Origin of the sequence: Nitrospina gracilis Nb-211, assembly GCF_021845525.1 — a bacterium.
Lineage (GTDB): Bacteria > Nitrospinota > Nitrospinia > Nitrospinales > Nitrospinaceae > Nitrospina > Nitrospina gracilis_A.
The window spans coordinates 402,371-633,056 of the sequence record NZ_JAKJKD010000001.1 but is presented as its reverse complement, the minus strand read 5'-3'; the positions used below and the strand labels follow the sequence as shown (position 1 = coordinate 633,056).

Here is a 230,686-nt window from a genome sequence, read left to right as displayed (position 1 = left end):
CCTACACCGATTACCTGGTGCCGTTTTTCAACCGGCAGTCCAACGCCGTGCTGGAACTCAAAACCAAATCCGACTGCGTGGACAACCTGCTGAAGCAATCCGATCCCACCAACGTCATCGTGTCGTGGTCGCTGAACCCGGAAGAGATCGTCGAACAGGAAGAGATCGGCACGCCGTCACTGACCCAGCGCCTGGATGCGGCGCGCCGGTGCGGGGCGCACGGGTTTCGGGTGGGGATTCATCTCGACCCGGTGATTCTGTTCGACGGCTGGGAAGCGGCCTACCGGCGGTTGATCGGGCAGATGTTCGATACTTTGCCGGCGCATCAGCTGGAATGGATCAGCCTCGGCAGTTTCCGTTACCGTCCGAACCTGAAACGCGTCATGCAGGAACGGCACCCGCGCACGCGCCTGCTCACGCAGGAGCACGTCGCGGGCGCGGATGGAAAATTCCGCTACCTGCGACCTCTACGCAACCACGCCTACGACACCCTGCGCACCCTCATCAAACAACGCGCGCCGGAGGTGGATGTCTATCTGTGCATGGAGACAAAAGAAGTATGGGAAGGCGTCACCGGCCATCTGCCGCGCGCGGACGAATCGCTCGACCGCTTTTTCGATTTTTGATTCAGGTAGAGGGGGATTGGGCGTGACCGCGCCGGATCACAGCCGCATGGGCATGACGATGGACAGGTAATCCTTGTCGTCGTTGATGGTCAGCAGGCAGGAGTGGTTTTCGTCTTTCAGGTTCATCACCACCTCCGGCTCCTCCACCACCGCCAGCACATCGAGAATGTAGCGTGCGTTGAGGCCGATGGACACCGGCTCGCCGTCGTAATTGATCTCCAGCTCCTCGGTGGCGTTGCCGATCTCCGTTCCTTCGGACACCAGCGTCATCTGTCCCGGCGTGATGTCGAACCGCACCATCTTCGATTTTTCGTCTGCAAGCAGGGCCACGCGTTTCAGCGCGTGCGCCAGCGACTCGGTATTGACCGTCACCTTGAGATTGTTGTCGCCGGGGATCACCTGCCGATAATTGGGAAACTTGCCGTCGATCTTGCGCGACACGATGACCTGCTGTTCCTGGATGAACGCGAGCTGGTTGTCCTTCACGGAAAACGAACAGGTGGCCTCGTCGCTTTCCATCAGCTTCAACAACTCGGTCAGCAGTTTTTTGGGCAGAAGGTAGCCGGACTTGTCCACCTTGTCGGCGTTGGCTTTGAGCAGGGGCCGCTTGATGAACGTCATGCGGTGGCCGTCGGTGCCGACCAGGTTGACGTGATTGTCCTCCTTCTCCAGCAACAGACCATTCAGCGCCTGCCGGGTTTCGTCCGGCGAGATGGCGAAATAGGTTTTGCGGATCATCTCCCGCAGTTGCGGACCGCTGAATTCCATGAGCGGCTCTTCGCTGTATTCCGGAAGCTTCGGGTAATCGGCCGCGGCCAGACCGGGCAGGCGGAACTTCGACTTGCCGCAGGTGATCGTCACCCAGTCGTTGTCCTCCTTTTTCAGCGTCACCTCCAGGTCCGGGAGCTCTTTCAGTATGTCGAACAGCTTGCGGGCGTTGACGGTGACCGACCCCTGCGCGACCACGTTCGCCGGGCAGAACCGTTTCATGCCGATTTCGAGGTCGGTCGCCTGCAAGTAAACGCCTTTTTTTTCAGTGGAGATCAGCGTATGGGACAGGATCGGCATGGCGCCTTTGCTTTCCACGATGCCCTGAACCTTGTGCACCCCGTTGAGAAAGGCGTCGCGTCCAATTTTGATTTCCATCCGGCCTCCGGGAGTGAGTGGTGCGTCGAAAAAAGGAGAGAACCTCAAGAGTTTGTTAATTAGCATACTTCCATGAAAGCTGTCAAAAATTTCATTGGTCGCCCGGACCGCCCCTCTTGAAACCGGAAAAACACAAGGCCGGAACCGGCCGCCGCAACCGGCGGCGGAAAACCGGTAATTTGTTTGTAAAGTGCTGACTTGACGGCTTTTTTAAAAGCGTGATAACTTGATAGCAACCTCATATAAGGAGTTTGCAATGATCGTAGTGCTCAAGCCGGACACCTCCCCGGAGGAAGTCCAGGCCGTGAAGGATAAAATCAGGGAAAACGGCTTCACTCCCCATGAAATCCAGGGCGTGGAACGCAAGGTCATCGGTGCTGTCGGCGACGAACATTTCAAGGATCACTTGATGGAAGTGCTCGATTCCATGTCCGGCGTCGAGGACGTGATCCCCATCCTCAAACCGTACAAGCTGGCCGGACGCGAAATCAAAAACGCCAATTCGGTGGTCGAGTGCAACGGCTTCGCCATCGGCGGCGACCGCCTGGCGCTGATCGCCGGTCCCTGCTCGGTGGAAAGCCACGACCAGATGATGGCCACCGCCAGCTCGGTCAAACACGCCGGGGCCAACATGTTGCGCGGCGGGGCTTTCAAACCGCGCACGTCTCCGTACAGCTTTCAGGGACTGGAAGAGGAAGGACTCAAACTCCTGAAGGAAGCGAAGGAAGCTACGGGCCTGCCCATCGTCACCGAAGTCATGAACCCCGGCGATGTGGAACTGGTGGCGCGCTATGCCGACGTGCTGCAAGTGGGCGCGCGCAACGTGCAGAACTTCTCGCTGTTAAAGGAACTCGGCAAGGTGAAAAAACCCGTGCTGTTGAAGCGCGGCATGATGACCACCATCAAGGAGTTCCTCATGTCCGCGGAATACATCCTGTCCGAAGGCAACAAGGACGTCATCCTGTGCGAGCGCGGCATCCGCACCTTCGAAACCGCCACCCGCAACACGCTGGACATCGCCTGCGTGCCGGTGCTCAAACGTGAAACCCATCTGCCGATCGTCATCGATCCCAGCCATGCCACCGGTCATTGGGATCTGGTGGAGCCGATGGCCCGCGCCGCCGTGGCCGCCGGAGCGGACGGATTGATGATAGAGGTGCATCCGGATCCGGTGAATGCCTTCTCCGACGGGCCGCAGTCGCTCAAGCCGTCGAAGTTCGTGCGGCTGGTGGAAAACATCCGCCCCTTTGTCCAACTCATGGGACGGACCCTGTAACCTCGACATAACATTCTGATTTCTTTAAGGTTTTCAAGGCTCTCCGCTTGAAACACACAGACGTTTGGTTTATTCTGCTGGATGATACAATCCATTTGATTTGAACCTTGTGCGATCCTGCCGCGTGCCTTCAAGCCCGGCAGGCGGGTGGCGAGCCCAGATGCTTGAACTGTATCAGACCAACCGAAAGCAAGCGCGGGAATACAGGGAGAGTCTCGTCTCCCAACTGGACCAACTCACCGACCCGCGAGACCTGCCTTCCATCCAGGACAACAACCCCCAGCCGTTTTACCTGGAATTCAAAAAGAAGCTCACGCAGTTCGTGCAAAAGGAAACCGAGCTTCTGCAGAAAGAGCTCCAGCAATCCGAGAACAGCCACCTCCTGCTCCTCAAACGCACGGCGCTGGTCGACGCGGTGGTGCAGGTGGCGTTTGCCCGCGCGGTATGGATGTGCAACCGCGAACGCGCGGAACCGTGGGGCAACAACGATTTCCCGGTGGCGGTGATCGCGCGCGGCGGTTACGGCCGCGAGGAGATGTATTTCCACTCCGATGTGGACATGCAGATCGTGGTCCGCACCGGCGCCACGGAAGAACAAAAGGAACGTGGCTACCAGCTCATCACTTTCTTCGATTACCTGCTGGTGTACCAGGACATCTTTCCCACCGCCGCCAGCACGGGCCATTCGGAAATCGATACCGAAAATCTGGACTTGAAGGAAAGCGAACTCGCCGCGTTTCACTCCCTGCTGGAACACCGCATGGTGGCCGGGAATCCATTGGTATACCGGGAGTTCACCAGCTCCATCAAGACGGCGAGCCTCATCCATAAGGATAAGATCATCGAGCACTGCTTCCAGTACAAGAACTACTTTGAAGTGCCGAACACGGTGTTCCGTCAGGAGCCGAACCTGAAGGAGGAACTGCGCCGCCTGTACTGGGCGCTCAGCCTGGTGCGCATCCGCGAAGGCTACCAGAATATCAACCAGTTCGAATTGCTGGTGGAATTGTACAACGCGGGCAAGCTGAGCACGGCGGCATTCAAGAACATGAAAAAGGCACTCAACTTCGTCTCGCGCATGCGGCTGTTTTTACACTGCCACCAGAAAGGCGCGCACCGCGATGTGCTGAGTTACGAGGTCCGGGAAATCATCGCGGAGTCGATGGGCTACGCCGGCAAAGTGCGCGAGTTTTTCCAGGAATACTTTTTCAACGCGGTCCTGCCGATGAAACGGTTCAGCCGCAACCTGTTCTGGGACGGCGTGACACCTTCCACGGAAAAAATGCGGCGGCTGTCGCCGGATTTCGCCCTCAACTCGGAGTCGCAGATCGTGCTCCAGGAAGGCAAGGAGGATGTGACGTGGGACTCGCCCCTGCCGATCCTCGAATTGTTCGTGTGGGTGTCGCGCAAGAATTACTTTCTCTCGTACCCCGTCGTGCGCGCCATCGAACGCCACGCCGACCAGATGATGCCGATGTTCCAGAGCGGCGCGGACCAGGCGCGGATTCAGCAATTGTTCCACGCCATTCTGCGCGGCAAACATTTCGCCCGCGCGCTCCGCTACCTGCACGAGTTCCGCTTGCTGGAGAACTTTTTCATTCCCGAATTCAAAAACCTGAGCGGCCTCCTGCAGGACATTTACGTGCACCTGTTCCCGACGGACATTCACGTGCTGGCGGCCTTGGACGCGCTCAACCGGCTGGACATCGATCCGGAAGCCGACCCTTTCCTCACCGAGCTGTACCATTCGCTCAAGGACAAGGCGGGCATGCGCCTGTCGGTACTCCTGCACGACATCGGCAAGGGGCTCAAAACGGAGGGTGAAAACGAGGAACTGGTGGGATCGCGCGCGGTGCCGCACATCCTGGAAAAACTGGGCTTCGGCAAGAACCAGAAGATGATCCGCGACATCGCGTTTCTCGTTGAGAAACACCTCATGATGCGCGACCTCATGTTGCTCGACCCGGACGACGACACGACGTACGAAATGATCTGGGACCTGGTGGAGAAGAACGTCGAGCGGCTCAAGATGCTCATCCTCCTCACCTACGCCGACCGCGCGGGCACCAAGATGAAGATGACGCAGACGCAGATCGACCAGCTCAAGTACTTCTACCAGTTCACGCTTCAGTTCAAGAAACGCGAGAGCGTGTCGATCCCGGTGAAGCAGGAGTTTCTGAAAATGATCCGCCTGCCGCGCGACCTGCAATCGCAGTTGCAGATCTACGACCAGTTCAAGAAATCGCGGGAGGGCTTCGCCACCGAATTGTTCTACAAGCCGGAGCACCCGGCGGAACTCGTCGTGTGCACGCGGGACCAGCGGGGCCTGTTGTACAAAATCGCGGCGGTGCTGGCGTTCAATCACCTGAGCATCATCGAGGCCAACGTGCACACGCTGGACAACAACGTGTTCGACATTTTCAAGGTGGTCAGCGCCACCGGCGAGCCGATTGATTTCTCCAATTTCTTCTTCATCCAGAAGCAGGTGATCGAAGACCTGAGACGCGTGTTCGTCGGCAACCTCGACATCGCTTCGCTGTACCGGGGACGCCCCTTGACCTCCAGCCATGAGGCCAGCAAGTACAAGGACATCAAGCTGAAGGTCTCCATCATCGGCCGTACGGTGAAGGTGGAGACGCACGACATCCTGGGGACCATGATGATGGAGACCAAGGTGTTCTCCGACCTGAACATGAAAATCGACCGGGCGGTGATCCACACCACGCTGGAAAACGCGTCCAACGTGTTTTACGTGCGGCCGGAGGATGTGCGCAAGATCATGCAGGAAGAGGACAAGTTCAAAACCCAACTCAAAAACGCCCTTCGGCCGTTGATCGAGATCAAACCGATTTTTCCCAACGAACCGGCGGAAGTGGCCTGACTGATAGCGAGATGCCCATGAAACGCGGTTGCCTGATTTTTCCGATGACACTCCTGATGCTGTGGCTGACAGCCACGGTTCCCGGTGCGAAGGCCGCACCACCCGGCCCGGAACTGAAAGAGGCCTTGGCCCTCGACCGAGATGGGTTTGTCGCGGAATCGATCGCCGCGTGGCAGAAATTTATCGAAACCGCTCCGCCCCAAAACCTGCACATCTATGCCGGGGTGAAGATGTCCATCGCCTACGCAAAAACCGGGCGCTTTCTGGAAGCCATGAAGGCGGCAGAGGCACTGGCTGAAAAGTACCCGGATCACTACGATGTGCAGTTCAACCTCGCCAACATGATGAGTGCCGTGCAACGCTTCGATAAAGCCGTGGCCGCGTTTCAGAAGGTGGTCCAGATGCGCCCGCAGGAGGGACTGGGACATGTGGGCCTGGGGCTGGCCCTGTTCGGCGACAGCAAGACCGATGAAGCGGTGAAGGTATTGCGCGAGGCCCGCGCCCTGTTCAAGGAGCAAAAAAACATCTCCTGGTATCAGAACGTGCGCATCATGATCGGCCAGATGAAAAGTTTCGCCCCCTACCCGCCGGATTTTTCCAACCTGTGGCTCACCAACAACATCCGTACCATCCGCGATACCTACGAGACCGGCGTGTTCCGCCAGTACGAAGACGGGCTGAACCTGTAAAATCGCTCCATCCCACCGCCAGAATTACCATAAGTCATAAAAATTCAAATATTTATTTAGCATTCAGCACGAATCCCCCGCCTCCCGGGTCTCATCTAAATAAAAGAACCCTGTTTTTCAGGAGGTCTGCCATGAAGCCCAGAATGCTGATGTGTGCGCCGGATCATTTCGGCGTTCGGTACGTGATCAATCCGTGGATGGAAGACCAGATCGACCACATCAATACCGACCGCGCCCGCGCGCAGTGGGAGGCGTTTTATCAGGCGTTGAGCGAACAGGCGGAGGTGCACCTCATCGAGCCCAGGCGCGAGTCGCCGGACATGGTGTTCACCGCCAACGCCGGGCTTCTGGTGGACGGCATTTTCGTGCTGAGCCGGTTCCGCCACAAAGAGCGCCAGGGCGAGGAACCGTTTTTCCTGAAATGGTTCCAGCAGTACGAAAGCGAGATCGTGAAACTCGCGGACGGCATCGCCTTCGAAGGCGAGGGAGATGCCTTGCCACAGCCGGGGCAGGACTGGATCTGGGCAGGCTGGGGATTCCGCACGGACCTCGCTTCGCAACGCTTCATCGAACAGAAGGTCGGGAGGCCAATGGTGTCGCTCCACCTCGTTGACCCCCGCTTTTACCACCTCGACACCTGCTTCTGCCCTCTGCCGAACGACCGGGCGATGTACTTTCCCGAAGCATTCGACGCCGACAGCCTGCGGCAGATTGAGGCGCGCATCGCTCCGGAAAACCGGATCGCCGTCTCGCCGGAGGACGCCGAGCATTTTGCCTGCAACGCCGCCCGTGTCCACAATACGCTGTTCATGAACCACGCCACCCCCGCCCTGCGGCGGAGGTTGAATTCGCTGGGCTTTTCGGTGGTGATCTGCCCGGTGGACGAGTTTATGAAGGCCGGCGGCGCCAACAAGTGCCTGACATTGGTGCTGGATGCAGGCGACCCCGCCGGAGCCCTTCCCAAAAACGCGGAACAGGCCGCCTCCCCCCGCTGAAAACGGTCTCAATCGGGGGTATTCCTGCGGACCGGGATCGTGTAAAATAAGCGCTTTTCGACGCATCCCAAGAAAGCCCATATGGACATCTCGTTGCCGCAAAAAGATTTTCTGGTGCTCACCGATTTCACCCATGAGCAGTTGACCGCGCTCCTCGATCTCGCGGACGACATGAAGCGCCAGCCGGAAAACTACCGCACCGCGCTCGCCGGGAAATCGCTGGGCATGATTTTCAACAAGCAATCGACACGCACCCGCATCTCGTTCGAGGTGGGCATGTTCCAGCTGGGCGGGCAGGCGCTCTTTTTCAGCCCCGGCGACATGCAACTGTCGCGCGGCGAGAGCATCAGCGACACGGCAAAAGTGCTGTCGCGGTATCTCGACGCGGTGATGATCCGCACCTTCGCTTACGAAGAAATCGTGGAGTTGGCCCAGCACGCCACCATACCCATCATCAACGGCCTCACCGATTTCAACCACCCCTGCCAGGCGCTGGCCGACATGATGACCATCCGCGAACACTTCGGCAAGCTTGCGGGGTTGAAACTCACTTACATCGGCGACGGCAACAACATGGCGGTGTCTCTGCTGTTCGCATGCATTCGCATGGGCATGCACATCTCCATCGCCAGTCCGCCCAATTACACGATCACGCCCAAAGCCATGGAATGGATTCTCGATGACGCGGAACGGGCCAACCTCGAAATCTGCCTGACGGACAACATTGAGGAGGCGGCCAAAGGCGCGGACGTGGTGTACACAGATGTGTGGGCCAGCATGGGGCAGGAAGAGGAACGCAAAAAACGCCTGCACGACTTGGCCGACTACACGGTGGATGACATGGTGATGTCATTCGCCAATCCGAACGCCGTGTTCATGCACTGCCTGCCCGCGCACCGGGGGGAGGAGGTCGGTGCCTCGGTGATCGACGGTGCCGCCTCGATCGTGTTCGACCAGGCGGAAAACCGCCTGCACCTGCAGAAAGCCATTCTGTACGGACTGATTAAATGACTGCCGCCCCGCCCGTTTGCGGCCCCGGCGCGGTGGTTTTAAAATGGACCAATTTGGGTTAGAATCGGTTTCTCAACCCCATTTGAAGACAAGCAGACCGGAACACCAGCATGCCATGCGGGGAGGCCGGACCTCACGAAAGTTGATTTATGAGTCTTGTGGATTCCAGCAATCTGGTTTGGATGGACCTGGAAATGACCGGGTTGGATCCGGACAAGGAAGAAATTATTGAAATCGCCACCATCGTCACCGACAGCCAGCTCAACATCATGGCGGAAGGCCCCTGCCTGGTGATTCACCAGGACGACGAAATTCTTGAGCGGATGGACGAGTGGAACCAGAAAACTCATTCCGCCTCCGGCCTCATTCAGAAAGTGAAAGAATCGACGCTGACGCTGCAGGATGCGGAACGGCAAACGATCGATTTCATCAAGCAGTACGTGCCTTACAAAACCTCGCCGCTCTGCGGGAACTCCATTCAACAGGACCGGCGATTCCTCGATCGTTACATGAAAGACTTGACGGACTATCTGCACTACCGCAACATCGACGTGACTTCCATCAAGGAGGTGATCCGCCGATGGTACCCGAACGGCACGCGCCTGCCGAAAAAGAGCGACGCACACATGGCGCTCACCGACGTGCGGGAGTCCATCGAGGAACTCATTTTTTACCGTAACAATTATTTCATCGACTTGTCGAGCTACCTGTCCGAGGAAGGAAACCTGTAACCACCATGAAACTGAACAAAGCCGCCATGGCCACCATTTTATTTTTGGGAATTTTTGGAGGTCTGACCTTCATGATGATCTGGTCGGGAAGCAAATACCAGTGCGAGGTGTGCATCTCATACAACGGCTACGACATCTGCCAGCAGGTGGAAGGCATGGACTACGAGACCACCGTGCAGACCGGCATCAGCACCGCCTGCGCCGGGGCCGCCAACGGCCGGACGGAGTCGATGGAATGCGGCATGACGCCCCCCACCAAGGTCACCTGCAAGGAACTGTGAAGACCGGGGGCCGCAAGCGACCCCCGACCGGTCAACCACAGATCATGTGGTACACCTCTTCGTATTTTTCTTTCACCTGCCCCAGGTTGAAACGGAACCGGTCTTTGTCCATCTTCTCATTGGTGTCCCAGTGCCACAGCCGGCACCCGTCCGGGCTGATCTCATCGCCCAGCAAAATCTCTCCCTTGTGGCGGCCAAACTCGAGTTTGAAATCCACAAGGCGGATCTTGCGTTCTTTGAAGTAGTCCCACAGCAGCTGGTTGATCTTGAGTCCCTGCTCGCGGAGCACTTCGATCTCCTCATCCGTCGCCAACCCGAATTCGCGGATGTGGTATTCGTTGATCATGGGATCGCCCAGCTCGTCGTTCTTGTAATAGAACTCGAGGATGGGATTCTTCAGCGTTTCGCCTTCCGGCCGGCCCATGCGCTTGGCCAGACTGCCCGCCACCACATTGCGCAGGACCACCTCGACCAGGATGATGTCCAGCTTCTTCACCAGCATCTCGCGGTCATTCAACTCCTCCACCAGGTGGGTTTTGATGCCCTTGCTTTCGAGGAATTTGAAGATGGCGGTGGACACGTGGTTGTTGATAATGCCCTTGTCCACGATCTCGCCCTTCTTGATACCGTTGAACGCGGACGCATCGTCCTTGAAATACTGGATCACCATATCCGGGTCGTCGGTGGTGTGAATGCTTTTGGCTTTGCCTTCGTATATCTTTTCCAATCGTTTCATGTTCTCATCCTATTCATTGAACACTCTCTCAAAAATGCGGTCCACATTCCGCAAATGTTTTTTCAAATCGAACGCCTGATCGATCTCCTCGGCGCTCAACTTTTCCTTGATGTCCTTATCCTGCTTCAGCAGGGAGACGAAGTCGCCGCCCTGTTCCCACACCTGCATGGCATTGCGCTGCACCATGCGATACGCCTCGTCCCGCGTCACACCCTTGCGCGTGAGCGCGAGCAAAACGTGTTCGGAAAAAACCAGCCCCTTCGTCAGCTCCAGATTGCGCATCATGTTGTCCGGGTACACCACCAACTGCTCGATCAGCCGGATCATTTTGTTCAGCATGTAGTGAACGAGGATGGTGCTGTCCGGCCCGATGATACGCTCCACCGACGAATGGCTGATATCGCGCTCGTGCCACAGCGGCATGTTCTCCATCGCCGCCATGGCATTGGCGCGCACCACGCGCGCCAGTCCGCAAATCTGTTCGGAGACAACAGGGTTGCGCTTGTGCGGCATCGCCGACGACCCCTTTTGTCCCTTTGAAAAATATTCTTCCGCTTCCAGCACTTCGGTTTTCTGCAGGTGGCGGATTTCTGTGGCGATCTTCTCCAGCGTGGTGGCGACGATCGCCAGCGTCGTGAAAAACTGCGCGTGCCGGTCGCGCTGGATGACCTGGCTGGAGATGCGCGCCGGTTTCAGTTCCAGTTGGTCGCAGACGTATTCCTCCACATCCACGTCGATGCCCGCGAACACGCCGACCGCACCGGAAATCTGCCCGACAGCGATCTGGTCGCGCGCCTGCTCCATGCGCTTGCGGTTGCGATTGACCTCTTCGTACCAGTTGGCGAGCTTCAGGCCGAACGACGTCGGCTCCGCGTGAATGCCGTGCGTGCGCCCGATGACCGGAGTGTGTTTGTGCTCCAGCGCACGTTGTTTCAACACCTCGGAAAAGCGTTCGAGTTCGCGCAGAATCAGGTTCGACGCGTCCTTCAACTGCACCGCCAGCGCCGTGTCCAGAACATCGGACGATGTCATGCCCACGTGCATGAAACGTGCGTCCGGTCCCACGTGCTCCGCCACGGATGTCAAAAAGGCGATGACGTCGTGCTTCACTTCCTTTTCGATTTCGTCAATGCGTTGGACATCGAAGCCGGCTTTCTGCTTGATCGTGTCCACCGCCTCCTGCGGAATTTGTTTGAGATCAGCAAGCGCCTCGCAGGCATGGATTTCAATGGCGAGCCAGATGCGAAAACGGTTTTCCGGCTTCCAAATGAAAGCCATTTCGGGCAGTGTGTAACGTTCGATCAAAACGGAATCCTTCTACGATATATTAATATTTTTTAATCAAAAGGCAGTTGAAGCCGCCCGATGCGGACCTTACAATGAATGAATCGGTTTGACTTTGAAAGTGCAATGGGCGTGAGGTGCTTTTCCCGAAAGGAAAAACACGCGCCATCTTAAACGGATTCCGCCGCCAAATCAATTATACAATGGGCCCCTCCAAAACCATTGAAATCTGCTTCGTTTGCCTCGGCAACATCTGCCGCTCGCCACTCGCCGAAGGGGTTTTTCAGCACCTCGTCAACTCACAGAATTTACAGGAAAAAATCATCATCGACTCGGCGGGCACCGGCAGTTGGCACGTAGGCTCGCCTCCGGACCGGAGGATGGAAGCCACCGCCCGCAAAAAAGGTGTCCGCCTGACCTCCATCGCCCAGCAGTTCCAGCCGGGCGATTTCCGCCGTTACGACCTGGTGATCGCCATGGACCGCTCCAACCTGCAAAGCCTGGAATACATGTGTGCACCGGATGTGGCCCAGCAGAAGCTCAAACTGTTCCGCTCCTTCGACCCGCACGCCAACGGCGACCTGGACGTGCCGGACCCTTACTACGGCGGCCAGGCCGGATTTGAAAACGTGTTTGAGATCGTGAACAGGACCTGTCCGCAGATCCTGGAATACATAAGAACCCGATTCTGAAATCGGTCTTTATGAAAAACGAACTGCACGGCGTGCTGAAAACGATTTACGGGCAACCGGTCGATATCAGTCACACGCAATCCATCGGCGGCGGATGCATCAATGAAACCCTTCTGCTGACCCTGTCCAACGGCGAGCGCGTGTTCGTCAAGCACAACGACCAGCCACCGCCTGATTTTTTTGCACGGGAAGCGGATGCGCTCCGCCTCATGGGCCGTGCCAGAAACGGCCCGCGCGTGCCGCAGGTTCTCGGCCTGCCGAAAGAGGTCAACCCCCGCTACCTGCTTCTCGAATACATCGAACCGGGCACGCCCAACCACGATTTCCACGAACGCTTCGCCCGTGGGCTGGCAGGACTGCACCACATGTCGCACGGGTTTTTCGGTTTCGACCGCGACAATTACATCGGCTCCACGGTGCAGATCAACAAACCGGAAACCGATCCGCTCGTTTTCTTTCGCGAGCATCGCCTGCGCTTTCAGCAGGGGCTGGCGCGGAAGCGCGGCCTGCTCCCCGCCAACGTGGATCAGCGCTTCGACCTGTTACTCAACAAGCTCCACCTGCTCATGGATCTCGAGGGTGAAAAGCCCGCCCTCCTGCACGGCGATTTGTGGTCAGGCAATTACTTCGCCGACCGCTATGGCTCCCCCTGCATTTTCGATCCGGCCAGCTACTTCGGCCTGCGCGAGGCGGATCTCGCCATGACGGAGTTGTTCGGCCGTCTGCCGCAACGGTTTTACGACGCCTATCAGGAAGTGTTTCCCCTGAATCCGGGCTACGAAAACCGGAAACAGATATTTAACCTGTACCATCTGCTCAATCACCTCAACCTTTTTGGAAGTTCTTATCTGTCTTCGGTGAAAGCCGTGGTGAACCGGTTCGTCTGACCGGCCGCCTGCGCCTCCACAGGAGATCGGCTTCATATAAGGAGAGACGGTATGACGACCCCATCCCGGTCCATCAAAAATGTTTTTTGGTGCGCACTTGCCCTGCTGGCCCTGCTGGTTCCATCCACACCTTCCTTTTCCGATTCCTCGCAGGACGTATTCGAGCAACTCAAGACGGAGGCGGAGTTGCTGTACGAACACGGCTCGTATTCCCGCGCGCACAAGGTGTACCTGGACGCGGCCAGCCTGGTTTTGAACGAAGACGACACGCGCTGGGTGCAGTTCCGGCTGGCGGACACGTTGTGGCGAGCGCAGTCGGCTTCCAGCAACCCGGACACCACCACCGTGGACAAGGCGCGGTTTCAACTGGAAAAAATGGTGCGCGACGTCAAGCATCCAGAGTTCCGCGACCGCATCTGGGCGGAGGTGCAGGAATCGCTCGGCGATTTCTGGTGGTCGCGCACGCAGGCGCGCAGCTGGGGCAACGGCTGGCGGTATTACCAGAACGCCCTCGAATGGTGGGCGGGGGCGCGCGATGTGGAACAGGCGCGTGAACGTTACCTCAACATGATCTGGAAAATCGCGCAACCGTCGTGGGTCACGCCGCATTACCACTACGGTTACTATGGCATGAACGTGCCCATTCAGGTTCTCGACAACGCGCGCAAGATCGCCAGGAAAGATGCGGACCGCCACCAAGCGCAGTATCTCTACGCCATGGCGCTCCGCAATCGCGGCAACGTCTGGCAACAGCAGAAAATTCCGGAAGCGTTCGAGGAGGCGCTGCAAGCGGGGCGCGCCTCGGAATGGCACGATGATGCGCTCTACCATTACGCGCAGTGGCTGGCGGGTTCCGGCGAGGTCATCATCCTCGCCAACGGACAGACGGTGCGCCAGCAGAACTATAAAAAAGCACTCGGCTACTACAAGCAACTGCTCCGCGAGTTCGATAAGGGCGAGACACGCTATTACGACGACGCCAAACGTCAGGTCGAGTCCATCACCCGCCCGGTACTGACCCTCGGCGTGCCCAGCATCTTCCTCCCCGGCACCACGCCGGAGTTCACGGTCAACTGGCGGAACGTGTCGGAAATCGAGCTGGATCTGTACGCCATCGACCTCACCCGCGACGTGGATTTGACCGAGGAGAGCAATCCGTCCCAGTGGATGGACGGCGTCAACCTGCTCCTCAAGACCGCGAAGCAATCATGGAGCGAAGACACCGAGGATCAGGGCGACCACATGCCCGGCGGACGCACCATCGAATTGAAAGAGAAACTGCCTGCGGGCGCGTACCTGCTTCGCGCCACCGGCGGAGGGCAGGAAGCACGGGAGCTGATCCTCGTCACCGACGCGGCGCTGGTGACGCAGAACGCAGGCCAGCAGGCTCTGGGTTATTTCTGCGACAGCATGAGCGGTGCGCCCATCGCCGGGGCCAAGGTGCGCTTTTTCGAACATTACTACGACGGCCAGAAATGGCACTGGCGGGATGTGGAAGGAAAAACCAATGAAGACGGGCTGGCGGTATTCGAACTGAAAGAAAGCCACTACAATTCGCAGTTCTTCATGGCGGCTGGCTTGAAGGACCGGCAGGCGCTGGTCATGGGCTACAGCCCGCACTATCGGGGAGACCAGCAACCGTGGAAGATTTACGTGCACACCGACCGCCCGGCGTACCGCCCGGGGGAAACCGTGCGATGGAAGCTGACCGCGCGCACTTATGACGGCGAGATCTATCACACGCCCTACAAAGAAAAACTCAAATATACGGTTTACGATCCGCGCGGAACAAAGATGAAAGAGGACACCGCGACGCTGAACGAATTCGGAAGCGCGTGGGGCGAGTTGGAACTGCCCGCCACCCTGCCGCTCGGCGAATACCGGATCGAGTTCCGCACTGCCGGCAAAAACAGCCGGCACATCGGGCAAGCGGCGATGTTCCGTCTCGAAGAATACAAACTGCCGGAGTTCAAAGTCGCAGTCAAAAGCCCGGAGGAGGACGGCAAACCCAAGGTGTTTTCGCTGGGAGATGAGGTGACGGTGGACATCACGGCCGAGTATTATTTCGGCGGACCCGTCGCCAACGCCAACGTGGAAGTCGTGGTGTACCAGAAACCGTATTACCACTTCTGGCAGGAAGAACGCACCTATCCCTGGTATTACGGCGACATGATCCAGAAACCGCACCGCTACTGGGGAAACGGCCAGCAGGTGAAGCGCGAGGTACTGAAGACCGACCAGGAAGGCAAGGCGAAACTCACCTTCGAAACCCAGCCCGGCGGACAGGACCTTGAGTATCAGATCGAAGCGCGGGTGACCGATGCCTCCCGCCGCGAAGTGGTGGCGAAGGACACGGTGAAGGTGACGCGTCATCCGTATTTCGTGCAGTTGAAAGGCGAACACAACCTGTACCAGCCGCAGGACAAGGTGAGCGTCTACGTGAAGTCGGTGGACGCCAACCAGCGTCCGCACCCCGCCACGGGCACGGTGACGGTGACGCGTGATTACTGGTTCGAAATCTGGATCGCCCCGGACGGGCACGATGTCCAGGGTGCGGAATTGAAATCGGTGCGCCAGAAAATAGCCATCTTCCCGCCCCCGCCGGTGCCGGGCCAACCCGGCTGGCGCTTGAAATTCCGCGGCTACCAGCATGACGAAATCCTGAAACGCTCCGTCACCACCGACGCGGAAGGGGAAGCTGTGTTTGCCTTCACTCCGGAGCGGGAAGGTTATTACCGCTTCTCGTGGTCGTCGCAGAAAAACCCACAGAGCCTGCCCATCACCGCCGAAACCACGGTGTGGGTGGCTAACAACCACACCACCGACCTTGGCTACCGTCACGGCGGGCTGGAAATCATCGCCGATAAAGATACGTTTCACGCAGGCGAGACCGCACCTGTCATGCTGGTGTCCAACACGAATGACCGCTATGTGCTGTTCAGCCTGTCCGCCGACGATCTGTACAGCTACCAGCTCGTGCACCTGACAGGCAACGTAAAGCTGGTGCAACTCGAAATCCAGGAAAAGCACGTGCCCAACCTGTTTTTGAACGGACTCATGGTGAGCGACAACCAGATTCACCGCGATATAAAACAGGTCGTCGTTCCGCCGGTGAAGCAGTTCCTGAACGTGGAGGTGAAGACGGATCGTGACCAGTACCGGCCGCGTGAGGAAGGTACGCTCTCCGTCACGGCGCTTGATCACAAGGGGCAGCCGGTGGCGACGGAGGTGGCGCTGTCGCTGGTCGATGAGTCGGTGTTCTATATTCAGGACGACCTCGCACCCGATCCGCGCCAATTTTTCTTTGGCAGCAAGCGGTCCAACCAGCTCAGCATGGCGAGCACGTTTCAGATGAAAACTTACCGCGACCGCAAGCGTGAAGGCCAACTGCGGCAGAACGAGCTGGAGCGGCGCGCGTATAAATCGGGTCGTTTCGAGGATCATGGATTTCAGAACCAGTACGGCGCGGCTTCCAAAATGAAGGCGCCGTACGCCCCCGAGCCCAGCGAAATCGTGGAGGAGTCCGCGTCCATGATGGCCATGGACATGGCGCAGATGAAATCGGAGGCAACGGTCGGCAGTAAGGAAAGAGTCGAAATGGATGAAGGCGGCGGGGTGGAGCAAGGTGCCGTGACCGTGCGTTCGGATTTTCGCACCACGGTGTTCTGGCAACCCAACGTGCTTACCGGCAAAGATGGCAAGGCAACGGTGAAGGTGACTTTCCCTGATTCCTTGACCGAATGGCGCGCCACGGCACGCGTTGTGGACCGAAGCAACCGCTTCGGTATTGCCACCCACCACACCCACACGCAGAATCCGCTCATCGTCCGCCTGCAGGCACCACGTTTTTTTGTGGTGGGTGACGAGGTCACGCTGTCCGCCGTGATCAACAACAACACCGATGAGGCAATGGACGTGGCGCCGGGCATCGACGCGGCAGGCGGCGTGCGGTTGGTCAAGCGCCTCACCCACACCGCCACCGGTCGAACCCCTCTGAACCTCGTGTCCGTTCCCGCGCGCGGGGAAGTGCGCGTGGACTGGCTGGCGGTGGTGGAAAAACCGGGTGACGTGAAAATCCAGGTGCTGGCGCGCACGCCGCAGTTGAGCGATGCCATGGAAAAGCGTTTCGTGGTGCATGAACACGGCATCGAAAAATTCCTCGCCAAATCCGGCAAGGTGCGCGGCAAGGCGGTGTCGGTCCTGCTCGACATTCCGGCGGAGCGCAAGCTCGACTCCACGCAACTGACTGTGCAGGTGAGCCCGAGCATCGCCGTCACCCTGCTCGATTCCCTGCCTTACCTGATCGACTTTCCCTACGGATGCACCGAACAGACATTGAGCCGCTTCCTGCCGACGGTGATTGTCGGCAAGACCCTGCGCGACCTGGGTGTGGATGAAGCCGATGTGATGGACCGCGTTTTCGGCGGCATCGATCCCAAGCACACAAGTAAGACGCACCCCAAGGGCAAACACAATCTGAAAAAGCTGGAAGCCATGGTGCGAGCGGGCCTGGACCGGCTGTATGACTTTCAACATTCCGACGGCGGCTGGGGCTGGTGGAAGAAAGGCGACAGCGATCCATTCATGTCGGCGTACGTGCTGTGGGGATTGGGTCTGGCCCGCGAGGCGGGAGTGGACGTGCGGGCGGATGTCATGGACCGGGCCTACCGCTACCTCAACCGCGCACTGGTGGAAGCCGAGACACAATTCGACATGCAAGCCTTCCTGCTTCATGCGGCGACACACCACGGCCATAAGCAGAATGACCGAACGAACAAATTTCAGGTGAAGGCGTACGCTAATTTATGGAGGAACAAAGACCGGTTGAACGCCTACGGGCGCGCCCTGCTGGCACTCTCCGCCCACTACCTGGACCGGAAGGAGGACGCGCGCACGCTGGTGGAAAATCTCGAGAATGGAGTGCAGATCGACAACCGGCCGGACCAGACCATTCTGCATCACGGCATGAGAGGGGACAACGCCGGCGTGATGACGACGGCGCACTGGGGCGAGGACGGCATCTATTACCGCTGGTCCGACGGAGGGGTGGAGGCCACGGCGTTCGCCCTGCGCGCGCTCCTCACCATCGATCCAGGTCATAAACTGATCGAGCCCGCCATGAACTGGCTGGTGAAGAACCGGCGCGGCGCGCACTGGAGTAATACGCGCAATACCGCCATCGCCGTGCTCGCGCTCAACGACTATCTCAAAACCTCCGGCGAGCTGGAGGGCGGCCAGGAGTACGAAGTGATCGTGAACGGCACATCCATCGCCAAAACGAAAGTGGATGATGCGTTGCAGGCTCCCGGCCGGTATGCGGTCGATGCCGCGCACATCCGCAACGGCGCCAATGAAATCCGTATTGAGCGGAGCGGCGAGGGTCCGCTGTACTTCGCAGCGCAGGCGGAGTTTTTCAGCCTGGAAGAACCGGTCACCCCGGCGGGCAATGAGATCTTCGTCAAGCGGCAGTACTACAAACTGGTGGGGCGGCCGAGCCTGCTGAAAGGCTACGTCTATGACAAACAACCGCTCAACGACGGCGACCTCGTCACCAGCGGCGACCGCATCGAGACCGTCCTCACCATTGAGGCGAAAAACCATTACGAGTATCTGGTGTTCGAGGACCTCAAGCCCGCGGGCTTTGAGGCGGTGGAAGTGCGAAGCGGCGGCGACCTGCACGCCCGCGAGTTGAAATGGTCGGCCATCCTGAAAAAATTCGGCCATGAGTCCGAACCCGTAGCCGGGAAGGAGGGCCAGTTGAAGGACGTGGCTCTGCCGCCGTATCTTTCCTCCAGTGACTACACCGGGCGCTCGCGCTGGGTGTACCAGGAATTGCGTGACAGGAAGGTGGCCATGTTTGTGGACAAACTGCCGCAGGGCGTGTGGGAGATCCGCTACACCTTGCGGGCGGAAGTGCCGGGAACATTCCACGCGCTGCCGGTGCTGGGCCACGCCATGTATATCCCGGAAATCCGCGCCAACGGGGCGGAGGCGCGCATCCGGGTGGTGGACCGGACGGAGTGATGGGGTTTGGCACAAAAAAAACCACCCCGGGTCAGGGGTACCCGGGGTGGTCTGGAAAACTGCCAAACAGGACGGAAACCGCCCTTTCAAAATGTTAGATTGCAGGCGGGCCGCAATCGATTCAAAAAATTTACCCTCTTAGAATCCGCCCGCGATCTTTTTGATGAAGGTCTGGATCTCTTTCTTCAGGGGACCGTCCAGATTTTTCTCTTCCCGCGTCAGCGTGGTGAGAATATTGGTTCCGAACGCCGCTTCCATTCCCGCGGCCATGCTGACGAGGATACGCGTCCCGTATTTCTCCATGAGGGCGTGCTCCTCCGCCGCGCGGAACGCCATTTCCGGTCCCACCAGGATGGCCCAGGTTTTGATGACCGCCACGTCGCGGGCTTCGCGGATTTGCAGGTTTTCCAGACCTTCCATGTAGGTGCCGGGGTCGATCTGGCCGGACTCGAAACTGTCGATCAGCTGCTGCATGGACATGTCCTCAGAGTCGAGCCGGGTGAGGATATGTTCGAACAGGCGGCCTTCCATGTCCTTCAGTTTTTTCAGATTCCAGATGTAATAGAATTCGCCGGGATGAGGCTCTTCCCCGCGGATTTCGCGTCTGATTTTTTTCAGGCATTCGAGGCACCGCTTGCCCGCGTCGTAGCTGAACGGCTGGCCGCAGGGGCAGTTGGAAAGGTAGGTTTGCACGGCGAGCGCCAGCGCTTCTCCCTCGATTTTTAAAACCTCCTTGAGGGCCACGCGCACGAAATCATTTCGTGCGATCTGAATCCCTGTCACGCATGAAGAGCAATGCACCTTGTAGGCGGCTTCGTCTTCCGCAGGTTCAAAGACCGGCTCATACCTGACCTGGCACAAGGTGCACGTGACTTGCTTGGAAACGTTTTCATCCATGGGAACACCTGGGTAACGCCCGGCGAGGGCGGTTGAATACGGTTTGCGGGAGCGCCCGCATCATTCCGGATCGTGTGCGGGGTTCCTGTTTTGAAAAAAAATAACCCATGGCCGGGTACGACCATGGGTTATTTGAACCTGTAAGGAAATTACCCGGCGTAAGCCTGGCCCAATCCAGCGGCTTGCCCTTCTTTGGCATCAAGAAGGATGGCCCCCGTCTTGGAATCCACGGGGTGCATGCTGATGGCATTGTGCGTACTGCACACCACCCGGCAAAGGTCACACCCTTTACAACGATGGGTAAAAACCTCAGCTTTCATTTTTTCCGTGTTGAGTTTGATGCAGTCCGCTTCGGGGCAGTACATGATACAAAGCCTGCACCCTTTTTCCGCGATACATTTATCGTCATGAACATAAGCTACGTTATACACGCTGAATGGCTCCTTCCGGTATCTTGAAAATTATAAATCCAAAAAGCCTTAGGAAGCCGCTGCGGCTGCAACAGCATCGAATTCACCGGGACCGTAAAAGGCAGGCGAGTAACCGGACGTCTTCACCCACTCTGAAGCAATCTCGTAAGACTTTTTAATCGTGTCGTTGTTTTTCTGGAGCAACTGCTCCTTTTTAGCGTACTTCTTTTTAATGGCCTCGTCCAGCGTGGCGGTACCACCGGAGGCGACGTACCGTTTGCCGAAGCGATCCTGCAACGCGGCTTCCAGCGCGGGCAGGTCCACCACCTTCGTGATGCCGGCACAGGCGCCGATCATCGCCATGTTGGTGGAAAGCTCGGTGCCGCCGATTTCCAGTGCCATGTGCGTGGCATCGTGGTTCAAGACTGCAACGTTGAGGTCTTCCAGACGTTTGTGGTCTTCATCGGTCAGCAGGTCCACATTGGTGTTGATGATGATCAGGCCATTCTCCTTGATTCCGGAATAAAACGGAGCCGTGTAGCTCTTCTGCATGGTGATAACCTGGGGATGGAACACCATGATGACTTCCGGAAAAACCAGTTCGCCACGATCGTAGATTTTCATCGGACCGATGCGGACGTAGCTTTCGGCCGGAGCCATCCGCTTTTCCGCGCCGAAGAACGGGTTGGAGATGGAGTATTTACCCATCTTGTTGGCGGCCATGGCCAGCAGGTGAGCGGCGGTAACCGCGCCCTGTCCACCCAAGCCGGAGATCCGGATATTCATCCGTTTCATTACTTGTTCTTCACTCATGACGTCTCCTTATTAGTCTCCTTTTCCACCGGATTACTTCGCGGCGGCTTGGGCCTTGGCGGCTTTCTTTTCTTCTTTTTCCTTGGCGTCCAGTTCCTTCAGATAGGCCTTGACCTCATCCGTCATGAACTCCTTCATCACAAAACGACCGCCAATGGACTCCGCATCCTTCATCTCGTCCAGACCCTCCATGCTCTGCTTGCCGATCTCCAGGATACACGGCGTATAAAGCTGAACGTAGGTCGGACCGAATTCACGGGAAACGTGAATGGCATTGCGGATCGCTTTCTCTACCCGGTTCGGCTTGGAAACCGTCAGGCAGGCGACGTAATGACAACCGGCTTCGAATGCGATTTCCGGCAGGCGGACTTTTTCAAATCCCTTGCCGACCGGAGCCATCTTGGCAACGAAACCTTTCTGCATGAGACCGCTTTCCTGTCCGCCGGTATTGGCGTACAGTTCGTTGTCAAAGCAGATGGTGGTGAATTTTTCCTGACGGAACCAGGACTGCATGGTCATGTCGAGACCAATGTCAACGGTCGCGCCGTCACCCGCCAGAACGATAACGTCCTTGATCCGGTCCGGGTAACGAACCTTGAGAGCGCGTTGCAGGCCGGAGGCCACGGCGTTCTGGTTGCCGAACAGGGAGTGGATGTTGTGCACCGCGATATGCGGGAACACCAGGCTGGTGCAACCGGTGGAACCGACGAACACCGAATCTTCCGGGTTCGGGATGCTGGACAGAATGAACCGGAAAGCGATGGATTCCGGGCAACCCGCGCACAGGGAATGCTCTTCGATCAGTTCCTTGCTGGTCCCGATGTCCTTCCAGCCGCGGTGGCTATTGCCGTATGTGGCGTTCTGCACCATGTCGTGATACTCCTGCGGCATGATGTCAGCCAAGTCTTCACTCAACTGGATTCGTTCTTTACTCATAAATGATTCACCTCATATATATGTAAAAAATGTATTTAAAAATTTTAAAAAGTTCCCTTGAACACGCTACCGGCTAGCTACCCCGGGAGGACAAGGAATTGGTTTTGAGACCGAGATGCTTCATGATCTCTTCAACGATGACCTCGGAAGGCATCGTCATGCCGCCTGCAACGTGCGGACCGGCATAAACCCGTTCGTTGTTCGGGACCGTGGCTTTGATCTCACGCGCCAGCCAACCGACCACGTTGAATTCCGGCACGATGATGTGCTTGGCATTCGCCGTGGCTTCGCGGATCTCTTCGTGCGGGAACGGCCGCAGGGTTTTGATCTTGACCAGGCCCACCTTGATGCCGTGCTCTTCTTCGAGCAGGCGGATGGCCTCGCGGCCCTGCGAAACCGCCGTGCCGGAGGAGACGATCAGGATTTCGCGATCGAGGTTTTCGGTTTCGATCAGCGAACCGCCCATCAGCGCCTTGGTGTGCTTGCGGGACCGTTCCACGGCGGCGTGGATTTCCAACTGCCAGGAAGCGTGGGTCATGTAACTGATGTAATTCGATTTCATAACAAACGGATCGCGCATCATGCGCACCGGCGGCACTTCCATGTCCATGCAGGTGACCGGGGAGCGGTACGGATCGTATTTCGGCAGACACATGTCTTCGGACTGCAACATGACGGTGTCTTTGGTGTGGGTGACGAAGAAGCCGTCACAGCACAGCGCCAGAGGCACATGCACGTCCGGCTGTTCGGCGACCAGGAAGCCGCCCAGAATCCAGTCATACAGGTCCTGCGCCGTCTCGGCGTGCCAGACCAGCATGCCGGTTTCCAGCAGGTAATAGATTTCCAGCGTGTCGGGCTGAATGCTGAGCGGCGAGTTGATGCCGCGGCAGGTCACGCAGACCTGGATGGGCAGACGCGAACCCGCCCACATGGGGAAGTTCTCCATCGCCCGCATGGTGCCCGGACCGGCGGTGGTGGTGAATACCCGCGCCCCGCCAAAGGCGGCGCCGGCGCATTGGCCCATAACCGCGAACTCACTCTCCCCGCGGAAATAATCTCCGAGATAGCCCTCGGCGTACAATTCGCCGATCAGCGCGGCCGCCTCACTCTGAGGGGTGATCGGGTAAGCCACGGAAATATCCAGACTGGACCGTTTGATGGCTTCACGGATAACCTCAGAACCGGTCAGAAAAGACGGGGTGCGCTCCGCCGTAAAGAACATTTCGTTGGGATCGGTGAGAACCTGGCCCTTCTTATTCTTATGACCAAGCTCTACTGTTTCCGACAAAAGAATTCTTTTGCCTTGGCTTTCAACCTTTTTATTCATAAAATCACTCCCTCATTTTTTGAAAAAGAGCGCTTTTTTTTAAAGCGGATTTGCAAAATAATATATTTATAAGGAGCCGTTTTCGATGCGGCCCTTAATACTCGTCCTAAACTGCGTGAAGGGCTCGGCCTGACTTTTCACGCCTTCTTTCTTCAACCTCTCAATGGTATCCGTGAGGTTGTTAATCGTGTCCACGCCGATATCCCGCAACGACAGACACGCATCTTCGTGACCCGCCTGGGCGCAGTAAGCGATGGTGTAACAATCCGTACCCCCGCGAATGATCTTGAGAGCCAGATTCGCCTGATGGCAATGCACGCCAACGAAAATGCAGACATCGATCCGGTTGTGCCAGATCGTCAGGTTCGGATGGTTCGGATTGATCTCGATCTCCGGGTCAATCTTGGGATACTTGGGGCGGTAGTCCGCCATCGGGATCAATCGCATCGGAGCCGCATCAGCCAGCCTGCGAAGCGCCTTGGCTTTTTTCGCGGCCTTCTCATTCCATTTCCACAACACCAGGGGGCCAGGAAAAATCGTCGGCACTTTAGCACCCAATATTTTTCGAGCCGCGTACTCGACGGCTTCGTCTTCATCAACAATTCGGCCCTCAATGTGCGCCTGCCCCGGGTCCGGCAAAACAATGCCTCTGCTTGCCGCGGCGGGAGGCAAAAACGCCTCAGGACCAGGCAACACCTGATACTGTTCCATCCGTGTAATCCTTTTATTTTAAAGGGTTATATAAACTCTATTCTTTCAGGAGTTTCAACTATAAACTACATCGAAAGAGGTTGTCAAACCTTTTCCCTTTTAAATACTTCGGGTTGATTGTATCCCGAATCCGCCTTCTGCCAATAAAAATCTGGAAAAAAACTGGCCCGCAAACAGCAATTTTCCACCTCCCAACAGAGCCAAATGGCGTACTTTTCCGGTTCTGCCAGCGGCCCAACACCCGAAAAGCGGAAAATAAGTGCAAAATCAGAGTTTTATAGCATAAGGAGCGGGGTATCTGGAGGGCTGGAGTGCGATCCATCTGCAAGGATATTTCTTTACAAACCCACTACAAACATCATTCCTGCATCCCACCCTGCATCATTATGGTGGATCAGCGGGAAGGCATGGATCTATTTTTTGCCTTTTCCCCAAGAAGGGTTGGATTCACGGGAGTTCCGCTTTCAGCGCCTGCAACTGCTCCAGGTGCCTCTTCTCTTCCACTACCAGATGCAGGAACACCGTGCGCACGTCGATTTTGGTTACCTGCCGGATCAACCGTTCTAGAATCTCGATCGAGTTCTTCTCGGACTGGATGCCGACCTCCAGCGCCTGGGCATCGGTCCACGCAGGCGCCTGTTCTCTACTGCTTTCGGGAAACACCTTGCCCAGTATCTGCTCGCGAATGAATTGCTGGACTTCGGGCTTTTCCGGTGAACGGCGGGATACGGCAGGTTGCAGGAAGCGCGATTTCTCCTGCAGGACACGGGCGTGATCCTTCTCCTGACCGGCCAGATGTTCCAGCACCTGGCGCACCCTCGGGTCGGTCGCCTGCCGCGCCGTCCGTTCATAATAAGTGATGCCTTCGCGTTCCATGGCCAGGCAGATCTGCACGGCGTCGGAACACTGAAGCGTGGTTTTCAGGTCATCTCCCAGGTCGGTCGTCATGACGCTCTCCCCATGTCATCAAAACACCCTACCTTTTGAGAGCCCTTGCCGGGCAAAAAGTTTTCAATTATTTTCCGCGCTCATCAAAATATGCTATCATTCTCCCGTTTTTGTTTTTAAAATCAATACATTATAGACAGGCGACGGTAAGGGCAGATATGCAGAAATTTTTGATTTATACAGACGGCGCCTGCAAGGGCAATCCCGGTCCCGGCGGCTTCGGCGGGCTCATCTTCCATAATGGGAAAAAGCAGGAATTCAAAGGTGCCAATCCCAGCACCACTAACAACATCATGGAAATGACCGCCGCCATCGAGGCCCTCAAAAAACTCAAGGAACCGAGCGAGGTCGAGCTCTATACGGACTCGGAATACCTGGTCAAGGGCATGACGGAATGGATGTCCAACTGGGTGCGGCGCAACTGGACCACCAGCACCAAAAAGCCGGTGAAAAACAAGGAACTGTGGCAGGAGTTGCGGCGTCTCGACGCCACCCACAAGATCACCTGGAAATGGGTGCGCGGCCACGCGGGCCATCCGGAAAACGAACGTGCCGATCAGTTGGCCAATGAAGCCATCGCCGAGATGGCGCGAAGATGACCGTTTTCAAACATCTGCTTTGAGGAGGGTGGATGCAAAGAGGGGCGATTCCAGAACGGGAGAATACCAGCCGCGGACTGCCGGTGCCGCCGGGCGCGTTTGCGATGTTCTTCTTTTTGTTTTTCAGTTCGTGCGCCACACCCTCTCCTTATATGGAAAGCGATTCCGCGTCGCTGGGCTACCAGACTTCGCCCCACTCCCAGCCGCCGGTGTCTTCTTCCGTTCTGCCGCCCACCAAACCGGATCAGACAACGTACTCGCTCCACCAAATCGAGGAGTCGCAGAAACAATCCGTGGATGCCCTGCCCTATGCAGTTCACTACGAAGCGGACACGCTGGATGAAGCGGAACCGCTGGTGAACACCGAGCCGCTGGTGGACAGCGCGCCCGGCCCGGAAAAAATCCGCGTGTTCACCGACAAAACCTTCGCGCCGCCGCCGAACGTGAAGACCTCAGATTCCGACCAATGGGATGAGAACGACACGGCGGACGCACCGCGCTTTCACGACGACATGAGCCGCGGCACGTTACTGCAGGCCATCGACCGGCAGTTGAACGCCTTCCGCCACGCCAACCTCGATGAACGCCTGCGGCTGGGATCGCGCACGGTGACGAAACGCGACCTCAAAGAAACGCTCACCGCGTTCCGCCGCCTGCTGGTCAGCGGGCTGTCGCCGGAAGAGTTCAGCCGCGCGGTGGAAGAACAATTCGAGATCATCGAAGCGGGCAAGGGAAATCGCGGCCAGAAGCGCATGCAGTTCACCGGGTACTACACGCCGATCCTCGACGCCAGCCGCCACCCGGCGCACGGATACTCCTACCCGCTTTACCGCAAACCCACACACGTGCCCACCCGGCGCGTCACCTGGAGCGAACCGGAAAACAACCGCGACTACGGCTACCATCTGAGCAGTCTCACCCGCAACCTTCTGCTCACGCGCAAGGAAATCGACGGCAACTTCGTCCTGCAGGACCGCAACCTGGAGGTCGCGTGGTTGAAGGACGAACTCGACCGCTACTTCCTGCACATCCAGGGATCGGGTTACCTCCGGTTCACCGATGGCTCGGTGCAGGCGGTGCGCTTCAACGGCTCCAACGAGCTTCCATACAAGAGCGTCGGCCGGCAGATGATCCGGGACGGCGTCATCACCGAAGGCGAAGGAAGCATGCAGGGCATCAAGGCTTACTTCCGGCGCAACCCGCACCACATTCCGCGCTACCTGTTCCAGAACAGCCGTTACATTTTCTTTGAACTGGCGGACCAGGGCCCGACGGGATCGGCGGGGGTCGAGCTGGTGCCGGGGCGCGCGCTGGCCACGGACAAGAGCCTGTATCCCGGCGGCGGGCTGGCATTCATCTCCGCCACCAAACCGGTGCTCGATGAAAACCACCGCATCGTCGGCTGGCAGGCGTTCTCCCGCTTCGTGCTGGATCAGGATACGGGAAGCGCCATCAAAGGGCCCGGCCGCGCCGACCTGTACTTCGGTGTGGGAGAGGCCGCAGGCGTGGCCGCCGGACACTACAACCAGCACGGCAAAATCGTGTACCTGCTTCGCAAAAAATAATCGGGAAATAAAAACGGATTCTGCGGCGAAACGCCGTCAGTTGGTGGGCAGGGTCTCGTTGTACACCTTCACGTCGGGGTCCTTGCAAAACACCTCACCGAACTGGCCGCCGAAGCCTTCATCGTCGGTGCCGACGCTCAGCAGACAATCGGGGGAAATGGGATCGCCCAGCGCCTCGATCTTGATGCCGCCGATCTTCACCTGAAAGACGGGATCGGGATTCCAGTCCACGGGCAGGATGTGGCCCGGCGACGCATACCCCGCCATGTACACCACCGAGGCGAACGGACCGAAATCGCCGTCCCCTCCCTCATACGAAGAGGCGATCCACATGCGGCCCAGTTTGTCGATGTACAGGTCGGAGATGTGACGCACGTTTTTTTCGCCCAGCGTCTCCCACACCGGAGCGCGGATGCCGTACTCCAGCACCTTGAAGCGGTCGCCGCGCAGGAAGCGGTGCTTTTTCAGATCGAGCGTGTTCCAGAACAGGCGGCTCCGGAGCTTGCCCTCACCCCGGTCGCCCAGCACCACCTCGACATTGTTGCGCGCCCCCTGAATGCAGGCCATGCCCTCGAAATTGTAAGGCGACTCGTCGTGCCTCGGCTTCGGCAGGGCCACGGAACCCAGCAGTTTCGCTTTCCACGTCTTGCCGTGCTGTTTCAGGCGGATGTGAAAAATACGCCCGTATCGGCCCTGGTAATAGGAACTCTCCAGCAAAAGAAACTCGTTCCGGACCAGCGGCAGCCGGCACACCGCTTCCAGATCGTTCGACAGGCCGCCGAGTTTCTCCCAGTCCCGATCACGCAGGCGGAGTTCCCGGTACGTGGAGACGCGCAGGATGGGATCGATGGACAGCACCCCGAGGCGCGGGCGGAAATGTTCTTCGTTGGTGTCCTTGGAATCGTGAATGAGGAAGAAGTCACCGTTCTCCAGCCGCGCCATGCCGGAGATGTCGATCTGCTCAACATCCAGCCACTTCTTGAAAAACTTGTTGGCGCCGCCCAGCTCCAGCCCGACCTTGATGGCCGTCGGTTCCGGCTCTTCCGGCTCGGTGTTATAAGGAATCTGAAACAGCTTGCCGCCGCAGGCGCTCAACAAAAGCGTGGCGGAAAGCACGAACCCAAGGCGCAATGTGTATCGGAGATCCATACCTCCAATGTAAGGAGTGATGCAATATTTGTCTAGCGCGGTGTGGGCTCAATCGCCGCAACGCAACACAACAAGGCGTTTGTCAACGAAGTCCAATGGCTCCGCCGGCACGCCTTTTCGTTCTTTACCGGGACCTTCCACACGGGAAATTACAGGAAACTTCCAATCCCAAAAGCCGCTAAAATGGTGGACGATGCAACGCGTCTGCGGGCAGGCGATGCCCGCCCGGCGTTGTCCTCAAAAAAGCGTTCTCAAATCTCCACGTACTTTTCTAACAGGAAGAAGCCTCATGCCTCACCGCGACACTGCAACGACTTTCACCACCCTCATGCTGACGGCCTTCATTGCCTTCGGTGCCTTTTCCGCCTGCACCAGCCAGCGGGTGCAATCCGGCTGGCACCACAAAGGCGAGGCGGCGTATCAAAAATCCAATTTCAAGGAAGCGTTCGAGTGGTACCGCAAGGCGGCGGAGGCGGGTCATATCGAGGCGCAGACGCAGTTGGGCGTCATGTACGCCGCCGGGCAGGGTGTGCGGCAGGACTACAATGCGGCGTTGCAATGGACGCGGAAGGCCGCCGAGCAGGGACACGTCCGCGCGCAGACCAATCTCGGCATCCTGTACATGACGGGCTTCGGCATCCCGCGGGATTTTGAGGAGTCGGTGAAGTGGTTGACGAGGGGCGCCGAGCAGGGCGACCCCAAGGCGCAGGCTCAGCTGGGCCTGATGCGCGAGACCGGCATCGGGATAAAGCGCGATCCCGTACGCGCGCTGTACTGGTATCGTAAAGCCGCCACCAGCACGGAAGAACCCTACGCCACCCTCGCCAAAAACGGTTTGGAACGGTTGGAAGGCAGGGATGCCTTGAGCGATTGAACGATTGCGCCGGGCCACGGCCCGGGACGAGGAAACTTAAAAAAACTCTCTCACAACTTTAGAAAACGAAGAGAGTGAAAATTCCCACTACGATCTTCCTTAATCCAACCCAAACTTCCAGATTTCCCCGCCCTCAATCCTCGCTGTACAGCGCGACGAGGCGCTTGTCGACGAAGTCGAAGCGTTCGGTGCGGACCCATTTCTGTTCCTTGTCGGGACTGCCGCTGACGGCGGAGAAGTCCAGGTTCGCCGGGTTGCGCTTGATCATGCACGCATAAGTGATGGTCTCCGGCGTCTCCTCGATGTCCAGGTAATCCACGGTGCGCATGAACTGACTGCCGGTGGTCACGACGTCGTCCACGATCAGCCAGTGCGTGTCGGCGGGGTACTTGGGCACGCCCAACTGCTCCAGCTCGATCCTCCGGTGCGGCATGATGTAGAACCTGAGGTTCATCATCTTCGCCAGGGTGTAACCGATGCGGATGCCCTCGGTCTCGATGCCCACCACCACTTCGAACTTGCCGTGCTCCTTCTGCCACGCTTCCAGCTTGCGGGCGAGCATGGCGCAGTAGGCTTCGTTCATGGTGTCGGAGAGGGAGGCGTAGTCGTAGTTGTAATGGGATTTGATACCGGGGCCGAACTCGAATTGGCCCTCCTTCTTGATTCGCGAGAACACGGTCATCACCTCGAGCTAAATTTCATCCGGTTAGTGGATCGTGACGGCGGACAGACCCGGCGGCGGGGTCACTCCTCTTCGGGCCAGCCGTACTTGCCGACCAGCGGCACGAACAGACAGTGGCTGAGTACGGTCTTCTGCACCGCGCCGTTTTTCACGGTCACGCGGACCAACTCCTGCCGTTCCGAGTCGCCGATGGGCAGCACCATGCGGCCGCCGTCTTTCAATTGTTCGACCAGCGTTTTGGGCACGTCCGGCGCCGCCGCTGTTACCAGAATAGCATCATACGGACCCTGATCACGCCATCCATACGTGCCGTCGAAGATCTTGTAGTTGATATTAGTATAGCCCAAACGGTCCAGCAATTCCTTGGCGCGGCGGCCGAGCGACTTGATGCGCTCGACGGTGAACACCTGCGCCGCCAGTTCCGCCAGCAGGGCCGTCTGGTAACCGGAGCCGGTGCCGATTTCCAGCACGCGCTCCTCGCCCTTGAGCGCCAGGGCTTCGGTCATGGCGGCGACGATGTACGGTTGCGAGATGGTCTGGTTGTCGCCGATGGGAAGCGGATGATCGCCGTAGGCCTTGTGCTGGAACGAAGGTTCGACAAACAGGTGGCGAGGCAGGCGGCTCATCGCTTCCAGCACCGCAAGATCGCGGATGCCGCGGTCGATCAACTGTTCTTCGACCATTTTCTGGCGCTGGCCGGAATACTCGTGGGACGATGGGGTGGTCAGGTTCATTCAATTGGAAGTTGCGCGCAGGGGATGTGCCCTGAGCATAAGGATGATACGGTGCCGGGCTCGGCAAAAAGTCAGCACGCAAAACGCCGTGAACGGGTGGCCTGCGCGATCAATGAATGGGAATGGACCGGTCCCTCCCGAACCGCTCGAACGCAAGCTGAAACGGGGGTTTGACCCCGGGTGCGGGAGACTGTATGGTGTCCATCCTGCGGGGATCCTGGTAAAAAATCAGGTCCCACTGGTCCTGGTACCGGTCGTATTTTAAAAGGTAGATGTTGTCGTCGTCGGCTTTCACTTTAAAATAGTCGCAGTCGTCCCCCAGCCAGGCGTCGATGACTTCGCGCACCTGGAACGATCGCCGGTAATCGCGGTCGGCGAGGGTGAACGCCACAGGACGTTCGTTGACCTTATAGCCGGAGTAGCATTCTACCTTGATCATGCCGATTATGGTATGACTTGCACTGTCAAATGTAAACCACTTTTTTGGCCCTCAAACCCTCTAAAAACCGCATATTAACGGGAGAAACGGACCATGCCCCCGGCCGAAACCGGCTCGCTTGAAAAGCACCTGAAAGCCCTTGTGGGCGAACGAAACCCCTATTCCTCACCGGAGGCTCTGGAGGCGGCGGGGGCGTATGTGGAATCGCATTTTTCCGCCTGCGGGCTGGAGGTGTGGCGCGACCCGGTGCCCTTCGAGGGCAGGGACTACTTCAACGTCTTCGGCCGCCTGCAGGGCGCGCACCCGGAAAAGGGCCTGCTGATCGTCGGCGCGCATTTCGACACGGTGGAAGGCACGCCGGGCGCGGACGACAACGCCAGCGCCGTGGCGGCGCTGTTGGAAATCGTCTCCTGCCTGAAAGACGCCACGCCGCCCCTGTCCATCCTGTTCGCGGGATTCACGCTGGAGGAGTATGCCTTCGTCGGTAGCGAGTGCCTGTGCAAACGGCTCATGCATGAGGATGTGCCGGTGGCCGGGATGGTCTCGCTCGAAATGCTGGGGTTCGTGAATCGCACTCCGCATTCGCAGAACTATCCGCATTACGTGGATCCGGCGAAGTACCCGGACCGGGGCGACTTCATCGCCGTCGTCGGCAACGAGGTGTCGCAGGCGATGACCGTGTCGCTGGCGGGATCGATGAAGCAGGCGGTGCCGGGGCTGGGGGTGGAATTCCTCGTGGTGCCGGGAAACGGCGCGGCCTTCCCCGAAGTGCAGTTGAGCGATCATTCCCCCTTCTGGCAGGGCGGTTACAAGGCGGTGATGGTGACCGACACCGCGTTCTTCCGCAACCCGCATTACCACCTGCCGACGGACACGCTGGCGACGCTCGATCTCGCTTTTCTGCGCGATGTCACGGAGGGCGTGGCGGGCTACCTGATGTCACCCCAATTATAAAAACGGGAGCCCGCCTGGACTCCCGTCTCATTCCATAAAACCATTCCGGAAAGGGGTGTGGCCCCTCATTTCTTGCCGGAAGATTCGCCGTCGGTCAGATTGTCGAACGTTTCCTCCAGCCGCTCGGCGTTTTTCTTGAACACCTTCTGCGCGTTCTTGGAGGATTCCTCAATGCTCTTTTCGATGTTCTTGATCGATTTCTTCAGCCCGTTTTCCTTGTTCTTTTCGATCAGGTTGTCTTTGGTTTTGTGAAACTGCTTTTTAGCGCGCTCGACGTTCTCCTCCCAGTTGAGCGAATCGAGCACCTTTTCCTTCGCCTGCTCCAGCTTGCCCGGCTCTTCCTTTTTGTCTTCACCGCCACCGGCGTGGAGCGGGGCCGCAACCCAAAACAGGGCCACAAACACCAGAATGAATTTCATATGAACGCGTGTCATGGGAGGGAACCGGGTGATGGGCCGGGATGGGGAAACAGGCAGACGGGACGACGCGCCCGTTGCGGTTATTCAGGAGCCGCTTTGCCTTCCACCTTTTTCTCGTCGTCTGTGCCGACCAGTTTTTTGAATGCTTCTTTCAGCGGATTGTTGGACTTGTGGCCTTCTGCCTTTTCTTCTTCTTTCACTTCGGCGGTGGTTTCATCCTTGGGAGCGTCACCGGTTTTGGGTTTCGTTTCCACCTTGGCCTGCTGCGGCTGGTCTTCCTCTTCTTTCTTTTGATCGTCGCCCTTCACCGTCTCGACAATTTTATCGATGGTGTTGGAAATGAATTTCTGAGCGCTGGCCTTGGTCTTGTCTTCGGAGGATTCCACCTTGGCTTCCGCCTCGGCTTTCTTTTGTTCGGCGGCCTCTTTCAACGTGGCGGTTTCTTCCTTGGCCGCGTCGGTTTTCTCCTTGTCCTCGATCAGCGTTTTGAGAGCCTTTTTGATGATGCCTTCCTTGGGTTTTTCCTCATCCGCATCCGCGGGTTCGCCTTCCGGTTTGGTTTCCGCCTGCTTGGTCTCCGGAGTTTTATCGGTTTCCGCCTTGTCCGTTTCCTTGGAGGCATCCTCCTTGCCGACAAGCTTCTTGAAGGTTTCCTTCAGGATGTTGGTGGATTCTTTTTTCTCGGGTTCACCCGTCTCCGGCTCGGTTTTGGTTTCCGCTTTTTTGTTGTGATGAGGCGTTTTTCCCGGCGCGTTTTCTTCCCCGTCTTCCTTGTGCTCGTCCGTACCCACCAGTTTTTTGAACGCTTCTTTCAGGACGTTGGTGTTGGCAGGGGTTTTCTCCGTTTCACCAGACTGCACTTCCGGCTCGGTGACCTTGCCGCTGGACGCACTCTCGGCAAATGCGGGACCGCTGTGCAGGAAGGCCGCCACCAGAGCGGCCACCGTCAATGTTTTGAACCAGGTTTTCAAGAATGCCACGTCCCCCCCTCCCAAAAACAGGTAAAACCCTTGTTATGCAACACTCTCTTTAATTGTAAACGCAATTCATTTCATTGTAGAAGTAAAATCACACATTTTTACCATCCGGCATCGGGGGGCTCCGGCGGCAACCCGATAAATCTTGAAATCAAAATCCTTTTTGGTCACAATGGGGCCATCAAAAATGAGTGAGATGCCATGTTAGCGTTCGCGAAAGACATCACCAAAACGGACCCGGGTCACCCGGAAGAAGCCAACAACTCCAAGTTGAAGGAGTACATGGACTACCAGCGCTCGCTCAATCACGAGCGGCTGATTTTCCACGCTCTGGACCAGGCCAAATCCGGCCTGCAACAGATCATTCAGGAAGGATGGGGAGAGACCTCCAAATCCGAAGAATATCTTAAGAAAAACTTTCCCGTCTCTCACCGTTATGCCGACCAGGAAACGCTCATGATCATGCTGCGCAAACTGGTGAACGCGCACAACAGCACCAACAACTGGTACCAGATGAACCCGTTTTATTGCGGGGTGGTGTATGACGCGCTGGAACGTTTCCTCGTGAAGTACAACCGGTTGGCCGTGGAAGAACCGGAAAAGGCGGAACAGTACGGCATCGCCGAAGGCGGCCGGAAAGTCGATTTCGACGACTGGGTCCGCCTGTATTTTCTCGATCTCGACTTCATGATCGGGCAGAAGATGAATTACGTCCACTTCGCCAACCGCCGCCGCAACCGGGCGATTGAAGCCTTCATCGAAAAACAGGTGGCCTCCGGAAAGACCAGACTGGACGCGGCCAAAGAAGCCGGCGACGAGTTCAACATGGACGAAGCCTCGATCCGCATTCTTCTCGGTTACGAGATCAATCATCAGGACCTGGAGTTGTTTTATACCTCCGCTGAAAACCCCATTTACGAATACCTCTACGATCCCAATGCGGAAGAAGGGTTCATGGACGGGGAAACCCTCATCGACTATTCCTATTTCCTCGGGCACCAGCTCATGGGTTTGAGTGAGTCCGAGGCGGAAAAAGTTCTCGAAGACATTGAAAAACTTTCAAAACACTGATCGCTGGGCTACACTGAAGCCAGTTCGGTAATCGTTCAATACCGGGGTCGTGCGCGGCGCCCGTTACCCAAGTGAATTATGTCGAATCACAACATGTCATGGGATGACCTTCACGACCAGGGCCCGCCGCAGGAACGCCAGCGGCAACGCTCCTCGGGCGGCGGCGAGGGTGGTCCCGGCGGTCCGGGACCGCAAATGCAGATGCCCCAGTTCAAAATGCCGCCGTTCAAGCCCGGCACCGTGCTGGCGGCCATTCTCGTTTTGCTGGCTTTGTGGATTCTGCCCAGCGTTTTCTATTTCGTGGAACAGGATGAGGAAGGCGTGGTCACCCGCTTCGGCCGGTACGACCGCACCACCCTGCCCGGCCCGCACTTCAAATTTCCGTCGCCCATTGAGCACGTATACACCCCGAAAGTACGGCAGGTGCGCCGCACCGAGATCGGTTTCCGCCTCAATAATGCGGGGCAGGTGCGCGACTTTCCGCCTGAATCGCTGATGGTGACCGGCGACCAGAACATCATCGACATCGACCTGGTCGTTCAATACAACATTTCGGACTCCAAGAACTTCCTGTTCGTGGTGCGCGATCAGGGGCAGGTGGTGCGCGACGCGGCGGAGACCGTCATCCGCGGCATCATCGGCAACAAGATGATCGACGAGGCGCTGACCGTCGGCAAGGCGGAGATCCAGATTCTGGTCAAGGAGCAGATGCAGGCCTTGCTCGATGGATATCAAGCGGGCATCCACATCATCAACGTGCAGTTGCAGGACGTCAGTCCGCCGAAGCAGGTGGAAAGCGCATTCAAGGACGTCGTCAGCGCCCGTGAGGACAAGGAACGCATGATCAACGAAGCGCAGGGATACCGCAACGCGGTCATCCCGGAAGCGCGCGGCCAGGCGGCGCAGATCGTCCGCAACGCCGAGGCCTACCGCGAACAGGTCGTCAAGAAATCCCGCGGTGACGCCTCCCGGTTCCTGTCCCAGTTTGAAGAATACAAAAAAGCGCCGGAAATCACCCGGCGGCGCATTTACCTGGAAACCATGGAAGAAATCTTCCCCAACATGAACAAGTTCGTCATTGGTGGGAAACCCGGCAGTGTTCTGCCGATCCTTCCGCTCGGCAAAAACTTTCAGGAAACCATGAACATGAACGGCCGGAAATGATTCCCGAGCCGTTCACCGAAACCGGAATCGATCGATTATGAAACAGGTCAGTGTCATTGGGCTCGTTGTCCTGCTCATCGTGCTCTACAACTCCATGTTCACCGTCAAGATGACGGAGAACGCCGTGGTGCTTCAGCTCCAGGAATACAAAAAGACCATCACCGAGCCCGGGCTGTATTTCAAAATTCCCGTCATCCAGTCAGTGAAGTATTTTTCCAAGCAACTGCTGGTCAACGACGATGAAGCCTACGAAGTCATCACCAAGGACAAGAAAACCCTGTTGATCGACAACTATTCCATGTGGCGCATCATTGATCCGCTGAAGTTCCTGCAATCGGTGCGCACGGAACAGGGCGGCGCTTCGCGGCTGGACGACCTCATCAAGTCCGAACTGCGGGTCGAACTGGGTACGCACGATCTGGTGGACGCCATCGTCAACACCCGCGAGCAGATCATGAAGAAGGTCACGCATGAAGTGGACAAGAAAGCCGCGGACTACGGCATCCAGGTGACCGACGTGCGCATCAAACGCGCCGACCTGCCGCCGGAAATCGCCAACTCCATCTTCAACCGCATGCGCACCGAGCGCGAGCGCATCGCCAAGGAATACCGGTCGGAAGGCAAGGAGGAAGCCACCAAGATCCGCGCCGAAACCGACAAGGAAAAAACCATCCTGATGGCGGAAGCTTATGAGAAGGAACAGAAAATCCGGGGTGAAGGCGAAAAGGAATCGATCCGCATTTACGCCGAGGCGTACAGCAAGGACCCGGATTTTTACGCGTTCATGCGCTCCATGGAAGCTTACAAAAATTCCCTGAAAACGGACACCACGGTATTGATGGACGAGAAGTCCGATTTTCTGGAATACCTCAACAAGATCCGTTAGTCGGACGGGCGGTATTTTGGCCCGGCCCGCTTGAACGACCACCGTCCATGAAAATTCTGATCGTTGGCGCCGGCATCGTTGGTTTCAACCTCGCCCAGGAGTTGTCCCACGAGGGACACGACATCTCCATCATCGACGAAAACGCCGAGCGCATCAAAACCATCTCCGAGAAGCTCGACGTCCTCGCCGTCCACGGCAACGGCTGTATCCCCAGCACCCTGTTGAAAGCGCAGATCCGCGGCGCGGACATGGTGATCTCCGTCACCGACAAGGATGAGATCAACCTCATGGTGTGCTTCCTCGGGCAGAAGTTTGGCATCCCCAAACGCTTCGCCCGCCTGCGCAACGTGGAGCTCACCGGCGCGAGCAAGGTATTCAGCCCGCAGGAGCTGTTCGTCGATTACGCCATCAACCCCGGCGAGATCGTGGTCGATTCCCTGCTCAAGATCATCAAAACGCCGAGCTCCATCAACGTCGCCGAATTCGCCGGCGGCCACATTCTGCTCCGCGGATTCGAAGTGTCGGAAGAAGCGCCCCTCGTCGGCAAAACCATCAAGGAAATCCGCAGTGTGTCGGAGATGAACTCGTTCATGGTCGTGGCGCTGGTGCGCGACGGCCACCTGCGCGTGCCCAAGTTCGAAGACACCATCCAGCCGAAAGACAAGGCGTACATCGTGATCGACAACGAGTTCCTGCCGCTGGCGCTCCCCATGTTCAACAAGAAGGTGGATGAAATCCACAAGGTCATCATGTTCGGCGCCAACCCCATCTCCATCAATCTGGCACAGGAGCTGCACAAGTTCATTCAGGACGTGTCGATCATCGAACCCAACCACGACCAGGCCACCACCGCCGCCGAGTCACTGGAAAACACCGTCATCCTGCACGGCAACGGCACCGACCCGGACCTGTTCAACGACATCAACATGAAAGACGCGGACCTGTTCCTGGCGCTGTCGGACAACGACGAGATGAACATCCTTTCCGCCCTCCTGGCAAAAAAGCACGGAGCGAAGCGTGCCGCCGTCCTCACCAGCGACCCCGATTATCTGCCGATTCTCGATTCCATCGGCATGGACATCAGCATCAACCCGCGCCTCATCACCGTCTCCGCCATTCTCAAGCACCTGCGCAAGGGCGAGGTGCTGAACGTGCACAAGCTGGCGGAAGGTGAAGCGGAAGTGCTGGAGATCGTGGTGCATCCCAAATCCAGCGCCGTCGGCAAACGCATCAACCAGCTCCGCATGCCGACGGAGGCCATCATCGGCGCCATCGTCCGCAAGGGAGAAATGATCGTCCCTGCGGGTGCGACGGAGCTCGAAGCGGAAGATACAGTGATCCTCACCACCCTGCCGCACTGTCTGGAAAAGGTGGGAAAAATCTTCAGTCAGAAAACAGGTTTGTTTTCCTGATGAATCTTCAGGCCATCTTCAATGTCGTCGGTGTCCTCCTCATCCTGCTGGGCGCCATCCTGATCGTTCCCCTGCTGGTTTCTCTCTATTATATGGAGCCGGGAATGGGCGGCGGCATGCCGCCACATACCGCGTTTCTGATCGCCTCGGTCCTGTCCTTCGTCGGCGGCTACATATTGTGGAGGCACTTGCCTTCCGGCATCGAAAAACTGCGCGAGCGCGAGGGCTTCGCCATTGTCGGCGTCTCGTGGGTGTCGCTCACTCTCGTGTCGTGCCTGCCCTTTTACCTGACGGGCGTGTGCCCGCGGTTCGTGGATGCGTTTTTCGAGACCATGAGCGGCTTCACCACCACTGGAGCGTCGATACTGACCAACATCGACGCCCTGCCACACGGCATCCTGTTCTGGCGAAACCTGATGCAGTGGATGGGCGGCATGGGTATCATCATGCTGTCGCTCGCCATCTTCCCGGCCCTTGGCATCGGCAGTTTCCAACTGTTCAAGGCGGAAATTCCAGGCGGCGCCACGGTGGAACGCATGCAACCGCGCCTGGCCGAAACCGCGAAACTGCTGTGGACCACCTACCTCGTGCTGACGGTTGTGGAAATCGCGCTTCTGGTCGGCGGCGGCATGGGCTGGTTCGATGCCGTGTGCCACACGTTTTCGACCGTGGCGACCGGGGGGTTCTCGCCGCACCAGGCCAGTGTCGGCCATTTTGACAACCTGTATTTTGAAACCGTCATCGTCACCTTCATGTTTCTGGGAGGCGTCAACTTCGCCCTGCACTACCACATGGTGCACCGCAACTGGGACGTGGTGGCCACCAACCCGGAACTCCGCTTCTACACCACCGTCGTTCTATTGAGCGTGGCCGCGGCCACCGTAGGGCTGTGGGCGCAGACGCCCGAAAACGGGGTGGGCCATGCCCTGCGCCGCGCCGCCTTCAACGTAGTCTCCATCAACACCACCACCGGCTACGCCACCGACGACTTCACCCAGTGGCCGGATTATTTGCAGGTGCTGTTGGTGGGACTCATGATGATGGGCGCCTGCTCCGGGTCCACCAGCGGCTCGTTCAAGGCCATACGCGTCCTCATTATTCTCAAAGTGATTTACCGGGAACTGCAAAAACTCGTGCATCCGCGCGCCGTCATCAGCATCAAGGTCGGGCAGAGGGCGCTGGACAGCGACCAGGTCACCAACGTGCTGTCCCTGGGGGGGCTGTTTTTCGGATTGTCCGGGCTGAGCTATCTTCTACTGTCGATCATGGGGGTGGACACCGCCTCCGGCCTGACCGGCACCATTGCCTGCCTGTTCAATATCGGCCCCGGACTGGGCACCGTCGGCCCGGCGGGCGATTATGCCTCCATTCCCGACGCCGGAAAGTGGATTTTGAGCCTGATGATGCTCATGGGCCGCCTGGAAATTTATGGCATCCTGCTTCTTTTCATGCCCATGACCTGGAAAAAATGATTTCGAGAAAGGCACCGCGATGAACCTCAAAGCCATCCTCAACGTTCAGGGCCACCTGTTGTTGATGCTGGCTGTTGTTTTGGTTTTCCCCGCAGGACTTGCCTTGTATTACCAGGAGAGCCCCCTTGCCGGAGACCTGTCGTCCACAGCGGGCTTCCTTATCACCGCCATGCTTTCGGGAGCCGGCGGGTACCTTCTCAAAAAATACCTGCCGATCGGCTTCGAATCGTTCCGGGGACGGGAGGGATTCGTCATCGTCGCCCTGTCCTGGATCCTGATCCCGCTGTTCGGGGCGCTCCCGTTTTATCTCACCGGCGTGTGCGACAGCTTCACCGACGCTTTTTTTGAAAGCATGAGCGGCTTCACCACCACCGGCGCCACCATTTTCTCCGACCTGTCGAACCTGTCCCACTCTCTGTTGTTCTGGCGCAACCTGACGCAGTGGCTGGGCGGCATGGGCATCATCATGTTGATCCTGGCCGTGTTTCCAGAGTTGGGCATCGGCAGCTTTCACCTGTTCAAAGCCGAGGTGCCCGGCGGCACCACCGTCGAGCGCATCCAGCCCCGGCTGGCGGAGACGGCCAAGATTTTGTGGAAAACCTACGTCATCCTCACCGTGGCCGAGACCCTTTTCCTTTATATGGGCGGCATGAGCCTGTTCGACGCGGTGTGCCACAGTTTTTCCACCGTCTCCACCGGTGGATTTTCACCCTACAACGAAAACCTGGCACATTTTGAAAGCTGGTACCTGCACGGCGTTGTCGTTCTGTTCATGTTCCTGTCGGGAATGAACTTCACCCTGCATTACCACCTGTTCCACGGCGAAGTCCGAAGCGTGCTGAAAAACCCCGAACTGCGCGTTTACACTTCCACCCTGGCGTTCTGTGTCGGGCTGTCCACCCTGTGGTTGTGGGACCACACCACCGGCGTGCCTCTGCTGGTCCTGCTGGAGCAGTCCCTGTTCACCGTGCTCTCCATCAACACCACCACCGGGTTCACCACCGTGGATTACAATCTGTGGCCGGTGCCCCTGAAGTTTCTGCTGGTGGTGCTGATGATGGTGGGCGGTTGCTCGGGATCGACCAGCGGCGGCATCAAATCCATCCGCCTCATCATCCTGTTCAAAATCATACATAGGGAACTGGCGCGTCTGATCCACCCCAGGGCCGTGATCCACGTGCACGTCGGCGGCAAGCCCGTTGGCGCCGACCACCTGCTGAATGCGGTGGCCTTGACCACGCTGTTCGCAACGTTCGCTTCCCTCAGCTTCCTCCTCATGATGTTCCTGGGCGTCGAGCCGGAGACCGCCGGTTCCGCCACCTTCGCCACACTTTCGGTCTCCGGTCCGGGCCTGGCGGAAGTGGGGCCCAGCGGCAATTACGCCCACATTCCGCTGGCGGGCAAATGGGTGCTCATTGCCAATATGCTGTTGGGACGCCTTGAAATGTTTTCGGTTATACTGCTGTTCCTGCCTATGACATGGCGTAAATAGGCATAAAATTGAATTGATTTTGGCAGGTTAATCCCTTAGTATTCTCCTGTCCAAATCCTGGGGGCATCCTCTTTCATTCCTTGATTCCATAAGAGTTTATGAGGCGAGGTCGATCTGTGCCCCCAACCGGAGAACCGGGGCGTGCCGCCCCGGACCCATTACCCAACACAACCTTTCGAAGGATTTCTGTGGGATGAATACCAACACCAATCCTCTTAAAATCACCGAGGTCGTCCTGCGGGATGCGCATCAGTCTCTGCTCGCCACCCGCATGAAAACCGCGGACATGCTCCCCATCGCGGAAAAGCTTGATTCAGTGGGCTTTTTCTCACTGGAGATGTGGGGCGGAGCCACGTTCGACAGTTGTATCCGGTTCCTCAATGAAGACCCGTGGGAACGCGTCCGCGCGCTCAAGAAAAAAATGCCGAAGACCCCGTTCCAGATGCTACTGCGGGGCCAGAACTGTGTCGGTTACCGGCATTACGCCGACGACATCGTCGAGCGGTTCGTGCAGAAATCGGCAGACGTTGGCATCGACATTTTTCGGATTTTTGACGCCCTGAACGACCTCAGGAATATCGAGGTGGCCGTCAAGACTGCGAAAAAGGCCGGTGGCACGGTCGAAGGCTGCATCAGTTATACGGTGAGCCCGGTCCACAACATTCCTCTTTACAAAGACATGGCCAAGCGGATTGTGGACATGGGGTGCGACATCCTGTGCATCAAGGACATGGCGGGTCTGCTGACGCCGCAGGTGATGGGCCCGCTCATCTCCGAGCTGAAAAGGGAAATCCCGCTTCCCATCCACCTGCACACCCACGCCACCACGGGCCTGGCCGGCATGAACATGCAGGCCGCCATCAATGCCGGCGTGGACATGGTGGACACGGCCATCTCCAGCCTGTCCATGGGCACCTCGCACTACGCGACGGAGTGCATCGTCGCCGCCACCCAGGGCACGCCGCGCGACAGCGGGCTGGACCTGGAGGTGCTCGAAGAAATCTCCGACTACTTCAAGGAAGTACGCAAACACTACACCCAGTTCGAAAGCAATTTCGTCGGCGTGGACATCAAGATCCTGCAAAGCCAGATCCCCGGCGGCATGATCTCCAACATGGAAAACCAGCTCCGCGAGCAGAACGCGCTCGACAAGCTGGACGAAGTGTTGAAAGAAGTGCCGCGTGTGCGCAAGGATCTGGGTTACCCCCCGCTGGTCACGCCGACCAGCCAGATCGTCGGCTCGCAGGCCACGTTGAACGTGCTGACCGGCGAACGCTACAAAATCATCACCAAGGAAACGCGCGAATGCGTGCTCGGCAAGTACGGCAAACTGCCGGGCGAGCTGGCCACCGAACTCATCCAGAAAGTCGCACAGGAAGAAAAGCTCATCGACTGTCGGCCGGCGGACCTGCTGGACCCGGAATGGGAGAAAATCTCGGCAGAGGTCGGCGACAAGGCGAAATCGGACGAAGACCGGCTGACCTACGCGATGTTTCCGAAGGTGGCATTGAAGTTCTTTGAGACGCGTGGCAAACCGCTTCCCGAAGCGGCGCCCGCCGCCTCCGCCAACGGCAAGAAAGGCGCGCCTGCGGCCGCACCCTCTGCGGCTTCCGCACCGGCGCCCGCCGCTTCTGCGGTCCCTGCCGGACCGGCGGTGTACGAAGTGAAGGTCAACGGCAAGCCGTACACGGTGGAAGTTGGACCGGCCCAGGCCGGCGGTGCCCCGGCACCCCAGTCCGCGGCGCCCGCTCCCGCCCCGGCGGCGGCTCCGGCGCCCGCTCCGGCTCCGGCGGCATCCTCCAACGGAACCAAGGCCATCACGTCCCCGCTTCCCGGATCGGTGTTCGCCATGAAATGCAAGGTGGGCGACCAGGTCAGTGAAGGCGACACGGTGATGGTCCTCGAATCCATGAAAATGGAAACCGAGGTCCACTCTCCGTATTCCGGAACCATCAACAGCATCCTAGTTCAGGAAGGGGCTAACGTACAAACCGGCGACGAACTCATTCTGATATCTTAAATGGACTTCACATTTCAAGACGCTATAAATCGGATTCTCCATTCCACCGGGTTCGCGGTGATCGAAGGAGGCCAGATCATTATGATTCTGATCTCTCTGGTCCTGCTGTACCTGGCGATCTGGAAAAAATTTGAACCGCTCCTGCTGTTGCCCATCGGCTTCGGTTGCCTGCTGGCCAACCTGCCGCTCAGCAACATGGCCAACACCAATGAAGGCGGTTTGCTCAACATTTTTTACTTCGGGGTCAAGCACGAGGTCCTGCCGCCGCTGATCTTTCTCGGCGTCGGCGCGCTGACGGACTTCGGTCCCCTGCTGGCGTACCCGGCGACCCTGCTCCTGGGCGCGGCGGCGCAGGTGGGCGTGTACACCACGCTGATCGGTGCGGTCGCTCTCGGATTCAACCTGCAGGAAGCCAGCGCCATCGGCATCATCGGCGGCGCGGACGGCCCCACGTCCATCTTCCTTGCGGCCAAACTGGCCCCGCACTTATTGGGGCCCATTGCGGTGGCCGCGTATTCCTATATGTCGCTCGTGCCACTCATTCAGCCGCCCATCATGCGCGCGCTGACCACGGAAAAAGAGCGCAAGGTGAAGATGGAACAGTTGAAACCGATTTCGCCCACGGTGAAGATTCTGTTTCCCATCATATCCACCATCGTCTGCATCCTGCTGCTTCCCGGCGTCGCGCCGCTTCTGGGCATGTTCATGCTGGGCAACCTGTTCCGCGAGTCCGGCGTCACCGCGCGCCTGCATGAAACGGCGCAGACCCATCTGATCAACATCGTCACCATCCTGCTGGCGCTGGCGGTGGGGTCGTCCATGACGGCGGAATCGTTCCTCACGCTGGACACCATCAAGATCATCGTGCTGGGCCTTCTGGCGTTCGCGTTCGCCACGGCCGGCGGGGTGCTGTTCGGGAAACTCATGTACATCCTGTCCGGAGGGCGGGTGAATCCGCTGATCGGCTCGGCAGGCGTGTCCGCCGTGCCCATGGCGGCACGCGTTTCGCAAAAGGTGGGCCAGGAAGCGGACAAATCCAACTTCCTGCTCATGCATGCGATGGGACCCAACGTTGCCGGGGTCATCGGCAGTGCCGTGGCGGCGGGTGTGTTTCTATCGTTGTTCGGCGACATCGGACCCGCCACCGAAGGCGCGTCCCACGCGGCGGTGCAGACCATCGAGCTGTTCGCCGCCAACACGGGAGCGGGAAACTGACATGAGCCCGATCATTCTTACTTCCATCAAGGTTTCGTTTCTGGCGCTGGGCGTCATCTTTCTGGTACTGGGGATTCTGATCGCCGCCATCAAGGTGATGACCTCGCTCATCCCCTACCAGGCGCCCGCCCCGGCTCCGGCCAAACCCAAACCCGCCGGCGCTCCCGCGGCCGCCTCGGAGGAAGACGAACACATCGCTGCCATCCAGGCGGCGATGACGCACCACTTGGGGGGTCAGCAGAACCTGCAGATCACGCGGATCTCTTCCAGATAACCGCGTTCCCTTTTCCCGTTACTCAGGTGGCGGAGCCTTTGTGTTCCCGCACCGCCTGCAGGTTCGCCCGGGCCGAAACATGGCCCGGTGCAAGCCGTAGAGCCTCCCGCAATTCCTGTTCGGCCTTGTCCAGGAATCCCGCCGCCATCAGCACCTCCGCAAACGCATTGTGCATGTCCGCGTTGTCCGGGCTCAAAAACACGGCAATGGAAAATTCCACAATGGCCGGATCATACCGTTCCCGCTTCTTATACAGATTGCCCAGGTTGGCGTGCGCCTCGGCCAGGTCGAAGTTCGTTTCGATGGCTTTTGTGTAAAACACCTCGGCCTCTTCGGGGTGTTTTCTCTTTTCGAACAGCAGGCCGAGATTGTTGTAGGGTTCCGCGAACCCGGAGTTCGTGACCGCCGCCTTGCGGAACCATTTCTCCGCTTTTTCGTGTTCACCTTTTTGCATGAACAACAGGCCCAGGTTGTTCTCGATCATCGCGTCGGGTTCGATAGCCAGGGCTTCGTGGAACTTTTTTTCCGCCTGGTCCCATTCGCCGCGGTTCTGATGCGCCAGCGCAAGCAGGTTGTATGGCGACGTATAATTCTTTTTGATGCGGATGGCCTTCCGGAACATGTTCATCGCACCGTCCTGGTCGCCATGTTGGTTGTAATAGATGCCGAGGTTGGTGTGGGCGCGCGCCAGTTTATTGGGAAAATGCGCGATCACCCATTCCCAGAACACGCCGGTGTCCTTCCACACCGAAATCTGTTTGATGGTCCACACGCTGGTCACACCAATGCACACCACGGCAAAGTAACCAAGGACCACGCTCGCCAGCACCTCGCGCCGCCGTTCCACGGCATACCGCCACAGCCGGATGACACCGAGGGCCAGCAACACATAAAACCCGAGCGTGGGGATGTAGGTGAAGCGGTCGGCGGCGGCCTGTCCGCCGACTTGAATGATGCCGATCACCGGTGACAGCGTGACCAGGTAAATCAGCCACACCGTCATCCAGTACCTCCGGCCTTCTTTCCACTTCACGAAACAGAACCAGCAGATGACAAAAAACGTTGCCACCTCCAGCCACAGCCTCGCGTCCCAGTCGGGGAAGGGGTACAACGGCACCAGTGGTTTCGGCCACAAGGTTTTTTCAATATAGAACACGGTGGTTCTCAGCGCGTTGACGATGCGGACGGTGAAACTCAGATCGTCGATCTCCACCACCGCGCCCTGAATTTTCTGCGCAATGTAGGTGATGACCGCCGTGCCGAAGCTCATCACGAAACATGAGATCTTCTCCACAAAACAAGCCCACGCATCGGCGCGGCTCTTGATGCGGTTGAGGGGATACAGATCCAGAATCAAAAGAACGACAGGAAACGTGACGGCCATGGGTTTGGACATGAGCGCCAGCAGGAACAGAACCAGCACCCAGCGATACCAGCGGTGGCGTTCGCTTCTATCCTTCGCCTCGGCAAAACGCAGATAAGCGAGCAGAGCGCTGAACATGAACAGCCCGCACAGCAGGTCCTTTCTCTCCGCCGCCCACACCACCGACTCCACGCGGAGCGGATGCACGGCAAACATCAACGCCGCCCAGGCGCAAACCAGAAGCACTCCACTGCGCCCTTTCAATTCCGGGTACGCGCGGTTGGCAAAGTGGAAGATCAATAGAAACACCAGGAACGCGTTGATGCCGTGCAGGACGATGCTCACAAAGTGGTGTCCCGCCGGCTCCAGTCCGAACAGACGGTAATCGATGGCGTGCGACAGCCACGTCACCGGCTGCCAGTAAAAAGGCTTGAGGCTGATCAGCATGTGCAGGATGTTCTCCGGCGCGAGCGAACGGATCATGGGGTTGTCCAGGATATATCCGTTGTCGTCCCAATGCACAAACCCGTTGTCGAGTGCGGCCCAGAAAACGATCAGCACGAAAAAAAATAAAGCGAGAAACACCAGGGGCACGGTCTGCGTGGAAGAGCCTGAGGGTTTGAGTCGAATCATGATCCTGTGTTGAGTTGAGATTGCAGTCAGTTTTGTTCCGTCCGTTCCGCGTCGCCGGACAGGATGTACTGCGGGGTTTTCAAGATCGCGCCAAACATGCCCACCACTTTTTTACCCAGCGAGGTGAAAGGAACCGCTTTGACTTCCGGGTTTTCGAACGGACCGCGTACCTGGAAGTAGTTTTTGAACACGCTCTCTTCCTCCCCGCCGGTGATGATTTTACCCACCAGCGGAATGTTTTTGAAGAAGGAATCCACCGCGCGCCAGGGAGCGACCCCCACCACAGTATCCATGTTGTGCGCGTTCAAATCAAATGTTCCAACCAGCGTCATCAGTTCCTTTGGGTTTTCAAAAATGAAATTTTCGGTGACAGCCACCCCGTCCTTCAGGAAAAAGTCGCCCTTGACCACCTTGTAATCCGCGAACGGCCGCTGTCGGCGCTCAACCGCCTTGTCCGGGTTCAGCGAGTAACCGAACAGCTGGGTCGTGCCGTTCAGCAGGCGCCCGGTGTGGATGCGCCCGTTGCGGATGCGAAGCACCAGGGTGCCGTCCAGCGTGCGGGTGAGTTCTTTCAAACTCGTACCGCGCGCGGACACGCGGGCTTCCAGCCGCTCCAGCGTCCCGGTCAGGCAGTTTTCGAACAGGTCGCCGAACACACCGAAAAACCCTTCCACCCGTTCGCCGGTGGAAACGATGTGGGCAGAGACCTCGGGAGGTTCCTGTTCCCGGATTTTCAATGTGGCGCGGACATCGAACCGGTCCCGTCCCTTACGGCCCCACTTCAGGTTGTCAGTGGACACCACGCCCTCCGCAAACCGGAACGTTCCGTTGAAATCATGAAAGCGCGCATGCGGGACAGTGAAACTGGCCAGACTGAGGTCCACGGACCCCGATCCGTTACGGAACCAGGGCGGCGCCGTCCATCCCCCCACGCCGACGGCCGTTCCCTCCGGAGAGGATCCCGGCGGCGTTTCTTTTTTAAACTGGGTGATGTCCAATGCGTTGCCGCTGATCTTCAGATCCCATTCCGGCCGTTCGGTGACAACGAGTTTGCCCTCGAGGGAGAGAGGCATTTTACCAAGCGTCACGCGGGCCCTGGTGACCTTCATCACACGGTTGGCGAAAAACATCTCACCGTCCACCCACACCGGCATCGATACCGCTTCCGGAGCAAACCGCACGTTGTCCAGTTGAACACGGCCCTCGTAATCCCCGGCTTCCGGCGAGTCGAGCAACCCCTTTCCCGAAATGTCAAAGTCCATCATGCCCGCCCGCGCCCCGCGCAGGGGTTTGATGTAAGGCGAAAGCGACGCCATTTGAAAGCGGTGGGCTCCCAGCTTGAACTGAAACCGGGCGGGGTCTTCCAGCAGAAGGTGGGCGGTGCCGGAAACCCGGTTGCCGTTCAATGCCACCGCCAGCGTTTTGAAATCGATGCCTTCCTTTTCCGTAAACACCATCACCGTCTCGATGGTGTTGGCAACCGCTCCCGGTTTGGCCAGCAGGTCGCGGTACGAATACGAAGCGCCGGTGAGGTCGATGGAGTTCTTCAGCGTGACGGACCGCTTGCTCCAGTGAAGAACCGATTCCACCTGCGCCACCCCTTCATAGGACAAGGTCTCCAGAAAGGGAACGCCAGTGAAGTCCTGCTGTTGAAAATCCGAGGCTGTCGCCTTGAGCACCAGTTCGGCCTTGGGCTGGCCGGGATGAAAGAACGTGCCCTGCAGGCGGATGCCGGAATCGCCGTAACGCGCATCGCTGGTTTCAAACGAAATTTTCTCGCCGTCGAAAGTGAGCGAACCGGTCACCTTCTGCAAAGGACGAAACCGTCCGCGATACGACACCGACACGTCTTCAAACCGCACGCCCCCGCTCATCTTCGTTTTTTTCTTCGGGTCTGCAAACCGCTCCTCCCGGTACTTGATACGCAACGTGCCGTCGGACACTTCCATTTTTTTGAGGATGCGGCCGAAACTGCCGGGGACCGCCGTGACGGGAACGAACTGCTTCGACTGCAGCGCCCCCAAATCCACCTGGGCGGTCAGTTCCGTCTTCGCGCGGCCACCCGCAATATGCGCGGTGCCGGTCACATCACGAAACCGATGATTGTGGCACTCCGCCGAAAACCCCGCGAACCGCAACGTCCATCCCGCTTCCCGGTCTTCTCCAGCCGGTGCGTTTTCAAATGCCACCGTTCCCGTGATCTTCTGAAACGGCGACGTCAGGCTTCCCGCCTGAAACGTGGCGTCACGCACCCGCATTTCTCCTTGCACCCGCCACTGGGCAGGCAACAGCGTGGGACCGGACAACGTCAACCGCGTTTCGCTTTCTCCGCTTGCCTGCTTGATGGACTGAAGCGCATTCCGGATCTCCCCTTCCCCCACCTGTCCGCGTGCCATCGAAACCAGTTCGTCAATCTTCGCCTGCACCTCCAGCTTTGTCTCCATGCGTGGCGTGGTGGTGAAATCGCTCAATACACTCTTGATGTTTTGAAGCGTCACCTGCCGCCAACGCGCCTGCGCCCACTTCGCCGTCACCCGGCCTTCCCGGTATTCCACTGACCCCGTCACCCGCTGGAGGTTCGCCAACGCATCTCCCGCCGCGACGTTGTTCAGGTTCACCTTCGCCGAAAGATTGTGCGGCAGGGTTCCGGCAAGCATGCTTTGAAGTTCATTCCAGGTGCCGCGAAACGCCGCCGATTCCACCTCGATCTCACCCGACTTCCAGTACTGGAGGGCGGAAGAACGGATATCCGGAGGCATCATGTGGAAGGGAAATGCGTCCTCCCATTGACCGGGGGATACAGCGGAGGTGCGCACCTGGAACGCCACGCCGGGGTCCGGTGCGGGAAACGGAGTGAGCGCGCCCTGAATCTGGAACCGGTAATCGCCCGCGGCATAATCGGCACGGCGCACCTCCAGCGCTCCCGGCGTCCACACCACGGCATAATCAAACCCACCGCTCGGAGGCAGGTTTGCCGCTGTCAGCGAGGGGGTTCCGTCACTCGCGTCGTACTGGTGTTCGAGAGTGCCGGATGTTTCGAGGATCGTCCCCCACGTGCCGGAAAAAGTGGACTGTGTGCGCAGAACCGCTGGACGCATTTCGAATTTCAGGATCTGTTCCCAGTACGGCCGCAGGCGTTCGCTTCGCAGGCGTTCGATTTCCACCCGGCCCACGTAGTGCACCGAGTGCATGTCATCGAGCCCGCCCGCGAAATCGATTTCACCTTTAAGTTCGAGATCCGGTTCATTCAACTTGCGCGGGGCCCAGGCCGCCTGCAATTTCAAAACCAGCTTCGCCGCCAGAAGCGGCCGCGACAAAGCCAGATTCACATAATGAAGAGTGATCGCCGTCGGTGATCCATCCCGATCCACAACCGCGTGGTCGATCCAGCGCAGGGTGCTGTCTTCCATCTCAATACTGCGGATGGTTTCTGCCCACAACAAGGGCCTCGCGCCACTCGTTCCCGTGGAAGCGTTCGAGGAAACCGTTTTCAAAAACGGCAGGCGCCCTTCCCGGTCGCGCACCAGTTGGATGTCCGCGCCTTCGACTTCAATGCTGTGAATGGACACCTGCTGTTTGGAGAGAAAAGGCAGAATGCGGAAACCAATCCACACCGACCCGGCGGAGAACTCAATTTGCGGCTGGCTTCCAGCTTGCAGCGCGTCGGTGTGAAGAAGACTCAGCCGGTTGAGGCGCAATCCCAGTCCGTCCTCTTCAAAATCGACTTCCACCGATTCCAGCGTCACCGGCCGTCCGGCCAGACGCTCGAGTTCGGCAATGACCATGCCCTTCACCGTCTCCTCGTCGCTGAGCCGCAGGTAAAGCAATCCCCCCACCCCGAGGCACAACAACAGCACGGCAATCAGGATACGAAGAAAGAGTTTCTTTTTGGAAAAGGGCATGGTAAGAATACGTGGATGACCGCTTGTTCTTAAACGACTATCCAGTCAGGTGGGAACCGGTCCCTGAACCTCAGTGTAACGCATTCGGAGACGGAGCGCTTCCAAGATTGCAACCTGCTTGTTTGGCGGGGTTTGGGAGACGCCGATCCGCCTGCCATCCGCTCTCATGTCCGATCAAACCAGCCAAGAATGCGTGTACGGCGTGCACCCGGTGCGCCAGGCGTTGGAAACGGGCGCGCGTCACTGCTACAAAATCGTTTTCGAAAAAGACAAAAATCCGGCGCGCCTGCAGGACCTCCAGTCCCTCGCCAGGAGCCGCAAGATCCGCATCGAAACCCTGCCGCGCGACGCTTTCCGCAAACGCTTCGGCGAGCAGGGTCAACAGGGCGTGGTGGGGTTCTTCGCCCCGGTGCCAACACTCGGACTGCACGAATTGATGGAACGCGCCTTCAAGGCGACGGAGCGTCCGGTGGTGGTTCTGCTCGACGGCATCCAGGATCCGCAGAACCTGGGAGCGCTGATCCGCTCCGCCTATGTGCTCGGCATGCAGGGGGTGGTTCTGCCACGTCACCGCGCGGTGCCGTTGAACGAAACCGTGGCGCGGTGCTCCTCCGGCGCCATCGAGCATTTGCCGGTGAGCGTGGTCACCAACCTGAACAACGCCATCGCAGCGCTCAAGGAAGCGGGTTTCTGGATCGTGGGGGTGGACATGGCGGGCAACCCCGCCTGCGACCGGTTCGAGTTCAACATGCCGGTGGCGCTGGTGATCGGCGGCGAGGGCAAGGGCCTGCGCCTGTCCACGCGCAAGGCCTGCGATTTCGTCGTCTCCATTCCCATGGACGGCGAGTTGGGATCGTTGAACGCATCCGTGGCGGGGGCCATCCTGTTCTATGAAATCCTGCGGCAACGCCGCACCGCATCGCATTCCAAACAGAAAAAGGGCTGATACCCGAAAGTACCAGCCCTTTTTTAAAATCTATCGAAAACCCAATCGGAAGATCAGGAGTATCCTCTTCGCTGTGCGGACTTGCGTTTCTTCTTCGCTTCCTTCTGCTTTCGCTTTTTCTTGACCGAAGGCTTTTCATAAAACCGGCGCCGCTTCAATTCTTTCAGCAAGCCCTCCTTGGTCATCTGCCGCTTCAAGGCTTTCAACGCTTTATCGACCTGATTTTGATGAACGACGACTTCCAGCAAAAAAATCGACCTCCCAGAATTAATGGAATTTATACGTTGGGGTATTTATTTTTAAAAATGCAATTATCAAAAAACGGAAACGGGAAGTCAAGCGCTATCAATTGATATCTTCCGTTTTCAAGGCCTTTTGGACTTGTTTTTGAGGCGCCGGGTCTGGTACTTCTGGAAGCAGGGAAACATCCACGGCAGGAGAGGCTCATGCTCATTATTTCGCGTTCACTTGCAATCGCTTTGTTTCTAATAGTTTCCGGTCTTCCCAGCGGGGTCCTGGCAACGGATTTTGCCGTTCCCAACAACGGCTCGCCCTACCGCAACCTGGGGGAGCTGGAAACCGGCCAGATCCTGCACCTGCCCACCGGAGTGGTGGTCACCCCGGAGCAGATGATGAACACCCTCTCTGGATCGCGCGTCATCTACGTGGGCGAGACCCATGACAACCTGGAGGCGCACCGCGTGCAGTTGGAAGTCATCCGCGACCTGCACCGGCGTTACCCCGGCAAGGTCACCGTGGGGATGGAGATGTTCCGCCGCTCGGCGCAGGGCCAGCTCGACCTGTGGCATGACGGCCAGCTCACCCCGCGCCAGTTCCGCAAACTGTTCCGCGACAACTGGGGCATGGGCATCCAGCTCTACCAGCCGATCTTCGATTTTCTGGAAGCAAACCGCATTCCGCTGATCGGTTTGAAATCCACCGAGACCATGGAACAGCGCCTGCGCGAAGGCGGTCCCAACCAACCCGGCCTGCCGGAGATCGATGAAAACGATCCCTACCACCGCGCTTATTCCATGGCCCTGTTCGGCGGCCACGATTCCCATTCAACCGAGGGCTTCCATCCCTACCAGATGCTGTTGCTGTGGGAGGAAAGCATGGCGGAAACCATCGCCGAGTTTCTCACCGACGACCGTTTTCCCGGCCACAAACTGGTGGTGCTGGCGGGCGGCTTTCATGTGCAGTATGGTTATGGCATTCCCAAGCGCGCCTTTCGCCGTGTGCCGCACGCCTATTCCATTGTGTTGCCGACGGTGACCGAGATTCCGGATGACCTCAAGAACCGCGAGATGAAATTCGAGTCGGTGGGCATCCCGCTTTACAGTTCGGACTTTGCGTGGAAGCTGGACTACGTGGTGCCGCCGCCCATGCGCATCCGCCTTGGCGTGTACCTGGAAGACCGCGACGACGGTCTGCACGTGATCCGCGTCATGCCCAACTCCAATGCCGAACGCATGGGCATCCGCAAAGACGATCTCATCCAGAAACTGAACGGCACGCGCGTGGTCGATACGGAGGAATTGTCATCGCGCCTGCAGAAACATGATTTCGGTGAGACCGTGCGCGTGCATCTTCTGCGCGACCAGCAGGAGGTCGAGGTGGAGGGAGTTCTGCACCAACCGCCGGAATCCCCGCACGATTGATCAGACCGCCGGAGACTCCATGGAAATACCCAGCCGCTCCAGGTTGGTGTCGCCGGTCAGCTCCAGAAAAATATCTTCCAGCTCCAGATGCTCCTGGTCCTTCTTCGCCATGCGGCGGAGTTCCTCCATCGAGCCCAGCGCGATGACCTCACCTTTCTGAATGATGCCGATGCGGTCGCACATGGCCTGCGCGATGCCGAGCGAATGCGTGGACATGAACACCGCCGCGCCGCGTTGGCACAGGTCGGTGAACAACTGCTTCACCTGCCGCGCCCCCTTGGGATCGAGCCCGACCAGCGGCTCGTCCACGATGAGCACTTTGGGTTCGTGCAACAGCGCGGCGGAGATGATGAGCTTCTGCTTCATGCCGTGCGAATAGCCCTCGATGAGCGCGTTCTCCGCATCCATGAGATCGAAAAACGCAAGGAACTCGTCGGTGCGTTCCTCGGCCAGCTTCATGTCGATGCCGTACAACTTCGCGATGAACATCAGGTACTCGCGGCCGGTGAGCTTTTCATAAATGAAGGGGCGGTCGGGAATGTAGCCGAAGATGGACTTGGCGCTGAGGGGTTCTTTGGCCACGTCGTGGCCGCCGATGAGCACCGTGCCGCTGGTGGGTTTCAGCAGGCCGACCAGCATTTTGATGGTGGTGGTTTTGCCTGCGCCGTTGGGACCGAGAAAGCCGAAAAACTCCCCGGCCGGCACCTTCAGGTTGACGCCTTTGACGGCGTGAACGTCGCGGTAGCTTTTAACGAGGTCGATGAGTTCGATCACGGCAGGGAATCAGCGTATGTCAAATGAATGGAAGCCTTGAGCGGGAATCCAGTCCACGTCCACGTGCTTGACGTTCGCCATGGCGGGACCCCTGCGGCACCAGTCGATCAGGCGGTCCAGGTGATCGCGGTCGCCTTCGGCGTGAATCTCGACGGAACCGTCATCAAGGTTGCGCACCCAGCCGGCGACTCCCAGTTCCTTCGCCACCTTTTCCGTGTTGGCGCGGAAGAACACGCCCTGCACGCGTCCCTCGACTTTCAAATGAACGGCGTCGCTCATGGCTGGCTCAGCTTCCGCGGTTGCCCTGATCATAAAGATGCTGGATTTCCCGGTAGATGCCGAATTTGGAACCGTCGCCGATCTTCTCGCCGAACTTGCCCAGGTCGCGCATGATGCGCTGAAACTCGGACAAACCACCGGTGAAATTTTCGATCAACGGACTGAAATACGCCTGCTCATCCGGATCCAACCGGCCGTTGATTTCCCGCAATCGTTCTTTAAGAGGTTCGAAGTTCTTTTCCATGGCCCTTATGGTAGCGTTCCGAATTTGCCATTGCAACGGTTTTCAATTCCCTTCCGGCCGGGCCATCCGCCCTTCCCGCCTCCGTGAAAAACCCTTCTGACGCCGCTTGACGCCTCGATATGTTTTATGATATATAACGTGGCAAGCGCAATGGGGACGTCCTTCACTCACTCTCAAACGGGATAACTTTCATGTGGAAACGGATGGTTGTGCTGGGGCTGATCGGTTTGTTGTGCTTCCCGGCCGTGGCCGGTGCGGACACGGCGACGGTCGCGGTCGCATCAAATTTTCTCGGCCCTCTCAAACACATTGCCGGCCAATTTGAAGCCAGGACGGGACACACGGCGCGCATTGTTTCCGGTAGCACCGGCAAGCTGTATGCGCAGATCCTCAACGGCGCGCCGTTTCACGTGTTTCTGGCGGCGGACTCCAAACGCCCGCGCCTGCTGGAAGATCAAAAGCTGGCGGTCAACGGGTCGCGCTTCACCTACGCGCGCGGGCGGCTCGCCTTGTGGAGCGCGGACCCGGCATGGATCCGTGGCGACGGCGTGCCCGTTTTGAAAGACGGGGCGTTCCGCCACCTGGCCCTCGCCAACCCCAAGACCGCGCCGTACGGTCAGGCGGCGCAATCCACTTTGCAGAAACTGGGTTTGTGGGAAACGTTGCAGGGGCGCATCGTGCGCGGCGAGAACGTGGGGCAGGCGTTTCAGTTTGCGGCGAGCGGCAACGCGGAGGTGGGATTCGTCGCCCTGTCGCAGGTGCTGGCCCTGCCTCCCGCCCGGCAGGGAAGCCACTGGGAAGTACCGGGGTCTTATCACGACCCCATCGAGCAGGACGCGGTCCTTTTGCAAAAAGGCAATGGCAACGCCGCGGCGAAGGCCCTGCTTGAGTTTTTGAAAACGCCGGAGGTACGGGAACAAATCCGTTCTTCCGGCTACGAAACCGATTGAGGAACATTTCATGGAGAACGCGATCGACTGGCAGCCGATGTTTTTGACGCTGAAGCTGGCGGGCACGACGGTGCTGGTGCTGTTGCTGGTGGGCACGCCCCTGGCGTGGTGGTTGTCGCAGACGCGGTCGCGCGGCAAGGTGTGGGTTGAGGCGGTGGTGGCCCTGCCCCTGGTTCTGCCGCCGACGGTACTGGGTTTTTACCTGTTGATCGCGCTCGGCGCGAACGGCTTCATCGGCGGCCCCATCCAGGCATGGACGGGCGCGTCTTTGGCCTTCACCTTTCCCGGTCTCGTCGTCGCCTCCACCCTCTACTCCCTGCCATTCGTGGTGCAACCCCTGCAGGGCGCGTTCGAGTCGATCGGCCGCTCCTACCTTGAAGCAGCCTGGGCGCTTCGCGCTTCGAAGTGGGACGCATTTTTCACCGTCGCCTCGCCTCTGGCGCTCCGCGGCTACATCACCGCCATCGTGCTGGGCTTCGCGCACACACTGGGGGAGTTCGGCGTGGTGTTGATGGTGGGCGGCAACATTCCCGGCAAAACGAAAGTCGTTTCCATCGCCATTTACGATCACGTGGAAGTGCTCGAATACGCGCAGGCGCACTGGTTGTCCGGCGGCCTGCTGGTGTTTTCGTTCCTGGTTCTGCTGATCGTGTACACCTTCAACCGCCGCCTTCCACTCAACGTCGCATGACCCGGCTCACCGCGCGCTTTCAGGTTTCTCATCCCGGCTTCGATCTGGATACGAAGCTCGATGTCCCGGCACACGGGGTGACCGTCGTCTTCGGTCGTTCGGGAAGCGGCAAGACCACGCTCCTCCGTTGCATGGCGGGACTGACCCGGTCGCCCTCCGGTTTTTTCCAGGTCGGCGATGATGTGTGGCAGGACGAATCGCAGGGCCTGTTCCGTCCGGTACACCAGCGCGCCATTGGGCTGGTGTTTCAGGACGCACGCCTGTTCCCGCACCTGAACGTGGAATCCAATCTGAAATACGGTTACCAGCGCATCGCGGAGAGCGAACGGAAGATCGGTTTCGATCACATCGTTTCCTTACTGGAACTCACTCCCCTGCTGGACCGCCGGCCAGCCCACCTGTCCGGCGGCGAGCAGCAACGCGTCGCCATCGGCCGCGCGTTGCTCACCAGTCCACGCCTCCTGCTGATGGACGAGCCGCTGGCCAACCTGGACACCGCGCGCAAGATGGATATCCTGCCCTACCTGCTGAAACTGCGCGCGGAGCTGGGACTGCCCATCGTGTACGTCAGTCATTCGCTGGAAGAAATATTGCAGTTGGTGGACACGCTGGTGTTGTTGAAAGCGGGGCGGGTGATCGCCTGCGGTGCGGCCGAAACGGTGCTCTCCGAACTGCCGCCGGGAGAGCGCATCGATCCGGGCCTGGCGGGAACACTGCTGGACACGACGGTGGTGGACCACGACGATGCGTATGCGCTGACGCGGGTGCAGTATGGAAATCAATACCTCTACCTGCCGCGGCAGAACGTGGCGGCGGGGCGGCCTCTGCGACTGCACATCCTGGCGCGCGACATCAGCATCGTGGTGAGCCCGACGGACGTCCAGACCAGCGTGCTCAACATTCTGGAGGCGACGGTGATGGAAATCCTGGAAGGCGGTGGTTCGGCGCACGCGGTGGACATCCGCCTCGACGCCGGTCAGCCGCTGCTCGCCACCATCACAAAGAAGTCGCTGTCCCGGCTTGGCCTCAAACCGAGACAGAAAGTGTACGCACACATCAAGGCGGTGCAGATGGTGCACGAAATTCCGGGGTTTTGATTGCAGAGGGAACGGCGAAAACGAGCGGGTGGGCGGGGGATCAGATCATGCCCATTTTGTTTTCGATGTCTGGATCGAGCTTGATGGCTTTCTGGTAGTGGCGTTGCGCCACGTCTTCGTTGCCGACCAGCTCGTTGAGCGTGCACAGGAAAAAGTGCGCCTCCGCGTATTTCGGATTGGCGCGCACGGCCTTGTTGAAGGCGTCCAGCGCTTCCTGGTAATGGTCCAGCCGGTACTGCGTGTTGCCCAACTGGAAGCACGCCTGCGCGTCTCGCGGGTTCAGGCGCACCGCCTGCGTGAGCGGCTCCACCGCTTCCTGGTAGCGTTTGCGATCGGAATACAGCTTGCCCAGTTGGACGTGCAGTTTCGGGTCGCGGGGTTTCTGCTTGATCATCTGTTTGAGGCGCTCGATCTCCCGGTCGTCCTGGCCTGCGGTGGCGGGGCGTCCCTGGGCCGCCGGCGTGGCGCCGGGACGGGGCGGAGCCGCCTGCTTTTGCGGCGGAGGCGTCATCGAAGCGGCGGGCGTTGAGGACACAGCCGCCGCGGCGCTGATCTGCGACTGAATCGACCGCACTTCCGCTTCCGCCCGGGCGCGGGCTTCGGACTCCATCTGAATCCCCGCCCGCAGATGCTGCAGGTCGTCCTGATACTTGCGCAACTGGCCTTCCAGGTTTTCGGTCTGCTTCTTGTGCAACTCTTCGCTCTTTTTGGCCTGCTCGAGTTCCTTTTTCAGCGCTTCCAGTTCCTTGGTGTCCGTGGCCTTCTGCTCCACTTCCTTGATCTTCGCCTTGGCGGCGTTGAGCTGTTTTTCCAACTCCGCCTTTTCCTGCCGCAGTTGATCCTTGCCTTCCCGCAACTGCGCCAGTTCCTGTTCCAGCGATTCGGATTTGCCGGAGCCCGCGGAGGCCTGCTTCAACGCCTGGTCCACCTTGGCATACGCTTCCTTCAACTGCTGTTCGAGGGAGGTTTTTTCGGCGGTGAGCGCTTGTTCCGATTCCTGGAGCGCGGCGACTGTCTGCTTCAACGTATCGGTTTCGCCGCTGGACTGGTTTGCCTGCTCCAGGCTGGCCTGCAATTCTTTCACCTGGCTGGCGAGATATTCCTTTTCCGTCTTGAGAAGCTCTTCGGCCTTTTTGTTCAGCTCAATTTCTTTTTTCAGCGACTCCGCTTCCTCCGATCCCTGAGTGGACTGGCGCTGGGTGTTCTCCAGTTGGGATTCGAGGTCGTTGATCTGCGTTTGCAGATTGATCGACTCGTTCTGCAGGGCGAGCTTTTCTTCCTGAAGGGTTTGCTCGCTGTCGCGGAGCGCCTGCTCGGATTCGCGAAGCGATTCCAGTTCCGCCTGCGCCGCCGTGAGTTCCTGTTTCAATGAATCGGATTCGCCGGTATCGGCAGGACGCTGGAGCGCTTCCTCCAGTTTCGCCTGAGTTTGCTGAAGCTTGGTCTCGAGGTTGGCCCTTTCCATCTTCGCCAGTTCCTCGGACTTTTTGAGGAGATCCAGTTCGCGCTGGAGGGTCTCCGCACTGGGTGCGGAAGAGACGGCTTTCTGCGCCTCTTCGAGGCGGGCCTGCAAGTCTTTGACCTGCGTTTCCAGACCTTCGCGTTTTTGCACTTCCAACTGGTACTGCGATTCCGGAATCCCCCCCGAACCCGCCGCCGGGGCCTGTTGCAGAGCGGCCTCGGCTTTCTGGCGCAGGGCCTGCTCATCTAGAACCTTCTGTTTCAGATCCAGCACTTCCTGGGTTTTACTGAGCAACTGCTGTTCGGCCCGGGTGCGCTTTTCGATTTCCTGGTTGAGTTCCGCACCACTGGAGATTCCAGCGGCGGCACCTTCGGACACCTTTTTCTCCAGGTCGGCGACTTGCTTGTTGGCTTCTTCGAGGGATTTTTCGAGCTGGAGGCGTTTCTCTTTTTCCGCTTTGAGGGCGGGAGTCAGATCCTCCGTCGCCCCTCCTTTTTTCAACTCCAAAATCTGCTTTTTCGCCGCGTCCAGTTGGGCACTTTTTTCCTTCAACTGGCTTTGGAGGTTGTTCAGTACTTCCTGTAGCGTTTGAGCAACGCCTTTACTGGCCATTCACAGTTCCTTTCCTGTATCTGAACCCAAGGAAGGCCGGGAAATCCGGTCCGGAGACACCCTTGCTTGAAGACAGTCCGTGCAGGCAACGATTCCCTGCCAGGTAGAACCAAGTCATGGGAAGGGTTCCAACCAAGAGCTTCGCAGGGAGTCGATTCTTTTAGATTTTATTAAAAATTAGAGGTCTGTCAACAATCAAACCCATAAAAAAAAAGAGTTTACACTTATATCCCGGCATCTCCCCGGTTTTCTCCCGCACTTGCCAGGAAATTAATCTGCGATCAAGGAACCGGAAACTCCCGGCCATTCAAATTTTGTATTTATTTTGAACATCTTTTTTTTAAGTTCACGTGTCGATTTTATGGCAAACCGGGAACAAGGTGATCATATTGATTGGTGTCAGACAATGTTGATTTTAAATGCAAAATGATTAAACCGATGGGGCCGGAAACGGCCCACTCAGCCCCCGCAAACCACTTGGAGGTCCGAAACCTGGAAGACATCAACTCCGGGCACGTTTCACCCATACAGGGTGTCACAAATCTTGGAATGCCCGCCCCGCTTTCGCCAACTTCCTTTGAAAGGGGTCCTGTATGAGCACTCAATATGTGGACAATTTCGCCGACGACATCGGTCCCATTAAAATCCTGCACCTCTACGAACCCAAATCCCAGCTCCGCGCCATTGTGGTGGTGGATAACCTGGCGATGGGTCCGGCGGCCATCGGGGGTTGCCGCATGGCTCCCGATGTCTCCACGCGCGAGGTGTTCCGCCTGGCGCGGGCCATGACCCTGAAGAACGCGGTCAACGGTCTGGCGTACGGCGGCGGCAAATCCGCCATTGTCGGAGACCCGCGGAGCGAACTGAAGGAAACCTGGGTGCGCGAATTCGCCCGTGCCATCCGCGACCTGAAAGAATACATCCCCGGTCCGGACCTGGGCACCGATGAACAGTGCATGGCCTGGGTGCATGAAGAAACGGGACGCGCGGTGGGCCTGCCATATTCCAAGGGCGGTCTGCCGTTGGATGAACTGGGAGCGACGGGGTTCGGCGTGGCGGTGGCGGCGGATGCGGCCAGCGAGTGGATGCAGTTGCCGCTGGAAAACGCACGCGTGGTCATTCAGGGCTTCGGCAACGTAGGCAAAGCGGCGGCAAAATTCCTTTTGGAACGCGGTGCGAAAGTCATTGCCGTCAACGATTCGGAAGCGGGACTGCACAATCCGGATGGACTGGACATCGCGGAGTTGATCCGCTGGGTGCAGGCCCGGAACTTGGGTGGCGCCACCCACCTGGGCCAGCCGGTGGAGCGTGACCGCGTGCTGGAGATCGAAAGCGATATCTTCGTCCCGGCGGCGCGGCCGGATGTGTTCACCGAAGCCAATCAACACCTGCTGAAAACCCGGCTGGTGCTGGAGGGCGCGAACATTCCCATTACCCACGAGGCGGCGCGGGTTCTGCACGATCGCGGTATCCTGCTCATACCGGACATCATCGCCAACAGCGGCGGCGTCATCTGTGCGGCGGCGGAGTTTGAGGGCAAAACGAAAGACCAGGCCTTCGACGCCATCGGCAAAAGCGTTTACCGCAACACCACGGCGTTGCTGAAACGCGTGCGCGAGCGCAAACAATATCCGCACGACGCGGCGATCAAGATGGCGCGGGAAGTGTTGTCGAAAAAGATGGGGCTGTTCGCCAACACGTGAGGGATGAACCCTCAGCGGTATTCGGGGTTCAGGCGCGTGGCCTCCTGCTTGTGATGCCGGGAGGCCTCCGTCTCGCCCTGAATGCCCAGCACCACGCTCAACACGCGGTGTGCTTCCGCGTAACCGGGCTTGATCTCGATGGCTTTTTTGAAGGACTCGCCTGCCTCGTCGTACTCACCCACCACCATCTGCGCCAGGCCCAGGTTGTACTGCGCCTCCGCCCAGTCGGGGTCGAGGTACGCCGCTTCGCGGAAGGCGTCGATCATCTCCTCGTAGCGGTTGAGGGCATCGAACGCCTGCGCCAGGCCGAAGTGTGCTTTCGGGTTTTCCGGATCCAGTTGGACCATCTGCCGAAACACCGCCAAGGCCTCTTCACCGTTCAACTCCGCAATCCATGCCTGGCCCAGCTTGAGCAGAACTTCACAATCACCGGGGTTCGCCTCGGCCTGTTTCTTGAGGGCTTCGATTTCGGGATTGACGGGAGTTTCTTCGTTTGTGGGAGTGTCTTCGTTCATGATTTCCGGTTCGCGGTATGGAGGGACATTGTAACAAATCGGGAGGGGCCTTGAACACCCGCCGGGGCGATTCCCCCCGGTGCCCTTCCGCCCGCCTCAGGAATACTGGCGCGTGGGGGAAAAACGGTTCATGCGGATGCCGCCCATGCGAAGCCCCGTGAGCACGTCGATCGACGGCACGAAGAACCGCGCTCCAGACACCGGACGCAGGCGGTCCGTCCAGTGCACGCCGTCGTCGCCGGGTGGAATCTCCAGCGATTTTTCGAGTACGGTGTCCACCGCATCGGGATCGCTGTGAAACAGCATGGACAACGTTCCGGCATCCTCCTCCATACGGTATGGAAGGGAGTGGATGAGCAAGTGCTCCTGCCGTCCGAATTGCTGTGCCATTTTCTGGAAAGGCGCGGCCACCTGTATGGTTTCATCCGGCGCATGGCGAAAATTCTGCACCAGCACAAAACTGCCGCGAAAGAAATCCGCCTCGTGCTTGTCGATGAACACCAACTCCGGCACTCCATCGGGCATTGTGGATTCCTGCTCGGCAAAGGTGATGGCGGGCGACTGACCCCACACCCGGTCGATGGGCTGAACCAGCCCCTGCAGGTTCTCGTCAATGTAACCCACCATATCGCGCAGGCATTCCACTTTGTTGGCGTGCAGGTAAAACAGGATGTCCCCCTCGGTTGCGGGGAACTCGCGCCCCCTGGCCTCCAGCGTTTCAAAGGGGCGCAGGCGGCGTGGCTTCTTGCCGTGCCAGGCAAGCAACCAGAACATCGGGCCGAAACCCACCACGCAGGCGATCTTCTCACCCGGATATTTCTTCAGCACGTCCGACACGAAACCCGGCACCATCACCGAAAACTGGCCGACGCTCATGGCGTTCATCGGCAAGTCCACCACTTCGTATATCAACACGCACGAGTGGCAAGCGGGGGTCGATACGATTCCTGTCTGCGATCGGGACATGGTCCCTCCGGTTGCAAAGTAAAAGCGATTACTCTAACACCAAACCGGCGGGAGAAACGACAAAAATGGTGGGAGGGAGGAAATGAGGGAGGAAAGAAAAAAGAAACCCGGGCCGGAAATCATTCCAGCCCGGGTTCCTTTCAGGTAAACCACGCCGGTAAGACCGGCACCCCTTTCCCTGGCCGGGACACCCGGCCTTCCCTGACAAGGTATGGATGGGAAAGAACCATGAAATCTGCGGAGCCTGTCCTTGGCAATCCGTGCGAAGCCTGCCTCTTCGCCGTGCTTGTTCAGCTTCCCGAATTGACGGAGTCCGGATAGTTCAGATCGAGGCGTTGTTTCACCCAGGCAGGAACCTGGGCCTTCGGCGCCGTCACCAGCCCGATGTTCTCCTCGTTCTTGTAGAACGTTTCCCAATACATCTTCTCGAGCCGTTCCGAAGAAATGACCTCTTTCAAACTTCCATCCGGTTTTATGATTTTCACTTCGTAAATCATGCCTGCCTCCTTCACCCCCTGAACTCCGGGCTCATTGTTACTTGAACCAGACCCAACCGCGGGTCCTGCCCCCCAAACAAGTAAAAACTTTGCTGACTACAATTCGTATAAGCAACAGTCGTGCCATTTTCCCGAATTACAAATAATTACAATTTAATCAATGATTTAAGAGAAAAGCGCCTCTCCCCTCATGGTCCGTTTTCCTGATTTCCGAATACAAAAATGTGTCACTAGTGACAAAATTGGGCTTCAAAATTCGTAAGCTACTAATTTTAAATGCATTATAATCACTTCAAGTTTTGAAACGAAATGCGTTCTTCTCGCAAATTTTGTCCAGTTCCCGTAAAACCACCCGTTCTGGCCCGTCATTTTTTGGACATCGGAATAAAAAACATTGTAATTCCATGCGTTAAATGCAAATTGGTTTTTCAGACAATGCCTGACCCACTTCCCTGTTTTTTCTTATCGGCAAAATATGGGCTGGCGCCACTCCCAAATGGGGTTCATTTTGACTTTTAAGTTACCAGCAGATTATGAATTGAGGTTTTACACCCAATTGAGAAAAAGGGATGTTTGAAATGGAAGAGGAATATTTTTTTGAATGCCCCTGGTGTGGCGAGGAAATTTCCATGCTGGTGGACCTGACCGTCCCCTCCCAGACCTATATCGAGGACTGTGAAGTCTGTTGCCGTCCCATCCAGATCCAATACGAAAGCAGTGGCATGGGAGTGGAAGGATTCTTCGCGGCGCGGTCATGAGACCCGATGGCGCCCCAGGGTGCGGCGCGATCAGGTGAGTTCCATCAGGGCGGCAAAATCGTGACGGTATTCGCGAATACGTTGCCGGACGTGCTCACGTTGGAAAGTTGACATCATGCCATCCACGCGCACGATCAAATCCTTCCAGTAACGGTGGCGGGCCTCCAGCCCGGTTTGGAAACCCGCGACCTAGTGGGTTTCCGGATGATGGAGCCACTGTTCAAGACGGGTCTGAAGAACCGCGGCCGACCCTCCCCGCCGCACCAGTTGCAGGAAATCCTGCTGAAACCGGAGGCGGTTTTTTAGCCGCAGTTGCACCCAGCCGCGGTCGGACTGCAACCAATCCGGAATGCGCGCCGCCTGATCCGCCGTCAAACCGCCATACCAGTCGTCGAGCACCTCCAGCACCCACTCGCGGTGATCACGTTGCAATGCGTCCGCAGTCAACGCCGCCCGCCTCACCAGCCACCCGTCGTTCTCTTCGAACCGGTTTGCCAGAAAGCCGACCTGGTCGTCATTCAGCGTCGTGAGGAAGCGTGAAAAATCCGGCAGGCCGTGAGCGATCAGCCGGTCCCAGAACGCGCCCTGCTGTTGCCAGACCCAGTCCGCGTCCTCCCCGCTCAACCCGTCGGCATAACGCCGGTCGAGTTCGTCCAGCGCCGCCACCAAACGCGGCAGTTCATGCCTGCGGTGCCACGCCTGCAGAGCGGCCACGCGCCGGTCGAGAAACCGTTCCTGCTCGCGGGTGAGGTCGAAGTAATGGTCGATACGGTGGACGAGAAACCAGTCGGAGAAGTTGTAGGCGATGCGGGTACGACTGCACCCGGCGGCGATCATCAGGCAAAGCACAAGGAGAGCCAGCCGCCATGCCCTGCCGCCACGCTCGGGGTGTGGAACATCGGGACGCCGGGTCATCGAAACGCCTCCTGTCAGATTCCTCCCGCCGCCCGGCCTGCGTCGGGCACAAAGGGCCCATCCTTCAACGCAGGGAAAAGGACGACGGAGCGGAGCCGGTTTCCATCTGCGGGCCGCCGATCACCCGCCCGCCGTAATCGGAAAACACTTTCCTGCCATTCTTCATGCGCTTCAGGTGGTGATGCGAGCGGTGTTCCGTTTTCGTTGCCGAACCCTCTTTTTTCAACGCAAAATCATCCACATCCAGATTGCTCCAAACACTCTGGTCGCGGACCCGGGTTTTGAAGCCGATGCCCTGCGTCTGGTCCAGAATGCGCTGGGCGAAATCGCTCCGTCCCGGAAATGCGGTGACATTGGTGGTGGTCCCCAGAGGAAACCGCAAAACGCCGAACCCCGGAGAAAACACGAACGGCTGGAACGATCCGACAAAGGGAAACGGTCCCGCAAACCCGCGCCGGCCGAACGGCCGTAGGGAAAATGGCGAACGCCCGCGATGCCGGTGCCCGAACCCCGGGCCGCGAAAACCTTTTTTGCCGGACCCTTGTGTGCCTTGGGGTTTTAATTTGAAATCGGGATGGCGCGGACGAAATTCCTGCGCATCGCGGAACAGGTCTTTTTGAATTTTCCGTGAATTTTCATCCAGCCGCTCGCGCAGGGCGTTGGGGCCAAACAGAAACTTCTGACGAAGCGGCGATACGCCCAGCCGGCGATGACCACGAAACGACAAGGTGCGCCCGTCGCGAAACCCCTGTTGTGTGCGGATACGGCGCTGAAAGCTGGATTGAAATTTCGAACCGACGCGGCCTTTGAGGCCCGAACTCCGGCTGAACGAGGAATGAAAGCCCACCCCTCCGCCGCCCGCGGAGGCCGGCTCCGGCACGGCGCCGGTTACGGCAAACACGCCTATCAATAAAATATAAGAGAAGGACAAGGGTTTCATGATCCCGCCTCCAAGAGGAAACGCCACCCGGTGGTGTCCGGTCCGGCACGGCCATTCATACAAAAAGTATATCAATCCGGCGGAAACCGCCACAACCCGAAACCGGGACGCCCAAACAGGGTGCCCGGGGAACCTGGGAAAGGCTTCGGGATGGCCCCGGACGGGGCTTCCGCACTTCATGCAACACCCCAAAAACCATCTGTTTTTAGCAATATAGAGCCCCTCCACCAATTGCATTGTTGCAACATATATTTGCAACACTCACTGCAACCCGGTACTATCTGGAATAGCATCCTGATCCATCCACTTTCTGCAATCTCGAATTCCCATGAACTCACGACCGGCTGACAACATCGAATCCATCATCAATCTCCTCAAAGAGGCGGTTTTTGTTTACGACGAGAACCTGGATATCCGTTATTTCAACGACGCGGCGGAACGCATCACCGGCTACCGCCGCGACGAGGTGCTGGGCCGCAAGTGCATCACCATCCTCGATCAGAGCGTGTGCCTGAACAACTGCGAGCTGTGCCTGACGGTCAAAAACGGGAACAACCGGGAGGTGAATTTCACCTCCTCCTTCCTGCGCAAGGACGGGGCGAAGCGGATGGGCGAGTTTCAGGCGGGCATTCTGCAACAGGACAAGGCAGGAACGCGGGTGGTGGTGGCTTTGAACGACGTCACCGAAATCTCGCAGTTGCGCGAGGAACTCAAGGAAGTCCACTCCTTCGGCAACATGATCGGTAAAAGCCACGTGATGAAGGAGTTGTTCGAGACCATTCAAAACGTCGCGTTTTACGATTCGACCGTGTTCATTCAGGGAGAGAGCGGCACCGGCAAGGAGCTGGTGGCGCGCGCCCTGCACTACGAGAGCCCGCGCGCAGGCAAGAACCTGATCAAGGTCAACTGCACCGCCTTCGCCGACACCCTGCTGGAAAGCGAGCTGTTCGGCCACGCCAAGGGCGCCTTCACCGGGGCGCTCCGCGACCGCATCGGCCGTTTCGAAGAAGCGCACGGCGGGACGATTTTTCTGGACGAGATCGGCGACCTCACCCCCACCATCCAGGTCAAACTGTTACGCGTTCTGCAGGAGAAGGAAGTGGAGCGCGTGGGCGAGAACGTGACGCGGCCGGTGGACATCCGCATCATCGCCGCCACCAACAAGGACATCCTGCAAGAAGTGAAGGCAGGCCGGTTCCGCGAGGATTTGTACTACCGGCTGAACGTCATCCCCCTGCACCTGCCGCCGCTCCGCGAGCGCAACGAGGACATCCCGTATCTTGTCGAACATTTCATAAAACGCTGGAACGCCCAGCACGTGAAAGCCATCGACGGCATCGCCGACGACGCGCTGGGTTCTCTGCTCGACCACTCCTGGCCGGGCAACATCCGTGAACTGGAAAACGTGGTCGAACATGCCTGCGTGAAGTGCTCCGGTCCCCGCATCCAACGCGCGGACCTGCCGGCATTTCTGCAACTGCCTTCCGCCAAGGCTCCTGCCGGACGAAGCACCTCCGTCCGCCGCCGCAAGTGGCTGACCCGCGAGATGGTGACCGAGGCGCTGCAGCGCGCGGGCGGCAACCAGTCTCACGCCGCGCGCGAACTGGGCGTGCATCGCATCACCCTGTGGCGCAAAATGAAAGAGTTCAACATCCCGGCGTGAAGCCCCCGCTCCTCATTCAAGCCGCCCCTGGCAAGGGAGCGGGCAGGCCCGTCCCTCTACGCATGGGTCTTATTTTCCGAATTTGAAAACGCCGGGGTCCTCCTCCCCGGTCACAACCAGATGACCGATGGCGCCCCGGGCGACGCGGAAGATGCTGTGATCGACCAGCACATAGGTCCCCGGCACATCCACTGTAAACTCAACGATGGTGGAACCGGCGGACGGCACCATGGTGGTTTGGATACCGGTCCGGACCCCGCCGAAACCGCCTTCCACATACACCCGGTCAAAAATTTCACCGATGATGTGAAATGACGACACATTATTTGGCCCGATGTTGCCGAAGTATATACGCACCGTTTCTCCCACCTTGGCATGCAGGGCGTTGTCGCCCAGCAGAGCACCGTCCTGGCCATTGAACACCACATGGGTGGGGTGTTCTTCAAGCCCCTTCATGAGGTCAAACGCGGCCAGGCCGTTGTCATCCGGTTCCCCTGTGAAAAACTCACTCTGCATCACGTAAAACTCACGGTCCACCGTGGGCAGGCCCTCCTCCGGCTCCACCAGCATCAGCCCGTACATGCCATTGGCGATGTGATCGACGATCGAACCGGCGGCACAATGATAGATATAAAGGCCCGGCGTCAGCGCCTTGAAGGTGAACACCTTGGATTCACCCGGCGACACGTTGCTGGCGACCGCGCCTCCTCCCGGCCCATTGACCGCATGAATGTCGATGTTGTGCTGTTGGGTGTTGGACGCGGCATTGGACAGATGAAACTGCACCGTATCCCCGACACGCACTCTCACGATCGGACCCGGCACCGCGCCGTCGAAACTCCAGAACTCATAGTTCACGCCATCCGCCAGTTTTCCCACGTACTCTTTGGCTTCAAAATGAATGTCGATGGTTTTCGGTGAGGTGCGGTGAATGGAGGTGGGGACATTCGGGGCGAACATTTTATGCGATGTGTCCGCGTACACAGTGGGGACGGCAGAAAGCAACAATGCCAGCAACAAAACTGAAATTCGAACAGGAACTATTTGTGGACGCATGCCAAAACCCTCCTGTTTGGAATTTATAAAACGGCTCCATGCATATTACATGGGTGACCCTGTATTGAATAGTCCCCCGGAGGGGGTATTCCAAAAGGCCGGCCGGAGGAAAATCAAGTTGCCCTCCAGCGCCGCTGAGCTTCCAAACAACCAGCTCCTTCCCCGCTTGCGCGGGGAAGGAACGAGGGTTGGGGGAGTGGGGCGAGCTTCAAGCCGGGTGGGGGTTATTTCCCGGCTCGAAAGACGGAAGGATCTGCTTCCCCTTCCACCTCCAGGTGACCGATCGCCCCTTTCGCCACCCGGAAAATGCTGTGATCCACCAGGGCATACGTGCCCGGCTCATCCACTTTGAACTCGACAATGGTCGCCCCCGCGGAAGGAATCATCGTGGTCTGCACGTTGGTGTTCACCAGTCCACCGATTGCGCCTTCCATGTACACCTTGTCGAAGATTTCACCAATAATGTGGAACGAAGACACCCGGTTGGGACCGATGTTGCCGTAGTAGATGCGCACGGTTTCACCAACCTTGGCCTTGAGCGCGTTCTCAAACATCACGCCGCCTTCCTTGCCGTTGAACACAACGTAGGTCGGGTTCTCATCCAGACCGCGCTGGATGTCGAATTCCACCAGTCCTTCTTTCTTCTGGGTGGTGAAGAATTCGCTCCGCATGACGTAGTATTCGCGGTCCACCGGCGGCAGGCCGCCTTCCGGCTCGACCAGGATCAGGCCGTACATGCCGTTGGCAATGTGGTCAACGATCTGCCCCGCCGCGCAATGGTAAATGAACAGGCCGGGAGCCAACGCCTTGTACGAGAAGACACGGGTCTCGCCCGGAGCGACGGTGATCACTGCCGCACCGCCACCCGGACCGTTCACCGCGTGCATGTCGATGTTGTGATCCTGCGAGTTGGTCTTCGGATTGGTCAGGTGAAACTGCACCGTATCACCCACGCGCACACGCACCATGGGACCCGGAACGGTGCCGTTGTAGCTCCAGAATTTATATTTGATGCCTTTTCCCAATCCCTCTGCCAGGTCGCCGACGAATTCCTTCGCCTCAAAATGCACTTCCACGGTTTTCGCATCAGACCGCTTGGTGGGCGACGGCACGTGCGGCGCCGTGGCCATGACGGAGTCGCCATGCGACCACGCCGGTGCGGCACAGGACAGGAAAAACAAAAACAGAACCAGCTGAATGGGTTTCAAACGAAAGCGGGTAGGTAATTCAACCATTAACTCTAACTCCTACTGAGGTGAATAAATTGCATGAAACATCCTGCCCCCATTCCATTACAAGGCTCGTGCCAAACCGTCGGATGCGCTCCAAATCACTTTTTTTGAGCTATTTTGCACTGTGGGCTGGACCCGGACTGTTGCGCTACCGCATAATTGCAACGTTGCGCTTGCTTGCAACCTGCTTCGCAACTCATCTTTTTTCTGAATAAACCCTTTTTGCAACCGACTAGCTTCCGTTGTTGAGGAATGGAAACTTATTGACAGTCCGCGAGTTATCGCCAATAATAGCTAAATCTCAATAATTGAATAACTTATACCTTGTCCCATTGGCGAAACCCTCTGTTTTGGCAAGCCTTGTGGGAGGTTATTAAAGAAAACCGCATGGACCGCTACTGGGAACGCTTCAAGACCCCTTTCCTCTGCTTTGCCGGGTTCTCCGGCGTGGGCAAAACCACCCTGCTCGTGGAATTGATCAAGCGGTTCCGCCGCGACCACATCCGCGCCGGGTATTACAAGCACGACGCGCACCGCTTCCAGATGGACAAGGAAGGCAAGGACACCTGGCGCGCGCAACAGGCGGGGGCGGGCATCCTCACCATCAACGACCCCGAACACTTCGCCATCATCGCCGAGAACCCGTTCAAGAAACGCTCCATCACGCACGCCCTCGAGCAGTGCGACTGCATCCTCATCGAGGGTTACAAGAAATCACCGTTCAACAAGATCGTGTTCCTCGACGCCGAAGGCCGTCTGCCGATCTCCCGCGACGACACCGGCATCAAAGCCGTGGTGCACCAGGGCGTGATCGACGACACGGGGCTGACCGATCTCGGCATCCCGCTGTTTCACCGCGACGAGGTGGACCGCATTTACGAATTCGTGCGCGGTCATTTTCTTCGGTGCACGAGTCCGATCTATGGCGGCGTGTTCATCGGCGGGCAGAGCAAACGCATGGGCAAGGCCAAGTTCTCGCTCGCCTACAACGGAAAGACGGAGGCCGAACGGATGGTGGACTTGTTGTCGCGGTTCTGCGATAAAGTGGTGTTGTCGGCGCGGCCGGACCAGGACCTGGGCGATCTCGAAGCCCTCACCAACTGCGAACGGCTGAACGACGAGCACAACGGACTGGGTCCGGTGGGCGGTCTCGCCACTTTGATGGCCAACCATCCGGACAAGGCGTGGCTGGTGGTCGCCTGTGACATGCCGTTCCTGAAGGAACGCAACGTCCGGCACATCATCGAACAGCGCGACCCGCTCCGCTACGGCACCTGTTATATGAAGAAAGGACGCCTCGGCGTGGAGCCCATGTGCGGCATTTACGAACCCAAGTTCATCGTGCCGCTGTTCGAGGCCATGTCGCGGCGCGAGCTGTCGTTGTCGCGCATCATCAATGAACTGCCGTTTCACTGCATCAGCGTGCCGGAAGACAAACGCTCCGATTTCATGAACGTCAACACGCCCGAGGAATACGAAGTGGCCCGGGTGAAGCGGGAACAGGAGGAAGACTGAAATGGGCATGATCACCGTCGACGAGGCGCTCGCCAGCATCCTCGCCAAAATCGAACCCAAGGGACTGGAAAAGGTCTCCATCACCGAAGCGCTGGGACGCGTGCTGGCGGAAGACATCACCGCGCGCCGCAACAACCCGCCGCTCGACAACTCGGCAATGGACGGCTACGCGGTGATCGCGGGCGACATTCAGTCGGCAACGCCGGAGAGCCCGGTCAAGCTGGAACTCGTGGACGAGGTCGCCGCAGGCTCCATCGGCAAGATCACACTGAAATCGAACCAGGCCATCCGCATCATGACCGGCGCCCCCATCCCGCCCGGCGCCGACACGGTATTGATGCAGGAAGACACCGACAAGAACGGCAGTTTCGTGTACGCCAAGGACAAGGCGACGGTGGGCGAGAACATCCGCCTTGCGGGCGAAGATGTGAAGACCGGTGACGTGGTGGTGCCGAAAGGCGGCGTCATCACCCCGGCGCACGTGGGCATGATGGCGGTGTGCGGCAGAAGCAGCGTCACCGTCGGCCAGCGCCCCACGGTAGCCATCCTCTCCACCGGCGACGAGATCGTCGATCTTGACCAGGTGCCGGAAGGCGCGCAGATATACAACAGCAACGGCTACATGCTGATGGCGCAGGTGGCCTCGGCCGGCGGCCTGCCGCGCTACATGGGCATCGCCAAAGACGACGAGAAGGACCTCCTTGAAAAATTCGAGTGGGCGCTGGAAAGCGACATCGTGCTCTCTTCCGGCGGCGTGTCGGTGGGCGATTACGACCTGGTGAAAGCGAGCCTGAAAAAAATGGGCAACGAGATGGTGTTCTGGAAAGTCGCCATGAAACCGGGCAAGCCCCTCGCCTTCGGCAAGATCGGCGAGACGCCGGTGTTCGGCCTGCCGGGCAACCCGGTGTCCTCGTTCGTGTCGTTCGAGCAGTTCGTGCGCCCGGCGATCAAGAAGATGATGGGGGCGTGCGACCTGAGCCCGCGGACGGTGCAGGCGACGCTCACTGAAACCATAAAGAAAAAAACCGACCGCGTGCATTTCATGAGTGCCGTGGTCTCCTGGGACGGCGGCGACTGCACCGTGACCCCCGCGGAACAGCAGGGGTCCGGCGTGCTCAAGTCCACCGTCGCCGCCAACGGCCTGCTCGTGTTCCCGCTGGAGAAAAGCGAACTCCGGAAGGACGAGCGGGTCACCGTCCAACTCCTGAATACCTGAGGCCGATGCCGAACATTTTCCCCCACCCCCGCACTCCAAGGATTTTTTTCACCGTTTTCATTCTAATGTCCGTTTGGGCGTTCCCTCTCTGGGCCGCCAGCGGATTCGACCGCATGGCGGAGCAGATCGAGGCGCAGTTCCCCGACATCCAGGGCATCGTCCTGTCGGTGGAAAACGGCGAGGTGCTGATTGACCTCAAAAAGGGACAACCGGTCCACACCGGCGACCGGTTGAAAGTCATGCGCTACGGCGAGCAGATCGTGCACCCGGTGACGGGCGAGGTCATCGGCAGAAAAGAAACCGACATCGGCGTCATCGAGGTGACCGAGGTGCGCACCAACTATTCCGTTGCGCGCACGCTGAAAACCAACGAACCGATTCAGAACGGCGACGGCGTGGAAAGCCGCTTCCGCAAAATGATCATCCTGTCCGCGCCGGTTCTGCAGGAGGAAGGCCTGTCGCTCGACACGCAGGCGGTGGGGCTGGCCCTCGAACGCGCGCTCAAAAAACGGCCGCGCATGGAGGTGCCCGCGTTCGGTTTGCAGGCATGGATGCTGGATCAGAACCTGCAACCCGCCGACCTCATGAAGACGCAGGTGCTGAAAAAGCTGGATAAGGAAATCGACATCGACCTGCTTCTCCTGTCCCGGGTGGAGACGGTCCAGGACCAGACGGTGCTTCGTTACCGCCTGGTCGCGGTAGAGGACGGTGCCGTCCTGCAGGAAGCGCGCGTGGTGTTCGATGAGGTCACCGCACTGGCCACGCCGGAGACGGGCGCACAATCACAGGCCGCCAAGGACCTGGGCGCGGTGCAGTTCGTCAGCAAGCAGGACTTCGACTTCGTGCTGGTGGATATGGATGTGGGCGACCTCGACGGCGACGGCGATCCCGAGTTCGTATTCATCGACCGCAACCAGGTGATGATTTACCACTACGTCAAAGGACACTATGACAAGATCGGCACCATCCGCGTGCCGGCAGAGTTCAACCGGTTCCTCACCGTGGACGTGGCGGACATCAACGGCAACGGCCGCGCGGAAATCTTCGTCACCAACCAGGTCGGCAAAAAGTTGGAGAGCTTCATCCTCGAACAGGCTGAAGGGCAGACGCGGTTCCAGAAAATCGCCACCGGCCTCAACCGGTATTTCAGGGTAATTCGTTCCTACGAGGGGGTCCCCCGGCTCCTCACCCAACGGCCCGGAGTGGAAGAACCGTTTGGGTCAGAAATCCACCATATGATATATAAGGATAAAACCTACAAAGAAGGTGCAAAGCTGGGCGTCGAGCGGTTTTTGAATCAGGAAACGACCCTCTACGGACTGGCTCTGGAGGACACGAATTTCGACAAATCCATTGAAATAATTGTCCTTGACAAGAATTACAATTTAAGGGTATATTCGACCGACGGAAAACTGCTAGTAAAATCAGAGGATTACTACGGGCACGACCCGCGGCAGATCGAAGTTGGGCTGAAAGATCAGCCTTATGTTGATTTTACAGACCCTTACGTCCCCAGACCCGTCCGCTACAAAGGCAGGCTGGTGCCGGTCCAAAAAAGGAACCAACGGTTCCTGCTGGTCCCTAAAAACCATCGGTTTGGAGGCGACTGGCTATCAGAATTGGTCGTAATCAACAGCAGTAGTCTGGCTTTCATTGCCGTCAACAGGGAGGGGATGGAAACGGCATTTGAAACCAATAAACAGAAGGGATACCTGGCCGCATTCCAGGTGGTGGGTACGAAGGATTCCCGCAGACATCAAGTCCACGTAGCCACCGTGGCCGACAAGGGCGGCCTCTTCCGGGATGAAAAGATGACCACGTTGTTCGTCTATGACTGGAAGTGATCCCGAACACCAACCTTCATAAAAGAGGAGGACCCACTCTCCGCAAGACGCGAGAAAAGTTCGCTCAAGATCAAGGAGCTTCCCATATAAGCGTTGATACCGTGAGTTAAGCAAGTTCCATTTCCTTACTTGGAGGAGGTAAGCATGAAAAGGAAACTTTTAGCCGCAGGTGCGGTGACGGTGGCCGTTTTGTTGGCCGGCGTCATGGTCGCCCAGGCGGCCAGTGTCAAGTTCGGCGGTCAAATGCGACCCCGATACGAGATTTTTGAGCAAAACGATTTCGACAAGAAAACCGATCCCACCCATTTTTTCCTGACCCGCATTCGACTGAACGCCGACGTCAACATCGATGACAAAATCGGCGCGTTCATTCAGTTCCAGGCCCGCGGTGTTTACGGCGCTGGCACCGGCGGTCTCATCCCCGGTCCCGCTCCCGGACCCCGCAACGCCGCTGTTCCTGCCGACGGACTTGTTGATGTCGGTCTCCACCAGGCTTATTTCACCGTACAGGATTTTTTTGGCATGCCCGCTGACCTGAAAATCGGTCGGCAGGAAGTGGTTCTGGACGGACACCGCCTGTTCGGCAACACCGGATGGACCACGGGTGCACAGTCTTCGGACGCCATCCGGTTGGACCACCACCACGGCGACAACATGTTTTCGTACATCTTCATCAAGGCCATTGAAGCGAATGGTTCCGTACCGTTCGCGGTGGGTGGCAACAGTGCCGGTGCACCCGTCAACCTGGGTCCTGCCGGTCCCGGTGGTCTGCTCGGTCAGGGTACTTGTGGCCGTGGCACCGGATTCGGCGGTGGCGATCTGAGTGACAACTGCGACCGGGAAGACCATGTGTTCTGGGGCAACATCAAGACGCTGGTTCCGAATGCAGTGATCTCTCCGTACCTGGTCATCACGGTGGACAACTCCTGGAACGGTTCCGGCACGTCCGCTGGCAATCCGGCCAACGAGATGATCACCGTGGGTGGTCGCATCGCCGGTAGCGCTGGCGGTTTCGACTACCGCTTTGAAGGTTACTTCCAGGGTGGCCGCGCGGAAGGCATCGCGACGACCATGCCGGTGACGGGAAAGGCGGTTTCCGCCGCAAACCTGACCGCCTACACCAAGGGCGCCGGCTCGGGTGTTGACCGCCGCGCGTACATGATCGGCGCGCGCGTCGGCAAGACCTTCAAGAACGTCATGTGGACCCCGAACGTCACCTTGTGGTACGACCGGCTCTCCGGTACGGACTCCGAGGATATTCAGGACGGAATCTGGGGTACCTTTGACACCCTGTACGACACCGGTCACAAGTTCTACGGGTACATGGACACGTACCTGAACGCCACCGGTGGCGACACGTCCTACCTGGGTCTCGAGGACATCGCCATTAAAACCGCGATGAACCCGGCGTCCAACTGGACGGTGAAAGCGGACTTTCATTACTTCAAAACCCCGGCCGAGAACATTGATCTGGGCCGCGAGCTGGACATCACCCTGGTTCACAAATACAGTTCGAACCTGACGATGACTGCCGGGTATTCCAACTACTGGGCAGATCAGGGTTTTTACCTGGTCAACCCGCGTGTGGTACGTAACTCACCCACTGTGCGTGACGGTTCCGCCAACTGGGGTTACGTTCAGTTGGACCTGAAGTTCTGATCGTTCTTCAACCCTGTATCCCCATCCCCCGGGCGGTTTCGCCCGGGGGATTTTTTTTGCCCGCCCCGGCTCCCGTTTTACACGAATGTCCAAACGGCCTATAATGGAGCCAATGCTCTTTCAAGCCACACCTGGCGGCAACCGAATCACTCGCGTGCAGGAAAAGGTCGCAAACGGTTGCCTCCGCGCAACTTCGAAACAGGGACCGGCTTCATTTGCGATGGCCCCAAAGACGCCCCGTCCGTTCCACCTGCGGCATTCACGCAACAACGGTCACGGCACCGGGCCCGGGGGGTTGCGGTCTATTTTCGCCGGACGTTTGTTTCGCACAATGTTCATTCATCAACCTGTAAGGAATTGACATGCTCTTCAAAACCCCTGCCCGACTTCTGCTCACTTCACTGCTGGCGGCCGTTCTGTTTTGGCCGACTGTGTCCATCGCACAGGTGGCGGACACACACGCGCCCGAGGACGCGCGCATGGAAATCAACGGACGCCTCGTGCCGCCGATCGTCGCCACTGTCAACGGCAGGGAAATCCCCGGCACCATGCTGGCCAGCCAGGTGCAGATGTATAAGATGTTCCACCAGCAACAGGGCCACCGCGTGACCCCGGAGCAGGAGGCGCAGTACTCCAAAGAAGCGCTCGACAACCTCATCGGGCAGGAACTGCTGTTCCAGAAAGCGAAACAGTGGGGCATCACCGTCGACGACAAAGCCGTACGCAGCGAGATTGAAAAAATCCGCGGCCAGTTTCCATCCGAAGAACTGTTCGACCGCGCGCTCCGCCTGCAGGGATTGAACGAGGGCCTCCTGCGCGCCAGCATCGAGAGGCAGTTGGTGGAAGAACAGGTCACGCGCACCAAACTGGCGCCCAAGGCCAACGTGACGGATGAAGCGGTGAAAACGTATTACCAGGAAAACCGCGATCAGTTTCTGCAACCGCCGCGCTGGGAGTTCTCACACATCTTCACCGCCGCGCTGAGGCAGGAGGAGCCGGAAGATCCAAAACTCAAGAAACGCTTTCACAAACTGCAGGACATGGTGGAGGCCGACGCGCGGAAGAAAATAGAAAAAGCGCTCAAGGAAATTCAGTCCGGCAAGTCGTTTGAGGACATCGCCAAAGAATATTCCGAACACGAGGAAACCCGCCAAAACGGCGGCAAATGGGGTACTATGGCCCGGGACGAAATGCCGGAAGAGATTTACGAAGCCATCTCCAAAATGAAGCCGGGGCAGACCTCCGGCATCGTGCGCAGTCAGTACGGATTCCATATCCTGCGCCTTGACGCAACGCACCCGGAGGAGGCGGTTCCGCTTGACCAGGTGAAGACGGATTTGTTGAACCACCTGCTCAAAGAAGAAGTGAAGAAAGAAAAGGACAAACTGGTGCAAGAGTTGCGCGACAAGGCGGACGTCGAAGTGTTCTTTTAGGTGACAGAGTCAGCCACCCGCTCCCTTCTGAAAACAGCCATAGAGTGACGCACTAAAAAGCACGCGTCCACGCCCTCCCCTTTGCAAAGGGAGGGTAAGGGATAAACTCACTAACTGTATGACCATCTCAATCCAAAAATGAAAACACTGGTAACAGGCACAACGGGGTTTCTGGGTTCGGCGATTGCGCGGGAGTTGATCCTGTCCGGCCGCACGGTGCGCGTGCTGGTGCGGCAGGGATCGGACCTGCGCAACCTTTCCGGACTCGACGTCGAAGTCGTGCACGGCGACCTGCGCGATCCGGACTCGCTTACGCGTGCGCTCGACAAGTGCGGCACCCTCTACCATGCCGCCGCCTATTACAGTTTGTGGAACCGCGACCGCAAGATGGTGTACGACATCAATGTCCAGGGCACGAAGAACATCCTGAACGCGGCGAAGCAGGCGGGCCTCGAGCGGGTGGTTTACACCAGCACCGTCGGGTGCATCGGCCTCACCGGCAACGGCACGCCGGGCAACGAAACCACACCGTTCAATCAGGCCACGCTGTGCAACGATTACAAGCGCTCGAAGTGGGAGGCGGAACAGGTGGCGCTGGAGTTTGCGAACAACGGGCTGCCGGTGGTCATCGTCAACCCCAGTGCACCGGTGGGCCCGCGTGACATCAAACCCACGCCGACCGGCAAGGTGATCCAGGATTTCCTGAACGGCAACATGCCCGCATACCTCGACACCGGGCTGAACCTGATCGACGTGCGCGACTGCGCGCGCGGCCACCTGCTGGCGGAAGAACGCGGCAAGGCGGGCGAACGCTACATCCTGGGCAACCGCAACATGTCGCTCAAGGAAATCCTCGACACGCTGTCGAAGATCACCGGCATTCCCGCGCCGAAAGTGCAGATGCCTTACTGGGTGGCGTACGCGGCGGGCTGGGTGTGCGATGCGGTGTCGAACGTCATCACGCATAAGCCACCGGCGGTGCCGCTGGGCGGCGTCAAGATGGCGAAGTATCACATGTACTTCGATGCGTCCAAGGCAGTCCGGGAACTGGGACTGCCGCAGAACCCGGTGGAGCAGGCGCTGAGCGACGCCGTTCACTGGATGCGCGAACACGGGCTTGCCCGCTGAGATTGCACCCACACGACCTGTTATGGAATTTCTCAATCTGCTGATCGGGACGGTCCTGCTCCGCCCCTACGTGTTTGTCTTCCTGGCGATTTACCTGACGCTCGCGGTCTGGCACTTCGGCGCCAAGCGCGCGGCGTTGTTCACCGTCGTCGCCTACGGCATCGCCTTCCTCAGCGAATACTCCTCGACGCGCAACGGCTTCCCTTACGGCTACTACAGCTACATCGACACCACCCGCGGCCAGGAGTTGTGGATCGCCAACGTGCCGTTCATGGATTCGCTGTCGTATTCATTTCTGTCGTACGTTGCCTACACCATGGCGCTGTTTTTGTATGCACCACTCAAGCGCAACGGCTGGGATATCTGTTTCGGCGACACGTCGAAGGTGCGCCACTCGTTGAAGGTGGTGTTTTCCGGCGCGGTGCTGTTCATGCTGATGGACGTGGTGATCGATCCCGTCGCCTTCCGCGGCGACCGCTGGTTTCTGGGCAAGATCTACACGTACCAGGAGGAGGGCGAGTACTTCAACATCCCGCTCACCAACTTCGGCGGCTGGGTGATCACCGGAGCGGCGATCCTGTTCTGCTTCACGCGCATCAACCGCTGGCTGGAAGGGCGGCCGGGCTTCCGTGACGTTGGCCGGCGCGAAGTGCCATACCAGGCGCTGTTGGGACCGGCGCTCTACCTCGGCGTCCTGCTGTTCAATCTGGCGGTGACGTTTTACATTGGCGAGATGGTGCTGGGGTTGTGCGGCACGCTGCTGACGCTGGCGATTTTTGGAGTGATGGTGATGCGGCTCCGGCGCCCCGACCTGCTTCCGGTCAAGACCTCACCGGTAATTGGTGAATGACATGGCGATGTCAAAATCCTCTGCCTTGAGCTGAGCGATCACTTCCTGCAGGTCGTCCCGGCTCTTGCCGGTCACGCGCACCTGGTCGTCCATCACCTGCCCCTGCACTTTCACCTTGAGCCCCTTGATGAACTTGACGATCTCCTTGCCCTTGTCCTGCGGGATGCCCTGTTGCAGGGTCACGTACTGGCGCACGGTGTCGCCCGCCGCCGCCTCCACCTTGCCGTAATCGAGCGCCTTGATCGGCACCTTGCGTTTGATCAGCTTGCTCTGCAAAATATCGATGACGGATTTCAGCTTGATCTCGTCGTCGGAGACGAGCACCAGCCGGTTTTCTTTTTCCTCCAGCTCGACGTTGCTTTTGCTGTTTTTGAAATCGAACCGCTGGCGGATTTCCATCATCGCCTGGTTGACGGCGTTGCGGACTTCGCTCAGGTCCACTTCGGACACAATATCAAACGAACAGGATTTGGCCATGGTGTGTGCTCCGTAATCTTGAATCGGGTTGACGGGTTTCGGGCTGCGGGCAAGGAGTGCGGCGAAGACGGGATCAATGAATCTTGGTGTTCATGTAAAAACCGTAAACGAACATCGCGATGGTGACGAGCACGATGGAATCGTCCACCAAAATCTGTTTCCAGGACGGGGAGTCGTCATGCAACAACCAGGGAACGATGACGAACAGCACGGACAGGAACCCCAGCGCCAGCATGCCGATGATCGAATACAACAGGATCTTCGTATTCGCGTCGCTCATGCCCGTGCCTTCCTTTTCAGATTCCTTGCGCGAATCATTCATGATAAGGTAAATCCTCTTTTTTCATTGCGGTTGACCGGGATGCGCCCGGTTGCTGGAGTTCGTGGATGTCCAAGAACCATTATAGCGTAGGAGACCCCAAAGCCGAGGAGTTGATTGCCCAACTGCAAGAATTCTGCACCGACCCTTCCCTGCGCGACCTGTTCCGCGAAATGCTGACGACGCTGGTCAAAGTCGGGTTGGAACATCAGGACCGGGGCGATTACAAACTCATGAATACCACATTAAAGGAACTGCGTCACGCCTTTCGCGTGTTCGACCATTACCGCAATTCCCGCAAGGCGGTGATCTTCGGCTCCTCCCGCACCGCATACACCGATCCCAACTACATGATGGCGCGGGAGTTCGCCGAACAGCTGGCGGACCGGGGGATGATGATCATCACCGGCGCGGGCGGCGGCATCATGGAAGCGGCCAACGCCGGGGCCGGACCCGATCGCAGTTTCGGCATCAACATCGATCTGCCCTTCGAACAGCGCGCCAACCGGCACATCCACGGCGACCCCAAGCTGATGGAGTTCAAGTACTTCTTCACGCGCAAGCTGTTTTTTATCAAGGAATCCGACGCCACCGTGCTGTTCCCCGGCGGATTCGGCACCCTCGATGAAGGCTTCGAAAACCTCACCCTGTTCCAGACCGGAAAAACGGAGCCGCGGCCCATCGTGCTGGCCGACGCGGAAGACGACACCTACTGGCAACGCTGGGAGGCCTACGTGCAGAACGAACTGCTCGACAACGGCTATATCTCCGAGGCGGACCTGAGCCTGTTCAAAAGCGTCAAAACCGTCGAGGAGGGCGTCGATTACATCCTCGACTACTACAGCGTGTACCACTCGTTCCGCTATGTTCACGACCTCACCGTCCTGCGCTTCATCAAACCCATCCCCGATTCGCTGGTCAAGGACCTGAACAGCGAGTACAAGGACATCCTCCTGCGCGGCGAAATCCAGAAATCCGAGGCCCTGCCGGAGGAGGTGAGCACCAACGAGGCACCCAACCTGCCGCGGCTGACTCTCCACTTCAACAAACACTTCTTCGGCCGCCTCAACGAAATGATCCTGCACATCAACCAAGAACTGAAAGACTGAACAGGCTCATATCCCCACCGTGGCGCCCCTCCCTCACCCCATGCATCACCCCTCTAATCCATACACCTGCGAATCATACTGTATAAAATTACATAAATATTTTAAAAAATTTATCTTTTATTGACCAACTTCTGTGCATGAGCACACACTTTCGCAATCAGCCCAGCCCCTCCTAAACCGGCCTTAATCAACGTATTTGCATTTTTAGAGTTCCTAGCCCTTGGGTTGGCAAGGTATTTGCTTTACCTTCTGCAACCTGACTATTTGGTATGGAGACTTGAACCATGAAAACCCGTCAATACTTAAAAGAAGGCCAGATCCTCTTCCGCGAAGGCAGTCAGAGTGACTTCATCTTCGTGGTCGAGAAAGGCGAGTTTGAAGTATCCCGACAGAATCGCGACGGCCGCGTGGAAGTGATCGACGTTCTGCGGCCCGACGATATTTTCGGCGAGCTGGGCGTCATCGAAAGCCGCCCGCGCACCGCCACGGTCCGCGCCCTGAAAGACGGCGTGGTGGCCATCGTGTCCAAGGAAGAGATGTTGCGCACCGTGCGGCAGAATCCGCAGGCGTTGATGCTGATCCTGAAGACGATGGCTCAGCGCGTGCGCCAGGCTTCGCAGCAGGGCCGGAAGAAAGTCCTGCGCGCCCGTTCGAAATACGACTTGGCTTCTCAGGCAGTGTAATCTCCCTTTCCAAGTTTCCCTAACCTGGAGATGAGAAGCCACTTGGGGCCGTTGACCCGGTTCACCCTGTCCCCGCTGGGTCTTCGGCCCCTTCCTTTTTCGCCCGTTTACAGCCTCCGCCCCCTGCGGTAGAATGCGTGCAGTGCGCTTCTTGCTTTCAACCCTTCTCTCCCGGTTGAACCTTGAGAATTCTGAGAACCCTGCAAACCTTCCTCCCGGAGGAAGACGACGCCTCCCGTCAGGCTTGGGAGTTGTCACGTCATCTGGAAAAGCAGGGCGTGCCCTCACCGATCCTCACCACCTATTTGCACACCGATCCGCATCTGCCGGAAAAGGAAATCATCGACGGTGTCGCCATCCGCCGCCTTCCGGTGCAGGCGGATATGATGGGTTACGGCTTCAGCCTGGGCGCCATCAGTTACCTGCGCCGCTTCGACCTTCTGCACGCTCACGGCTTCCGCGACTTCCTCACCGACACCGCTTTTTTTTTGCGCTCTTAAAGAAAAAGAAATGCGTCATCAGCACCCACGGCACGCTCCTGCCGGGGGCGGGCCGCAAGGACGGCTTTCCGCCGCGCCTGCATGACCTGTTGACGTTGAAGACGGCGATCCGCCGCGCCGATGCGGTGGTGGTGGGATCGAAGGCGGAATTTGATGAAGCCAGGCAGATCGGGGTGGACGCGGCGCGACTGCACATCATCCCGCCGGGGATCGATGTGATCCATCCACCGCCGCCCGCACCGGCTTCGCGCCACGCGCTCCGCCTGCTGTACGTTGGCGCGTTCCACACCAACCGCAGGCTGGAACTCATCCTGCGCGCGGCAAGGAACCTCACCGTGCCATTCGCCATCGACCTCGCGGAGTGGGGCGGACCCACTGCCGAGGCCGACGCGTATGTCGAGTCGGTCAAAAAACTGAGCAAGGTGCTGGGCGTGGAGGATCGCTTGCACATCCACCGCGCCAACGAGAGGAAGGATTTGGATAGACTCTACCGCACCGCCGACGTGTTCGTGTATCCGGTCGGGCACGAACCGCTGGGCCTGCCCCTGCTGGAGGCGGCGGCGTACGGCCTGCCCATCGTCTCCACCCCCGCCGGACTCACGCAGGACCTGGTGGTTGCGGGGGAGACCGGATTCGTCGTGCCCGCGGACCCGGACACCATCGGCGACCGCATCATGAAACTGTCGAACGCCGAGACGCGGCAGGCGTTCCGCGACCGCATCCGCGCGCAGGTGCGCGACCACTTCGGCTGGAACCACATCACCCAGCGCACACTCCACCTGTATCAATCCCTGCTACGCTGATAAAAAAGAAAAGGAAGGATGACCGGAACGGTCACTGCCCCAGAAACGCGTCCTGCGCTTCCTGGCGGAGTTGCTCGACGGCGTCGGTGTGACGCGGCGAGTAATGGAAGGTGCGCAACTGCTTCACGCCCCCCGCCCGTGCCAGAAGACCCGCCTGCCTGGACGTCAGGTGACAGCGTTCGCGCGCGCGTTGTTCTTCCTCCGCGATGAACGGCGACTCGCAGTAAAACACGTCGGCGTCTTTGATGAGTTCGACGATGCGCCCGGCGTTTTCGGCGTTGTACACGGTATCGACGACGTAGGCGATCTTCTGCCCTTCGGTCACCGTCACCAGCTCGCGCTGGAGTTCGCCCAGCGTGCGCGCCTCCGGCGTGGCGTGGCCGCGGGGGCCGATGGGCACCTCGATCGGCGTGTCGGCCGGCCGGCCGTCGAGGATGGCTTCTTTAAGCTGGTTCAGCCACTTGCCGGGGGTGAAGCCCATCTCGTCCAGCCGGTCCTTGTTGATGTTGAGGTGCTTTGATTCTTTCAGCGCGAAACCGAGGCACGGCACGCGGTGTTCCAAAATCGACGCCTGCACGGTGAACCCGGGCTCCTGCCAGATGATGCGGTTCTCGTACGGACGCGTCGTCTCATTACTGCGCCGGAAGCGGTCGATGGCGCGGAAGGTCGCGGTCTTCAAATGATCCGGGTGCACCTCGGTGACTTCGATGTCGATCGACTCCTCGTAGCGGTCCACCAGGTTCCAGGTGAAGCCCGCCAGTTTGCCTTCGACGTTGGCGATGAAGTGCTCCGGCCCGAACAGGCGGAGCGTGTGACCGCGGCCGAAAACGATGCGGAGCAGGCGGTCGAAACCGATGAAGTGGTCGATGTGCGTGTGGCTGACGAACACGTGGCTCACCTTCAGCAGATCGACATTGGCAATGCGGTGAATTTCGCCCAGGTCGAACAACAGCGCGCGCTTCTCATAGAGGAAGCGCACGAACAGGCCCGGATCGCCCAACGGATCATTCACCAGCGATGGATGTAAAATCGGTTTCATAAATTCAAAACAGCTCTAATCGTTTCCTCCCCTCCTTTCCAAGGAGGGGATTGAGGGGAGGTAATGAAGCATTCTTCCTTTTGGGGAAAACTCCCAAAGGCAACCCCACCCAGCCCTCCCCTTACCAAGGGGAGGGTTTATTGAAGCGGTTCTTGTCCCAGCCCGTCACTCCGTGAGTGCTCCTTGGCAAAAGGGAGAGGGAAATTAAAAAACTACGCCGAAACCTTTTCGTTCATGAGGAAGGCTTCGATGAAGCGGTTGAGGTCGCCGTCGAGCACCGACTCCACGTCGCCCATCTCCACCTGCGTACGCAGGTCCTTGACCAGTTGATACGGGTGCAGGACGTAGGAGCGGATCTGGCTTCCCCACTCGATCCTCTTCTTGCCTTTCTCCAGGTTGCGTTTTTCCTCTTCCTGTCTTTCGAGTTCGATCTCGTACAGTCTGGACTTCAGCACCTTCATCGCCGACGCCTTGTTCTTGTGTTGCGAGCGTTCGTTCTGGCACTGCACCACGATGCCCGTCGGCATGTGCGTGATGCGCACCGCGGAGTCCGTGGTGTTGACGCCCTGCCCGCCCGGACCCGACGCGCGGTACACGTCGATCTTGAGATCATCGTCTTTCACTTCCACGTCGATGTCTTCCGCCACCTCCGGGAACACGAACACCGAGGCGAACGACGTGTGCCGCCGCTTGTTGGCGTCGTACGGCGAGATGCGCACCAGCCGGTGCACGCCGATCTCGGCCTTGAGATACCCATATGCGTAATCGCCGACAAAGTTCACTGTAGCGCTTTTGATGCCCGCTTCCTCGCCGTACTGCATGTCGAGCACTTCGGTCTTGTAGCCGTTGCGGTCGCCCCAGCGCAGGTACATGCGCAGGAGCATCTGCGCCCAGTCCTGCGACTCGGTGCCGCCGGCGCCGGAGTTGATGTTGAGGATGGCGTTGTTGCCGTCGTTCTCGCCGGAGAGCATGGCCTTGAGTTCGGCTTCGGTGAGCGCCTGCTCGAGATCGTTCACCAGTGTCCCGCCCTCGGCTTCCATGGACGCATCGTTTTCCTCTTCCATGAGGTCGAGCATGGCGTCGAGGTCTTCGCTTTGCTTGACGAGGTCCTGGTACACCTTGACGGTGCGCTGGAGGGATGCCCGACGTTGCAGGATTTTCTGCGCCGCTTCGTTGTCGTTCCAGAAATTGGGCGCGGCGGTTTTGGCGTCGAGGCCTTCGATTTCTTTCAGCTTGTCATCGACGTCAAAGAAACCCCCTGATCCGTTCGATCCGTTTCACCTGTTCGCGATGCTGTTTTTTCAACTCGTCGATCATAACGACGCCACCTCCACATTAAGGATGATTGATGAATTTTTGTATTGTCGCCGAGAACCGGCGCGGACGCAACGTCTTCGGTCGGGTCAATGTGCGTTGACCAGCGTGTAGGGAACCTTGCCGACGGGATCGAGCCGGTTGTTGTTGTCGATACTGCGTTTGAGGTCGCTTCCCTGGATGGCGTCCACGAACACCCGTGCCGCAGGCGTGGCGAGATCGGGTTCCACCCACCGCTCCGCCAGCGCCAGAAGATCCAGCTCCATGCCGTGGGGTTTGGGGTAGGCCGCCGCGCGTTGTCGCAGGTCGGCGGCGGTCAGCCGGGCTTTTTCGCGCGTGCCCACCGCCACCGTGGCGCGGCCTTCTGTGTCCTCGAAAAAATACAGGTGCTCGAACACGGCGGTCAAGGTTTTCCAGTCCGAGGGCTTGTGCACGTTGCTCGGTCCATACAGATTCGTCGCCACCACCCCGTCCGGCGACAGCACACCGCGCAGGTTTTCATAAAACTCCACCGTCTTCAGGTGAAACGGGATCGAGCCGCTTTTGAACGCGTCGAGGATCACCAGATCGTAATGCAGTCGTCCCTGCGCGCGTTCCAGGTAGCAGCGTCCGTCCTCGGTATGCACGGTCACGCCTTTCTGGTCGAGCGGATAAAAGAAGCGCTTGCACAGGCGCGTGACCTTGGCGTCGATCTCCACCACGTCGATCCCCATCCCCGGAAACCAGCGTGCCAGCGCCGCGGGCAGAACCCCGCCACCCAGCCCGATGATGAGCACGCGCCGGGGCGGCGGGCGGAACAGCAGAGCCGCCAGGGTCAACCGCGAATACACCAGCACCAGTTCCCGCGGCCGGGCGGGATCGATCCGGCTCTGCAGAAAAAAATCGCCGTTGCCCCGGAACCACATCTCCCGGTGCGACCCGCTCTGGATGATGAAGATGTCGTTGTAACGACTGCGGGCGTGCGCCAGCACCTTCAAATCATTGCCTGCATCCTGATTTTTCGTCGGTTGGGAACCCATGTTCAAGGCTGGATGGAGAGGAGTTTCGGACCCGGTTTTTCACCCGGATTCGCCCATTTGGATCAATTTTTACAAAAATTTTTCTTTGATCCGCCTCTATGATACCATGAGGAGAATTTAAAAATTCCCTATTTTCCCTATGAAATCCGTCCGTTCCAGCACTTCCGAACGGTGAATTTTCTTAAAATCAACCTTTACTCACTTACAGCAAGGGAGTGAACCATAATGGCGCAGAAAGTATTGAAACATAAGGTCGGATTGGAGCATCACGGAATCCGCAACGTGAAGCACAGCTTCTGGAACCTGAGCACGCCGGAGCTGTACGAACACATCATCCGGAACCAGGAGGGGCACCTGTCCCACCTCGGTCCCGTGGTGGTGACCACCGGCGAGCACACCGGCCGTTCGCCCAACGACCGGTTCATCGTGCAGGAGCCGTCCAGCCAGGAAAACGTGTGGTGGGGCAAGGTCAACGAGCCATTCCAGATGGACAAATTCGACTCCCTTTACGAGCGCGTTCTCGCCTACCTGCAGGGCAAAAACGTATACGTACAGGACTGCATGGCCGGGTCAGACCCGAACTACCAGCTCCACATCCGCGTCATCACCGAGTACGCGTGGCAGAGCCTGTTCGCCCGCAACATGTTCATCCAGATCAAGGACCGCGTGAAGCTGGAGAACCACAGCCCGGCGTTCACCATCATTGCCGTGCCCAACTTCAAGGCCGTACCGAAGATCGACGGCACCAATTCCGAGACGTTCATCATCATCGACTTCAGCAAACAGTTGATCCTGATCGGCGGCACGCATTACGCAGGCGAGATCAAGAAGTCCATCTTCTCCGTGCTCAACTACCTTCTGCCGCACCGGCACAAGGTGTTGTCGATGCACTGCTCCGCCAACATGGGCGAAGAGGGCGACACGGCGGTTTTCTTCGGCCTGTCGGGCACCGGCAAGACCACGTTGTCCACCGACCCGCACCGCAAGCTGATCGGCGACGACGAGCACGGCTGGAGCGAAGAAGGCGTGTTCAACTTCGAGGGCGGCTGTTACGCCAAAGCCATCCGCCTGAACCCGGAAGCGGAGCCGGACATCTACGCCTGCACACGGCGCTTCGGCACCATTCTCGAAAACGTGGTGATGGACCCCGCCACCCGGCGGCTCGATCTCGACGACGCCAGCCTGACGGAAAACACCCGCGCGGCGTATCCGTTGACGCACATCGCGCACACGGTGGAAGACCGGCGCGGCGGCCATCCGAAAAACGTCATCATGCTGACCTGCGACGCCTACGGCATCATGCCGCCGGTCGCCAAGCTGACGCCGGAGCAGGCCATGTACCATTTCATTTCCGGCTACACGGCGAAGGTCGCAGGCACCGAGCGCGGCATGAGCCGCGAGCCCACCGCCGTGTTCAGCACCTGTTTTGGCGCGCCGTTCATGGTCCTGCACCCGTCGGTGTACGCCAACCTGCTCGGCCAGCGCATCGCCGACCACCACGTTCACTGCTGGCTGGTGAACACCGGCTGGACCGGCGGACCCTACGGCGTCGGCGAACGCCTGTCCATCGCCCACACGCGCGCGATGATCAACGCCATCCTCGACGGCAAACTGAGCAGTGTGGAAACGCGGCCGGACCCGATCTTCGGCATCCACGTTCCCACGTCCTGCCCGGATGTGCCGGCGGAGGTGCTGAATCCGCGCAACACGTGGAAAAACCCGAAGGCCTATGATGAAAAGGCGAACGAACTCGCCGCGCAGTTCATCGAAAACTTCAAGGAGTACGAAGACGCGGTGAGCCGTGAAATTCTGGAAGGCGGACCCCGCCTGCCGAACGGGAAGAAAGCGTCGATCAAGAAGATCAAGTAATGCACAAAGCGGCGGCCCGGGCCCCCGGGCCGCGTTTGCTTTGTTCCCACTCCTCAATAATAAAAACCGCCTCACCATCCGGGAAGGATCGAGCGACTTGGAAACACGTCCCCTCATTGCTGTCACGCTGGGCGATCCCGCCGGGATCGGTCCCGAAATCATCGCCAAGGCCCTGCCGGGCCGTGCGCTCGATTTCTGCCGTCCGCTGGTGATCGGCGACGCGGCGTGCGTCGCGCGTCACCTGCAACAATACAACCCGGCGGTCACCGTCCATAAAGTGAGCAGGCTGAAAGACGCACGCTTCGAGGCGAATCAACTCGATGTTCTCGACTGCGCACACGTGCCCGCCGATCTGCCGATGGCGCAACCGTCGGCGGCAAGCGGCCGGGCGGCGGTGGAGGCCATCCGCAAAGCGGTCGATCTCGCACTCGCTAACGAGGTGCACGCCATCACCACCGCGCCGATCAACAAGGAAGCCATTCATCTGGCCGGGCACCTCTACCCCGGCCACACCGAAATGCTCGCCGATTTCACCGGCACCGAGCACGTTGGGCTGATGCTCGCGGGCGGCAACCTGCGCGTGGTGCTCGCCACCACGCACGTGCCGCTGGAGCGGGTGAAAGCGCTCATCACGAAAGAACGGGTCGAGACCATCCTGCGCGTCACGCACCAGTGGTTGCGGCAGGTGGGCATCGACCATCCGCGCATCGCGGTGACCGGACTCAACCCGCACTGCGGCGACGGCGGCGTGTTCGGCGACGAAGAATCCAGGGCCATCGTGCCCGCGCTCGACGCTCTGCGCGCCGAGGGGATGGACGTCACCGGGCCCCACTCCGCCGACGCGCTGTTCGGACGCATCCACCACACGTCGTGCGACGCGGTGGTGACGATGTACCACGACCAGGGCATGATCCCGATCAAGATGGCGTCGATGGGTTCCGCCGTCAACATCACGCTCGGCCTGCCCATCCTGCGCACTTCGGTCGATCACGGCACGGCGTACGACATCGCGGGCCAGGGCGTCGCCTCCGCAGACAGCCTGGTGGAAGCCCTGCGCATGGCGGCTGTGCTGTCCCCCACCGCGCACACCGCCTCATGAGAAAAAAACGCACACTCGGACAGAACTTCCTCACCGATCCCGCCATCGCGGAGGAGATCGTTGCGCACGCGCAGATCGAGGACGGCGGCACGATGATCGAGATCGGTCCCGGCCCGGGCATCCTCACCGGACTGCTGCTCGAACGGTGCGGCAAACTGATCGCCCTCGAGATCGATCCCAAACTCTGCCACCTGCTCAACAAACGCTTCAAGTCGAATCCCAGGTTCGAACTGCACCAGCAGGACGCACTGGTGTACGATTACAGCCAGGCGGGGGCGCGCTTCCAGGTGGTGTCGAATCTGCCGTACTACGCGGCGATGCCGATTCTGAAACGGCTCATCCACTACGGCAGCCACATCGCCAACATGACGCTCATGTTGCAACGCGAGGTGGTGGACCGGCTGGTGGCGCAACCGGGAAGCCGCGATTACGGTTCGCTCACCGTGTTCACGCAGTTTCACTGTGAGGTGGAACGCATCATGGAAGTCGGCAAAAAGAATTTCGATCCGCCGCCGAAAGTGGACTCGTCGGTGATCCGCCTCGTCCCCCGCTCTGCGCCGCCGGTGGAGGTGGACAACCTCAAGACGTTTTTCCACGTCGTGCACGCGGCGTTCTTCCACAAACGCAAGATGCTCAAGAACAATTTAAAAAGCCTGGCGAAGCATTTCGATTTCACCTGGCAGGGCATTGAGGACGCCGGGATCGATCCCGCGCGGCGCGGCGAGACGCTGTCGCTGGAAGAGTTCGCCACGCTGTCCAACCTGATGGAGAGCAAACCGCAATGAGCGCCGCAGGCAAACAGGGGAAGGTGATCCTTGTCGGCGCGGGACCGGGGGACATCGGCTTGTTCACGCTGAAAGGCAAGGCGTGGCTGGAACGTGCCGATGTCGTCATCTACGACTACCTCGCCAACGCGCGCCTGTTGGCGTTCGCGCCGAAACACGCCGAGGTCATCTACGCCGGCAAAAAGGAAGGTCACGTCACCTTCGCGCAGGAAGAGATGAACGCCATGCTGATCGAGAAGGCAAAGGCGGGCAAGATCGTGGTGCGGCTCAAGGGCGGCGATCCGTTCATCTTCGGGCGCGGCGGCGAGGAATGCGTCGCCCTGCAGAAAGCGGGCGTCCCGTTCGAGGTGGTGCCGGGAGTGACCGCCTCCACCGGCGTCAGTGCCTACGCCGGTATCCCGCTCACCCACCGCGACTTCTCCTCCACCATCTCCATCGTCACCGGCAGTAACGAAAAAGGAAAAGAGGACCTGCACATCGACTGGGAAAAGATCGCCAGCCGTGCGGGCACGCTGGTGTTCCTGATGGGTGCGCGCAAACTGCAGCGCATCAGCGAAAACCTCATGAAGTACGGCAAGGACCCGAAGACGCCGATCGCCGTCATCCAGTGGGGCACCACACCGCGGCAGAAAACGTGGACGGGCACGCTCGACACCATCGTCGACATCGCGCAGAAGGAAGAAATCAAACCGCCCGCGCTCACCATCGTCGGCGAGGTGGTGAACCTGAAACCGCACATGGACTGGTTCGAGACCCTGCCCTTGTTCGGCAAGACGGTGGTCATCACCCGCGCCGAGGAACAGGCCGACGATTTCTCACAGGCGTTGCTGGAACGCGGCGCGGAGCCGTACCTGTTTCCGGTCATCGAGACGGTCGAGCCGGAAAGCTGGGAACCGCTCGACCGCGCGCTGGGCGAACTCGAAAACTACGACGGGCTCATCTTCACCAGCACCAACGGCGTGCGCTGTTTCATGCAAAGATTGAAGGAGACCGGACGCGACATCCGTGACCTCAAGGGACTGCGCCTGTTCGCCATCGGGCCGAAAACCGAGCAGGCGGTGACGGACCTCGGCATCCCCGTTGAGGCGGTGCCGGAGAAATTCGTCGCCGAGTCGTTGATCGAAACGCTGGGTAAGGCGGGGCTGAAAGGGAAACGATTGCTGTTGCCGCGCGCCGCCGTGGCGCGCGAGACCCTGCCGGACACGTTGCGGCAGATGGGCATCGAAGTCGATGTCTGCCCGGCGTACCGCACGGTGCTGCCGGACACCGACGCGGCGGATCTGATCGCGCGCCTGCAGGAGGGATCGATCCACGTCCTCACCTTCACCGCCTCGTCCACGGTGAACCACTTCATGCAACTGGTCGGCGATAAAGTGAGGGAACATCTCGACCACGTGACCGTCGCCTGCATCGGACCCATCACCGCCAAGACCGCCACCGATCTGGGCCTGCCTGTGCACCTCACCGCCGACACCTATACCGTAAGCGGACTGATCCAGGCGATGGAAGACTATTTTCAGCAAAGAAAATAAACTCGATCGACCAAACCTTAACCTTTATCTTGAGGTTGGATGATGCTTGAAACCATCAATAACATTCTGTTTTGCCCATTTACTTGAACCCTGCGGATCGAAGACCCCAGCGACCAGAACATGGAATTACTAAGAGAATTTATTAACCACAAATCTCTGGAAATAATTTCGGAGGATGAATCTCAAATTACTTTTTCTGGAAAATTAAGGATCCTTGTGGAAGGGATATGGAGATTATTTCGTATTGGAAATGTGGTGGGGACGTTTAAGAAGGCTGGAAAGGATCTTTGTTATTTGGAAATCGAATTCCGGACCCATAAAATTTTAGTTTTTATTATTTTATCTATTTCTGCCTTGGGCCTGATTTCAGACATCATCAGAAACGGCGAATTTATAAAACTTACAAGCATTCCTGTGTTTTTTTCCGTTTGGTCCTGGCTTATTTATTGGGGTTGTATTGAAATGGAAAGAAATCATTTGAGAAATCTGTTCCAGGAAAAATTATTCATTCTGGAAAGCGCCTCGTCATAAGCCGGTAGACCTCGATCACTTTGCGACGAGAACAGATGTTTTTCAGACTTCACACCCGGTGGAGTCGATGAGCGGGGCGCGTTCGCCGCGCAGGTAGCGGATCACGTCCACCGTGTCGATGACCAGCGAGACGGCGTTGCAGACCATAACCGCCGCCAGCCACAGGCCGAACGGCGTCTGCAGATCCAGACCCGGCAGGCGTCCCCACAGGTAATACAGCAGGCAAAACCACGGCGCGTGCATGATGCCCGCCAGGCGGGTGACGCCCTGGAAGCTGATCAGCGTCAGGCCAATGCCCGCGCCCAGCATTCCCGCCCAAAACGTATAGATCGCCTCGATGCGGTCGAAGTAAAACAGCGGTCCGGCAAAATTGAGCGCCATCAATAATAGAACCCACACCTGCCACAGCGGGTGCAGAGTGCGGATGGCCCGCATCAAATCCTTCATTGCATTCAACATGCAGTACATGCCAATCCCTCCTGGAAATTCCGTTGTGATGAGGTCGGGATGCTTTGAGAATACTTACAGTAGAGTTTACCTCAACCCCTTTTTGGAAAGGAGAACTTTGCAAAAGTCATTAAAGAGCAGAGGAAGCCACCCTCACCCCAGCCCGTCACTCCGTGAATGCTCCCATCCAGGGAGAGGGGGTTTTAGTAGAAGTCTTCACATCATCATCGCCAGGCGGGCGCCGATGGCGAGGGTGATGGCGGCGGTGGCGTAACGGATTTTTCCCAGGTGCCGGGCGACGTGTTCGAATGCCGTCACGCGGTTCACCATCGTGGCGTACACGGCCATTGTCACGATCATCCCCAGGCAGAACAGCGCGATGTAGCCGATCACGCCCGCCGGAAACTGGAACAGAGCGACCGGCACAAGAAGCAGCACCCCGGCCCAGCCCGCGGTGCCGTGCAACACCCCCATGCCGAACAGCATCCAGCCGGACCGATTCGATAAACCGTGTTCCTCCGCGTGCGCCGCGCGTTGTTTCCTGACCTCGCGCAGAGTCAGCCACCCGGCGAGGTAGATCATCGACAGCCCAACGACACGCTCCATCACGCCCAGGTTCACTTCGGCGAACACTTCGCGGAGCGGGGTGATGAGTCCGGCCAGCAGGAGGAGCGTCAAACTGTGGCCCAGCGCCCAGCGCAGAGCGAGGAACACCGTCTGTTTCAGCGAGCGGCGGTCGAGGAGCAGCGACGAGACGGTGGCGACGTGGTCGGCGTCCAGCGCGTGCAGGCAACCGAGGAGGAATCCCCCGGCCAGCAGAAATCCGTATTCCATAAAGGCAAGCCCCCAGGCAGTTGAACCACTTCGGATTATAGGGTGTCCCCCCTGCGGCCCGCAATGGCTATTCCGAAGAGAATCCCCCCAATCCCGGCCGCATTTCGACACACCAAAACCCGCCCCGAGCCTGCCAACCCATTCCCTCTTGTGAATTCCGCCAAAAGGGGTACAATTTCCTTTATTCTCCCAAAACCGTCGGCGACACGCCCCGGCGGCGTTTGTAAGGAAGGAAAGACATGCGATCCATTCGCGTCAGCCACATCCTGTTGAGCACGGAAGATCTGGCCAACACCCTGCTCGACGGATTGAAGGACATCGACGATCCCAAACTGCTGTACAAGATGTTCGCCAAGATGGCGAAGAAGTACAGTGCCTGCGGCACCCGCGACAAGGGCGGCGACCTGGGATTCCTCGAGTACAATTCCAACGCCAAGGAACTGGAAGACGCCGCCATGGCCACGCCCGTCGGCAAGCTGGGCGGGCCGGTTAAAAGCAAGTTCGGCTACCACCTCTTCCTCGTCACCGAGGAAGAGCGCATGGACGACCTTGGCATCGACGGCCTGCACGCCGTCTCGCTCAAATAATATCCTGCATATTGTGAACACCCACACCACCGCATCCGATTCCCAAGCCGAAGCGATCTTGAAGAAAGCGCTGGACGGCCACCGCCTGTCGCGGGACGAAGGCGCCGCGTTGTTCGAGGCGAACGACCTGACCCTCCTGGGCAACGTCGCCACCCGTCTCGCCCGCCAGCGCCGCAAGAACGCCGACAACGCCGTCACCTACATCATCGACCGCAACATCAACTACACCAACGTGTGCGTCACCGACTGCTCCTTCTGCGCGTTCTACCGCAAGGAGGACGCGGCGGATGCTTACGTTTTGCCGTTCGAGACCATCGCGCAGAAGATAGAAGAAATCCTGCAACACGGCGGGCGGCAGATCCTGATGCAGGGCGGCCACCACAAGGATCTCAAGATCGAATACTTCGAGGACCTCTTAAGCCGCATCAAGGAACGCTTCGATATCCACATCCACGCGCTGTCGCCGCCGGAGATCGTGCACACCAGCAAGATTTCCAAAATCCCGCTTAAGGAAACAATCGAACGTTTGCAGAAGGCGGGACTGGATTCCATTCCCGGCGGCGGGGCGGAAATATTGGTGGACCGCGTGCGGCGCATCATCAGCCCCAAGAAATGCAATACCGACCAGTGGCTGGAGGTGATGGACATCGCCCACCGCCTCGGCATGCCGACCACGGCGACGATGATGTTCGGTCATGTCGAGACTCTGGCCGAGCGCATCGAGCACCTCGACCGCCTGCGCGAACAGCAGGATAAAACCGGCGGCTTCACCGCTTTCATCCCGTGGCCGTTCCAGGCGGGCGACACGGACCTGCGTAAGGAGATCGGCCCGAAGAAGACCAGCGGCTGGGAGTACCTGAAAACCCTCGCCATCTCACGCATCTACCTCGACAACATTCCCAACATCCAGTCATCGTGGGTGACGCAGGGACCAAAGGTGGGGCAGATGGCGCTCTACTTCGGCGCCAACGACATGGGGAGCACCATGTTCGAGGAGAACGTCGTCTCGGCGGCGGGCACGGTGTACCACCTGGATGAGGAAGCCATCCGCCGGCTCATCACCGACAGCGGCTACACGCCGCAGCGGCGCACCATGCGTTACGAATACGCGTGATGACGGTCAGGTGAACGCGGAGGATTCGCGGTACACCTTCACGCCGCGCCGCATGAGGACGTTGAGGATCGCGGCCGCCGGCACCGCCAGCAAAATTCCCAACAGACCGAACAGCTCCGCACCGATCAGCACCGCCACCATGATGGCCACCGGGTGCAGGCCGACCTTGTCGCCCACGATGTAAGGCGTGATGAGGAATCCCTCGATCGCCTGCACCGCGCCGAACACCGCCACCACTCCGATCAGCGGCACCCAGTCCTGGGTCTGCAAAAACGTCAACAGGACCGCCGGGATGAATCCCACCACGATGCCGAGGTAGGGAACGAGGTTGGCGTAGCCCGCCATGATGCCGATGAGAAGACTCAGCGGCGTGCCGCAGAAATAGAGGCCGACGCTGTAAAAGATGGCCATGAACGTTGCCACCATCAACTGCCCGCGCACGAACTGCGAAAGCACGTCGTCGATCTCCGTCACCACCTGTGCCGTCTGTTTGTAGAAGCGGGGCGGGATGAGCTTGCCGAGTTTCTCGACGATGACGTCGAAGTCGCGCAGCAGGTAAAACATGGCGACGGGAATGATGACGAGATTGACCACGAACAGGAGGGTGTTGACGAAACCGGTGATCGATCCCCACAGCCAGCCGCCTGCGGTGCCCAGCAGTTCCAGCGGCACCCGGCCGAGTTTCTGTATGCTGTCATGCAGGACTTCGCCGATGCGGTCGCGGTCGATGCCCGCCAGGTCTTCGAGATACGGTTGAATCCAGCCCTTGATGGCGGTCAGGTAATCCGGCAGGTTTTCGGCCAGGTTCTGGACCTGCACGCGCAGAAGCGGGATGAGCACGATGCCCGCCACCAGCACCACGATAAAAAACGAGATCATCAGCACCACCACCGCGGGGGTGCGTTGCAGTTTCCATGTCTCCAGCCGGTCCACCAGCGGGTCCAGCAGGTAGGCGATGGCAAAGGCGAGGAAAAACGGCGTCACCACGCGCCGCACGAAGTAGAGAAACACCAGCGCGACGACGGTGCTCACCAGCAGGGTTATGAGGAGTTTTTTGTCCTTTTCATCCATGCAATCAGAGGTCGCCCATCATGGGCGGCAGGTGGGAAGGAATCTGGTTGGTCGGTGGCGGTGTTTCCTCTATCGGCGGCTCGTCACCTCCACCGGGCACCTCGTCCGGATGGATTCCGCCCTCCTGCTGTTGCACCACCTTCTTTTTATCCGGCCCCCAGTAGCGGCCCAGTGCATCCACCAGAAACCGCACCATGTTCTCGCTGACCTTTTCGAACGCTTTCAGTTCGCCGTCGAAATCTTTTTCCACCTTCACCGTGGCGATCTCGCTTTTGGCGGCGATCAGCATGCCCTGCGTCGCCGAGACGGCGCGCACGTTGAGATTCGCCTGAATGGTTTTGGTTCCGGTGTCCGCCTCTTCGTTCACCACGGTGGACAGCGCCGTGCCCAGCACCACCACGTCGGCGGCGGCTTTCAGCCCCACTTCCACCGACGCCTGCAAATCGCCATTCACCGCGCGCAGGACCAGCGTTTCCGGAATGCGGTCACGCACGTCCTCGCGTTTGACGGCTTTGATGTCCTCCGCCACCAGGTATTTGTACATCGACACCTCGGCGATGGGCACCGACTCCCAGAAACTGTAAAACGTATCGGCGGTGAGGCTCTTTTCTTTAAGCAGGACCAGCACCGTACGCGGTTTCACCAGAGCCGCCAGCACGCCGCGCGTGTTCAGTTCCTTGTTGAGCGCTTCCTTGAAAAACATCACCTCCAGCTTCACGCGGCTGACCTTCTCGACGAGGTCGTCGGTGGCTTCCAGGTAGCGGTAGCTTTGAATGTACGCTTCCGGGTTGGCGTACATGCTTTTGAGCGCGTTTTTGTTCTGGTTGTACACCGTCGGGCCCAGCATGTCCCGCAACGCTTCATCGAGGGAATTGCGGAAAGCTTCCTTCACCGCGCGTTCGCGCCCGGTCACGTAGTTTTCGTTGTGCACCGAAGAGTCGCCAAACGCCTCATACCCCATCGACGCGATGTCCGACATCTCCTGCGCATGGACCGGCAAAGCACCCCACGCCAGAACGCAGGCCATCAGCAAAAACAGCGGCGCGTTCTTGAATCTGCCAAGCGGGTTCACGATGTCTTTCCCTTTCGCCTCCCGGTGGAGGCGGTTTTTGTCCGTTTCGTCGATTTCGCCACAGGCGGCCGTTTTGACCAGTTCGCACTCTTTGTGGATTTCGTCCGCGTGGGCGCCTTGCTCCGTGTGGGCGCCTTCGTCCGCGAGGGCGCCTTGCTCCGTGCGGGCGTCTTGGTCCGCGTGGGTGCCTTGGTCCGTGCGGTGGATTTCTGTGGCGCTTCGGGTTTCGGTTCCGATTTCTTTTTCGCCACCAGCCGGCGAAGCGCCTTCACCTCGGCAATGGTCAACGGGCGGAACGTGCCGGGGGGCAGTTGATCGTTGGTCAGCGGCCCGAACTGAATGCGCGTGATCTTGATCACCGCATGCCCCACCAGCTCGCAGATGCGGCGGATATGGTGCTTCTTGCCCTCGATCAATTGTAATTCAAGAAAGCAGTTTTTGCCCGTGGTTCGGTGCAGGCGCGCCTTCAAAGGCAGGGTGGGACGCCCGTCCAGAGTCACCCCCTTTTCCAGCTTACGAAGCGTTTTTTCCGTGGGAATGCCGCTGACTTTCACATGGTACGTGCGCAGAATTTTATTTTTCGGATCGAGCAGTTGGTCCGCCATCTCACCGTCGTTGGTGACCAGCAGAACGCCCTCGGTGTTGTAGTCGAGGCGGCCGACGGGAAACACGCGCACGCGGATTTTCTTGAGCAGGTCCATGACCGTCGGACGGTCCTTTTCGTCCTTGGTGGTGGTCACGCACCCGCGCGGCTTGTTGACGAGGATGTAGGTCTTTTCCTTCGGCGGGGGAATCAGGCGGCCGTTGACGTGAATGAGGTCGGCGACGGGGTCGGCCAGCGTGCCCTGTTTGGTCACGACCATGCCGTTGACGGAGACTTTACCCTCTTCGATGTAGCGCTCCGCCTCGCGGCGCGAAGCCACACCGGACTGGGCAATGATTTTCTGCAAACGCATGGCCATGACGGGGCATCCTTGATAGAGGGTTGCGCTCAGGCCTGGGAATCGCCGCCTGCCGGCGGCTCCGCCGGGTCTGCGGGCGCACTGTCAGCCGTCGCGGCGGATTCGGTATCGGCGTCACTGTCTCCGGATGAGGCGGAGCCGTTCTCCCCGCCAGCGGCGCCAAAAGACAACTCGCCCTGCTGCGGCGCGTCCTCGCCTTCAATCTCTTCGCTGAAATCCTCGAGCGTCGGCAGTTCGCTCAAGTCGCGCAGGCCGAAGTACTCCAGGAATTTTTTTGTGGTCTTGTACATGATCGGCTTGCCCGGCACATCCTTGCGTCCGCCGGGGGCGATGATCTTTTTCTCCAGCAGGGTCTTGACCACGCCGCTGGAATCGACGCCGCGGATCTCTTCCACCTCGGCGCGGGTGAGCGGTTGCTTGTAAGCGATGATCGACAATGTGTCGAGCGCCGGTTGCGACAGGCGGAACGTTTTGTCCAGCTTCAGCATGCGCCGGATCCACTCGAAGTAATCCGACCGCGTGCCGATCTGGTAGCCTTCCGCCACCTCGACGATCTGCAGGTTGCGGTTTTCGTAGTCGGCGCGCAACTCTTCCAGCATATCGCGCAGGGCGTCGGCGGTGGTGCCGTCGGCCAGCACCTGCTGGAGCGTCTCCGGCGACAGCGGCGTGTCGGAGGCCAGCAGAAGGTTTTCAATGATGGCTTTGATCTTTTCGCGTTCCACGTTGTCCGCTTCCGGTCAGTTCTTGAAATACTTGCTCAACGAAAGTTCCTGCGTGTGATAGTGCGACTGCAACTGCTTGCCATACAGGCGCGTGGGTTCGGAGATGATCCTCTCGAACTTCATCCTGCAGAAGGTCTGTCCGTCCTCGATCATGAACGGCACGTCGTGCGGCCGCACTTCCATGACGGCGCGGGTGCCCTGGCTTTTCGCGCCCTTGCCCGGGTGCCAGCCGAAACCGGGATCGAAGAAGCCCGCATAATGCGTACGCAGCTCACCGCTGTTGGGCTCGTAGGCCACCATCTCGGACACCAGGTCCGGCCAGATGCAGATTTTTTCCTTCGACATCATGATGTAAAAACTCTCCGGCTCCAGAATGAGCCGGTGCTTTTTAGAGTAATACACCGGCTCCCAAAAATCATCCGCATGATAGTGATTCGTTTTCGCCAGGTCGACCACCTGGCTGTTGGCCTTGGCCTTGTAGGCGACGATGGAATTCTTGCGGTTCGTGCCCTGCAGATCGACGCTGATGAACAGGCCGTCGTCGGCCTTCACCTTCTCCCATTCCACCGCGCCGCCGTTTTTGTGGTAGAGGATCGGCTTTTTCTTGTACAGCGTCTGCAGTTGGCGGTCGGTGATCTCCGCATTGCCCTGCTTGAGGCGAAGCTGGTTGAGGGAAATGCCCTCCTGCACCCGCACCGGAAACGAACGCGACAACACCTCCAGGTACAGCTTGCCCTTGTAGCCCGGCGCGATTTCGTCGAAGCGGTGGCCGCGGTCGATGATGACGCGGGTGAACATGTCGAGCCGCCCTGTCGAGCTTTTCGGGTTGGTGCACCCGAACAGGCTGGTGGGCAGGTCCAGCTCCTCCAGAAGCGGGATCAGGTAAATCGCGCCCTTTTCCAGAATGCCGCCGTCACGCAGGTCCACCTCGTACAGTTTCAGGTCCTTGAGCTTTTTCTCAACCGTTTCGTTTTCCGGCAGAAAACTGCTCTGGATGCGGTATGCTTTCTGCCCCAGCCGGAGGTCCAGACTGACGGGCTGAATCTGGCTGTCGTACAGCGTGCGCGGCGTGTGGATGATGCCCTGGTGGTAAGCCAGTTCGATCTCGCGATCGGTCAGATAGCCGGATTTTCCCTTCAGACTTTGTTGCAGGGACGTTTTAACCAGGGACTTGGCGGTCAGCTTTTTCATTCAACCAAACGTGGGATTCGGGATTGCGCGGATCGAGGCGCCAACGGCCCGGGGTCAGGCTTGGACGGACGCCAACAGGCTGGAAAATCCGATTGACAGGCCATTTGCCGCTATGATTAAATCCTAATATTCATCACTTTGCAACCATTGTTTTCGAGTCCACGTTTCAAGGAATTATGCCTCTATACGAGTACTTCTGCGAAACCTGCGAACAGGAATTCACCCTGTTGCAATCCGCCTCCACGAACAAGGAGGAGACGGTGTGCGACCTGTGCGGCTCCGGTAACGTGAAGTACAAATTTTCCTCTTTCGCGTCCAAGGTAGTGGGAGGCACTCCCAAAACCTCCAAGCCCGTAACGATGGACGACTATCCCAACAAGGATGTGTTCAAGCTTCCCGTCCCGAGACTGCGTTCGGAACTTTAGCGGTGCGTGACGAATTCTGAATAAAAACACCCGGGTTCGCAAGATCCGGGAGGCGGAAGCGGATTTCCGCCGGGCGACAGCCTTTCTACATTTTTACAATTTCACATTCCTGCAAGGTGGGTGCATTTCATGGGTGCTTCTTCAAAACAATCGCGTAAAAAATCGTGGGGCGGGCCGGTGTTCGGTGTGGTCGCGGCGGGTCTCATCGTCTGGGCGTTCACCGAGTTGTCCACGCCCGAGGCCAACTTCGAACCGTACAACCAGTTCAAAGCCATCCCCGCCAGCACCACGGAGCCCGAACCGGTCGCTCCCGTTCAAGAGCCCACCTCCCTCGCTCCCGACCCGGTAGAGGTCGAACAGGCGGTGCCGAAGAAGGAGACCACGCTGGAAGACAACCTGATGGCCGAGGCGGTGACCGAACCCAAAATCGATCCGTCCACCGGCATCGACCTGGAAAAGGAACTGCGCGAGGCGCGGCCGAAAACCCCCACCGGCAAGGACCTGCCGAAGGAGACGCTCCAGCACATCGCCAAGGGCATCGAGTATTCGGAAAAAGGCATGTTCAACCACGCCGACCTCGAGTTTGAAAAAGCCGCGCAGATCAGCCCCAACGCGCCGGAAGTGTATTCCCTCTGGGGCACGTCCATGCGCATGGCGGAAAAGTACGCGGGGGCCGACCGCAAATTCCAGCGCGCCCACGAACTGGCGCCGAACGACGCGGAAATCACTCTCAACTGGGGTATGACGCGGCTGTTCGGTAAAAACGGCGACGGCGCGCTCGAACTGTTCAAGGAAACGGTGGCGCTCGATCCCGACAACCACCTCGCGTGGAACTACCTGGGCAAGGCCTACGGCCTGAAAAAGGATTACGTCAACGAAGAGAAGAGCTACATGAAATCGCTGGAACTCAAGGAAGACTTCGCGCAGGCGCACTTCAATCTCGCCGTCGTGCGCAGTCTGCAAAAAAAGTTTGAAGACGCCGCACCGCATTTCATCCGCGCCATCGAACTGGACAAGGAGTTTGAAAAACCCTTCGTCGTCCAGTTCCTCACCGCCATGGGCCTGAAGAACAAAACCAGCATGAAGCAGGCCAAGCTGAAGGAAGCGGGAGAGGATAAGGCCCACGACCACGACAAGCACGGGGACCATGAACACAAGAAAGGCGAGGAGCACGCCAAACACGAGCCGGAAGATGCCAAAAAATCCGAAGGCTCCGACCACAACATGGAAGGCTCCGGCTCCAACATCGTGAAGACCATCACCCACCTCAACGGGCAGGTCCTGATCAACGGCAAGCCGGCGGGCAATCGCGGCGTGGTGTACCTGGAGACCACCAACAAGCTGAAGGTGCCGGACCAGAAAACGCAGAGCATCACCATCACGCAGAAATCCAAGCAGTTCCTGCCGGGGCACTCGGTGGTGATGGTCGGCTCCACGGTGACGTTCATGAATGAGGATTTCGAGGTGCACAACATCTATTCGAAATCCAGCGGCAACCAGTTCAACCTGGGCGCCATGTCGGGCGGCGTGCAAAAACAGATCACGTTCGAAACGCCGGGCCCGGTGGTCCTGCGTTGCAACATGCATAAGGACATGGTGGGCACCCTGTTCGTTGCGCCCAACGGCTACGTCACGGAAACGGATGAAGAAGGCCGGTTCGACCTGCCGGTGGTCAAGAGCCAGGACTACAAAATGGGCTTCTGGCATCCGCGCCTGTTCCCGCAGGAGGTGGAGGCCCACATGCGGTTCCTCAACCTGACGGGCGAGGACACGACGCTCAAACTGGAGATCAAATCGCAGTCCGATCCGGCGGACGTCCACGACCTGGTGGACGGCACCGACTACAACGAACTGGTGGCGAAGATCGAGACGGAAATCTACGGCGCCATCGAGCACTGGAAGCAGGGCAAGAAGTATTCCTCACAGAAACGCATGCTCACGGCCATCACGCGCCACTTCGACGGCGGCGGACTGAAGGACGCCATCGCCAAGAGCTTCAGCGAAAACCGGAGCAAGAACATCGAAGACGGGCTCGACGAAATCCGCAAGCAGATCGCGGGCATCGACAAGTCCGAGGAGGTGACCGAAGCCTCGCTCAAGTTCAAGGCCGAGCGCATCATCGCGCAGTTGAAGAACAACGTGCGCGAGCTGGAACACCGCCTCAACCCGGACAAGAAAACCACCCAGTGACCCCCGCCCCGGGCGGTTTGATTTTGTCCCGCCGGGATGGTACTTTGAACGCATGACACTGCGCATTTTCAACACCCTGACCGGCAATAAGGAGGAGTTCGTCCCGCTCCAGCCGGGCAAGGTGCGCATGTACGTCTGCGGCGTCACGGTGTACGACTACTGCCACGTCGGCCACGCCCGCGCCGCCATCGTCTTCGACACCCTCTACCGCTACCTGAAACACGCCGGGTACGACGTCACCTACATCCGCAACTTCACCGACATCGACGACAAGATCATCAACCGCGCCCGCGAGCAGAACGTGCCGTGGCAGGAGGTGACGCGCAAGTACATCGACGCGTTTTACGAGGACATGGACGCGCTCAACGTCGAGCGGCCGACCACCGAGCCGCTGGCCACCGATCACATCGGCGACATGATCAAGATGATCGAGGGCCTGGTGCAGGCGGGCAAGGCTTACCCTGCCGAAGGCGACGTGTACTATGCGGTCAAGTCTTTTCCCGAATACGGCAAGCTGTCCCGGCGCAATATCGAGGACATGCAGGCAGGCGCGCGCGTGGAGCCCGGCGAACACAAAAAGGACCCGATGGACTTCGCGCTGTGGAAAAAAAGCAAGCCCGGCGAACCGGCATGGGACAGCCCGTGGGGACCCGGCCGGCCCGGCTGGCACATCGAGTGCTCGGCCATGAGTTATCACCTGCTGGGCGAGACGTTCGACATCCACGGCGGCGGCAAGGACCTCGTGTTCCCGCACCACGAAAACGAGATCGCCCAGTCCTGCGGCTTCACCGGCAAGCTGCCGGTGCGCTACTGGGTGCACAACGGCTTCGTCAACATCAACAAGGAAAAGATGTCGAAGTCGCTCGGCAACTTCTTCACCATCCGCGACATTTTAAAAACCTTCCACCCGGAAGTCCTGCGCCTGTTCCTGCTGACCAATCACTACCGCGGGCCGATCGATTTCTCCGACCAGTATCTGCAGGACGCGGAAAAGAACCTCGACCGCTTCTATGAGTTCTTCGCACAGGCCGAGGCCAAACTCAAAGGACGGAACGGCGGTACGGCGGAATTCGGGGAGGACATCCTGCGCCAGCAACCGTTGATGAAGAAGTTCGACGGGGCGATGGATGACGACATCAACACCGCCGTGGCGTTGGCCGATCTCATGGAAGAACTGCGCCGCCTCAACAAGCAGTTGGGTGAAGACGGCACCGACTGGGACGCGTTTCAGCGCGATGCGGCGACGCTCCGCCACGCGGGGCAACTGCTGGGCCTGTTCTACCGCACGCCGGAAGAATACAAAACCGGGACGCGCGCGCTCAAGGGCGGTGGGCAGGAATTGGACGTCGCCAGAATCGAGGCGCTGATTGCCGAGCGGCAGGCGGCCAGGTCGTCGAAGGATTTCGCCACCGCCGACCGGTGCCGCGATGAGTTGCAGAAGATGGGTGTGGTCCTGAAGGACACCAAAACGGGCACGACATGGGAAGTCCAGTAAACAGCACGCATGATTATTTTTCCGATGCCTACCTGAGATTCTACCGGCTCTACACGCAGACGGGAGTGAACGAGCCGGAAGAACCGCCGGTGCCGGAGAAGGTGATCCGCTGTGTGTGGAACGACCAGTTGTTCAAAACCCCCAACCTGAAAACCACCGACGGTCAAACACTGGAAGTCGTCTTCCCCGGCTACTGGAATTTCGGCAGTGGACCGGATTTCAAAAGCGCCGCCATCCGCGTCGACGGCAAACTGCTGGAAGGCGACGTGGAACTGCACGTGTTTGGTTCCGACTGGACGGCGCACGGCCACAGCAACAACAACGAATACGATAACGTCGTCCTGCACGTGTTCATGTGGAAGGGCCGCGGCAAGCGGAAGCTCAGCACCAGAGAGGAATCGAAGGAACCGGAGCCGAAACTGTCGCGCCCGCACATCCACGAACTCGAACTCAAAAAATACCTGAAACGCGGCATCCTGAAACTCAACGAGGAGCTGGATTTCGAATCCTACCCCACCCTGCACTCGTTCAACTACGGCCTGTGCCACCGGCCGCTGTCCCGCCTGCCGCAAGAGAAACTGCTGGAGCTGTTGAACGCCGCCGGCGACGCCCGCATCCACACCAAGATGGACCGCTTCCACGACCGCGTCATCACCAAGGGTTACGAGCAGACGTTTTATGAAGGCGTGGCCGAGGCGATGGGCTACCCCAGCAACAAACTGCCGTTTCGCATGCTGGCGGAGAACGTGCCGCTGGCGGAATTGCGCGACACGATCCCCATCCGCGCCAGCGAGGAGAAGCGCACGGAAATCATCCAGGCGGTGCTGTTCGGCGTGTCGGGACTGATCGATTTCAATGAGATCGCCGAAAACGAAAACCTCCTTCCCGCCGAGCGCATTTTCTTTGGCAGGATGGCGAAGCACTGGGAGCAACGGCGGGAGCGCTGGGAGGACCGGCTGATGAGCCCGCGCGAATGGAAATTCGGCAAAATGCGGCCCGCCAATTTTCCGTACCGGCGCATCGCCGCCCTCAGCCACCTCCTGGTTCGGCATTGGGAAAACGGGCTGTTCGCCGATTATCTGGATATCCTGCAATCCACCGTTTCCAATTCCGGCGAGACGGGGTATACTAAGGCGACCCGTAACAGGCTGACGCAGTTTTTCTGCGTGGAGGCCGCGGACTACTGGTCGCGGCATTACACGCCGGGAGGCAAGCCCCTCAAGCAAAATCAACAACTTGTGGGCCCCGACCGGTCGCGGGAAGTGGTGGTGAACATCGCCATTCCCATCGGCCTGATCTACGCCCGGGCGAGCAAATCGGTTCCCCTGGAGCAGGCTCTCAGGTCGCTGTTCCAGATCAAAAACCGGCCCGCCGACAACAAGTGGATCCGGTTCATGAAGCACTACATCCTGGGCAACGAAGAGCACATGCTGAAACCGTTGACCAGCGACCAGCAGACGCAGGGGTTGATGCAGATTTATCAGGACTACTGCACCAAAAATGAAAACAACTGCCTGCGATGCAAGTTTCCCGGCCTGGTGGAGCGGTATTTCTCCTGAAAGTCCCCGCCCGTCCCCGGTTTTTCGCGTAAAACCCTTGATTCGATTGAATTAAGAATATAAAGTGGGGTCATTCATCCCCCTTCCCGGCCCTCGCGCCGTACAGGTACGTTTATCATGGATCATTTGACCGACCTCGAAGATCAGAGCATTTACATTCTTCGTGAAGCTTATAAAAATTTCAAAAACCTGGCCATGCTGTGGTCCATCGGCAAGGACTCCACCGTCATGCTGTGGCTGGCGCGCAAGGCGTTCTTCGGCCACTGCCCGATCCCGCTGGTGCACATCGACACCTCGTACAAGATTCCGGCGATGATCGAGTACCGCGACCACTATGCCAAAAAATGGGGACTGAACCTCATCGTCGGCCAGAACAAGAAGGCCCTCGACGAGGGCATGAACCACGAGATGGGCCGGCTGGTGTGCTGTGAAGCGCTCAAGACCCAGGGCCTGCAACAGACCATGGAAGAGTACAATTTCACCGGACTCATCCTCGGTATCCGCCGCGACGAAGAAGGAACCCGCGCCAAGGAGCGCTACTTCTCGCCACGCGACAAAAACTTTGAATGGAACTTCAAGGATCAGCCGCCGGAGTTGTGGGATCAGTTCAAGACCACGTTCGCCGAAGGCACCCACATCCGCATCCATCCTCTTCTGCACTGGACGGAGTTGAACGTCTGGGAATACATCGAACGGGAGAACATCCCGATCATCGACCTGTATTTCGCCAACGAGCAGGGCGAACGTTACCGATCCCTCGGTTGCGCCCCCTGCACCGGCTCCATCAAGTCCAAGGCGCGGAATGTGAAAGAGATCATTGAGGAATTGAAAAACACCACCACTTCCGAACGCTCCGGGCGCGCGCAGGATCAGGAAAATGCGTACGCCATGCAGAAGCTTCGGGCCAAAGGTTACATGTAAATATGGGAGACAACGGATTCAAGACCCCCCAGGATGGCCGCCTGATGAAGCTGGTCATCGTGGGACACGTGGATCACGGCAAATCCACGCTCGTGGGACGTCTGCTTGCCGATACCGACAGCCTGCCCACCGGCAAGCTGGACTTCGTGAAGAGCATCTGCGACCAGCAGGGCAAGTCGTTCGAGTTTGCCTTTCTGCTCGATGCACTGGAAGAAGAGCAGGAACAGGGCATCACCATCGACACCTCGCAGATCTTCTTCAAGACGGAGAAGCGCTGGTACGTCATCATCGACGCCCCCGGCCACAAGGAATTCCTCAAGAACATGGTCACCGGCGCCGCCAACGCGGAAGCCGCCCTGCTTTTGATCGACGCCTACGAGGGCGTACAGGAGCAGTCGCGCCGTCACGGCTACATCCTGCGCCTGCTGGGCATGACGCAGGTGGCGGTGGTCATCAACAAAATGGACCTCGTCGGTTACGACCCGGAGGTGTACTTCAAGATCAAAAGCGAGTACACGCAGTTTCTGGAGTCGATCGGCATCGAAGTGCGCGAGTTCATCCCCATCTCCGCGAAGATGGGCGAGAACGTTGCCAAGCGCTCCGAACACATGCCGTGGTACACCGGGCCGACCATTCTCGAACGCCTCGACCAGTTCCAGGAAAAAGCCGGGAGCGTGGACAACCCGTTCCGCATGCCCATCCAGGACGTGTACAAGTTCGACCAACGCAGGATCATCGCGGGGCGGGTGGAATCGGGCACGGCCAAGGTCGGCGACCGCGTCGTCTTCTCACCGTCCAACAAGAGCACGGTGATCAAAAGCATCGAAACATGGAACGCGGAGACTCCGGCGGCGGTGGAAGCGCCTCACTCGGTGGGCATCACGCTGGCCGAGCAGTTGTTCCTCGAGCGCGGTGAGATCATCAGCCTCGAGAAGGATGCGCCGGTGGTCACCACCACCTTCGACGCCAACGTGTTCTGGATGGGGACGCGCCACTTCAGCAAAGGCCACACCTACAAGTTGAAACTCACCACGCAAAACGTGGACTGCGAAATTGTCGAGTTCAAAAAAGCCATCGACGCCTCGACCCTGGAGACGCTCCCGGATCAGGATTTCATCGCCAAGAACGACGTGGCGGAAGTGACGCTCCGCACCAAGCGGCCCGTCGCTTTCGACCTGTTCACCGACATCGCCGAAACCGGGCGCTTCGTGCTGGTGGACGAGTACGACGTGTGCGGCGGCGGCATCATCACCCACTTCACCCCGCTGGAGGAAGTGGACCGCCTGCGCAACGAAGCACGCAACCGCGACTCGCACTGGGTGAAGGGCACCGTCACCCCGGAAATGCGCGCCTACCGCAACGGGCACCAGCCCGCCATGATCCTGTTCACCGGCAAGTCCGGCACCGGCAAGGCAGCCTTGGCAGGCAAGCTGGAGGAAGTGCTGTTCCACCAGAATTTCCAGAGCTACCTGCTGGACGGCCGCAACGTCCAGGTGGGCGTCGGCGCGGACATGGACGCGGAAACCTATTTCTCCGACGGGGAGGCGGTGCGTCGCTTTGGCGAGGTCGCCAAGCTGTTCCTCGACGCGGGACATGTGGTCATTTCCACCTCCAACGTGTTCAACCAGGAGGACCACTCGAACATCAACCTGCTGATCGAGCCCAGCCCATTGGTGGAAGTGCGCATCACCGACGACCAGTTCCCGAAAGGCATGCCGGAAATCGTGCTCAGCCTGAACGACGCCAAGAACACCGACACGGCGGTCACCCGCATCGTCGATTACCTGAAGGAAAAGAAAATCCTGACCGGCCACAACTACTCAATCTAACCCCGCCAGGAGCGGACTATCGCGGGAAGAATGAGAAAAATGGTCCTGGAATTGCGCCCTCGGACCATCGTTCGCAATTGACGCGCTAACCCGTTTTCCTCCCGCCTTGCGGAGGGAGAATTTGTTTGACTTTTGCCGCTTCCCATGTCAATTTACAACCTTCATTCTGGGGTTAATTGACCGAAAATACGGCATTTCGAGGAAACATCCATGCCCAAGATCACCGTTCAAGACACCGAAACCGGTGAGCAGAAAGTCTTCAAGGTAGGCTACGGCGGCAACCTGAGAAAAGCCGCCCAGCACCACGACATCAGCCTCTACCGGGGCCTGCACGAGTACACCAACTGCCACGGCATGGGGTCCTGCGGCACCTGCATGGTGGAGATCGAGCCCATGGAGCACGTGAACGATCACGGCCTCATCGAAAAGCTCCACAAGATCAACGGCAACCGCAAGCTGGCCTGCCGCACCAAGGTGTACGGCGACATCACCATCAAGACCAAGCTGGTGGAATGAGCGCCGCCTCCGGCACTCCCCCTCCCTTTCTTCTATCCTGAAAATTTCATGGACTGTGTGCGGCGGAAGTACGCCTTCAGATGATCTGCAACAGGATCAGCATGGGCAGGAAGATGAGCCCCATCACCGTGATCCCCGCGTGCAGAACCACATCCCATTTTCGGCTCATCGGAATGATTGTGATAAAGTAGAGGGCCACGAGATAATCCCAGATCGTGTTTTCTCCATGAATCGCGTTGATCACGAGATAGGAGCCGAGGCCGAACAGCACCGCAACATAGACGATCAGATGCGTTCTCACCAGCGACGGGGTCTTTTTCTGAAATCCGAGTGACAACCCGAGGAACACGTTGATGATGTGCAGACAGATGGTAACCGCCACCCAGATCAAAGACGGCGACGCCTGCACCTGATCAATCATGCTCGGGGGGTTCATGGACGCATCTCCAAAGGCTGGCTGGAAAACAGGAAAGGAATTTTAACATGGATTTGAATCTGGCAGGACGCAAAGTCCTGATCACGGGAGTGGGAGACGGCATCGGCCGCGAACTGGCGCTGGCCTTCGGCAAAGAAGGCGCGCGTGTGGCCGGGTGCGCCCGCACCACCGAACGCCTGCAGACGCTGGAAAAGGAAATGGAAGGCGACGGGCACCTGTTCCAGTACGCCGACCTCACGCAGAAGGACGACCTCGAGCGCTTCTTCTGGTTCGCCGTGGAGCAGTTGGACGGACTCGACGTGCTGGTCAACAACGTCGGCTCCATCACGAAGATGGCAACGTTCCTCGAGCTCACCGACGACGACTGGCAGGAGGCGTTCGACATCAACCTCATGACTGCCGTGCGCCTGTGCCGGCTGGCGGTGGCGGAACTCAAAAAATCAAAGTCCGCCTGCATCCTCAACATCTCATCCATCGCGGGCAACCGCCCCAGCGGCATCTTTCCGCATTACGCCGCGATGAAAGCCGGGATGTCCAACCTCACCGTGTCGCTGGCGCACGCGCTGGCGCCGGACGGCATCCGCGTCAACACCGTGGCGCCGGGGCCGGTATGGACGCGGTCCTGGGAATACGAAGCCGAAGCCGCTGCCAAGGGCACCAGTAAAAACAAGGAAGAGATGGTGGAAGAGATCAAACAATCCACCGCGCAGGAGGTGCCGCTCAAACGCATCGGCGTGCCCGCGGACGTCACCGGCCTGACCTTGTTTCTCGCGTCGGACCACGCGTCGTGGATCACCGGCGCGCACTACACCATCGACGGCGGCATCGTCAGCAACCCGTTTTGAAAAGCAAGTCTGCGGCATTGCCATCCAAGCTCACGGATGGGTTGCGCGCGTCCCATTAAAAAGCAAAAACACAGATTCTTCGTTGCCGGTGGGCTCCTCAGTATGATCCGGCTACGCCGGGAGGCGACGGGTCATACTGCGTCAGCGAAGAATCTGTGTTTTGATTTTAAAGCGAGACTCAGAGTACCAACTCGCTATAACCGTTTGCGCAGGCCGTCGTGAATTTCCTGAAGGGTCTGTTGCAGGGTGTATTTGTAATCCCATTCGGGATAGTCGGTTTTGAAGCGGGTGACGTCGCTGATCCACCAGATGTGGTCGCCCGCGCGGGCCTTGTCCACGTATTCCCATTTCAGCTTGTTGCCGCTGATCTCTTCACACATGCGGATGGCCTCCAGCACCGAACAGTTGCTGTGGCGTCCGCCGCCCAGGTTGTACACCTTGCCCACGCCGGGCCGCTTGTAAAACTGGTAGAGCGCCGCCACGGTGTCACTGCTGTGGATGTTGTCGCGCACCTGTTTTCCCTTATAGCCATACACCTTGTACGGCATTTTTTTCATGGTGCACATCATCAGGTAGGAAAGGAAACCATGCAGTTCCGTGCCCGAATGCGCGGAACCCGTCAGGCATCCGGCACGGAAGCACGCGGTCTTCATGCCGAAGTAACGGCCGAACTCCTGCACCATCAGGTCGCCGGACAGCTTGGACACGCCGAACAGGCTGTGCATGCATTCGTCGATGATCATGGTTTCATCAATGCCCTGGGCGTAGTACGGGTGCTTGCTCTCCAGTTCCCAGCGCGTTTCTTCCTCCACAAAGGGAAACGAATTCGGCCTGTCGCCGTACACCTTGTTGGTGGACATGTAGATGAAGACGGTATCCGGACAGTACCGCCTGGCCAGTTCCAACAACACCAGCGTGCCGTTGGCGTTGACCGTGAAATCGGTCATCGCCTGTTCCGCCGCCCAGTCGTGCGACGGTTGCGCCGCGGAGTGGACGATGAGCTTGATGTCCTTGTCGTATGTTTTGAATACCCGCTCCACGTTGGCGCGGTCGCGGATATCTACCGAGTGGTGGGTGTAGTTGTCGTAAGATTCTGTCAGGCGCCGCTCATTCCACACGGTGGAAGCCTGTTCGCCGAAAAAGATCGAGCGCATGTCGTTGTCCACACCATGCACGGCAAATCCCTGCCCCAGCAAAAACTCAACAGCTTCCGAGCCGACCATGCCGCTCGAACCGGTTACAATTGCAATGTCTGTCATCGTATCACCATCCGTCAAGCGTCCCGCGGCCGCGTCTTGCCACGCATAACAACCATTTCCTGCGTTGCCAACGGATCGCAATTATTCTATGCTTAAAATTGTTCAACTATTAATATAACAGACAACCTTTTCCTCCTCAAACAATGAACCCGCAAATCTTCCGCGAATACGACATCCGAGGCCTGGTGGAACAGGATCTAGCGCCCGAAAACGTCGAACTAATTGGAAAAGCCATCGGCACTTATTTCCGACGCAACAACAAAAGGACTCTGACGCTCGGATGGGACATTCGCCGCAGTTCCAGAGAGTTCCGCACCATCCTGACCCGCGCGCTGAACAGCACCGGCTGCGACGTCATCGACATCGGCATGGTTCCGACCCCGGTCGCCTATTACTCTCTTCACAAACTGAACGTGGACGGAGGCGTGATGATCACCGGCAGTCACAACCCGCCGGAGTTCAACGGATTCAAAATCAGTTTCGAAAAGCACAGCCTGTACGGCAAACGCATCCAGGAGTTGAAGACGCTGATCGACCGCAACGATTTCGAAAACGGCAATGGAAGCGCCAGCGAGCAGGACCTCAAACAGGATTACATGGATCACATCGCGGGGCTGATCCAGATCAAGCGCCCGCTCAAGGTGGTGCTGGACGGCGGCAACGGCTGTTTCGGCATCGTCGGCCCCGAACTCATCCGCCGCCTGGGCGTCGAGACCATCGAACAGTTTTGTGAACCCGACGGCACGTTTCCCAATCACCACCCGGACCCCACCGTGCCGAAATACATGGAAAGCCTGATGGCGCGCGTTAAAAAAGAACAGGCGCATCTTGGCATCGGCTTCGACGGTGACGCCGACCGCATTGGCGTCGTCGATGACAAAGGCACGCTCTTGTGGGGCGACCAGTTGCTGATCCTGTTCGCACGCGACCTCTTGAAACACCATCCCGGGACAGCGATAGTGGGCGAAGTGAAATGCTCGCGCAACCTGTTCGCCGACATCAAGAAACACGGCGGACAGCCACACATGTCCGCTGCCGGGCATTCGCTCATCAAAAAGAAAATGCAGGAGACGAAGGCGTTACTTGCAGGGGAGATGAGCGGGCACATGTGCTTCGCCGATTCGTATTACGGTTTCGACGACGCCATCTACGCCGCGTGCCGGATGCTGGAGCTCACCGCCAACACGGACCAGCCGGTTTCCGAAATGCTGGCCGACCTCCCGGTCATGCACAACACGCCGGAAATCCGTATCGACTGCCCCGACAACCTGAAGTTTGAAGTCGTGAAGGAAGTGACGGAAACCTTCCGCGCGCGGTACGATGTGATCGACATCGACGGCGTGCGCATCGAATTCGAAGACGGCTGGGGTCTGCTCCGCGCTTCCAACACGCAGCCGGTGCTGGTGCTCCGCTTTGAAGCCACGAGCAGGGAGAAGCTCAATGAGTATCAGCGGTTGGTGAGCGCCGAGCTCGAAAAATACAAACCCGACGTCAACTTCATCCCGGTACCCGCATGAGGTATGCGCACACACGCTTCCGCGTGTCCAACATGGACGCGTCGCTTAAATTCTACCGCGACGTTCTGGGCATGAACGTGGTGGAGGAATCGACTTCGCCGCGCGGCTCGAAGCTGGTGTTCCTCCAGTTTCCGGAAAACGACGCGGAACTGGAGCTGTGTTCGTTTCCCGACAGCGGCGACGTTTCCGTTCCCGAGGACCTCGTTCACCTCGCGTTTGAGGTGGATGATCTGGATGTGTGGATGAAGCGTTTGAAGGAAGGCGGCGCGCCCATCACCGAAGGACCCACCGAAAGCCGAAGCGGATCGCGGTTCATTTTCACCGAGGATCCGGACAGGTACGAGATCGAAATCATTCAGCGCCCGAAACCCTGATTCCGCTCAGGTCACGATCACCCCGGCGTAACCGACCACATGGTCCATGTCGCCGCTCACTTCCCCCGACGTCATGTAGCGGCTGAGCACCGCCTGCTTTGCGCCGAGGTCGCGCACCGCCGTCAGCATGACGGTGACGGGATTGACCCCGCACATGGTGATGTGCTGGTCGTGCACGGTGGTGTGCAGGCCTTCCGCATCGAGTTTCAAAATCTGATCAATCGCGCGGCGATCCTTGCGCGAGGCGCTTTCGTGCGTTTCGTAATGCGTCATGTCGGAGCTCGCCACCACCAGCACCGGTTCCCCCCCCTCCTCGATCGCACGCGCCAGCGCGTGGCCCACCTTGATGCAGTCCGCCAGGCTGAGCCGCATGAGGCAAAGCGGCACGAACTTGAATGGTTTTTTGAAGTACTGAAGGAACGGCAGTTGCGTTTCCAGCGAATGTTCATCGCGATGCGCGGCGTCATCCTCTTCCACGCCGGGCAGGTATTTCTTGATGGCGGCGGCGAGTTCGGTGTCGATCTCCACGTCGCCCATCGGCATCGTCCATGTGCCTTCCGACAGGATGGCAACAGGCCGGCCGCGGCCGGTGTGGTTGGGCCCGATGATGAGGATGCGGTCGGGGATGTCGATCCGTTCGTACACCGATCCCGCCACGTCGCCCGAATACATGAACCCCGCATGCGGCGCCACCGCCCCCAGCGCGCGCACGGGTTTGCGTTTGCCTGAAAGGTGACTTTTTATTTCCTCAATCAACGCCTGAGGCTGGTCCGGATAAAAGCGGCCGGACACCGCGGGTTGTCGAAGCATCCCACACCTCCCGTTTCAAGCTACCGATTGCGCACCGCGCCCGTCATCGGCACGAAACGCACGCCGGTCATGACCTCCTGTATCACGCCATCGGCGCGTTTCCGGATCAACAGCAGTTCCTGCGCCATCCCGGCTTCCACCGGAAGCACCATGCGTCCGCCGGTCTTCAACTGGTCGATCAGCGGTTGCGGAACTTCCGGTGCGGCGGCGGTGATCACGATGGCGTCGAACGGCGCGTGTTCGGGCCATCCCTTGTAGCCGTCGCCGTGCCGGACGCTGACGTTATTGTATCCCAGTTTTTGCAGACGGTCGCGGGCCTGGTTGGCAAGCGGTTCGACGATCTCGATGGTGTACACCTCCCGCACCAGTTCGGAAAGCACCGCCGCCTGATAACCGGACCCGGTGCCGATCTCCAGCACGCGGTCGCCGGGTTTCAGCTCCAGCGCCTGGGTCATGAGGGCGACGACATACGGTTGCGAGATGGTCTGGTGGTGGCCGATGGGCAGGGCAAAATCGGAGTAGGCAAATGGTTCCTGCGAAGGCAGTACGAACTTGTGGCGGGGCACCCGGCGCATCGCCTCGAGCACCCGCGGGTCGGAAATGTCCCGCCCGCGCAGGTGCTCGTTGACCATGTGTCGGCGTTCCTGTTCGTAGCTCTCCGTCCTGGCCTGGCCGGAGAAAAATACAACCGAGAAAACGGCTGTGAAAAGGGAAAGAAGAAAAAAGTGTTTAGAAAATGAGACCGTTCTTTTTAAGCCATTCTTCGGTATCGAAGTTTTCGTTGACGAATTCCTCAAACTCGATTTCCTTTTGTGACAAAGGCTGGCCATCGATGTACTGAGAGGTGTCCACGGCTTTCTTTTTGGAACGGCGGGGTTTCTTCTTGGGTTTTTCCGAGCCCTCTTCCACTTCCACGTCAAACCCTTCGGTCAGGGTCTGCAGCTTGAGAACCAGAACCATGAAGCTCTGCGGGCAAATGTCTTCCCGCTTCTGTATTTCCGCAACGATCTTTTTGACTTTCTCCGAGCTCAGCACCGCTTCGGTGATGGCTTTCGAAAGTTTTTCGTAATCGCGTTCGGGATCCTCGGAGTGACTCAAGGAAGCCTCCTTTCCTTAATGACGCATGTTTCCCTAACAAACACTGAACTGCATAAAGGCACCTTAAACCGGGGCCCCCCTCATGTCAACAAGGGTAAACGGAACCTGATTGCAGGCAAGCCTAATTGAATGATTAATATTGCGGTATGGAAGAATCGATTTTTTCAGACCATTCCAGAATGCCGCCGCGCATGCTTTTCACGTTGTCGAAGCCCATCGACTTGAGCGCCTTCGCCGCCTTGAGGCTGCGCACGCCGCTTTTGCAATGGATCACGATCTCGTCCGTTTTCTTGAGGCCATTCAGCTTTTCGGGATTCCGTTCCTCGATCACGTCGAGCGGAATCATCATGGCCGCATCGATGCGGCAGATCTGCCGCTCGCCCTCGCCGCGCACGTCGATGAAACGGAAACTCCTGCCCGCATCGAGCATGGCCTTCACGGCTTCCGGTTCGATCTCCATCGCCCGGTCGGCTTCTTCATCTTCCGCCGCCGCAGGCAGGATGCCGCAGAACTGCTCGTAGTCGATGAGTTCCTTGATCGTCGGGTTCTCGCCGCAGATCGGGCAGTTTTTGTCCCGGCGCAGTTTCATCTCGCGGAACTTGGTGCCCAGTGCGTCGAAGATCAAAAGACGTCCGCCCATGGGCTCGCCTTTTTCCAGAACGATCTTGAGCGCCTCGTTGGTCTGCAGACAGCCGATGATGCCGCAGAGCACACCCAGCACCCCGCCTTCGGCGCAACTCGGCACGAGGCCGGGGGGCGGCGGTTCCGGGTACAAGCACCGGTAGCACGGGCCGCCCGCATGGTTGAATACGGAAACCTGCCCTTCGAAGCGCAGGATACAGCCGTACACGTACGGCTTGCCGAGCAGGACACAGGCGTCGTTCGCCAGGTAGCGCGTCGGAAAGTTGTCGGTGCCGTCCACGATCACGTCCCAGCCCTCGAAGATACGCAGGGCGTTTTCGGAAGTCAGGCGTTCGTTATACACGACGACGTTCACGTCGGAATTGATGTCTTTGATCCGCGCTTTCGCGGATTCCGTCTTGAGCATGCCAACGGTGGATTCGCCGTGGGCGATCTGGCGTTGCAGGTTGCTTTGGTCCACAACGTCGAAGTCGATCAGCCCCAGGGTGCCAACGCCCGCGGCGGCGAGATAGAGAACGGTGGGAGAACCCAACCCGCCACTGCCAATGCACAGCACTTTCGAGTTGCAGATTTTCTCCTGGCCTTCCACACCCACCTCAGGCAGAAGCAAATGGCGGCTGTAACGGTTAATCTGGTCTTGCGTCAAACTCATGGTTCTGTTCCAGTGAATGGTTTGTCTGGGATGGTTTTGTATGATTGTATTCTATCAAATTGTGAGATGCGCGGAAACCGCATTTGGATTCTTTAGGATCCTCGTGGTGGCGCTTTCTACCCGTTTTGCGCCTCCCGGAAGGCCGCTTCCAGCCCTGGCAGGGCGCCTTCGATGACCGCATCCGGAAAGCAGTACGACAGGCGGAAATAGCCCGGCGCGCCGAATCCGCGCCCCGGCACCACCAGCACCTTTTTCGCGGTCAAAATCTCGATGAACCGCATCTCGTCCTCCAGCGGCGATTTGGGGAAAAAGTAGAACGCCCCGCCCGGTTTCACCACGTCGTAACCGATGCGCGTGAGTTCCCGGTAAAGCAGGTCGCGCCGCCTGCGGTACGCGTCCACGTCCACCGTCACGTGCTGGACCTCCTTCACCACCCGCTGAAACAGCGCCGGGGCGTTGACGAATCCCAGCACCCGGTTGCAGAAAATGAGCCCGGCCATGACGTTGGCCGCATCGGCGCATTGCGGATGCACCGCCACGTAACCGATGCGTTCGCCGGGCACCGCGAGATCCTTCGAATGCGAGGTGATGTACAGGCTGTGCTCGTACACCTCAATGGGATTCGGCGTCGGCTTGCCCTCGAACAGGATCTTCTTGTACGGATCATCGGCGATCAGGTAGATCGGCTTGCCGCGTCTCTGCGACTGTTCCTTAAGCAGGGCCGCCAGTTCCTCCATCGCCTGCCGCGTGTACACCACGCCGGTGGGGTTGTTCGGCGAGTTGATGATAACGGCCTTGGTGCGGTCGGTGATGGCGGCGGCGAGCACCTCGAAGTCGATCGAGAAATCCTCTTTCGTGTTCACCGCCACGGCCTGCCCGCCGTGGTTGTCCGCATAAAAAAAGTATTCGACGAAGTACGGCGCGAAGACGATCACCTCGTCGCCCGGATCGAGCAGGGTTTTGAGCGCGATGTTGAGCCCGCCGGCGGCGCCGCAGATCATGACGATGTCGTTCGCGCCCAGCGTCACCTTACATTCCTCGGACAAGGCCCCGGCGATGGCGGCACGCACGTCCGGAAATCCCGCGTTCGGCATGTAACGGTGGCGGCCGGGGGTGGGGTCCTGTGCCGCGGCGATCAGGGCCGCTTTCACCGCCGGCGGCGGTTCCGCCACGGGATTGCCCAGCGACAGGTCGAACACGTTGTCCTCGCCGAACTCCTGCTTCAGGCGAATGCCTTCCTCAAACATTTTGCGGATCCACGAAGCCCGCTCCATGAACCCCAATACCTTTTCAGAAATCGCCATGGTGCCGTCCTTGCCATTGACTGGTTAAAGCTTCCTGCCTCCGAAATCGAAAACCGAAATAATACTCCCCCGCGCGCCAAACGCAAACCCGGAATTCCCCGGCCGTTCCGCGCACCCCGCGTTCGAGTTTCCGAAACCCTCCGAAAAAACTCAGGGTTTGGGGAAAATGGGGTTTCCACTTCATACAAAATCCGCAATAATTAAACGTCTCCAAGCCCGGGTTTCGATAAGGGAGGGACCAGGCGACTGCAAGGGGCTCAACCTGAACCGATTGATTGTTCACCCAGGCCCCGGCTGATGCAAAACGGGCATGATCCGAGTTTGCATGCCCGAACCGTGAACCTGAAATTGAATGCGGTCCCGAACTTCCTGCGTCCTTCTCAGGGCCCTTCTCGGTTTCGCATTACATTGGATTGGCGTTTGTCCGTTGCCATGATTCATCGATTCCCGTCATTCGTCCCGCTTTTCCTGTTTTTCGCCGTCGGCATTTTAGCACATGCCCATCCGGGCATGGCCGAACCGGAAGATTCGTTTGTGGTGAAAACGCCGCCTGTTTTTTCCGGTCCCGACGACACCTTGATGAACATGCCGGTGGAGGAGTTGTTCCAGATCACCGTCACCTCCCCCGCGAAAAAGGAACAACCCCTGCATAAAAGCGCGTCGGCGATTTACGTCATCACCGGCGAAGACCTGCGCCGCACCGGCGCCACCAGCGTGCAGGAAGCCCTGCGGCTGGTGCCGGGCATGATGGTGGCGCAGATCGACTCCGCCAGTTGGGCCATCACCGCGCGCGGCTTCAACAACCGTTTCGCCAACAAGCTTCAGGTGATGATCGACGGCCGGTCGATCTACACTCCGGTGTTTTCCGGCGTGTTCTGGGACGAGGTCGATCTGATTCTGGAAGACATCGAGCGCATTGAGGTGATCCGCGGACCGGGCGCGTCGCTGTGGGGCGTCAACGCCGTCAACGGCGTGCTCAACATCATCACCAAATCCGCTCAGCGCACGCAGGGCGGGCTGTTGAGTGCGGGCGGCGGCACCATGGTGCACACCATCGACTCCTTCCGCTACGGCGGGCAGGCCACCCCGGAAACCGCCTACCGCGTGTGGGGCCGCTACGTGCAACGCGCTCCGCTCGACACCATGCAGGGCATGGAAGGGGTGGACGACTACCGCGTGGGGCGCGGCGGCTTCCGCGTGGACTGGAACCGCACCCCCTCGGACACGTTCACTTTTTCCGGCAACTACTACGACGGCGCGCTGGAACGCAGAAGCCTGAACGGCTTCGTCTCATTCACGCCGCCGCAGGGCGGGGTTCTGCGCAACAACTGGAAGATCGACGGCGGCATGTTCCTCACCCGGTGGCAACACAAAGTCAGCGAAGAGTCCGAATTTTCCCTTCAGTTTTATTACAACCGCCAGCACCGGCGCACCTTCCAGATCGAGGACGTGACCATCGACACCTACGATCTGGATTTTCAGCACCGGTTCCAGATGGGGCCGCGCCACGAGATCACCTGGGGATTCGGCCAGCGGTTCTACGACGACTCGTTTGAGAACACGCTGGGCTTTCAGTTCAACCCGGACCGGCGGCTGAACTACATTACCAGTGCGTTCGCGCAGGATCAGATCACGCTGTCGCCGAATCTGTGGACACTCACCGTGGGCACCAAGCTTTCGGTGAACAACTACACCGGCTTCGAGTACCAGCCAAGCGCGCGCCTGCTGTGGACGCCCGACCCCCGGCACACTGTGTGGGCGGCGGTGTCCCGCGCGGTGCGGATCCCTTCGCGCGCCGACGACTCCCTGCGCCTCAACCAGCCCGGACCCGCGGGGCCGGCCATCGCCGCGCTGATCGGCAAGGAAGGATTCGAGTCGGAAGACTTACTGGCTTTCGAGCTGGGATACCGGACCCAGCCCGCCAAAGAGTGGATGATCGACATCGCCACGTTCATGAATTTTTACAAAAACCTGCGGTCGCTGGAACCGGGCACGCCGTTTGTGGAAGCCACGCCGCCGCCTGCCCATCCCGTAGCACCGCTCACCTTTCACAACCGCAAAACGGGTTACACCTATGGCGTGGAAACGGCCCTGAACTGGAGCCCGCTGGACTGGTGGCAGTTGAAAACCGGGTTCACCTGGTTCGGCATGAACCTCGAGCTCGACCCGGACAGCAATGACAACATCCTCGCACAGGAGGAACACGTCGATCCCACCTATCAGTTCAACGTGCGCTCGCACCTCAACCTACCGCACAACTTTGAATTCGACCAGATGGTTTATTACGTGGACCACATCTTCTCGAACGGCATGAAGATCAAAGCGTACACGCGGCTGGACCTCAGGCTGGGCTGGCGCCCGGCTTCGTCCTGGGAGTTCAGCGTGGTGGGCCGCAACCTGCTGGAGCCGCATCATCTGGAATTCGCCGCCGGCAACGCCCAGACCACCGACCTGTCGCTCATCGAGCGTTCGGTGTTCGGCCAGGTCATCTGGAGGTATTGATGTGATGCTGAAACGGGGCGGACAGCGAGCGGGAAAGAGATGGAAGGCGGCCCTGCTGGCCGTTTTCGCGTGGCTTCTGCTGTCCGGCTTCCACCATACCTCCCAGACCGTCATGGTGCAGATTCCGGAAAAACTGGACCACAACAAGGCCACGGCGCTCAAGGTGGCGTACCTGCGTTACATTGCCGAATACACCACCTGGCCCGATTCCAAACTGGAAGAACCCGGCGCACCGATCAACTTCTGCGTTCTGGGTCACGATGTGGAAGGCCTGGCCCGGCGCATCAACCACTTGATCGTGGAACCGAATTTCTCCATCCAGGACCGGCCGGTGCGGCTGGAAATTCTGTCCCGCGGCATCCTGCCTTTTTTATCCAAAGACGCGGACCTCGCGAATTCGCTCCGCACCTGCCATCTTCTTTACGTGCTCCCGTCAGAGAAAGACCGCTGGGACAAGCTGAGCGGCCTCCTGAAATCCCAGTCCATCGTGACGGTGAGCGAGATGGAGGGGTTTTCGGACCAGGGCGGCATGATCCAGTTTGTGCTGACGCCGACGGGCAACGGCTCCCTGCGCTACACGCTGCATATCAACCTGAAACATTGCCAGCGTGCGGGACTGCGCCTGAGCTCCAAGTTCCTCAGCCTGAAACAGGCGGTGCGGATCGTCGAATTTCCCGATTGAACGGAAAAGGCAGGAAGGCCGCGGAAGCGCGACTCAGAACTTGCGTCCGGCCCAGACGACCGGGCCGAGGATGGAGTAACAGGGGATGTCCTCTTCGGACAGGACGAATTGCTCGTACTTGGGGTTGTCGGATTTGACCGCCAGCCCCTCGCCAGGCAGTCTCTGCAGGCGTTTGACCAGCACTTCTTCTTTCGGCGTGCGCAGGCAATAGATGCCGTCGTCCCGCAGGTAGTTCACCGACCCGTCTATAAGAAGCAGATCCCCCTGATGCAGGGTGGGCTCCATGCTGTCGCCGATGGCTTCAATGAGAATCAGCCCGTCCTCCGACACCTGCAACTTTTCCTGCACCCACTTTTTCTTGAAGGCGATGTGGCCCACCGTATCCCGGTGGTCCAGAGACGGCCCCAGCTTGGCTCCAGCCTTGCGGTAGATCTGGTTCAGGTGAAGGAACTCAGAATGGTCATTCGACCGGTAACCCTCTTCGTTTTCCCGCCCCGGCTCCCTCAACTTTTGCCCTTCCCCGGAAATCAGCCACTCCAGGTCCACCGGCGGATCCTGCAACCAGCAAATGTTCAACAGCAACTCGGGCGATGGGTTCACGGTTTCTCCGCGCTCAAGGCGGCTGATGTCCACCTGGTGCACATTCAGCTTGCGGGCGAATGCCAACTGGCTCAAAGGCCCGCGCAGACCGCGAATACGCTTGCCCACTTCCTTTAAATCAATTTTTTTATATTGGGCAGCCAATTTAATAGTTTTTGTTTGACAGGGTACAGGCGTTCTGGATATAGTTTAAGGGCTTCGAAGTGGAGCTTGTTTTTGGCTTATCCTTCCGTAATTTACGCAAAAAGGGCGCCCAGCCAAAAACGGACAATCCGGTCAATGGTCTTGTCTGGATGTCGGGCTAAGTGAGGAGGGGTGGAAAAAAGAATTACGGGCACTCTTCACCCGCAAAAGTACCGCATCAGCCCTTGGACAAAGTTCCCCTCCCCCGTCCAAAAAGCGATTTTTTTACCAATATGTCTATGCCCTGAGCAGGGCAATCCCGGCGAGCTTTCCTGCGAAAACATCACCCGTGTGACGCAAGTTGTGATCCTGCGAAGGCACAGTATATACAAATTTTCCGAATTTTCTAGAATTTTGCAAAGTTATATTGATTTTTTTACCCGGTTTTGTATAACCCCTTTGCTTTCAAGTAGTTTCGAGTTGAAACATTTTTGAGAAATCGACAGAAAATCCGCATCCCCCTATAAGACAAGCCCTGTTCCTGATTACAGGGACTGGAATATGGCTTTGAATTGAGCCCCGTCCATCGGTGCATGGCGGCACACGGCCAGGTTTTCTTCGATATGGCTGATCCGCTTCATGCCCACCAGTGCGGTGGCGATGCCCGGCGTACTGCGCGTGAACTGCAGGGCCCGTTGCAGATCGTTGAAGGGGTCGTCACCGAACAGGTGGCGTTGTGCTTCGGAGAGCGGTTCCAGCTTCGCCTGCGCGATGGAGCCGCTGACCACCGGGATCAACTCCAGCTCCCTGGCGGCGACCACGGCGGAGGTGTTCTTGCCATTGAGCGGTTGCGTTGGCCGCCCTACCGCCTCGCGCATCATCAGGTTGAACGGCAACTGCACGTAGCGGAAATGATCCGCCCCGCTTTCCGCAACCGATCGTGCGATCTTCTTGGCGCGCTCCAGTGAAAGATGCTTGGCCTGTCCCGGCGGCAGGCGCAGGGCGTTCCACGTCGCCAGCCCGTAGGCGCGGATCTTGCCCTCGGCCACCGCCTGCTCCAGGTAGGCGAACGCTTTTTCAATGCGGTCCCAGAACACCTCCTGCGGTACGTTGCCCAACTGCGTCTCCGGATTGTGCACGTAATAGACGTCGATGGTCTCGAGGCCGAGGTTCTGGCGGCTCCGCTCCAGTTGATCCTGCAAAAAGAGCGGGTGCATGCAATGGCAGTCCGCCACCAGGTCGTCCATACCGATGCCCTCCATCTCGCCGGAGGCGTAGCGCTCCTGAAACCACTCGACGCCGAGCGACTGCGGCAGGAAGCCGCCCTTGGAGCAGACGATCACCTCGTTACGGTGCACCGCTCCCTGCGCGATCAGTTCTTCAAGCGCGCGGCCGACGCACCGCTCGCCGCGCTCGCCGCGGTAATTGATGGCGGAGTCGATGACATTGATGCCCGCGTTCACGCAATTGACAATGGACTGGTACACCAGGTCGTCGGTGTCGTCGTCCGCATTGCCCAGGTAGGTGCCGATGCCCACCGAAGACCAGTGCAGCGGCCCGGCTTTTTGAAAATGCCCTTCGCCACACTGGAGCTCAAACCGATCCTGGTACTGCTTCGTGCCTTCCGGCGTCGCGTAGCCTGCAATCATAATCCCCCGTAAACAAATGAAATGTCGTCGCGCTTCACAATGGGTTCCATGCGCCCTCACCTTATCATTTTATCCCATCACGCCAAAAAGCAAATCCGCCGGGTTGAACCCGAAGGCAACGATTTGAATTTGCAACGCGTCCGGTTCCCTTTTATCTTGCCCTATTTCAATCACAATCCCCTTCCACGCAATCGCCATCCACCCCCCGGCCTCAGGCTGGCCGGGCCACGCCCGGAGGGAGCATTGTGGTTTCAAAATGGCGCCCACGGATCATCACGCAGTCACCCCAACGCGGTAGGACCCGTTGCCTCGGACGCAGTCCGCGCCCGCGGATCATCGCAGTCACTCCAACGCAGTAGCCAGCCTGCCCCCGCCACGCGGGTGAGAAGGGTTTTCAATATCAGTTCGCGAAAGGATTCCCCGGAAAAGCTTGCATCGTCGCCTTTTCAATTTCATCTAAATAACACAAAGGGATATTGCGCTCCGGGCCGCACCCGGACTACTCTAAAGGTAGATTACATTATTGTCCCGTAACCTGCTTGAACGGCAAAAGGAGGGGCATCACTCATGACGACCAAGCAAACGATTTATCAGGAAACCATGGCCGAAGGGCCCAAGATGGCGAAGGACATGGTGAAGGGGGCCGAGACCACCCGCGTGTTTCTGACGGACCTCGCCGACGCACTCAAATTTCTTCTGCAGAAAGGCTTCTGGAAAAGCTGGGAGCGCATGAAAGAGGAAATCAAGTTTCTTTACGGCAAGTTCACCGCGTTCGACTACGTCTGCGGCGGCGTCAGCTTTGCCCTGTGGGGGCTTGGCATGCTGATCGGCGCCATCGGCACGGGCCTCCTGCTGTACCAGGTGATTCTGTGGTTGCAGGCGGGCGACTGGCAGGCCATGCCGCTGATGATGGTCTGGACCTTCCTGTTCGAGGGCACGGCCCTGCACGGCTGGATGATGAGTCCTGAATCCTGGCTGGGCCTGCACACGATTCTGGAATGGGTGCTGACCAACATCCCGATTTCCGTCGTGCTGATTCTGGGCGGCGCGGCGTTGAGCGGGTTCATGGTGGCGGTGATCGTCGCCGCGCTCACCATCCGGCGCTTCCAGTTCATGCAACAGGAAAAAAGTTAAGCCAGACAGGTAACGGGTTCTGGAATGTGAATGACCGTTTCGCGTCTTCATGCTCGTAAGGAAGGAGGACCCTCCGGGTCCTCCTTTTTTTGTGCGCTCGAAACCTGAAGCGGCGCCGAAACCCAGGCCCACGGCTTCCGCTCCCCCCTTCCCTCCCTGCAAGGAAAAGGAAAAACATACACGGGCGAAACGGCATCCCCTCGACCACCGGGGAAACGTTAAATTCGCATTTCATTTTCCAAGACGTTATGCTATTTTACCTGCTCGAAAAGAACGCGCCGAAGTGGTGGAATTGGTAGACACGCATGATTCAGGATCATGTGGGGGCAACCCCGTGGAGGTTCAAATCCTCTCTTCGGCACCATCTTGCTCTGCCTGCCGGGCCGGATCTCATCCGGTCCGGTTTTTTTATGCCTGGGGGTGGGAGCGAAGCACAAGGTTTGGAGAAAGCGACACTACTTTACAGTGGATAGCTGGAGATCATCGAAATACGTCACCGCATCGGCTTTTGTCCACAAGCCTATTTTCCCGCCTGCTTGAAACGTTTCGTCGCGAACATCGAGCACCGGTTGCTCATCAAAGAAAACCTGAAAACGACTGCCGCGAGCAACCACCAGGAGAGTGTGCCAGGTTTTAACAGAAATGATGTGATTGAAGTTTTTCAGTTTGTAACGCACACCATTCACCACACGATAAATCCGAATATTCTGCTCCAGTGGGTTGGCGCGGGCGATGTAATAGTTCTGGTGATCCTGAGCTCTCCAAATGAGGCCTCCTCCCATATCTGCTTTGCCTGCAATGGGCAGCAATGAAACTTGGAGATCAAAATCTGTAACGGTGGTTTCCCCAACCAGCACGACATTATAGTCGGTGAAATATCCCCCGCTTTTAAGCTGAGCAAAAACATGAGGGGCGCTTGGTGGGTCCTTGCCTTGAAGGAGCTTGCTGATTCTAGCGTGATCTGACCGGTCCAGTTTGCCCAACAGGTTCAGGGACGTTTTCATATCGATCACCTGCCATTTCCCGGCAGGCCGGCCATCCACCAGAGTTCCTACCAGAAAGCCTGGCGGCAGGGTTCCCGCCGGCTCGGAGTCAAAGTTCCATACTTTTTGCGAGCTTGCTTCTTCATATTCTGGATCCGCTCCGGCAACGAGCGCTATGCACAAAAACAGGATGGGAAGGAGGATGAAAACCGTGTTTGAACCACCTTGCCCGGTTTTGAGATCAGCCCGTTTCCGTTCCACGAACCTTTCCATTACCTTCCCTCATTTTACGGACAGTTCCGTTGGCTTATATACTTTCCGGCACGAGTCGATGCTTTGTGTTGGGCTGCCGTGTAGATATGGATTTGAAGTCGTTTTATTTTAAAATTTTAAAATAAGAACCTGCGTATTTTGCTGGCTTCAATAAAGGAGAACTTAAACCCATTGTAATTAAGGAACTGGGATTGGGGCGAGTTTTCTTGGGAGTGCAACCAGATCATGGACGGCTTTAAGGAATAAATACAATATGTAGTATATGGAGAGCGGCTTCCAGATCAGGAAATTGGGGGCTTGGGGTTGGGGTGTTATGACGGGGAGGAAGGAGAGAGGGCGGGGGTTTCCGCGCCGCGCAGAAGGGGGAAGCCCATCGCTTCGCGCTGGCGCACGTAGCCTTCGGCGCACAGGCGGGCGAGTTTCCTCACGCGGCCGATGAAGCCGGTGCGCTCGGTGACGCTGATCGCGCCGCGCGCATCGAGCAAATTAAAAGTGTGCGAGCACTTGAGGGTGTAGTCGTAGGCGGGAAGAATCAGATCCTGCTCCAACAACGCCCGCGCTTCCGCCTCGTACATGTCGAACCACTGAAACAGCCGTTCCTTGTTCGATGCTTCGAAGTTGTAGCGCGAGAACTGTTTTTCCGTCTCCAGATGGATGTCGCCGTAGGTGAACTGGTCGTTCCATCGCAGGTCGAACACGTTGTCGATGTTCTGCAGGTACATGGTGATGCGCTCCAGCCCGTAGGTCAGCTCCACCGTCACCGGTTCGAGATCGAGGCTCCCCACCTGCTGGAAGTAGGTGAACTGGGTGATCTCCATGCCGTCCAGCCACACCTCCCAGCCCAGACCCCACGCGCCCAGAGTCGGCGACTCCCAGTCATCTTCCACGAAACGGATGTCGTGTTGCAAGGGATCGATCCCCAGCGCGCGCAGACTGCCCAGGTACTGCTCCTGCACATCCTCCGGCGAGGGTTTCAGGATGACCTGGTACTGGTAATAGTGTTGCAGGCGGTTGGGGTTTTCGCCGTAGCGCCCGTCGGTGGGCCGCCGGGACGGCTCCACGTAGGCCGCGCGGAACGGTTCCGGTCCCAGCACCCGGAAGAAGGTGGCGGGATTGAACGTGCCCGCCCCGGCCTCGGTGTCGTAAGGCTGGTGCAGGACACATCCGCGCGAGGTCCAGTATTCGTTCAATTTCATGATGACGTTTTGAAAATGCATGGTCCGGTATTTAGCAGAGAACATTTAATCAAGTCAAATATTTAAATCCGCCCCAGCCCGCCGGAATCGGGGTGGGCATAGGCGAAAATCTCAAAAAAACCTACCGGCACTCAAATTCAAACGAATAATTTATCGAATAAGTTCAATTCTCCTTTCGAAGCAATTCCCCCTGTATTTTGCAGTTTTGAGGATTTTTTAGATTTGCTTTCTTATTTAAAGTGAGTCCATGAAACACATCGAGGTTCCCGACCGAAGGGAATACCGGGTGAGGCAGGCAACCTCCAATGATGGGTGGAAGCGCTATGAAAGCAAATGGAATGGAAACGAAATTCGAACAAGACGCTGAGTCTTTTCAGGAAAAAATAAAGGCCCTTTTAAAAAATAAAACACAGAACCTGCGCGGTGACTTTTTCGGTGGCATCACCGCAGGCGTGGTGACCCTCCCGCTTGCACTCGCGTTTGGCGTGCAGTCGGGCCTGGGCGCGACGGCGGGATTGTACTGTGCCATCGCGCTGGGTCTGCTTTCCGCAATATTCGGTGGCACACAGACGTTGATCAGCACGCCGACCGGACCGATGACGGTCGTCAGTGCGCTCATCATCGCCAAAGTCATCGAGCAGACGGGAAGCCTGGCGGCGGGGCTGGGGTTGATCATCGCCATTTTCGTACTGGCGGGGCTGCTTCAGGTTCTGCTGGGTGTTTTCCGTATCGGCAGTTTCATTCAATACATGCCGTATCCGGTGATTTCCGGCTTCATGACGGGCATCGGCGTGATCCTGATCATTGTCGAGTTGTTTCCGTTCATGGGACTGGAATCCCCCAAAAACGTTCTGGCGGTGTTGAACGAATTTCCGGCCGCCATCCCCAACGCGAATTTTTCCGCCGTGGTTCTGGCCGCTGTGACCATGGCCATCATTTACCTGTTTCCGCGTGTGAGCAAAGCGGTGCCCAGCACCCTGGTCGCCCTGATCATCGGAACGCTGGCCACGGCGTTGATGGGATTGTCGGTGCCGATCATCGGCGACATCCCCAAAGGCCTGCCGTCCCTCAAACTGGATGAGCTCACCGGCATCGACGTCTCGCACTTGCCCATGATTCTCATTCCCGCATTGACGCTGGCCGGGCTGGGGGCGATCGACACCCTGCTCACCTCCGTCATCGCCGATACCAAAACCCGCACCCAGCACGACAGCAACCGCGAGTTGATCGGGCAGGGTTGCGGCAACATGCTGTCCGGCGCGCTGGGCGGCATCGTCGGCGCAGGCACCACCATGTCCACCCTGGTCAACATCAACACCGGCGGACGCACCAACCTGTCCGGCATGATCTCCGCCAGCTTTCTGCTGATGGTGCTTCTGGGACTGGGGGCTTACGCGCAGTACATCCCGATCCCGGTTCTCGCCGGCATCCTGATGACGGTGGGCCTGGACATCATCGACTATAAGGGACTCAAGCATTTGGCCGCCATGCCGCGCTCGGCCTCCTTCGTGCTCGTGACCGTCTTCCTGCTCACCGTGTTTGTGGACTTGATCGAGGCGGTAGCGGTGGGCATGGGCATCTCCTGCGTAGTCTTCATGAAGACCATGAGCGACATCGGCCGCAAGCAGACGTCCCTGGCGCCGTTGAATGACCTGAAGCTGGACTTCAATGGCAATGGCGACAATGGCCATTTCCATTCCCTGGCGGAAGTATCCGAGCAGATCTACGTGAAAACGGTGACGGGTCCCATCTTCTTCGGCTTCGCACGCACGCTGACGCAGAAGATTCGCGGCCTCAAAAACACACGTTGCGTCATTCTGGATATGGACCGCGTGCCGTACATCGACCAGACCGGCTTGTTCGCGATGGAAGATATGGTGCGCGAGTTGAACGACCAGGGCATCGAAGTGCTGATGGCGGGAGCCAAAAATCAGCCGCTTGAGATGCTGAAGAAAATGAAAATGGTGCCCAACGTGATCTCGCCCGAAAACTTGTTTGCAAGCACATACGAGTGCCTGCATTCACTCGGACAAAGATTGACCCCCGTGTCGGATCAGACCCGGTGATCCCAGGCGCGGCCTCGCGAGAGGCCGCCGCCCCGGCCCTCCTCCTCCTGCATCGCGTCATGTCAGCCACAGGCTCCTTGGGGAGCCTGGAAGAGGGGACCGGGGGTCATTCTTCGATAACCGGTTCGGCAGTTCTTCCCTCATCCCTCACCAAAGCGTCCTCAGAAGGACTGCCGAACAGGCCCATAGGGACCGCCCCCCGGCGGTCCCTTTTCATTTGTCTTCGCCTTCATTCCAGATCACTGAAATCCCGCCGGACCTTCTCAATGTGCTCGCGGTAGGTGTTGCCGTCGCCGTAGTCCAGAAAAAATTTGTAGCGGTTGTGCAGGTCTTTCACCTTGCGCGCATGCTTGATGGGGCACCAGTGCTGTTCCGTACGCGCCGCCACTTCCCGCACATAGGCAATCAACCCGTTGAAATAACCGCAGTACATGCAATTCAATTTTTCGATGCCGTTCAGGTAGCGCAGGTAATGACGATCGATCACGATGTAATCCGACCGTTTCACCCGCGGCACCCCGTACACCGGAAAACAAATGGTCTGATAGGCGGACACCATCATGTCCATAAACACCGCTGGAATGAAGAGAGAGTAAATCACCGGCGCCGTGACCACCGACATAATGCGCGCATCATGCAGGTAGCGGTAGACGGTCTTCATCAACAGCCTGTGCTGTTCCCGAACCTGCGCCTCGAAATAAACGCGTTTGCGTTTGATGTGATAATAAAATTTTTCCTGCCGGGTTTCGATTTCCTGCTGGAGCTGGCCTTCCAATTCCTTGATCTTGTTGAGTATGCTCTGAATGGTATCTTCCATGGTCGATCTCGTGCGTTCGCAGGTTGATGAGATACTTTTAAGGTACCACACTTCCACGCGCGGGAATTCGCACAGACGAAGTTATTGGAAAGGGGAAAAGAGAGAAAAGAAAATGCGGTCAGAAAATGGCGAGGGAGACCGGTTTTAAAATCAGCCGCTCAACCTTGAACGACATGCCCACCGATTCGCCGTTTTTCTGTTTGAGGAGTTCTTTATGAATGACCATGCCCTGGATGCCGGTCAGGCGAAGCAGATTTTCGCTGGCGAAAAAGCGGCCCTTCACCGTGCGTTCGATCTTCATCGTCGCCTCCATCATCTCCAGGCGCGGGATGGTGTCCTGCATCGGCTGGCCGCGGTTGAGGAAGGTGCCTTCCAGCTTGCCCTGCGGCCCCTTGGGGCACTGGATGTCGATCCGCCCGCGCTGGGAAGTGATCTTTTGAATGTCTTTGGAACCGAACTCGAGGATCTGCAGGAAAGGATCGAGCGGCACCGAGCCGTTCCCCTGCGCCGCCACGCGGCAGATGTTCTTGATGAGCGTGGCCGCGTTCCTGCGGTTGCGCCCTTCCAGCGGCCACTCGATGATGGCCTCCGACCCGAACAGGACCATGATGCTTTTCCAATGGGAGGGTTTTAAATTTGAAATGTGGGGCCGGGCCCCGCATAATCTCAGTATATCGCAAAGGCCACCCCATGCATGAAGTATATAAAGAAGCGTCGATCGCGGACATCCAGCGCGTCCTGAACTACTGCCACCGCCACAACGTCACCAAAGGCGGCCTGTTCGAGGTGTTCACCACCCCCGGCACCGACGTGCACATGGTCATCGTCAACTCCGGCGGCAACGACCAGCCGCTGGAACAGTTCCGGCCACTGGGCGCGTTCTACCTGAACTACACCCGCCCCGGTGCCATCACCATCGAAGTGGACGACCCGCACTTCGACGGCATGCCCGAACGCAAGTACCACGTCGCCGCCATCCGCCAGATCATCGACCTGTTGCTGGAGCACGCCCGCCCCGGAACAACCATTTCTTTCAATGACCTGCCGTCCATCCCCAAATCTTGATTGCTTTCGCCTCCACGCGGGGTGATACAATCAAAGAAAGCAAAAGAAGGGGGGACCACGCGCCCGAATGGGCGTATCATCCCACACTTATCTGGAGATTTCGACATGCACGGAATCAACGCATCGGCACGGTTTTACCTGAGCACCTTGTTCCTGGCGGGACTTTTGCTGTTTGGATTTGCTTTTTCCGCACAAGCGGACATGGGCCAGCACCGCACCGCCGACGGCAAACTGAAGGTGCTGTACCACATAGACGGCAACGACGTGGCCGTCGCCAAATACGCGATGGCGCTCGTCAAGAAACACATCGAGGCGGAAGGCGGGATAGACAAGATCGACATCAAGGTCATCGTACACGGTCCGGCGCTCCTGCTGTTCGACCGCGACGACGTCGATCCCGAACTGAAGGCGAAACTGAAATCGGTGATGGACATGGGCGTCGAGCCGGAGATGTGCCAGGTGTCGATGAAGCTGTTCGGCAAGCCTTTGGAGCGGCTCGTGGCCGGATTCATTCCCACCAAACACCCGGTGGCGGTCAAGCGCATTGCCGACCTGCAGGAGCAGGGCTACCTCTACATCAAACCCTGAGCTTCTGAGTTGGTTCCCATCCCACGCACGCCGCGCTTCGCTTGCACGTGGGCACCTGGTTCACCTCCGCGCAGGATCGTGTTCCGGGTACTTGCGGTAGAGTTTGTTGAGCAGACGTTGCGCGGTGGCGCGTTTGGAGTCGTCGTTCCGTAGCAGAAACAGGTCGCGCGCTTTCTCGGCGTGGTGCACCGCCTTCTGGCCCTGGCCGATCTGGTCCGCCACCAGCCCCAAATTGAAATGCGTCGCCGGGTGGTTCGGCTCGTAGCTCAGCGATTTTTCGAATTCGGCGATGGCCTCTTCCAGTTTTTTGGCACGGCGGCACTGCCACGCTTTGCGGAAATGAATTTCAGCGGGGTCCGACGGTGTGTCGCATGATTCCGGGTTGTCCGGTGGCAAGCCGGTCATGTCCAGCTCCTTATCGTTTTGCAGAGAGGGTGCGGCGGATCAATGAAACATGTCTTCCGGCCGCATCTTGAATTCCTTCAACATCACTTCCTTGGCCTGCCGGGCCTGCGCCGTCCAGTTGACATTGCCCTGCGCCTGATACAGATCCTCAGCCAGTTGAATGTGGCGGATGGCGAGGTTCGGCTCCTTCTGCTTGTAATAGGCGCGCGACAGGTTGTAATGCGCCTCCGGCGAATCCGGGTCGATGTCCAACGCCGCCTGCGCGGTCAGGATGGCTTTGTCCACCTGATTTATCTTCAGGTACGTCGAGCTTAGCAGGTTCCACGCCTTGACGGAACGGGGGTTGTTGCGGGCGCCGCGTTTGACCACAAGAATGGCCTTTTCATTGCGGTCCTGCCGCAGAAGGATTTCTCCCAGCGTCAGGTAAGGAAGGGCCAGCTTGGGGTTCAGCCTGACCGCTTCCTTGGAATGTTCGATGGCGCGGTCCACGTGTCCTCCAACCAGGTAACAGGCTCCGGCGAGGGCGTGCTCGCGGGGGCGGTTGGGATCCTGCTCCAGCGCCTTCTCCGCCAGCTCCAGCGCCCGTGCGTAACGATCGAATTTGTAACTCAGCCACGCCGCCAGCGCCAGATGATCCGGGTGTATGTTTTCGCCGTTCAGCAACGGCGCCAGCGTGCTCAGTGCTTCCTCAAAGCGGCCCTCTTTGTAAAATTCCAACGCGCTGTTGTAACGGTAGGCGGACACCGGGCCCGCCTTTTTCATCTCTTCGACAAACACCAGCTGCAACGGATTGCCGGTGAAATAGACGTAGTACAGGAATCCGCCGATCAGCAACAGCGTGAGCGCAACCACCCGCCAGATTTTTCGTTTGGTATTGGCTTCCACAATAATCTCCGCCTGAGAAGAGGCAGTGCGGGCGTCCGGGTTGATGACAAAAAAGTCGATGCCATTCATGTCATCGTATCGGCGCCGGTTGGGATTTGTTTAGTGTAAAGGATTGAAGAAAACGGTCAAGCCGTATCCGCAAGGCCGGGCCTGCAAAAAATCATTCACCCAGGAGATGCAGAACGATTTGCCGACGGTGCGGCGCGGTGCGGTGCTCGAACAGATACACGTCCTGCCAGGTTCCCAGCCGGAGCCGCCCCGCCACCAGCGGAATGGCGATCTGCGTCTGCGTCAGGGCGGCGCGGATGTGCGCCGGCATGTCGTCCGGCCCTTCGGCATCGTGCCGGTACAGCGGGTCGCCGTCGGGCACCAGCCGGGTGAGATACGCGTCCAGATCGCGCAAGACGTCGGGATCGGCGTTTTCCTGGATGATCAGCGAGGCGGACGTGTGGCGCAGAAACACCGTCAGCAAACCGGTGGTCAGCCCCTGTCGCTCCACCCAGTCCACCAGCGTGGCATTGATGTTGTGCAGTCCGCGTCCGCGTGTGGCAACGGTGAACTCGTGCGTGCGCTGTTGCATGAACTCCCTTATGAATAAAATCCAGCCTCGAAAGAAAACATATTAACACGGCATCTGCCGGGCTTCATTTCCGCCGATCTGCCGAAGAATGGGTCAAGACAATTAAAATTTTCCCAAACCAGCTATTTTTTGCTGTGAAGCCGGGCTTGGGAGTTTTACATTGATAAATGCGACACAACCGCAGAGGAGCCCGATCCCCATGCCAAAAACCGTGACGCAGGAGAAGAGTTTCCGCGAAAACGTCAACCTGTCGTTCGACCTCGCCGCCGCAACGCTCGACATCCCCGAAGGCCTCGCCTACTTCATCAAGGGTGCGGTCAACGTATACCAGGTGCGGTTTCCAGTGCGCATCCACGGCCGTTTCGAAAGTTTCATCGGCTGGCGCGCGGTGCACAGCAACCACAAGCTTCCGGTCAAGGGCGGCATCCGCTTCTCACCGATGGTCACGCAGGACGAGGTCGAGGCGCTGGCGGCGCTCATGTCCTACAAGTGCGCGCTGGTCAATGTGCCTTTCGGCGGCACCAAGGGGGGATTGGTGGTCGATCCCAAAAAATACGAAGTGGACATCATGGAACGCATCACCCGCCGCTTCGCGTACGAACTGATCAAAAAAGACCTCATCAACCCGGCGCTGAATGTGCCCGCGCCGGACATGGGCACGGGGCCGCGCGAGATGGCGTGGATCGCCGACACCTACATCCAGCACCGGCCGACGGACATCAACCACCTCGCCTGCGTCACCGGGAAACCCGTCTCGGCGGGCGGCATCCGCGGGCGTGTGGAGGCCACCGGACGCGGCGTGGTGTTCGGCCTGCGCGAGTTCTTCCGCCACGCGGAAGACAAAAAGCAGGCGCGGCTCGAAGGCACCCTGGAGGGCAAACGCATCATCGTGCAGGGGCTCGGCAACGTCGGCTACCACGCCGCGAAGATTCTGCAGAATGAAGACGGCGCCAAGATCATCGGTATCGTCGAATGGGACGGCGGCCTGTACGATTCCGCTGGACTCAACGTCGATGAGGTCGCCGAGTTCAAAAACGTGCACGGCGGCGTGAAGGGATTCCGTTGTGAACAGTTTTACGAAGACGGGCGCGCGCTCATGGAGGAGGAGTGCGACATCCTCATCCCCGCCGCCATGGAAGGCGTCATCACACTGGAAAACGCGCCGCGCATCCAGGCAAAGCTGATCGCCGAGGCGGCAAACGGGCCTGTCACCTTCGACGCGGAAACCGTACTGCGCAAGCGCGGCGTGTGGATGATCCCGGACATCTACCTGAACGCGGGCGGCGTCATCGTCTCCTACTTTGAGTGGATCAAGAACCTGTCGCACATCCGCTTCGGCAGAATGACCCGGCGCTGGGAGGAAACGCAGAACGAACTGCTCATCCAGGCGCTGGAAAGCAACGGCCATAAAATCGAAGGCACCCTCGCCGGCAAGCTGATGGCAGGGCCGGGCGAACTGGAACTGGTGCTCTCCGGTCTCGACGACTCCATGCGCGACGCGTTCCAGCACATGCGCGAGTATTTCTGGCGGCACGAAAACGTGGAGTCGTACCGCATCGCCGCCATGGCCATCGCCATCGAAAAAATCGCCAACAGCTACCTCGAAATGGGCGTGTACCCATGACCACGCCCCCAATCCAAAAACTTTGACCGTGGCATACGGCCCCATCCCCTTCTCCCCAGAGAGCGCTTTGCATAATCTGGATTCAGTCAGCCAAGTGGTTTGATGGATACCCGGACACAGGATGGCTTCCCTTGACCTTTTTTTAATGGCTTATGCAACGATCTCTTGATAAGAGAAGGGATTATTAAAATTTTTTATCTCAATGCGTAAACAAGCTTCCTCCTCCAAACCCACCTCCCCTGCCGCGAACGACGTCCCGTTTCCCCGCTGGGTGTGGGGTGTGTTCGTTCTGCTGATCGCGGCGATGGTGCCGGTGTGGCCGATCGAAGGCCATTGGTTCGGCCTCCCGGCGTGGGCGGCATTCGCGCTTGGGGTCAGCGTGGCCGCCAGCGGCTTCATCGCATGGGTGACGCTCCGCGCGTGGCGGGACGGCGGCAACGACGAGGGCCCCGCCGCATGACGGAGCTCCCCTTCGGACCAGGCGCGCTGTTCGTCGTCGCCATCTATATCCTGTCGCTCCTCGCCATCGGCTGGTATGCGTACTCACGCCGGAAAGAAAACAGCCTGAGCGATTTTTTTCTCGGTGGGCGGGAGATGGGGTTCCTCGTGCTGGTGCTCACGCTCTACGCCACGCAGTACAGCGGCAACACGCTGTTCGGGTTCAGCGGCGCCGCCTACCGGGAGGGATTGCGGTTTCTGGTGTGCGTGCATTTCATGACCGCCATCGTCATTGCCTACCTCCTCTTCGCGCCTCACCTGCAACGGCTGAGCCGGGAACACCAATTCATCACGCCGGGGGATTACGTTTATCACCGCTTCGGCAGTCACGCGCTCCGCATCGTGGTGACGCTCATCATGGTGTACGTGCTGTGCAACTTCACGCTCGCGCAGATGAAAACGCTGGGCACGGCGTTCGCCGGAATTTCGCAGGGACGCATCCCGCTGTGGGTCGGCGTGGTGGGCCTCGCGCTCATCATGCTGGTGTACGAGTCGCTGGGCGGCATGCGCAGTGTGGCGTGGACCGACGTCATCCAGGGCGGCATCTTGATGGTCGGGTTCATCATTCTCCTGTTCCTCGCCTTCGGCCATCTGGGAAGCCTGACTGCCGCACTGGACACGCTGGCGACCAATCCCGCAACGCGGTTTAAAGTGGAGCCGCCCACCGCCGAGGGCGCGCGCACGTGGTTGAGTTTCATCCTGATGGTGGGGCTGGGCGCGGCCATTTATCCGCAGGCCCTGCAACGCATTTACGCCGCGAAAAGTCCGGCCGCGCTGAAGCGGTCGCTCGCCGCCATGGGCTTCATGCCGCTCCTCACCACGGTGATCGCAGTGACCGTCGGCATCCTGATGGCGGCGCATTATCCGGACCTCGACCGCCTGTTTCTGCAGGAAACCGGCGAGGCGGTGGTGCCGTCGGAGACGGTGCTGGCTCTCCTGTGCCGGGAGGTGATGCAGGCATCGGCACTGGGTTACTGGCTGGTGGTGATCCTCTTCGCCGCCATCCTGGCGGCGGTGATGTCCACCGCCGACTCGGCGCTCCTCAGCATCAGCTCCATGATCACGCAGGACCTGTACGGCCAGTACGTGCGGCCGGACGCCAGCCAGGCGCACCTGACGCGCGTCGGCAAGATCCTGACCTGGGTGCTCATGGTGCCCATCACCGGGCTGGCGCTGGGCTACGAGGGCACGCTCATCCAACTGCTCAAGGTCAAGTTCGACCTGCTGTTGCAATGCGTGCCCGCGTTCTACCTGGGCATCCACACCACGCGTCTCGGCGCGCGGGCGGTGATGACGGGACTGCTGGCGGGGTCGGTGCTGGCCATGGGATTGAATTTCGCGGGCGATCTGGGCCTCGCAGACGCCAACCACCCGAAAGTATGGGGCATCCACTCCGGCGTTTTGGGAATGACCCTCAACCTCGCCATCTGTTTTGGCGCGCTCGCGGTTTCCAAAAAGATTCAACCACCCGGGCAATAATGATATAGTGAGCGAAAATCCTTCAACCCTGCTACCTGCCATGCCGAACAACAACCCGACCACCTCGAAATACGAAGAAAGCGGCGTCAGCCAGACCGGCGCGGAAACCGCGCTCGATCACTTGCTCAAACACATCCTGCCGACCCGGCAGTTCAACACCCAGTTCCCGGTGAAGGCCGACATCGGTTACTTCGCCAATGTCATCGACCTGGGCAACGGCACCGGCGTCGCGCTCTGCACCGACGGCGTCGGCACCAAGATGCGCGTGGCGGAACTGATGCACCAGTACGACACCATCGGCATCGACTGCGTGGCGATGAACGTCAACGATCTCATCTGCATCGGCGCCAGGCCCGTCAGCATGGTGGACTACATCGCCTGCTCGCACCTCGATTCGCAGGTGTTCGACCAGCTCGGCCAGGGTCTGGCGGAAGGCGCCCGGCAGGCGAGCATCAGCATCTCCGGCGGGGAAATTTCACAGATCCGCGAAATCATCAATGGCATCGATCTCATCGGCGCGGCGCTGGGACACATCCAGCTCGACCGCATCAACACCGGGCAGAACATCACCGAAGGCAACCTGGTTCTGGGAATGGCGTCGAGCGGCGTGCACAGCAACGGCCTCACCCTGGCCCGGCGTATTCTGTTGGGCGCCACGGAGGACGAACAGAAGGAAAACGTGCACAAGTACGAGGAATCGCTGGGGCGCACGCTGGGCGCGGAACTGCTGGAACCGACGCGCATCTACGTGTCGGCCGTACTGGAAATGTTCGACGCGGGCATCGACCTGCGGGCGCTGGTCCACATCACCGGCGGCGGCCTGCTGAACCTGCTTCGCGTGCAGAGAAAAGGCATCCGCTTCGTCATCGATCCCCTGCCGGACGTGCCGCCCGTGTTTTCACTCATTCAACAGCGCGGTGAAATCAGCACGGCGGAGATGTATGAGGTGTTCAACATGGGCGTCGGCTTCTGCGTGGTGGTGGAACACGCCAACGACGCCGACGCGGTGCAGAAGATCTGCAAGCGCCACGGCATCTCCTGCCACGGCATCGGTTACGTGGAACCCACGGGAAACGGCGGCAATGAAGTGGTCATCCCATCCAAAAAACTGAAAAGCGAGAACGGCCACTTCACTCCCGAGTGAGGCATCAACTGCCTTCGCGGTAGGGCGATCCGTCCGCGCCGGAAGGACGTTGGGTTGCGGCCTGCGAGGTGTCTTTCTCCCGCCATTGCGGTTTCAGGTTGCCGGCCAGCGAGTTGTCGATGTCTTTCAGCGTCGCGTCCACACACCCGCCCCACATCAGCCACGTGTCCTTCACCACCGCCTTCACCTTGTCGCCGAAGTCGAAGCGGCAGGCATCCGGTCCGTTCGCCAGGTACTTCATAGTGCCTGGGTAAAAGAACAGCACCTCCACGATATTGGACGGGTCGTAGGGAGGATCGCATTTTATACTGGACTCGGCGGCGAACGCCGGCCCCGATAACAGCAGGGAACACACGAGGACCCCAAGGATTCGTTGCATGATCACCTCCGGATCGAATTGTCTTTATTACTTCCAGTGTATCAAACCAGGGTATGCCGGGTGGGGAAAAGAACGGGCCTGTCTTCGCCATTCCGGCGGGATGTTTTCGCCGGCCGGGGAGCCGAGATGATGCCGGAAACTCCCTCATCCAAAGGCGCATTCATTTTCAAGGTTTATACAGCGCTCAACGCGGCGGGAATCGCCACCCTGCTTCTGGTGGTGATGGCGCAAAGCGTCGACAACCCCCATGCCTTTTTCGAACTGGGCGCACTTTTGGGATTGGCCGTTCTGTTTTTCCTGATCCCGCTTGGCTGGCTGGCGGTCTGGTGGAACCAACGGCGAACGCAAGCGACGGTCCCGCTTCCGCAGCGGTACCTGTTGCTCTCAAACCTGTTCCTGGGAGCGATGTGGGTGCTGTCCTGCCTGGGCGTGGGGTGGTACGGAGTGGTTTACTTCGTGTCACAAGCCTGAAGCCGGGAATGCCGTTCCTTTTCAGGCCGCTTCGATGTGGGCGACTTCCGGCTTGGGCATGCGGATGAGAAAGCGCGTACCGCGGCCGACTTCACTTTCGACCTTCAGTTCGCCTTTGTGGCGGTCCATCACCTGGCGGCAGATGGCGAGGCCGATGCCCGAACCTTCCACCTTGTCGCGCGAGTGCAGGCGTTCGAACGGCTCGAAAATCATATTGATGTTTTCCCTGGGAATGCCGATGCCGTTGTCCTCGACGTAAAGCTGGTACTCATCTTCGTTTTCGTACAACACGCCGATGGAAATTTTCGGCGGCACGTCCGCCCGGCGGTATTTGAGGGAATTGGAGATGAGGTTGCGGAACAGCAACTGCATCTGAAATGGATCGGCATGCAAAACGGGAAGCCGGTTGACCTTGATCTCCGCCTGCGTCTCCACCACACGCACTTCCAGGTCCTGCACCACTTCCCGCACCACGCGGTTGAGATCGGTTTGCTCCAGCAACTGGCTGCTCTGCGACACCCGGCACAGTTTCATCAACCCGTCGATCAGGTTTTCCATGCGGGTGACCGCCTTGCGCATGCGTTGCAGGAAGGAGTCGATCTCCTGCGCCACCTCGGGTTGCTGTTGTTCGATCATCTCACTGTAGGCGACGATCTTGCGCAGAGGCTCCTTCAAATCGTGGGAGGCGATAGCGGCGAAGTTCTGCAGATCCTTGTTGTTCTGTTCCAGTTCGCGGGTGCGGTCGGCCACCTTGTCTTCGAGGTGTTGCGTGTATTCGTTCAGACGCGCGTTGGTGATGTTGAGCAGAACACGGTCCCTCTGCATGTCTTCCCGCAGGCGATTGCTTTCCTGAAGTTCCTTGCGCAGGTTTTCGGTGAGGGTGCCGATCAGCCACGCCGCCAGAATCAGAAACGACGCCCAGACCGTCATGTTCATGTTGAAGTCGAAACGGTTTTCGATGGCGACGGGCTGGTCCTGATTGGCGAGGAGAAAATACCAGATCAGCAGGATGGCGAGGAACGCCCCCAGCACGGCAAACCGCCGGCCTATGTAATACCCGGCCAGCACGGCAAGCAGGTAAAACATGTCGAGGAAAGCGATCTTCGAGTAGATGAAGTAATTGATCACCACCACCCCGAGCAGGATGGCCAGGATGATCACCTCACTGATGTTTTCCTTGATGTAGGCCTTAAACTTCTTCACCGGAACTCCTCAATCCCACATCCCCCTTCATAAGGAACCTTTGGATGAACCGTCCGACTTTCGCCATTCCGCTTTGGGCAAAGAGCACGTTCCATTGCCGGTGCGCCAGGTGAACTTCCGAGTACCGCAATCGGTCTTTTTCTTACTTTCGTTTTCCCGGAATCGAACCTGATTCGATACAAATTTTCCCATGCTGGAGTGAAAAGCGAAAGCCTTTTCCCGAAAGCCTCGGGCGCCCGCATTTGAAAAGCGGGATAACGCGTGTAGCAGGAGCCGCTCATTGATTTACACCAGATATCATTGTAAGACTAAATCCCATGATGTCAAAACAAACTGGTGGCCTGGAATCCCTCCCATACCGGTTCCGCGTCCGATCAATTCTTCCAATTAGAAGCGGGCCGCACTTCCCGCAAAAATTCGTGTCGAGGTGCTTTTTGAATCGCCGCATTTTCAGCCGATGGGCAGGAAATGCGTTATGAAGACAATGGCCACAGCGACGGGACTGACGAACTTCAGAATGAACTCCCAATAGCGCGCCCAGTGAAAGGTGGTCTCGTGCCGCTCGATTTCCCGGTGCGCTTCCTTCGTGCCCCACACCCAGCCGACAAAGATGGCGGTCAGCATGCCTCCTAATGGCAGAAGGTAGTTGGATGACAGGTTGTCCACCACGTCGAAGAAGGTCATGCCGAAAAAGGTCACGTCCTTCATCAACCCAAAGGACAGGCCGGAGGGAATGCCGAACAGGTAGATGACGATCCCGGTCACGATCACCGCTTTCTGCCGCGACCAGCCGCGCTGGTCAATGAGGTAGGCGGACACCGACTCCAACAGTGAGATGGCCGAGGTGATGGCGGCGATGGTCAACAACGCAAAGAAGATGATCGACACCAGCGTGCCGAACGGCATGCTGGCAAACACAGCGGGCAGAACGTTGAACACGAGGCTGGGCCCGCCTTCCGGCTCCAGTCCCATGGCGAACACGGCGGGGAAGATCACCATCCCCACCAGCAATGCAATCATGGTGTCGAACAGCACGACATAAAATGTGCAGGATGTCAGGTTTTCTTTCGGCGACAGGTAACTGCCATAGGTGATGAGGCACCCCATGCCGAGACTGAGCGAAAAGAACGCCTGCCCCATCGCCAGCAGCACACTGTTGCCCGAAATCTTGTTGAAGTCGGGATACAGGTAAAACTTCACGCCCTCGTAAGCACCGGGCAGGGTGAGTGCGCGGATCATCAACAGGAACAGCATGATGACCAGCGTCGGCATCAATATGTCGCAGGCGCGCTCGATGCCGCCGTGCACCCCCCGGTACACGATGGCCATGCAGAGCGCCATGAACAGCGTGTGATAAATCAGGATCTCGCCGGTATTGGCGATGAACTGGCCGAAGAACATGCCCGCTTCCTGCGGCGAGGCGAAATGGTCCACCACATGGGTGATCGACTTCACGACATAGGCCAGCGTCCAGCCACCGACCACGCCATAAAAGGAAAGAATCAGGAATCCGGCGAGCACGCCCATGTACCCGACCAGCACCCACGGCGTTCCGGGCTTCAGCATACTGAAGGCGCCGACGGGATTGAGGTTGGTGCGCCGGCCGATGGTGAATTCGCACAGCATGATGGGCAGGCCGACGATCAGGATGCAAACCAGGTAAATCAGCACGAACGCGCCGCCGCCGTTCTCCCCGGTGATGTACGGAAACTTCCAGACGTTGCCCAGTCCCACCGCCGAACCGGACGCGGCCAAAATGAAGCCCAGCCGCGATCCCCAGAATCCACGTGAATTGTCTTGAGTCTGCATGGCTTTAAATTATAAACATTTATGGGTATACCGCAAGCGGCGGCCAAGTATATCAGCGTTCCAGAAGCCTTTTTAGAAAATTTCGGGCGCGGTCCGTCGAAGGCGTGGTGAAAAATGTCTCCGGTTCGCCCTCCTCCACCACCTCGCCGCGGTCGAGCATCACCACCCGGTCCGCCACGCTACGGGCAAAATCCATCTCGTGCGTCACGATCAACATCGTCATGCCTTCGTCCGCCAGTTCCCGCAGAACACGCAGAACCTCGCCCACCATTTCCGGATCGAGCGCCGAAGTCGGCTCGTCGATCAGCACGCAAGTCGGATTCATAGCCAGTGTGCGGGCGATGGCCACGCGTTGCTGTTCGCCGCCGGAGAGATCGCCGGGGTAACGGTGCGACAGGTTGTGCAGGTGCACCTTGCCCAAAAGAGCGCGCGCTTTTGCCTCAGCCTCGCCACGCTTCATGCCCAGCACCTGCGTCGGCGCTTCGATGAGGTTCTGCAATACCGTCATGTGCGGAAACAGGTTGAACTGCTGGAACACCATGCCGACACGGATGCGCAGGGCGCGCACGCGTTTCGGGTCCGGCGCGCGGTGGCCGTCGGTTTCGGTGCCCGCGATTTCCAGATCATCCACCCGCACGCGGCCTTCCTCAAACGATTCCAGCGCGGCGATGCAACGCAACAGGCAACTCTTGCCTGCGCCGGACGGACCGATCACCACGTGCACGCCGCCGGTCGGCACGTCCAGATCGATGCCACGCAAGAGTGTGTGGTCGCCAATGCGTTTGGTCAGCCCTTCGACGCGGATCATGCCGTCTGCAACCTCCGCTCCAGGTGCGTGGACAACAACGACAGCGGATACGCCATCATCAAATACAGCAGGCCGGTGAGCAGTCCCAGTTCCAGAAAACGCATGGAGGACACGGCCAGCATGTTGTAACTTTTCGTCAGCTCGACGATGGCGATGATGGACACCAACGACGTGTCCTTGAACAGCGAGATGAAATCGTTGGTGACCGGCGGCAGAACCACACGCACCGCCTGCGGGATGAGGATGCGGCGGTAGATCATGAACGGCGTCATGCCAAGCGACAACGCCGCCTCCCATTGTCCTTTCGCCACGGCCTTCAGCCCGCCACGGTACACTTCCGCCTCGTATGCGGCGTAGTTCATGCCGAGCCCGACGACGGCGGCGGTGAAGGCATCGAGGCGGATGCCGATGTTGGGCAGGCCGTAATAGATGATGTAGAGTTGCAACAACAGCGGCGTGCCGCGCACGATCTCGATATAGGTCGCCGCCATGCCGCGCAGGATGGGTCCGCCCAACTGCCGCATGCCGGTCAGCACCAGCCCCAGCGCCACCGCCAGCATCATGGCAAGCACGGAGATGACCACCGTCATGCCCGCACCTTTCATCAGTATCCACAGGTATTCCTGCATGGCCTTGTCCTCGTCAAAGTCGAACACCCGCCTGGCCGCGTGATCCCGCTCCGCCAGCGCGCGCTGGGTGTCGTTCCACAGATTCCATTTTTGATAAATCGATTGCAGGGTGCCATCATCGTACAGTTTGCCGATGGCAGTGTTGACCGCGTTCAACAAATCGTGATTGCCCTGGCGCACGGCGATGACGTACAGCCCCTCCCCCACCGGCGGCCCGGCGAAACGAAACGCGGGGTTCGGTGCGGCGTAGTGCAACGCAATCGGCAGGTCCAGCAGAACCGCGTCCAGCCGCCCCAGTTTCAGGTCGCGGTACGGCTCCACCTGCCCCTGATACACGCGCACGGTGACGCCCTTTATTTTTTTGAGCATGGCGTGGGCGACGGAGTTCACCAGCGTGCCCGCCGTCATGCCGGAAAGGTCGCTCAACTTGTCGATGCGCGTGTCGCCGGCGCGCACCACCAACTGCTGTTCGTAGATGTAGTAGGGACGCGAGAGGTCCACCGCACGGGCGCGTTCTTCGGTCCATTCGAGGCCGTTCATCGCCACGTGGAAGTCGCCGCGTTGAAGGGCGGGGACGAGCGTGCCCCAGTCGTTCTGCACCATGCGCGCGGTGACACCCAGTTCCTGCGCGATGGCATGAGCGAGATCGACTTCGAAGCCGATGAGACGCGAGGGGTTTTTTGGATCGGGAAAGACGTACGGCGCGCCGCCTTCGGCATCGGCGCCCCACAACAGGACCCCCTGTTCGCGCACCTGCTCCAGCGTGCCGGTGGCGTGGGCCGGGACGCCCCACACCAGAGCCCAGAGAAAAACGATCCCCCACGTTTGAAAAGGCTTCATGGTGCGTCCGCAGGCGGGGGACTGGCGGCGGGCGAAACGCGTGCTATATAATTGAAGAGAATTCCAAACCGGCACACCGGTGCGGTCCGAAGCATATAATAAGGAAGGTCGCCTTGCCCCCGAGTGATTTCATAAAAGACATTCTGAAAACCATCCCGAAAGTTCCCGGCATTTATATCATGAAAGACAAGGCCGGAGAAATCCTTTATATCGGGAAGGCCAAGTCGCTGTACCCCCGCGTGCGGTCGTATTTCACCGAGTCGCGCGACCACGCCCCGCGCACGCGCATCTTCGTGCGCAAGGTGGCGGACATCAAGTTCCTCACCACCAAGACGGAGCAGGAAGCGCTGATCCTCGAAAGCAATTTCGTCAAAAAGCATCAGCCGCGCTACAACGTGATGCTGAAGGACGACAAGCATTACCCTTACCTGCGCCTGACCACACAGGAGACGTATCCCCGACTGGAAGTGGTGCGGCGCGTCAGAAAAGACGGCGCGACCTACTTCGGTCCCTACACCATGGTGCGCGAGGTGCGGGAGACCATCCGCCTCATCTACAAAATCTTTCCGCTGAGACAGAGCAGTGACGAACTCGACGGCACCCCCAAACGGCGGCCGTGCCTCAACTATCACATGAAGCGGTGCCTCGCGCCGTGCGCGGCGCTCGTTTCACCGGAAGATTACGCCAAGGTGGTCAACGACGTCATCCTGTTCCTCAAAGGCAGAAATACGGAACTCATCGACAGCCTCAAAGAAAAAATGAACGCCGCGTCGGAAGGGCAACGCTACGAAGAGGCGGCGGTGTACCGCGACAAGATCGAGGCGGTCAACACCGTGCTCGACAAGCAACGCATCATCTCCACCGGCATGGAGAACCAGGACGTCCTCGCCTGCTACACGGAATCGAAAGCCACCATGGTGCAGGTGCTCATCGTGAGGAACGGCAAACTGCTCGCCGAAAAGCTGTTCAAGATGAACAACCCGAGCGAGGAAGACGACGCGCAAACGCTCGCGTCGTTCATCAAGCAGTACTACGCCGACGAAACCATCCTGCCTTCGGAGATCCTGGTGTCGCAGGAGATCGAGGACCGCGAACTGCTGGAAGACTGGCTGAGCGAAAAACGGCAGGCGCGGGTGAAAATTGAAGTCCCGCAACGCGGCAAGAAGCGCTCGCTGGTGCAGATGGCGGAAGAGAACGCACGCTTCGCCATGCGCGCCGAAATGGACAAGGGCGACGTCGCCACGCGCAGTCTGGAAGAATTGCGCGAGACACTCGGCCTCAAAAACTTCCCGAAGACCATCGAGGGTTTCGACATCTCCAACATCGGCGGCACGCACGCGGTGGGATCGATGGTCTATTTCCACAACGCCAAGGCGGAGAAAAGCAAGTACCGGCGGTTCAAGATCAAGACGGTGGAGGGCATCGACGACTACGCCATGCTGACGGAAGTGATGACCCGGCGGTACGCGCGCCTGCTCGATGAAGACAAGCCGTTGCCCGACCTCATCCTGATCGACGGCGGCAAGGGCCACCTCAACACCGGCTACAGGGTGTTGCAGAGCCTGGAGTTGGAGGGACGCATCGACCTTGCCTGCATCGCCAAGGGCAAGTTCCGCAGTAACCTCGATACCGACGAAGTGTTCCTGGTGAGGAAGAAGGAGCCAGTGTGGTTCAAGGAGAATTCGCCGTCGCGGTTTTTACTGCAACGCGTGCGCGACGAGGCGCACCGCTTCGCCATCGACTACCACCGCAGTCTGCGCGGCAAGAATGCGCTGAAGTCGCCCCTGCAGAACATCCCCGGCATCGGCAAGAAGCGCCACCTGCTCCTGCTCAAAACCTTCGGCAGTCTGGAGAACATCAAGCACGCTTCGCTGGAAGACCTGCAAAAACTCCCCGGCGTCACCGAACCGTTAGCCAGGAAGATCAAGGAAGCGGTGGCGAATTAAACTAAAGGCCCTCACCCAAACGCTTTTCAATTTCCCGGTAAGCCAGCCAGTCCATCAAACCTTCTTCATTTCCAAAAAGTGAAAAGGCATTTATATTCATGAAATCCAGTTTTCTGAGGACCTTTTCCCTTTCGGTGGCAGGGAGGATATATTTTTTCAATCGATCCTGATCTTCGCCAAACTGCGCATCTTGGTGTGAACAATAGACCTGAGTTTCATTGTCGTTCTTATGACAAATCGTATAAAGACACTGTTGTAAAAAATGCCTTTTATGGGCTGTAACATATGGCCCAAGACCCTTAATTGTTGGCATGGTTGCTGAATATCCCTTTGCGTTTCCGAAGTATTCTCTAAATGAAAAAATTGATATTTTTTCATTTAAGAAAGGACTATTAAAGGCAAAGAAGGCAGCAACATAAGGGGAGCGGGTCCAATCCAACATTGGCGAGGGAAAACCATGGTGCCTAGCATAAATCATGAAGTCATAACCGGGGGGCAATGGAAATACTGGATCCAATTCGAATTTTTGATCTAATTTGTAATTGTGAGAAGTTAAAGAAAGAACCGAAGGCAGAATTCCTAATAAGGTTCTATGGTACTTTTTCCAAGGCCATTCAAACGGCAAATTTTTTGCGTAACAAAACCTTTCCAAGGTTGTCGTTAATTTCCAATCCGCATTAGCATGCCCCCTGAATAGCAAATCGGAAAAATGGAGTGGATTGTCTTTCTTTAATTTTAATATCTCTTGGTGCTCCTCCTCAATCGCCTGCTCAAATTCCTCCCAGCTTTCCAATTCGATGATTTCCATACAGCCTCACCAGCAAGATTTGTCTGTTCGACTCCATAATATCTGCCCAGCATTCGATGACTTTCCAAATAACGGAAGAGTCATGAATCCCCCCTCATCCTGGCCTTCTCCCACCAGGGGAGAAGGAACTTTTGGATGCTCTCATCCTGCATGTCACGTTAGGACTGCTTCCACCTGGGGCGAAGGGATTTCTAAACATTCGGGCTATTGATCACTTTTAGAATGCCATCATGGATGGAGCGGGAGCTCTTACGCCCCCTCTCCCTGGATGGGAGAGGGCTGGGGTGAGGGTGAACGATGCGCTACCTCTTTTCCAGATTCTCCAAGATCACCTGCAGTACGCCATCCAGATTCTGCAAAACCTCGTTGTTCCAGAACCGCAATACTTGAAAGCCTTGATCTTCTAAAGCCGCCGTTCGCTTGGCATCCTTTGCGCTGTCCAAATGCTGGCCTCCATCCACTTCCACCACCACCTGCTTTTCCATGCAGACGAAATCCACCACATACGTCGCCAAGGGGACCTGTCGGCGAAACTTGTTACCTTGCAGTTGGCGATTCCGCAACGCACCCCACAGTTTGCGTTCGGCATCGGTAAGATTACGCCGCAGGTGTTTGTGAAAATCGGAAGATGTCATGAATCCCCCTCATCCCAGCCTTCTCCCACCCGGGGAGAAGGGGTTGCCTCCCTTTCCTTTCAGGAAAGGCAGAGAGGAAATTTTCATTTACGTTATATGTCCATTCTTGGTCACTGGCTTCCATCTTTTTTCACCCACGTTAGGCGGTAAAATCGACGATTCTCGTTTCCCCCGGGTGTGACCCGGTTATTTCTTCTTTGCGATCACAAGATAACGGGTGGACCAGCAGGTTTCGTCGGAGGGATTGAGGGGATAGAGCGTCGCGGCGTCGTACACATCGACGGGACCGCGGAACGCCTTTTCGAACCAGCCGCGCACGCGCGTGACCGACGGCAGGCAACGCAGGTGGCGCCCTTCATCGGTGATCTGCAAGGTGCCGTGCAGTTTACTCACGTTCAGGATCGCGCTCCGCTGGAAGATGTGCCCTTCCTGCTCAATCAACTCCGGCTGGCGGAGCGAGATGACCCTGCCGCAGTTCGAGCGGATGACGTGCGGATAGACGCGGATGTGGTCCGGCGTGATGAAGTCGCCGACGAAATACCCGCCGGGCCGGGTGATGCGCGCCGCCACGTGAACGGCCCGCTCCATCTCTTTCGGCCTGAGGTATTGAAATACGTTGAGCCCGTTGTAGGTGACGTCCCACGCGTTTTTTTCGTCCAGCTCCAAAAGATCCCCCTCCCATGCGTTGATGCGTTCCTTCGCGACCTTCACCATCGCCGGCGACTTGTCGATGCCGTGCATGCGGTCTTTCGGCACGCGGCCGCGCCGCACCAGATGGTTTTCCACCATGCCGGTGCCGCATCCCAGTGACAAAAACCGCCCGCCCTTGCTGAGCAGGTTGTATTTGCGGAAGGCGAACTCGAGGTAGCTTTCCATGAAGCTGTCGAGGCACGGCTCGCCGACCACCGCGTCGTACAGCTCCGCGTAGGTGTCGAAGGGATCGCCGCGGTCCGTCTCCTCGCGCAGTTTCTCCTGAAGCGCGGCGACGGTCTGCACTTCCTGCCGCAGTCTCTGCCAGTAGCCGAGGTCGGTCATGCACCCGGTGCCGGTGTCCACGTGCAGAAACAGGTCGTGCTCGAACGCGTCCCAGTGCTTTGCGTCGAACAGGTCGTCGGCGACGCGCTGGTCGCGCGTGTCCAAGAGAGGAGGCAGGGATTGCGTGTCCGAGGCGGCGCGCATGCGGTCGAGGCGGTGCTTCAACTCCACCTGGTGGCGGAAGTGCGTCATGAAATCCGGCATGGGCCCGGCGATGCGCGCGTTGATGGCGGACTCCGGCAGGGCGAAGAACACGCCGTTGTCGGTGAGGTGCACCTGGCTGGCGTCGAGATCGAACACGCGCGCGTTGGCGGTGATGCCCCCGCGCCGCCCGACGCATCCGTACAGATGAAACGTGAGGAACTGAATGCCGGACGTGTTGCCCATCTGGTGCACCCACTCGTGGCCGACGTGGAGGACGTCGCCGGGTTTCAGGCGCGTGCGCGACTGCGTGTGCAACTCGCCGTTGATCAGCCAGAACGAGGCGTGCTCCGCCGGGCCGAACACCTTCACCGCGCCCCATTGCGCGTAACCGTGATCGTGCAGGGCGGAGACATCGCCGGGGTTCCACGACATCACCAGCATCTCGTAATGCCCGCCGTCGTGCACCAGCCGGCGGCCGTAGCTGTCCTTGGCCGGGTGATCGAAATACGCCCACGGCATGAGGTCCTGCGGGGTGATGTCCGCTTCGCGCAGAATCTGGGCGGCGCGCTGGGGGCTCCAGTGCGTTTCGCGCTCGACGGCGGCGATCAGGGCTTTCAGGGAATCGGGAAAGGGCGGAGATGTCGCATCCATCGGCGCGTCCTTATGCAAGAGGATCTTTCAGGGTTCGCAGGAGTTCTTTCAGCGCATCCGCGTCACACGCGCCGAACAGCTTTTCGACCTGACGGGTCAACTCTTCCTCAGTAGAAAACTTCAATTCGATTTTGACAAGAGCCTGCTCGAAATTTTCCGGCAGTTTCAGTTTCGTTTTCGGGTCCAACTGCAGACGCTCGGCGGCCTTGCGCACGCGGCTTTGCAGATCGGACAGGTGCGGATAACGCTGGCTGTGCAGGTGGGAAAAAATCGCGTCGTACTTCTCGTTTGCGGGAAGCGACGCGTTGCCCAGCGTTTTTACAATCGTGGCGTGGTCCAGCACCTCGGCGGGCGCGATGCCGTCGCGGGTGGCGATCTCGTCCACCGTCTCCAGCACGGCGCGCCACTTGTTGTGCCCCGGCCGCAGTTGGGAGAACAGACTCTCGGCGACAGAGCGATCGGCGTCCCCCCACTTCGCCATCACCGCGAACACGCGCAGGGGGATGTTGAGTTCGTGCATGAGGCCCTGGAACGATTCGGTGAACACGCACACGCTCAACAGATCGACGGCGCGCTTTCTGGTTTTCGGTTCGCCCAGGATGGGCAGGACCCCGGTCGCCAGCGCCGCTTCCTCGATGCCCGCGGTGTGCAGGCGGTGCAGGATGCGGCCTTTTTCGATGTCGGTGTAACGGCGGTGGGCGCGGTTTTCCTGCAGGTTCCAAATCAGGCGGTCGACGTCGGACATCGCCTCCACCAGGTGGGCGGGCACCGTGTCCAGTCCCAGCACCTGCGCCGCCTGGAAGCGGCGGTGACCGCATACCACGCGGAACCCGTCTCCGTGCGGAATCAGCACCAGCGGGTGGGTGATGCCGAGGGCGCGGATCGATTCCACCAGTTCGCCGGGCACCGGGTCCATGCCGAACGCGGTGAACCCGTCCGGCACGATGGCCTCCCGCAGCACCCGGTCGCTTTGCGTGGCCTGTTGGTCTGTCATGATGGCTGTCCCCTCCCGCGTTCCTTCATGCGTTCCTTGTAAGGATATAGTAAACTAATAAGAGATGCCACCTCCCCTCCAATCGCTCGGAACGCCATGAACCTTCGCCGTCAACATATACCGGGTCACCGCAGACCGTTCTGGTTGTGCGCGATGTTGCTGTGGCTCCTGGCCGCATGCACACCGCCCGCGCCGGAAGGCATGGTGCTGATTCCCGACGGCTACTTCAGCATGGGCACGGACGAAGTGGATGAAGAAGGCCATGCGCTGTCGCTCGGCCTCAACAAGCCGTGGTACGCCGACGAGTCGCCGCAACACCGCGTGCGCCTGCCTGCGTACTACATCGATAAGTACGAAGTCACCAACCTGCAATACTACATTTTCACCCAGGCGACGGACCACCGCACGCCGCCCGGCTGGAACGGACCGAAGTATCCCAAGGGCCGTGACCATTATCCGGTGACGCAGGTGAACTTTTACGACGCGGCGGCTTACGCCAAGTGGGCGGGCAAGCGCCTGCCGACGGAGATGGAATGGGAAAAGGCGGCGCGCGGGCCGAACGTCATCGACTACCCCTGGGGCAACCAGTTCGATTTCTCCAAGGCCAACGTCAGCGACTCGCCACGCAATAAACGCGGACACGGGCTGGAACCCATCGGCCAGCACCCGGACGGCGCGAGTCCCTACGGCGTCGAGGACATGATCGGCAACGTGTGGGAATGGATCTGGGATTACTACCTGCCCTATTCCGGCAATACCGAGACCAACCTGAAGTTTCCGAAGGACGTCGTCGTGGTGCGCGGGTTGTCGTATATGGGCGTCGGGCACTTCCCGGAGAAGGAATACAAAAAGGTAGTGGCGCTCAAGTCGCGCGTGTCCTACCGCGAAAACCTGCACCCCATCCTGCGCAAGCCGGATGTCGGCTTCCGTTGCGTGAAGGAAGTGCCGTCCACACTGGAGATGCTGTTCGGCGACTGGTCCAGCGAACCCGTTTCCGCCGACAACACGAACAAACCGTGACCGCGCCTGTCATCATTTTGCGGTGATGCGGTACACCACGCCGAGGTAGTCGTCGGAAACCAGCAGTTCGCCTTTGGGTGAGACAATCGAGTCCACCGGCCGCCCGGCCTTGGAACCGTCCGGCTGCAACCAGCCCTCGATGAACACCTCTTCCGACTGAATGTTTCCCTGTGCGTCCAGTTGCAGTCGCCGCACCTGGTACCCGGCGGGCACCGAGCGGTTCCACGATCCGTGGAAGGAAATGAAGAGGCTGTTGTTGTACCGCGCGGGCAGAGCGCCTTCCTTATAGAACTCGAGACCCAGCGGCGCCATGTGCGCGGTGAAGGTGTGGGCCGGGGGTTCGGTCAATTTGCAGTCGTAGCGGTCGCCGAAATCGGGATCGGGTACGCGGTCTTCATAACAGTAGGGCCAGCCGTAGTGTTGGCCCCGGCGGATGATGTTGAGTTCCTCCCGCGGATGGTCGTCGCCCAGCCAGTCCCTGCCGTTGTTGACGCCCCACAACTCGCCGGTGTAGGGCGAGAACTCGATGCCGACGGAATTTCTCAGGCCGCGCGCAAACACTTCTTCGTTCTTGCCGTCCACGTCGAAGCGGATGATGGCGGAGCGCCACGGGTGCTCCTCGATGCACACGTTGCAGGAGGAGCCGACCGACAAATACAGCTTGCCGTCCTGGAACTTGATGGTGCGCGTCGAGTGGCCGCCGCTGGGGATGTCGGAGACGATGACCTCCGGCTTGCCGAAGGTGAACGGCTTGGCGGTGCGTTTCAGCCGCACCACCCGGTGCTCCTCGGCGATATAGAGGTAGTAGCCCGAATCCAACTGCAGAAAGGCGAGGCCGTGGGGTCCGTTGCCGCCCGTCATGATCGGCACCGCCCGGTCGGCCTTGCCGTCGCCGTCCGCATCCGGCAGGGCCACCACCTTGCCCGCCTTGGTCTGGGAAAGGAACAGCACGCCCTGATCGTCATACGCCATGTGGCGGGCCTTGGGCGCTTCGGCGAAGACGGTGATTTGCAGGTCTTTCGGGTATTTCAATTGATTTTGAAGGAGATTTTCGTAGTCCCGGTCCTTGGCCCAGCTACATCCCTCCAGGGACAGCCAGAGCAGGCCCAGGCAGACCATACCGAAAGTTTTGGATCGCCTAACAGGTTTCAACATAAGCAGTTAGCCCCCCAGGAAAAAGAATTGAGGTGGGTCCGGACCTTGTTCCTCCCAAGCGTATCATATATAGTAAGGACTTCACCGAAGACATCGACTCATCACACAAGATATTGCAAACCCATTGATTACGGGAGCTTATGAAGTTTGAAGACGCATTGAAAGAGCACGTTCTGGTACTGGACGGCGCCATGGGCACCATGGTGCAGAACCTGGACGTCACCGACGAGACCTTTGGCGGGTCGCTGTTCCGCATGCTGACCGACCTGTTGACTTTTTCCCGGCCGGACTGGCTGGAAGACATCCATTTCAAATACCTCGATGCCGGGGCGAACCTGATCGAGACCAACACCTTCGGCGCCTCGCCCCTGCGCCTCAAGGAATTCGACTGGGCAAAAATCCAGCAGGACGTCATGCAGGCGGTGCCTGCAGGGCTGGACCTGAAGCAGGGCAACCTGGAAGCCATCGCCTACCACCTGAACGTGGAAGGGTGCAAGATCGCACGGCGGGCCATCGAGCGCTATAAGGCCTCGGACGGCTACGACGGGCGGCCGCTGTTCGTCGCCGGCTCCATCGGCCCGTCCAACTACGTCGTGTCCAGCACCGACGCCAACCTGGCCAAGGCCACCTTCGACATGATTGTGGACAACAACCGCATCCAGGTGGAGGGCATGATCGACGGCGGTGCCGACGTGCTGTTGTTCGAGACCCAGCAGGACATTCTGGAGACCAAGGCGTCGATCATCGGCGCGCAACGCGCATTTCAAAACAAGGGCAAAACCCTGCCGATCATCGCGCAGGTCACGGTGGACAGCTTTTCCAAGATGCAGATCTTCAACACCGACATCCACGCCGCCTACACGGCGCTGGCCGGCATGGGCGTCACCGTGTTCGGCATGAACTGCAACGTCGGCCCGGAAGACCTGGTGGATACGGTCAAACGCATCACCCACTTGAGCGCCCTGCCGGTTTCCGTCGTGCCCAACGCCGGGCAACCGTTCTCCGAGGACGGCGTCACCGTGTACAAGCTGCAGCCGGAGGCCATGGCCGAGATCATGAAGCCCTTCGTGTACGAGTACGGGGTGAACATCGTCGGCGGCTGTTGCGGCACCAACCCGGAACACATCCGCGCCCTGCGCAAAATGGTGGACGACGCCAAACCGGTGAAACGCGAGATCGACCGCCGGACCTACATCTCCGGCCCGCAGGAAGCGGTGCTTCTGGACGGATCGGAAAGCCTGGTGCGCTTCGGCGAACGCCTCAACGCGCGCGGCAGTAAAAAGGTGCGGGAAGCCGTGGAAAACGGCGAGGGCGTGCGCATGGAGGAACTGGAAGACGTGGTGCGCGAACAGCTGGACGACCTCGGCATCGACATCATCGACGTGTGCATGGACTCCAACATCGTCGAAACCGAAACCGTTCTGCCCGAAGTCATTCATAAACTCACCACCGACTTCAAAGGCGCGATGGTGATCGACTCGTTCTCCGTCGAGGCGCTGGAAGCGGGACTGAAAACGTATCCCGGCAGGCCCATCATCAACTCCATCTCGCTGGAAGAATACGCGCCGGGCATGTCGAAGCTCGACGCCGTGCTGAAAGTGACGGCGGAGCACCACCCCATTTACATCGCGCTGGTGAACGGTGAGTCGGGACCGGCCATCACCGCCGACGAGAAATACGAACTGGCGGCGGAGATCGTGAAGCAGTGCGGCGAAAAGTACGGCGTCACCCCGGACCAGATCCTGATCGACATCAACGCCTACCCCATCGGCAGTGAATCGCAGGAAGGCATGAACTTTTCGCTGGAGGCGCTGGAGAGCCTGCCGCGCATCAAGGCCATCCATCCGGACCTGCGCACCTCCATCGGCGTCGGCAACCTGACGGCGGGGTTGGCGAAGAAACCGTACATGCGCAAGGTGCTGACCAGCGTGTTCCTCGACGAGGGGAGAAAGCGCGGACTCGACTGCGCCATCCTCAACCCCAACCACTACGTGCCGGTGGAAAGCCTGCCGCCGGAAGACGCGGAGCTGGGACGCAGGGTGGTGCTGGAACGCGACATGGACGCGTTCGAACGGCTAGAAGAGATCGCCGAGCAGAAAAAATCGGGCACGGTCAAAAAGAAATCCAACTACGAAGACCTGTCGCTGGAAGAAAGCATCTGCCAGAAAATCTTCGACGGCTACAAGGACAAGGAAAAAGGTGTCGTCGAGGTGCAGGGATTCAAATATGAGTACACCGACCGCATCGTGCTGGAAGCGGTTAAGACCGTGGACAAGCACGAACCGCTGGTGTTCATCAGCGATTATCTGATGAAGACCATGCGTGAACTGGGCGACGGATTCGGCCGCGGCGAGATCAGCCTGCCGCACCTGCTCAAAAGCGCCGACGTCATGCGCAGTGTCATGGGGTTTCTCGAAGCGTGGATGCGCCACACCAGCGGCGTCGAACCCGGGGACGCCATCCACTACAAAGGCACCGTGGTCATCGGCACCGTGTATCAGGACGTGCACAGCATCGGCAAGGACCTCGCCAAGACCCTGCTCGAAAACTACGGCTACCGCGCCATCGACCTCGGCGTGCAGGTGCCGCTGGAGAACTTCGTCGAGACGGCGCGCAAAGAGAAAGCCGACGCCATCGGCATGAGCGCCTTGCTCGTGCAGACGTCGAACCACATGATCACCGTCGCCAAAATGCTGAAGGAGCAGAATTACGACATCCCCATCCTCATCGGCGGCGCGCCGGTCAACGACCGCCACGCGGGGTACGTCGCCATGCACGGGCAGGACAACCTGGACGACATCCTGTCCACGGTGTTCTACTGCGAAAGCGGAATGGACGGTGTCAACACCATGAACAAACTGGTGGAAAAGGAAAAAGACCTGCTCAAAACCTTCATGCAGGAAAACCGGGAGAAACTCATCCACCAGTACAAGAAGGCCAAGGGCATGGAGGAAGACCGGGCGAACCTGTTGAAGTCGCTCGACCGCAGGAAGGTCGATTTCAAAAAGTACCAGCCGGTGAAGGACGGTTACGGCATCCAGAAGGTCGAGTTCAAACTGAAGAAACTGTCGGACGTGATCGACTCCAAAAGCCTGTTCTCGCTCAACTGGAAATACGGCAAGCAGTCGTCGTGGTCGAAGAAGGGCGTCACGCTGGAAAACCTCAAACGCCTGCAACAGGAGTGGATCGACAAGGCCGACGCCAACCAGTGGATTATTCCGCGCGCGCGGTTCGCGCTGTTGCCCGCGCAGAGCGACGGCGACGAGTTGATCATTTACGATCCCGAAAACATGGAGCGCGAACTGGGGCGCATCACCTGGACCGTCAACATCGGCAAAGCCAGAAATGGCAAGCGCGACAAATTTTCTGTGGCCCAGTACTTTCATTCGAAAGATTCCGATGTTATGGACGTAGTAGGCCTGCAAATCACCACCGCCGGATCGACGCTGGAGAAGGCCATCAACACCTTCAAGGCGGAAAACGACTCCGAGTCGGCGCTGTATTTGCAGGGACTGGGTGACCGCATCGCCGAGGACTTCGCCGAGTACGTGCACGGCCTCCTGCGCCAGCGCACCGGCACCAAAGACAAGGCGGGCGAGCGCTACAGCCCCGGCTACCCGGCGCTGGAGGATTTGATCAACAACAAGCGCATTTACGAAATCCTCGGTTGCGAGGACCTGGGCATCAAGCTGACCGATGCCAATGAGTTCGATCCGCCCAGCACCACCGCCGCCGTGGTGTGTTTCCATCCGGATGCGGGTTATTTTTAATCCGCCCCGGAGGGCCCGCTCCGGGCGGCGGCAAAGGCGGGGGGCGCAATGATTTTTCGCCCAAATCGGCAATTCAAATCAGGGCGGGAAAGGATCGCGCCCAAATCGCCACATTTGCGGAAAAATCCTATAATTGCCCGTAATAAAAGAAGTTGGGGGAATACCCCGGCGGAAAATAATCCTTGTATTATGGCGTTGGTTTGCTAAAATGTTTATTAGAATCACCAGCAGAACCTCGCAACTCCTTGTTGCTTTTAGGGTTCTGGGTGACGGCACCGCAGACCCGTTTTTCATTCTCTTTTGGAAAGAACCATCATGTTTAAGCGATTCACAGAAAGAGCCAGACGAGTCATCATCTTAGCGCGCGAAGAAGCTGAGTTGTACCGGCATGAATACCTGGGTACGGAGCACATTCTTCAGGGCGTAATCAAGGACGGAGGCGGCATTGCTGTGGCACTTCTTCAGAAATCCGGCGTCGATCTGAGCCAGATCAAGCAGGAGTTGGAGAAGAACCTGCCCCGCAGTTCCAATTCCCTTGTCATCGGCGACATTCCGTTTACGTCCCGGGCCAAGAAGGTCTTGGAGTTCGCCGTCGAGGAAGCCCGTTCCCTGAATCATAATTACATTGGCACCGAGCACCTGTTGCTGGGTTTGTTAAAAGAAAAAGAAGGCGTGGCCTGCCGCGTGCTGAACAGTTTCGGCATGTACTTCGACGACGTGAAGGAAAAGCTGGTGGAGATGTTCAAAGAACCCGCCGAATCCTCGCGCGAAGCTGGCAAGACGCCGACGTTGGATGAATTCAGCCGCGATCTCACGCAGATGGCGTTGGCTGGCAAGCTGGATCCCATCATCGGCCGCTCGAAGGAAATCGAGCGGGTGATCCAGATTCTCAGCCGCCGCACCAAGAACAACCCTGTGCTCATCGGCGAGCCGGGCGTCGGCAAGACGGCCATCGTCGAAGGCTTGGCGCAGTTGATCGTGGAACGCGAAGTTCCCGATTCGTTGTTCGACAAACGTGTGGTGTCTCTCGACCTGGGTTCGCTGATCGCCGGCACCAAGTACCGCGGTCAGTTTGAAGCCCGGCTGAAGGGCATCATGAAAGAGATCACGCAGAACGACAACATCATCCTGTTCATCGACGAGTTGCACACCCTGGTGGGCGCGGGCGCCGCGGAAGGCTCCGTGGACGCGTCCAATATGCTGAAACCGGCGCTCTCTCGCGGCGAGATTCAGTGCGTGGGTGCCACCACTCTCGAGGAATACCGGAAATACATCGAAAAGAACGGAGCGCTGGAGCGCCGCTTCCAGCCGATCATCGTCAATCCGCCGTCGGTGGAGGAAACCATCGAGATCATCCGCGGCCTCAAGGTGCCTTACGAAGTGCACCACAAGGCCAAGATCACCGACGACGCCATCATCACCGCCGTTCGATTCTCGGACCGGTACATCAACGACCGGTTCCTGCCGGACAAGGCGATTGACGTGATCGACGAAGCGGGTTCGCGCGTGCGCCTGCGCAAGGCCACGCAGTCTCCGGAAATGCGCCAGATCCAGCGCGAGATCGACACCCTGGTGCGCGAAAAGAAAGTGCGCATCGAAAACCAGGAGTTCGAGAAAGCCGTGGACCTGCGCGACAAGGAAGAAGAACTGCGCACCAAGCTGGAACAGGCCCGCAACAGTTGGGAACAGGAAAATCAACTGCAAGAGCCGAGCATCACGGAAGAAGACATCGCCGCGGTGGTCTCCAGCATGACGGGCATTCCGCTCAACCGCATCGAGGAGAAGGAGTCCACCCGCCTGCTCAACATGGGCGAGGAGTTGGGCAGCAAGATCGTCGGCCAGAAGGAAGCCGTCGAGGCCATCACCAAGGCCATCCGCCGCTCGCGGTCCGGCCTCAAGGACATGCGCCGGCCCATTGGCACCTTCCTGTTCCTCGGTCCGACGGGTGTCGGCAAGACGGAGTTGGCGGGCGCTTTGGCCGAGTTCCTGTTCGGTCAGCGCGATGCACTCATCCGCCTCGACATGTCCGAGTACATGGAGAAGTTCAACGTCTCCCGCCTCACCGGGGCGCCTCCCGGCTACGTGGGTTACGAAGAAGGCGGCCAGTTGACCGAAAAGGTCCGGCGCAAACCCTACTCCGTGGTCCTGTTCGACGAAATCGAAAAGGCCAACCCGGATGTCTTCCACCTGCTGTTGCAGATCATGGACGACGGCCGGCTGACCGACAGCTATGGACGCAACGTCGATTTCAAGAACACCGTCATCATCCTCACCTCCAACATCAGCTCCAAGATGCTGGACAAGGGATCGCTGGGATTCCACAAGGATGACATGGACATGAGCTTCGACAAGATGGAGAAGGACCTGAAACAGGACCTGCGCAAAACGTTCAACCCGGAATTCATCAACCGCCTGAACGACGTCATCGTGTTCCGGCCGTTGACGCTGGAAGACGTCACGCAGATTCTGGACATCCAGATCGGGCAGTTGAACGAACAGCTGATCCAGCAGGGTCTCACCATCGACATGACCGAGGACGCCAAGAAATGGCTGGCCGAAAAAGGCTATGACCGCAACTTCGGCGCCCGGCCGTTGAGGCGCGCCATCCAGAAATACCTGGAAGACGTGCTGTCCGATGAAATGCTGAAAGGCCGTTTCAAATCGGGCGGTGTGGTGGAAATCACTCTCGGAGACGACGAACTCGTCTTCACCGAAAAAGCCGGGGCGCTCAACACCGTTTGACGGTGTTGGGTGCCGGGCACCGGCACTCGGATTTCCCGATCCCAGTTTAAGATAGACAAAGTATTAAGCTTTATGGTTATTTATGCCGTAAAGCTTAATACTTTTTTTTGCCCGAAAAACCCACTCCCTGCAAAACATTGGACGGATGCCGCATTGAACACACCCGGTCAGGTCCTCCGGCACGGATTTGCCGGATTGCGCTTGTTTGCCTCTGCCTTTTTCTGACCGCCATTTTCGCCGCCCCCGCCCCCGTCCGCGCCCAGTTCGAAGCGCCCCAGCCCACCGTGCGCGGCATCGAAATCCGCGGCAACCAGCGGGTGGACACCTCCACCATCCTTTACTACATCAAGACCCGGGTCGGCGAACCCCTGTCGCGCGTCCTCGTCGGACGCGACATCGAGCAGATCTACAGCCTCGGCCAGTTTTCCGACATCCGCGTGGACACCCAGCCGATGACCGACGGAGTGAAGGTCATCTACATCGTTGAGGAAATCCCCTCCATCGGCGACGTCAAGTTCCGCGGCAACTCCAACCTGAAAACCGAAGATCTGCGCGACCTCATCGCCCTCAAACGCGGCGCCACCTTCCGCGACCATCTCATTCAGGACAGCATCACCAAACTCACCGAGCACTACAAGGAAAAGGCCTACTTCCTGGCGAAGATCGACATCAAACACAAACTCAGCCCCAACGGCCTTGTGGACGTGATCATTCAGATCCAGGAAGGCGAGAAGGTCAAGATTGAAGAAATCCGGTTCCACGGCAACAAGGCGTTCGACGGAGATGAACTGGAAGACCACATGGAAACGAAGTCGGAGACCTGGCTGTCCTGGTTCGACGAATCCGGCATCTACAAGAAGGACGTCCTGCGCATCGACGTTTTGCGGCTGGAATCGTTTTACCACGACAACGGATTCCTTAAAGTTCACATCGAAGACCCCACCATCGAGATCAACCGCAAGGAAAAAGAAATCTATGTGGACATCCGCATTGAGGAAGGCGACCAGTACCGGCTGGGGAGCGTCACCGTCCAAGGCGATGAAACCTACACGCGCGAAGAACTTCTGAAGGTGGTGGAGTCGAAAAAAGGGGAAATCTACAACGCCACCAAAATGCGCGAGGACGCCCTGCGCGTCTCAGAACTGTATTCCGAAAAAGGTCACGCCTACGCCGACGCCCTGCCACAGACCACCCTGGACGACGAAAACAAAACCGTCGATGTCGAAGTCACCGTCAATCCCGGGCGCAAGGTGTACGTCGGCAAAGTGGACATCTACGGCAACACGCGCACGCAGGACAACGTCATCCGGCGCGAGTTCCGCCTGAAGGAAGGAGAGTTGTTCAACAGTAAGAAACTGAAGCGCAGCAAACAGCGCATCAACAACCTCGGCTTTTTTGAAAACGTGAAGATCGACACCCACCGCGGCGACAGCCCGGAACTGGTCGATCTCACCACCACCGTCACCGAAAGGCCGACGGGCGCCGTGACCTTCGGCGCGGGATTCAGCTCCGTCGAAAAAGTCGTGTTCAACGCCTCCATCTCGCAGAACAACCTGTTCGGCACCGGCCGCAGTCTGAACCTGTCGACCGATCTTTCGGCGCGGCGCACCAATTTCAACTTCAACTTCACCGATCCGCGCATTTTTGACAGCGACATCTCTTTCGGCATCGATCTGTTCAACCGCCGTTCCAACTTTTTCAGTTTCGACTCCCGTTCCACCGGCGGCGGCCTGCGCCTGGGCAAAAACCTGTCGGAGACGGACTGGCTGGGCATCGGCTACCGGTTTGAGAAGGTGAATATTTCGGATGTCGATCCCGCCACCCAGACCACATTTTTACAGAATGGAACCCGCACCACCAGCAGGATCGGGCCCACTTTCATCCGCGATACGCGCGATGACTTTTTAAACCCTACACAGGGCACAAGGCATGTGGTACGATTTGAGTTCGCCGGCAGTTTTCTGGGCGGTGCGGACTTCTACAAGACCAGCTACGAAGGAACCTATTACACCCCGCTGATCGGCCAACTGGTTTTGGCTCTGCACGGCGAAGTCCAGTTTGCCGAGGGTTACGGCAACGACGGCTTGCCGATCTTCGAACACTACTTCATGGGCGGGTCCAACTCCCTGCGCGGTTTCACTATCCGCCAGGTCGGCCCCAAGGACCGCAACGGCGATCCGCTGGGCGGCGACCAGGCCCTGCTGATCAACATCGAGTTGCAGTACCCGATCACCCGGGAATTCCGGTTGTTTGCTTTTTATGACCGGGGCAACGTGTACGGAACCGGATTCGATACCTCCACCACGTCGCGGCACATCGACCCGTTCGACATGCGTCAGAGTGTCGGCGGCGGCGTCCGGTTCCTCAGTCCTTTCGGCCCCATCTCCCTGGCGTACGGTGTCAAGCTCGATGCCGTGCCGGGCGACAGCAACGCTGAATTCCATTTCTCCGCGGGAAATGCTTTTTAACGTTAATGACGTTTCATAAGAGAGGTTTTCATGAACAGGTCAAGACGCAAAACTACAACCATTTGGAAAGCTATTCTGGTGCTGGGGTTGGCCTGTGCTTGGCTCCCCCTGTCCGGCACCCACGCCCGGGCGGCGGATCTCAAAATCGGTTTCATCAACATGCAGGAAGCCGTGTCCGGCACCAAGGAATTCAAAGAAGCACTTCAAAAATTCAAATCTGATTTTGAAGAAGAAAAAAAACGCATCGCGCTGAAGGAACAGCGGGTCCAGAAACTGCTGGAAGAAATCAACAAGCAGAGCTTCGTCCTCGATCCCAAACTGAAGCAGAAAAAGGAAGAGCGCTTCATCCAGGAGAAGAAAGATCTGGAACGGTACGTGCAGGATCGCAACGATGAGTTCGCCCGCAAGGAACAGGAGATCACCAACCGCATCCTGAAAAAAATGCTGGACGTCATCAAGAAAATCGGGAAGCAGAAAAACCTGACCATGATTCTGGAAGAAAAAACGGTGTTTTACAGCGACGCCTCGGCGGACCTGACGAAGCTCGCCACCGACACCTACAACCGCATGAACAAGTAACACGCAGGCAACGGCCCCTTTGACAACCCCGCGGCCCGCCTCGACACCCTGAGGAGACCATGCTCGACATCAACGACATCAAAAAAATCATTCCCCACCGCTATCCCATGCTTTTGGTGGACAAGGTGATCGAATGCGATGACGACAGCCGCATCGTCGGCATCAAAAATGTCACACACAACGAACCGTTTTTCCCCGGTCATTTCCCGGAATTCCCGGTGATGCCCGGCGTGCTGATCGTCGAGGCCATGGCGCAGGTGGCGTGCATCCTCGCGCTCCGCGTGTTGAAAAAAGAAGGCCACGCCTCCGTACTGTTCACCGGCATCGACGGCGTCAAGTTCCGCCGGCCCGTGGTGCCGGGCGACACCCTGCGCATGGAATTGACCAAGATCAAACAACGCGGCGAGTTGTTCCGCTTCCAGGGGCAGGCGTTGGTGGACGGCACCCTGGCCTGCGAGGGACAAATTCAGGCCGTTCTTGGAAAAGATTGAAAACGCTTTCAACCCGGGTTTAAAATTTATCGGTACCTTGTCCTGTTCGCAGCCAGCCCGACCCCAATCCCGCCGGCCGAGCGACCTCGTTCACAACCCTTCTTCACGGAACCGCTTCAGTGAGCATCGCCAACACCGCCATCATTGATCCAAAAGCCCAGCTCGGAGACGGCGTTTCGATCGGGCACTACAGCATCATCGGACCGAACGTGGTCATCGGGGACGGCACCGAGATCGGCCCGCACGTGCTGATCGAGCCCGGCAGTACCATCGGCAAAAACTGCCGCATTTTTCAGGGAGCACAGATCGGCGGCGAGCCGCAGATCACCGGCTTCAAGCGCGACATGACGTCGTTCACGCGCATCGGTGACAACACCACCATCCGCGAGTACGTCACCGTGCACCGCTCCGGCCACGAAAACGGCGCCACCACCGTCGGCAACAACTGCATGCTGATGGGGTATGCACACCTTGCGCACGACTGCCAGATCGGCAACCAGGTCATTGTAGTCAACTACGCGGGATTGGCCGGGCACATCGTGGTGGAGGACTTCGCCTTCATCTCAGGCCAGGTCGGAATTCACCAGCACGTGCGCGTCGGCACCGGTTCCATGGTGGGCGGCATGTCCGGCGTCAATCAGGACGTCCTGCCTTACACCACTGTGGCGGGCAACCCCGCCGGGCTCGTCGGCCTGAACGCGGTGGGCCTGCGCCGCCGGGAGGTGAAACCGGAAGTGCGCTCCGCCATCAAATCCGCTATCAAACTGATCCGCAGTCCGGAGTGGAATACCACCCAGGTCATTGAAAAGATTGAGGCGGAAATTGAAATGCACCCGGAAATTCGATATCTTATTGATTTTATGAAGAACTCCAAACGAGGATTTATCGATTAATGGAAGCACTGCGAGCCGGCGTGGTCGGCATTGGAAAAATGGGACAGTACCATGTCGGTGTTCTGTCCGAAATGCGCGATATCAAACTGACGCATATCGCCGACGTCAACGAAGACCGGTGCCGGGAGATCAGCAACCGATACGGCCTGACCGCCGTCGCCGATTATAAAGACCTGTTCGGTCAGGTGGATATGGTCGTGGTGGCCGTGCCCACTGCTTTGCACTATCCCGTCACTAAAGATTTCCTGAAGGCAGGCATCCACGTTCTGCTGGAAAAACCCTGCGCCACCAACCTCGAACACGCACGCGAACTGTTTGACCTCGCGGAAAAGAATAAGCTCATTCTCCATATCGGTCACGTCGAGCGCTTCAACGGCGCCGTGCAGGAATTGCACAAGCTGGTGCACGAGCCCATCTTCGTGGAATGCAAACGCATGGGGCCCTTCAACCAGCGCATCAAGGACGACGGCGTGGTTTTGGACATCATGATTCACGATATCGACATCCTGCTCAACCTCATGCAGTCCAAAGTGGTCCAGACCAACGTCATGGGCACCTCCGTATTCACCGAACGCGACGACCTCGTGAACGTGCAGATGGAATTCGAAAACGGATGCATGGCCAATATCATTGCCAGCCGCGCCTCACAAAACAAGATCCGTACGCTTTCGGTAACCCAGAAAGAGTCGTACATTCTGCTCGACTACACCGATCAGGAAATCTACGTTCACCGCCAGACTTCCTCCGAGCACCAGTTGAGCAAGGACGCCCTGCGATACAAGCAGGAGTCGTTGATCGAACGCATCTTCGTGCACAAGGACAACCCGCTCAAGCTGGAACTCCAGCATTTTCTCGACTGCGTGCAGAACGGCACGCCGCGCAATGTGGCCGTGGACAAGGAGCTGTATTCGCTGGAAATCGCCCTCAACATCGTGGACATGTTCAACAAGCAGAGAAACGGGAAGTGAACGACCCGGCCCACCGCGCTGTGCCCGCGGGGCCGGCCCTGCGTCCGCCCCGGCCCGGCGAAGGAAACCAACCGTCATGAACCACGACAGCGGACAGCCCATTGGTTTGATTGCAGGTGCGGGAGACATCCCCGTGTATTTCGCCCGCAAGGCGAAGGAACGCGGCATCCCCCTGATCTCCGTGTCGTTCACCGAGGCCATCGGCGAAACGCTCAAGCCTTACGTCGAGCAGAATTTCTGCATCAGCCCCGTCAAAGCCGGAAAGATCTTCAGCACGCTGGAAACCACGCATGTCCGCGACGTGCTCATTCTGGGCAAGGTGGAAAAGGAAATGATTTTCCGCCCGCAGTTGTTCGACCTGTTTTCCCTGAAGTTCGTGATGTCGCTCACCACCAGCCAGGACAAAGACATCCTCACCCGCATCATCGAAGAAGTCGAAAAGCGCGGCTACACCGTGCTCGACCAGATGGATTTCATGAAAGAGCTGTACCCGTCCGCCGGTGTGCTGACACGCACCAAACCGACAAAGAAAACGCTGGCCGACATCGAAGCGGGGTTCGCCATCGCCAAGTACATGGCCGACCAGGAAATCGGCCAGACCCTCGTGATGAAAGGCGGCACCGTCATCGCCGTCGAAGCGGTGGAAGGCACCGACCGCGCCCTCGGCCGCGGGTGCGAGCTGTCGCAGGGGGAGTGCACCGCCATCAAAGTCAGCAGAACCGACCAGGATTACCGCTTCGACAGCCCCGGCATCGGACCCAAAACCGTCGAAACCCTGATCGCCGGCAACGCCGCCGCGCTGGCCATCGAGGCCGGACGTGTCATGGTGATCGAACGCGAGAAGGTGATCGACATGGCGGACGCAGCGGGGCTCGTCATCGTTTCCGTCGATCCGCCCGCGCCACCTTCCGGTTCCACACAATCTCCGGACGCGGCATGAGCAGGAACGCCCAACGCATCCTCATCGTAGCCGGGGAAGCCTCCGGCGATCTGCACGGCGGCAACCTGGTGCGCGCCATGCGGGAACGCCATCCGGAGCTGGAATTCGAGGGCGTCGGCGGTCACCACATGCAACAGGCGGGCGTGCACACCCTGTTTGACATCCAGCGCATGGGCGGCATGGGTCTGTTCGAATTCTTCAGCAACCTGTGGCACCACATCGCCGTTTTCCGCAAGCTGTCGCGCGAAATCGCCAAAGGACAGTACGCCGGAGCCGTTCTCATCAACTACCCCTTCTTCAACCTGCGCCTCGCCCGCGTGTGCAAGAAACACGACTGCCCGGTATACTACTTCATCAGCCCGCAGGTATGGGCCTCGCGCAAGGGACGCATCCACACCATCGCCCAGACCGGAAAAAAGATGTACGTCATCCTGCCTTTCGAAAAGGACATCTACCGCGAGGTGGACGTGGACGTGGAGTACCTGGGACATCCGTTCGTGGACATCGCCCAACCGCGCTTGTCGAAAGAAGACGCATTCCGCGAGTTCGGGCTCGATCCCAACAAAACCACCGTTGGCCTCATGCCGGGAAGCCGCATGAGCGAGATCAATTACCTGCTCGACGACATCCTGGGCGCGGCGCGCATCCTGAAAGACAAACTGAGTGACGTGCAGTTCCTTCTGCCGGTGGCAGACTCCATCGACCCCGAACTCCTGCGTGAACGCCTGGGGGACAATCCGCTCGGTATTCGTCTTGTCACCGGGCGCAACTATGAAGTGATGGCGGGAAGCGATTTCCTCATCATGGCATCGGGTTCCGCCACGCTGGAAGCGGGCCTGCTCGAATGCCCGATGGTCATCATCTACAAAGTGCATCCGCTCACGTATTTCATCGCGCGCTTTTTCACCGACATCCGCCTGTTCGGCCTGGTCAACATCGTCGCCGAGGAACAGGTGGCCACCGAGTTGCTGAACGAACAGGTGACGCCTGAGGCCATCGCCGACGAAGCGCTCAAGGTGTTGAACGATCCCGAACGCGCCGCCGAATTCCGCCGGCGCCTCAAGGACGTGCGCCGCTCGCTGGGCGAGCCAGGCGTGGTGAACCGCATCGCGCAAAATATCATCGACTCATTGAACCTGCCCGCCGGGGCCTCCGATGAAAAGGTTTCTTTATAATCGCATCCTCGTGCCGCTGTTGATTGCAGTCGGCACAACCTGGTTCAAGTCGCTCAGGATCGAGTGCGAAAACCCGGAAGCCGTGCGCGCGCTTCGCGAGTCCGGAAAGCCGCACATCCTCACCTGCTGGCATCAACACCTCATTCTCATGTTTTATTATTTACGCGGGTGGAGCGACCTCACCATCCTGATCAGCCCGAGTGCCGATGGCGACATCGCGGCAGGCCTGTGCGATCACCTGGGGTTCCGCGTGGTGCGCGGCTCGTCATACAAACAGCCTCTCACCAGTTCACGTGGCCTGGTAAAGACCCTGCGGCAAAACCTGAAAATCGCCGTCATCGCCGACGGCTCGCGCGGGCCCCGTCACGTGGCACAACCCGGCATACTGCGTATCAGCCAGGTGACCGGGGCGCCCTACTCCATCTGCGCGTGGGACGCGCGGTGGAAACTCCGCTTCAACAGTTGGGACCATTTCCTCCTGCCCCTGCCCTTCAGCCGGTGCCGAATCGCCTTTGGCCCCACCCTGCCCGCCATTCCCAAAGGCACTGACGGGGGCCTTTTCGAGGAGCGGCGGCAGGAATTGGAGAACACACTGATGGACTTGACCCGGCAGGTGGAGTGGAACTGATTGCCTCAATTTTGATCACCCTTTTTTGGTTTGACGCATTTGCGGGCAACCTTGTGGCGGATCACAGCACCGGTTCCCGCATGCCTCCTGCATCCACGCCGTAATTTGTTGATCTATAAGGAATAATTGAATTTAAGTTTTGCATCTAAAATTGGGAAATTGGCACGGAAATTGGATATTATTTGCCATCAAACGTCTGGGATGAGGGCGGTTGCGCCAAAATTTGCTAGATCGGATGAGAATTTTGGTTTAAGGTTCGGTTCCATTGGCCCATCCAAACCAGCTTGACCCCAACAGATACGAACGACTTCCCCGGTTTTGGCCTTGAGGCGGAAATCCGCGGAGCGTTCCTTTCGACGCGAGGATATGTATATGAAAAAAGTGGAGGCAGTGATCAAGCCGTTCAAACTCGACGAGGTCAAGGACAAGCTCAACGAGATCGGCATCAAAGGCATTACCGTCAGCGAGGTGAAGGGGTTCGGCCGGCAGAAGGGGCACACTGAACTCTACCGGGGCGCAGAGTACGTGGTGGATTTTCTCCCCAAGATCAAACTCGAAATCATCATCCCCGACAACCAGCTCGACGACGTTGTGGACGCCATCATGAAAAGCGCCCAGACGGGCCGGATCGGCGACGGCAAGATCTTCGTCACCGACCTGGTGGACACCATTCGAATTCGCACAGGGGAACGAGGCGAAGAAGCCATCTGACCCATTGCCGGTCCTCCCCGCGATGGCGCCGGGTTTCCACGAACGTGCACCTGTTCTGAATTGTTTTATCCATATACAAGCTTGAGGAGAACATAATGACCCCCAAAGAAGTAATCGATTTTGCTAAAAACAAAAATGCCGAGATCGTGGACCTGAAGTTCATGGACCTTCTGGGCACGTGGCAGCACTTCAGCGTTCCCATGAGCGAGCTGGAGGAGCACCTGTTTGAAGAAGGTTTGGGATTCGATGGTTCCAGCATCCGCGGCTGGCAGGCCATCAACGCCAGCGACATGCTGGTCATGCCGGACAGCACCACGGCGGTGATGGATCCTTTCATGCAGGTTCCGACTATCAGCATGATCTGCAACATCGTCGATCCCATCACCAAGGAAAAATACACCCGCGACCCGCGCAACATCGCACAGAAAGCGGAAGCGTACCTGAAATCGACGGGCATCGGCGACACGGCATACTTCGGACCGGAACCGGAATTTTTCCTGTTCGACGACGTGCGCTATGAAGTGGGCATCAACCGCTCCGCATACTATGTCGATTCGCGTGAAGGCAACTGGAACAGCGGCCGCGATGAAGGTCCCAACCTGGGCTACAAGCCGCGCCACAAGGAAGGTTACTTCCCGGTTGCGCCGAGCGACAGCCTGCAGGACATCCGCACCGAGATGCTGCTCATCATGGAAAAGGTCGGCATCGCGATGGAATGCCATCACCACGAAGTGGCTTCCGGCGGTCAGTGCGAAATCGATATGCGCTTCTCCGACATGGTGAAATGCGCAGACAACCTGATGTGGTTCAAGTACGTCGTGAAAAACGTCGCGCGCCGCCACAACAAGACGGCGACCTTCATGCCGAAACCGATTTACGGAGACAATGGTTCCGGCATGCACGTGCACCAGAGCATCTGGAAAGACGGCAAGCCGCTGTTCGCGGGCAACAGCTACGCGGGCATGAGCGAGATGGGCATGCACTACATCGGCGGCGTGTTGAAGCACGCACGCGCACTTGCAGCGTTCGTCGCTCCGACCAACAACTCGTACAAACGGCTGGTACCCGGTTTCGAGGCGCCGGTCAACCTGGCGTACTCCAGCCGCAACCGCAGTGCGTCCATCCGCATCCCCATGTACTCGCCCAGCCCGAAGGCCAAGCGCATCGAGTGCCGCTTCCCGGACCCGACCGCCAACGGCTACCTGGCATTCTCGGCGATGTTGATGGCCGGACTCGACGGCATCGAAAACAAAATCGATCCGGGCGAACCGCTGGACAAGGACATCTACGCCCTCGGGCCGGAAGACCTCGCCAACATCCCCAGCCTGCCGACGTCTCTTGAAGAAGCGTTGGAATGCCTGGAGGAAGACCACGAGTTCCTGCTCAAAGGCGACGTGTTCACGCAGGACATCATCGACCGGTGGATCTCTTACAAGCGGGAACACGAAGTGGCGCCCATCCGCCTGCGCCCGCATCCGTACGAGTTCTACCTGTACTACGATGCGTAATCCGGCCGGACGGCGGACACCGCCACGGCCCTGACAGGTTGCCATCGGAAAACCCCTCCGGACCATATCCGGAGGGGTTTTTTATATGGTAGAGTATTGCGCATGACCCCTATCTTTTACATGTAACCATGAATGTCGTTACCCGTTTGAGCTCGCTTGTGCTGGAAGGACAAGCCTGGTCGGATACGTGGGCCGAGCCGCTTTCCGGCGTCGGCTTCGACGATCCCAAAAAGGCCTGGCACAACCTGACCCTGCTCAAGGAGCAGGCCAACTTCAACGAACTGTATCCAACCTTTTTTCCCAGCCTGCTGGAATGTCTGGAACAGTGCTACGATCCGGACCTCGCGCTCAACAACTTCGAGCGCCTGTCCACCAAACTGCCGGACAAGGAACACCTGTACTCGTTCCTCACCCGCATGCCGGATTTTCTGAACGCCCTCATGATTCTTTTTTCCGGAAGCCAGGTGCTCACCGACTCGCTTCTGCGCCACCCGGAATTTTTCGACTGGCTGGTGGAACCCGAAACGCTGAACAGTTCCCGCACCAAGGACCAGGTGTACCGCGATTTCTATACGATGCGGGACCAGGCCCCGGCAGGCAAAACCATCCCGTCGCTTCTGCGCAAGTTCAAAAAGCGCGAATACATCCGCATCGGTCTGCGTGACCTGATGGGCCGCGCCGATACACTGGAAACGCTGCAGGACCTGTCGGACCTGGCTGACGTGTGCCTGCAGGTCGCCTATGAACATACCTACCGCGAACTCGTGAACAAACACGGCGCGCCCATGTTCCGGGACCTCGACGGCAAGGAAAAGGAATCCGAGTTCACCATTCTTTCAATGGGCAAGCTGGGTGGACGCGAACTGAACTACAGTTCCGACATCGACCTCATCTACATCTACACCAGCGCCGAAGGCGAAACCCGCGCGCAGGACGGCATCACGCCCACCTCCGGCCCGATCACCAGCTACGAGTTCCACACCAGGCTGGGGCAAAGCATCACCCGCCTCATCAATGAAATCACAAGCGAGGGCAACGTGTTCCGCGTCGACCTCAACCTGCGGCCGGAGGGCCAGAACGGGGAGATCGCGCACTCGCTCTCCTTCTGTGAGATCTATTACGAGTCGGTGGGACGCACCTGGGAACGACAGGCGCTCATCAAGGCCCGCGTTTCCGCGGGCAGTGAAAAACTGGGGCGGCAGTTCTTTTCCATGATCCGTCCGTTCGTCTACCGGAAAACGCTCGACTTCAACGCCATCGAGGAGGTGAAGTCGCTCAAGCGCAAGGTGGACGCCAACCTGAAACAGAAAAAACAGGAAAAGGGCAACATCAAGCTCGGCTTTGGCGGCATTCGCGAAATCGAGTTCATCATTCAGTCCTACCAGTTGCTCTTTGGAGGACGCGATCCCAGTCTGCGCGACGCCAGCACCCTGTCCACATTGACCAAGCTCAAGGAACGGGAATTCTTCACCGCGGAAGAATATAAAAAACTGTACGACGCGTACATTTTTTTACGCAACCTCGAGAACCGCGTGCAGTTGACCTTCGGCCTGCAAACCTACAGCATCCCCAAGGAAACGCGAAGCCAGGCGGTGCTGGCGCGGAAGATGGGGTTCCATGCCGAAACCGTTCCCACGCTCGCCGAAAACCTGCAAAAGGAATTCGAACGCCACACGTTTTTTGTCGGCTCCATGTTCGATCAATTGTTCTCTGAAGACAAAGACCAGAAAGCCGCACACGACACGTCGCAAAAATGGGACGCACGGCAGGATATCGAAAGCCGCTTTTCGGAAGAATACCTTGCCCGGTTTCCCTTGGCCGACACCCGGCGCGCCTACCAGTTTCTCTGTTCCCTGCGTGACGGCCCGACCGCCAAGCCCACCACGGAGCGCGGCGTCCAGACGTTCTACCGGGTTCTTCCATCCATTCTGAATTTGTGCCGCCAAGTCCCGAACGCCAATTCCGCCGTGGAGAACCTGGTCAAGTTCATCGAGGCCAGCAAGGCAAGGGAAACATACCTGAACCTGCTTCACGAAAACGAAAAGTTCCTGGAGCTTCTGCTCATCCTGTTCGGCTCCAGCGAAACGCTGTCCACGGTCCTCATCAAGCAACCCAACTTCATCGACGTGCTTTCCAACGTCGAGTCGCTGTACCGGTTCAAGACACCGGAAAAAATGAAGCGGGAGTTGAACGATTCCCTGTCGACCTGCGAGTCGGCGGAGCAACGCAACCTGTTGCTTCGCTGGTTCAAGCAGGCGGAAGAATTGCGCATCGGCACGCGTTACCTCATCCACGAAGCGGACCTGCCGGGCACCTTGATGGACCTGTCCAACCTGGCGGACCTCTACCTCCAGTCCGTGCTCAAACTGGCATGGGACCGGGTGCAGGCCGAATCCAAAGCCCCACGCCCGCGCGAGGGCTTCGCCATCATCGGCCTCGGCAAGCTGGGCGGACGCGAGTTGAATTTCGGTTCGGATCTCGACATCGTCTTTGTTTACGACGAAAACGCGGACGGATCGGAAGGCGACCTCACCGCCATGACCATGTACTCGCAAATCGCGCAGGGCCTGTTCCAATTGTCGTCGGAAAGCTCCGCCGTGGGTCCGGCGTACAAGATCGACACCGACCTGCGCCCGGAAGGAAGCCGCGGCGCGCTGGTGCTGTCGCTCAAGGGATACCAGGACTACTTCGAGTCGCGCGGCCGAATCTGGGAACAACAGGCCATGACCCGCGCGCGTTTCATCGCCGGGGACCAGAAACTGGGGGACCGGTTCCTCGAGGTGGCGCACCAGTTCACGTACCGCTCCAAACTGGAGTACGGGTCGTTGATCGAGATCGCGCGCCTGCGCGAACGCATGGAAAAGGAACTGGCGGAAGAAACCAAGAAAGGCAGGAACGTGAAACTCGGCCACGGCGGGCTGGCGGACATCGAGTTCACCGTACAGATTCTGCAACTGATGCACGGGCGGCGCAATCCCAAACTGCGCGCCACGCACACGCTGGAAGTCATCAACACCCTGTCCGCCTACGGCATCCTGCAGTACGAACAGGCGGAGAGCCTGCAGAAAAATTACGAATTCCTGCGCAACGTGGAGTGCAGTCTGCGCCTCATCAGTCCGCAGTTCAGCAACCATCTGCCGAAAGACCCGGCGGCTTTGCAAACGCTGGCGCGCATCCTCGGATACGAGGGGGAAAACAGAGAGGCGGCGGAGGCGCTGATGGCCGACTACGAGGAAACCACGAAAAACGTGCGCACGTTTTACACGAACAACCTGGACACGTTTCTGCGCACGGCCCTGTGAGGGACCCCTTCCGCTTGCAATATTTCAGGATTTCTTAAAAAAAGAAAAACCGCTTCAGACGGCAGGAGTGTTCTGCTGATGGCGGCTGGCGACGCCCAGCTTGTAAACGATGGCGTCGATCAACGCCTGCCAACTGGCTTCGATGATATCCTCCGACACGCCGACGGTGCCCCACTTTGCATGCGAGTCGCCGGATTCCAACAGCACGCGGATCTTCGCACTCGTGCCCTTGCTTTCGTCGAGGATGCGCACCTTGTAGTCGTACAGGCTCATCTCCTCCAGCTCCGGGTAGAACCGGGTGAGCGCCTTGCGCAACGCCTTGTCGAGCGCGTTGACCGGACCGTCGCCTTCCGCCGCAGTGACTTCCTGCACACCATTGACTTTCACCTTCACCGTGGCCTCGGCGATCGGCGCTTCGTCTTCCTTGCGTTTTTCGACGATCACGCGGAAACCAACGAACTCGAAATGCTCCTCACGCTGGCCCAGCGCCTCACGCATGATGAGCTCGAACGATCCTTCCGCGCCTTCGTACTGAAAGCCCAACCGCTCGGCACGCTTAAGCTCTTCCAGCAGTTCCTGCACCTTCGGGTCGGCGGAGTCGATATCCAGCCCGAACTCCTGAGCCTTGTAAACGATGTTGCTCTTGCCGGAGAGGTCGGAAACCAGGATGCGTGTCTGGTTGCCGACCAATTCCGGGTCGATGTGCTCGTACGTCTCGCGGTTTTTGCGGATGGCAGAAACGTGCACGCCGCCCTTGTGCGCGAAGGCGCTTTTGCCGACGTAGGGTTGATGGTTCCAGTGTGAACGGTTGGCCAGCTCGTCGACAAATGCAGACAGGTCCTTCAACTTCTTCATCTGTTTGTCATCGAGGCAATCAAAGCCCATCTTCAGTTTCAGGTTGGGAACGACGGAGACCAGGTTGCAGTTGCCGCACCGCTCGCCGATGCCGTTGATGGTGCCCTGCACCTGCCGGGCGCCCGCCTTCACCGCCGCCAACGCGTTGGCGACGCCCAACTCGGAATCGTTGTGCGTGTGGATGCCGAGCGGAGCCCGGACTTGCCCCACCACGGTTTCAAAAATCGAATGCACCTCCCACGGCATGGAGCCGCCGTTGGTGTCGCACAGCACGATCCAGTCCGCGCCGGCGTTCTCCGCTTCCTTCAAAACCTTGATCGCGTATTCCGGGTTCTTCTTGTATCCGTCGAAAAAATGCTCTGCGTCGAACATCACCTCGCCGACGTTCTTTTTGAGAAACGCAATGCTCTCCGCCACCATGCGCAGGTTTTCATCGAGGTCCGTCTCCAGCGCCTGCCGAACGTGCATGTCCCAGCTTTTGCCGAAGATGGTGACCACCTCCGTCCCCGCCTTCAGCAACTGGTTGAGGTTTGGGTCCTGCTCCGCTTTTTTGCGCGGCGACCGCGTACTGCCGAAAGCAACGATCTTGGCCCGCTCGAACTTCGCGTGCTTTATCTTCTCGAAGAAATCCACGTCCTTCGGGTTGGACCCCGGCCAGCCGCCCTCGATGTAATGAAACCCGTTTTCGTCCAGCTTGTGGGCGATGCGGATCTTGTCTTCGACGGTGAAGGTGATGTCCTCGGCCTGGGAGCCGTCGCGCAAGGTGGTGTCGTAAAGTTTGATGACAGACATGTTTGGTTTATGTGGACTTGCCGGGATCGGCGGACGATGCCGGTTCCGGCTCGGTGACGCGTTCGGGTTCGTGTTCCAGATCAAAGGCGTCGTGCAGGGCACGCACCGCCAGTTCTGTATATTTTTTTTCGATGACGCAGGAGACGCGGATCTCCGACGTGCTGATCATGATGACGTTGATGCCTTCGTCCGACAACGCCTGGAAAATACGCGCGGCGACGCCGAAATGACTGCGCATGCCCGCGCCGACAACGGAGATTTTCGAAATCTGCGAGTCCGACTCCACACTGCTGGCGTGAATGGCCTCGGCCACCTGCTGAACAATGGGCTCGGCTTCCTTCAAATGCGCGGTGGGTAGAGTGAACGAGATGTCCGTATGCCCTTCGGCGCTGACGTTCTGAATGATCATGTCCACGGAAAGCGACTCCGCCGCCAGCGCGCTGAACAGCTTCGCCGCCACGCCCGGCTGGTCCGGCACACCCTTGACCGTGATTTTCGATTGATCCTTGTCGTACATGACACCCGAGACGACGGGTTCTTCCATATCCGGACTCTCCTTGCAGATATACGTGCCTTCATCCTCCTCGTCGAAAGTGGACCTCACGACAAGAGGAATGTTGAAATTCTTGGCGAACTCGACACAGCGCAGTTGTAGAACTTTCGCGCCGAGGCTGGCCATCTCCAGCATTTCATCAAAGGATACCACATGCAGTTTGCGCGCGTTCGGCACCACCCGCGGGTCCGCCGTGTACACGCCTCGGACGTCGGTGTAGATTTCGCACCGGTCGGCCTTCACCGCCACCGCCAGCGCCACGGCGGAGGTATCCGATCCGCCCCTGCCGAGAGTGGTGACGTCGCCCAGTTCGTTGATGCCCTGGAACCCGGCGCACACCACCACGTGGTTGCGTGCCAGGACCTCCTGCGCACGGTCCGCCGAAATCTGCTTGATCCGCGCACGGGTGTGCGAACTGTCGGTCAACAGGCCCATCTGCCGCCCCGTCAGCGCCACCGCCGGACAGCCGATGCTGTGAAGCGCGATCGACAGCAATGCGCTCGATATCCGCTCGCCGGACGACAGCAGGAGATCGATCTCCCGCCGCTCCGGGCGGTCCGACAACTCGTTGGCCATGCCAAGCAGTTTGTCCGTTTCCCCGGCCATGGCCGAAACCACGACGAGGATGTTCTGTCCCGCTTCCCACGCGGCTTTCACCCGGCGCGCCACACCGCGTATCCGGTCCAGCGACCCCACCGAGGTGCCGCCGTATTTCTGTACGATCAAGGGACGGCTCACAGGGCTCCTTTCAACAGGGCTTCGATCAGGGACGGCCCATCCTTGAAATGCTCGGAGCCGTTCTGTGCGAGGTCTTCGTCAAATCGTTGAATGGAATCCCTGCCCTTGCCGGAAGGATACACGGCAAACGGCACCGGCACTTCGTCGTAACGCATGCGGTCCACACTGCTCATGTGATTTTCCGTCACCAGCAGAGTGACGTCTTTGTGCGTCTCCAGGTAATCGAGAACCGGTTCCAGCACCTGCTCGTCCATGTCTTCGATGGCGGCAATCTTGTCGTCGATGTTGCCCTGCAGGGACACGATCTCCGCGCCGGTCATGTGCAGGTACACCACATCGTGCGAATCGAGCGCCTTCAACGCCGCCTCCACTTTTCCTTTGTAGTTGGTATCGGCAAATCCGGTTGCGCCTTCCACTTCCAGGACCGTCATGCCCACCTGCCGCGCCAGCCCCTGCATGAGGAGCGAGGCGGTGACCATCGCCCCCTTCTTTTCGAACCGGCTGAAAAAGGCGGGCATGGTTTCCCGGCCGCGGCCGTTGGTATTGCCCCAGAACCAGACGCTGTTGACCGCATCCGTGCCTTCCGCCATGCGTTTCCGGTTGAACGGGTGGTTGTGCAGAATGATCTGCGCCTGGTTCATGATGTTCACCAACTCGCGGTACGGCGCGTCCTGTGGAATGTGCTGGCGGATGCCCTCGCCGATCAACCCGTTCGGCGGCATGAGGCGGCTGGGAAACGGGTCGCTCTGCATCACCATCAGGTTGTGGTATCCGCGTCCGGCATGAAACGCCACCGGCGTGTCCGCCATCACCTGCTCCTGCAACGCCTCGATCAACGTGCGCGCGTCGGCGTCGGCCAGCTGTCCGGCGGTGAAATCTTTCACGATCATGTCGTTGTGGCTGGTCTGCAGGATGATGAAGTCACAGCACAGCGGCACTTCGTTGGCCTTCACCTCCACGCCCAAAGCCTGCGCCACGTACTCGCCCGCTCCGGCGCCGTGTTTCTGCGGATCGTAACCGAGAAGCGACAGTGCAGTGACCTCGCCTCCGGCGGGCAGACCCTCCGGCGCCGTGCGCACGGAGCCCGTGCGGCCTTCGGCGACGATGCGGTCGAGATTCGGGATGTCCGCCAGTGTCAGCGGGGTTTTATTGTCACGTTCGGCAATGGGGTGATCACTCAACCCATTGGCGAGAACTATTAAATATTTCATTAACTTACGCGTAATTCGGGGTTTTCGATAGAAAATTATAGCTTGGAATTAGGATGAAATCCACGCCCAAAGGCTTTGAAATCTACAATTCTAAAAGATTTTTACGGATAATGCCGGGGACGCCGCAGGAAGCCTCATTGCCATTACATCATCGAGAGAGGAAAAGGTACGCACATGAAAGGATTGTGGATCGTGTTCACCACCGTGTTTCTGGCCGAATTGGGAGACAAGACCCAGCTCGCCACCCTGTTGTTTGCCACTGACGACAAGCTGGACCGCGTCGGCGTGTTCATCGCCGCGTCGCTGGCTCTCGTGCTGGCATGCCTGATCGGCGTGATCGTCGGCTCGCAACTGCCGAAGCTGATCGACCCGGGGAAGCTGAAAGTCATCGCCGGCATCGGCTTCATCCTGGTCGGCGTCTGGACCATGTACGATGGCGCGGTGAACGGTGGTTGACCCGGCCACGCCGGGCTAGAGATACGCGCGGTAGTCGACGAAGGGGAAGGCGTTGTCGCGGAGTTCCAGATCTTTCAACCACACTTCGTCGATGTGATGGCGGTTGATGTCTTCGTACAGCTTGTTGAAGCGGACGAGGTGATCCTTGGTGCGCTTGACGGCGTACTCGACCATCGTTCCAGCAAACATGATGAACGCCCAGTCGCTGGCCTGCGCCAGTAACAGCTCCCGCGCCGCCTGGTTGAGCGCGCGTTCCATGGTGCCGTGGGCGTTCGGGTGTTTCTCCGCCAGTTCCACCATGCGTTCGGCGGCCTTGTGCAGGTGGCGGTAGATCCAGTCGTTCTCGCCGCTCATCCAGTGTTCGTGGTACCCCTTGTATCCCCAGCTCGACATGCACGGTTGCACCACCTGGTTCTTCGGGAACCGGCCGAGGTGCAACCCTGGCGTGGTGAGTTCCAGCACCTCGGTGTCGAATCCGATTTTGCGGATGAGGTAATTCAAAAAGTCCGGGCCTTCGAACCACCAGTGGCCGAACAACTCCGCGTCGTAAGGCGCGACGACGATCGGCGGTTTGCCCATGAGTCCGTTCAGGTGTTCGACCTGCCGCTCGCGGTTGAACATGAAGTTGCCCGCGTGCTCCGCCGCCTTATCCATGGCGCGGAACGGATGGTACGGCTCCTTGCGGTCGGTCTTGCCGGTGATGCGGTAATACTTGATGCCCGTCATCTTGCGGTCGCCGGTGGAGGCGATGTACGGGCGGATGTAGTCGTAATCGAGATCGAACCCCACGTCGCGGTAGAAGTCGCGGTAATCGAAATCGCCGGGGTACCCCTCCTTCGAACTCCACACCTGTTTCGACGACTCCACATCGCGCGCGAAGGCGGCGACGCCGTTCGGGCAGAACACCGGCGCATAGACGCCGTACTTCGGTTTGGGATCGGCGTACAGGATGCCGTGCGTGTCCACGAAGAAATAACCGATGCCCTCGGCTTTCAGAATGTCCTCGACGCCCGGCACGTAGGCGCATTCCGGCAACCAGATGCCCGGCGGTTTGCGTCCCAGGTACACCTCGTGCGTGCGCACGGCGGTGCGGATCTGCGCGCGGATGGCATTCATGTTGCCGTTCATCAGCGGAAAGTATCCGTGCGTCGCGCCGCAGGTGATCAGCTCCAGATGGCCCCGGTCCTGAAACTCGACGAACGCGTTGACCAGGTTTTCCAGGTACTGGTTGCAGAACAGGTCGCGCGTCTCCTCCAGCCGTTCCTTGTACATGAGCGCGACGGTGTAGAAATCCGGTTCGTGACGGGTGCGGTCCACTTCCTTGTTGGCAAGTTCGAGCGTGCGGTCGAGGTAGCGCACGTAACGGGTTTGCAGGAGCGGATCGCTCAGCATGGAGATCAACGTCGGCGTGAGCGACATGGTGAGGTGGAACGGCACCTTGTCGTGCACCAGCCCGCGGAACATGCGGATGAGCGGGATATAGGTTTCCGTGATGGCCTGGTACAGCCAGTCCTCCTCCAGAAACTCGTCGTATTCCGGATGGCGGACGAACGGCAGGTGGGCGTGCAAAACGAGCGCAAGGTATCCTTTGGCCATGAGCGGTCCTTTGGCTGAAATTTATTTTTTGGAAAAAGACGGTGGCCGGTACTCGCTGGCTCCCCCCGTCTGGACAGGACGGCCCGACTGCCCCTCATCAAACAGGGAGCCTTTGCCCGTGGGCTTCATGCCTTCCGCGTGAGGAAACTCCATGCCCGCGTAATGGTGGTGCAGTTCCTCATCGCTCAGCATCCACTGCTCGTCCATGTTGCTCGATGGACGATCCATGGGCAGGGTCACGCTATTGGAACGCGCCACGGCGGCATAGCGCCCGGTCCCGTCGAGGATGCCGATTTCCGCGGTGAACGTCGCGCCCGGCGGAGCGAGGTGCATGTACCAGCTACGCGCGCGGGTGTCGATTTCCGTATCGAAATGTCCGGACCCTTTGCGGCCCCCTTCCGGGTGCATGCGCAGGACCCAGCGCACCTCGTGCGCCGGGCGGCCCAGACGGGAGAGCGCTTCTTCGATGTACTGCGGTTGCAGTTCCCAGTAACAATAAACCCAGTACGGATCGCGCACCATCATCACCAGCCGATGGTCGCCGTAGCCTGCGGGCAGGTCCATGCGCGCCTCTCTTTCCGATTCATCCTGCATGGCGGCGGGACCGAGGATGAATTTCGCCGCCAACTCCTCGTCCACCTCGCGTGGCGGGTGGAGGCCGCTTGCCGGAGTGGGGCGTTTCCTGGCTGCTGTGGCGGCGCGGGGTTTGCGCGGCGCCTGCTTCTTGGCAACGGCACGCGCGGTCTTGGAAGCCGCTTTCGGTTTTGCCGTGGCCTTACCGGTGGTTTTGCGTGTGGAGGGGGTTTTCTTTTTCGTCGCGGAGACAGCTTTGCGCGACGTGCTTCTGGCCGCGGTCTTTTTGCTTTGCGTTGCTCCCGCCTTGACGGTCGATCGGGTCCCGGTTTTGGCTTTCGTCCTGCCGGCGACCGCTGTTTTTTTCGTTTTGCTGGAAGCTTTGGCCGTGGCGGCTTTCTTTTTGCCCGGAGTGGCGCGAGTGGAACGCGAGCCGCCGGCTTTCTTCGTTGCCGCTTTTGGGGTCGCGGCCTTTTCGCCAACCGTCTTTTTCCTGGAGGAGGTATTTTTTTTGGCTTTCCCTTTTGCGCCCGCCGCTTTCCGCTTTTCCTGCTTGCGCAGTTCGCGCCCGACTTTGGACGCCAGATCTGCTTTCAACAGGTTGGAAGGAACCGCAATTTTTTTACGCCGGGCGAGATCCTGCAATTGCTGACGCGTCATTTTTGAAAGATCGGAAGGCTTCATGACCGTTTCAAACCTCCTGTCAAAGGAGATAAAAGTTTTTGGCCCCTTCTGAGCTTGGAACCAATTTTGCAGTTACGCTTGCATGACTGAGGGCAACCACATGTCTTCGTATAACGGATATTCGCCAAAAATCCTTGACTTTGGCCTTATTACTTGGACTAAAAGGTCAAGAATTTGATTTTAATTTTATTAAGTATAATATTACAATAGATGGGATTCCGTGAAAATAATTACGGATTCCCTACAGATTATCTAAAAAACGGGCCCGATGCCATGTATAAAATTACAGAAAGTTTCGACAAAGAACATCCCCTGCCTCTCACCACGGATGGAGAACTGCGCATCGTGTTTGTGGGGGTGGGTTCGGCATTCGCAAAAAGAAATCGACAATCCAATATTCTTATCATTCAAGGCGACCACCACCTGCTGATGGACTGCGGCACCCAGGGCCCGCTGGCGCTCAACGATGTGGGGTTGAACGTCAAAACGGTGCGCTGTTACCTGCCAACGCACAGCCACGCCGACCATATCGGCGGATTTGAAGAAATCATGTTGACCAACCGTTATTTTGGCAAGCCGACACCGCCGGAGCTGATCATCCTGCGTGACTACCAGGAGATATTGTGGTCCAAAAGCCTGTCCGGCGGCGCGGAGTACTGCGAGGCCAACCAGGGACGTCCCCTGCAGTTGAACGATTTTTTTGAAATCCTGCGCCCAAAGGCGACGCAGGTGCTGGGACGCAAATGCTGGGTGTATCAGCACGGTCCCATCGAAGTGGTGCTGGTGCGCACGCGCCATTTCCCGGACTCCGCCGACAGCGTGGACGAGTCTCAGTGGTGTTGCGGCCTGTATATCAACCGCCGTGTCTGGATTTCCGGCGACACCATGTTCGACAAGGAATACCCGGAACGCTTCGCGCAGGAAGCGGAGATCATGTTTCACGACTGCCAGTTGTTCACCGGTGGCGTGCACGCCTCCTATGAAGAGCTGATGACGCTGAGCCCGGACATCCGCGCCAAGTGTTACCTCTACCATTTCGGTGACAACTGGGATCAGCCGGAGACTTGGGTGCGCGAGTCGGACAAATTCACCGGCATTCCAGAGGAAGACGGCTTTCTCGGCTGGGCCCAGCCCCGGATCGCCTATGATTTCTTCTGACGATTTCCAGAGGCTCTCTATTCCTTCCGTATTTCCACCCACCCGGTGGTCCCGCTGGACCGGGTTCCTGTTGACCTGTGCGCTGGCTTTCACCGGCACCGCCTGCGGTAAAGATGATAAGCAAGTCGCGCTGGACGACCTGCAAAGCGGCCTCGCCGTTGTCGCGTACCTGACCCGCCACGACATCCTGATGATCTCCAGTTTTCCTTACCGTTACCCCCGGCATCGCGCCGAGGATTTCGTGAAGTGGGTGTTCTCGCCCGATGCAGAGCGCGTCTGGCCCATTACCGAGGAAATGATCGATGCCAATCCGGATCTGGAAGGCTGGCGCGACCTCCCCGGACATCCCCTGCTTCCCAAAACCGTTCATCTGGTGCCCAACGAACCCGATCCGCAATACGAAAAGCAGGTGGTGGTGAAAGCCGGAGACGGACCGGACAGCATCGTGGCCGAGGCCTATTTGACCGCGGACACCCCGCCGGTGCTCCAGCAGGAATTTCTCCTCCCCGAACTGCACATCTGAACCGCTCCTTCCCCAACCCGGCAATTTCCGGATTTTCAAGCCTCCCTGCCCTTTTCTTTATTTTTACTTTGCTTTTCACGGTGAATCGTTGATACTAGTAAGATCAAACAATCCAACCATTTAACCAAACAAAAAGTGAGGAGACCCATGAGTCATTACATTTTATTGAACGGTTGGATGGGCGCCGACCAGGACGAGGCTACCGAGAAGATGGCTCGTGTGTTTCGCATGAGCAACGAAGAGGCCGGTCCCATTGTGGATCTTCTGGCCAACGGCAACCCCTGGCAGTTCGAATATCAGGTATCCGATCAGCAAACCGAGGTCGCGCGCAATTTCCTGAACGATCTCGGATTTGATGTTGAAACCATCCCCGCCATCGTCAAGGGCGGTGCACCGGAGGCCATGCCGCACGAAATGATGGCTCCGGCGAAAAAGAAAGGCGGCATGTTCGGCGGACTCATCGCAAAACTTTCCGGCCTGTTCTCGCGCAAAAAGAAAATAGCCGAGCCGGAAATGGAAGCCGCCGCCATGGAAGACTCCATCGACGACTCCTTCGACGACTCCATGGATGCGGACATGGCCCGGGACATGGACAGCGCCATGGAACCGGATTTCGATGCCGATGACGAACGAAGACGGGACGGCTGAATGCAATCCTTAATTCAAGGGTCAGAGGAGTCATGAGCCAATACGTCAGCCTCAATTCCTGGGACGGCAACGACATCAACCGCGCCGCCTTCCGCCTGGCCACGATGTTTGCCCTGACGCAAAAAGAAGCGGGGCAGATCGTCAAGCAGGTCAAAAAGGGAATCCCATGGCGGTTCGCCGATCCGCTCGACAATCAAAGCGCTCAAAACGTGAACCGCTACCTGTCCAGCCAGGGATTTTCCGTGGAGTTGATTCCGGTCGAAAGCAACGGCGATGGCGCCACCGCGGCGATGGGAAATGATACGGCCATGATCCCGAGTTCGATGGAAGAGACGGCGCACGCCACTTACGGCGGCGGCATGCCGCGGGACGATGCGGACATGGACGCGTTTGACGCCGCTACGGACTGGGATGAAGGCTTTGACGAAGCGCCCCCCGCCGATACCGCCACCGACGAAGCGATGGTGGCGGAGGGACCGCAAAAAATGTACAAGGTGGAGTTCCACGGCGTCGGCGGTGAACTGTTCCGCATCATGTTCGTCAACACCATCCTCACCATCCTCACCTTGGGCATCTATTCATTCTGGGCGAAGACCAAGGTGCGCAAATACACCCTGGAACACACCTCCTTCAACAAGGATTACTTTGCATACCACGGCACCGGCGCGGAGTTGTTCCGTGGCGCGGCATTCTTCTCCCTCATTCTGATCATCGTGGGTGTCGGAAGCGCCGCCCTGCAGATGTACCTCGGCCCCGGCTCGCGGGAAATCGTCGAGCCCGCCGTAGGTCTGGTGATCCTGCTGTTGATCCCGGCACTCATGGTCGGCGCGTACCGCTACCGTCTCACCCGCACCTCGCTTCGCAACATCCGCTTTTCATTCCGCGGCAAGCGCGGCCAGGCGATGCTGAACTACTTCGTCGGTTACCTGATGACGCTGTTCACGGTGGGCCTGTACTACCCGTTCTTCCTCGCCAAGATCAAAAAGTTCTGGGTCGAAAACTCGCACTTCGGCAACCAGGCGTTTCATTACACCGGGCAGGGCAAGGACCTCTTCGGCCAATTCCTGCTGTTCGTGTTGCTGTTTCCGCTGACGGCTGGCCTCAACATTCCCTGGTGGCAGGCGTACCTTTCGCGTTACAACTGGAGCCACACGCACTTCGGAAGCGGCTCGTTCAAATTCACCGCAAGCGGCTGGGAAATGTTCAAACTCCAGTTCGGCAATCTGCTGATCCTGGTCTTCACGCTGGGCATCGGGTTTGCCTGGGTGATCTGCCGGCGTCAGCAGTTCCTGGCGAAACACCTGTCCTTTGAAGGCGCCATCGACATGAACCGGGTGATCCAGGACATGCAGAAAAGCGGCGCGTTCAGCGAAGGCGGACTCGACGCGCTGGACATCCCACTCGATTTCGGTTGATCCCCGCACCTCGCAAAGGAGCGCAGTATGGCGGCCACCCCGGCGGCTTTCCGGGCCTGGTATTACGACGGCCGGACGGCCAACAAACATCCCGTACTCATCCGCGCCACGCCCCAGTCCCTGACCCTGCGTTTTAAAAACGGGCAGGAAATCGATTGGCCGTACCCGCAGATTCGATTGTCCCCGTCCGGTAAAGGCAAAAAGTCCGTCCACCTGGAGCGCACCACCGGAGACCCGGCCCAGTCCGTTACCGAACAGTTGCTGGTGGAAGACACCACCTTCCTCGAGCAGGTGGAAGCCATCGCCCCGAACGCGCTGGGCAGTTTCTGGTCCCGGCCGAAGCACGCTTCCAGCCGCCGCATCCTGCTGTGGCTGGCGGTGGTGGCCATTCCCTTTCTGCTGTACGGGGTGTGGACGCTCGCCATCCCGGCCATGGCGGACCGCGTGGCCGAGAACGTACCGGTGGAGTGGGAGGTGAAGCTGGGCGACACGGTGTACGAATCGCTTTTCCGCGGGGCCCCGCAGACCGCCGTGGGCACGCAGAAACAGATGCTGGACGCCATCTCCGAACGCCTGCTGGCCACGGTGCCGGACCAGCCTTACGACTTCCGCGTGTCGATCCATCCCTCCAACCAGATCAACGCGCTGGCCCTGCCGGGCGGCATCGTGGTGGTGTTTCAGGGACTGCTCAACCAGACCGAGTCGGCGGAAGAACTGGCGGGCGTTCTCGCCCATGAGTTCCAACACGTGTTGCACCGCCACTCGACTCGCGGTATCATCCGCCAACTGGCTTCCGGCATGCTTCTCTCCATGATGGTGGGCGACACCAACAGCGTGATGAGCGGTGTTCTGCAGACGGCGGGCGAACTGGACAGCCTGCGCTTCAGCCGAAGCATGGAAACCGAAGCGGACCGGGAAGGCATGAAAATGATAATCGCCGCGCGCATCGATCCCAAAGGCATGGTGCGCGTGTTCGAGAAACTGGAAAAGGAAGAAAAGAAACTGCTTGAAATGGTGCAGGACGAGACAGGAAACGTTCCTGAGTGGACGCAGTACCTCTCCACCCACCCCGCCGCCGGCAACCGGGTGAAGATGCTGGAGAAGATGTCCGCCGGCAACGGCGCCCCGCCCCAACCGCTCCTGCCGGATGCGGACTGGAGCACCATGCACAAGAAATCATCAACCCCCCCACAGCAAAAAACCAAAGAACCGTAATCATGATCATAGTCACGGGAGGAGCGGGATTCATCGGCAGTGCCCTCGCGCACAGCCTCAACCAGCGCGGGCACGACGACCTCTGGATCGTCGATGTGGACGATCATCCGGAAAAAAAGAAAAACCGGGAAAGCCTGAACCATTCCCGCTTTCTCGACCGCGATGAATTCATAAAAGCGGTGGGCGCGGGAGACGTGCCGAAGGTGGAGGCGATCTTCCACATGGGCGCGTGTTCCTCCACCACCGAAACCGATGAAGAGTTTCTGCGCATCAACAATCTCGAATACACCAAGACGCTGGCGCGCTTCGCCCTCGACCAGGGTGCGCGTTACATCTACGCCTCCAGCGCCGCCACCTACGGCAACGGCGAACAGGGATACAACGACGATGAGGACCGCCTGGACGACCTGAAACCGCTCAACCCCTACGGCCACAGCAAGCACCGCTTCGATGTGTGGGCGCGCGACGAGGGACTGCTGAAGCACATCGTCGGCCTGAAATACTTCAACGTGTTCGGTCCCAACGAATATCACAAGGAGGACATGCGGAGCATGGTGCTGAAAGGCCACCTTCAGGTGCGCGACACCGGGCGCATCCGCCTGTTCAAATCCTACCGCCCCGAATACGCCGACGGCGGGCAGGAACGCGACTTCGTTTACATCAAGGACGCGGTCGCCATGACGCTGTTCTTCTACGATCACCCGGAGGTCAACGGCCTCTTCAACATCGGCTCCGGTACCGCCCGCAACTGGAACGACCTGGCCCGCGCCATCTTCGACGCCATGAACCAGAAGCCGCTCATCGAATACATCGAGATGCCCGCCTCCATCCGCGACCAGTACCAGTACCACACCTGCGCCGACATGCGGAAAATCCGGGATGCCGGATACAACCGGAGTTTGTCCTCGCTGGAGGAGGGTGTGCGGGATTACATCCGCGAGTACCTCATTCCCGGCAGGCGGCTCGGCGCCTCCGCCTGAGCCCCGCCGGCCCCCCCCGAAGGCCAGCGCGTTTTCCCCCCACCACCTCCTTTTGGGTTTTTTTCCTAATGCATTTCAGTCTATGATTGGGGTTTCAACACCCCAAATCAATCATTCGCAAATGCATCATATATAAACCAAAGGCAATACAATGAGACATCTTTCAGAAGAAGAACTGCTCGAATTGTGGGAGCAATATCGCGAGGGCAAAGACGCCTCCGAGGTGGAGAAGAAAGGTGAAATTCTGAACGCCATGTGGAAAAACCGCATCAGCATTCCCACGCTGGCGAACCTGCACCTGCCCAAGGTGGACCTGTGCGGCATGGACCTCACTTATGCCGACCTGTGCGGAGCCAATCTGCAAAACGCCATCCTCATCGGCACCATCTTCGTTTCCGCGGACATGATCGGCGTGAATTGCCGGGAAGCCAACCTGGGCGGCTCCAACTTTTTTGATGCGGAGATCAACGAGGGCAATTTCGCCGGGGCCAATCTGGCGAAAGTGGATTTCACCGAAGCACGCGCCGTCGGCACCGTGTTCACCGGGGCGGACATAGGACACGGTTCCATTCTCATGGATTCGGATTTCTCCAAGGCCGATCTCAGTCGCGCCAGTTTGCAGGGAGCGAAATTTCGCGGCACCAACCTGTCCGGAGCCAACCTCAAAGGCGCCGATCTGCGGGGGGCGGAGGAGCTGACGGCGGAACAGGTGCGCACCGCTGTCATCGACCGCGAAACCAAAATGCCCATGTACATGAAAATCAACTGGACCGCCAACGGCGAATTCGAGTGCTACGTGGAATACCTGGAATGAGCCGCCTGCATCCCGCCGTTCCAGAAAACGGTGGTGCCCCTGACCGAACCGCCCTATAATTTAAGGAATTCCACCACTCAAGGGCAGATGGGATGAAGGCGCCCCGCACTCAAGGGATACGACGCAACCTCGGACGGAACCTGCTGACCGCCCTGCTTTATTTCCTGTGCGGATTCGGCATGGTGCGGCTGGCCAACGTGTACGGCTATTCCATCCCCCTGTTCGCGCCCGCCGGGTTCGCCTTGGGCGCATACCTTTGCTGGGGCCCGCGCATCCTTCCCGGAATCTGGCTGGGATCGCTGACCTTCACAATGTTTCTGTGGAGCTCCATGGCCGCCGTACCGGGGTTCACCCTGCTCGGTTTCTTTCCGGTCGCCACCTTCATTGCCCTGGGGGCCGTTATCCAGACCGCCACCGGCGCCCTGCTCCTCAGGTACGGCGTCGGCTCGATCAACCCCCTGACCCGCATTCAGGACGTCCTGATCTTCATCTTCGGCGTCGGCGCGCTGAACTCCACCATCCATTCCACCCTCGCGCAGACCAGCCTCCTGCTGGGGGGATTCCTCCAGCCGGACCAGTTCGCTTCGGCGTGGATGACCTGGTGGCTGGGCGACGCCATGGGCATATTGACCGTGACACCCCTGTTCATGGTGTACCTGTCGACGGGTCCGATCCGGTTGACGCGCAGTCAGGCGCTGGAAGCCACGGCGCTCGCCTTTTTCTTTTATTTCACGACGCAGATGGCGTTCGGCGACTGGCTGATCTACTGGCACTATCCGCTGGTGTACCTGCTGTTTCCCGTGCTGGTGTGGTCGGCGTTCCGGTTCCGCCAGGCGGGGGCGGTGATCGCCATTCTGCTGGTATCGCTGGCCGCCATCTGGGGCACGGCGCAGGGACGCGGTCCCATGGCCCTGCAAACGGTCGAAAGTTCGCTCCGTCTGCTCCAGTTCTACCTGCTGGTGCTGACCATCATGACACTCATCCTCACCGCCGCCATCAGCGAAACCGAAGCCGCGGAACAACGCACCTCCTCGCTGGGCCGCATCCTGGAAAACTCGTCCAATGAAATCTTCGTGTTCGACGCCAAGACCCTGAGGTTCCTGCAGGTCAACCTGGGGGCGCGGCAGAACCTGGGTTATTCGATGAAGGAACTGGCACAGTTGACGCCCCTCGACCTGAAACCGCACTTCACCCGCGAAAAATTTTTCAAAATGCTGGAACCCCTGCAGGGCGAGCTCCAGCAGATCGTGTTCGAAACCCACCACCGCAGAAAAGACGGCTCCACCTATCCCGTCGAGATGCGCATTCAGTACTCGGAAATGGCCTCACGCCCGGTTTACTTCGCCATCGTGCAGGACATCACGGAAAAGAAAAAAGCGGAAGAGGAGCTGTTCAAGTACCGGCACAACCTGGAAGAACTGGTGGAACAACGCACCGCCGACCTCGAAAGCGCGCACCGCCAGTTGATGCACGCGGAAAAACTGTCCGCTACCGGCAAGCTCGCCGCTTCCATGGCGCACGAGTTCAACAACCCCATCTTCGGCATCCGCAGTGTGCTGGAAAAAGTTTTCCGCCGGGGCAACCTGCAGGAAAAGGACCGTGATTTCGTCTCGCTCGCCATCAAGGAATGCGACCGCATCTCCAACCTCATTAAAAAGCTGTTGAACTTCCACAGCCCGTCGTCGGATAAAAAAGAGGTGTTCAATTTCCACGAAGCGGTGGAGGACATGGTGTTCCTGATCAAGAAGAAACTGAAGGAAAAGAACATCGATCTCGTCCGCAGCTACTCCTCCGATGTCAAAAACATCGAGGCCGTACCGGACCAGATCCGGCAGGTCATCCTGAACATTCTGCAGAACGCCGAGGAAGCCATCACGGAGCCACATGGCAGCATCGGCATCCGCACCAGCCTGGAAAAAAGCAACATCCACCTGGAAATCACCGATACGGGCCAGGGCATCTCACCGGGCACCATGAAGAACATCTTCGATCCGTTTTTCACCACCAAGCCGCTGGTCAAGGGCACCGGGCTGGGCCTGTCCGTCAGTTACGGCATCGTCAAGATGCATGGCGGCGACATCCGGGTGGACAGCAAGCCGGGACAAGGCACGCGGTTCACCGTCATCCTGCCGGTCAAGGCCCGCAACCTGCACATCGACATTCTGCAAAACCCGGCGCTGTTGTCTTTCAACCAGAAGGAACCGGATTCCACCCCGCCGCATTCCTGATCCCTGAAAATTGGCCATTTACCGAAAGTGCTTTATAATGACCGCACCACGTTCCAGCACGGCCAATACGCCGTTTCCGCATGGGGCACATGACCGCAATTCAAGAAATAACAAATGTCTATATTAAACATACGCAATTGTCTCGACCCGGTGCTCCGCAAAAAGTGCGAGCCGGTGAAAAATATCGACGGCAACCTGGTGACGCTGTCGAATGACATGATCGAAACCATGTTCGATTCCGTGGGCGTCGGGCTTGCCGCCAACCAGGTGGGCATTCCGCAGAGGTTGATCGTGGTCGATTTCGGTTTCGATGCCGAAAGGAAGGAAGACCACAACCCCCTCATCATCGTCAATCCCATCATCACCGCGGCGGAAGAGGAGCAGGACGGGCAGGAAGGGTGTCTCAGCATTCCGGAGATCGTTGCCGACGTACCGCGCTTCAAGCGCGTGGAAGTCAAGGGCGTCGATCTCGACGGCAACGACGTGCGCTACGAGGTGGAAGATTACCTCGCGCGTGCGTTCCAGCACGAACTCGACCACCTGGAAGGCAAGCTGTTCTGGGACATGCTGGGCCGCACCAAGCGCGACATGCTGAAACGCAAATTCAAGAAACTGCTCAAAGAGCAAGGAGCGGGATGAACATCGTCTTTCTCGGCACGCCCGATTTCGCCGTGCCCACGCTGAAGGCCCTGCACGCGTCGCGCCACACCGTGCAGGCGGTGGTCACCCAGCCCGATCGGCCGAAAGGCCGCGGCCGCGCCGCCCAGCCGCCGCCCGTCAAGGAGTTCGCACTGGCTCACGGACTCGACGTCCTGCAACCCACGAAAGCCAGCGCGCCTGATTTCGTCGAACAGTTGAAACCGTTGCAACCCGACCTCATTGTCGTCATTGCCTACGGTCAACTGCTGAAACCCAACTTCCTGGAACTGCCGAAACATTTCTGCATGAACATCCACGCGTCCATCCTGCCGAAGTACCGCGGCGCCGCGCCCATCAACTGGGCCATCATCAACGGCGAAACCGAAACCGGCGTGACCACGATGAAGATCGACCCCGGCCTCGACAGCGGCGACATGCTGTTGATCCGCAAAGTGCCCATCGGGCCGAACGACACCGCACAGGACGTGCACGATGCGCTGGCCAAAGCGGGTGCGGAGCTGGCGCTGGAGAGCATCGATCAACTGGAGGCGGGGACGCTCCCCATCACGCCGCAGAATCCCGACGAGGCCACCTTCGCCCGCAAGCTGAAAAAAGAGGACGGCTGGGTATGCTGGAGCCAGCCCGCGCAACGCCTGCACGACCTGGTGCGCGGACTCAACCCGTGGCCCGGCGCCTACACGTTCCTGAACGGTCACCGGCTCAAGCTGTACAAGACGGAAATCGCACCGCGGCAACCGACCGACGAAGCGGGCACGGTTCTGCGTGTCACCAAACACGGCATCGAAATCGGCACCGCCGACGATCGGCTGATCCTCACCGAACTGCAACCCGAGGGCAAAAAGAAAATGAACGCGCAGGACTTTCTCGCCGGGCATGACGTTCAGATCGGCCACCGGTTCGAGTCCGCGCCGCAACCCATCCAATCCGAATAGAGGACACCCATGCCAACCACCCTGGTGACCGGCGGCGCCGGATTTGTGGGATCGCATTTCTGCGATCTTCTGCTTGATAAGGGACACGAGGTGGTATGCCTCGACAACTTCATCACCGGTTCGCGCGACAACATCGCGCACATCACCGATTCGCGATTCCGTTTCATCGAGCACGACATCACCGAACCGTTTTCGTACGACGGCCCGCTCGACTACGTGGCGCACATGGCGTCGCCGGCCAGCCCGCCGGATTATTACGCGCATCCGATCGTCACGCTCAAGTGCGGCTCCTACGCCACGCACCACACACTGGACCTCGCGCGCGAGAAGAACGCCGTGTTCCTCATCACCTCCACGTCGGAAGTGTACGGCGACCCGCACGAGCACCCGCAACCGGAAACCTACTGGGGCAACGTGAATCCCATCGGCCCGCGCAGTGTGTACGACGAAGCCAAGCGCTATGCCGAGGCTTTGACCACCGCCTGCCACCGTACCCACGGACAGGAAGTGCGCATCGTGCGCATCTTCAACACCTACGGACCGCGCATGCGCCTCAACGATGGCCGCGCCATCCCCAACTTCATGCACCAGGCGTTGAACGGACTGGACCTCACCGTGTACGGGGACGGCACCCAAACGCGCAGTTTCTGTTTCGTGTCCGATCTTGTTGACGGCATTTACCGCCTGATGACCTCCAGCATCAACGAGCCCGTCAACATCGGCAACCCAAAGGAAATGACCCTGCTGGAGATGGCCCAGAAAATTTTGCAAGTCACCGGGAGCCAGAGTAAAATCGTTCACAAACCATTGCCGGAGGACGACCCCAAACTGCGGCGGCCCAATATCGACAAGGCCCGCCGCCTCCTTGGCTGGGAGCCCCGGGTCGATCTGGAAACGGGACTCCGGGCCACTCTGGACTATTTCAAGCAACAAATGGAACCCCCGAAGACATGATGGCGCTCTTATGGCAGACAACTCCACGTCCTCGTCCTCAATCAAGCATTGGCCCGAGGATGATCGTCCCCGGGAACGGCTCGTCCGTTACGGCGAAGACAAATTGTCCGACGCGCAACTGCTCGGCATTCTGATCGGGTCGGGGGACCATCGGTCGCAGAAAAACGCGGTGGACATCAGCCGCGAACTCCTTCAGGAGTTCGGGAATTTCCAGAGCATCGACCGCGCCTCGGTGAACGAGTTGTGTTCCGTTCCCGGCATCGGCGTGGCCAAGGCGGCACAGATCAAGGCCGCCATGGAAATCGGCAAGCGCATGGCCGCGCACAGCGTCGGCCAGCGGCAGAAGATGAATTCCTGCCAGTCGTTTGTGGACCTGTACGCACCCTTCCTGAAAAATCTCAGAAAGGAAATCGTTAAAGTCGTCCTGCTCAACCAGAAGCTGAACATCATCCGCGACCTCACCATCTCGGAAGGCAGTGTGGACGCCAGCATTGTGCATCCGCGGGAAGTGATGATTCCTGCGATCAAGGAATCCGCCGCGCGGATCGTGCTCATCCACAACCATCCCAGCGGCGACCCGACACCCAGCCATGCGGATATCGAAATCACCCACCGCGTCTCCAAGGCGGGCGAGATCATCGGCATCCAGTTGATCGATCACATCATCATCGGCGGCTCGGAGTATTACAGTTTTTCTGAAGAAGGTTTTTTGTAAGCGAAACTCAAAGGAACCCCATGGACCGGATCAAGGAATTTCTGAACGAAAGCGCGGATCTGAAACGCGAAGTCGCCAACACGCTGGCGCCGCAGATCCTCGAGGCCATCAATCACGTGCGTCACAGTTTCGAGAACGGCGGCAAGCTGTTGCTCATGGGCAACGGCGGCAGTGCGGCGGACGCCCAGCACCTGGCGGCGGAGTTCATCGGCCGTTACAAACTGGAGCGCAGCCCCATCCCCGCCATCGCGCTCACCGTCGATTCGTCCATCCTCACCTGCGTCGGCAATGACTACAGTTTCGACGACGTGTTCGCCCGCCAGGTGAAGGGGCTCGCGCGGAAAGAAGACACGGTGATCGCCATCAGCACCAGCGGCAACTCCGGCAACGTGATCAAGGCAGTGGAGGCGGCGAAGGAAATCGGCGCGGTCACCATCGGGTTTCTCGGCAAGGGCGGCGGCAAACTGAAAGACCTGGTGGACGTGCCCATCATCGTGCCGTCTGCCGACACCGCGCGCATCCAGGAAGTGCACATCACCATCGGTCACATCCTCTGCGAAATCCTTGACCAGGAGTTCTAGGATGAAAACCAAATTCCAGCACCTGTTTGATGAAAAGAAACGGCTGAAGATCCTCGTGGTCGGCGACCTCATTCTCGACGAATACATCTGGGGATCGGTCAGCCGCATCTCGCCGGAAGCGCCGGTGCCCATCCTGGAGAGCAAATCCGAAAACCTGGCGCTGGGCGGCGCGGCGAACGTCGCCAACAACCTCGTGGCGCTGGGTTGCGACGTGTACCTCGTCGGCGGCGTCGGTAAAGACGAAAAAGGCGACAAACTGCTGGAACTCATCGGCAACCGCAACATCCACACCGACGGCATCTTCCGTTTCGTTCACCGGCCAACGACGTCCAAAATCCGGGTCATCGCGCACAACCAGCAGGTCCTGCGCATCGACAAGGAAGACAACCGGCCCATCATGGTGGAGACGGAAAAGAAGATCATCAATTACATCAACGAAACCGTGCCGCAAATGGACGGCGTCATCTGCTCCGACTACAACAAGGGCATTCTCACCGAAAAAGTGACGCACACCATCATGCACCGCGCCAAGAACGCGAAGAAACACGTGGTGGTCGACCCCAAGGGCACCGACTTCAGCAAATACAAGGGATGCACGGTGATCACGCCGAACCAACTGGAAGTCGAGCGCGTCGCGCCGATCAAGATCGCCACACAGGACGACCTCGACCGCGCCGCCGAGTACCTGATCTCGCTGGCGAAGGCGGAATCGATCCTGGTCACACGCGGCAAGGAGGGCATGATCCTCTACCGCAAGAAAAAGAAACCGGTGAACATCCCCACCGTCGCACGCGAGGTGTTCGACGTCACCGGCGCCGGCGATACGGTGATCAGCGTGTTCGGCATGTCGCTGTTCAGCGGCTTCACCTTCGAGGAAGCGGCGCGCCTGTCCAACATGGCGGCGGGCATCGTCGTCGGCAAAATCGGCACCGCCGTCGTCACGTTGAACGAGCTCAACCAGTTTCTGCAGGAAGACATGCTGCGCACGTCGCCGACCATTCTCGAAGTCGAGGAAGCGAAAAAGATCGTCAGCCTCGCCAAGAACATCGGCAAGAAAGTGGTGTTCACCAACGGCTGTTACGATCTCATCCACGGCGGGCACATCGAGTTCCTGCAAAAATCCCGGCGCATGGGCGACATCCTGATCCTCGGCCTCAACAGCGACGAATCGGTGCGCGCCATCAAGGGACCCAGCCGCCCCATCAAAAACCAGCAGGAGCGCGCGAATATTCTCTCCGCCTTGCAGGATGTGGACTACATCGTCATCTTCAACGAAAAGACGCCGGAAAACCTGATCCGCGAACTCCGGCCCGATGTCCTGGTCAAAGGCAACGACTACAAAATCGATGAAGTGGTGGGGCGCGAAATCGTGGAAGCCTACGGCGGCAGGGTGGCGCTGGTGCCCATCGTCAAGGGCCTGTCCACCACCAACACCCTCGACCAGATTCTGCAACACCACAAAATCTGACCGCGCAGAGCGCAAACAAAAAAAGGGCCCGGCAAATCAGCCGGACCCTTTTTGTTTTTCACAGAGACGATACGGCGCACCGTCAGATCATCTTGATCAGTTCCTTCACCGTCTTTTCGATGCCTGCGGCGACTTCCGAAATGCTCTTGCCCAGCATGTACGCCGGACTGGTGACGATCTTCGCCGCCTGGTCGATGACGATGTCCTCCACCGCGCAGTCCTGGTGCTTGCTTCCCATCGCCACGATCTTGCCGCTGGTGCCCTTGTCGTTGCCGATGGTGAGCGTCGGGTGCATGCCGGTATCCTTGTAGATGCCCGCCATCACCGCCGGAGCGATACACACCGCGCCCTGCGGTTTCTGTTTGTCCTTGAATTCGCGCACCAGCCGCTGGACTTCCGGATGCACCTTGCAGTTTTCCCCGTTCACCGCGAAGTCGCACAGGTTCTTGGCCGCGCCAAAGCCGCCGGGGAAAATGATCGCATCCAGGTCATCCGCCTTCACCGTGGTGATGTCCTTGATCTCGCCGCGGGCGATGCGCGCCGACTCCACCAGCACGTTACGGCTCTCGCCCTTCGCCTCTTCTCCGGTGAGATGGTTGATGACGTGCATCTGGTCCACGTTCGGAGCCATACACACCGCCTCCGCTCCGTTGCGGTCGATGGTCAGGAGAGTGATGACGGCTTCGTGGATTTCCGATCCGTCAAACACGCCACATCCGGCCAGCACCACACCAATTCGCTTTTTCATAATGGACACCTCCCCCTGGAGACCCAGGTTGAATGATTGAAAATGGGTGGATGGTTCCGTTTCCTGTTATTTGCGAAAATTCTAGCACAAATGTTGAACGCCTTCCAAAACCCTCGTGCGTGCTCCCTGTACGCCGAAAAGCCCGCACCGTTGTGAAAAGCCTCAGGCTTTGGGGTTTTATTTGGGTCTGGGCGCGGGATGTACTAAAATGAGGCCAAATTCTTAAATCAAACCGGAACGCACGTCTTGCAGAAATGGCGCGGCGGGTTTCATGCATTGGAACACGTCCGGCGCGCGCGGGCCTTCTCGATTTCCATAAAGCAGATTCATGACCGACACCCACACCGTAGAAACCAACATCAAGTATTCCATCGAAAAGAATGGGTACCCGGAGAAAACGGTGAAACTGCCGTTCAAGCCCGTGTACCAGAGTTGCAAGGACCACGGCACCGCGCTCCAGACCGTGCTGGCCAACCTGAAGAACGAACAGATCACCGGCCACATCGAGGGCGACTACATCGTGTTCCCGTCGCCTCACCACAAAGAAGTGGCGAAGGACCCGGAAGTGGAACCGTCCACGAACGCCTACACCCCGCCCGGCGGCGGTGCGGAGTCGTGGCTCGACATGCTGAAGCGCATGCCCGGGCTCAACAACCTGTCCAACCTGGAAGGGGAAATGCAGAAGGCCATGTCCCAGCTCACACCGGAACAACTGCGCGAAGTGCAGGAGCGGGTGAAAAACATGACGCCGGAAGAAAAACAGGCCATCATGAAATCGCTGGGCGACCTGTTCAAACCCAAATCCGGGCCGCGCTGAACCGCATATCCATTCACCCTTCATTCAATGTGATTCCGCAATCATGCTTATCTTTGCCAAGGACATTTATCAACGCGAACCCCGGTTGAAACGCGAGGCGGACAATCCCGAGCTCGCGCAGTATATGGAATACCAGCGCCAGTTGTTTCCCTACACCATCGTGCGCGCCGGGCTGGACCTCGCTTACAAGGAACTCGACGACATCCTGAACTATGTCGAAAACGATCACCAGAAACCCGAAGGCTCGCAACGCGACTCGTATCCGGCGGACGTCCCGGCGTGGTACCGCGACCGCTTTCCGTGGTCGGCGTCGTTCCTGAATATGGAAGACATGCACAGCCTGATGGTGACGCTGATCCAGTCGCTCGACTCCTTCCGCACCTTCGAGCGCGGCACCACGTACCAGTGGGTGATCCTGTATGACGCCACGCACAACATCGTGCGCGTGTACAACGATCTGCTCAAGACCAACCCCAACGGTGCGCGCGACATCCGCCTGAGCCGCGAGGTGGAAGTGGATTTCGACGACTTCATCAACACCTACTGGCCGCACCTCGAGTTCATGATCCTGTCGAAACCCGATTACCCGCACCGGCGGCTGATGGAACGCAACCACGAAATCGAGGAAGCCATCAAGGCGCAGTTGGCCGACGGCGCCTCGCCCTTGAAAGCACTGGAGGACGCGGCCCGGCAGTTCTCTTTCGCGCCGGGAACCCTGCCCCTTTTGCGGCGCGATGCGGTCACGCCGGACGTCGCGATCCTGGAGAACGTGCCGATCGAGTCCAATCCCTACGACCCGATCCAGAAACCGACGCCCGCCGACGCGCCGATCCCGAACGTGCCGTGGGTGGAGGCGGAGTACGAACTCACCTTCCAAAGCCGGCCGCGCGTCACCGCGGGATAACCCAAACGCATGGTCTGCCTGCTACGAGCCACATTCCTTTTGTGTTAGAATTGCGCGGTTTTCAACACCCGCGACCGGCGCATGACGCAATCCACCACATCCCACAACACGTTCCGCATTCAGGGCACCGACGGCATCCGCCGCGAAGTGGCGTTGTCCTCGCACCCTTCGATCAAGGGACTCACACCACAGCAAGCGTTTCTTGAAAAAGGCGTCATCACCGACCTGTTCATGGAGCAGTACGCCTACGCCCACGTGCAGACGGTGCTTAAAGAGCGGCGCCGCGACACACGCCCGGTGTTTGCGGTGGCGTGGGATCCGCGCGACATCGAGGGCAAGTTCAACGAGGCGGTGGTGCGCGGCATCCGCAAGGCCGGGGCCGACGCCCACGTGCTGGGCATTGCGCCGACGCCCTTGGTCCCGATGTACGTGCAATACGCGAACGCCGACGGCGGTTTCATGGTCACCGCCTCGCACAACCCGAAGGACCAGAACGGCATCAAGATTTTCCTCGCGCACCGCGGCATGAAGCTCCTGCCGGAAAACGACATCGCCCTCACGCGCGCGCTTCTGGACGCACCCCCGCTCGTCAATCATCCGTTGCAGGGGAAACGCATCGACCGGCATGAATCGGCGCTCGACCTGTTTCTGCACTTTTCCCTCGATCCGGAAAACAGCTGGGTGGACGATCCCGCACGTTTTAAAAACATCACGCTGGTGGTGGACCCGGCCTGCGGCGCGTTGACAGGAATCGCCGCCGCCGTGTTGCGCCGCGCCGGATTCGGCCGGGTCATCGAGACCAACACGCACATGGACGGGCATGTGAACGTGAACAGCGGCGTCGCCGACCTGGAAGGCCACCGCACCATCACGGCGGAGGAGATCGATTCCAGATCCGGCGCGTTCCGCAAGCACAAGGCGGTGGTGAAGCTGTTCCAACTGGGACGCAGGCACCGGGCGGAAATTCAAAACGGCAAGCGGCGCATCGCGGGTGCCGTATTCGACGCCGACGGCGACCGCTTCTACCGGCTCGACTACGATCCATTTCAGGACCACCTGACTGTGTCGAGCGGCGACGAAACCGCATACCTCCAGGCCGCATACCTCGTTGGAAAGCAGCCGGACCGCTACAAAAACGCCGCGTACATCCACACCGTCGAAAGCGATCTGAACACCGGCATCGCCGCACAGAAACTGGGATTGAAACGCCAGCTCTCCGCCGTCGGCGACAAATGGATCCTGTACCGCATCGCGATGATGATCGCCCACACCCGCATCCAATCGTTGCCAGCCAAACAAAAAGCGCCGCTCCAAAAAAAATTGAACGCCTTGCAAGCGGACGGACGTTTCGACGTAGCGCAGTTTGAAACGCTGGAACGAGAGATCGACCGCCTGGGTGGCGGCCGTGCGGACGCGCCGCTTTCCCTTGCCTTCGCGGTGGGGAGCGAGGAGACCGGGCACAACATCACCCTCGGCTGGATGAACACGCAGGCGGGAGGGCGCGTGCCCGTGTTCTGCGGCAACGGACTCAAAAGCGCGCTCAACACCTTCGCCGCCACGGAATCGCTTCTGCAAAACAAACCGGCGAACCGGTATTACTCCGTGCTCGCCAAACCGTTCGCGCCCGGCTTCAAGGCAACGCTCTATGCCTATTATGTGAAACAGGCGGAGTTTCATCACAATTCGCCGGTGTGGAAACGCGTGCTGACGCTCATCCGCAAACAGGCGAAGGAGCTGGGCTTCGTCTGCAAGACGGTGCGCTTCGGCGAAGACCCGGACATGCTGTACGTGGCGATGACCTCCGCCGACGGACGCGAGGCGGCGGTGTTCGTGCGCAATTCGGGAACGGAAAACAAGATCGGCGTCAACCTGCGCGGCGCAAAGCCAAACGCCAAAGCGCTGAACGAAATCGGCGAGGCCACCCTCCGCCTGCTGATGCAGTCGCTCAAGGACAGCGCGCATCCGTTGCACACCGTGGAGCAGGACCTCCTGCAACGCATGAGCCAGGCACCGCTGGCCGCGCCCAAGGCAAGCGAAGACAGCGCCCAGCGCGTGCTTCGCGAGATGGGCAAGCAGGGTTTCACCCGCCTCACGCTGAAAGGTTTCGTTTTAACGCCACGGGGGAAATGGTATATTGAGGGCTGACAAACTCAGCGCCGCCCACCCGTGAAGCGAGATCCCTCCATGCGCGACCTCACTCCATTTTTCGATCACCTCGACGAGTTCGAACACAAGGCGGTGTTCGACGGCATCGACCGCGTGTGGGAACCGCTGACGCGGCTCAAGGCATCGATCCAGAACATCCTCGACTGCCTGCCTGATTCGGTCCACTGCATGCAGGGACTGGAAGGCATGCGGTTGCTCCCGGCAAAAACCCTCAGCCGCTTTCCCGAACCCGCCCTGCTGGTGGAACGGTGGATCGAATTTCAGGAACCCACGTACATCCAACCGGCGCAGGTGTATTTCGGCGCGGGCACGGTGGTGGAGCCGACGGCGGTGATCAAGGGCCCGGCCGTCATCGGCAATCACTGCGAAGTGCGGCAGGGCGCGTACCTGCGCGGCACGTTGCTTGCGGGCGACCACTGCGTGCTGGGTCACAACACGGAGATCAAGAACTCCATTCTGATGAACCACACCGAGGCCGGGCATTTCAATTACATCGGCGACAGCATCATCGGCAGTTACGTGAACCTCGGCGCGGGATCGAAGCTCGCCAACCTGCGTTTCCGCTCGCCGCAGGATAAAATCGACGTCGCCTTTCCGCCGATGACGCTGGAATTCGACGGCGAGGTCATCGAATCCGGCATGGCAAAACTGGGCGGGGTCATCGGCGACCATGTGGAGATCGGGTGCAACGCGGTGCTGTGTCCGGGCGTCCTGCTGGGCAAACAGTCCTGGGTGTACCCGAACATAACCGTGTCACAGGGCTACTACCCGCCGGACAGCCTGCTGGCCTCGCGCGAGAACAAAGGCCGGACGCGCAAATCCACCTGACGCCACCGGCAAACCCTCATTCCCGCGGCCCCCTGCCGCGCATCCGCACGATGCGGCATGAATTTTTATGAAAGCCTTTCCTTTGCCCATCGACTGCCTATACACTATTCCTACCTGAATTCACTCGCACGAAGGCACATGACCCCCTCTCCCATCGAAGAAGCGCGGCAGTTGCTGGAAGACGCGATCATTTATCACAAGGGCCGGCCCGTGGGCACCGCCGCGGCGCGCGACCCCAACCTCGCCTCGCCCAACTACGCCGACTGCTTCATCCGCGATTTCTTTCCGGCGGCGCTGGTGTTTTTGAACGAAGGCAAGCCGGACATCGTCAAAAACTTCCTGGAGATCGTGCTGGAACTCCGCAACCAGCAGAGGCAGGTGAGTGGCCACCAGATCCACCCCGGCGTCATGCCCGCCAGCTTTCACATCGAGCTAACCGACGACGGCGCGGAGACACTGGTGTCCGACTTCGGCGACCGCGCCATCGGCCGCGTCGCGCCGGTGGATTCCATGATGTGGTGGGTGCTGTTGCTGGGCGCGTACGTGCGCAAGACCGGCGACCGCGAGCTGGCCCACACCCCCCGTTTCCAGAGCGGCATGCGGCAGACACTGGAATTATTTTTACGCGATACCTTTGAGGTGTTCCCGACGCTCCTCGTGCCCGACGGCGGCTTCATGATCGACCGCCGCATGGGTGTCTATGGCCACCCGCTGGAGGTGCAGGCGCTGTTTTACGGGCTGTTGCAGACCCTCCTCGACCTGCTCCCCGAATCCGACGACACCTGCCGCAAACTGCGCGGCATGGCGGAGGAGCGCATCAAGGTTCTGCGCACCTACGTCCGCATTTTCTACTGGCTGGACATCGAGCGGCTGAGCGAGATCCACCGTTTCAAAACCGAGGAGTTCGGTTCCGGCAGTGTGAACATGCTGAACATTTATCCCGAGTCGATCCCCGACTGGTTGAGCACCTGGCTTCCGGAAGAAGGCGGCTACCTGGTGGGCAACCTGGGTCCGGGGCGCATGGATTTCCGCTTTTTCGCGCAGGGGAACCTGCTGGCCATCCTGTTCGGCCTGGCCACGCCGGAACAATCGCAGAGCATCCTCAATCTGTACACCGCAAACTGGGACGACCTCATCGGCGCCATGCCAATCAAGATCTGCTTTCCGGCACTGGAAGGCGTGCGCTGGCAGATGCTGACCGGAAGCGACGCCAAGAATGCCGCGTGGTCGTACCACAACGGCGGCAACTGGCCGGTGCTCCTGTGGCCGTTCGTGGCAGCGGCCCTGAAATCCGGGCGCGACGATCTGGCGGAGACGGCTTTCGAGCATGCCTGCAACCGCCTGCCGAAGGACCGCTGGCCGGAGTATTACGACGGGCGCATGGGGCGGCTCATCGGCCGGCGCGCCAACCTGTACCAGACCTGGTCCGCCACCGGCCTGCTTCTCGCCAACCAGCTTCTGGAGGAGAAAAAAGGGCTGGGATTGTTCCCCGCAAGCCCGGAATCCGGCACCGCCGAGGCCCCGCCAGAGGCCCCGGGCCCCCTTCGTTGACAGTCCCCGGAAAAGGTGGTCTAATTTTCCTTTTGAATTTTGCGAGGGTGGCGGAACTGGTAGACGCGCTGGATTTAGGATCCAGTGGGCAACCGTGGGGGTTCGACTCCCCCCTCTCGCATGCCCGGAACCCTTATCCATTCACCCGGAAACGAACCGAATCATGAAATGTGAAGTTGAAGAAATCGACAAGTGCAACCGGAAACTCAAGATCGAGATTCCACTCGGCGACTACCAGTCCCAGGTCAACGCGTACTACAAGAAACTGAGCCACCAGGTCAAAATGCCCGGCTTCCGGCCCGGCAAAATCCCGCAGTCCATCATGGAAAAGCGCTTCGGCCCGGAGGTCAAACAGGAAGTGCTGACCCTGATGGTCTCCGAGAGCATCAACCAGGGAATCCAGGACAACCACCTGCACGCCATCGGTGAGCCCAGCATCGTGGAAATCAACGCCGAGGAGGGGACGGACATCACCGTCACCGCCAACGTGGAGGTCCTGCCGGAGTTCTCCGCGCCGGACATCAGCAAGCTGGAGGTGCCGCTCAAGGTGCCGAAGGTCACCGACGAGCAGGTGGACCAGACGCTGGAGTCCTACCGCGAGCAGAAGGCGGTGAACGAAACCGTCACCGACCGCGGCATCGCCAAGGATGACCTCATCAAGATCGATTTCGAAAGCACCTGCGACGGCAAGCCCTACGAGAACAGCAAGGGCGAGGATTATGTGGTGCAGGTGGGCGGCCACCTGATCGGCGGTTTCGACGACAAGGTGCTGGGCATGCAGATCGGCGAGACGCGCTCGTTTTCGCTCACCCTGCCGGACGACCACCCCAACAAGGAAGTGGCGGGGAAGGAAGTGGAGTTCACGGTCACGCTCAAAGGCATCCAAGTGAAGAAACTGCCGGAACTCGACGACGCCTTCGCCCAGACCGTGGATCCCAAAAAGAACTACGAAACGCTGGACGCGCTCAAGGCAGGCATCCGCGCCGAACTGGAAGAACACCACCGCAAGCAGGCGCGGGTGGAAGCGCAGAAAACCCTCGCCGACAAACTGGCCGACGTCAGCTCGATCGACGTGCCGGAAAAGCTGGTGCAGGAACAGATCAAGTTCATGGTCAATAAGGAAAAACAACAGGATGCCGCGGGCCACGTGCACGAGCACCAGACCGACCATGTGACGTTGACCGATGAGGACCAGAAAAAGCACCGCGAGCAGGCGATGAAACTGCTTCAGCAGGAACTGGTCATCAACAAGTTTTCGGACGAGCTGGCCATCGAGGTCAGCGAGCAGGAACTCGACCGGGAACTGCAAGTATTCATGTCCCTTTTGCAGATCAAGGACCTGAAGAAAATGAAGCAGGAATGGGCCCAATCCGGCGCGTTGCTGAGACTCCACAACCGGATGCGCCGCGACCGAACCCTGGAGAAGCTGTTGGACCAGGTTCAACTGCAGGAAGAAATGGTTGACAGCGCCGATATTAAAAAAGATAATTAATTGTAATGATTACCCTTTCAGTTTATCCCCTACTCCGGCAAGATCCTTTTGTATCTCGCAGGAATTTCCGTCATAAACACGCCTGTTTGCGTCACCATTCATATAGAAAGTGAATTTGTGTGCCTATGAGACAAGACATCTACAACCAGATCACCAACCAGTTGGTCCCCATCGTGGTCGAGCAGACCAGCCGCGGAGAAAGATCGTATGACATCTATTCCCGCCTGCTGAAAGATCGTATTATATTTATAGGCCAGCAGATCGAAGACCACATGGCCAACCTGATCATCGCTCAGCTTTTGTTTCTGGAATCGGACGAGCCGGACCAGGACATTTATCTATATATCAACAGCCCCGGCGGACACGTGTCCTCCGGTCTGGCGATTTACGACACCATGCAGTACATCAAGCCGGACGTGCAGACGATCTGCATCGGCCAGGCGGCAAGCATGGGAGCATTGCTTTTGACTGCGGGTACGAAGGGAAAACGCTTCGCCCTGCCCAACGCGCGGGTCATGATTCATCAGCCCTCCGGCGGGTTCCAGGGGCAGAGCACGGACATCCAGATTCACGCGGAAGAGATTCTGAAGGTGCGCAACACGCTGGACGACATTCTCGCCAAGCATTCCGGCCAGACGAAAGATGCGATCCGGCGCGATACGGAACGCGATCATTTCATGACCGGTGAACAGGCCAAGGCATACGGACTGATCGACAATGTCATCACCAGCCGCACTGAATCGAAAGACCTGTCCAAAGGAATCGAGAATTAGTTCGACAGATCGAAGGAACCGCAAGGTTCCCCCATTAGCGGACGCACTCGGAGGCATTCATGGCTAAGAAAACTTCCAACTCGGGTAACTACCGTTGTTCTTTTTGTGGTAAGAGCCAGGAAGAAGTCAAAAAACTGATAGCAGGCCCCACGGTTTACATCTGCGACGAGTGCATCGAGCTGTGCAATGAAATCATGGTCGAGGAGTGGGCGCAGGAAAAGACCGAAGATTTCAAGCACCTGCTCAAGCCGAAGGATATCTACACGCACTTGGACCAGTACATCATCGGTCAGGAGCGATGCAAGAAGATCCTGTCGGTAGCCGTGCACAACCACTTCAAACGCGTCGATGCGGGCATCGACATGGAAGATGTGGAATTGCAGAAGAGCAACGTCCTGCTCATCGGCCCCACCGGCTCCGGCAAAACGCTGATGGCGCAGACCCTGGCGCGCATTCTCGACGTGCCGTTCACCATTGTGGACGCGACCACGCTGACGGAAGCGGGCTATGTCGGCGAAGACGTCGAGAACATCATCCTGAAATTGTTGCAGGCCGCCGATTACGATGTGGAGAAGGCCGAGCGCGGCATCATCTACATCGACGAGGTGGACAAGATCAGCAGAAAGTCGGAGAACCCGTCGATCACGCGCGACGTTTCCGGCGAGGGTGTGCAACAGGCCCTGCTCAAAATCATTGAAGGCACGCACGCCAGCGTTCCGCCGCAGGGCGGACGCAAGCATCCGCATCAGGAGTTTCTGCAGGTCAACACCACCAATATTCTGTTCATCTGCGGCGGCGCGTTCGTCGGCCTCGACAAGATCATCCGCAACCGCATCGGCAAGAAGACGATGGGCTTCGGTCAGGAACTGGTCAGCAAGGACACCCACGACATGACCGAAATCTTGGAGAAAGTACAACCGGAAGACCTGCTGAAGTACGGATTGATCCCGGAATTCGTCGGCCGCCTTTCCATCACCGCCACGTTGAGCGAATTGGACGTGGACGGGCTGGTGCAGGTGCTGACCGAACCGAAGAACGCGCTCATCAAACAGTACAAGAAGCTGTTCGAGTTCGAAAACGTCAAGCTGAAGTTCACCGAGGGCGCCATCCGCGCCGTCGCCGAGAAAGCCTATCGCATCAAGACCGGTGCCCGCGGCCTGCGCTCCATTCTCGAAGAAGTCATGCTCGAAATCATGTTCGACCTGCCGTCCCGTGAAGACGTGGAAGAAGTCGTCATCAACGAAGAAGTCATCACCAATCAGGAAAAACCGTTGATGGTGTACCAGAACCAGAAACAAGCCAGTTGACCTCTATGACATCCGAACGGACTATTCTTCCGCTGGTTCCCCTGCGGGACATTGTGGTATTTCCTTTCATGGTCATCCCATTGTTCGTGGGAAGGGACAAGTCCGTCCTCGCGCTGGAAAAGGCGATGGCCGACCAGAAGAACATCTTCCTCGCCACACAGAGGAACGCGAACCACAACGACCCCGGCCCGGCCGACATTTTTGAAACGGGGACGATCGCCAACATCCTGCAAATCCTGAAACTCACCGACGGCACCATGAAGGTGCTGGTGGAAGGCGTGCAACGCGGCCGCATCATCAGTTTCCAGGACAACCCGAACTACCACGAAGTCGAGGTCGTCCGCATCGAGGAAAACATTCAGGTCGCTCCGGACGTCAAGGCGCTGATGCGTAGCATCGAGAACCTGTTCGAACAATACGTCAAACTCAACCAGAAGATCCCGCTCGAAGCCATCTCCGCCATCGCCAACATCGCGGAACCGCACCGCTTTGCCGACACCATCGCTTCCTACATGGTGTTCCAGACGAGCGAGAAACAGGAACTGCTCGACACCTACAATCCCGTGGACCGGCTGAACAAGTTGATCTCCTCGCTCAAGTCGGAGATGGAAATCCTCAAGATCGAGAAGCGCGTGCACGGCCGTGTGCGCAAGCAGATGGAGCGGTCGCAGAAGGAGTTTTATCTCAACGAGCAGATGAAGGCCATCCAGAAGGAACTGGGCAAGCGCGACGAGTTCAAGTCCGACATCGACGAGCTGACGCAGAAAATCAAAAAAGCTAAGATGCCGAAGGACGTCCACGAAAAAGCGATGAAAGAAGTCCGGCGACTGGAGATCATGCAACCGATGTCGGCGGAAGCCACGGTGGTGCGCAGTTACATCGACTGGCTGGTGGACATCCCGTGGAAAAAGGGCAAGGACTCGGACAAGATCAACATCAAGACAGCGCAAAAGATTCTGGACGACGACCATTACGGTCTCGAAAAAGTGAAAGAACGCATCGTCGAGCACCTGGCGGTGATGAAGCTGGTGAAGAAGATCAAGGGCCCCATCCTGTGCCTGGTCGGACCACCCGGCGTCGGCAAAACCTCGCTCGGCAAATCCGTTGCCCGCGCCACGGGGCGCAAGTTCGTACGCGTGTCGCTCGGCGGCGTACGCGACGAGGCGGAGATCCGCGGCCACCGCAAAACCTACATCGGTTCGCTTCCGGGCAAGATCATCCAATCCATGAAAAAAGCCGGCACCACGAATCCCGTGTTCCTGCTGGATGAGGTGGACAAGATGAGCATGGACTTCCGCGGCGATCCGTCGTCCGCCCTGCTGGAGGTGCTCGACCCGGAACAGAACGTGAGCTTCAACGATCATTACCTGGAGATCGATTACGATCTGTCGCAGGTGCTGTTCATCTGCACCGCCAACGTCCTGCACGCCATCCCGCAACCGCTGCTGGACCGCATGGAGATCATCCGCATTCCCGGTTACACGGAACAGGAAAAGCTGGCCATCGCCGAAAACTTTCTGATTCCCAAAAAGCTGAAAGAACACGGGCTGACGAAAAAGCAGTTGACCATCAGCGAAAATTCGCTGAAGAAACTCATTCAGGAATACACGCGTGAGGCAGGAGTGCGTAGCCTGGAGCGGGAGATCGGCTCGCTCTGCCGCAAGGCCGCGATGAAAGTCGTCGAAGAAGGCAAGAAGACGGTGGTGGACGTGAAGCCGCAGTCGCTTTCCAAACTGCTCGGCGTACCCAAATACCCCGGCGACCGCGAACGCGACAAGCCGGAGGTCGGCGTCGCCACCGGTCTCGCCTGGACGGAGTTCGGCGGCGAAATGTTGAGCATCGAAGTCTCCGTCACCCCCGGCAAGGGCATGGTAGTAAGCACCGGCAAGCTGGGCGACGTGATGAAGGAATCCGTGCAGGCGGCGATGAGCTACGTGCGCAAACGCTCGAGTCAGCTCGGACTCAAACCGAATTTTCATATGGGCGTGGACGTGCACGTGCACATCCCGGAAGGCGCCATCCCGAAGGACGGCCCCTCGGCGGGCATCACCATCGCCGTGGCGCTGATCTCCGCCCTCACCGGCAACGTGCCGCGGAGTGACGTATGCATGACCGGCGAGATCACCCTCACCGGCAAGGTGCTGGCCATCGGCGGGCTCAAGGAAAAAGCCCTCGCCGCGCACCGGATGAAGATCCAAAACGTCATCATCCCGAAAGACAACGAAAAGGACCTGCCGGACATCCCGGAGTCCATCCGCAAACAATTGAACTTCATTTCCGTGGAAACGATGGACGACGTGCTGGAACACAGCTTCGAGAAGAAGCTGAAGGTCAAGCCCAAGCGCGCCGCCAAAAAATCCACGACGAAGAAAAAAGCCGCCAAGCCGAAATCCCGGTCGCGCAAGACGCCGGCCCGGAAACAGCCCACCACGGCGCATTTGAACTGACGGCAACGAACGGCCCCGCCGTTCCCGTTACCGCACCACCCCTTCACCGCTTAGTGCGAATACAGAAAGGAAACCCTCTCTACTATGTTTCATCCGTGGCATGACGTGGAACTGGGCGACGAACTGCCGGACGTGTTTCCGGCTATCATCGAAGTGCCCAAAGGCTCCAAAACCAAGTACGAACTCGACAAGAAAACCGGCATGATCAAGGTGGACCGCATCCTGTACAGCTCCGTGCAGTATCCCGCCAACTACGGCTTCATCCCGCGCACGCTGGGCGAAGACCACGACCCCCTGGATGTCCTCGTGCTGGGACAGGACCGCGTGTACCCGCTGTCCATCATGCGCGCCAAACCCATCGGCGTGATGGAGATGGTGGACCAGGGCGAGGAAGACGACAAGATCATCGCCGTGCATATGGACGATCCCGAATACAACCATTACGAGTCGATCGACGAGTTGCCGCCACACCGGATGGAAGAAGTGAAACGGTTTTTCGAGGACTACAAGAAGCTGGAGAAGAAGGAAGTGGTGGTGGAGGATTTTCTGGGCCGGGAAGAAGCCGTGCGCATCCTCAATGCCTCCATCGACCTCTACCGGAAAGAATTCGGGAAGTGACCAACTCCTTTTAAGACGGCCAATTTCATATCCATCTTTCGCCTGCGCGGCGACCGTTGCTTTCCTTGTGGTATTTCGGAATAATTGAATTATCCTGAAAGATATATCCGCAATAACCGTTTGGAGCCGGAGGGACACGTGCGCGCGGCAACCCGCATCACATTGGCATTGACCGGACGGCGGCCACGGCCGCCGGGTCTTTTCTCCGGGGGAAGACGCGCCACGGCGTACGGCACCCTGGTCCTCCTCTGCGCCTTTCTCCTCACCGCCTGCGACACCACCCGCTACGCCCGCAAGCAAATCCCCAAAGAGGTCATGCAGGCGTACCTCGAAAACAAACCGAAACCGCTCCACAAGGTGTACCGCGACGTGCTGGAAGAAGGCGAGCGCAACTTCGTGCTCAACCACATGCGCGCCGGGCTGGGCGCCATGGAGCTGGGCCACGACCGCCTCGCCGCGGAGTCGTTCGAGATCACGCTCCTCAGCATCGAGGCCGTCTATGCGGAAAACGAGTCGGCGGAAAAAGCGCGGAGCGTGTGGTACGAGGAGGGCAAGAAGGATTTCAAGGGCGAACCGTATGAGCGCGCCATGGCCTACTACTACCGCGGCCTGCTGTTTCTGAAGGAAGGCGACTACGAAAACGCGCGCGCCTGTTTCAAAAGCGGCCAGTTGCAGGACGCGCTTGCCGAAAACGAAAAATACCAGATGGACTTCGCGCTGTTGATCTACCTGGAAGGTTGGGCGTCACATCTGTTGGGCGACGAACAACTGGCGAAGACGGCGTTTGAGGAAGCACAGAAGATCCGGCCGGACCTCACCCCGCCCGCTCCGGGCGACGATGTGCTGGTACTGGCGGAAAGCGGCATGTCGCCGGTAAAGGTCGCCGCGGGCGAGGGGCAGGCGGCGCTCACCTTCAAACGCGGCTCCGGGTTCCGCGAAAAGGGCGCACGGCTGTTCGTCAACGGCCGCACCTATTCGCCGCGCATGACGGAGGACATTTACTGGCAGGCCTCGACACGCGGCGGCCGCGTGGTGGACGCCATCCTCAAGGACAAGGTGGTCTTCAAGGAAACCCACGAGACCGTGGGCAAGGCGCTCACCGAACTGGGCGTGCAGGGCATGCTGTTGTCGGCGCAACATGACAGCGACGAAGGCCTCCTCATCTCCGGCATCGTCACTGCCATCGGCCTAATCGAGCAGGGCGTCGCCGCCAGCACGCAGACCCGCGCCGACGACCGGTATTGGGAAACCCTCCCCGACAGCGTGCATGTGTTCACCTACGCCAGGGATGCCAATCAGCCAAGTGGCACGGTGACGGTGAGTTTTGTCGATCCCAACGGCAACGCTGTATCGGACTTCACATTCGAAACCGAAGTGCAGATGACCCCGCGCGGCCACGGCCTCGCCTGGGTGCGCTCGCGCCCGAAGTTCGAAAAACCGGGTCAAACGCAGACGGATCCCCAAACCGGTTCCTCCGGCACATTGGAAGCCGACCCGCAGACCGCCCCCCGTCCCGCCCACACCCCCGCACGGCAACCTTCCCAGCCCGATTGACGGACCGCCACCCCCTTCTCAAGAATCGCTTTTCCGATATAAATATTTTTTTTCACACGACGATTACCGCCCCCATCCCCCCTCCTTACTTCTATCTATTTGTTATCTAAAAAGCCTGAGCGAAATCCTTAGTATCGGATAAGAAATACTATCTCATTGCGAGCAGAAATACCCCGACAAACTTCTTGCACCCTTGGGCTCAAGTCTTTATATTTTCTCTGCATACCGAATTCACCTGTGTTTGGTCGGTGTCATCCGGGGAGGGGCCTGCCGATTGATTTTACCGCGCCGACTCACGCCCTCTGTACCTTACATACTTGCCTGAACTGGCATTTTATATATTCATTCATTCTGTTTGAGGAGGCAGAGTCATGAACCACCCAACCTTTTCTTTGTTCAAGAAGTGTCTTTTACTGGTTCTGGCGGTCACGCTGGCGGCCTGCGCCGGTCCGCAGATACCGAAACCGCAGGACATCGTCAACGTGCCCCAGCCGCTCATGGACAACACCGGCGAGTTCATGTCGCCGTACACGCAGGACGGCGTGCTGGCGTTGTGGGTGGACAAAGCCATCAACGCCCAGCTGGGCTCGAAGGTCGGTCAGATGGCGGGCGCCTACGCCGGGCAGAAGGCGCTGGAGCAGGTGCCGTTTGTCGGTGGCCTCCTGGGGGCGCAGGTCGGGGAATACGCCGGCCGCAAGATCGCCATCGAGGCTTCCGGCGGCATGGAATACATCACCGAAACCTCGGACATGTCGTTCAACAACGTCAACGACATGGCGGTGTACCTCTACGCCCGCCACTCCACGCACGAGCACTACCAGCAGGCGCTGGAAGCAACCTGGGAAATCTATCCCGATCTGAAAAGCAATTACTACCAGGCTCTGGTCAATGCCGGCAACAAGCCCTGACCTCGCTGGTTGAAATTCTCTGAAAACCGTCTCATTACGGAGGCCGCGCATTCCGGAGTCATCACGTTTCCGGAGTGCGCGGCCAAAGTTTTTTGCCCCCCGCCGGGTTATGGGGTACCATTCGGTAAGACGACTTACCCGGCCACACCACGCTTTTCTTAATCAAAGAAGGAATGGATCTCATGAACGGATCGGTCAGACTTGGGTTCCCTTTGGCAATCGGCCTGCTCCTGCTGGGCGGGTGCGCCACCTATTCCGCGTCCACCATCGAAAACGCACCGGGCAGCCCCACGGTGTATGAAGACCCGAATTCCACCGGACAACTCGCGGGCGTGGGCATCGAATCGCAGGACATCCGCGCCATGACTGACAAGATGATGCGCGACATGTTGACCAACCCGTCGCTCGCCGGCGCCAAGACGCCGCCCAAAGTCATCATCGACGCCGAGTTTTTCCGCAATGAAAGTTCGTCGCGCATCAACAAGAACATCATCACCGACCGCCTGCGCGTGGACCTGAACCGCGCGGCGCAGGGCCGCATGGTGTTCGTCGGCCGTCATTACGAGGGCATGGTGAAGGAAGAGACCGCTTACAAGGGACGCGGTGCCAGCCTGCTCTCCGGCGACTACCGGCTGGGCGGACGCATCACCACCCTCGACCAGATCAATCCCACCACCGGACGGACCTCCCGTTATCATCAGATCATTTTTGAAATGGTGGACCTGAACAACAGCGCCATTGTGTGGACGGGGATTTATGATTTTCGCAAATCTGCGCGGGACGATATCATCTACCGGTGACGCCCGCTCCATTGCCGGCAACCTGAAACGCCGCCTCGGTGCATTGGCGCTTAGTTTGCTCCTGCTTCCGGCCTGCGGCCCCACCTCGCAGAAGGCGCACGTCTCGGACGCAGCGATGAACGCCTATCTCCAGGACAAACCCGCCGTCCTGCACACCCTTTACCGCAAAGCGCTCACCGAAGGTCCGCGCAACCAGGTGCTGAACGACATGCGCGTCGGCCTCGCCGCCATGGAACTCGGTCACTACTCGCTGGCCCGCGAATCCCTCGACCGCGCCCTGCTGAACATCGAGACCATTTATGCCGACGATGAAACCGCCCGCAACGCGCGCAGTCTGTGGTACGAGGAAGGGCGCAAGGATTTCAAGGGCGAGCCGTATGAACGCGCCATGGCCTACTACTACCGCGGCCTGCTGTACCTCATCGAAGGCGACCTGGAAAACGCGCGCGCGTCGTTCAAGGGCGGCGTCCTGCAGGATGCCTTCGCCGAGGAAGAACAGAACCGCTGTGACTTCGCCCTGCTCATCTTCCTGCAGGGCTGGGTGTCGCAGAAACTGGGCGACCACGACCTCGCCCGCATGGCGTACGAAGAAGTGAAGCGCTTCCGCCCGGATTTTAAAGTTCCCGGCGACGATGACAACGTGCTGGTGCTGGTCGAAACCGGCACCTCGCCCCGCAAGATATCGGACGGCATCGGCCACGGCGAGTTGAAGTTCCGCCGGGGACGCGGCTTTGTCGAAACCCGCGCGCACCTGCAATTGAACGGCAACACCTACGATACGTATCCGATGGAAGACATCTACTGGCAGGCCACTTCCCGCGGCGGGCGGCAGTTCGACAAGATTCTGGAAGGCAAGGTGTATTTCCGCCAGACCAACGCCGTGATGGGCTCGGCGCTGACCGACATCGCCTCGAAGACCATGATCATGGCGCCGCTCATGGAAAACTCCGGCACGTTCCAGATTGCCGCCGGTGCCTTGGGGCTGGTGGGGGCGACGCAGATGGCGTTGGCCGCCAACACCAAAACGCAGGCCGACACGCGTTACTGGAACAACCTGCCGGACAGCGTGCATGCGCTCACCATGAAAGTCGATCCCGCGGAATGGGGAGAGGTGGGCCTCTGGTTTGAAGACGCAAATGGACAGAAACAGACTGCCCTGTCCACGCAGCGTCCCATTTTAAAAACACACGGCGGCACGGGGCTGGTGTGGGCCCGTTCCCGTTCCGCCCTCGTCAAAAAATGACAATGACTCATTCACAACATTTTATCGGAGGCCGCATGAACCGATCGGGAACCCTGATTGCCTGCCTTGTGGCGGCGGGCTGGTTGAGCGGATGTGCCACGGACCCGTGTCCGCGCATCCTGGCGGAAGGCGAAGCCGACGCCGCCATCAAAATGAACAGCGTCCGCTTTCTCGATGAAGGCTTGCAACGGCGCAGTGAATGGCTGAACTACTGCCGCGGCAGCCGGCTGGGTCCGGAACCCTCCGTGCCGATGAACGCCCCAGGCAAGAAAAAGGTTTCCATTACGGAACACAACTCGCGTCCCACGGCCACCGGCACGCTGGAAGTGTGGATGCAGATCCGCAACCACACCGATTATCCCCTGCAGGTGCAGGCGCGCGCGCGGTTCTTCGACAAGGACCGGAGCCCGACGGAAGAAACTTCCAACTGGGATCGCGTCCAACTGCCGGCGCAGAGTTATGAAACGTACCGGACCTTTTCCACCAGCCCGAAGGCGCAGTGGTACTACATCGAGGTGCGGGAAGGACAGTGACCCCCGCGGGGGAGGTCACATTTCGTTACGGAATTTTTCGTAGGGAACCTGCAGGTCTTCCGTGCGCGCCATCGCCAGGTGGCTTTCCCCCGACATGCGGGAATGGATGACGTCCAGCAGGGTGACGCTATCGGACAGGAACTTCTGCTCGTTGCTTTCATCCACCTTGCGCGCCAGCAGTTCCTGGTACAGGTCAATCAACGGTTTGGTTTGCAGAACCAGCCGCCCGACTTCTTCATACGGGATGTTGCGGTCGGCGATGCGTTTTGCTTCCTGTGCATACTTGATCCATTGGTCGGTCACCGACTCCGGATTGCCCAGCTGGATCATGTGTTTCCTGGTGCCTTCCACTCCCCTGCTCTCGATCATCCGGTCAACGGTGATGGCGAGCCCGGTCATGGGCACGCCCTTGGCGGTTTTGCACAGATAGCTGAGGGCGAAGAACAGCTTGTTCATGTTGCTGTCGATCTGAAAACCGGTATCGGAAAAGGGGCGCAGTTTTTCGTTCCGCTCGAAAGCATGCCACATGCCGCCCTCTCTCTGCACCGCCTTGCGGGCTTTGTCCATCGGTTCCAATACCGCATGGCAGGAATCGGCAGAATTGATCTGCGCCACCTGCACGCTGACATCCACGTTGGTCAACGTGTCTTTCAGAGCCGGATCCACCTCCGCTTTCAAGGTGGGTTCCGGGTTCGCCGCCACCTTGTCCTTGGTGATCTCCACCTCCTCGGTCTTCACCCAGGTTTTCTCTTTTTCGGGTAATTGCAGGGGTTGTTCTTCCACCGTCGTCTGCGTGTTGTCGCAGGCCGCCGTCATTGCCAACAGGAGCGCCCCCATGAGGATCCATTTCTTCATATTCAAACCGCCGTAAGTTAAAAAAAACAGGAATGTATCCTTTATACAGGAAAACTCCGGGCGGTGCTACCCTGTGCATGGACCCATCCGAATACAAGCCGCCCGTCGTATTTTTCGCACGATCCGGGTCCTGAAGGAAAAGGGAAAGCTTTTCCCTGCCATCTGGAAATATTTGCCCCTCCCCCTCCACGCCTGCCCCCTCCCGCATTTGGACTGGCTCGGACCCAAACCCATAAACCACCTGTTTATAACCTGTTACAGGCTAATCGAAGATTTTTCGGGTTTTGGCACCGGGCTTGCTAGGAAAGGGTTGAATCCTGAAAAACCGGTCCTCCTGGGCCGCGGATTTGCCGATAAGAAATAAAGGAAGGACGAGCGACATGGATTTCATCCCGATGCACACACCCGTCAACCCGCTGGGACCCAACGCGGCCGACCAGGCCAAACGGCTGGGCGAGCAGGTGCCGACACTGAACCCGGCGAAAGCGCTGACACAATCTTTCTCGCAGACGCTGGCGCAGGTGAAGCAGAGCGGTGAAGGCGAAAAGGCATCGGGCGGCAAGCAGGAATCGGAAAAACTGATGGAGGTCTCGCGCCAGTTCGAGGGCCTGCTGATCCATCAGATGTTGAAAGCCATGCGCCAGACCGTCAACAAAACCGGATTGCTGGAAGGCTTCGCCAGCCAGCAGTACGAAGCGGTGCTCGATGAGGAACTGTCCAAGGAAGTGGTCCAGCACCAGAGCATTGGCCTGGCCCAGACCCTTTACGATCAAATGAGCCGGAGTCTGCCGGTTCTGTAGCAGGACCCCTTTGGGAGGTGTGTCATGAAAGAGTTGTATCAGGCGCTCAATACCATTCTGGAGCAGAAGATCGAGCTGTATGACCGGCTCATCAAGATCTTCGGCGAGGAGTGGAGTGCGGTGACGGAATTTTCCCGCGACCGTCTCATGAAAACCCTGGAACGGAAAGAGGCTTTGCTGACGCAGGTGGGCGAGCTCAATCAGAAACGCGAGGCCATTCTCCGCCAGATGGCGGAACACTGGAACATCCCCGTTGAAAAGGTAACGCTCCGCAGGATCGCGCAGTTCAAAAACAACCAGTGGTCAATGTCGATGATCCTCTGCCAGAAACGCATGAAGGAACAAATCAGCAAGATCAAAAAGATGAACGAGATGAACCGGCGGCTGATCGAACGCTCGGCGATGTCGATGAAGGAATCCATCAACGTCCTGTACAAGGCGGATTCCAGCTACGCGCCCTATCATGCCGACGGCAAAACGGACCAGGTTCCGCTGACCAGCGGGTTGATCAGCACCAACATCTGACGGATCGCATCCATGACGTCGAACATCTTCAGCATTCTGAACACCGCCAAGCTGGGACTGCAAAGCCAGCAGTTGGCCATCGAGGTGACCGGTAACAACGTCGCCAACGTGCAGACCGAGGGCTACAGCCGCCAGACGGTGACGCTGGAACCCAACACCCCGCGCAATTTCAACCTGGGGCAGATCGGCACCGGCGTCCGCGCCACGGGCATCACGCGCTCGTTCGACCAGTTCCTGTTCAACCAGATTTTGAGCGAAAACCAGAGCCTCGGCAATTTCACCGTGCGCCGCGACGTGTTCGAAAACCTCGAAGTCCTGCTCAACGAAACCGAAGGCGTCAGCCTCAATGGGGAGCTCAGCAACTTTTTCAGCGCGCTCGGCGACCTGGCCAACAACCCCACCGGATTTTCCGAGCGCAGTAACGTGATTTCCGCGGGCGCCTCGCTGACGCAAACGTTCAACAAGCTGGGCAACTCCCTGACCGAGGAGCGGCTGAACCTCAACCGCAGAATCGATGACGAGGTGACGCAGATCAACGGCCTGATCACCGAGATCGCGCGGCTGAACGAAATCATCCCGAATACAGACCTGACCGGGTTCGCCGCCAACGACCTGATGGACCAGCGCGACCAGCTGGTGAAAGAACTGTCGCAGAAACTGGACATCACGCGCATCTCTTCCGGTGACGGCCAGATGAACCTGACCCTGTCCGACGGCACGCCGCTGGTGCTGGGCAACCGGACCTTCACCCTGAGCACACAGGCCAACTCCAACAACAGCGGCCTGCTGGATATCTCCATTCAGGATGCCGGGGGCGCCACGGTCAACATCACCTCCGCCATCCAGGGTGGCGAGGTGCGCGGCCTGCTCGACATGCGCGACACGGAAGTGGCCGGCGCTCTCGACCGGCTGGACCGGCTGGCCGCCAGCATCGTGACCGAGGTCAACCGCGTGCACCAGGAAGGCATCGGCCTGGACGGCAGTACCGGCAACGATTTCTTCACCGTACTGTCCGTGACCACGGCGGCCAACTCCGCCAACTCCGGCACCGGTAGTGTGACCATCGCCAACGCCAGCCCGACCACCACGTCCACCGACAAGTTCCGGCTGACGTTCACCTCCGCCACCGATTTTGACGTGGTGAACCTGACCACCGGGCAAAGCGTGGGGTCGTTCACTTACGCCGGCACGCCCATCAATCTGGACGGCGGCTTTGCGGTGACCGTCACCGGTGCGCCGACGGCGGGCGACGTGTTCGACTTTTCCACTTCCGCCAATGCCGCCTCCGGCATGTCCATGTCCACCGCACTGCTGGCCGATTCGCAGATCCTCGCCGCCGGGCAAAACGGCACCGGTGACGGCGACAACGCGCTGGCGCTGGCGGGGCTTCAGACGCGCGGCGTGTTTTCCGGCATCGGCTTTTCTTCCGGCACGGGCACGGCGACGTTCGACGATTTTTACAGCGGCATCCTCAACAACGTGGGCAACGGCGCGCGCTCGGCGCAGACCCTGGCGCAACAGCAGGAAGGCATCAAGCTCCAGCTCGATGCCCGGCGCGAAAGCATCTCCGGTGTGTCCATCGACGAGGAGATGATCAACCTCATCAAGTTTCAACAGGCGTTTCAGGCTTCGGCGCGGATGATCAGCATCGTCGATGAGATGTTCGACATCCTTCAGAACCAGATATGAACACAGGTCCGTACACGATAACGGACCGGGAGACATGACATGGTAATGCGGGTGACCAACCAGGCACAGCAGGCAAACGCGCTTCGCAACCTGTTCCGCATCACGGAAGACCAGTTTCTCACCAACCAGCGCATCGCCAGCGGCAAGCGCATCCTCGCGCCGTCGGACGATCCGCTCGGCCTGCGGGACGTGCTCAGCCTGCGCGCGTCCATCAGCCGCTCGGAACAGTTCAACCGCAACATCACCTTCAACCGCGTGTTCGTGAACAGCGCCGATGCGGCGCTGGGCTCGGTCAACACCAGCCTCGTCCGCGCGCAGGAGCTGGCGGTGAACAGCCTGAACGGACTCAACACCACCGCCACGCGGCAAGCGGCGGCGGAAGAGTTGGACAAGATCATCGACACCGTGTTTGAAGCGGCCAACACGAAAGTGCAGGGACGCTTCCTGTTTTCCGGAACCGGGGTCACCACCGCACCCTTCCAGCAAAATGCCGGCGCACTGGGTGCACTGTACAGCGGCGACGGCAACAGTCTGAACCTGGCGGTGGCCGACGGACTGACCGTGCCCATCACCAAACCCGGGTCGGAAGTGTTCGCCGTGGACCTGAACCCCGCGGTGACCACCGCCACGAATCTCAGCGACCTGAACGGCGGCGCGGGAGTGACGCTGGGGAGCCTGTCCATCACCGATCGCGAAGGCAACAACGCGGTGGTGAATCTCGGCGCGGCGACGACGGTGAACGACGTCATCACCGCCATCAACGGCGCGGGCATCAACGTCACCGCCTCCATCAACAGCGCGGGCAACGGACTGCTCCTCACCGACACCAGCACCACCATCACCCAGGCCTTGACCATCACCGAATCCGGCGGCGGCACCGTGGCGCAGGAGCTGGGCATCCTGGGGTCACGCAACGGCAACCTGACGGGGCAGGACCTGAATCCCGTCATCACCACCGCCACGACCATCGCCAGCCTCAACGGCGGCAGTGGCCTGACGCTGGGTTCGGTGGAGGTGACCAACGGATCGCTGTCCGGCACCGTGGATCTGAGCGGCGCGACGACCATCAACGATGTGATCACCACGCTCAACGGGGCAGGGCTGAACCTGACGGCGAGCATCAACTCACTGGGCAACGGGCTGGATGTGGTCTCGTCCAATGCAAACACCACGGCGGTCATCGCCGACACCGCAGGCGGCAACACCGCGTCCATCCTCGGCATTGGTGGCAATAATGTGTTTCTGGCTCTGGATACGTTGAAGCAGGCTTTGGAACGGGACGATACGGAGGGAATTGCGGCATCCCTGGATCTGTTGAATGCAAGCCGCGACAAGGTGAGTGAAGTGCGTGCGGAGTTCGCCGCGGTCGCCCAGACGCTGGACCAGATGGACACACTGAGCAAAGCGGATGTGGTGACGCAGACGGATCAATTGTCCGACATTGAGGATGCCGATTTTGTGGAAGAAGCGGCCAATCTTGCGGCCCTCGAAATCGCACTGCAGGCGACGCTGGCCACCACGGCACGGGTCCTGCAACCCACCCTGCTTAGCTTCCTCAGCTGAGTGGAGTTCCGTTCGGCGCGCTCAGTGGTCCTGCTCCACGGAGATGGAAATCTCCTCGCATTTTTGGACGGGAATCCACAGGTGAACCGAGGTGCCCTTCTCCTCTTCACTTTCCACTTCGATGAATCCCCCATGCTGTTCCAGGATGGTATAGCAGACTGACAACCCCAGGCCGGTGCCCTTTTCTTCCGGCTTGGTGGTGAAAAACGGCTCGAAGATCTTGCCCAGGTTCTCGCGGGAAATGCCCACACCGGTATCTTCGATTTCGATGTGAAAAAACGATTCGCGGCGAATGGGAATGCTTTCCGGGTCGAGGTACACGTCCTCCTTACGGCGATTTTGAATGATCTCGCGCACCACCTTCTCCGTCCGCACCGTCAATGAGCCGCCTTGCGGCATGGCATGGCGGGCATTGTTGAATACATTCAGAAACACCTGGCGCATGCGGTCCGGGTCGGCACGCAGGTACACCTCTTCCTCGGTGAAGTGCCGGCGGAGTTCGATGTTGTCCATACGCATCTCCTTTTCCAGCAGGGACAGGACGAAGTCCAGCTCATCGTTGAAGTTCACCTCCTGAAACTCCATATTGCCCTTGCGCGAAAACCGGAGAAGATCGCTCAGGATTTTGTCGATGCGGAAAATCTCCTCGCGCATGGACCGGTAGTGCTCATCACGCCCGGCATCCCCGGCGTGATCGCGAATGAGGGTTTGCACGTGGCCGGATATGATGTTGAGGGGGTTGAGCACCTCGTGGCACACCATGGCGGCGAGACGGCCGATGCTCGCCAGCTTTTCGGAGCGGACGATGCCTTCCTGCGCCACCTGGAGTTTCTGGAGCGACCCTTTCAGCTGACGGTTGGCTTCCATCAGCTTGTCATTGGCGCGCTTCAATTCATCTTCCGCCCGCTCGCGCAAATCCGCTTCGCGGCGCAACTGAATGGCCACCTCGATACAGCGGATCAGGGATTCGGCGGTGAGGTTGTTCTTCGACCGGTAGTCGGTGGCACCGCTCTTGATGGCTTCGGCCGCCACCTCCGGGTCGCTCTGCCCGGTCAGAAAAATAACGGGGTGATGATGCCCCCGCGCCCGCACACTGCGGAGCAGGTCGATTCCGTTGCTGTTGCGCAGGCGGTAATCGAAAAGACAGATATCAATCTGGTCTTCTTGCAGGATACCCGGGACCCCTTCCGGCTTGTCCAAATGAGTGAGCTCGCAAATAAATTCCGGCTCGCTTGAGATCAGCATATTTCGGATGAAGAATGCATCTTCCTCATCATCTTCCACCAGCAGGATCCTCAAAGCCCTTTTCATCGTACCTCTCCCAACAATAAGGTGAGCGTAAGAGTCAGGCCCTCTCCTCTTAGCACAACTCAATATAGGAATATTCCTATATTTAAATTCGGATGTTCTATACCCTTGTTACAAGGCTCAAGGATGTGGAAAAACGAAAAATACACATTGAATTAAATGGTTATATATATTATATGGACCCCTCCGTAAATTTAAAGTGATTTTTTCGTTTGAGCGAATGCCTCACAAAAAATCGCTAGATCCATAAAAAACCGGGAGGAGCTTTTTCCGCAAGCAATCCTTGATTTGGATTGAAAAACGCAAACTTAAACCGTTCCGATGACTTCAAAATACCGAATTTTTTGATCCGCAAAGTTGTTTTGAACCGATACGGACAAATCAACTTTTTTTGAGGAGGGGATGAGCGGGCAGACGGTTTCATGTAAAACCGGTGCGATTCCGGGTCGGCTTCCGCATCGTCCCGGTTTCCAACCAAAACCGATTCATCTCCACCTGCCGGAAAGAGGGGGGCGCACAGCTCAAAGCTTAGATTTTCGCCCATGGCGTGGCCCTGCCGGTGAGGCCCCCCGGCAGGCAACGGGAAGGGGACGGGACGCGCCATGAGTCTTCTAAAAAATCAACTTGCAAAACACGCGTGCAAACATCTTAAAATGTTGCTCGTGGTGTTTCTGGTCCGGATGGACCGCTTTTTCACACACCCACCGCAATTCGATCCCGACAGACAGTTTGAAACTCAATACAAGGAGTTGACTCATGACCCGGACAAGCCCCTACACCAAACTCGATCCTCAATTTCTCTACCGCTGGTCGCCACGTTCGTTCCTGAGCGATCCATTGAGCGATGAGGACATCATGACGTTGTTTGAGGCGGCGCGCTGGGCTCCTTCCTGTTACAACGAGCAACCCTGGTTTTTTGTGTACGGCCGGGGGGACCGGCTGAGTGAGTTCCAGACGGCGCTGGTGGACGGCAACCGCAAGTGGGCGGACAAGGCGCCTCTGCTCATCCTGGTGTTCGCGCGCAACGATTTTGAGGAGCGGGGCAACCCCAACCACTGGGCGCAGTTCGATTCCGGTTCGGCGTGGATGTCGCTCTGCCTGCAGGCGCAAAAGATGGGGCTGGTGTGTCACGCCATGGGCGGCTTCAAGAAAGACCGCGCTCACGAGGTGGCGAACGTCAACGAAGACAAGTTCACGGCGATGTGTGCGATTGCGGTGGGAAAGCAGGGTCCGGCGGAAAGTCTCGACGACGACTTGAAGGAACGGGAGGATCCCAGCAATGACCGCCGGCCGCTGGCTGACATCGTCCATGAAGGCCCGCTTCCGGGTTGACCCGGAAGGCGGGACGGGATCACTTGGTTTGGCGTCCGCCCGCCTGCTTGAACTGTTCCGGCTGGTGGCGCACAATCCTTCCCTCCACCAGATAAATCACATCTTCGGCAATGTTGGTGGCGTAGTCGGCGATCCGCTCCAGGTGGCGCGAAATTGAAATGTAGTTGATGAGGGTTTCCACCTGGTCGGGATTCTGCCGGATTTTCTCGTACACCCGCTGGTACACTTCCCGGTTCATGGCGTCGATCTCGTCATCCGCCTGCCACACCTTGTGCGCGGTGACGGGATCCATATTGATCAGGCAGTCGATGGACTGGCCCAGCATGGCGCGGCTTTTTTCCGCCATGGTGGTGAAGTCGAACGGCGGCGTGACGTTGCGTTTGCTGGCCAGCACGATGACGCGCTCGGCGATGTTCACCGCCAGGTCGGCCACGCGTTCCAGGTCGTTGTTGATCTTGAGGGCGGCGACGACGAAACGCAGGTCTCCCGCCACCGGCTGGTGCAGGGCCAGCACCTTCAGGCACTCTTCCTCCAACTGCACCTCCGTATTGTCGATGGCCTTGTCCTGGTCGATGATTTCCTGCGCCTGCTTCACATCCAGAGAAGCCACGGATTTCATGACCCTCAGCACCATCTCCTCCACCTGTGCGCTCAGGCCCAGCAGTTGTTTTTTCAGAACATCGAGTTCACGTTCAAAATGTTTGGTCATGGCTTCCCATCAGGAATCAACCGAACCGTCCGGTGATGTAATCTTCCGTTCTCTTCTGGTCAGGTTGCGTGAATATTTTTTTGGTGGAACCAAACTCCACGAGGTCCCCCTCGTATAAAAACGCCGTCAGGTCCGAAATGCGCGCCGCCTGTTGCATGTTGTGGGTGACGATGACGATGGTGTAACGCGAGCGCAACTCCTGGATCAAGTCCTCGATGCGCGCCGTGGCGCGGGGATCGAGAGCGGAACACGGCTCGTCCATCAGGATCACTTCCGGGTTCATGGCAATGGCGCGGGCGATGCACAACCTCTGCTGTTGACCACCGGACAGTTTCAGCGCCGAGTCGCGCAGGCGGTCTTTCACCTCGTCCCACAGCGCGGCCTTCATCAACGCATCTTCCGCCAGTTCGTTCAGGTCCCCCTTATAGCCGTTGATCTTTGGTCCCCACACCACGTTTTTGAAAATGGATTTGGGGAACGGGTTGGGCCGCTGGAACACCATGCCGATCTTCTGCCGGATGAGGCCGGGGTCCATCTTTTTATCGTACAGGTTTTCGCCGCGGAATATCACTTCCCCTTCCACCCACGCGGTCGGAATGAAATCGTTCATGCGGTTGAACACGCGGAGCAGGGAACTTTTGCCGCAACCAGAGGGACCGATGACGGCGGTCACCTGGTGTGCCGGGATCTGGAGGTCGATGTTTTTCACAACGCGATGATCTCCATAGTTGATGGAAAGATTCCGCGTCTCCAGAATGGTATTGCACTCTTCCAAGCCGACCTCCCTCATAGATTATTTATACCTTTGCAGTTTTTCGCGGATGAACACCGCTCCGGCATTCATCGACAACAGCAGGGCCAGCAGAACCATGATACCCGCCGCGGCGAGTCCATGAAACTCTTCCTGCGGCCGGGCAGCCCAGTTGAAGATCTGCACGGGCAATGCGGTGAACGGGTCTTCCGGCGTCTCCGGGGTGAACGCCACGTAACTCAACGCGCCGATCATGATCATCGGTGCGGTCTCGCCCATGGCGCGCGACAAGGCCAGGATGATGCCCGTCATGATGCCCGGCAGGGCGGACGGCAGAACCTGCCACCACACCACCTGCCAGCGGCGCGCCCCCAGCGCAAACGCGCCTTCGCGGATCGACGCGGGCACGGCGCGGATCGCCCCCTGCGCGGCGATCACGATGACCGGAAGCACGAGCAGGCTCATGGTCATGCTACCCGACCACAAACTGCGGTCAAATCCCAGAAAGCGGACAAAAATAGCCAGTCCCAAAACGCCATACAGGATAGACGGCATTCCGGCAAGGTTGGCGATGTTGATCTCGAAAATGCGGAGCAGGCGGTTTTTCGGGGCGAACTCTTCCAGGTACACCGCCGTGGCCACACCCAGCGGAATGGCGAGCATCGCCGTCATGCCGATCAACCAGATGCTTCCCCACAACGCGGATTTGATCCCCGCCTCCTCCGGATGGCGCGAGGGAAAGCTGTTCAGAAAATCCCAGTCCAGCCAGGCAAAGCCTTCCTTCACCACGTGCGCCAGAAGGATGCCCAGCACGCCGACCGTCATCCACGTCACCGCGGAACAGAGCCAAATGAACCAGCGGTCGCGCTGTTTTCGTTTTTCGCGCAAGTCCGTCATGAGTTGTATTTCTTCGATTTCAAAATGAAATGGTTGCCGATGATGTTCATGGTGAGCGTCATCAGGAACAACAGCATGCCAACCGCGTACACGGTGTAGTACTCGACGCCGCCGGCGGGGATGTCGCCGAGGCTCACCTGCACGATGTACGCCGTCATTGTTTGAATGCTTTCAAGAAAGCCGATCGACAAACTCGGCGTCGCCCCGGCGGCCAGGGTCACCGCCATGGTCTCCCCCACCGCGCGCGATAAAGCCAGAATGACGGCGGCGCCGATGCGCGAGGCGGCGGCGGGGATGATGATCTGCGACATCACCTCCATGTGCGTGCCTCCCAGCGCATATGCACCTTCCCGCAAACTTTCCGGCAAACCGCGAAACGCATCGTCGCACAGGGACGACACCATCGGCAGAATCATGATGCCCACCACGATGGCGGCGCTGGCGGCGTTGAAAATATTTGTGTCCGGGAACACCATCCGCAGGATCGGCGTCACAAACGTCAGCGCGAAGTAGCCGTACACCACCGTCGGGATGCCCGCCAGGATTTCCAGCACGGGTTTGATGGCCGAACGCACTTTCGCGGAGGCAAACTCGCTGAGATAGGTCGCGATCAACAGCCCGAACGGCAGGGCAATGAGGATCGCTCCGAAAACGACTTTCAGCGTCCCGGCAACCAGCGGCAGAACGCCGAACGATTTCGGTTCCAGCAGGGGCGCCCACTCGGTTCCAAACAGGAAGTCGAAAACGGACACCTCGCGGAAGAACAGAAACGATTCTTTCCCCAAAAGAAAGATGACCACAAGCGTGGTCATCAAGGTGATACCCACGCAGAGCACGAGAACCCCGTGCACTGCGTGGTCCATCCACTTTGAAAACATATTATTTCTTGAGAAGTTCAGTTGCTTGCCAGTTTCATGAGGTCGTTTTCAAACCGCTCCAGGTTTTCGCGGTACAGGGAATCCGGCAGAGGAATGTAGCCCACTTCCTTGGAGAGCTTGCCGGCATTCTTGATGTAAAACCGGATGAACTCTTTCACCTCCGGACGCTTGGCCGCATCCACGTTGACGTAGATGAAGATGGGCCGCGACAGGGGCGAGTAGGTTCCCTTGTTGATGGTCTCCATGGTCGGAAGCACCGGAGCCTTGTTGCCTTCCTTGATCGGCACCGCTTTCAGGATCTCCTTGTTTTCCACGTAGTAGGCGAAGCCGAAGTAACCCAGCGCGTATTTGTCGCCGGCCACGCCCTTGACCAGCATGTTGTCGTCTTCACTTTTGGTGAAGTCGGCGCGGCTGGCCTGCGACTTGCCATTGATGGTTTCGGTGAAGTAGTCGAAGGTGCCGCTGTCGGTGCCCGGACCATACAGCTTGATCGGCTTGCTCGGCCAGCCTTCACGCACATCGGCCCACGTTTTCACGGAGCTTCCCGGCTCCCAGATTTTCTTCAGCTCGTCGGTGGTCAGGTGATCCACCCAGGTGTTGGCCTTATTGATTACCACAGACAGGCCGTCATAGGCCACCGGCAACTCGAGGTAGCGGATGTTGTTCTTTTTCGCCTTGTCGATTTCCTTTTGCTTGATGGGGCGGGACGCGTCGTTGATGTCCGTTTCGCCCACGCAGAATTTCTTGAATCCGCCGCCGGTTCCGGAAACGCCGACGGTCACGCGAACGCGGGCGTGGTCGCGGATTTTGCCGAACTCTTCAGCCACCGCCTCGGAAATCGGGAACACGGTGCTCGATCCGTCGATGCGGACGGTACCGCGCAGTTTTTCGCCTGCCAGGGCAAAGGAGGAAGCGCCCAGAACCAGCGCCACGATCAACATTCGGGGTATCCAGCGATACATAGGGGATGGTCTCCTCAAAAGGGAATAGTGTCTTGTCTTCATTCCCCATCAAGGTACCGGCTCAATGTTAGGGGTTTGTTAGAGCTCCGTTGAAATTTGGATGGGTTTTTGCGGGTCCCTGCCCGATTCCGGAATTGACCACCTAACTAATTAATTTTAAATACATTTCAACGCAACTCTTCAAGCAGGAGGGGTGCTCAACCGCAACCACACCCGCCGGAGAAATCATCGCGGCAGGTAGCGCGGATGGTGTCCACCCCTTCATGCACGATCAGGCCGCCGATGACGATGGCGGAGAGGCTGTCGGCCCACCACAACACGGGCGACAACAGAAACAGCAGGCTCCCGGCGAACAGCACCGCCGACAACTGGATGCAGGCCAAAGAACAGCGCGCGTCTTTCATCATGGTGGCGCTGTCCAGCTCGCGCGCCACCCGCACCTTCGCCCGCCATAAATAGAACATGAAACTCAGGCTGACGACGGCGATGACGAATCCGGGAAGGGTGGTTGAAGGACGCGCCTGCGCCACCCACTGGAAAGCGGAGGCGAGAATCGTCCCCGCCCCAAGAAGCAAAAACAGGATGCCGATGCCGAAGGTGGCACGGCGTTCTTTGTTCAGGGAAAGCTCCGCATCCAGTCCCTGCTCGCCTTTGAACCGCCACAGAACCAGCGTTGCGGAAAACACTTCGATGAAGCTGTCGAGGCCGAATCCAAGCAAAGCGAAGGAGTGTTCCTCCACGCCAAACGCCACCGCCACCACCCCTTCGAGCAGGTTGAAACCGATGGTGAACCAGGCCAGCAGAACGGCCTTGCCAACGGCATTGCTTGTAAGAACCCTGGATGAAAACATCACAAAAAATATATCGAAAATTTCACGCAATTTCGATATATCCCGCCGTTATAGTGAAAGTTTCTGTTTTTTCACCATATCAGAGTGGGCACCGGGCTTATCTCATCCTCCTCCTGTCACAGCCAGGCGCGCCAGCCAGGCGCTGTAAGCGAGATACACCGCAAGCAGAATGCCACCCTCCCAGCGGTTGATGCTTCCCGGACGGTCGCGGAACCCGTAGCCGATCACAAACAGCGACACGGTGAGCGCGCCCATCACGGAGCAGTCGCGCGTCACCACCTCCGGCGCCACGGGCATGGGCTGAACCACGCCTGCCAGCCCCACCACCGCCAGCGTGTTGAACAGGTTCGATCCCAGTATGTTACCGAGCGCGAGATCGCTTTCCCCTTTCCACGCCGCCACCAGCGACGACGCCAGCTCCGGAAGCGAGGTGCCGACGGCAACCACGGTGAGACCGATGATGAGGTCGCTGACGCCCAGGCTGTGGGCGATCTCCACCGCGCCCCACACCAGCAGGCGCGAGCTGACGATCAGCAGGATCAATCCCACGACCACCCAGAACAGTGCACGCCCGAGTGGCAGGGCCATCCCCACGAGTTCCTTCTGCATGTCAACAGCGAGGGCATCTTTGCGCTTCTGCAGGCCTTCGCGGATGGTCCAACCCATCACCGCCGCGAATACACCCAGCAGAACCACCGCGTCGAGGCGCGTCAACTCGCCATCCACCAACTGATACACGGCCAGCGCGGTGATGCCGGTGAGGAGCGGCAGTTCGCGGCGCAGGACGCCGGACTCCACGGCGATCGGTTTGAGCAACGCGGTGAGCCCCAGGATGAGGGCGATGTTGGTGATGTTGGAGCCGTAGGCATTGCCCAGGGCGATGCCGGGGTTGCCCTGCACTGCCGACAACACCGACACCGTCATCTCCGGCGCGGAGGTGCCGAAGCCCACGATGACCATGCCGATCAGCAACGGCGGCAGTCCGAAATGTTGCGCCGAAGCCGCCGCCCCTTCCACAAAACGGTCGGCGCTCCACACCAGAAGAGCCAAGCCTCCCAATATCGCCAAAGCGGGCCATATCATAATGAAAGCACCATTTTCATTTAAAAAGACTTGCTGGATTGAAACCGCTACTCATTCAATGAATCGAAAGAGGACACGGGACGCGGCCGCACTTTGGCGTACAGGTGCTGGTCGAGGACCTCGCCGTCTTTCACCACGCTGGCTTTCAGAACCCCTTCCAGTTCGAACCCGGCCTTCTCCAGCACACGCATGGAGGCGGGGTTGTTGGAAAACACGCCCGCCCACAGCCGGAGCAAACCTCCGCCATCCAGCAGGTGATCGGAAAACCGCCGGACGGCTTCGGTCATGATGCCTTTGCCGTGGTACGGTTCGGCCAGCCAGAATCCCAGTTCCGCCGAATGCCGGTGCACGTCATAGCCGGGATGGTAACCGAGGGTGCCGATGGCCTCGCTTTCCGTCGCGATGGCGAACGTGCGCGGCGGGTATTCGCGCGTCACCTGGTCGACAAACTCCTCCGCGTCCTCCCGCGTGTAGGGGTGCGGAAACCAGTCGCGCAGTTGTTTCCAGATGGAAAAATTATTGGCGTAACGAGCAATGGCCGCCGCGTCGGCGTGCCGGAACCGCCGGACGTGATAACCCTCGAACTGAAACAACGGATCGCTTAACGGGAAATATTCGGAAGTCATGTCATTGGCCGGGAAATTCGATTAACATAACCGCTGATAACGAGTGGAGACTTTCAGCCATGCCCCTCCGGCACATTATGGACTGAAAGTTCATTCCAAGTACAATACGTTTCCTCCGGCACGGCCCGGCAACCCGATCGTTGCGCATGCAGAATTCTCAACCGCAAGGCAAGACCGATACGGAACCATCCCACTGCGCGGCGTGGTGGACGCTGGGGGTCCTGGCTCTGGTGCTGATCTGCCGCGGCGCGGCGGCGGCGGTGGTGCCCATCATGGACGAAACCGAGGCGCGCTACGCGGAGATCGCACGCAAGATGGTGGAGACGGGCGACTGGATCATGCCTCAGTTCGATTACGGCGTGCCGTTCTGGGGCAAGCCGCCACTCTCCACCTGGCTGTCGGCCACCGGCATCGCCCTGTTCGGCGCGGGAGAGCTGGGGCCGCGCCTGCCCATCCTGATCCTGTCCGCCGCCTTGCTGGTTCTCTTCTGGCGCTTCGTCAAGGAAAACGAAGGCTCGTTCACCGCTCACCTCGCAACGATCCTGCTCGCCACCAGCGCCATCTTTCTCGCCGCCGCCGGCGCAGTGATGACCGACATGGTGCTGATGTTCTCGCTGTTCGTCATGATGAGCGCCTGCTGGCGCTTCACGCGGGAATGGAATCCCGCGCACGCACGCTGGATGTTCGCCGGCATCGGCATCGGTCTTCTCACCAAGGGACTCATGGTGTTCGCAGTCGGGGGGCTCCCCATCGCCGTGTGGCTGATCCTCACCAAAAAATGGAAACCGTTTTTAAAGAAATTGCCGTGGGGAACGGGACTCTTCATCACCGCCGTCATCGCCGTGCCGTGGTACGTTGCGGCGGAGGTGAGGACGCCGGGCTTTCTCCACTATTTTTTCATCGGTGAGCATTTCAACCGCTTCCTGGTGCCGGGATGGGAAGGCGACCGCTACGGCTTCGCCCACGCGCAACCGTTCGGCATGATCTGGGGATTCTACCTGCTGGGACTCGCGCCGTGGATCGTGTTGGTTCCGGCGGCCTGCCTGCTCACCCTCCGCAAACCGGAGTGGATGAATTTTAAAGACACCGGACCGCAACGCGAGTGGGTGCTGTTCCTGTTGTGCTGGGTGGTTGTGCCCGCACTGTTTCTGACGTTCGCGCGCAACATCATCTGGACCTATTCGCTTCCCGCCGCTCCGCCCGCTGCAATCCTTCTGGCACTGTCCCTGCGCAACGTACCGGATCCATCCAGAATTTTGCGCCACGTCCATGTGGCAACAGCGGTGATGATGTTGGGAATGATGAGTTACATTTTTTATGCGGCGGATAAGGATGCGTCCTGGCCCCTGCCCACGCACAAAGGCGTGGTCGCGGAATACCACAGAGTGTGCGAAGGCAATCCCGACTGCCGCCTGTGGGTGTTCGGTGAACGCTCGTTTTCCGCCGAGTATTACATGAAGGGAAAAGCCCGGCGCACGGAACGGGTGAACTTCCTGCTTCACGACGCGCGCGGAAAGAAACGCGATTACCTCGCGGCACGCGATCACCTGCTCGACCGCCTGCATCCATCCGAAAAAAATCACCTGCAACCCGTGGCGCGTTTCGGCGACCTGGTACTGTGGCGGGTCGAACGCTGATTTCTATTTCAGGCGGATTAAAGAAGGCGGGTGCCCGCCGCGCCGGGATCAACGGTCGCAGACGCAGGTGGACCAGGACTTGGGAATGAGCGACCGGTACTGACCGGTTGCGTCTTCGAAATAGAAGGTGGGTTCCAGCGACAGCGTGTACCACGCCCCGTCGGCGGTGATGTACCACACCTCGCCCAACTCGTGCCGCACTTCCAACCGCTCCTTGCCGGAAGGCAGGTACTCGATCGCGCCCTTCTTCGGATGCGCAAAGCGGGACCCGTCGGCATATGTGAACACCACGCCCAGGCTGGGGTGCGTCTCCATCTCAATCGCCTGTTCGACGGGCGGCTCCGTCGGCGCCTGCGACCACGCGGTGCCCGCACTCAAAATCACCAACAATACGACCGCGAGCAGGATGCCCACCGGTTTACTCAACCGCAACAACGTTTCTTTATCCAATGGCAGGATTCCTTTCGAAGCATCTTTGTTGAAGGAAGGGGGTGTTCAGCAGACGGCGGCGTTGCGCTGGAGTTCGCGCACCATTCCGGGGATGCCGAGCAGACCTTGCGTTTTGTCCACGTGGCGGTCCACGCCGAATTCGCGGTAACGGTCGCGACAGTACAGCGAACACAGATCGCTTCC

Annotated in this window: 209 protein-coding genes and 2 tRNA genes (2 of these 211 cut by a window edge); 123 read left to right on the top strand and 88 right to left on the bottom strand. The window is 58.7% G+C overall.

Annotation, left to right across the window (positions count from 1 at the left end; genetic code table 11):
- A protein-coding gene (locus J2S31_RS03000; RefSeq protein ID WP_237097578.1) for an SPL family radical SAM protein crosses the window boundary here: on the top strand, positions 1 to 626 show its 3' portion. 466 nt of this gene lie to the left of the window's left edge; only the last 626 of its 1,092 coding nucleotides appear in the window; its start codon lies beyond the left edge, outside the window; its stop codon occupies positions 624 to 626.
- Between the two features lie 36 nt (positions 627 to 662).
- Here the strand turns inward: J2S31_RS03000 and dnaN are convergent, their stop codons facing one another.
- Positions 663 to 1,772: a DNA polymerase III subunit beta gene (dnaN, locus tag J2S31_RS02995; RefSeq protein WP_237097577.1), complete on the bottom strand. Its 1,110-nt coding sequence runs from the start codon at positions 1,770 to 1,772 to the stop codon at positions 663 to 665.
- Positions 1,773 to 2,028: 256 nt separating this feature from the next.
- Between dnaN and aroF the strand changes: the two genes are divergently transcribed.
- The 7 genes from aroF to J2S31_RS02960 all read left to right on the top strand — a co-directional run bounded on the left by aroF (position 2,029) and on the right by J2S31_RS02960 (position 9,636).
- Positions 2,029 to 3,048, top strand: a complete 1,020-nt coding sequence (gene aroF / locus J2S31_RS02990) for a 3-deoxy-7-phosphoheptulonate synthase (protein WP_237097576.1) — start codon at positions 2,029 to 2,031, stop codon at positions 3,046 to 3,048.
- A gap of 160 nt (positions 3,049 to 3,208) precedes the next feature.
- Positions 3,209 to 5,929 (top strand): DUF294 nucleotidyltransferase-like domain-containing protein, encoded by a 2,721-nt coding sequence (locus J2S31_RS02985; RefSeq protein ID WP_237097575.1) that lies wholly within the window; start codon positions 3,209 to 3,211, stop codon positions 5,927 to 5,929.
- Positions 5,930 to 5,946: 17 nt separating this feature from the next.
- Positions 5,947 to 6,618 (top strand): tetratricopeptide repeat protein, encoded by a 672-nt coding sequence (locus tag J2S31_RS02980; protein WP_237097574.1) that lies wholly within the window; start codon positions 5,947 to 5,949, stop codon positions 6,616 to 6,618.
- A gap of 131 nt (positions 6,619 to 6,749) precedes the next feature.
- On the top strand, positions 6,750 to 7,613 hold the full coding sequence (locus tag J2S31_RS02975; RefSeq protein WP_237097573.1) for a dimethylarginine dimethylaminohydrolase family protein: 864 nt from the start codon (positions 6,750 to 6,752) through the stop codon (positions 7,611 to 7,613).
- 81 nt (positions 7,614 to 7,694) lie between these two features.
- On the top strand, positions 7,695 to 8,624 hold the full coding sequence (gene argF / locus J2S31_RS02970) for an ornithine carbamoyltransferase (RefSeq protein ID WP_237097572.1): 930 nt from the start codon (positions 7,695 to 7,697) through the stop codon (positions 8,622 to 8,624).
- A 149-nt stretch (positions 8,625 to 8,773) separates the two neighbouring features.
- Positions 8,774 to 9,355 carry an oligoribonuclease gene (gene orn, locus J2S31_RS02965; RefSeq protein ID WP_237097571.1) on the top strand — a complete coding sequence of 194 codons (582 nt, stop codon included), beginning with the start codon at positions 8,774 to 8,776 and terminating at the stop codon, positions 9,353 to 9,355.
- 5 nt (positions 9,356 to 9,360) lie between these two features.
- Entirely contained in the window at positions 9,361 to 9,636 is a 276-nt protein-coding gene (locus J2S31_RS02960; RefSeq protein ID WP_237097570.1) for a hypothetical protein, read from the top strand.
- Between the two features lie 31 nt (positions 9,637 to 9,667).
- On the opposite strand, the gene purC is transcribed toward J2S31_RS02960, so the two are convergent.
- Together purC and purB are read right to left on the bottom strand one after the other, a co-directional pair.
- Entirely contained in the window at positions 9,668 to 10,372 is a 705-nt protein-coding gene (gene purC / locus J2S31_RS02955) for a phosphoribosylaminoimidazolesuccinocarboxamide synthase (protein ID WP_237097569.1), read from the bottom strand.
- A 9-nt stretch (positions 10,373 to 10,381) separates the two neighbouring features.
- Complete coding sequence (gene purB, locus J2S31_RS02950) at positions 10,382 to 11,677, bottom strand: adenylosuccinate lyase (RefSeq protein WP_237097568.1); 1,296 nt, start codon at positions 11,675 to 11,677, stop codon at positions 10,382 to 10,384.
- A gap of 182 nt (positions 11,678 to 11,859) precedes the next feature.
- Here purB and J2S31_RS02945 point away from each other — a divergent pair, with 182 nt between their 5' ends.
- Genes J2S31_RS02945 through J2S31_RS02935 form a run of 3 tightly spaced genes read left to right on the top strand, consistent with a single transcriptional unit; the run spans position 11,860 to position 19,259 of the window.
- Positions 11,860 to 12,348, top strand: coding sequence for a low molecular weight protein-tyrosine-phosphatase (locus J2S31_RS02945; protein ID WP_237097567.1), 489 nt, complete (start codon positions 11,860 to 11,862; stop codon positions 12,346 to 12,348).
- Positions 12,349 to 12,359: 11 nt separating this feature from the next.
- A complete protein-coding gene (locus J2S31_RS02940) occupies positions 12,360 to 13,235 on the top strand; it encodes a fructosamine kinase family protein (protein ID WP_237097566.1) in 876 nt (291 codons plus the stop codon).
- A 51-nt stretch (positions 13,236 to 13,286) separates the two neighbouring features.
- The gene (locus J2S31_RS02935; RefSeq protein ID WP_237097565.1) at positions 13,287 to 19,259 is read left to right on the top strand and encodes an MG2 domain-containing protein; all 5,973 of its coding nucleotides are present in this window, start codon (positions 13,287 to 13,289) and stop codon (positions 19,257 to 19,259) included.
- Between the two features lie 138 nt (positions 19,260 to 19,397).
- Here the strand turns inward: J2S31_RS02935 and J2S31_RS02930 are convergent, their stop codons facing one another.
- From J2S31_RS02930 to J2S31_RS02900, 7 genes are all read right to left on the bottom strand, one after another.
- On the bottom strand, positions 19,398 to 20,156 hold the full coding sequence (locus J2S31_RS02930; protein ID WP_237097563.1) for a hypothetical protein: 759 nt from the start codon (positions 20,154 to 20,156) through the stop codon (positions 19,398 to 19,400).
- 149 nt (positions 20,157 to 20,305) lie between these two features.
- Entirely contained in the window at positions 20,306 to 20,521 is a 216-nt protein-coding gene (locus J2S31_RS02925) for a pyruvate ferredoxin oxidoreductase (protein ID WP_237099885.1), read from the bottom strand.
- Between the two features lie 114 nt (positions 20,522 to 20,635).
- A complete protein-coding gene (locus J2S31_RS02920) occupies positions 20,636 to 21,379 on the bottom strand; it encodes a 2-oxoacid:acceptor oxidoreductase family protein (protein WP_237097561.1) in 744 nt (247 codons plus the stop codon).
- Positions 21,380 to 21,412: 33 nt separating this feature from the next.
- Positions 21,413 to 22,315, bottom strand: a complete 903-nt coding sequence (locus J2S31_RS02915; RefSeq protein WP_237097560.1) for a thiamine pyrophosphate-dependent enzyme — start codon at positions 22,313 to 22,315, stop codon at positions 21,413 to 21,415.
- Between the two features lie 73 nt (positions 22,316 to 22,388).
- Positions 22,389 to 23,642: a transketolase C-terminal domain-containing protein gene (locus tag J2S31_RS02910; RefSeq protein ID WP_237097558.1), complete on the bottom strand. Its 1,254-nt coding sequence runs from the start codon at positions 23,640 to 23,642 to the stop codon at positions 22,389 to 22,391.
- Between the two features lie 66 nt (positions 23,643 to 23,708).
- A complete protein-coding gene (locus J2S31_RS02905) occupies positions 23,709 to 24,353 on the bottom strand; it encodes a carbon monoxide dehydrogenase beta subunit family protein (RefSeq protein ID WP_237097557.1) in 645 nt (214 codons plus the stop codon).
- Between the two features lie 447 nt (positions 24,354 to 24,800).
- A complete protein-coding gene (locus J2S31_RS02900; protein WP_237097555.1) occupies positions 24,801 to 25,301 on the bottom strand; it encodes a ferritin family protein in 501 nt (166 codons plus the stop codon).
- A gap of 158 nt (positions 25,302 to 25,459) precedes the next feature.
- Between J2S31_RS02900 and rnhA the strand changes: the two genes are divergently transcribed.
- Positions 25,460 to 25,900 carry a ribonuclease HI gene (rnhA, locus tag J2S31_RS02895; protein WP_237097553.1) on the top strand — a complete coding sequence of 147 codons (441 nt, stop codon included), beginning with the start codon at positions 25,460 to 25,462 and terminating at the stop codon, positions 25,898 to 25,900.
- 32 nt (positions 25,901 to 25,932) lie between these two features.
- Positions 25,933 to 27,465: a murein transglycosylase A gene (gene mltA / locus J2S31_RS02890; protein WP_237097552.1), complete on the top strand. Its 1,533-nt coding sequence runs from the start codon at positions 25,933 to 25,935 to the stop codon at positions 27,463 to 27,465.
- Between the two features lie 36 nt (positions 27,466 to 27,501).
- On the opposite strand, the gene J2S31_RS02885 is transcribed toward mltA, so the two are convergent.
- Complete coding sequence (locus J2S31_RS02885) at positions 27,502 to 28,614, bottom strand: hypothetical protein (RefSeq protein ID WP_237097550.1); 1,113 nt, start codon at positions 28,612 to 28,614, stop codon at positions 27,502 to 27,504.
- A 289-nt stretch (positions 28,615 to 28,903) separates the two neighbouring features.
- Between J2S31_RS02885 and J2S31_RS02880 the strand changes: the two genes are divergently transcribed.
- The gene (locus tag J2S31_RS02880; RefSeq protein ID WP_237097549.1) at positions 28,904 to 29,488 is read left to right on the top strand and encodes a tetratricopeptide repeat protein; all 585 of its coding nucleotides are present in this window, start codon (positions 28,904 to 28,906) and stop codon (positions 29,486 to 29,488) included.
- A gap of 133 nt (positions 29,489 to 29,621) precedes the next feature.
- On the opposite strand, the gene J2S31_RS02875 is transcribed toward J2S31_RS02880, so the two are convergent.
- From J2S31_RS02875 to J2S31_RS02865, 3 genes are all read right to left on the bottom strand, one after another.
- A complete protein-coding gene (locus tag J2S31_RS02875) occupies positions 29,622 to 30,170 on the bottom strand; it encodes a phosphoribosyltransferase (protein ID WP_237097548.1) in 549 nt (182 codons plus the stop codon).
- 62 nt (positions 30,171 to 30,232) lie between these two features.
- Complete coding sequence (locus J2S31_RS02870) at positions 30,233 to 30,904, bottom strand: protein-L-isoaspartate(D-aspartate) O-methyltransferase (RefSeq protein ID WP_237097547.1); 672 nt, start codon at positions 30,902 to 30,904, stop codon at positions 30,233 to 30,235.
- Between the two features lie 109 nt (positions 30,905 to 31,013).
- Positions 31,014 to 31,343 (bottom strand): hypothetical protein, encoded by a 330-nt coding sequence (locus tag J2S31_RS02865; RefSeq protein WP_237097546.1) that lies wholly within the window; start codon positions 31,341 to 31,343, stop codon positions 31,014 to 31,016.
- Positions 31,344 to 31,436: 93 nt separating this feature from the next.
- Here J2S31_RS02865 and J2S31_RS02860 point away from each other — a divergent pair, with 93 nt between their 5' ends.
- Entirely contained in the window at positions 31,437 to 32,297 is an 861-nt protein-coding gene (locus J2S31_RS02860; RefSeq protein WP_237097545.1) for a M28 family peptidase, read from the top strand.
- Positions 32,298 to 32,362: 65 nt separating this feature from the next.
- Here J2S31_RS02860 and J2S31_RS02855 read toward each other — a convergent pair whose 3' ends face one another.
- Complete coding sequence (locus J2S31_RS02855) at positions 32,363 to 32,716, bottom strand: hypothetical protein (protein ID WP_237097544.1); 354 nt, start codon at positions 32,714 to 32,716, stop codon at positions 32,363 to 32,365.
- Between the two features lie 80 nt (positions 32,717 to 32,796).
- A complete protein-coding gene (locus J2S31_RS02850; RefSeq protein WP_237097543.1) occupies positions 32,797 to 33,696 on the bottom strand; it encodes a hypothetical protein in 900 nt (299 codons plus the stop codon).
- A gap of 198 nt (positions 33,697 to 33,894) precedes the next feature.
- Between J2S31_RS02850 and J2S31_RS02845 the strand changes: the two genes are divergently transcribed.
- The 9 genes from J2S31_RS02845 to J2S31_RS02805 all read left to right on the top strand — a co-directional run bounded on the left by J2S31_RS02845 (position 33,895) and on the right by J2S31_RS02805 (position 44,699).
- Entirely contained in the window at positions 33,895 to 34,764 is an 870-nt protein-coding gene (locus J2S31_RS02845) for a hypothetical protein (protein WP_237097542.1), read from the top strand.
- Between the two features lie 93 nt (positions 34,765 to 34,857).
- Entirely contained in the window at positions 34,858 to 35,928 is a 1,071-nt protein-coding gene (gene hflK / locus J2S31_RS02840; protein ID WP_237097541.1) for an FtsH protease activity modulator HflK, read from the top strand.
- A gap of 37 nt (positions 35,929 to 35,965) precedes the next feature.
- On the top strand, positions 35,966 to 36,814 hold the full coding sequence (hflC, locus tag J2S31_RS02835) for a protease modulator HflC (protein ID WP_237097540.1): 849 nt from the start codon (positions 35,966 to 35,968) through the stop codon (positions 36,812 to 36,814).
- Between the two features lie 47 nt (positions 36,815 to 36,861).
- Positions 36,862 to 38,226: a Trk system potassium transporter TrkA gene (trkA, locus tag J2S31_RS02830; protein ID WP_237097539.1), complete on the top strand. Its 1,365-nt coding sequence runs from the start codon at positions 36,862 to 36,864 to the stop codon at positions 38,224 to 38,226.
- Positions 38,226 to 39,698: a TrkH family potassium uptake protein gene (locus J2S31_RS02825; protein ID WP_237097538.1), complete on the top strand. Its 1,473-nt coding sequence runs from the start codon at positions 38,226 to 38,228 to the stop codon at positions 39,696 to 39,698. The genes trkA and J2S31_RS02825 overlap by 1 nt, the downstream gene beginning before the upstream one ends.
- Before the next feature lie 19 nt (positions 39,699 to 39,717).
- Positions 39,718 to 41,190: a TrkH family potassium uptake protein gene (locus tag J2S31_RS02820; RefSeq protein WP_237097537.1), complete on the top strand. Its 1,473-nt coding sequence runs from the start codon at positions 39,718 to 39,720 to the stop codon at positions 41,188 to 41,190.
- Positions 41,191 to 41,383: 193 nt separating this feature from the next.
- Positions 41,384 to 43,210: a sodium-extruding oxaloacetate decarboxylase subunit alpha gene (gene oadA / locus J2S31_RS02815; protein WP_237097536.1), complete on the top strand. Its 1,827-nt coding sequence runs from the start codon at positions 41,384 to 41,386 to the stop codon at positions 43,208 to 43,210.
- Complete coding sequence (locus J2S31_RS02810; protein ID WP_371831625.1) at positions 43,211 to 44,425, top strand: sodium ion-translocating decarboxylase subunit beta; 1,215 nt, start codon at positions 43,211 to 43,213, stop codon at positions 44,423 to 44,425.
- Between the two features lies 1 nt (position 44,426).
- Positions 44,427 to 44,699 carry an OadG family transporter subunit gene (locus tag J2S31_RS02805; RefSeq protein WP_237097534.1) on the top strand — a complete coding sequence of 91 codons (273 nt, stop codon included), beginning with the start codon at positions 44,427 to 44,429 and terminating at the stop codon, positions 44,697 to 44,699.
- A 22-nt stretch (positions 44,700 to 44,721) separates the two neighbouring features.
- On the opposite strand, the gene J2S31_RS02800 is transcribed toward J2S31_RS02805, so the two are convergent.
- Complete coding sequence (locus tag J2S31_RS02800; protein WP_237097531.1) at positions 44,722 to 46,695, bottom strand: tetratricopeptide repeat protein; 1,974 nt, start codon at positions 46,693 to 46,695, stop codon at positions 44,722 to 44,724.
- Between the two features lie 26 nt (positions 46,696 to 46,721).
- The gene (locus J2S31_RS02795; protein ID WP_237097529.1) at positions 46,722 to 50,597 is read right to left on the bottom strand and encodes a YhdP family protein; all 3,876 of its coding nucleotides are present in this window, start codon (positions 50,595 to 50,597) and stop codon (positions 46,722 to 46,724) included.
- 166 nt (positions 50,598 to 50,763) lie between these two features.
- Here J2S31_RS02795 and rlmB point away from each other — a divergent pair, with 166 nt between their 5' ends.
- Positions 50,764 to 51,543 (top strand): 23S rRNA (guanosine(2251)-2'-O)-methyltransferase RlmB, encoded by a 780-nt coding sequence (gene rlmB / locus J2S31_RS02790; RefSeq protein ID WP_237097527.1) that lies wholly within the window; start codon positions 50,764 to 50,766, stop codon positions 51,541 to 51,543.
- A 53-nt stretch (positions 51,544 to 51,596) separates the two neighbouring features.
- On the opposite strand, the gene rpsU is transcribed toward rlmB, so the two are convergent.
- The gene (gene rpsU, locus J2S31_RS02785) at positions 51,597 to 51,788 is read right to left on the bottom strand and encodes a 30S ribosomal protein S21 (protein ID WP_042251552.1); all 192 of its coding nucleotides are present in this window, start codon (positions 51,786 to 51,788) and stop codon (positions 51,597 to 51,599) included.
- Positions 51,789 to 51,989: 201 nt separating this feature from the next.
- Here rpsU and J2S31_RS02780 point away from each other — a divergent pair, with 201 nt between their 5' ends.
- Positions 51,990 to 53,204, top strand: a complete 1,215-nt coding sequence (locus J2S31_RS02780) for a ChaN family lipoprotein (protein WP_237097525.1) — start codon at positions 51,990 to 51,992, stop codon at positions 53,202 to 53,204.
- On the opposite strand, the gene J2S31_RS02775 is transcribed toward J2S31_RS02780, so the two are convergent.
- Genes J2S31_RS02775 through J2S31_RS02765 form a run of 3 tightly spaced genes read right to left on the bottom strand, consistent with a single transcriptional unit; the run spans position 53,205 to position 54,501 of the window.
- On the bottom strand, positions 53,205 to 53,978 hold the full coding sequence (locus tag J2S31_RS02775; RefSeq protein ID WP_237097523.1) for an ABC transporter ATP-binding protein: 774 nt from the start codon (positions 53,976 to 53,978) through the stop codon (positions 53,205 to 53,207).
- Positions 53,979 to 53,987: 9 nt separating this feature from the next.
- Positions 53,988 to 54,257 carry an acylphosphatase gene (locus J2S31_RS02770; protein ID WP_237097522.1) on the bottom strand — a complete coding sequence of 90 codons (270 nt, stop codon included), beginning with the start codon at positions 54,255 to 54,257 and terminating at the stop codon, positions 53,988 to 53,990.
- Between the two features lie 7 nt (positions 54,258 to 54,264).
- Positions 54,265 to 54,501, bottom strand: coding sequence for a hypothetical protein (locus J2S31_RS02765; protein ID WP_005005365.1), 237 nt, complete (start codon positions 54,499 to 54,501; stop codon positions 54,265 to 54,267).
- A 191-nt stretch (positions 54,502 to 54,692) separates the two neighbouring features.
- On the opposite strand from J2S31_RS02765, the gene modA reads away from it, so the two are divergent.
- From modA to modC, 3 genes are read left to right on the top strand one after another with little or no spacing between them, the layout of a single operon-like run.
- A complete protein-coding gene (gene modA / locus J2S31_RS02760) occupies positions 54,693 to 55,451 on the top strand; it encodes a molybdate ABC transporter substrate-binding protein (protein WP_237097521.1) in 759 nt (252 codons plus the stop codon).
- A 10-nt stretch (positions 55,452 to 55,461) separates the two neighbouring features.
- On the top strand, positions 55,462 to 56,142 hold the full coding sequence (gene modB, locus J2S31_RS02755; RefSeq protein ID WP_237097520.1) for a molybdate ABC transporter permease subunit: 681 nt from the start codon (positions 55,462 to 55,464) through the stop codon (positions 56,140 to 56,142).
- A complete protein-coding gene (gene modC / locus J2S31_RS02750) occupies positions 56,139 to 57,239 on the top strand; it encodes a molybdenum ABC transporter ATP-binding protein (protein WP_237097519.1) in 1,101 nt (366 codons plus the stop codon). The genes modB and modC overlap by 4 nt, the downstream gene beginning before the upstream one ends.
- A gap of 40 nt (positions 57,240 to 57,279) precedes the next feature.
- Here the strand turns inward: modC and J2S31_RS02745 are convergent, their stop codons facing one another.
- Positions 57,280 to 59,313 (bottom strand): tetratricopeptide repeat protein, encoded by a 2,034-nt coding sequence (locus J2S31_RS02745; RefSeq protein ID WP_237097518.1) that lies wholly within the window; start codon positions 59,311 to 59,313, stop codon positions 57,280 to 57,282.
- Between the two features lie 593 nt (positions 59,314 to 59,906).
- Between J2S31_RS02745 and J2S31_RS02740 the strand changes: the two genes are divergently transcribed.
- Positions 59,907 to 61,016 carry a Glu/Leu/Phe/Val family dehydrogenase gene (locus J2S31_RS02740; protein WP_237097517.1) on the top strand — a complete coding sequence of 370 codons (1,110 nt, stop codon included), beginning with the start codon at positions 59,907 to 59,909 and terminating at the stop codon, positions 61,014 to 61,016.
- A gap of 11 nt (positions 61,017 to 61,027) precedes the next feature.
- Here the strand turns inward: J2S31_RS02740 and J2S31_RS02735 are convergent, their stop codons facing one another.
- From J2S31_RS02735 to J2S31_RS02725, 3 genes are all read right to left on the bottom strand, one after another.
- A complete protein-coding gene (locus J2S31_RS02735) occupies positions 61,028 to 61,531 on the bottom strand; it encodes a tetratricopeptide repeat protein (RefSeq protein ID WP_237097516.1) in 504 nt (167 codons plus the stop codon).
- Between the two features lie 96 nt (positions 61,532 to 61,627).
- Positions 61,628 to 62,497, bottom strand: a complete 870-nt coding sequence (locus J2S31_RS02730) for a Dyp-type peroxidase domain-containing protein (RefSeq protein WP_237097515.1) — start codon at positions 62,495 to 62,497, stop codon at positions 61,628 to 61,630.
- 290 nt (positions 62,498 to 62,787) lie between these two features.
- Positions 62,788 to 62,994 (bottom strand): hypothetical protein, encoded by a 207-nt coding sequence (locus J2S31_RS02725; protein ID WP_237097514.1) that lies wholly within the window; start codon positions 62,992 to 62,994, stop codon positions 62,788 to 62,790.
- A 578-nt stretch (positions 62,995 to 63,572) separates the two neighbouring features.
- Between J2S31_RS02725 and J2S31_RS02720 the strand changes: the two genes are divergently transcribed.
- Positions 63,573 to 63,752, top strand: coding sequence for a CPXCG motif-containing cysteine-rich protein (locus J2S31_RS02720; protein ID WP_237097513.1), 180 nt, complete (start codon positions 63,573 to 63,575; stop codon positions 63,750 to 63,752).
- A gap of 189 nt (positions 63,753 to 63,941) precedes the next feature.
- On the opposite strand, the gene J2S31_RS02715 is transcribed toward J2S31_RS02720, so the two are convergent.
- The gene (locus J2S31_RS02715; protein ID WP_237097512.1) at positions 63,942 to 64,667 is read right to left on the bottom strand and encodes a DUF6279 family lipoprotein; all 726 of its coding nucleotides are present in this window, start codon (positions 64,665 to 64,667) and stop codon (positions 63,942 to 63,944) included.
- A 64-nt stretch (positions 64,668 to 64,731) separates the two neighbouring features.
- Entirely contained in the window at positions 64,732 to 65,607 is an 876-nt protein-coding gene (locus tag J2S31_RS02710; protein WP_237097511.1) for a hypothetical protein, read from the bottom strand.
- A gap of 328 nt (positions 65,608 to 65,935) precedes the next feature.
- Here J2S31_RS02710 and J2S31_RS02705 point away from each other — a divergent pair, with 328 nt between their 5' ends.
- The gene (locus tag J2S31_RS02705) at positions 65,936 to 67,270 is read left to right on the top strand and encodes a sigma-54 interaction domain-containing protein (protein ID WP_237097510.1); all 1,335 of its coding nucleotides are present in this window, start codon (positions 65,936 to 65,938) and stop codon (positions 67,268 to 67,270) included.
- A 69-nt stretch (positions 67,271 to 67,339) separates the two neighbouring features.
- Here J2S31_RS02705 and nirK (J2S31_RS02700) read toward each other — a convergent pair whose 3' ends face one another.
- The gene (gene nirK / locus J2S31_RS02700; RefSeq protein WP_237097509.1) at positions 67,340 to 68,326 is read right to left on the bottom strand and encodes a copper-containing nitrite reductase; all 987 of its coding nucleotides are present in this window, start codon (positions 68,324 to 68,326) and stop codon (positions 67,340 to 67,342) included.
- 224 nt (positions 68,327 to 68,550) lie between these two features.
- A complete protein-coding gene (gene nirK, locus J2S31_RS02695) occupies positions 68,551 to 69,561 on the bottom strand; it encodes a copper-containing nitrite reductase (protein ID WP_237097508.1) in 1,011 nt (336 codons plus the stop codon).
- A 384-nt stretch (positions 69,562 to 69,945) separates the two neighbouring features.
- On the opposite strand from nirK (J2S31_RS02695), the gene mobB reads away from it, so the two are divergent.
- The 7 genes from mobB to J2S31_RS02660 all read left to right on the top strand — a co-directional run bounded on the left by mobB (position 69,946) and on the right by J2S31_RS02660 (position 79,203).
- Positions 69,946 to 71,073, top strand: coding sequence for a molybdopterin-guanine dinucleotide biosynthesis protein B (gene mobB, locus J2S31_RS02690; RefSeq protein ID WP_237097507.1), 1,128 nt, complete (start codon positions 69,946 to 69,948; stop codon positions 71,071 to 71,073).
- Between the two features lie 7 nt (positions 71,074 to 71,080).
- A complete protein-coding gene (locus J2S31_RS02685; protein ID WP_237097506.1) occupies positions 71,081 to 72,289 on the top strand; it encodes a molybdopterin molybdotransferase MoeA in 1,209 nt (402 codons plus the stop codon).
- Positions 72,290 to 72,402: 113 nt separating this feature from the next.
- Positions 72,403 to 74,133 (top strand): FG-GAP repeat domain-containing protein, encoded by a 1,731-nt coding sequence (locus J2S31_RS02680; protein ID WP_237097505.1) that lies wholly within the window; start codon positions 72,403 to 72,405, stop codon positions 74,131 to 74,133.
- Between the two features lie 144 nt (positions 74,134 to 74,277).
- Positions 74,278 to 75,792: an alginate export family protein gene (locus J2S31_RS02675; protein WP_237097504.1), complete on the top strand. Its 1,515-nt coding sequence runs from the start codon at positions 74,278 to 74,280 to the stop codon at positions 75,790 to 75,792.
- Between the two features lie 362 nt (positions 75,793 to 76,154).
- Positions 76,155 to 77,225 carry a peptidylprolyl isomerase gene (locus tag J2S31_RS02670; RefSeq protein ID WP_237097503.1) on the top strand — a complete coding sequence of 357 codons (1,071 nt, stop codon included), beginning with the start codon at positions 76,155 to 76,157 and terminating at the stop codon, positions 77,223 to 77,225.
- Between the two features lie 138 nt (positions 77,226 to 77,363).
- Positions 77,364 to 78,353, top strand: coding sequence for a hopanoid-associated sugar epimerase (hpnA, locus tag J2S31_RS02665; protein WP_237097502.1), 990 nt, complete (start codon positions 77,364 to 77,366; stop codon positions 78,351 to 78,353).
- Positions 78,354 to 78,375: 22 nt separating this feature from the next.
- On the top strand, positions 78,376 to 79,203 hold the full coding sequence (locus J2S31_RS02660; RefSeq protein ID WP_237097501.1) for a carotenoid biosynthesis protein: 828 nt from the start codon (positions 78,376 to 78,378) through the stop codon (positions 79,201 to 79,203).
- Here J2S31_RS02660 and J2S31_RS02655 read toward each other — a convergent pair.
- Together J2S31_RS02655 and J2S31_RS02650 are read right to left on the bottom strand one after the other, a co-directional pair.
- The gene (locus tag J2S31_RS02655) at positions 79,183 to 79,680 is read right to left on the bottom strand and encodes a YajQ family cyclic di-GMP-binding protein (RefSeq protein WP_237097500.1); all 498 of its coding nucleotides are present in this window, start codon (positions 79,678 to 79,680) and stop codon (positions 79,183 to 79,185) included. The genes J2S31_RS02660 and J2S31_RS02655 overlap by 21 nt on opposite strands.
- 73 nt (positions 79,681 to 79,753) lie before the next feature.
- Positions 79,754 to 80,002: a hypothetical protein gene (locus tag J2S31_RS02650; protein ID WP_237097499.1), complete on the bottom strand. Its 249-nt coding sequence runs from the start codon at positions 80,000 to 80,002 to the stop codon at positions 79,754 to 79,756.
- Between the two features lie 65 nt (positions 80,003 to 80,067).
- On the opposite strand from J2S31_RS02650, the gene J2S31_RS02645 reads away from it, so the two are divergent.
- From J2S31_RS02645 to J2S31_RS02630, 4 genes are all read left to right on the top strand, one after another.
- Entirely contained in the window at positions 80,068 to 81,108 is a 1,041-nt protein-coding gene (locus J2S31_RS02645; RefSeq protein WP_237097498.1) for a TIGR00730 family Rossman fold protein, read from the top strand.
- Between the two features lie 284 nt (positions 81,109 to 81,392).
- A complete protein-coding gene (locus J2S31_RS02640; protein WP_237097497.1) occupies positions 81,393 to 81,791 on the top strand; it encodes a cyclic nucleotide-binding domain-containing protein in 399 nt (132 codons plus the stop codon).
- Positions 81,792 to 81,973: 182 nt separating this feature from the next.
- Entirely contained in the window at positions 81,974 to 82,291 is a 318-nt protein-coding gene (locus J2S31_RS02635; RefSeq protein WP_237099919.1) for a glycosyltransferase family 4 protein, read from the top strand.
- 17 nt (positions 82,292 to 82,308) lie between these two features.
- Complete coding sequence (locus J2S31_RS02630; RefSeq protein ID WP_237099884.1) at positions 82,309 to 83,094, top strand: glycosyltransferase; 786 nt, start codon at positions 82,309 to 82,311, stop codon at positions 83,092 to 83,094.
- Between the two features lie 31 nt (positions 83,095 to 83,125).
- Here the strand turns inward: J2S31_RS02630 and J2S31_RS02625 are convergent, their stop codons facing one another.
- The 3 genes from J2S31_RS02625 to J2S31_RS02615 all read right to left on the bottom strand — a co-directional run bounded on the left by J2S31_RS02625 (position 83,126) and on the right by J2S31_RS02615 (position 86,466).
- Complete coding sequence (locus J2S31_RS02625; RefSeq protein WP_237097496.1) at positions 83,126 to 84,133, bottom strand: ribonuclease Z; 1,008 nt, start codon at positions 84,131 to 84,133, stop codon at positions 83,126 to 83,128.
- A 212-nt stretch (positions 84,134 to 84,345) separates the two neighbouring features.
- Positions 84,346 to 85,450, bottom strand: a protein-coding gene (prfB, locus tag J2S31_RS02620) for a peptide chain release factor 2 (RefSeq protein ID WP_237097495.1) whose coding sequence is annotated in 2 segments (ribosomal slippage) — positions 84,346 to 85,389 and positions 85,391 to 85,450 — 1,104 coding nt in all. Because the reading frame shifts where the segments join, the coding sequence is not laid out codon by codon here.
- Positions 85,451 to 85,536: 86 nt separating this feature from the next.
- Entirely contained in the window at positions 85,537 to 86,466 is a 930-nt protein-coding gene (locus tag J2S31_RS02615; RefSeq protein WP_237097494.1) for a spermidine synthase, read from the bottom strand.
- Between the two features lie 225 nt (positions 86,467 to 86,691).
- Here J2S31_RS02615 and J2S31_RS02610 point away from each other — a divergent pair, with 225 nt between their 5' ends.
- The 4 genes from J2S31_RS02610 to cobA all read left to right on the top strand — a co-directional run bounded on the left by J2S31_RS02610 (position 86,692) and on the right by cobA (position 91,751).
- Positions 86,692 to 88,335, top strand: a complete 1,644-nt coding sequence (locus J2S31_RS02610) for a phosphoenolpyruvate carboxykinase (protein WP_237097493.1) — start codon at positions 86,692 to 86,694, stop codon at positions 88,333 to 88,335.
- A gap of 97 nt (positions 88,336 to 88,432) precedes the next feature.
- Positions 88,433 to 89,434, top strand: coding sequence for a 4-hydroxythreonine-4-phosphate dehydrogenase PdxA (gene pdxA, locus J2S31_RS02605; RefSeq protein ID WP_237097492.1), 1,002 nt, complete (start codon positions 88,433 to 88,435; stop codon positions 89,432 to 89,434).
- Positions 89,431 to 90,219 (top strand): 16S rRNA (adenine(1518)-N(6)/adenine(1519)-N(6))-dimethyltransferase RsmA, encoded by a 789-nt coding sequence (gene rsmA / locus J2S31_RS02600; protein ID WP_237097491.1) that lies wholly within the window; start codon positions 89,431 to 89,433, stop codon positions 90,217 to 90,219. Before pdxA ends, rsmA begins: the two co-directional genes overlap by 4 nt.
- The gene (gene cobA / locus J2S31_RS02595; RefSeq protein ID WP_237097490.1) at positions 90,216 to 91,751 is read left to right on the top strand and encodes a uroporphyrinogen-III C-methyltransferase; all 1,536 of its coding nucleotides are present in this window, start codon (positions 90,216 to 90,218) and stop codon (positions 91,749 to 91,751) included. Before rsmA ends, cobA begins: the two co-directional genes overlap by 4 nt.
- Before the next feature lie 573 nt (positions 91,752 to 92,324).
- Here cobA and J2S31_RS02590 read toward each other — a convergent pair.
- Both J2S31_RS02590 and J2S31_RS02585 read right to left on the bottom strand, forming a co-directional pair.
- A complete protein-coding gene (locus J2S31_RS02590; RefSeq protein WP_237097489.1) occupies positions 92,325 to 92,750 on the bottom strand; it encodes a hypothetical protein in 426 nt (141 codons plus the stop codon).
- Between the two features lie 195 nt (positions 92,751 to 92,945).
- On the bottom strand, positions 92,946 to 93,563 hold the full coding sequence (locus tag J2S31_RS02585; protein WP_237097488.1) for a HoxN/HupN/NixA family nickel/cobalt transporter: 618 nt from the start codon (positions 93,561 to 93,563) through the stop codon (positions 92,946 to 92,948).
- Between the two features lie 239 nt (positions 93,564 to 93,802).
- Here J2S31_RS02585 and J2S31_RS02580 point away from each other — a divergent pair, with 239 nt between their 5' ends.
- Both J2S31_RS02580 and mqnC read left to right on the top strand, forming a co-directional pair.
- Positions 93,803 to 94,150, top strand: a complete 348-nt coding sequence (locus tag J2S31_RS02580) for a peptidylprolyl isomerase (RefSeq protein ID WP_237097487.1) — start codon at positions 93,803 to 93,805, stop codon at positions 94,148 to 94,150.
- A 13-nt stretch (positions 94,151 to 94,163) separates the two neighbouring features.
- Positions 94,164 to 95,264 carry a cyclic dehypoxanthinyl futalosine synthase gene (gene mqnC / locus J2S31_RS02575; RefSeq protein WP_237097486.1) on the top strand — a complete coding sequence of 367 codons (1,101 nt, stop codon included), beginning with the start codon at positions 94,164 to 94,166 and terminating at the stop codon, positions 95,262 to 95,264.
- Positions 95,265 to 95,270: 6 nt separating this feature from the next.
- On the opposite strand, the gene J2S31_RS02570 is transcribed toward mqnC, so the two are convergent.
- Genes J2S31_RS02570 through J2S31_RS02550 form a run of 5 tightly spaced genes read right to left on the bottom strand, consistent with a single transcriptional unit; the run spans position 95,271 to position 100,282 of the window.
- A complete protein-coding gene (locus tag J2S31_RS02570) occupies positions 95,271 to 96,335 on the bottom strand; it encodes an AI-2E family transporter (protein ID WP_237097485.1) in 1,065 nt (354 codons plus the stop codon).
- Positions 96,336 to 96,339: 4 nt separating this feature from the next.
- The gene (locus J2S31_RS02565; RefSeq protein WP_237097484.1) at positions 96,340 to 97,407 is read right to left on the bottom strand and encodes a hypothetical protein; all 1,068 of its coding nucleotides are present in this window, start codon (positions 97,405 to 97,407) and stop codon (positions 96,340 to 96,342) included.
- Positions 97,404 to 98,369, bottom strand: a complete 966-nt coding sequence (locus J2S31_RS02560) for a pseudouridine synthase (RefSeq protein ID WP_237097483.1) — start codon at positions 98,367 to 98,369, stop codon at positions 97,404 to 97,406. The genes J2S31_RS02565 and J2S31_RS02560 overlap by 4 nt, the downstream gene beginning before the upstream one ends.
- Positions 98,370 to 98,398: 29 nt before the next feature.
- The gene (scpB, locus tag J2S31_RS02555) at positions 98,399 to 99,091 is read right to left on the bottom strand and encodes an SMC-Scp complex subunit ScpB (protein ID WP_237097482.1); all 693 of its coding nucleotides are present in this window, start codon (positions 99,089 to 99,091) and stop codon (positions 98,399 to 98,401) included.
- A 15-nt stretch (positions 99,092 to 99,106) separates the two neighbouring features.
- Positions 99,107 to 100,282 carry a 2'-deoxycytidine 5'-triphosphate deaminase gene (locus J2S31_RS02550; RefSeq protein WP_237097481.1) on the bottom strand — a complete coding sequence of 392 codons (1,176 nt, stop codon included), beginning with the start codon at positions 100,280 to 100,282 and terminating at the stop codon, positions 99,107 to 99,109.
- A gap of 176 nt (positions 100,283 to 100,458) precedes the next feature.
- Between J2S31_RS02550 and J2S31_RS02545 the strand changes: the two genes are divergently transcribed.
- The 7 genes from J2S31_RS02545 to J2S31_RS02515 all read left to right on the top strand — a co-directional run bounded on the left by J2S31_RS02545 (position 100,459) and on the right by J2S31_RS02515 (position 109,217).
- Complete coding sequence (locus tag J2S31_RS02545; RefSeq protein WP_237097480.1) at positions 100,459 to 100,707, top strand: FmdB family zinc ribbon protein; 249 nt, start codon at positions 100,459 to 100,461, stop codon at positions 100,705 to 100,707.
- A gap of 129 nt (positions 100,708 to 100,836) precedes the next feature.
- The gene (locus J2S31_RS02540) at positions 100,837 to 102,897 is read left to right on the top strand and encodes a hypothetical protein (protein WP_237097479.1); all 2,061 of its coding nucleotides are present in this window, start codon (positions 100,837 to 100,839) and stop codon (positions 102,895 to 102,897) included.
- 52 nt (positions 102,898 to 102,949) lie between these two features.
- On the top strand, positions 102,950 to 104,392 hold the full coding sequence (gene cysS / locus J2S31_RS02535) for a cysteine--tRNA ligase (protein WP_237097478.1): 1,443 nt from the start codon (positions 102,950 to 102,952) through the stop codon (positions 104,390 to 104,392).
- Entirely contained in the window at positions 104,377 to 105,951 is a 1,575-nt protein-coding gene (locus J2S31_RS02530) for a DUF2851 family protein (RefSeq protein WP_237097477.1), read from the top strand. The genes cysS and J2S31_RS02530 overlap by 16 nt, the downstream gene beginning before the upstream one ends.
- Before the next feature lie 117 nt (positions 105,952 to 106,068).
- Positions 106,069 to 106,872 carry a sulfate adenylyltransferase subunit CysD gene (gene cysD / locus J2S31_RS02525; protein ID WP_237097476.1) on the top strand — a complete coding sequence of 268 codons (804 nt, stop codon included), beginning with the start codon at positions 106,069 to 106,071 and terminating at the stop codon, positions 106,870 to 106,872.
- Positions 106,873 to 106,916: 44 nt separating this feature from the next.
- Positions 106,917 to 108,701, top strand: a complete 1,785-nt coding sequence (locus J2S31_RS02520) for a GTP-binding protein (RefSeq protein WP_237097475.1) — start codon at positions 106,917 to 106,919, stop codon at positions 108,699 to 108,701.
- Between the two features lie 210 nt (positions 108,702 to 108,911).
- Positions 108,912 to 109,217, top strand: coding sequence for a 2Fe-2S iron-sulfur cluster-binding protein (locus tag J2S31_RS02515; protein WP_237097474.1), 306 nt, complete (start codon positions 108,912 to 108,914; stop codon positions 109,215 to 109,217).
- Between the two features lie 76 nt (positions 109,218 to 109,293).
- Here the strand turns inward: J2S31_RS02515 and J2S31_RS02510 are convergent, their stop codons facing one another.
- Positions 109,294 to 109,653 (bottom strand): hypothetical protein, encoded by a 360-nt coding sequence (locus tag J2S31_RS02510; RefSeq protein ID WP_237097473.1) that lies wholly within the window; start codon positions 109,651 to 109,653, stop codon positions 109,294 to 109,296.
- 47 nt (positions 109,654 to 109,700) lie between these two features.
- On the opposite strand from J2S31_RS02510, the gene J2S31_RS02505 reads away from it, so the two are divergent.
- Positions 109,701 to 110,498 (top strand): SDR family NAD(P)-dependent oxidoreductase, encoded by a 798-nt coding sequence (locus tag J2S31_RS02505; RefSeq protein ID WP_237097472.1) that lies wholly within the window; start codon positions 109,701 to 109,703, stop codon positions 110,496 to 110,498.
- Positions 110,499 to 110,692: 194 nt separating this feature from the next.
- On the opposite strand, the gene J2S31_RS02500 is transcribed toward J2S31_RS02505, so the two are convergent.
- Positions 110,693 to 111,757, bottom strand: a complete 1,065-nt coding sequence (locus J2S31_RS02500) for an NAD-dependent epimerase/dehydratase family protein (protein ID WP_237097471.1) — start codon at positions 111,755 to 111,757, stop codon at positions 110,693 to 110,695.
- Between the two features lie 143 nt (positions 111,758 to 111,900).
- Between J2S31_RS02500 and J2S31_RS02495 the strand changes: the two genes are divergently transcribed.
- Both J2S31_RS02495 and J2S31_RS02490 read left to right on the top strand, forming a co-directional pair.
- Positions 111,901 to 113,274 (top strand): phosphomannomutase/phosphoglucomutase, encoded by a 1,374-nt coding sequence (locus J2S31_RS02495; RefSeq protein WP_237097470.1) that lies wholly within the window; start codon positions 111,901 to 111,903, stop codon positions 113,272 to 113,274.
- Positions 113,271 to 113,648, top strand: a complete 378-nt coding sequence (locus tag J2S31_RS02490; RefSeq protein ID WP_237097469.1) for a VOC family protein — start codon at positions 113,271 to 113,273, stop codon at positions 113,646 to 113,648. The genes J2S31_RS02495 and J2S31_RS02490 overlap by 4 nt, the downstream gene beginning before the upstream one ends.
- A gap of 6 nt (positions 113,649 to 113,654) precedes the next feature.
- On the opposite strand, the gene amrB is transcribed toward J2S31_RS02490, so the two are convergent.
- The 5 genes from amrB to J2S31_RS02465 all read right to left on the bottom strand — a co-directional run bounded on the left by amrB (position 113,655) and on the right by J2S31_RS02465 (position 118,154).
- On the bottom strand, positions 113,655 to 114,458 hold the full coding sequence (amrB, locus tag J2S31_RS02485; RefSeq protein WP_237097468.1) for an AmmeMemoRadiSam system protein B: 804 nt from the start codon (positions 114,456 to 114,458) through the stop codon (positions 113,655 to 113,657).
- A gap of 20 nt (positions 114,459 to 114,478) precedes the next feature.
- The gene (locus J2S31_RS02480; RefSeq protein WP_272908523.1) at positions 114,479 to 115,255 is read right to left on the bottom strand and encodes a protein-L-isoaspartate(D-aspartate) O-methyltransferase; all 777 of its coding nucleotides are present in this window, start codon (positions 115,253 to 115,255) and stop codon (positions 114,479 to 114,481) included.
- Positions 115,188 to 115,556 carry a hypothetical protein gene (locus J2S31_RS02475; protein WP_237097466.1) on the bottom strand — a complete coding sequence of 123 codons (369 nt, stop codon included), beginning with the start codon at positions 115,554 to 115,556 and terminating at the stop codon, positions 115,188 to 115,190. Before J2S31_RS02475 ends, J2S31_RS02480 begins: the two co-directional genes overlap by 68 nt.
- Positions 115,557 to 115,689: 133 nt before the next feature.
- Positions 115,690 to 116,850, bottom strand: a complete 1,161-nt coding sequence (gene moeB / locus J2S31_RS02470) for a molybdopterin-synthase adenylyltransferase MoeB (protein WP_237097465.1) — start codon at positions 116,848 to 116,850, stop codon at positions 115,690 to 115,692.
- A 116-nt stretch (positions 116,851 to 116,966) separates the two neighbouring features.
- Positions 116,967 to 118,154, bottom strand: coding sequence for a pyridoxal phosphate-dependent aminotransferase (locus J2S31_RS02465; RefSeq protein WP_237097464.1), 1,188 nt, complete (start codon positions 118,152 to 118,154; stop codon positions 116,967 to 116,969).
- Positions 118,155 to 118,586: 432 nt separating this feature from the next.
- Here J2S31_RS02465 and J2S31_RS02460 point away from each other — a divergent pair, with 432 nt between their 5' ends.
- On the top strand, positions 118,587 to 120,656 hold the full coding sequence (locus J2S31_RS02460; RefSeq protein ID WP_237097463.1) for a TonB-dependent receptor plug domain-containing protein: 2,070 nt from the start codon (positions 118,587 to 118,589) through the stop codon (positions 120,654 to 120,656).
- A 4-nt stretch (positions 120,657 to 120,660) separates the two neighbouring features.
- On the top strand, positions 120,661 to 121,338 hold the full coding sequence (locus J2S31_RS02455) for a YfiR family protein (protein ID WP_237099883.1): 678 nt from the start codon (positions 120,661 to 120,663) through the stop codon (positions 121,336 to 121,338).
- Positions 121,339 to 121,371: 33 nt separating this feature from the next.
- Here the strand turns inward: J2S31_RS02455 and J2S31_RS02450 are convergent, their stop codons facing one another.
- From J2S31_RS02450 to J2S31_RS14560, 3 genes are all read right to left on the bottom strand, one after another.
- Positions 121,372 to 122,046 carry an XRE family transcriptional regulator gene (locus J2S31_RS02450; RefSeq protein WP_237097462.1) on the bottom strand — a complete coding sequence of 225 codons (675 nt, stop codon included), beginning with the start codon at positions 122,044 to 122,046 and terminating at the stop codon, positions 121,372 to 121,374.
- Positions 122,047 to 122,606: 560 nt separating this feature from the next.
- Entirely contained in the window at positions 122,607 to 123,710 is a 1,104-nt protein-coding gene (locus tag J2S31_RS02445; protein ID WP_237097461.1) for an aldo/keto reductase, read from the bottom strand.
- A 69-nt stretch (positions 123,711 to 123,779) separates the two neighbouring features.
- A complete protein-coding gene (locus tag J2S31_RS14560) occupies positions 123,780 to 123,908 on the bottom strand; it encodes a hypothetical protein (RefSeq protein ID WP_272908522.1) in 129 nt (42 codons plus the stop codon).
- Positions 123,909 to 124,277: 369 nt separating this feature from the next.
- Between J2S31_RS14560 and J2S31_RS02440 the strand changes: the two genes are divergently transcribed.
- Both J2S31_RS02440 and J2S31_RS02435 read left to right on the top strand, forming a co-directional pair.
- Positions 124,278 to 124,844 carry a hypothetical protein gene (locus tag J2S31_RS02440; protein WP_237097460.1) on the top strand — a complete coding sequence of 189 codons (567 nt, stop codon included), beginning with the start codon at positions 124,278 to 124,280 and terminating at the stop codon, positions 124,842 to 124,844.
- Positions 124,845 to 125,121: 277 nt separating this feature from the next.
- Positions 125,122 to 125,208, top strand: a tRNA-Leu gene (locus J2S31_RS02435).
- A gap of 91 nt (positions 125,209 to 125,299) precedes the next feature.
- Here J2S31_RS02435 and J2S31_RS02430 read toward each other — a convergent pair.
- Both J2S31_RS02430 and J2S31_RS02425 read right to left on the bottom strand, forming a co-directional pair.
- Positions 125,300 to 126,088: a hypothetical protein gene (locus tag J2S31_RS02430; RefSeq protein WP_237097459.1), complete on the bottom strand. Its 789-nt coding sequence runs from the start codon at positions 126,086 to 126,088 to the stop codon at positions 125,300 to 125,302.
- A gap of 323 nt (positions 126,089 to 126,411) precedes the next feature.
- Complete coding sequence (locus J2S31_RS02425; RefSeq protein WP_237097458.1) at positions 126,412 to 127,317, bottom strand: glycine--tRNA ligase subunit alpha; 906 nt, start codon at positions 127,315 to 127,317, stop codon at positions 126,412 to 126,414.
- Between the two features lie 302 nt (positions 127,318 to 127,619).
- Here J2S31_RS02425 and J2S31_RS02420 point away from each other — a divergent pair, with 302 nt between their 5' ends.
- Complete coding sequence (locus J2S31_RS02420; RefSeq protein WP_237097457.1) at positions 127,620 to 129,362, top strand: SulP family inorganic anion transporter; 1,743 nt, start codon at positions 127,620 to 127,622, stop codon at positions 129,360 to 129,362.
- 229 nt (positions 129,363 to 129,591) lie between these two features.
- Here the strand turns inward: J2S31_RS02420 and J2S31_RS02415 are convergent, their stop codons facing one another.
- On the bottom strand, positions 129,592 to 130,179 hold the full coding sequence (locus tag J2S31_RS02415) for a hypothetical protein (RefSeq protein ID WP_237097456.1): 588 nt from the start codon (positions 130,177 to 130,179) through the stop codon (positions 129,592 to 129,594).
- A 118-nt stretch (positions 130,180 to 130,297) separates the two neighbouring features.
- Positions 130,298 to 130,786, bottom strand: coding sequence for a hypothetical protein (locus J2S31_RS02410; protein ID WP_237097455.1), 489 nt, complete (start codon positions 130,784 to 130,786; stop codon positions 130,298 to 130,300).
- An 83-nt stretch (positions 130,787 to 130,869) separates the two neighbouring features.
- Here J2S31_RS02410 and J2S31_RS02405 point away from each other — a divergent pair, with 83 nt between their 5' ends.
- Together J2S31_RS02405 and J2S31_RS02400 are read left to right on the top strand one after the other, a co-directional pair.
- Positions 130,870 to 131,244, top strand: a complete 375-nt coding sequence (locus J2S31_RS02405; RefSeq protein ID WP_237097454.1) for a hypothetical protein — start codon at positions 130,870 to 130,872, stop codon at positions 131,242 to 131,244.
- A gap of 105 nt (positions 131,245 to 131,349) precedes the next feature.
- Complete coding sequence (locus J2S31_RS02400; RefSeq protein ID WP_237097453.1) at positions 131,350 to 131,832, top strand: DsrE family protein; 483 nt, start codon at positions 131,350 to 131,352, stop codon at positions 131,830 to 131,832.
- 60 nt (positions 131,833 to 131,892) lie between these two features.
- Here the strand turns inward: J2S31_RS02400 and J2S31_RS02395 are convergent, their stop codons facing one another.
- From J2S31_RS02395 to J2S31_RS02385, 3 genes are all read right to left on the bottom strand, one after another.
- Positions 131,893 to 132,237, bottom strand: coding sequence for a tetratricopeptide repeat protein (locus J2S31_RS02395; protein ID WP_237097452.1), 345 nt, complete (start codon positions 132,235 to 132,237; stop codon positions 131,893 to 131,895).
- Positions 132,238 to 132,276: 39 nt separating this feature from the next.
- Positions 132,277 to 133,191 (bottom strand): tetratricopeptide repeat protein, encoded by a 915-nt coding sequence (locus tag J2S31_RS02390; RefSeq protein WP_237097451.1) that lies wholly within the window; start codon positions 133,189 to 133,191, stop codon positions 132,277 to 132,279.
- A 91-nt stretch (positions 133,192 to 133,282) separates the two neighbouring features.
- Positions 133,283 to 133,702, bottom strand: a complete 420-nt coding sequence (locus tag J2S31_RS02385; protein ID WP_237097450.1) for a secondary thiamine-phosphate synthase enzyme YjbQ — start codon at positions 133,700 to 133,702, stop codon at positions 133,283 to 133,285.
- Positions 133,703 to 133,901: 199 nt separating this feature from the next.
- Here J2S31_RS02385 and J2S31_RS02380 point away from each other — a divergent pair, with 199 nt between their 5' ends.
- The 4 genes from J2S31_RS02380 (at position 133,902) to purM (ending at position 138,447) form a co-directional block, all read left to right on the top strand.
- Positions 133,902 to 135,326: a Glu/Leu/Phe/Val family dehydrogenase gene (locus J2S31_RS02380; RefSeq protein WP_237097449.1), complete on the top strand. Its 1,425-nt coding sequence runs from the start codon at positions 133,902 to 133,904 to the stop codon at positions 135,324 to 135,326.
- Positions 135,327 to 135,606: 280 nt separating this feature from the next.
- Positions 135,607 to 135,786 (top strand): hypothetical protein, encoded by a 180-nt coding sequence (locus tag J2S31_RS02375; RefSeq protein ID WP_237097448.1) that lies wholly within the window; start codon positions 135,607 to 135,609, stop codon positions 135,784 to 135,786.
- Complete coding sequence (locus J2S31_RS02370; protein ID WP_237097447.1) at positions 135,783 to 137,303, top strand: sodium:solute symporter family protein; 1,521 nt, start codon at positions 135,783 to 135,785, stop codon at positions 137,301 to 137,303. The genes J2S31_RS02375 and J2S31_RS02370 overlap by 4 nt, the downstream gene beginning before the upstream one ends.
- 7 nt (positions 137,304 to 137,310) lie before the next feature.
- Positions 137,311 to 138,447: a phosphoribosylformylglycinamidine cyclo-ligase gene (gene purM / locus J2S31_RS02365; protein ID WP_237097446.1), complete on the top strand. Its 1,137-nt coding sequence runs from the start codon at positions 137,311 to 137,313 to the stop codon at positions 138,445 to 138,447.
- A gap of 4 nt (positions 138,448 to 138,451) precedes the next feature.
- On the opposite strand, the gene J2S31_RS02360 is transcribed toward purM, so the two are convergent.
- Complete coding sequence (locus J2S31_RS02360; RefSeq protein WP_237097445.1) at positions 138,452 to 138,826, bottom strand: hypothetical protein; 375 nt, start codon at positions 138,824 to 138,826, stop codon at positions 138,452 to 138,454.
- 126 nt (positions 138,827 to 138,952) lie between these two features.
- Here J2S31_RS02360 and J2S31_RS02355 point away from each other — a divergent pair, with 126 nt between their 5' ends.
- The gene (locus J2S31_RS02355; protein WP_237097444.1) at positions 138,953 to 139,297 is read left to right on the top strand and encodes a hypothetical protein; all 345 of its coding nucleotides are present in this window, start codon (positions 138,953 to 138,955) and stop codon (positions 139,295 to 139,297) included.
- 21 nt (positions 139,298 to 139,318) lie between these two features.
- Here the strand turns inward: J2S31_RS02355 and J2S31_RS02350 are convergent, their stop codons facing one another.
- The 4 genes from J2S31_RS02350 to J2S31_RS02335 form a co-directional block, all read right to left on the bottom strand.
- Positions 139,319 to 140,500: a sensor histidine kinase gene (locus tag J2S31_RS02350; protein ID WP_237097443.1), complete on the bottom strand. Its 1,182-nt coding sequence runs from the start codon at positions 140,498 to 140,500 to the stop codon at positions 139,319 to 139,321.
- Between the two features lie 450 nt (positions 140,501 to 140,950).
- Positions 140,951 to 142,309, bottom strand: coding sequence for a sodium-dependent transporter (locus J2S31_RS02345; protein ID WP_237097442.1), 1,359 nt, complete (start codon positions 142,307 to 142,309; stop codon positions 140,951 to 140,953).
- Positions 142,310 to 142,361: 52 nt separating this feature from the next.
- Positions 142,362 to 143,117: an amino acid ABC transporter ATP-binding protein gene (locus J2S31_RS02340; protein ID WP_237097441.1), complete on the bottom strand. Its 756-nt coding sequence runs from the start codon at positions 143,115 to 143,117 to the stop codon at positions 142,362 to 142,364.
- Positions 143,114 to 144,586 carry an ABC transporter substrate-binding protein/permease gene (locus tag J2S31_RS02335; RefSeq protein ID WP_237097440.1) on the bottom strand — a complete coding sequence of 491 codons (1,473 nt, stop codon included), beginning with the start codon at positions 144,584 to 144,586 and terminating at the stop codon, positions 143,114 to 143,116. Before J2S31_RS02335 ends, J2S31_RS02340 begins: the two co-directional genes overlap by 4 nt.
- Positions 144,587 to 144,699: 113 nt before the next feature.
- Between J2S31_RS02335 and uvrC the strand changes: the two genes are divergently transcribed.
- Positions 144,700 to 146,532 (top strand): excinuclease ABC subunit UvrC, encoded by a 1,833-nt coding sequence (gene uvrC / locus J2S31_RS02330; RefSeq protein WP_237097439.1) that lies wholly within the window; start codon positions 144,700 to 144,702, stop codon positions 146,530 to 146,532.
- Between the two features lies 1 nt (position 146,533).
- On the opposite strand, the gene J2S31_RS02325 is transcribed toward uvrC, so the two are convergent.
- The 4 genes from J2S31_RS02325 to J2S31_RS02310 form a co-directional block, all read right to left on the bottom strand.
- Positions 146,534 to 147,340 (bottom strand): FRG domain-containing protein, encoded by an 807-nt coding sequence (locus tag J2S31_RS02325; RefSeq protein ID WP_237097438.1) that lies wholly within the window; start codon positions 147,338 to 147,340, stop codon positions 146,534 to 146,536.
- Between the two features lie 302 nt (positions 147,341 to 147,642).
- Positions 147,643 to 147,975, bottom strand: a complete 333-nt coding sequence (locus J2S31_RS02320; RefSeq protein WP_237097437.1) for an endonuclease domain-containing protein — start codon at positions 147,973 to 147,975, stop codon at positions 147,643 to 147,645.
- A gap of 186 nt (positions 147,976 to 148,161) precedes the next feature.
- Complete coding sequence (locus J2S31_RS02315; protein WP_237097436.1) at positions 148,162 to 149,805, bottom strand: methyltransferase domain-containing protein; 1,644 nt, start codon at positions 149,803 to 149,805, stop codon at positions 148,162 to 148,164.
- Between the two features lie 10 nt (positions 149,806 to 149,815).
- A complete protein-coding gene (locus J2S31_RS02310) occupies positions 149,816 to 150,799 on the bottom strand; it encodes a ParB/RepB/Spo0J family partition protein (protein WP_237097435.1) in 984 nt (327 codons plus the stop codon).
- Between the two features lie 96 nt (positions 150,800 to 150,895).
- Between J2S31_RS02310 and J2S31_RS02305 the strand changes: the two genes are divergently transcribed.
- Complete coding sequence (locus J2S31_RS02305; RefSeq protein WP_237097434.1) at positions 150,896 to 151,819, top strand: formylglycine-generating enzyme family protein; 924 nt, start codon at positions 150,896 to 150,898, stop codon at positions 151,817 to 151,819.
- 12 nt (positions 151,820 to 151,831) lie between these two features.
- Here J2S31_RS02305 and J2S31_RS02300 read toward each other — a convergent pair whose 3' ends face one another.
- On the bottom strand, positions 151,832 to 152,974 hold the full coding sequence (locus tag J2S31_RS02300; protein ID WP_237097433.1) for a PQQ-dependent sugar dehydrogenase: 1,143 nt from the start codon (positions 152,972 to 152,974) through the stop codon (positions 151,832 to 151,834).
- Positions 152,975 to 153,114: 140 nt separating this feature from the next.
- Here J2S31_RS02300 and J2S31_RS02295 point away from each other — a divergent pair, with 140 nt between their 5' ends.
- The 13 genes from J2S31_RS02295 to glnE all read left to right on the top strand — a co-directional run bounded on the left by J2S31_RS02295 (position 153,115) and on the right by glnE (position 173,149).
- A complete protein-coding gene (locus J2S31_RS02295) occupies positions 153,115 to 156,744 on the top strand; it encodes a homocysteine S-methyltransferase family protein (protein ID WP_237097432.1) in 3,630 nt (1,209 codons plus the stop codon).
- Positions 156,745 to 157,059: 315 nt separating this feature from the next.
- A complete protein-coding gene (locus tag J2S31_RS02290; RefSeq protein ID WP_237097431.1) occupies positions 157,060 to 159,486 on the top strand; it encodes an ATP-dependent Clp protease ATP-binding subunit in 2,427 nt (808 codons plus the stop codon).
- 284 nt (positions 159,487 to 159,770) lie between these two features.
- Positions 159,771 to 161,954, top strand: a complete 2,184-nt coding sequence (gene bamA, locus J2S31_RS02285) for an outer membrane protein assembly factor BamA (RefSeq protein WP_237097430.1) — start codon at positions 159,771 to 159,773, stop codon at positions 161,952 to 161,954.
- Between the two features lie 30 nt (positions 161,955 to 161,984).
- Positions 161,985 to 162,533, top strand: a complete 549-nt coding sequence (locus J2S31_RS02280; protein ID WP_237097429.1) for an OmpH family outer membrane protein — start codon at positions 161,985 to 161,987, stop codon at positions 162,531 to 162,533.
- Positions 162,534 to 162,592: 59 nt separating this feature from the next.
- The gene (gene fabZ / locus J2S31_RS02275) at positions 162,593 to 163,024 is read left to right on the top strand and encodes a 3-hydroxyacyl-ACP dehydratase FabZ (protein ID WP_237097428.1); all 432 of its coding nucleotides are present in this window, start codon (positions 162,593 to 162,595) and stop codon (positions 163,022 to 163,024) included.
- A 119-nt stretch (positions 163,025 to 163,143) separates the two neighbouring features.
- Positions 163,144 to 163,917, top strand: coding sequence for an acyl-ACP--UDP-N-acetylglucosamine O-acyltransferase (lpxA, locus tag J2S31_RS02270; RefSeq protein ID WP_237097427.1), 774 nt, complete (start codon positions 163,144 to 163,146; stop codon positions 163,915 to 163,917).
- Complete coding sequence (locus J2S31_RS02265) at positions 163,917 to 164,885, top strand: Gfo/Idh/MocA family oxidoreductase (protein ID WP_237097426.1); 969 nt, start codon at positions 163,917 to 163,919, stop codon at positions 164,883 to 164,885. The genes lpxA and J2S31_RS02265 overlap by 1 nt, the downstream gene beginning before the upstream one ends.
- Positions 164,886 to 164,961: 76 nt before the next feature.
- Positions 164,962 to 165,825: an LpxI family protein gene (locus J2S31_RS02260; protein WP_237097425.1), complete on the top strand. Its 864-nt coding sequence runs from the start codon at positions 164,962 to 164,964 to the stop codon at positions 165,823 to 165,825.
- The gene (lpxB, locus tag J2S31_RS02255) at positions 165,822 to 167,000 is read left to right on the top strand and encodes a lipid-A-disaccharide synthase (protein ID WP_237097424.1); all 1,179 of its coding nucleotides are present in this window, start codon (positions 165,822 to 165,824) and stop codon (positions 166,998 to 167,000) included. Before J2S31_RS02260 ends, lpxB begins: the two co-directional genes overlap by 4 nt.
- Positions 166,981 to 167,628, top strand: a complete 648-nt coding sequence (locus J2S31_RS02250; RefSeq protein WP_237097423.1) for a lysophospholipid acyltransferase family protein — start codon at positions 166,981 to 166,983, stop codon at positions 167,626 to 167,628. The genes lpxB and J2S31_RS02250 overlap by 20 nt, the downstream gene beginning before the upstream one ends.
- A 372-nt stretch (positions 167,629 to 168,000) precedes the next feature.
- Positions 168,001 to 168,339, top strand: coding sequence for a P-II family nitrogen regulator (locus J2S31_RS02245; protein WP_237097422.1), 339 nt, complete (start codon positions 168,001 to 168,003; stop codon positions 168,337 to 168,339).
- A gap of 95 nt (positions 168,340 to 168,434) precedes the next feature.
- Positions 168,435 to 169,847 carry a type I glutamate--ammonia ligase gene (glnA, locus tag J2S31_RS02240; protein ID WP_237097421.1) on the top strand — a complete coding sequence of 471 codons (1,413 nt, stop codon included), beginning with the start codon at positions 168,435 to 168,437 and terminating at the stop codon, positions 169,845 to 169,847.
- A 128-nt stretch (positions 169,848 to 169,975) separates the two neighbouring features.
- Positions 169,976 to 173,149, top strand: a complete 3,174-nt coding sequence (glnE, locus tag J2S31_RS02235; RefSeq protein ID WP_237097420.1) for a bifunctional [glutamate--ammonia ligase]-adenylyl-L-tyrosine phosphorylase/[glutamate--ammonia-ligase] adenylyltransferase — start codon at positions 169,976 to 169,978, stop codon at positions 173,147 to 173,149.
- 54 nt (positions 173,150 to 173,203) lie between these two features.
- Here glnE and cimA read toward each other — a convergent pair whose 3' ends face one another.
- Genes cimA through apgM form a run of 3 tightly spaced genes read right to left on the bottom strand, consistent with a single transcriptional unit; the run spans position 173,204 to position 177,298 of the window.
- A complete protein-coding gene (gene cimA / locus J2S31_RS02230) occupies positions 173,204 to 174,796 on the bottom strand; it encodes a citramalate synthase (protein ID WP_237097419.1) in 1,593 nt (530 codons plus the stop codon).
- 7 nt (positions 174,797 to 174,803) lie between these two features.
- A complete protein-coding gene (locus J2S31_RS02225) occupies positions 174,804 to 176,087 on the bottom strand; it encodes an aspartate kinase (RefSeq protein WP_237097418.1) in 1,284 nt (427 codons plus the stop codon).
- A complete protein-coding gene (gene apgM, locus J2S31_RS02220) occupies positions 176,084 to 177,298 on the bottom strand; it encodes a 2,3-bisphosphoglycerate-independent phosphoglycerate mutase (RefSeq protein ID WP_237097417.1) in 1,215 nt (404 codons plus the stop codon). Before apgM ends, J2S31_RS02225 begins: the two co-directional genes overlap by 4 nt.
- A gap of 174 nt (positions 177,299 to 177,472) precedes the next feature.
- On the opposite strand from apgM, the gene J2S31_RS02215 reads away from it, so the two are divergent.
- Entirely contained in the window at positions 177,473 to 177,754 is a 282-nt protein-coding gene (locus J2S31_RS02215) for a TMEM165/GDT1 family protein (protein WP_237097416.1), read from the top strand.
- Between the two features lie 15 nt (positions 177,755 to 177,769).
- Here the strand turns inward: J2S31_RS02215 and J2S31_RS02210 are convergent, their stop codons facing one another.
- Together J2S31_RS02210 and J2S31_RS02205 are read right to left on the bottom strand one after the other, a co-directional pair.
- Positions 177,770 to 179,350, bottom strand: a complete 1,581-nt coding sequence (locus tag J2S31_RS02210; protein WP_237097415.1) for a glycoside hydrolase family 57 protein — start codon at positions 179,348 to 179,350, stop codon at positions 177,770 to 177,772.
- Between the two features lie 21 nt (positions 179,351 to 179,371).
- Entirely contained in the window at positions 179,372 to 180,607 is a 1,236-nt protein-coding gene (locus tag J2S31_RS02205; protein WP_237097414.1) for a DUF4912 domain-containing protein, read from the bottom strand.
- Between the two features lie 273 nt (positions 180,608 to 180,880).
- Here J2S31_RS02205 and J2S31_RS02200 point away from each other — a divergent pair, with 273 nt between their 5' ends.
- From J2S31_RS02200 to rfaE1, 14 genes are all read left to right on the top strand, one after another.
- Positions 180,881 to 181,765: an MBL fold metallo-hydrolase gene (locus tag J2S31_RS02200; protein ID WP_237097413.1), complete on the top strand. Its 885-nt coding sequence runs from the start codon at positions 180,881 to 180,883 to the stop codon at positions 181,763 to 181,765.
- Positions 181,752 to 182,288, top strand: coding sequence for a hypothetical protein (locus tag J2S31_RS02195; RefSeq protein WP_237097412.1), 537 nt, complete (start codon positions 181,752 to 181,754; stop codon positions 182,286 to 182,288). The genes J2S31_RS02200 and J2S31_RS02195 overlap by 14 nt, the downstream gene beginning before the upstream one ends.
- Before the next feature lie 147 nt (positions 182,289 to 182,435).
- Positions 182,436 to 182,936 (top strand): hypothetical protein, encoded by a 501-nt coding sequence (locus tag J2S31_RS02190; RefSeq protein ID WP_237097411.1) that lies wholly within the window; start codon positions 182,436 to 182,438, stop codon positions 182,934 to 182,936.
- 32 nt (positions 182,937 to 182,968) lie between these two features.
- The gene (locus J2S31_RS02185) at positions 182,969 to 184,351 is read left to right on the top strand and encodes a YjgN family protein (protein WP_237097410.1); all 1,383 of its coding nucleotides are present in this window, start codon (positions 182,969 to 182,971) and stop codon (positions 184,349 to 184,351) included.
- Between the two features lie 27 nt (positions 184,352 to 184,378).
- Positions 184,379 to 185,566: a M48 family metallopeptidase gene (locus J2S31_RS02180; protein ID WP_237097409.1), complete on the top strand. Its 1,188-nt coding sequence runs from the start codon at positions 184,379 to 184,381 to the stop codon at positions 185,564 to 185,566.
- Between the two features lie 2 nt (positions 185,567 to 185,568).
- Positions 185,569 to 186,546, top strand: coding sequence for an ADP-glyceromanno-heptose 6-epimerase (gene rfaD / locus J2S31_RS02175; protein ID WP_237097408.1), 978 nt, complete (start codon positions 185,569 to 185,571; stop codon positions 186,544 to 186,546).
- 151 nt (positions 186,547 to 186,697) lie between these two features.
- Positions 186,698 to 187,360, top strand: coding sequence for a pentapeptide repeat-containing protein (locus tag J2S31_RS02170; protein ID WP_237097407.1), 663 nt, complete (start codon positions 186,698 to 186,700; stop codon positions 187,358 to 187,360).
- A gap of 92 nt (positions 187,361 to 187,452) precedes the next feature.
- Complete coding sequence (locus J2S31_RS02165) at positions 187,453 to 189,588, top strand: MASE1 domain-containing protein (RefSeq protein WP_237097406.1); 2,136 nt, start codon at positions 187,453 to 187,455, stop codon at positions 189,586 to 189,588.
- Between the two features lie 114 nt (positions 189,589 to 189,702).
- Complete coding sequence (gene def / locus J2S31_RS02160) at positions 189,703 to 190,227, top strand: peptide deformylase (protein WP_237097405.1); 525 nt, start codon at positions 189,703 to 189,705, stop codon at positions 190,225 to 190,227.
- Positions 190,224 to 191,180 carry a methionyl-tRNA formyltransferase gene (fmt, locus tag J2S31_RS02155; protein WP_237097404.1) on the top strand — a complete coding sequence of 319 codons (957 nt, stop codon included), beginning with the start codon at positions 190,224 to 190,226 and terminating at the stop codon, positions 191,178 to 191,180. Before def ends, fmt begins: the two co-directional genes overlap by 4 nt.
- 9 nt (positions 191,181 to 191,189) lie before the next feature.
- On the top strand, positions 191,190 to 192,134 hold the full coding sequence (locus J2S31_RS02150; RefSeq protein ID WP_237097403.1) for a UDP-glucuronic acid decarboxylase family protein: 945 nt from the start codon (positions 191,190 to 191,192) through the stop codon (positions 192,132 to 192,134).
- 10 nt (positions 192,135 to 192,144) lie between these two features.
- The gene (radC, locus tag J2S31_RS02145) at positions 192,145 to 192,849 is read left to right on the top strand and encodes a RadC family protein (RefSeq protein WP_237097402.1); all 705 of its coding nucleotides are present in this window, start codon (positions 192,145 to 192,147) and stop codon (positions 192,847 to 192,849) included.
- A 20-nt stretch (positions 192,850 to 192,869) separates the two neighbouring features.
- A complete protein-coding gene (locus J2S31_RS02140; protein WP_237097401.1) occupies positions 192,870 to 193,430 on the top strand; it encodes a D-sedoheptulose-7-phosphate isomerase in 561 nt (186 codons plus the stop codon).
- A 1-nt stretch (position 193,431) separates the two neighbouring features.
- The gene (rfaE1, locus tag J2S31_RS02135; RefSeq protein ID WP_237097400.1) at positions 193,432 to 194,898 is read left to right on the top strand and encodes a D-glycero-beta-D-manno-heptose-7-phosphate kinase; all 1,467 of its coding nucleotides are present in this window, start codon (positions 193,432 to 193,434) and stop codon (positions 194,896 to 194,898) included.
- 82 nt (positions 194,899 to 194,980) lie between these two features.
- On the opposite strand, the gene elbB is transcribed toward rfaE1, so the two are convergent.
- Positions 194,981 to 195,646, bottom strand: a complete 666-nt coding sequence (gene elbB, locus J2S31_RS02130; protein ID WP_237097399.1) for an isoprenoid biosynthesis glyoxalase ElbB — start codon at positions 195,644 to 195,646, stop codon at positions 194,981 to 194,983.
- 328 nt (positions 195,647 to 195,974) lie between these two features.
- Between elbB and J2S31_RS02125 the strand changes: the two genes are divergently transcribed.
- The 16 genes from J2S31_RS02125 (at position 195,975) to J2S31_RS02050 (ending at position 213,587) form a co-directional block, all read left to right on the top strand.
- Positions 195,975 to 196,463 carry a hypothetical protein gene (locus tag J2S31_RS02125; RefSeq protein ID WP_237097398.1) on the top strand — a complete coding sequence of 163 codons (489 nt, stop codon included), beginning with the start codon at positions 195,975 to 195,977 and terminating at the stop codon, positions 196,461 to 196,463.
- Positions 196,464 to 196,506: 43 nt separating this feature from the next.
- Positions 196,507 to 197,367, top strand: a complete 861-nt coding sequence (locus J2S31_RS02120; protein WP_237097397.1) for a hypothetical protein — start codon at positions 196,507 to 196,509, stop codon at positions 197,365 to 197,367.
- Positions 197,368 to 197,448: 81 nt separating this feature from the next.
- Positions 197,449 to 199,512, top strand: coding sequence for a hypothetical protein (locus J2S31_RS02115; RefSeq protein ID WP_237097396.1), 2,064 nt, complete (start codon positions 197,449 to 197,451; stop codon positions 199,510 to 199,512).
- A gap of 39 nt (positions 199,513 to 199,551) precedes the next feature.
- Positions 199,552 to 200,361: a hypothetical protein gene (locus J2S31_RS02110; protein WP_237097395.1), complete on the top strand. Its 810-nt coding sequence runs from the start codon at positions 199,552 to 199,554 to the stop codon at positions 200,359 to 200,361.
- Positions 200,362 to 200,475: 114 nt separating this feature from the next.
- On the top strand, positions 200,476 to 201,912 hold the full coding sequence (locus tag J2S31_RS02105) for a glycoside hydrolase 100 family protein (protein ID WP_371831639.1): 1,437 nt from the start codon (positions 200,476 to 200,478) through the stop codon (positions 201,910 to 201,912).
- Between the two features lie 41 nt (positions 201,913 to 201,953).
- Positions 201,954 to 202,033: transfer RNA gene (locus tag J2S31_RS02100), tRNA-Leu, on the top strand.
- A gap of 42 nt (positions 202,034 to 202,075) precedes the next feature.
- Positions 202,076 to 203,404, top strand: a complete 1,329-nt coding sequence (gene tig / locus J2S31_RS02095) for a trigger factor (protein ID WP_237097393.1) — start codon at positions 202,076 to 202,078, stop codon at positions 203,402 to 203,404.
- A gap of 125 nt (positions 203,405 to 203,529) precedes the next feature.
- On the top strand, positions 203,530 to 204,177 hold the full coding sequence (gene clpP, locus J2S31_RS02090; protein ID WP_237097392.1) for an ATP-dependent Clp endopeptidase proteolytic subunit ClpP: 648 nt from the start codon (positions 203,530 to 203,532) through the stop codon (positions 204,175 to 204,177).
- Positions 204,178 to 204,236: 59 nt separating this feature from the next.
- The gene (gene clpX, locus J2S31_RS02085; RefSeq protein ID WP_237097391.1) at positions 204,237 to 205,484 is read left to right on the top strand and encodes an ATP-dependent Clp protease ATP-binding subunit ClpX; all 1,248 of its coding nucleotides are present in this window, start codon (positions 204,237 to 204,239) and stop codon (positions 205,482 to 205,484) included.
- A gap of 5 nt (positions 205,485 to 205,489) precedes the next feature.
- Positions 205,490 to 207,931 carry an endopeptidase La gene (gene lon / locus J2S31_RS02080; RefSeq protein ID WP_272908512.1) on the top strand — a complete coding sequence of 814 codons (2,442 nt, stop codon included), beginning with the start codon at positions 205,490 to 205,492 and terminating at the stop codon, positions 207,929 to 207,931.
- An 84-nt stretch (positions 207,932 to 208,015) separates the two neighbouring features.
- Positions 208,016 to 208,549 carry an inorganic diphosphatase gene (locus J2S31_RS02075; RefSeq protein ID WP_237097389.1) on the top strand — a complete coding sequence of 178 codons (534 nt, stop codon included), beginning with the start codon at positions 208,016 to 208,018 and terminating at the stop codon, positions 208,547 to 208,549.
- Between the two features lie 138 nt (positions 208,550 to 208,687).
- The gene (locus tag J2S31_RS02070; protein ID WP_237097388.1) at positions 208,688 to 210,103 is read left to right on the top strand and encodes a tetratricopeptide repeat protein; all 1,416 of its coding nucleotides are present in this window, start codon (positions 208,688 to 208,690) and stop codon (positions 210,101 to 210,103) included.
- 371 nt (positions 210,104 to 210,474) lie between these two features.
- Entirely contained in the window at positions 210,475 to 211,011 is a 537-nt protein-coding gene (locus tag J2S31_RS02065; RefSeq protein ID WP_237097387.1) for a hypothetical protein, read from the top strand.
- Positions 211,012 to 211,193: 182 nt separating this feature from the next.
- Positions 211,194 to 211,811 (top strand): penicillin-binding protein activator LpoB, encoded by a 618-nt coding sequence (locus tag J2S31_RS02060; RefSeq protein WP_237097386.1) that lies wholly within the window; start codon positions 211,194 to 211,196, stop codon positions 211,809 to 211,811.
- The gene (locus tag J2S31_RS02055) at positions 211,768 to 213,054 is read left to right on the top strand and encodes a hypothetical protein (RefSeq protein WP_237097385.1); all 1,287 of its coding nucleotides are present in this window, start codon (positions 211,768 to 211,770) and stop codon (positions 213,052 to 213,054) included. Before J2S31_RS02060 ends, J2S31_RS02055 begins: the two co-directional genes overlap by 44 nt.
- A gap of 35 nt (positions 213,055 to 213,089) precedes the next feature.
- Positions 213,090 to 213,587, top strand: coding sequence for a hypothetical protein (locus J2S31_RS02050; RefSeq protein WP_237097384.1), 498 nt, complete (start codon positions 213,090 to 213,092; stop codon positions 213,585 to 213,587).
- 15 nt (positions 213,588 to 213,602) lie between these two features.
- Here J2S31_RS02050 and J2S31_RS02045 read toward each other — a convergent pair whose 3' ends face one another.
- Positions 213,603 to 214,442, bottom strand: a complete 840-nt coding sequence (locus tag J2S31_RS02045) for a hypothetical protein (protein ID WP_237097383.1) — start codon at positions 214,440 to 214,442, stop codon at positions 213,603 to 213,605.
- Positions 214,443 to 214,822: 380 nt separating this feature from the next.
- On the opposite strand from J2S31_RS02045, the gene J2S31_RS02040 reads away from it, so the two are divergent.
- Genes J2S31_RS02040 through flgL form a run of 4 tightly spaced genes read left to right on the top strand, consistent with a single transcriptional unit; the run spans position 214,823 to position 219,019 of the window.
- Positions 214,823 to 215,242, top strand: a complete 420-nt coding sequence (locus J2S31_RS02040; RefSeq protein ID WP_237097382.1) for a rod-binding protein — start codon at positions 214,823 to 214,825, stop codon at positions 215,240 to 215,242.
- 24 nt (positions 215,243 to 215,266) lie between these two features.
- The gene (locus J2S31_RS02035; protein ID WP_237097381.1) at positions 215,267 to 215,767 is read left to right on the top strand and encodes a flagellar protein FlgN; all 501 of its coding nucleotides are present in this window, start codon (positions 215,267 to 215,269) and stop codon (positions 215,765 to 215,767) included.
- 12 nt (positions 215,768 to 215,779) lie between these two features.
- A complete protein-coding gene (gene flgK, locus J2S31_RS02030; protein ID WP_237097380.1) occupies positions 215,780 to 217,456 on the top strand; it encodes a flagellar hook-associated protein FlgK in 1,677 nt (558 codons plus the stop codon).
- A 39-nt stretch (positions 217,457 to 217,495) separates the two neighbouring features.
- Positions 217,496 to 219,019: a flagellar hook-associated protein FlgL gene (flgL, locus tag J2S31_RS02025; RefSeq protein ID WP_237097379.1), complete on the top strand. Its 1,524-nt coding sequence runs from the start codon at positions 217,496 to 217,498 to the stop codon at positions 219,017 to 219,019.
- Between the two features lie 21 nt (positions 219,020 to 219,040).
- Here flgL and J2S31_RS02020 read toward each other — a convergent pair whose 3' ends face one another.
- Both J2S31_RS02020 and J2S31_RS02015 read right to left on the bottom strand, forming a co-directional pair.
- Positions 219,041 to 220,330, bottom strand: a complete 1,290-nt coding sequence (locus J2S31_RS02020) for a hybrid sensor histidine kinase/response regulator (RefSeq protein ID WP_237097378.1) — start codon at positions 220,328 to 220,330, stop codon at positions 219,041 to 219,043.
- 235 nt (positions 220,331 to 220,565) lie between these two features.
- On the bottom strand, positions 220,566 to 220,931 hold the full coding sequence (locus J2S31_RS02015) for a hypothetical protein (RefSeq protein ID WP_237097377.1): 366 nt from the start codon (positions 220,929 to 220,931) through the stop codon (positions 220,566 to 220,568).
- Between the two features lie 152 nt (positions 220,932 to 221,083).
- On the opposite strand from J2S31_RS02015, the gene J2S31_RS02010 reads away from it, so the two are divergent.
- Entirely contained in the window at positions 221,084 to 221,659 is a 576-nt protein-coding gene (locus tag J2S31_RS02010) for a nitroreductase family protein (protein ID WP_237097376.1), read from the top strand.
- A 19-nt stretch (positions 221,660 to 221,678) separates the two neighbouring features.
- Here J2S31_RS02010 and phoU read toward each other — a convergent pair whose 3' ends face one another.
- The 8 genes from phoU to J2S31_RS01970 form a co-directional block, all read right to left on the bottom strand.
- Positions 221,679 to 222,368 (bottom strand): phosphate signaling complex protein PhoU, encoded by a 690-nt coding sequence (gene phoU, locus J2S31_RS02005; RefSeq protein WP_237097375.1) that lies wholly within the window; start codon positions 222,366 to 222,368, stop codon positions 221,679 to 221,681.
- 16 nt (positions 222,369 to 222,384) lie between these two features.
- Positions 222,385 to 223,158: a phosphate ABC transporter ATP-binding protein PstB gene (gene pstB, locus J2S31_RS02000; RefSeq protein WP_237097374.1), complete on the bottom strand. Its 774-nt coding sequence runs from the start codon at positions 223,156 to 223,158 to the stop codon at positions 222,385 to 222,387.
- Positions 223,159 to 223,161: 3 nt separating this feature from the next.
- The gene (gene pstA, locus J2S31_RS01995) at positions 223,162 to 224,016 is read right to left on the bottom strand and encodes a phosphate ABC transporter permease PstA (protein ID WP_237097373.1); all 855 of its coding nucleotides are present in this window, start codon (positions 224,014 to 224,016) and stop codon (positions 223,162 to 223,164) included.
- Positions 224,013 to 224,894, bottom strand: a complete 882-nt coding sequence (pstC, locus tag J2S31_RS01990) for a phosphate ABC transporter permease subunit PstC (protein WP_237097372.1) — start codon at positions 224,892 to 224,894, stop codon at positions 224,013 to 224,015. Before pstC ends, pstA begins: the two co-directional genes overlap by 4 nt.
- Before the next feature lie 17 nt (positions 224,895 to 224,911).
- Positions 224,912 to 225,856, bottom strand: a complete 945-nt coding sequence (locus J2S31_RS01985; protein ID WP_237097371.1) for a PstS family phosphate ABC transporter substrate-binding protein — start codon at positions 225,854 to 225,856, stop codon at positions 224,912 to 224,914.
- Between the two features lie 197 nt (positions 225,857 to 226,053).
- Positions 226,054 to 226,707, bottom strand: coding sequence for a cation transporter (locus tag J2S31_RS01980; RefSeq protein WP_237097370.1), 654 nt, complete (start codon positions 226,705 to 226,707; stop codon positions 226,054 to 226,056).
- Positions 226,708 to 226,809: 102 nt separating this feature from the next.
- Positions 226,810 to 227,790 carry a calcium/sodium antiporter gene (locus tag J2S31_RS01975; protein ID WP_272908502.1) on the bottom strand — a complete coding sequence of 327 codons (981 nt, stop codon included), beginning with the start codon at positions 227,788 to 227,790 and terminating at the stop codon, positions 226,810 to 226,812.
- A gap of 47 nt (positions 227,791 to 227,837) precedes the next feature.
- Positions 227,838 to 228,416, bottom strand: a complete 579-nt coding sequence (locus J2S31_RS01970; protein ID WP_237097368.1) for a GNAT family N-acetyltransferase — start codon at positions 228,414 to 228,416, stop codon at positions 227,838 to 227,840.
- Between the two features lie 146 nt (positions 228,417 to 228,562).
- On the opposite strand from J2S31_RS01970, the gene J2S31_RS01965 reads away from it, so the two are divergent.
- Positions 228,563 to 230,053: an ArnT family glycosyltransferase gene (locus J2S31_RS01965; RefSeq protein WP_237097367.1), complete on the top strand. Its 1,491-nt coding sequence runs from the start codon at positions 228,563 to 228,565 to the stop codon at positions 230,051 to 230,053.
- 48 nt (positions 230,054 to 230,101) lie between these two features.
- Here the strand turns inward: J2S31_RS01965 and J2S31_RS01960 are convergent, their stop codons facing one another.
- Positions 230,102 to 230,503, bottom strand: coding sequence for a hypothetical protein (locus J2S31_RS01960; protein ID WP_237097366.1), 402 nt, complete (start codon positions 230,501 to 230,503; stop codon positions 230,102 to 230,104).
- A gap of 45 nt (positions 230,504 to 230,548) precedes the next feature.
- Positions 230,549 to 230,686 carry the final stretch of a response regulator gene (locus J2S31_RS01955; RefSeq protein ID WP_237097365.1) on the bottom strand. It continues 258 nt past the right edge of the window, so only the last 138 of its 396 coding nucleotides appear in the window; its start codon lies beyond the right edge, outside the window — the gene reads right to left on this strand; the stop codon is at positions 230,549 to 230,551.

Bases quoted from the DNA above. Each gene is read 5' to 3' on its own strand.
- J2S31_RS02650 (WP_237097499.1), bottom strand. From the start codon at position 80,002: ATGAATGATTCGCGCAAGGAATCTGAAAAGGAAGGCACGGGCATGAGC.
- J2S31_RS01985 (WP_237097371.1), bottom strand. From the start codon at position 225,856: ATGTATCGCTGGATACCCCGAATGTTGATCGTGGCGCTGGTTCTGGGC.
- J2S31_RS02290 (WP_237097431.1), top strand. From the start codon at position 157,060: ATGTTTAAGCGATTCACAGAAAGAGCCAGACGAGTCATCATCTTAGCG.
- cobA (WP_237097490.1), top strand. From the start codon at position 90,216: ATGAGCGCCGCAGGCAAACAGGGGAAGGTGATCCTTGTCGGCGCGGGA.
- J2S31_RS02740 (WP_237097517.1), top strand. From the start codon at position 59,907: ATGAGCACTCAATATGTGGACAATTTCGCCGACGACATCGGTCCCATT.
- cysS (WP_237097478.1), top strand. From the start codon at position 102,950: ATGACACTGCGCATTTTCAACACCCTGACCGGCAATAAGGAGGAGTTC.
- J2S31_RS02585 (WP_237097488.1), bottom strand. From the start codon at position 93,563: ATGGAATACGGATTTCTGCTGGCCGGGGGATTCCTCCTCGGTTGCCTG.
- fmt (WP_237097404.1), top strand. From the start codon at position 190,224: ATGAACATCGTCTTTCTCGGCACGCCCGATTTCGCCGTGCCCACGCTG.
- modA (WP_237097521.1), top strand. From the start codon at position 54,693: ATGTGGAAACGGATGGTTGTGCTGGGGCTGATCGGTTTGTTGTGCTTC.
- J2S31_RS02345 (WP_237097442.1), bottom strand. From the start codon at position 142,309: ATGCAGACTCAAGACAATTCACGTGGATTCTGGGGATCGCGGCTGGGC.
- J2S31_RS02020 (WP_237097378.1), bottom strand. From the start codon at position 220,330: ATGAAAAGGGCTTTGAGGATCCTGCTGGTGGAAGATGATGAGGAAGAT.
- J2S31_RS02210 (WP_237097415.1), bottom strand. From the start codon at position 179,350: ATGGCCAAAGGATACCTTGCGCTCGTTTTGCACGCCCACCTGCCGTTC.
- J2S31_RS02540 (WP_237097479.1), top strand. From the start codon at position 100,837: ATGGGTGCTTCTTCAAAACAATCGCGTAAAAAATCGTGGGGCGGGCCG.
- glnA (WP_237097421.1), top strand. From the start codon at position 168,435: ATGACCCCCAAAGAAGTAATCGATTTTGCTAAAAACAAAAATGCCGAG.
- J2S31_RS02360 (WP_237097445.1), bottom strand. From the start codon at position 138,826: ATGCAACGAATCCTTGGGGTCCTCGTGTGTTCCCTGCTGTTATCGGGG.
- hpnA (WP_237097502.1), top strand. From the start codon at position 77,364: ATGAAAACACTGGTAACAGGCACAACGGGGTTTCTGGGTTCGGCGATT.
- J2S31_RS02530 (WP_237097477.1), top strand. From the start codon at position 104,377: ATGGGAAGTCCAGTAAACAGCACGCATGATTATTTTTCCGATGCCTAC.
- J2S31_RS02940 (WP_237097566.1), top strand. From the start codon at position 12,360: ATGAAAAACGAACTGCACGGCGTGCTGAAAACGATTTACGGGCAACCG.
- aroF (WP_237097576.1), top strand. From the start codon at position 2,029: ATGATCGTAGTGCTCAAGCCGGACACCTCCCCGGAGGAAGTCCAGGCC.
- flgL (WP_237097379.1), top strand. From the start codon at position 217,496: ATGGTAATGCGGGTGACCAACCAGGCACAGCAGGCAAACGCGCTTCGC.
- J2S31_RS02710 (WP_237097511.1), bottom strand. From the start codon at position 65,607: ATGAAACCCTTGTCCTTCTCTTATATTTTATTGATAGGCGTGTTTGCC.
- rsmA (WP_237097491.1), top strand. From the start codon at position 89,431: ATGAGAAAAAAACGCACACTCGGACAGAACTTCCTCACCGATCCCGCC.
- J2S31_RS02745 (WP_237097518.1), bottom strand. From the start codon at position 59,313: ATGGCCAGTAAAGGCGTTGCTCAAACGCTACAGGAAGTACTGAACAAC.
- J2S31_RS02370 (WP_237097447.1), top strand. From the start codon at position 135,783: ATGACGGAGCTCCCCTTCGGACCAGGCGCGCTGTTCGTCGTCGCCATC.
- J2S31_RS02820 (WP_237097537.1), top strand. From the start codon at position 39,718: ATGAACCTCAAAGCCATCCTCAACGTTCAGGGCCACCTGTTGTTGATG.
- J2S31_RS02390 (WP_237097451.1), bottom strand. From the start codon at position 133,191: ATGAATGGCATCGACTTTTTTGTCATCAACCCGGACGCCCGCACTGCC.
- cimA (WP_237097419.1), bottom strand. From the start codon at position 174,796: ATGTCTGTCATCAAACTTTACGACACCACCTTGCGCGACGGCTCCCAG.
- rlmB (WP_237097527.1), top strand. From the start codon at position 50,764: ATGTCCGATCAAACCAGCCAAGAATGCGTGTACGGCGTGCACCCGGTG.
- J2S31_RS02960 (WP_237097570.1), top strand. From the start codon at position 9,361: ATGAAACTGAACAAAGCCGCCATGGCCACCATTTTATTTTTGGGAATT.
- J2S31_RS02905 (WP_237097557.1), bottom strand. From the start codon at position 24,353: ATGGAACAGTATCAGGTGTTGCCTGGTCCTGAGGCGTTTTTGCCTCCC.
- J2S31_RS02725 (WP_237097514.1), bottom strand. From the start codon at position 62,994: ATGATTTACGAAGTGAAAATCATAAAACCGGATGGAAGTTTGAAAGAG.
- J2S31_RS02675 (WP_237097504.1), top strand. From the start codon at position 74,278: ATGAAAAGGAAACTTTTAGCCGCAGGTGCGGTGACGGTGGCCGTTTTG.
- J2S31_RS02195 (WP_237097412.1), top strand. From the start codon at position 181,752: ATGATTTCTTCTGACGATTTCCAGAGGCTCTCTATTCCTTCCGTATTT.
- J2S31_RS02340 (WP_237097441.1), bottom strand. From the start codon at position 143,117: ATGATCCGCGTCGAAGGGCTGACCAAACGCATTGGCGACCACACACTC.
- modB (WP_237097520.1), top strand. From the start codon at position 55,462: ATGGAGAACGCGATCGACTGGCAGCCGATGTTTTTGACGCTGAAGCTG.
- J2S31_RS02810 (WP_371831625.1), top strand. From the start codon at position 43,211: ATGGACTTCACATTTCAAGACGCTATAAATCGGATTCTCCATTCCACC.
- J2S31_RS02170 (WP_237097407.1), top strand. From the start codon at position 186,698: ATGAGACATCTTTCAGAAGAAGAACTGCTCGAATTGTGGGAGCAATAT.
- J2S31_RS02260 (WP_237097425.1), top strand. From the start codon at position 164,962: ATGAACCACGACAGCGGACAGCCCATTGGTTTGATTGCAGGTGCGGGA.
- nirK (WP_237097509.1), bottom strand. From the start codon at position 68,326: ATGCGTCCACAAATAGTTCCTGTTCGAATTTCAGTTTTGTTGCTGGCA.
- J2S31_RS02335 (WP_237097440.1), bottom strand. From the start codon at position 144,586: ATGAAGCCTTTTCAAACGTGGGGGATCGTTTTTCTCTGGGCTCTGGTG.
- radC (WP_237097402.1), top strand. From the start codon at position 192,145: ATGGCAGACAACTCCACGTCCTCGTCCTCAATCAAGCATTGGCCCGAG.
- lon (WP_272908512.1), top strand. From the start codon at position 205,490: ATGACATCCGAACGGACTATTCTTCCGCTGGTTCCCCTGCGGGACATT.
- J2S31_RS02165 (WP_237097406.1), top strand. From the start codon at position 187,453: ATGAAGGCGCCCCGCACTCAAGGGATACGACGCAACCTCGGACGGAAC.
- glnE (WP_237097420.1), top strand. From the start codon at position 169,976: ATGAATGTCGTTACCCGTTTGAGCTCGCTTGTGCTGGAAGGACAAGCC.
- J2S31_RS02200 (WP_237097413.1), top strand. From the start codon at position 180,881: ATGTATAAAATTACAGAAAGTTTCGACAAAGAACATCCCCTGCCTCTC.
- rfaE1 (WP_237097400.1), top strand. From the start codon at position 193,432: ATGAAAACCAAATTCCAGCACCTGTTTGATGAAAAGAAACGGCTGAAG.
- J2S31_RS02770 (WP_237097522.1), bottom strand. From the start codon at position 54,257: ATGAGCGACGCCGTTCATTTGAAAGTCGAGGGACGCGTGCAGGGCGTG.
- J2S31_RS02640 (WP_237097497.1), top strand. From the start codon at position 81,393: ATGAAAACCCGTCAATACTTAAAAGAAGGCCAGATCCTCTTCCGCGAA.
- moeB (WP_237097465.1), bottom strand. From the start codon at position 116,850: ATGAGTTTGACGCAAGACCAGATTAACCGTTACAGCCGCCATTTGCTT.
- J2S31_RS02325 (WP_237097438.1), bottom strand. From the start codon at position 147,340: ATGGAAATCATCGAATTGGAAAGCTGGGAGGAATTTGAGCAGGCGATT.
- J2S31_RS02930 (WP_237097563.1), bottom strand. From the start codon at position 20,156: ATGGATGAAAACGTTTCCAAGCAAGTCACGTGCACCTTGTGCCAGGTC.
- J2S31_RS02645 (WP_237097498.1), top strand. From the start codon at position 80,068: ATGTCCAAGAACCATTATAGCGTAGGAGACCCCAAAGCCGAGGAGTTG.
- J2S31_RS02625 (WP_237097496.1), bottom strand. From the start codon at position 84,133: ATGAAACCGATTTTACATCCATCGCTGGTGAATGATCCGTTGGGCGAT.
- J2S31_RS01980 (WP_237097370.1), bottom strand. From the start codon at position 226,707: ATGTTTTCATCCAGGGTTCTTACAAGCAATGCCGTTGGCAAGGCCGTT.
- clpX (WP_237097391.1), top strand. From the start codon at position 204,237: ATGGCTAAGAAAACTTCCAACTCGGGTAACTACCGTTGTTCTTTTTGT.
- J2S31_RS02395 (WP_237097452.1), bottom strand. From the start codon at position 132,237: ATGACCGGCTTGCCACCGGACAACCCGGAATCATGCGACACACCGTCG.
- J2S31_RS02610 (WP_237097493.1), top strand. From the start codon at position 86,692: ATGGCGCAGAAAGTATTGAAACATAAGGTCGGATTGGAGCATCACGGA.
- J2S31_RS02680 (WP_237097505.1), top strand. From the start codon at position 72,403: ATGGCGGAGCAGATCGAGGCGCAGTTCCCCGACATCCAGGGCATCGTC.
- J2S31_RS02720 (WP_237097513.1), top strand. From the start codon at position 63,573: ATGGAAGAGGAATATTTTTTTGAATGCCCCTGGTGTGGCGAGGAAATT.
- J2S31_RS02615 (WP_237097494.1), bottom strand. From the start codon at position 86,466: ATGGGTTCCCAACCGACGAAAAATCAGGATGCAGGCAATGATTTGAAG.
- J2S31_RS02035 (WP_237097381.1), top strand. From the start codon at position 215,267: ATGAAAGAGTTGTATCAGGCGCTCAATACCATTCTGGAGCAGAAGATC.
- J2S31_RS02580 (WP_237097487.1), top strand. From the start codon at position 93,803: ATGCGATCCATTCGCGTCAGCCACATCCTGTTGAGCACGGAAGATCTG.
- J2S31_RS02900 (WP_237097555.1), bottom strand. From the start codon at position 25,301: ATGACGACCGACCTGGGAGATGACCTGAAAACCACGCTTCAGTGTTCC.
- J2S31_RS02280 (WP_237097429.1), top strand. From the start codon at position 161,985: ATGAACAGGTCAAGACGCAAAACTACAACCATTTGGAAAGCTATTCTG.
- modC (WP_237097519.1), top strand. From the start codon at position 56,139: ATGACCCGGCTCACCGCGCGCTTTCAGGTTTCTCATCCCGGCTTCGAT.
- J2S31_RS02925 (WP_237099885.1), bottom strand. From the start codon at position 20,521: ATGTACTGCCCCGAAGCGGACTGCATCAAACTCAACACGGAAAAAATG.
- apgM (WP_237097417.1), bottom strand. From the start codon at position 177,298: ATGAAATATTTAATAGTTCTCGCCAATGGGTTGAGTGATCACCCCATT.
- J2S31_RS02420 (WP_237097457.1), top strand. From the start codon at position 127,620: ATGAAAGCAAATGGAATGGAAACGAAATTCGAACAAGACGCTGAGTCT.
- J2S31_RS02075 (WP_237097389.1), top strand. From the start codon at position 208,016: ATGTTTCATCCGTGGCATGACGTGGAACTGGGCGACGAACTGCCGGAC.
- J2S31_RS02735 (WP_237097516.1), bottom strand. From the start codon at position 61,531: ATGAACGAAGACACTCCCACAAACGAAGAAACTCCCGTCAATCCCGAA.
- J2S31_RS02305 (WP_237097434.1), top strand. From the start codon at position 150,896: ATGAACCTTCGCCGTCAACATATACCGGGTCACCGCAGACCGTTCTGG.
- J2S31_RS02140 (WP_237097401.1), top strand. From the start codon at position 192,870: ATGGACCGGATCAAGGAATTTCTGAACGAAAGCGCGGATCTGAAACGC.
- J2S31_RS02520 (WP_237097475.1), top strand. From the start codon at position 106,917: ATGAAGCTGGTCATCGTGGGACACGTGGATCACGGCAAATCCACGCTC.
- J2S31_RS02510 (WP_237097473.1), bottom strand. From the start codon at position 109,653: ATGAACCCCCCGAGCATGATTGATCAGGTGCAGGCGTCGCCGTCTTTG.
- J2S31_RS02870 (WP_237097547.1), bottom strand. From the start codon at position 30,904: ATGAACCTGACCACCCCATCGTCCCACGAGTATTCCGGCCAGCGCCAG.
- J2S31_RS02845 (WP_237097542.1), top strand. From the start codon at position 33,895: ATGTTAGCGTTCGCGAAAGACATCACCAAAACGGACCCGGGTCACCCG.
- mobB (WP_237097507.1), top strand. From the start codon at position 69,946: ATGGACCGCTACTGGGAACGCTTCAAGACCCCTTTCCTCTGCTTTGCC.
- J2S31_RS02455 (WP_237099883.1), top strand. From the start codon at position 120,661: ATGCTGAAACGGGGCGGACAGCGAGCGGGAAAGAGATGGAAGGCGGCC.
- J2S31_RS02490 (WP_237097469.1), top strand. From the start codon at position 113,271: ATGAGGTATGCGCACACACGCTTCCGCGTGTCCAACATGGACGCGTCG.
- J2S31_RS02320 (WP_237097437.1), bottom strand. From the start codon at position 147,975: ATGACATCTTCCGATTTTCACAAACACCTGCGGCGTAATCTTACCGAT.
- J2S31_RS02380 (WP_237097449.1), top strand. From the start codon at position 133,902: ATGCCAAAAACCGTGACGCAGGAGAAGAGTTTCCGCGAAAACGTCAAC.
- J2S31_RS02215 (WP_237097416.1), top strand. From the start codon at position 177,473: ATGAAAGGATTGTGGATCGTGTTCACCACCGTGTTTCTGGCCGAATTG.
- J2S31_RS02300 (WP_237097433.1), bottom strand. From the start codon at position 152,974: ATGTTGAAACCTGTTAGGCGATCCAAAACTTTCGGTATGGTCTGCCTG.
- J2S31_RS02385 (WP_237097450.1), bottom strand. From the start codon at position 133,702: ATGCAACAGCGCACGCACGAGTTCACCGTTGCCACACGCGGACGCGGA.
- J2S31_RS02410 (WP_237097455.1), bottom strand. From the start codon at position 130,786: ATGGTCCTGTTCGGGTCGGAGGCCATCATCGAGTGGCCGCTGGAAGGG.
- J2S31_RS02110 (WP_237097395.1), top strand. From the start codon at position 199,552: ATGCGCGACCTCACTCCATTTTTCGATCACCTCGACGAGTTCGAACAC.
- J2S31_RS02910 (WP_237097558.1), bottom strand. From the start codon at position 23,642: ATGAATAAAAAGGTTGAAAGCCAAGGCAAAAGAATTCTTTTGTCGGAA.
- J2S31_RS02780 (WP_237097525.1), top strand. From the start codon at position 51,990: ATGCTCATTATTTCGCGTTCACTTGCAATCGCTTTGTTTCTAATAGTT.
- amrB (WP_237097468.1), bottom strand. From the start codon at position 114,458: ATGCTTCGACAACCCGCGGTGTCCGGCCGCTTTTATCCGGACCAGCCT.
- fabZ (WP_237097428.1), top strand. From the start codon at position 162,593: ATGCTCGACATCAACGACATCAAAAAAATCATTCCCCACCGCTATCCC.
- purC (WP_237097569.1), bottom strand. From the start codon at position 10,372: ATGAAACGATTGGAAAAGATATACGAAGGCAAAGCCAAAAGCATTCAC.
- J2S31_RS02915 (WP_237097560.1), bottom strand. From the start codon at position 22,315: ATGAGTAAAGAACGAATCCAGTTGAGTGAAGACTTGGCTGACATCATG.
- nirK (WP_237097508.1), bottom strand. From the start codon at position 69,561: ATGGTTGAATTACCTACCCGCTTTCGTTTGAAACCCATTCAGCTGGTT.
- J2S31_RS02855 (WP_237097544.1), bottom strand. From the start codon at position 32,716: ATGAAATTCATTCTGGTGTTTGTGGCCCTGTTTTGGGTTGCGGCCCCG.
- J2S31_RS02920 (WP_237097561.1), bottom strand. From the start codon at position 21,379: ATGAGTGAAGAACAAGTAATGAAACGGATGAATATCCGGATCTCCGGC.
- J2S31_RS02250 (WP_237097423.1), top strand. From the start codon at position 166,981: ATGAAAAGGTTTCTTTATAATCGCATCCTCGTGCCGCTGTTGATTGCA.
- J2S31_RS02800 (WP_237097531.1), bottom strand. From the start codon at position 46,695: ATGATTCGACTCAAACCCTCAGGCTCTTCCACGCAGACCGTGCCCCTG.
- J2S31_RS02805 (WP_237097534.1), top strand. From the start codon at position 44,427: ATGAGCCCGATCATTCTTACTTCCATCAAGGTTTCGTTTCTGGCGCTG.
- argF (WP_237097572.1), top strand. From the start codon at position 7,695: ATGGACATCTCGTTGCCGCAAAAAGATTTTCTGGTGCTCACCGATTTC.
- pstB (WP_237097374.1), bottom strand. From the start codon at position 223,158: ATGAGGGAGGTCGGCTTGGAAGAGTGCAATACCATTCTGGAGACGCGG.
- pstA (WP_237097373.1), bottom strand. From the start codon at position 224,016: ATGACGGACTTGCGCGAAAAACGAAAACAGCGCGACCGCTGGTTCATT.
- J2S31_RS02660 (WP_237097501.1), top strand. From the start codon at position 78,376: ATGGAATTTCTCAATCTGCTGATCGGGACGGTCCTGCTCCGCCCCTAC.
- J2S31_RS02685 (WP_237097506.1), top strand. From the start codon at position 71,081: ATGATCACCGTCGACGAGGCGCTCGCCAGCATCCTCGCCAAAATCGAA.
- J2S31_RS02550 (WP_237097481.1), bottom strand. From the start codon at position 100,282: ATGAAAAAGCTGACCGCCAAGTCCCTGGTTAAAACGTCCCTGCAACAA.
- J2S31_RS02015 (WP_237097377.1), bottom strand. From the start codon at position 220,931: ATGGCGCGTCCCGTCCCCTTCCCGTTGCCTGCCGGGGGGCCTCACCGG.
- J2S31_RS02515 (WP_237097474.1), top strand. From the start codon at position 108,912: ATGCCCAAGATCACCGTTCAAGACACCGAAACCGGTGAGCAGAAAGTC.
- J2S31_RS02425 (WP_237097458.1), bottom strand. From the start codon at position 127,317: ATGCATTTTCAAAACGTCATCATGAAATTGAACGAATACTGGACCTCG.
- J2S31_RS02985 (WP_237097575.1), top strand. From the start codon at position 3,209: ATGCTTGAACTGTATCAGACCAACCGAAAGCAAGCGCGGGAATACAGG.
- J2S31_RS02415 (WP_237097456.1), bottom strand. From the start codon at position 130,179: ATGGAAGATACCATTCAGAGCATACTCAACAAGATCAAGGAATTGGAA.
- rnhA (WP_237097553.1), top strand. From the start codon at position 25,460: ATGCAGAAATTTTTGATTTATACAGACGGCGCCTGCAAGGGCAATCCC.
- J2S31_RS02705 (WP_237097510.1), top strand. From the start codon at position 65,936: ATGAACTCACGACCGGCTGACAACATCGAATCCATCATCAATCTCCTC.
- J2S31_RS02860 (WP_237097545.1), top strand. From the start codon at position 31,437: ATGCCCCCGGCCGAAACCGGCTCGCTTGAAAAGCACCTGAAAGCCCTT.
- J2S31_RS01975 (WP_272908502.1), bottom strand. From the start codon at position 227,790: ATGATATGGCCCGCTTTGGCGATATTGGGAGGCTTGGCTCTTCTGGTG.
- J2S31_RS02795 (WP_237097529.1), bottom strand. From the start codon at position 50,597: ATGCCCTTTTCCAAAAAGAAACTCTTTCTTCGTATCCTGATTGCCGTG.
- J2S31_RS02245 (WP_237097422.1), top strand. From the start codon at position 168,001: ATGAAAAAAGTGGAGGCAGTGATCAAGCCGTTCAAACTCGACGAGGTC.
- J2S31_RS02945 (WP_237097567.1), top strand. From the start codon at position 11,860: ATGGGCCCCTCCAAAACCATTGAAATCTGCTTCGTTTGCCTCGGCAAC.
- clpP (WP_237097392.1), top strand. From the start codon at position 203,530: ATGAGACAAGACATCTACAACCAGATCACCAACCAGTTGGTCCCCATC.
- tig (WP_237097393.1), top strand. From the start codon at position 202,076: ATGAAATGTGAAGTTGAAGAAATCGACAAGTGCAACCGGAAACTCAAG.
- J2S31_RS02045 (WP_237097383.1), bottom strand. From the start codon at position 214,442: ATGAAGAAATGGATCCTCATGGGGGCGCTCCTGTTGGCAATGACGGCG.
- hflC (WP_237097540.1), top strand. From the start codon at position 35,966: ATGAAACAGGTCAGTGTCATTGGGCTCGTTGTCCTGCTCATCGTGCTC.
- J2S31_RS02265 (WP_237097426.1), top strand. From the start codon at position 163,917: ATGGAAGCACTGCGAGCCGGCGTGGTCGGCATTGGAAAAATGGGACAG.
- J2S31_RS02440 (WP_237097460.1), top strand. From the start codon at position 124,278: ATGACGACCAAGCAAACGATTTATCAGGAAACCATGGCCGAAGGGCCC.
- J2S31_RS02180 (WP_237097409.1), top strand. From the start codon at position 184,379: ATGGCGGCCACCCCGGCGGCTTTCCGGGCCTGGTATTACGACGGCCGG.
- J2S31_RS02050 (WP_237097384.1), top strand. From the start codon at position 213,090: ATGAACCGATCGGGAACCCTGATTGCCTGCCTTGTGGCGGCGGGCTGG.
- J2S31_RS02190 (WP_237097411.1), top strand. From the start codon at position 182,436: ATGAGTCATTACATTTTATTGAACGGTTGGATGGGCGCCGACCAGGAC.
- dnaN (WP_237097577.1), bottom strand. From the start codon at position 1,772: ATGGAAATCAAAATTGGACGCGACGCCTTTCTCAACGGGGTGCACAAG.
- J2S31_RS02185 (WP_237097410.1), top strand. From the start codon at position 182,969: ATGAGCCAATACGTCAGCCTCAATTCCTGGGACGGCAACGACATCAAC.
- J2S31_RS02065 (WP_237097387.1), top strand. From the start codon at position 210,475: ATGAACCACCCAACCTTTTCTTTGTTCAAGAAGTGTCTTTTACTGGTT.
- mltA (WP_237097552.1), top strand. From the start codon at position 25,933: ATGCAAAGAGGGGCGATTCCAGAACGGGAGAATACCAGCCGCGGACTG.
- J2S31_RS02460 (WP_237097463.1), top strand. From the start codon at position 118,587: ATGATTCATCGATTCCCGTCATTCGTCCCGCTTTTCCTGTTTTTCGCC.
- J2S31_RS02405 (WP_237097454.1), top strand. From the start codon at position 130,870: ATGCATGAAGTATATAAAGAAGCGTCGATCGCGGACATCCAGCGCGTC.
- J2S31_RS02935 (WP_237097565.1), top strand. From the start codon at position 13,287: ATGACGACCCCATCCCGGTCCATCAAAAATGTTTTTTGGTGCGCACTT.
- J2S31_RS02060 (WP_237097386.1), top strand. From the start codon at position 211,194: ATGAACGGATCGGTCAGACTTGGGTTCCCTTTGGCAATCGGCCTGCTC.
- J2S31_RS02355 (WP_237097444.1), top strand. From the start codon at position 138,953: ATGATGCCGGAAACTCCCTCATCCAAAGGCGCATTCATTTTCAAGGTT.
- pstC (WP_237097372.1), bottom strand. From the start codon at position 224,894: ATGTTTTCAAAGTGGATGGACCACGCAGTGCACGGGGTTCTCGTGCTC.
- trkA (WP_237097539.1), top strand. From the start codon at position 36,862: ATGAAAATTCTGATCGTTGGCGCCGGCATCGTTGGTTTCAACCTCGCC.
- J2S31_RS02150 (WP_237097403.1), top strand. From the start codon at position 191,190: ATGCCAACCACCCTGGTGACCGGCGGCGCCGGATTTGTGGGATCGCAT.
- J2S31_RS02880 (WP_237097549.1), top strand. From the start codon at position 28,904: ATGCCTCACCGCGACACTGCAACGACTTTCACCACCCTCATGCTGACG.
- oadA (WP_237097536.1), top strand. From the start codon at position 41,384: ATGAATACCAACACCAATCCTCTTAAAATCACCGAGGTCGTCCTGCGG.
- J2S31_RS14560 (WP_272908522.1), bottom strand. From the start codon at position 123,908: ATGGCGATTGCGTGGAAGGGGATTGTGATTGAAATAGGGCAAGATAAA.
- J2S31_RS02115 (WP_237097396.1), top strand. From the start codon at position 197,449: ATGACGCAATCCACCACATCCCACAACACGTTCCGCATTCAGGGCACC.
- rfaD (WP_237097408.1), top strand. From the start codon at position 185,569: ATGATCATAGTCACGGGAGGAGCGGGATTCATCGGCAGTGCCCTCGCG.
- J2S31_RS02505 (WP_237097472.1), top strand. From the start codon at position 109,701: ATGGATTTGAATCTGGCAGGACGCAAAGTCCTGATCACGGGAGTGGGA.
- J2S31_RS02980 (WP_237097574.1), top strand. From the start codon at position 5,947: ATGAAACGCGGTTGCCTGATTTTTCCGATGACACTCCTGATGCTGTGG.
- J2S31_RS02570 (WP_237097485.1), bottom strand. From the start codon at position 96,335: ATGGATGAAAAGGACAAAAAACTCCTCATAACCCTGCTGGTGAGCACC.
- J2S31_RS02120 (WP_237097397.1), top strand. From the start codon at position 196,507: ATGCTTATCTTTGCCAAGGACATTTATCAACGCGAACCCCGGTTGAAA.
- J2S31_RS02445 (WP_237097461.1), bottom strand. From the start codon at position 123,710: ATGATTGCAGGCTACGCGACGCCGGAAGGCACGAAGCAGTACCAGGAT.
- J2S31_RS02465 (WP_237097464.1), bottom strand. From the start codon at position 118,154: ATGGCGATTTCTGAAAAGGTATTGGGGTTCATGGAGCGGGCTTCGTGG.
- J2S31_RS01965 (WP_237097367.1), top strand. From the start codon at position 228,563: ATGCAGAATTCTCAACCGCAAGGCAAGACCGATACGGAACCATCCCAC.
- J2S31_RS02730 (WP_237097515.1), bottom strand. From the start codon at position 62,497: ATGTCCCGATCGCAGACAGGAATCGTATCGACCCCCGCTTGCCACTCG.
- lpxB (WP_237097424.1), top strand. From the start codon at position 165,822: ATGAGCAGGAACGCCCAACGCATCCTCATCGTAGCCGGGGAAGCCTCC.
- J2S31_RS02875 (WP_237097548.1), bottom strand. From the start codon at position 30,170: ATGACCGTGTTCTCGCGAATCAAGAAGGAGGGCCAATTCGAGTTCGGC.
- J2S31_RS02205 (WP_237097414.1), bottom strand. From the start codon at position 180,607: ATGAAGCCTTCCGATCTTTCAAAAATGACGCGTCAGCAATTGCAGGAT.
- J2S31_RS02715 (WP_237097512.1), bottom strand. From the start codon at position 64,667: ATGACCCGGCGTCCCGATGTTCCACACCCCGAGCGTGGCGGCAGGGCA.
- J2S31_RS02040 (WP_237097382.1), top strand. From the start codon at position 214,823: ATGGATTTCATCCCGATGCACACACCCGTCAACCCGCTGGGACCCAAC.
- cysD (WP_237097476.1), top strand. From the start codon at position 106,069: ATGGATCATTTGACCGACCTCGAAGATCAGAGCATTTACATTCTTCGT.
- def (WP_237097405.1), top strand. From the start codon at position 189,703: ATGTCTATATTAAACATACGCAATTGTCTCGACCCGGTGCTCCGCAAA.
- J2S31_RS02010 (WP_237097376.1), top strand. From the start codon at position 221,084: ATGACCCGGACAAGCCCCTACACCAAACTCGATCCTCAATTTCTCTAC.
- J2S31_RS02495 (WP_237097470.1), top strand. From the start codon at position 111,901: ATGAACCCGCAAATCTTCCGCGAATACGACATCCGAGGCCTGGTGGAA.
- J2S31_RS02865 (WP_237097546.1), bottom strand. From the start codon at position 31,343: ATGATCAAGGTAGAATGCTACTCCGGCTATAAGGTCAACGAACGTCCT.
- J2S31_RS02500 (WP_237097471.1), bottom strand. From the start codon at position 111,757: ATGACAGACATTGCAATTGTAACCGGTTCGAGCGGCATGGTCGGCTCG.
- elbB (WP_237097399.1), bottom strand. From the start codon at position 195,646: ATGAAAAAGCGAATTGGTGTGGTGCTGGCCGGATGTGGCGTGTTTGAC.
- phoU (WP_237097375.1), bottom strand. From the start codon at position 222,368: ATGACCAAACATTTTGAACGTGAACTCGATGTTCTGAAAAAACAACTG.
- J2S31_RS02310 (WP_237097435.1), bottom strand. From the start codon at position 150,799: ATGACAGACCAACAGGCCACGCAAAGCGACCGGGTGCTGCGGGAGGCC.
- J2S31_RS02975 (WP_237097573.1), top strand. From the start codon at position 6,750: ATGAAGCCCAGAATGCTGATGTGTGCGCCGGATCATTTCGGCGTTCGG.
- J2S31_RS02765 (WP_005005365.1), bottom strand. From the start codon at position 54,501: ATGGAAAAGAACTTCGAACCTCTTAAAGAACGATTGCGGGAAATCAAC.
- J2S31_RS02560 (WP_237097483.1), bottom strand. From the start codon at position 98,369: ATGGCCATGCGTTTGCAGAAAATCATTGCCCAGTCCGGTGTGGCTTCG.
- J2S31_RS02055 (WP_237097385.1), top strand. From the start codon at position 211,768: ATGATTTTCGCAAATCTGCGCGGGACGATATCATCTACCGGTGACGCC.
- J2S31_RS02885 (WP_237097550.1), bottom strand. From the start codon at position 28,614: ATGGATCTCCGATACACATTGCGCCTTGGGTTCGTGCTTTCCGCCACG.
- J2S31_RS02670 (WP_237097503.1), top strand. From the start codon at position 76,155: ATGCTCTTCAAAACCCCTGCCCGACTTCTGCTCACTTCACTGCTGGCG.
- J2S31_RS02125 (WP_237097398.1), top strand. From the start codon at position 195,975: ATGACCGACACCCACACCGTAGAAACCAACATCAAGTATTCCATCGAA.
- J2S31_RS02295 (WP_237097432.1), top strand. From the start codon at position 153,115: ATGAAGTTTGAAGACGCATTGAAAGAGCACGTTCTGGTACTGGACGGC.
- J2S31_RS02315 (WP_237097436.1), bottom strand. From the start codon at position 149,805: ATGGATGCGACATCTCCGCCCTTTCCCGATTCCCTGAAAGCCCTGATC.
- J2S31_RS01970 (WP_237097368.1), bottom strand. From the start codon at position 228,416: ATGACTTCCGAATATTTCCCGTTAAGCGATCCGTTGTTTCAGTTCGAG.
- J2S31_RS02400 (WP_237097453.1), top strand. From the start codon at position 131,350: ATGCACGGAATCAACGCATCGGCACGGTTTTACCTGAGCACCTTGTTC.
- J2S31_RS02545 (WP_237097480.1), top strand. From the start codon at position 100,459: ATGCCTCTATACGAGTACTTCTGCGAAACCTGCGAACAGGAATTCACC.
- hflK (WP_237097541.1), top strand. From the start codon at position 34,858: ATGTCATGGGATGACCTTCACGACCAGGGCCCGCCGCAGGAACGCCAG.
- J2S31_RS02590 (WP_237097489.1), bottom strand. From the start codon at position 92,750: ATGTACTGCATGTTGAATGCAATGAAGGATTTGATGCGGGCCATCCGC.
- J2S31_RS02825 (WP_237097538.1), top strand. From the start codon at position 38,226: ATGAATCTTCAGGCCATCTTCAATGTCGTCGGTGTCCTCCTCATCCTG.
- flgK (WP_237097380.1), top strand. From the start codon at position 215,780: ATGACGTCGAACATCTTCAGCATTCTGAACACCGCCAAGCTGGGACTG.
- orn (WP_237097571.1), top strand. From the start codon at position 8,774: ATGAGTCTTGTGGATTCCAGCAATCTGGTTTGGATGGACCTGGAAATG.
- J2S31_RS02655 (WP_237097500.1), bottom strand. From the start codon at position 79,680: ATGGCCAAATCCTGTTCGTTTGATATTGTGTCCGAAGTGGACCTGAGC.